The sequence below is a fragment of the Burkholderia sp. BCC0397 genome, from assembly GCF_902832865.1.
GTDB lineage: Bacteria > Pseudomonadota > Gammaproteobacteria > Burkholderiales > Burkholderiaceae > Burkholderia.
Genome location: NZ_CADFDL010000012.1, coordinates 1 through 223,119, shown reverse-complemented (window position 1 = coordinate 223,119; position 223,119 = coordinate 1). Strand labels below are relative to the sequence as shown.

The following is a 223,119-nucleotide window of genomic DNA, read 5'->3' as shown; positions in this document are numbered from 1 at the left end:
AGCAGCCGCCCACGTTGCAAAGGCTTGTTCGACCTCTTTTTCGTACTGCCCGTTTTGCGGACCATTGGCGCTGTCGAAGTTCCAGGTGATCGTGGACGCATCCCACCGAGCCCCTTCGAGTACGTTAGGACCGGAACCGGCAGAGGTGGCAGTATCTCGAGCCATTTCACCCGCCTGGGCGAACCCGTTCTTGGCGGCGTTAGCGGCGGCGGCGTTCCCTTGATGTTGGTCGTACTGAGCGATGGCGGTTACATCGCTGGCTAGCTTGCTTTGCACCGCACTTCGGTCGCCTGAAAAACCATAGCCGCCGTAGTAACCGCCATAGCCGCCGTCACTAAAAGGATCCGAACTTGTTTGATCGACATAGTCGATTCCACTCCATCCAGCACCAGTATCGCCAGAGCCATCTACTATGTCGCCGGTATCTGTGCCTGAGAAATTGATCGTGTCGTTATTCCCATCGATATGGTCATCTTGACCTGCGATGTCGACGGTACTCCCGCCACCAATATATGAAAGCGTATCGTTGTTGCCATTGATTATCGTCGTACTGCTCGCCCCATTCGTGATCGTGTCACCCGAGCCATTTACGCTAAACGTATCGCTGTTCTGGCCGTAAATCGTGACGCTCGCCCCATCGATCGTGTCGTTCTGGCCCAAGACGTTGACCGTACTGCCGCCACCGACGTATGACAGCGTGTCGTTGCTACCATTAATATTGGTAGTGCTCCCGGTTCCGTCCGTTATTGTGTCACCTGATCCGTCAACCTTAAATGTATCGTTGTTCTGGCCGTAAATCGTAACGCTCGACCCATCGATCGAGTCGTTCTGGCCCAAGACGTTGACCGTGCTACCGCCGCCAACGTAGGACAGCGTGTCATTACCGCCTTCGATAGTTGTTGTACTGCTCGTACCGTCCGTGATCGTGTCACCCGAGCCGTTTACGCTAAACGTATCGTTGTTCTGGCCGTAAATCGTGACGCTTGCTCCATCGATCGTGTCGTTCTGACCCAACACGCTCACCGTGCTACCGCCGCCAACGTAGGACAGCGTGTCATTGCTGCCTTCAATAGTTGTCGTACTGCTTGTACCGTCCGTGATCATGTCACCCGAGCCGTTTACGCTAAACGTATCGTTGTTCTGGCCGTAAATCGTGACGCTCGCCCCATCGATCGTGTCGTTCTGGCCCAACACGCTCACCGTGCTACCGCCGCCAACGTAGGACAGCGTGTCATTGCTGCCTTCAATAGTTGTCGTACTGCTTGTACCGTCCGTGATCGTGTCGCCCGAGCCATTTACGCTAAACGTATCGTTGTTCTGGCCGTAAATCGTGACGCTTGCCCCATCGATCGTATCGTTCTGACCCAGCACGCTCACCGTGCTACCGCCGCCAACGTAGGACAGCGTGTCATTGCTGCCTTCAATAGTTGTCGTACTGCTCGTACCGTCCGTGATCGTGTCACCCGAGCCATTTACGGTAAATGTGTCGCTGTTCTCACCGTAGATCGTGTTATTCGATCCGTAGATCGAATCGCCTTGACCGGACAAATTTACGACCGCATTGGCTCCGTTAAGCCAAATTCCGTTGTTAGAACCCGTTGCATCAACGGTGTTTCCGCTACCTGTAACACCCAGGCTTTCGTTGCCACCAGCATAGACCGCAAGACCGCTGCCACTAACATCCGTGCGGGAATTACCCTCGACTGTTAATGTTCCTGATGCACCGCTTGCAAAATTGACGTAGTTATCGTTAGAAGCACTTGCACTTTGCCCGTTTCCACCAATCGTGACAACACTGCCGGATCCCGTGATGTTAACTGTCGCTGCTGAACCATTGACCGTACCGCCGGAGTTTGCCTCGAACGTCACGGTAGACGCCCCGCCAGTGGCTGACAGGTTTACGTTGTAGCCGACACCAGTAAGTTGAAAGGTGTCGCCAGCTTGGGCGTTAATGACATGATTGCCATTGAGGATCGTCGTGTCGTAGTCAGCCCCGTTCACGTCGATGGTATTGGCGTTTGTAGTCAAGGTTAGGCCAGGTGCATTCACATCCGCAATGGACGACGGATCACTGAACGTCTGCGTTTCGGCACCGGAGCTGGAAAAGCTTTGTGTTGAAACAACTTTTCCTGATCCATCGGTTATTGTGGATGAGTAGGTGTCGTCCGAGTTATGCACATATACGATATCTGACAAAATATTTCCCGACGAGTCGGTGTATATGGCGGTGCTAACTTGATTGTTTGCAAAGCTTATAATCTCTCGTTGCCCCGAGTTGAATGCCATCGTTGATGAGCTAATATTTCCATTTGAATAATCTATACTTATGCCGGAAATATCTGATGGTGGATTTGTTGTTATTTTATTTAGGCTTGCGCTGGAGTACTCTTGTTGTAGTGCTGCGGGATATTTCTGATAGATGTCTGGGTAGCTCTCACCATTCACGGCCGGGAATGTTCCAATTACGCCGACGGCTGCTGTTGTCAAGGCTGCGAAAGCATCTGTCGACGAAGCGTTCGCCAGATTTTGATTCTGCCACGCGGTTGAGAGGGTCTGTTGAATAGCACCATTTGCGTTATTTGGGCCATCGCCGTCTATGGTGAAGGTGAATCCGGGAGTGGAGGCCATTTGTTGCTGAACTTGATAGCTAAACGCGGCTGACCACGCTTCGGTAACTGTTCCTACGGTTGCCGCAGCATTTCCGTAGTTTTGATCGTTTGGATTAAGGTTCGCTAGACCATTATATAAAAGCTGGCCTTGATTGAAGTATGCAAACTTTCCCATCTCCCAGGTCAGTGCGGAAACATATCCGGAGGGGTTGGTTTCGCTGGAGCTGGTAATCTGTGCGCCCAGTAGAATCTGCACCTGGTTCGCCGAGTTCACTATTGTTTCTTTTCCGTTGGAGTATAAATTTCCATCGGATGCAATATATGCCCCTATCGGTGCAGCTGTGCCTTCTTGTATGGCGATGTCATATTTATTGATCGACTGAGCCAATAGCGGGCTGGCATTTATCATGTTCAAAACAGCTGAAGATGGTGGGTTTCCGCCCCAAATACCCTCGGTTCCATCGATTGTGCGATTCATGTCAATTTGCCCCATTTTTTGCCTCTCAATATGTCTGGGAGAATAGTACTAGTTCTATACAGGACGAGTGCTTCTTATTCATGGATGACATGAATGACAGCTTTATTCCAGACTTGCTGGTGAATTCATATATCAATTTGGGTGGAACCGGAGGAGGCTCAGGTGCGATTTCGGGGAAGTATCGTTTTAATATTTCAGGTGAGATGCAAACGTTTTTGACGTTGATTTGCAGCTTGGCGATAACTTTGGAGATTTTCCCGCCGCCATTGACACGTTTTATGTAGTCAAATTCACATTGATTTTTTGATTTTCCTGAGGGTGGCTCAATCAGATACCGTGGTGTTTCTGTGTATACGTATCGTCTCGTTAGGGCATCAGATTCTGTGTATGATGTGACGCCGCAAGTTTGAAAGCTAAATGGCGCAACTTTATCGGGGAGTTGATCCATATTAACTCCAATGGATCTCGCAAAGAACGCATCGTCGCTTAAGTCGCCATGCTCAGATATCTTTGCAATCTTCGATACGACATCATTCGAATCTCTCGTTGCGATGCTATCTTCAATTTCCGTGCTTGATTGCGAAAATGCTTTATTTATAATAATTAGATTAAATATAAGAATTAAAATCCTGATGATTTTCATGATTTTTAAGATGGTGGTTTTGTATTATAATTGAGTGAAATAGGAATGTAATAATATGCGTTATTCATCATATGAATGTATCAGTCTATGTTGCGGGAGGCAATGTTTTCCAGAGGGGGCTGTGTAATAATTTCGTTACATAATATTTCGTATCAGGATGTGTCATGTAATTGAATGGCCTTCGAAAGGAGAGTTGGGAGGAGCGATAGGTTGCCAATGATTTGTTGATTTTTTTGAAATATGGAATTGCTATTTACTGTGGATCGGTAATGTATTTGTAATATTTTGTTGCGCTCACCGTGAGGTTTGAGTTTTTATCGTTCCGATCTAGCACAGCCCTGCCGGCGAAGGTGGGGTGGCGGCCCGATAACGGAGGTATCGCTATGAGGAACGTGCAGGTCGACCACGTGGCGCGCTCACAGGGCTGAACGCATCACGCATCAGTGTTATTGACTAAGAGACGGTTTCATAAAACCTGATCGGCCCGCCGAAGGGTATTCCAGCAGATCAGGTAGCAACCGAGTTTGGGGAATATGATATGAATGTCGACACGTTGCTCGAAATGAATGCGGTGATGACGGACGTGATGCAGCCAGCCATGCGTGCGTTCGACGACCCAGCGATATCTGCCAAGTTTGGTCCGACGCTTGGCGATCACAGGCTCGATGCTGACCCTGAGCCAGAATTAATCCCGGTCGGAAGTTGAAATTTCCGGCTTGGTTGAGTTGTCAGGTGAGGCAGATTCCCTTGCCTGACGGGCGAATTCGGTGGGCGTCATCCATTGCAACACGGAGTGGGGACGAACCTCGTTATAGTCCGTGCGCCAGTCGTCGATTTTGCTCTGCGCGTCGGCCAATGATAAAAACCAATGCGCCGTCAGACATTCTTGCCGGAAGCGCCGGTTGAAGCTTTCGACCGTGGCGTTTTCAGTGGGGCGCCCTGTCGATTGAAATTCGGTTCGACGCCATGTTCATATGCCCAGCGATCCATTGCCTTCGAGATGGATTTGCTCCATTGTCGATCTTGATATGCATGGGCAGCGCCGATGAATCGTGCGCAACTGACTGATACCGATACCGCGAACAAGACATGTCAAACAACGCGGAGGTCTTCATCAGACTCGTTCGATAGCGATCACGCGACTCATCGATCAACATGCGCCGACGGGCAGGCTTCAGAGCCTTTTGCGAGTACGTCCTGCAGCATGGCCTTGTCAAGGCTCAGGTTCGTCACGAGTCGCGCAGCTTCACGTTTTGAGCTGGCGCAACCGGCGCAATTCAGAAGGCCTCAGCTCTCCGAATTTCTTCTTCCAGTAGTAGAAGCTAATTCCGAGCTTGCGGCAGATCTCTTCGACCTTCGTACTCAGCTCTGCTTGCTTCAGTGCAAATGCGATCTGCTCTTCCGTAAACTTGCTCGTCTTCATGGCATGGCCTTCGCGTCAGCTTGGACATATCATGCCTAATTTCTCTACTTTTGAAATGGAATATTTCTTGGGTCAGGGTTGCGTATAGCCCGCGACTGATATGGAAGTCATAGCGTTCTCTCGTTTTGGTTGCTATTTCGTGCAAACTGATATGGATATCAGTCTGGAAATACAAATCACCACAACAAATAAAATCAGGTACGGCATTGCCAGCCTTCTTGGCGCTACTTCTTGCCCACTTGATTCCTGTTTAAAGAGATTGAAGTACGATATCGTCGTGTAAATCAGTGATCCAGCAAGTGCGATGGGGTAGGTGAGCAAGAGTAGGGTGCTGATTTGAGCTACTGATTTAAATATGCCACCTATCTCATCACATTGCATAAATAGCAGCACCTCGATAAGTGAAACCGATATCGCCGAAAGTGAGGCGAGTTTTATTATTTTTGATATTGTTTTTTTATTTTTCATTCAAATTTCACCTCGCTCTGTTCTAGGTGTGTGCTTGCTGGTGCTGGATCGCAAGACCAGGTTGGTTGTCAGCCCGATGATTGGATATTGAAAGATGGCTGTTTGCCGTAAGTAAATCGACAACTGGGTTATTGCATCGATGGCGAGCCTTATTTCCGTATGGTATGCAATTGGCAGTGATCACCCCATTCTTCCGATCAATCTATCAGTCGATTCAGATAATTACAATGGACACGATGGCTGGCTCATCATTTGGTATATTACGAAATATTTCAGAATGGTAGTTGCTATAAATTTGTTGGGAAAATTTTTAACTCTGTAAGGATGCGGCTGGACGGTGGTCGGTGGGGCGGCTCTGATCAGGCGAACTTCCCTTGAAGCCGATTGAGAATTCTAAAATTGCGAATTTCTGACGAAATGAAAAATTTCCTCGGTGAAATAACGGATACCTTTCATCGAAATTTCTCCGGAGATGTCGAGGCGCTGTATCGCATTGCCTGAAAGAAGTGCCAGAAAAATAATGAAAATTTCATAATATATCGGCGACGCTTCAGCAACTCGGCGTTCGATTACTGTTGCCGCGACCGGAATCGGGCAGGCGTCAGCCTGCAGCAGTGGCTCTGGTCCGTGCCGTTACGGAACTCGACGAACCAGATGGGCCATCTGTTTCGCAAGATCGAGCGCCTGATCAATTTCGGCGGGCATCGCGACCAGTCGACCCAATGGAACGAGGCGGTGGTGCAGCACTATGCGCGGCGCCAACCAGCCGCCATCCGTGAGCAAGCGCATCCATTTGCCCATGCGCCGGCTCGAGGCAATCTGTTTCATGCGTTACGCGTTTTGCGTTGCCACCGACCAGCTGCTGTGGATGCTCCCCCGTTTACAGCACAAGACGGCCAACGAAGCCGGCAGCGAGGTCGACGCGAAGCGGCCTGACCTGACGGCGCAATTGCGCGAATTCGCGACGGAGGTCACAGCGCTCGCAACGGACACCACTCTGGCGCACGACGAGCTGATCGAGCATTTCGCGCAACTGGCCGACACGACGCTTGCCCAAAACGGTCTGAGCCACGCGAGCGCTCATGCGCACAACTGCTGACCAAACAACGCGTCGCCCGTGCGATGCTCGCGAAGTTGCTGACGTTGCCGTTTGCGTCGCAAACCCCGCATCCGGTCATCGACGCGCTGGAGGTGCTGCGCGCGATCTACGTTTGCGGCGAACGTGAGCTGCCGGTGGATGTGTCCGTGCCGGTCGGGCGTGCGTGGCAACGGGTCGTGGCCGACGAGGACTGCGTGCAGGTGATGCTTACGTTCGACTGTACGGGCTGGTCAGTCAGGTCATGCTGTAACCCTCGGCCCCGCCGCGGCCGACGAATTCAGCGCGCCCGACCCAGCTGCTCGTCGATCGTGCGGGTCAGTGGCGACTCGACGTCGCCGGTATGCCGGGTCTGCACGGGCTCGATCAGCACGATCCAGCATTCGTCGTCCGCGACCGGATTATGCTGCGTGGCGCGCGGCACGACGTGCATCGAGCCGGCAGGCACGTCGACGACGCGGCCGCCTTCGTACTCGATCCTGAGGCGGCCGCGCACGACGAAGAACAGCTCGTCTTCGTGCGCATGGCCGTGCCACACGAGCTGGCCGCGTACTTTCGCGACCTTCACGTACTGATCGTTGACCTTCGCGACGACCTTCGGCGACCAGTATTCGGATACGTCGGCGAAGGCAGCCTCGAGGTCGAACGATTCGGCAAACGGAAGGGCGGGCAAGGTCATCTCGTCTCCAGTGGGCAGTCGTATGCAGTCGGGATCGAAACCGGCTGGCTGCCGATCGTTGGCATCCAGGAACAGCCGATTATATTGACGCCGCCACTTCGCTGCTCGACGTCCGGATGCCGCGAAATCCGCCACGCACGCCGGGCCACCGTCACCGGCGACAGCATGGCGGTCGCGGCGAACCGGCCGCGCATGCCACCGGTTCAACCGCTCGACGACTGGCTGCACTGCCGCGGCACATGAAAGCACGGCACCGCGCTCAACGCGCGAGCGCCGCCACGAAGTCGCGATACGTCCGCAGCGGGCGGCCGAGGATCGTGGTCAGCCGCTCGACGTCACCGGCCTCGGGCACCATCCCGTCGCTGACGTAGCGTTCGGCCATCAGCCGCATTTCGTATGCCATCCATTTCGGCATGAACTTCGCGAAATTGGCTTCGAACGGCGTGGGATCGTCGCCGCCATAGGCAACCGGGCGGCCGAGCGTCTCCGACCAGATGGACGCCAGTTGCGTGCCGGTCAGCGTGTCGGGCCCGACCAGGTTGAGGGTCTCGATCGGCAGCTTGCCGGGCGCATCGTTGCGGCGGATCAATTCGATCGCCGCGACTTCCGCGATGTCGCGCACGTCGATCATCGCGACGCCCTTGCCGCCGATCGGTATCGGGTAGACGCCGTGCCCGACGATCACGTCCTTGACCATCGACTCGTTGTCCATGAAATACGCGGCCCGCAGGATCGACGCGCTGAAGCCCATCTGCTCGATCATCCGCTCCGCGCCGGATTTCACCGCGAAGTGCGGCACGTTCACGAAGCGGTCGGCGTGCAGGACCGACAGATAGACGACGCGCTCGATGCGCGCTTCGCGGGCGAGATTCAGCGCGATCAGCGCCTGCGTGAATTCGTCGCCCGCCACGCCGTTGAGCAGGAACAGCGTGCGGACGCCGGAGAACGCCGCCCGCAGCGCGTCGACGTCGAGCATGTCGCCCTGTGCGACGGTCACGGCCGCCGGAAAATCGGCCTTGGCCGGATCGCGCACCAGCACGCGCACGTCGGCGCCACGATCGACGAGTTGACGGACGAGCTGGCGGCCTACGCGGCCGGTGGCGCCGGTAACGAGAATGGTCATGATGTTCACTCCTGAGGTAACGATGGGATTGACTGCCCACGTAAGTTAAGTGATCCACAAACGATCCGGAAGATGTGATAAATAGACGTGTCGTCTCAATGGTGGAACACATGGACCTGCTCGCGCTTGCCGATTTCAACCTCGTCGCCCGCCATGGCAGCTTTGGGGAAGCCGCGCGGGTCGCGGATCGCCCGAAGGCGACGCTGTCGCGCCGCGTGGCGGAACTGGAGAACAGCCTGTCGCTGCGTCTGTTCGAGCGCGGCTCGCGCGGCGTGAAGCTCACGCAGGAAGGGCGCGCGCTCTACGAGCGGACGGGCGCGCTGCTCGCGGAGCTGGCCGACAGCGCGTCGGCGATTGCAGCGGGGAGCGAGCGGCCGCGCGGCCGGCTGCGCATCAGCGCGCCGATGCTGTTTTCCCAGTTCGCGATGGGGAAGCTGGTGGCGACGTTCGCGCTGAGATACCCGGACGTCCGGCTGGAGGTGACGACCGAAGACCGGCCCGTCGACATGATCGAGGAAGGGTACGACCTCGTGATCCGCGTGAACCCGGACCCTGACGAGAGCCTGATCGGGCGCGTGATCCTGCGCGACCGGCTGGCCGTCGTCGCGACGCCCGAGCTGGCGCGGCCGGGCGGCGACGCACCCGCACCGGCCGTGGTGCGCGGCGCGAACGACACCCGCTCCGCATGGGAGGTCACGGGCCCGGCCGGGACGGCGCGCGTACCGGTCGAACCGGTGGCGCGGCTGTCGTCGCTGGTCATGGTGCGCGATACGGTCCGCCTCGGCCTGGGCGCCGCGTGCCTGCCGATATCGCTCGTGAGCCGCGACCTTGCCGCCGGCACGCTCGTCAGTTGGGGCGACGTGCCGGGGCCCGAGATCGCACTATGGGCGCTGTATCCGTCCAGGCGACTATTGAGCGCGCGCGTTTCCGCGTTTCTCGATCACCTGAAGGACGCGTTTCCGTCAGGACAGCCGGAAGAACTGGCTGCGTATATCGAACCCGGGCAGTGAAACGGCCGCGATCGCGGCAGCGCATGCGCGTCGTGCCCGCGATCACCGCGATGTCCTGAGCGGGATGCCGTCGCGATTGGCAAGGCGCGCGTGCCGCCGCCCATTTCGATTCGAACCGCGGCGTTCACCGCGGCTCCGTCGGCGCGCGACACACGCGGTTCCTGCCTTCGCGCTTGGCGCGGTAAAGCGCCATGTCCGCCTGATGCGTCAGCGCGTGCACGGAAGCGTGCCGCGCGCGCCGGCCGGTCGCACAGCCGATGCTGACGGTGAAAGCCGGCACGGTTTCCGCAAACCCGTCGAGCTGGTTGCGTTCGACCTCGCGGCGAATCGCGTCGGCGACCCGCGCGGCGCCGTTTTCATCCGTATCGGGCAACACCGCGACGAATTCCTCGCCGCCGTAGCGCGCGGCGAGGTCGCCTCGCCGCCGCGTATGCGCACGGATGCATTCGGCGAGAAAGCGCAGCGCGGTGTCGCCCAGCGCGTGCCCGTGCCGGTCGTTGTACTGCTTGAAGTGATCGGCGTCGATGAACAGCACCGACAGGCTGCCGCCGCTGCCGCGCTGCAGCCGCTCCCATTCGTCGGCCAGCGCGGTATCGAGCGCGCGGCGATTGCGCAGTCCGGTCAACGGATCGGTACGCGTGAGATCGGTCAAGAGCGTCTGCTTGCGGAAGTTGTCCCGCAATGCGAAGGCCAGCAACCAGACCACCGCGCAGAACAATGCGCAGATCACGGATGCCGACACGCCGACCGTCCACGACAGGCGCCGGATGCCGGCCAGCACGTCGCTTTCGGCCGGCGCGACGACCGCGATCAGCGGGGTGCCCAGTATCCGCTGGAAGGTATACAACCGCACGATGCCGTCGATGCTCGAGCGCGCGGGATAGAAGCCCGATTCGCTGTTCACCATCCGCTTGAAGGATTTCGAGCGACGCAGGAGGTTCATCTGGCCGTCGTTCAACGACGGGTTTCTCGCGAGGATCGTGCCGTCCGCGCGCACGATCGCGCTGACCCCGTTCGGCCCGACATCGAGGCGGGACAGCAGATGCTCGAAGTAAGCGAGATCGACGGCGACGACCGCGATCCCGTCGAACGCATGATCGGGCCGCTCGATGCGCCGCGACAGCGCGATGGATTCCTTGCCGCTGCGCGAGCGTGCGCGATAGGGCTGCGATACGTAGAGCCCGACGTTGTCCGCATCGCGATGGACCTTGAAGTAGTCGCGATCGGCGAAGTCCCACCGGTGGGTCGAGCCGCAGCACCCGTCGATCAGCTGGCCGCGCCGGTCGGTCACGCCCATGCCGGTCACGTATTGCGCCGCGGTGCGCTCGAACAGCAGGTCGTGCCGCAGCCCGGCGTCCATGCGCTGCACGGCCGGCTTGCCGAGGTCGGCAGCCAGCGCGATCAGCGCATTGTTCGACGTTTCGACCGTCCTCGCGATCTGGCTCGCGAGCACGGCCGCGACGTTGCGCGACGTCTCGTGCGCGTGCTCGACGACTTCGCTGCGCGCGACCCACAACGTCACCGCGCTGATCCCGAGCGCCGCGAGCGACATCAGCGTGCCCAACGCGCCGACGACGAACGGGTGGCGTCCGGCCCAGTCGGCGATTTTCTCGATCGAAGTGAATGCGGGCATGCTCGCGCTCGTTTTGAGATGCCGGCTGCAACTGCGCCGGCGCGGGTCCAATCCCGGTTAACGGCACGGTTAGCCGAAAATCGAGGCCGGCATGGCCGCCCATCGACAGCCCATCGACGACCTCGGCCCGGCGCGGCGACGCAAACGTGTGCGGCCACGCGGCGATACGCCCGCTCGCCGTCCGGCCCCACGCCGCGGATCGCGTCGATTGATAACCATGCTGCATCAATCATTCCAAAAATTGCACTTATCGTTTGATCGATACCGCGCCAACATGCCGGAAAACGACAATCGATCAGCCCCTCCCGTATTTCTGGTTTTCAGGAGACACCCCCGATGCATCCCTCGTCCAGCCTTCCGGCCGAACGCTCGAAGGCCGCCGCGATCTTTCGCGTCACGGCCGGCAATTTTCTCGAGCAGTTCGACTTCTTCCTGTTCGGCTTCTACGCCACGCAGATCGCCAACGTCTTCTTCCCCGCGCAAAGCGAGTTCGCATCGTTGATGATGACCTTCGCCGTGTTCGGCGCCGGCTTCCTGATGCGGCCGCTGGGCGCGATCGTGCTCGGCGCGTACATCGACGAGGTCGGTCGCCGCAAGGGCCTGATCGTCACGCTGTCCATCATGGCGAGCGGCACCATCCTGATCGCGTTCGTGCCGGGCTACGCGACGATCGGGTTGCTGGCGCCCGTGCTCGTGCTGATCGGCCGGCTGCTGCAGGGCTTCTCCGCGGGCGCGGAACTGGGCGGCGTATCGGTCTATCTCGCCGAGTTGGCGACGCCCGGGCGCAAAGGCTTCTTCACGAGCTGGCAATCGGCGAGCCAACAGGTGGCGATCGTCATCGCGGCGGGCCTCGGCTTCGTGCTCAATCAGTGGCTGAGCGCATCGCAGATCGCCGCCTGGGGATGGCGCGTGCCGTTCTTCGTCGGCTGCATGATCGTGCCGTTCATCTTCATGCTGCGCCGCAACCTGGAAGAAACCCAGGAATTCAAGGCGCGCAAGCATCGTCCGGGCATGAAGGAAGTGTTCGGTACGCTGGTCCAGAACTGGGGCGTCGTGATCGCCGGCATGATGCTGGTCGCGATGACCACCACGAGCTTCTATCTGATCACCGTCTACGCGCCGACTTTCGGCAAGACCGTGCTGCATCTGAGCACCGCCGACAGCCTGCTCGTGACGCTCTGCGTCGGCGTGTCGAACTTCGTGTGGCTGCCGATCGGCGGCGCGCTGTCCGACCGGATCGGCCGCCGGCCGCTGCTGGTCGGCATGACGGTGCTCGCCGTCGCGACCGCCTACCCGGCGCTGTCGTTCCTCGCTCACGCGCCGTCGTTCGTCAACATGCTGCTGGTCCTGCTCTGGCTCTCGTTCATGTACGGCATCTATAACGGCGCGATGGTCGTGGCGCTCACGGAAGTGATGCCGGTGCAGGTGCGCGTCGCGGGCTTCTCGCTCGCCTACAGCCTCGCGACGGCCGTGTTCGGCGGCTTCACGCCGGCCATCTCGACCGGGCTCATTCACATGACAGGCGACAAGGCCGCACCGGGCTACTGGATGAGCTTCGCCGCGGTGTGCGCGCTGCTCGCGACGTTCGCGCTCTATCGTCGCCGCGCAGCGACGTTGACGCCGGCGCATTGATGCCGGCCCATCCGGAACGCTCCGGAATGTTCACCCATACCCACGAATCCGCACCACCACGACCATGAGAAATCTGCTCCTGAAATTTTGCGCGACCGCGCTCGTCGCCACCGCGGCGGTGGCGGCCAACGTGCAGGCCGCCGAACTGCACGTGATGAGCTCGGGCGGCTTCACCGCCGCCTACAAGGTGCTCGGCCCCCGGTTCGCATCCACGACGGGCAATACGCTCGCGACCGCGCTCGGCCCGTCGATGGGCAAGTCGCCCGAAGCGATTCCGAACCGGCTCGCGCGCGGCGAGCCCGCCGACGCCGTCATCATGGTCGGCTACGCGCTGGACGATCTGATCAAGCAGGGCAAGGTCATCCCCGAATCCCGCGTCGAGCTGGCCGACTCGCGCATCGGCATGGTCGTGCGCGACGGCGCGGCCAAGCCCGACATCAGCACCGCCGAAGGCCTCAAGCAGGTGCTGCTGCACGCGAAATCGATCGCCTATTCGGACAGCGCGAGCGGCGTGTATATCGAGCGCGAGCTGTTCAAGAAGCTCGGCATCGAGGAGCAGATGAAGTCGAAGGCGAAGATGATCCCGCGGATTCCGGTGGCGTCGGTCGTCGCGAACGGCGACTACGAAATCGGCTTCCAGCAGGTCAGCGAGCTGCTGCCCGTCAAGGGCGCGACCTTCGTCGGCAAGATTCCCGAATCGCTGCAGTCCGTCACGCGCTTCGCCGCCGGCATCCCGGTCGGCGCGCAGCATCCGCAGGAAGCGAAGGCGCTGCTCGACTATCTTGCGTCGCCCGACGTGCAGGCCGACGTGAAATCGACCGGCCTGGATTCCGTTTCCGCGCATTGAGCCCGATCGACGGGAGGGCGCGTATCAGACCGTCTTCCCGTCACCGCCGCCGTCTGCCGCGGCACTGTCTTCATCGGCCCCGTTCGGCAAGGCCGCCCCGGCCACCGCGAGCCGCTGCGCAAGACGCGACCGATCGCACGCGCCTTCCCACGACGACACGAAGATCACCGCGCACGCATTGCTGATCACGCTGGTCAGCGCGCGTGCTTCCGACATGAAGCGATCGATGCCGACCAGCAGCGCGACCCCGGCGACCGGCAGGTCGGGCATCACGGCGAGCGTCGCGACCAGCGCAACGAGGCCGCTGCCGGACACGCCGGCCGCTCCCTTGGACGTGAGCAGCATGATCGCGAGCATCGTCGCGATCTGCGGCGCGGATAGCGGGATGTCGCATGCCTGCGCGATGAACAACGCCGCGAGCGTCAGATAGATCGCGGTACCGTCCAGATTGAACGAATAGCCGGCCGGCAGCACGAGCCCCACGACGCCCTTGTCGCAGCCGAGCGCTTCCAGCTTGACGATCAGGCGCGGCAGGACCGGCTCCGTGGACGAGGTCGCGAGGACGATCAGCAGCTCTTCGCGCAGGTAGCGCAAGAGCCGCCACAGCGCGAAGCCGTGCAGTCGCGCGAGCGGTGCGAGCACCAGCGCGACGAACAGCGCGCAGGCCACATAGAAGGCCACCATCAGCTTCGCGAGCGAGCCGACCGAGCCGATGCCGAAGCGGCCCACCGTGAACGCCATCGCGCCGAATGCGCCGAGCGGCGCGAGCCGCATGATCATCGCGAGCACGCGAAAGACGACCTGGGCGATGCCGTCGATCAGCGCAAGAACGGGCCGGGCGGCGCGCGGATGCGCATTCAGCGAGAAGCCGAACAACAGCGACAGCAGCAGCACCGGCAACACTTCGCCGGTGGCGAACGCGCCGAGCATCGTGTCCGGAATCACGCCGAGCGCGAACGCCACCAGGCTGCGGGGCTCTGCATGCTTCGCATACGGCGCCAGGATGCTCGCATCCAGATGATGGACGTCGATATGCATGCCGGCGCCGGGTTGCAGCACGTACGCGATGATGAGCCCGAGCGCGAGCGCGGCGGCGGTCAGCAGATAGAAGAGCGCGAGCGCCCGCACGATCGTGCGGCCGATGGCCCGCCCGTTCGACAACGACGTGATGCCCGACACGATCGTGCAGAAGACGATCGGCGCGATGGTCATCTTCACGAGCCCGACGAACGCGTCGCTGAGCGGCTTGAGCATTGCGCCCGCCGCCGGCCACACGTGACCGATGCCGATGCCGAGCATCATCGCGAGCAGGACCTGCACGTAAAGCGATTTGAACAGCCGGGTCCCCCACACGATGCGGTCTTCCTTCGTTTCCGTTCAGTGGCCGTCATGCCGATGTGCCGCCGCCGGCGGCATCGCCGCGCTTCGCGTCGACGATCATCCGGTGAAACGCCTCGGCGGCCGGTGTCAGCGAGCGCCCGCGCCGCTTGACGATGCCCACGCGCCGTTTCACGGCCGGCTCGACGAGCGGCACGCTCGTGAGGACAGGGTGGTCATGGCCCGGCATCGCCATCGACGGCACCGCGGCGACGCCGAGCCCCGCCTCGATCAGCCCGAGCAGGGTCGTGACGTGGCGCGCCTCGCAGACGCTCGGCGTACGCGGCGCGACGGCGGCCAGTGCCTGGTCGAGCAGCAGGCGGTTACCGGAGGTCTTGTCCACCGATACGTAATCGTGCTCGTAAAGTTCGTTCCAGGTCACGCGCTTCTTGCGCGCGAGCGGGTGGTCGCGGCGACAGGCGGCGACGAACCGTTCCTGGAGCAGCACCTTGAACTCGATCTCCGCCTCCTGGCTGCCGATGAAGCTCACGCCGAAATCCGCCTCGCCGCTGATCACGGCGCCGAGCACCTCGTTGGCGCTGGCGTCGAGCAGTTTCACCCGGATGCGCGGAAAGCGCTGATGATAGCGGGCGATGATGGGGGGCAGGAAGTAGTAGGCGACCGACGGCACGCAGGCGATCGTCACATGGCCCAGGCGGCTCGACGACACGTCGCGGATGCCGAGCAGCGCGGCGTCGAGATCGTCGAGCAGTTGTTCGGCGCTCTGCGCGAACACGCGGCCGACGGTGGTGAGGGCGACGCGGCGCGTGGTGCGCTCGAAGAGCCGCACGCCGAGCGCGTCCTCGAGCTTGTCGATCCGGCGGCTCAACGCAGGCTGGGAGAGGCTGACCGCTTCGGCGGCCTTGCGGAAACTGCCCGTTTCCACGACCGCGCGAAACGCCTGCAAGTCCGTCAAATCGAAATTGATGCCCACCGGTAAATCTCCGCCACTCAGATGCGGAGCATTTTGCATGATTCCGGCCGCGCCATGCGTGTCGCGTCGTCCATGCGGCGGCGTTGGCGCGGTGCGCCGCGCCGCGCATCGATCGTCCCGACGCCGCTTCCTGATGTACCGTATCGCTTTGCCCGGGCAATGCTCCAGCGCTGGCGCCTGCCGCCGGCCAGTCGGGCGAGCCGCTCTCTTCAACGGATGCCAGCATGCGCATTCCGCCGCTCAAGGCCATCATCGCGTTCGAAAGCGTCGCCCGGACCAAAAGCGTGAACCGCGCGGCGGAAGAGCTCGGCCTGACCGCGTCCGCCGTCAGTCATCAGCTCAGCAACCTCGAATCGCAGATCGGTCAGCCGCTGTTTCAGCGTTCGGGGCGCGGCCTCGTCCTCACGCCGACCGGCGAGCGCTACCTGGCCGACGTCACCGGTTCGCTCGCCGACCTGAGCCGCGCGACCGAGCGCGCGTCGAGCCGTACCGAAGTCGACATCCTGCGCGTGCATTCGAGCCCGAGCTTCGGGCTGATGTGGCTGCTGCCGCGGCTGTCGTCGTTTCAGGAAGCGAACGGCGATATCCAGCTGAACCTTGCGTGCTCGTACGAAAACGTGTCGTTCTCGAACGGTTTCTACGATATCGATGTCCGGCACGGCTACGGCAACTGGGACAATCTCGAAGTGAAGACGGTGCGCGGCGAGTTCATCGCGCCGCTCGCGTCGCCGCGCTATCTCGAACGGCATCCGGTGAACGCGCCGGAGGACCTGCTCGCGCATCGTCTGATCTATTCCGAAACGCCGCTGGTCCAGTGGAAGCAGTGGTTCGGCCGGACCGGCGTGCCGCTCGCGGCCCAGAAGACCTTCGATTTTTCGTTCGACCGTTCGTACATGTCGCTCGAAACCGCCGCGCTCGGCCTCGGCATCGCGCTCGAAAGCCTGATGCTCGCGTCGGTGAAGATCCGCGAAGGGCTGCTGGTGCCGGTGTTCGACGCGACCCTTGCGGTCGAAGTCGGCGCGCATCATCTCGTTTACCCGCGACAGAACGCTGAATTGCCGCGCGTGAAGCGCTTCCTGGCGTGGATCGAGCGGGAGGTCGCGGCGCACGGCGGGGCCAGTTGAGCATCGCGTCCGCCGGCGCATACATGATTTTGCGTTGCAGCATCGGTGGCGGGCCGCGCGCCGTCATCTGAAATTTTCTCAACTATGGCTGAGCGTTTCCGCGTTGATGCGGGTGTCCGGTGAGCCGACACTCCGGACAACACATCAACCCAGGAGACAAGCGATGTTGCTCGACAACAGGACCATCATCGTGACCGGCGCCGCATCGCCGCGCGGTATCGGCAAGGCCACGGCCCGCGCGCTGGCCGCGCACGGCGCACGCGTGGCGATCCTCGACCTTCGCCGCGAAGACGCGGAAGCGGCCGCCGCCGAACTCGGCCCGGATCATCTCGGCCTCGCCTGCGACGTGACCGACCGCGACGCGTGCGGGGCGGCAGCCCGCGCGGCGCTGGAGCGCTTCGGCCGCATCGACGGCCTCGTGAACAACGCCGGCATCACGCAGCCCGTGCGCACGTTGGACATTTCCGGGCGCGACTTCGATGCGATCGTCGACGTGAACCTGCGTGGCACGCTTTACATGTCGCAAGCGGTGCTGCCCGCGATGAAGGCGCAGCGCAGCGGCAGCATCGTCTGCATGTCGTCGGTCTCCGCACAACGCGGCGGCGGCATTTTCGGCGGCCCGCACTACAGCGCTGCCAAGGCCGGCGTGCTCGGCCTCGCGAAGGCGATGGCGCGCGAATTCGGCGCCGACCGTATCCGCGTCAATTCGATCACGCCGGGCCTGATCCAGACCGACATCACCGGCGACAAGCTGACGCCCGACATGCGCGAGGACATCATCAAGGGCATTCCGCTCGGCCGGCTCGGCGATGTGGCCGATGTCGCCAATGCGTGCCTGTTCCTGCTGAGCGACCTGTCGAGCTACCTGACGGGCGTCACGCTCGACGTCAATGGCGGGATGCTGATTCACTGAGAACGGCGCCGCCCGATGCGCGGCGCCGACCATCATGCACCCGGGACAACCCGGGGCCATGGCAGGAGACAAAGATGAGAGCAAAGTACCCCGCACCGCCCGTCCAGGGCGAGACGCTGCAACGGGACGATGCGCAGACGTTCGAAGCGGCTACCTACGCGAAGGTCGCGCGCCGGCTGATCCCGTTCCTGATGTTGTGCTACCTCGGCGCGTATCTCGATCGCGTCAACGTCGGCTTCGCGAAACTGCAGATGCTCAACGATCTGCGCTTCAGCGAAACGGTCTACGGGATGGGCGCAGGCATCTTCTTCCTCGGCTATTTCCTGTTCGAGGTGCCGAGCAACCTGATCCTGCATCGCGTCGGCGCGCGCCGCTGGCTCGCCCGCATCATGCTGACGTGGGCGGTGATCTCGGCGAGCTTCGTGTTCGTCAAGTCGCCCACCGCGTTCTACGTGCTGCGGTTTCTGCTCGGCGTCGCCGAAGCAGGCTTCGCGCCGGGCGTGATCCTGTACCTCACGTACTGGTTCCCGTCGGCGCGGCGCGCGAAGGCGCTGTCGCTGTTCTTCATGGCGATTCCGCTCGCCGGGATCATCGGCGGGCCGCTGTCGGGCGCGATCATGCATTCGCTGCACGGCGCGATGTCGATGGCCGGCTGGAAGTGGCTGTTCCTGCTCGAGGCGCTGCCGTCGTTCGTGCTGGGCTTCGCGATCCTGCTGTATCTCGACGACGGCATCGCCGGCGCGAAATGGCTGACCGACGCCGAGAAAGCCTTGCTCGCGCGCAACGTGTCGGCCGATGCCGCGCACACCACCGCCCACCTGTCGATCCGTACGTTCGTCGCGGATCGCCGCCTGTGGCTGATGGCCGCGATCTACTTCTGCGTGGTGCTCGGTCAGTACGGCCTCACGTTCTGGCTGCCGACGATCATTCGCAAGGCCGGCGTGGCCGATCCGCTGTGGGTCGGCCTGTTCACCGCGATTCCGTATGCCTGTGCGATCGTCGCGCTGCCGCTGATCGGCATCAGCGCGGATCGCCGCCGCGAGCGCCGCTTCCATCTCGCGGTGCCGATGCTGGTCGCGGCGGCGGGCTTCGCCACGTTGCCGATGCTCGGCAGCGTCGGCGCGTCGATCGTGTGCCTGAGCATCGCGTCAGCCGGCATCCTCGCGTCGTCGTCGCAGTTCTGGTCGCTGCCGACCGCGTTGCTGGGCGGGATGTCGGCGGCAGCGGGCATCGCCGCGGTCAACTGCTTCGCGAACCTGGCGGGCTTCTTTTCGCCGGCGATCGTCGGCTGGCTGAACGACCTGACCGGCAAGTCCACCGCGGGACTCGTGTTCATCTCCGTCGCGATCACGGCCGGTGCGCTGCTGGTGTTCCTCGTGCCGCGATCGGTCAACCGCTGATAACCGCTGATTAATTTGCATTCCTTCCGACCCGATACTGGAGTGATCGATGGCTACCGAAACCATCCATGAAGCGGTCACGCTCGCCGAGCGCGCGTACCGCATCCGAAGAAACGCCGTGCTGATGGGCGAAGTGCAGGGGCAGGGCTATGTCGGCCAGGCGCTCGACATCGCCGACGTGCTGGCCGTCGCGTATTTCGGCGCGATGCGCTATCGCGCCGACGATCCCGACTGGGAAGGGCGCGACCGCTTCCTGCTGTCGAACGGGCACTATGCGATCGCGCTGTACGCGGCGCTGTTCGAAGCCGGCATCCTGCCGGCCGGGGAACTCGAAACCTATGGCAGCGACGACAGCCGCTTGCCGATGTCCGGCATGGCGAGCTACACGCCCGGCATGGAAATGTCCGGCGGCTCGCTCGGGCAGGGCCTGACGATCGCGGTCGGCCGGTGTCTCGGCCTGAAGCGCAAGGGCTCGGATGCGTTCGTCTATACGTTGTTTTCGGACGGCGAGCTCGACGAAGGCGCGATCTGGGAAGGGCTGATGTCGGCCGCGCACTGGAAGCTCGACAACCTGATCGCGATCGTCGACGTGAACAACCAGCAGGCCGACGGCCCGTCGACCCAGGTCATGGCGTTCGAGCCGCTGGTCGACAAGCTCGCGGCGTTCGGCTGGTACGTGCAACGGGTGGACGGCAACGACATCGACGCGGTGAAACGCGCGTTCGACCACGCGCGCCGGCATGACGCGCCGCAGCCGCGCATCATCGTCTGCGACACGAAGATGGGGTGCGGCGTGCCGTTCCTCGAAGCACGCGAGAAGAGCCATTTCATCCGGGTCGACGCGCACGAGTGGCAACTCGCGCTCGACGCACTCGAAGCAGGGAGACACGCATGAGCACCGTCGACAACAAGCCGCGCCTGAAGACTTCGGCGATGATCGCGTCCATCGCGGCGGAAGGGCAGGCGACCCGCTCCGCACCGTTCGGCCATGCGCTGACGGAACTCGCACGCACGAACGACAACGTGATCGGGATGACGGCCGATCTCGGCAAGTACACCGACCTGCACATCTTCGCGAAGGCATTCCCTGAGCGTTACTACCAGATGGGCATGGCCGAGCAACTGCTGATGGGGGCCGCCGCCGGGTTCGCGCACGAGGGCGCGCAGCCGTTCGTCACGACCTACGCGGTGTTTGCGACGCGCCGGGCGTACGACTTCATTCATCAGGCGATCGCCGAGGACAATCTCGACGTGAAGCTGGTGTGCGCGTTGCCGGGGCTCACGACCGGCTACGGGCCCAGCCACCAGGCCGCCGAGGATCTGGCGCTGATGCGCGCGATGCCGAACATGGCCGTGATCGATCCGTGCGACGCGCTGGACATCGAACAGATGGTGCCGGCCATCGCCGCGCACAAGGGGCCGGTGTATGCCCGTCTGCTGCGCGGCAACGTGCCGGCCGTGCTCGACGAATACGATTACCGTTTCGAGCTCGGCAAGGCCAAGCTGCTGCGCGACGGCAACGACGTGCTGCTGATCTCGTCCGGGATCATGACGATGCGTGCGCTCGAGGTCGCGAAGGCGCTGGAAGCCGATCGCGTCGATGTCGCCGTGCTGCACGTCCCGACGATCAAGCCGCTCGACACGGCGACCATCGTCCGCGAGGCCGAACGCAACGGGCGCATGGTGATCGTCGCGGAGAACCATACGACGATCGGCGGGCTCGGCGAAGCGGTCGCGACCGCGTTGCTCGGGGCCGGCGTCGCGGTACCGTTCCGTCAGATCGCACTGCCGGATGCGTACCTCGCCGCGGGCGCGTTGCCGACGTTGCACGACCGGTACGGGATCTCGGCTGGCGCGATGCGCGCGAATATCAGGTCGTGGCTGGGGTGACCGGTCGAACGTTCGGCGTTCGTGACGCGTTGACTGATGTGTCGGCCGTCCGGCGCCCGCGTGTCGGCGCGCAACGCTCAGGCCGCCTGCGCCGACGCGGAACGCTCGCACGCCGCGCGTGAACCGGCGCAAGCCTCGGGGCTTGCGCCGATTTCATGCAACGCTCCCGGTGCGTCTGCTTACCCCGCCGTCACCTGGATCCGCCGCGGCTTCGCTTCCTCGCGCCGCGGGATGCTCAGCTTCAACACGCCGTCGCGCAGTTGCGCGTCGATGCGCGATACGTCGAAATCCGGGCTGAGCGTGAAGGCGCGCGAGAAGTGCGGATGCTGCACTTCGCCGTGCTGCAGACGCAATCCCGCTGGCGTCGGAATGACGGCCTCCGCTTCGATGGCAAGGTTGCCGTCGTGCACGCGGACGTCGAGCTTGTCGCGCGGCACGCCCGGCAGGTCTGCGTACAACGTGATGCCGTGCGCATCCTCGACGATGTCGACAGCCGGCGCAATGCGCGTGCGCGGCGTGTCGCGCTGAGCCGCTTCACGGTTCGTCACGGCCGTTCGCGTATCGGCCGGACGGGCGGTCAGTTCAGTCGTGTTCGTGTCACTCATGATGTCCTCCGTCATGCGTTCGTGACGTCGTATTGCTTACTGGACGGTAATCGCCCGCGGCTTCGACGCTTCCGACTTGCCGACGCTGATCGTCAGGCAGCCGTCCGTATAGCGGGCCTCGATCTTGTCGGGGTCCGCATCCTGCGGCAGTTCGACCACGCGGCGGAACACGCCCATGAACCGCTCGTTCGCATAGATGCGCCGCTCGTCGTCGGTCGTGCCATCGTCCGGGGGTATGCGCTCGCCGCTGATCGACAGCAGCCGGCGATCGACGGAGATGTCGATCTTGGCGGGGTCGAGACCCGGCGCGAACGCGACGATCTCGACCGTATCGTCGGTGCTGCCGATATTGACCGGTGGAAACGCACCGGGCCGCGGGGCGCGCAGACTGGCCGGCAAGCCCGTGAACATGCCGGCCATCTGCCGTTGCAGGCGGTCGAATTCCGCCAGCAGATCGGTGGGGAAGAAGATATCGCTCATGATTGGCTCCTGTTGCGTCCCCAGCGGGGAACGAACCGGACCACGCGCTCCAGTTCGTCCATCCGCGAGAAGGTCGCTGACTAACAAATCGAAACACGCAGCGCGTCAACCGCGACTGCCTTGAGCGATACCTAAAATAGGACACGGCGCGTGAATTTCAAGGGGGATGACGAGAGCGGCCTTTTATATATACCAATCCAGCGTCTTCACGATCCCCGTTTCGAAACTTTCCGCCGGCCGCCATTGCAGTTCGCGGTCGAGCTTCCCCGCATCGATCGCATACCGCCGGTCGTGACCGGGGCGATCGGTGACGAACCGGACGAGGCGCGCATGCGGCGCGTGTTCGGGCCGTCGCGCGTCGAGCAGCGTACAGATCAGCGCGACGATGTCGACATTGCGCCATTCGTTGCAGCCGCCGACGTTGTAGGTCTCGCCGACCGTCCCGCGCCGGATCACCGCGTCGATCGCGCGGCAATGGTCGTCGACGTACAGCCAGTCGCGCACGTTGGCGCCGTCGCCGTACACGGGGATGTCGGTGCCGTCGACGCAATGACGGATCACGGTCGGAATGAACTTCTCGCCGTGCTGGCGGGGCCCGTAATTGTTCGAGCAGTTCGTCGTGGTGACGGGCAATCCATACGTATGGAAATACGCGCGTACGAGATGGTCCGAGCTTGCCTTGGTGGCCGAGTACGGAGAATTCGGCGCATACGGCGTCGTTTCGGAAAACGGTGGGTCATCGGGGCCCAGCGAGCCGTACACCTCGTCGGTGCCGATATGGTGAAAGCGGCGGCGCGCGAGGGCGTCTGCCCGGCCGAGTTTTTGATCGTTCAACCACAGCTGGCGGCACGCATCGAGCAGCGTCCAGGTGCCGAGCACGTTGGTGCGGACGAATTCGCCGGGGCCGTCGATCGAGCGGTCGACGTGGCTTTCGGCCGCGAAGTGGACGACGGTGTCGATCGCATGGTCGCGCAGCAGCGACTCGACGAGCGGTCGGTCGCAGATGTCGCCGAGGACGAATCGATGACGATCGGCCCCCGGCAGGTCGTCGCCGAGATTGTCGAGGCTGCCGGCATAGGTCAGCAGATCGAGCGTGGTGACGCTGACCTGCGGGTCGCTTTCGAGCAGATGACGAACAAAATTGGCGCCGATGAAGCCGGCGCCGCCGGTCACCAGAACATGTTTGGGTCGATAGCTCATGATGTTCTCTTCCAGGTGGCGAGCACTTCGGTGAGACCCGCGATCCACGAAGGCGATTCGACCCCGAAGTTTTCTCGCAGGAGGCTGCAGTCGAGCGCGGAATTCGCCGGTCTCGGCGCAGGCAACGGATAGGCGTCGGTCCGGATCGGCCGGACGAGCGGCACGCGGTCGATGAGGCCGGCGCGCCGCGCACCGGTGAAGATCGCTTCGGCGAAGCCGTGCCACGTCGTCACGGGCGTGCCGCACAGGTGATAAGTGCCCCAGCGCAGCGCTTCACCGGCCCGGTATCGCGCCGCGATCGTCAGCAGCGCGTCGGCGATCGCCCCGGCATGCGTCGGGCCGCCATACTGATCGGCGACGACGCCGACGACCTCGCGCTCACGCCCGACGCGCAGCATGGTTCGCACGAAATTGCCGCCGTGCGCGCCGAATACCCATGCGACGCGCAGGATCAGATGACGGTCGGGCAGTCGCTCGCGTACCGCTTCCTCGCCCGCGAGCTTGCTCCGGCCGTACACGCCGAGCGGCGCGACGGTAGCGGTTTCGGCATACGGGCCGGGCATGCGGCCGTCGAACACATAGTCGGTCGACAGATGGATCAACGGAATGCCGAGCGCGGCGCACGCGTCGGCCAGCACGGCGGGGCCGTCGCGGTTGGCCCGCCACGCGGCATCGGGCTCGGCCTCCGCACGGTCGACGGCGGTCCATCCCGCGGCATTGATCACGAGCGCGGCGCGGTGTTCGTCGAGCGCGCGGCGCACCGCGTCGGCATCGACGATGTCGAGCGCGGCCCGCGACAGCCCGACGAGCGGCTGCTCGCCCGCGTGCAGCACCAGTTCGCGGCCCACCTGGCCGAGTGCGCCGGTCACGACGATCGTCATCGCGCGCTCCCGTATGCCGGCAGCAGCGCCGGCGCGCCGGCGGCCAGTTCGGCGAGCGGAGGCTGCCGCCGATCCTTGTCCGACAACTGATACGGCGCGCCGGATGCCGGCCAGTCGATGCCGATCTCCGGATCGTCCCAGCGCACGCCCGCGTCCGACTCGGGATCGTAGTACTGCGTGCACTTGTACGCGAAGTCGGCCTCGTCGGACAACACGCAAAAGCCGTGCGCGAAACCGGGCGGAATCCAGAGCATCCGGTGCGATACGTCGTCGAGCTGCGCACCGAACCAGCAGCCGAACGACGGCGAGCCGCGCCGGATGTCGACGGCGACGTCGTAGACCGCGCCGCGCGCCGCGTGCACCAATTTGCCTTGCGGATTCACCCGCTGGTAGTGCAGCCCGCGCAGCACGCCGCGACGCGAGCGCGACTGGTTGTCCTGGACGAAGGTTGCGTCGACGCCCGCGTCGCGCAGCCAGCTTGCCCGGAAGCTTTCGACGAAAAAGCCGCGTGCGTCGCCGAACACGCCGGGCTCGATCAGCAGCACGCCGGGCAACGGCGTCTCGATGACCCGTGTCATGCCGCGACCTCCTTGCTCAGCAGATCGAGCAGGTAGCGGCCGTAACCGCTTTTCGCGAGCTTGTGGGCGAGCGTTTCGAGCCGCTCCGCATCGATCCAGCCGAGCCGGTACGCGATTTCCTCGGGGCACGCGATTTGCAGGCCCTGCCGCGCCTGCATCACCTGGATGAAATTGGCCGCGTCGAGCAGCGATTCGTGCGTGCCGGTGTCGAGCCATGCGTAGCCGCGCCCGAGGATCTCGACGTTCAGCGCGCCGCGCGCGAGATACGCGAGGTTCAGGTCGGTAATTTCCAGTTCGCCGCGCGCGGACGGGCGCACGGCCTTCGCGAGTTCGACGACGTCGTTGTCGTAGAAATAGAGACCGGTGACCGCATAGTGCGACTTCGGCTCGCGCGGTTTCTCCTCGAGATCGATCGCGCGGCCGTGCGCGTCGAACGACACGACGCCGTAGCGTTCCGGATCGCGCACGTAGTAGCCGAACACGGTCGCGCCGGTCGTCCGTGCGGCGGCCTGCTGCAGCAGCGACGACAGCGCGGGCCCGTGATAGATGTTGTCGCCGAGCACGAGCGTCGCCGCGTCGCGGCCGATGAACGGGGCACCGATCACGAACGCCTGGGCAAGACCGTCGGGGCTCGGCTGCGCCGCATACGAGAAGTTCATGCCCCACTGGCTGCCGTCGCCGAGCAATTGCTGGAACGCGTCGAGATCGCGCGGCGTCGAGATGATCAGCACGTCGCGGATGCCGGACAGCATGATCGTGCTGAGCGGGTAATAGATCATCGGTTTGTCGTACACCGGCATCAATTGCTTCGATACCGAATGCGTGAGCGGATGGAGCCGGGTGCCCGAGCCGCCCGCCAGAATCAGTCCTTTACGGCCAATCGCTGTTTGCATGAGGTCCCTCGCTGCAAGAGGAAAAAATGCGTGCGTGATACGTGGAATACACCGAATGCGTCGCTTGCACTGATTGCACTGATTACCGTCGATACCCGTCGCCCGGCTACGGCTGCTCGGCGCCGCCAGCGTGAATCGCACGAAATACGATCGCGAAGCCGAGCGCGTACAGCGCGGCGATCACCGCGAAGCCGATGGCGGTCGCGCGGTCCGGATCGTCGACCACGTGCAGGATCACCGATGCGATCGCGATGCCGACGAGCGAGCCGATCTGCCGGCTTGCGTTCAGCGACGCGGCGGCGAGGTTCGCGTCCGCCGCATCGGCCGACTGCATCACGACGAGATTCATCGCCGGAATGGCCTGACCGGCGCCGAAGTTCGCGAGGCCGACCGCGACGGCCAGCGCCGGATACGGCATCGCCGCGACGCCGACGAGCGCCACGCTGCCGAGCGCGGCGAGCGCGAGCCCGGTGAGCAGCGTGCGGCGCGCGCCGAGCCGGGCGCTGACCTTCGCGGACGCGAGGTTGCCGATGCCGAACATCGCCATCAACGGAAACAGCTCGAATCCGGCGACGAGTGCGCTCGCGCCGCGAACGTTCTGCAAATAGAGGCTCAATAAAAAGATCTCGGCGAGAATGCCGAAGTTGATCGCGAGGCCCAGCGTGCTGCCCGCGACGAAACGCCGGTTCGCGAGCAGCGCCGGCGACAGGATGCGCGAGTTCGCGTAGCGCTCGCGTAATGCGAATGCGGCGGTTGCAGCCAACGTCGCCGCCACGCCGGCGATGATCGGCGGAGAGCGCCAGCCGGCGCTGGGCCCTTCGATCAGCGTGAAGCTCAGCGCGGCGAGCGCGAGCGCGCCGAACAGATGGCCGAGCGCATTCAACGGGCCGGGATGACGCGGCGCCCGCGCGATATGCCGGTACGTGAGCCACAGGCCGGCGATACCGACCGGCAGGTTCACCCAGAAGATGCCGCGCCAGCCGATCGCGTCGACCAGCACGCCGCCGACGCAGGGGCCGAGCGCCATCGCGGCCGACACCAGCGCGCCCCAGATGCCGATCATCCGCGTGCGCAGCGGTCCCGGCGGGAACGCGAGCGTGAGCAGGCTCAGCGAACTCGGCATGAAGAGCGCCGCGCCAACGCCCTGTGCGAGGCGCGCCGCGACCAGCGCGCCGCTGGACTGCGCGGCCGCGCACAGCACCGATGCGCCGACGAACAGCGCGAGCCCGGCGACGTAGACGGCCTTCGACCCATAGCGGTTCGCGAGCGCGCCGCCGAGCAGCAGCAGCGCGGCGAAGCTGAGCGTGTACGCATCGACGACCCACACCAGCGCGGTCAGCGACATCGACAGGCTGGTTGCCATGGCCTTCAGCGCGACGTTGACGATCGTCACGTCGAGCATGGCCATCACGAAGCCGCACGCGAGCGCGACCATCACGAGCACGGGGCGCGCCGCCGCGGATGCGTACGCGCCGGCGGCCGGCGCGGCGCCGCCGCCGCTCATGCGGCCCTCCCGCCGAGGTACAGGCGCCGCATCTCGTCGCTGTCGAGCAAGTCGGCCGCGGGCCCCTCGAGTGCGACGCGCCCCATCGTCAGCACGATGCCGCGATCCGCGATGCGCAGCGCCTCGATCGCATTCTGCTCGACCATCAGCACGCCGATGTGCTCGGTGTCGCGCATCCGGACGATCGCGTCGAACACCTCGTCGACCATCTTCGGCGACAGGCCGGCCGACGGCTCGTCGAGCAGCAGCAGCACCGGGCGCGGCATCAGCGCGCGCGCGAGCGACACGATTTGCCGCTCGCCGCCGGACAATGCGCCGGCAGGCGACCGGTAGCGCCGCCGCAGGACCGGGTACTGCTCGCACAGCTCGTCGATCCGCGCCTCGCGCGGAAACGCCGACATCGACTGACCGCCGAGCATCAGGTTGTCGCGCACGGTCAGCGACGCGAACACGTTGTCGGTCTGCGGCACGAAGCCGATGCCGTATTCGCGGATCTTTCGATGGACCGGCACGCGCGCCACGTCGGCGCCCTGGATCGTCACGCTGCCCGCACGAGGCAGCACGAAGCCCGCGATCGCCTTCAGCAACGTCGATTTTCCGCAGCCGTTCGGGCCGAGGATCGTCACGATGTCGATGGCGCCGACCGTGAGCGACACGCCATGCAGGATGTCGACTTCGGGCGTGTAGCCGGCGACGAGTTCGCGCACGTCGATCATGACGCCTCCAGCGGACGAGGGGCGGCATGCGCGCGCCCGAGATACGCGTCGAGTACGCGACGGTTGCGCTCCAGTTCGGCCGGACGGCAGTTCGCGATCGTCACGCCGCGGTCCAGTACGACGCAGCGGTCGCATAGCTCGCGGATGAAATGCATGTCGTGCTCGATGACGACCAGCGTGACGCCTTGCTTGCGAATCCGTTGCAGCTCGTCGATCAGTTCGCCGCGCAGGTTCGGGTGCACACCGGCGGTCGGCTCGTCGAGCAGCAGCAGTTTGGGCTCGGTCATCATCGCGCAGGCGATGCCCAGCAGCTTCTTCTGGCCGCCGGAAATCGACGCGGCGGAAAGGTGCGCGACGCCGGACAGCTTCAGCTCGTCCAGCAGCGCGGCGGCGCGCGCACGGGTATCGGCATCGAGCGAGCGCGTCGCGCGGCCGCGCCAGAGTGCGGCGGCGATCCCGTGGCGCGCGGACGAGGCCGCCATCGCGAGTTCGAGCACCGACATGCGCGCGGGCATCGACGGCAACTGGAACGTGCGGCGCACCCCCAGCCGGGCGATCCGGTGCGGCGACAGCGCGTCGATCCGCTGACCGTCGAAGCGGATGGCGCCCGCCGCGAGCGGCGCGAAGCCGGTGATCGCGTTGAGCGCGGTGCTCTTGCCGGAGCCGTTCGGGCCGAGCAGTCCGACGATCTCGCCGCCGTCGACCGACAGCGTGACGCCGGACAAGACGACGTTCTCGCCGTAGCGGATCGTCACGCCGTCGAGATCGAGCAGCGCGCTCATGGCCGCACCTCCAGGCGTTCCGGCACGAGCCCGTGCGGGCGCCAGATCACGCACGCGAGCAGCATCAGGCCGACCAGGCCCAGCCGCACCGCGCCGGTCAGGTCGCTGCCGACATCGAGCCAGTCCTTGAGAAACGGCGCCAATGCGTAGACGGCCTGCACGATCAGCGTGCCGACCAGCACGCCCATGTGGCTGCCGAGTCCGCCGACCATCACGACGGTCCAGAGCGCGAAGGTCTCGGACGCGATCATCGCGTCCGGCCCGACATAGCCGATGTACCACGCGGCGAGCGCCCCGGCGAGCGCGGCGGGCAGCGCCCCCGCGATGCACGCACGTGTCTTCAGCGCGAGCGGATCGTAGCCGAAGCAGACCGCCAGCGCGGGTTCTTCGCGCATCACCTTCAGCGCCCGGCCGAAGCGGCTTGCGGTCAGGCGCCGGTACGTCGCATAGGTGAGCGTGAGGCAGCCGGCCGTGACCGCGAGAAAGGCGAGATCAGCCCACGGCGCCCGCAGCCCGGGGAACAGCGGCGCGATGCCGCCGATGCCTTGCGCGCCGCCGGTGAGCCAGCTTTCGTTGAGCGCGATCGTGCGCAGGATCTCGGCGATCGCGAGCGTCGCGATCCCCCAGTAGTCGGCGGAGAGCTGCCGCCCGAGCCGCGCGACGACGATCGCCAGCGCACCCGCGGCGGCCAGCGCGAGCGCCAGCGCCGAAGGCAACGACCAGCCGAGCTGCGACGCGATGCCGGCCGCGTACGCGCCGAGCCCGCTGAACGCAATGAAGCCGAAATTGACGAGGCCCGCATAGCCGGCCTGCAGGTTCAGCCCGAGCGCCATCGTCGCGTACAGGCAGCCGACGGTCAGCAGATGGATGACGAAGCTAGACACGCCGTACCTCCCGATCGAAGATGCCGTAGGGCCGGAAGATCAGTGCGACGAGCAGGATCGCGAACGACACCGCGCCGACATACTCGACCGGAAAGAACTGCATCGGCCGATCGACGAGCCCGCCGAAATCGACGTTCAACGCGACGGTTTCGGCCACCGCGATCAGCAGCGCGCCGGCCGCGGCGCCGAGCGGATTGCCGAGGCCGCCCAGGATCGCCGCGGAAAACACCGGAATCAGCAGCCCGTAGCCGAGATTCACGTGCACGCTCTCGGTGGCGCCGAGCATCGTGCCGCCGAGCGCCGCCAGCACGCCGCTCGCGAACGTGATCACGTTGGTCACGCGCGTCGCGTCGATGCCGGTGGCAAGTGCCAGTGCGCGGTTCGATGCGAGCGCACGCATCGCGCGCCCGAGGCCGGTGCGGTACAGCAGCGCCGCGAAGATCGCGAGCGCGCCGGCGCCGCATGCGATCGAGCTCAACTGCGGCACGGAAAGCGCGACGCCGGCAATCGATAGCGGCGGATGCACGTCCTGCGCATACTGCTGCGGCCGCGAGCCGGCGACGCCGAGCACCAGCGCGACCGCGAGCATCGAGATCGCGAGCGAGCCGATCATCGCCACCGCGCTGCCCGAACGCAGCAGCCTCGCGAACACGAACAGGTTCAACAGCGTCGCGGCGGTGCCGACCAGCGCGCAGGACACGGCCGTCGCGAGCGCGAACGGCAGCCCCGCGCGTTCCAGCCAGAGCGTCGCGAATGCGCCGAGCATCGCGTACTGGACATGCGCGATGTTGGGAAAGCGGATCAGCGAATAGAGTGTCGACAGACCGACCGACACGAGCAGCAGATCGGCGGTGCGGATCAATACGTCGACAATGAATGACAGCATGGCGATGTCCTCTCGTTCATTCAGGCGGGCGGTCGCTCACTGCTGCGCGACGACCGATTGGCGGTAGACCACCTTCTCGTAGGGCTGGACTTCCCGCTGGCCGTCGGTATCGAACGCGATCGCGCCGGTCACGCCGGTATACGACTTGCCCAATGCCGCGAGCGCCGTGCGAATCTTCGCCGGGTCGACGGATTGCGCGCGGCCGATCGCCGCCGCGGACAACAGCGTCGCGTCGTACGCATAGCTGCCGAACGCCGATCGCGGCGCCTCGTTGTACGCGGCTTGATAGGCGCTCGCATACGCTTTCGCGCCTGCGCCGAGCGCGGCGACCTCGAGGCCGATCTGGCCTTGCGCGATCTGCGCAGGCGTGTCGCTCGTGCACATCGTCAGATAGATGCCGTACCACGGATGCTGGTTGAGCCGCATCTCGAATGCCTGCCGGTTCAGCGTCGCGGCCTCCTGGCCATAGGCGCTGTAGACATACGCATCGGGCTGCGCGCGCGATGCCTGCTCCAGTTCGCGGCGATAGGTCGATTGTCCTTCCGTGTAGAGCACCGTCGACACTACCGTGCCGCCGAGCGCCTCGAAACGCTTCCTGAACTCGCCGGCGATACCCTGGCCATAGCCGTTGTTCGGCGCGATCAGCGCGATGCGGCGCAGCTTGCGGGCGTACACGTCCTGAGCGGCGAAGCGCGCGGACAGATCGTCCAGCCCGATCACGCTGAACGAGCCTGCGCCGATCTTGCGCACTTGCTGACTCGACGAGCCTATGTTGATGTGCACCTCGCCCTGACGTACCAGGAACTGTCCGACCGGAATCGTCACCGACGACGAGAATTCGCCGAGCACGACCGGTACATGCTCGACGGTCGCGAGCTTGCGCGCGGCGTCGAGTGCGGTATTGGCCGAGCCGCCCGAATCCTCGATGCGCACGGCGAGCTTCTGGCCCAGCACGCCGCCTTTCGCATTGATCTGCGCGACGGCGAGCTCGATGCCGCGGCGCTGGTCTTCGCCGATGGACGCACTCGCGCCGGTCAGCGGCAGCACCGCGCCCACGCTGACGTCGGCCTGCGCGGCACCCGACGCCACCGTACCGAGCGCGATCCAGATACCGACACTCCACTGATTTGCCTTCATCTTCGTTCTCCCGTCGCATGGTCGGCCGCACGGATGGCGGCGTGGTTTGATATACAGAAGTGTCGACAGAATCACAGATCAAAAATCGTTTGCAAATAAATTTTCGAGCCGCTGTGCGGAATGGCGAAAGCCCCGTTGATGACAGAGAAATCGCCCTGTTTTCATGCATTTATGCACGACGATAAAGATCGTGGATAGCCATGGTGCACGGGCGCGCCAATGTGGCGCAATGCAGGATATTTCTGAAAAAAGTGTATACAGAGGTGAATTGCAGTGCTTAAATTTGCCCAACTCGACACGACCTCGGAGGGCAGTCAGATGGTGGAGATCAAGCGATACGGCGTGGGTGAACGGATGAGCCAGCTGGTGGTTGCGGGCGGGCTGGCATTCGTCGCGGGCCAGGTAGCGGACGACACGTCGCTCGACGTGGCCGGACAGACCCGTCAGATTCTCGACAAGATCGACCAGTTGCTCGAAGGCGCGGGGCTCGACAAGCGCCGGATCGTGTCCGCGAGCATCTGGCTGGCCGACTATCGCAGCTTCGCCGAGATGAACGGCGTATGGGATGCGTGGGTGCCGCAGGGCGAAGCGCCGGCACGCGCGTGCGTCGAATCGAAGCTCGCGTTTCCGCAGTACACGGTCGAGATCGCGGCGATCGCCGCGAGCTAGTACAGGAGAACCGGACGATGAAGACGATCGTGCTCGGCGGCGGCATCGTTGGCGTGACCACTGCGTATTTTCTCGCGAAGGCGGGCGACGAGGTGACGGTGATCGAACGTCGCGACGGCGTCGCGCTCGAAACGAGCTTCGCGAACGCGGGCTTGATCGCCCCCGGTCATTCGTACACCTGGGCATCGCCGCGCGCGCCGAAGATTCTCTTCAAGTCGCTGTTTGCCGACGGCCAGGCGCTGCGGCTCAAATGGACGCCCGACTGGCGGATGTGGGCATGGTGCGCGCTGTTCCTGCAGAACTGCACGGCCGAGCGCTCGCGACGCAACACGTCGATCAAGGTGCGGCTGTGTCGTTATGCGCAGCAGCGGCTTCAGCAGGCGACGCGCGACGAACGGCTCGAGTACGACCGGACGAGCGGCGGGCTGTTATACCTGTATCGGGATCCGGCTTCGTTCGAACGCGGCGTCGCGAACATGCGGATTCTGACCGACAACGGTCTGCCGCTCGACATCCTGGATGCGCGGGCCACCGTCGAACGCGAGCCGGCGCTGCGCCACGCGGCGGCAGGGATCGCGGGCGCGATCCATTGCCCGAGCGACGAGAGCGGCGACGCGCATCTCTTTACGCGCGCGCTCGCCGAGCGCTGCCGTGCGCTCGGCGTCGAATTTCGCTTCGGCACGTCGATCGACGGCGTGCGCGCGAGCGCGGATACGATCGACTACGTCGAGACGTCGCAGGGCCGCGTGACCGGCGATCGATACGTGCTCGCGCTCGGCGCATATTCGCCGGCCGTCGCGCGCGCGCTCGGCTACCGGTTGCCGATCTATCCGGTCAAGGGGTACTCGGTCACGCTGCCGATCGGCGACACGCACGAGCCGCCCGCGCTCGGCGGCGTCGAAGAGAACCAGCTCGTCGCATGGGCGCGCTTCGGCGACCGGCTGCGGCTGACCGCGACCGCCGAATTCAGCGGCTACGACACCACGCATTCACCGGGCGATTTCGCGCACATGCTGGCGACCGCGCAGGCACTGTTCCCGAACGGTGCCGACTACTCGAAGCCGTCGTACTGGGCAGGACTGCGGCCGATGACGCCGGAGGGCACGCCGATCATCGGCGCTTCCCGGCACCGCAACCTGTTTTTCAACACCGGCCACGGCCATATGGGCTGGACCATGTCGTGCGGCACCGCGAAGATCGTCGCGGATCTGATCCACGGCAAGCGGCCCGATATCGACATCACCGGGATGACCCTCCAATGAGCGAACTTCTCTCTATCCCCCAGGCGTCCGATCCGGGCGTCGGAGCCGGCCCGGTGCGCGACGCCTACGCCCGCTTCGATTTCTCGCTCGACGCCGGCATCGCGCGGCGGGCGGCGATCGGCCTCGTCGTGCTGGCGACCGATCATACGATCGAATACGAGTGGCGGCGTCTGCTCGCCATCGATGGTGTCGCGTTCTACGAAAGCCGGATCGCGAATTCCGCCGAGATCACGGCCGAGACGCTCGCGCAGATGGACGGCGGCATCTGCGCCGCGGTCGAATTGATCCGGCCGGGCGAGCGCCTCGACGTCGTGGCGTTCGGCTGCACGTCGGCGTCGATGGTACTCGGCGAGGAGCGCGTCTTCGAGCGCATCCGCGAGGCGCGGCCCGGCGTCGCGTGCACCACGCCGATTACCGCGGCGCGCGTCGCGCTGACGGCGCTCGGCGCGCGCGGCGTCGCGCTGCTGACGCCGTACGAGCGCACGATCAACGATGCGATGGCCGCGTACCTGCGTGCGCGCGGCGTCGATATCGTGCGGGTGGGCTCGTTCGAGCACCGCGACGACAACGAGGTCGCCCGGATCGAGCGCGCGTCGATCGAGCACGCGGTGCTGACGCTCGCCGCCGACCCGGCCGTCGATGCCGTATTCGTGTCGTGCACGAGCCTTCGCATCGTCGATGCGCTGGCCGACATCGAAGCGCGTGCGGGCAAGCCCGTGCTGTCGAGCAATCACGCGCTCGCATGGCACGCGCTGCGGCTCGCGGGCATCGACGATCCCGTGCCGGGCTTCGGCAGCCTGCTGATGCGGTGATGCATGGCTTGCACATGTAAAAAGACGCGCGCTGGCGAATTGCCGATGGATAATGACGCGCGGTAACAACAGGTGGAACCAGGAGACGAGATGTCGACTTCCGTTATGGCTGGCCGGGAGACCGCGGCGCCGACGCGCACGGGCCTCACGGTCAACGAGATTTACGAGCAGTTGAAACAGATGGCCGTGCTGTACGAGATCCGGCCGGGCGAACGGTTCAACGAGCTGGAGCTCGCCGAGCGCTTCAACGTGAGTCGCACGCCGATTCGCGAGGCGCTGAACCGGCTCGTTGCCGAAAACCTGCTGGTGTTCGTACCGAACCGTGGTTTCTTCATTCGGGAACTGGAGGGGAAGGATGTGTTCGATCTGTTCGAAGTGCGTCGCTCGATCGAGACGACCGCGGTGATGCTCGCGTGCGAGCGCGCGTCGGACAACGACATCAAGGCGCTGCGTCGCTTCTGGAAGCAGGTGATGAAGAATGCCGCGCGGATGTCGTCGGCCGAGCTGGTCGTCAAGGACGAGCAGTTTCACCTGGAGCTCGCCGCGTTGTCGGGCAATGCCGAGATCGGCCGCGTGCTGCAAGGGATCAACGCACGGATTCACTACGTGCGCTGGGTCGATGTCGATCAGCGGCGCAACGAGGCGTTTACCGAGCATCTCGAGATTCTCGACGCGCTCGCCGAACGGGATGCGGCGCGGTGCGCGACGCTGACCGACACGCATATCCGCTGGCGGATGGAGGAGATCACGCGCGTCGTCCAGGCGAGCGTCGTCAAGCTGTACGCAAAATAGAGAAAGACCGGCCGCAGCGGCCTGCGACGATCGCGTGCAGCACGCGAACGGGCAGGACCGGCCGGTCGACGAGACAAGCAGTCGTGCAAAGGAGGACGGGCCGCCCGGATCGACCGGTGCGGCGCATCGCTACTTGATCGTCACGAGGTGCCGTCATGACACACGGTACGTTGGTCACGCTGTACAAGCCGTCCGCAGCGCAGATCGAGCATTTGCTGACCTTGCCTGACAAAAGCCCCGCCGTCGTCGCGGTCGACAATTCGCCCGTCGCCGATCGTGCGCTGTATGCACGGCTCGCCGAAGGCGGCGTCGACGTGATCGCGAATCACAATCGCGGCGGAATCGCCGGCGCGTTCAACGCCGGCGTCGAATTCCTGATCGGCCGCGGCTGCGACGTCTTCTTCATCTTCGATCAGGATTCGCACGTTCCGGACGACTATTTCGATCGAATGCTGGCCGGCTGCGCGCGGGTGGGCGACAGCCGCTTCCTGGTCGGCCCGCGAATCTTCAACCGCAATTTTCAGCGCGACCTGCCGTTGTTCACGGTGCGCCGCTGGTCCGCGCAGATCACGCCGATCCACGGCGGCGCGCAGGGCCTGCTGTCGTGCTCGGTCATCATCTCGTCGGGCACCGCGATTTCGCTCGACGCGTATCGTGCGCTCGGCCGCTTCCGCGAGGATTTCTTCATCGACCACGTCGACGCGGAATACTGCATGCGTGCGCAGGCGCACGGCGTGCCGGTACGCGTCAACGCCGACGTGTCGCTGCCCCACGAGCTCGGCAGCCCGTCCGCGCAGCAGCACTGGCCGCGCGTCGAGATATTCGATCAGAGCGCGCTGCGCCACTACTATGCAGCGCGCAACTGCATCCTGGTCGCGCGTGACTACTGGCGGCGCTATCCGGCGATGCTGCTGATCAATCTCATCACGCTCAAGCATGTCGCGTTCGTGCTGCTGCATGCGAGAAACAAGCGTCTGAAGCTGAAGGCGATTTATTGCGGCGTGACGGACGGGCTGCGAGGCCGGTACGGTCGCGTGTGACCCGTGCTTGATCTGGGTATTGGCGCACGAACGCTGCGCCATATAATTCGGATGACTTATTATAAAAGAGGATGATAGATGAGCCTGCCTACGCCGATTCACCGCCGCTATACGGGCGCGTTCTCCGTCGCGCCGACGATCTTCACCGAGTCGGGCGAGATCGATATGCCGGGCCAGAAACGCTGTGTCGATTTCATCATCGACGCGGGCGCGGACGGCCTTTGCATCCTGGCGAATTACTCGGAGCAGTTTTCGTTGACCGACGACGAGCGCGAGCGGCTCATCGCGGCGATCCTCGAGCACGTGGCGGGCCGCGTACCGGTGATCGTGACGACCACGCATTTCAATCCGACGATCTGCGCGGCGCGCAGCCGCGCCGCGCAGGCGGCCGGTGCGTCGATGGTGATGGTGATGCCGCCGTACCACGGCGCGACGATTCGTTGCGGCGAGGCCGCGATCGAGCAGTTCTATGCGGAGCTCTCCGACGCGATCGCGATTCCGATCATGTACCAGGATGCGCCGATGAGCGGCACGCAGGTATCGGCCGCGTTTCTGGCGCGCCTCGCGCACACGATTCCGAATCTGCGCTATTTCAAGATCGAGGTGCCGCAGTCGGCGTCGAAGCTGCGCGAACTGATCGCGCTCGGCGGCGACGCGATCGAAGGGCCGTTCGACGGCGAGGAAGCGATCACGCTGCTCGCCGATCTCGATGCGGGCGCAACCGGCAGCATCCTCGGCGGCGGTTATCCGGACGGGCTGCGGCCGATTCTCGCCGCCTATCTCGCCGGGCAGCGTGACGACGCGGTCGCACGCTACGAGCAATGGCTGCCGTTGATCAATTACGAGAACCGTCAGGCCGGCCTGCTGGCGGCGAAGGCGCTGATGAAGGAGGGCGGCGTGATCGCATCGGACGCGCCGCGCCGTCCGCTCGCGCCGCTGCATCCGGCGACGCGCGCGGGCCTGATCGAGATTGCGCGACGGCTCGACGCGCTGGTGCTGCGCTGGGCGCGCTGACGCGGCGACCTCGCAGGACGACGTTGCGATTTCCGCCGTAGCCTGTGCGCACGACGCGTACGGGTGGCCTCCGCACTCGAAGACCCAACCAAGGAACCCGAAGAATGAGCATGCCGACGATACGCGCGGTCCGCGCGCTGACGGTGCGTGGTGGCGGTGCCGACTACCACGATCAGGATGCCGGTCACTGGATCGACGACCACATTGCGACGCCGATGTCGCGCTACCCCGAATACCGGCAGAGCCGCCAGTCGTTCGGCATCAACGTGCTCGGCACGCTCGTGATCGAAATCGAGGCCAGTGATGGAACGGTCGGTTTTGCGGTGACGACCGGCGGCGAGATCGGCGCGTTCATCGTCGAGCGGCATCTCGCGCGCTTCATCGAAGGGCAGCGCGTGACCGACATCGAAAAGATGTGGGATCAGATGTTCTACGCGACGCTGTACTACGGGCGCAAGGGTGTCGTGCTCAATGCGATTTCCGGCGTCGATCTCGCGCTGTGGGATCTGCTCGCCAAGGTCCGGCAGGAGCCCGTGCACCAGTTGCTCGGCGGCAAGGTGCGCGACGAGCTCGAGTTCTACGCGACCGGCGCTCGACCCGATCTCGCGAAGGAGATGGGCTTCATCGGCGGCAAGCTGCCGTTGCATCACGGCCCTGCCGAGGGCGACGCCGGCCTGCGTTGCAATCTCGATGCGCTCGCCGAGATGCGTTCGCGTGTCGGTGACGATTTCTGGCTGATGCTCGACTGCTGGATGAGCCTCGACGTGCCGTATGCGACGCGGCTCGCGCACGAAGCGCACGCGCTCGGGCTGAAATGGATCGAGGAATGCCTGCCGCCCGACGACTATTGGGGCTATGCGAAGCTGCGCCGTGATGTGCCGCGCGGCATGCTCGTCACGACCGGCGAGCACGAGGCGACCCGCTGGGGCTTCCGGATGCTGCTGGAGATGGAGTGCTGCGACATCATTCAGCCGGACGTGGGCTGGTGCGGCGGGCTCACCGAGCTGATGCGGATCTCGGCGCTCGCCGACGCGCGCGGCGTGCTGGTGATTCCGCACGGCTCCTCGGTCTACAGCTATCACTTCGTCGCGACGCGGCACAACAGCCCGTTCGCCGAATTCCTGATGATGGCGCCGCAGGCGGATCGTGTCGTGCCGATGTTCGATCCGCTGCTGCTCGACGAGCCGGTGCCGGCCGGCGGCCGGATGAAGGTGCCCGACACCCCCGGTTTCGGCGTGCGCCTGAATCCGGACGTGCGCATGCAGCGCCCGTATGAACATTGAGCGCGCGGCGTGATGCCGGCCCGCTGGGACGGCGGCAGCCGCTGCTGAACGCGTGAGGGTCGAAGTAGAGGAGGGCGCAATGACGAAGTTGCTCGAAGACAGGATCGTCGTCGTGACGGGCGGATCGCGCGGGATCGGCCGCGCGATCGCGCTGGCGTGTGCGCGGCATGGCGCCGACATCGTCGTCAACTACTGGGCGAACCCGCTGCTGCCTGCGCAGGCCGATCACGAGATCGACGCGCTCGTCGACGCCATCCGCGCGACGGGGCGCGACGCGCTTGCCGTGCCGGGCGACATCGCGCAGCCCGACACGGCGCGCGCGCTGGTCGCGGCAGCGGTCGAGCGATTCGGCCGGATCGACGTGCTGGCGAGCAATGCCGGCATTTGCCCGTTCCACGGATTCCTGGACTTGCCGCCCGATCTGCTGCAAAGAACGATGGAAGTGAACCTGCACGGCGCGTTCTACATGACCCAGGCCGCCGCCCGGCAAATGGCCGCGCAAGGGCACGGCGGCGCAATCGTCGCGACCAGCTCGATCAGCGCGCTGGTCGGCGGCGGCATGCAGACGCACTACACGCCGACCAAGGCCGGTGTCCATGCGCTGATGCAGTCGTGCGCGGTCGCGCTCGCGCCGCATCGGATCCGCTGCAATTCGGTGCTGCCGGGCACGATCCGGACCGAAATCAACGACGACGATCTCGCCGCGCCCGGCAAGACCGAGTACTTCGAGCGCCGGATTCCGCTCGGCCGCCTCGGCGAGCCGGACGACGTCGCCGACTGCGTCGTGTTTCTCGCGTCCGACATGGCGCGCTACGTGAATGGCGCCGCGCTGCTCGTCGACGGCGGCATGTACGTGAACCTGCAGTGAAACAACGAGGCCTGGCCATGGAAACGATCGCCTTCAGGATGCGCCTGCACCCCGGCAAGCGGGACGAATACCGGCGCCGGCACGATGCGCTCTGGCCGGAACTGGCCGACGCGCTGCGTGCAGCGGGCATATCGGACTACTGGATCTTTCTCGACGACGACACCCATCACCTGTTCGCGGTGCTCAAGCGGCCGGCCGATCACCGGATCGCGCAACTCGCCGAAACGGACGTGATGCGCCGCTGGTGGGCGTACATGGCCGACCTGATGGCGACCGGGCCGGATGGACGTCCGGTCGAGCAATCGCTGGAGCCGATGTTTCATCTGGAATGAGGCCGGCCCGCTCAACGGATCGGCAGCGGTCGACGTGTGCCGAACCGTTGCAGCGGATCATCGCGTCGTATCAACTCACGGAGCCCCCATGCAGGTTGTCGATCCACATGTCCATTTCTGGGACGCCGACGCGCTGAGTTACGGCTGGCTCGATCGCGCTCGACCGGCGTTCTCGGGCGCGGTGGCGGATTTGCCGCGCCGGTACCGGCCTGCAGACCTGCGCGCTGACGCCGGCGCGGATATCGACGTGCTGAAGGTCGTGCATGTCGAGGCGATCCACGATGCGTGGACGACACCGAGCGAAGTCGACTGGCTGCAGGCGCTTGCCGATGCGCCGGCGAGCGGCGGGATGCCGGACGGGATCGTCGCGGGCGTCGACCTGTTCGCGCCGGACGCACGCATCCGGCTCGCCGGCGCGGCAGCGCATCCCAACGTGCGCGGCATCCGGCAGGTGTTGAACCGGCATCCGGACCCCTGGTACAACTATGTCGACGTGGACTATCTGGCCGAACCGCGCTGGCGAGAGAACTTCGGAATGCTGAGCGAGTTCGGTTTGTCGTTCGACCTCCAGCTGTATCCCGCCCAGGTCGGCGCCGCGCTCGTCGTCATCGATGCGCACCCCGACACGCCCGTGATCGTCAATCACACGGGCATGTTCGTCGACCGGACCAGCGTGCACGGCTGGCGCGAATGGCGTGACGGACTGCGCGGGCTCGCGCGGCGGGCGAACGTGACGATGAAGCTGTCCGGGCTCGCGATGTTCGACCATCGCTGGACGGTCGAAAGTTTCCGCCCGTACGTGCTGGAGGCCATCGACGTGTTCGGCGCGGCACGCTGCATGTTCGCGTCGAATTTCCCGGTCGATCGGCTCCATGCCGGCTATCCGGCGCTCTGGCACGCTTATGCGGCGATTGTCGCGGGCGCCGGCGACGAGGAGCGCGATGCGCTTTTCGTCGGCAATGCGATGCGGACTTACCGATTGTGAGCCGCGTGCGACCGTAGACGCCAATGGACGTGTACTACGCGAGTCGTCGGTCGACATGATTCGCAACGCGTGCTTCCGCCGGTTCCAACGGGCCGCGGGCAGCAGGGCGGCTGGCGGGATCGATGCGTCTGTACACGCGCCGGCCACACTGCCCGCCATCGAGCAAGCGTTGTCGACGAAGCGCCTGCCGGGCATGCGTCCCGGCAGCATCAGCCGTACGCGCACGCTGCACCAGCACCGGCGCTGGCCGGCGCCTCATCGGGACCTGCTCGCCTTAATCGCGCAACGCAGTTGCGACGACGCTCGCCAACGGCGTCGTGGGCCGACCTATCAGTCGCGCGAGAGCGCCGCCATCGTCGAACAGCGCACCGCGCGAGGCGGCCACATCGGCATCGGCCAGGACGCTGGCAAACTCGGGCGGCAATCCGACGCTCGTCAGCACGTCTGCATAAGCGTCCTGCGCAAGATCGTTGTAGACGACGGTCTTGCCGGACTGCCGCGAAACCTCTGCGGCCAGTTGCGCCAGCGTGAACGCATCGTCTGCCGCCAGTTCATAGGTTTTCCCTGTGTGGCCGTCCGTCGTCAGTACCACGGCTGCGGCCGCGGCATAGTCCTTCCGCGCGGCGGACGAGAAGCGCCCCTCCTTCGCGGCCCCAATGAACGCGCCGTGCTCGAGCGCCGCGGGGAGGGCCATCAGATGGTTCTCGGTGTACCAGCCATTGCGAAGGATGACGGCGGGGAGGCCCGAGGCCGCGATGACTTCTTCCGTCTGCCGGTGCTCGATCGCGAGTCGGGCGGGCGATGTGTCGGCATGCAGCATGCTCGTATAGGCGAGCAACGAGACTTCAGCCCGCCGGGCTGCGTCGATCACTGCGCGATGCAATGGCAGGCGGCCGGCGACTTCGGTCGACGAGATCAACAGGAGTTTGTCGACCCCGACGAACGCGGTGGCGAGCGTTTCGGGCCGTTTGTAGTCGGCCTCGCGGACCACCACGCCACGCTCGGCCAGGTCGTGGGCCTTCGCGGGATTCCTGACTGCCGCGACAATCCGGTCGGCCGGAACGGTTTCAAGCAATGCATCGATCACAAGGCGCCCGAGTTGCCCGGATGCTCCTGTTATTGCATACATGTTGATTCTCTCCGTGAGTCGGTAGGTGAGGCTCCAAGTGTAGGGGGCATGGTTTCTGTTGGAAACCATCTATCTATCGGTTAGCATCATTTTCAAGTAACCAAATGGAAACCTCCGTGGGACAACGATGGGCTTGAGAATGCGAAAGAAGGTGGAGCCGCTTCCCGGCTGCCCGATGTCGAAATGCATGGCGTTGATCGGCGGCCTGTGGACGCCCGAGCTCATCTGGTGCCTGAGCAATGGCCCGCGTCGGTTTTCGGAGTTGCGGCGCGATAACCCGACCATCACCGCGAAGGTGCTGACCGGCAGGCTGCGTGACCTCGAGGAGCGGGGCGTGATCCGGCGAAGCGTGTTGCCGACGTCACCGCCGTCCGTGGAATACGAGTTGACGTCGCTGGGCCAGGAGCTGCTCCCGGCGATTACGTCCATCGTGGAGGTCGGGTCGCGCCTGCTGCTTCGTGACCGGCCTCGCTAGCCATGCCCAACGAGGCCGATAGCCAACGCTGGTTTAGAGGATGACGAGCGCTCAGGAAACGATTTCGCACGACACATTGCCCGTTGGTCGAAGCAATCCCTCGAAGACGAACGGGTTAGGCGCGCGCTACCTGTTCTTCGTCGGCGCTGTTGAGAAGTGAGCATCGCGCGGATTGAATTCGTCTCCACGGACTTCGGCCAGGCAACCGTATAGTTCCGGGCGGCGGCCTCTCATCCATCGCTGCCCGGTGCTCATCTCGACGAGTCGCAGGTCGAGGTCGGCTACCACCATCGCGTCTTCGCAGGCGGCCGTTTCAACGACGATGCGCCCGTACGGATCGAGAATCATCGCGTTTCCAGTGCGAACCTCGTCCTCGTCCTGGCCCACTCCATTGCTGAAGACGACGAAGATCCCGTTATCGTGAGCGCGCGCGGGCAGCCATCGCATCAGCCACTCGCGACCGTTCGGCCCCCGGAATTCCGCGGCAATCGCCTCCGGATCGCGATGCCTGTCATGCCATTTGATCAAGGGGATCGGCTTCATCGCATGTGGGCTTCTGGAGTGCGTGCGGCCAGTCTGATGCGGCGCGATGAGTATCGTCGCGCCCAGCAGCGCGGTGGCGCGGACGTTTTCGATGAGGTTGTTATCCCAGCAGATGAGTATGCCGATCTTCATTCCCCACGGCGTATCGAATACGGTGAACCGGTCTCCGCTGCTGATCTGCTCGTGTTCGAACGCATGCAGTTTTCGGTGCCGGTGCAGGCGGCCATCGGGCATGCAGACAACGTAGGTGTTGAATAGTTGTCCGTCGGGTGCTGCCTCGAGCAATCCCACCCCGATCGCGATCCCGAACCCGGCCGCCGCCTCCTGGACGCGTCGGATCGAAGGCCCGTCCAACGGTTCCGCGAGTGCCTCCAGCTCGGCGCGATCCAGCTTCGGTATGTGCCAGTAGCCGGTGATGCACATTTCAGGGCAGACGGCCAGGAGCGCGCCTTTGAGGGCTGCCGCGCCGGCGAAGTCCATGATTCGGCCGAGGTTGTATGTTTTGTCATTGGCACGGTGTTGGAACTGAATTGAAGCAACGCGAAGAATCGATTCCGGCATCATTTTTCCCTGCTGGTGACAGGTCTCGAAATGGCTGAACTCCGTCGATAGAAACTGTTTACCGCGGTTACTTGTTGTGTGATTGCCATGACACACCCTCGGCTCGATGGACGAGGTCGTCCATCGGTATCCGGATTTTCACGAACGTCACGAGGCATTACCGCGCAGTCATGCGGAACAGGGCGAGGCTCACTCGGGCGAGCGCACTTGCGCATCGATGGTGGCGCGTGGAGCGAGCGATGCGTGGATGGCCAGGAACGTGACGACGGCAATCGCGGCGGCGGCGGCGGCCCCCGTGTAGAAGATCGAGCCCAGGCCATAATGCTGGCCGATCAGGCCGAGCAAGGGTGGCGCGGCGAGCAGCCCCGCGAATCCCATGGCCGAGACGGTGGCGATCTGCACCGCAGGGCGCGGAAGAGCGCCCGCCATGCTGAAGAGGACTGGCACGACGTTGGCGAGACCCGCGCCGGCGACCGCACAGCCCACGATCATGACGAGCGGGTCGCGGCTCAACGGTCCGGCCAGCAGCCCGATCGCAGCAATCAAGCCGCCCGCGCAGACCAGCGCTCGCGCGCTGCATCTGCGGCGAATGAGGTCTCCGGCGAAGCGCATGAGCGCCATGAAACCGGCGAAGAATGCGTAGCCCATCAGCGCGCTTTCCGTGCCGGCGCCCAGCGTATGCCGCATATAAACCGCTGCCCAATCGAGCACCACACCCTCGCAGGCGAAGGCAAAGGTGGCAACCACGCCCAGCAGCAGGGCGGGACCGAACAGGGACAGCCGCGTTTTCCCGGAAACCTGTTCGCTGCTCTCCGTCGGTCTGCCGGAGAGCAGGCCGCGCTGGGCCCAGATGAACAGCGCGAACATCGCGACGGTGATCGCCAGCGCCTCGATAGCCGGGCTGAACGCGCGCAGCAGTAAGGCGCCGGCACCCGCGGCCGAGAGGCCGCCCAGGCTCCACATCCCATGAAACGAAGACATGTACGGGCGGCCGAAACGCTTTTCGACGTCGCTGGCGTGCGCGTTCATGGCCACGTTCATGGTGCCCCCCGAGGCGCCGAACAATAGCACGATGGCGCCGAGCGTCACGATGCCCGGCGCGAACGGAATGAGACTGGCAAGGAAGCAATACACGACGGCGCTGATGCGTATCGATCTCGCCACGCCGATGCGCTGAATCAGCCATGCGCTGAAAGCCATCGCCACCACGGTGCCGCCGCCGAGCATCAGCAGGATCAGGCTGAGCAAGAAGGGAGCGAGGTCGAGCCGTTCCTTGAGTATCGGAATCTGCGTGGCCCACATGCCGATCAGCGCGCCGTTGATGAAGAACATGGCGGCTGTCGGATGCCATGCGCGCCAGTGCTGGCGTGTGTCGGTGAGCACAGCGACGTTCGGCATGATTCGATCACCTTTCTTTCGTGTTTCTGGTTGGCGCCGGATGCTCCGGTGATGCGGGGCGACTGACTTCGAAAACCAGTGGAACAGATAGGGCAGCCATCTACGTCATGGTGGTGCGGTTGCATATGCAACCAAGCGGCCGTGTGCTTGCCGAACAAGGCGTCTCATTTGGCGGTATCGGCCGATTTATTCTTATGTCGATTTTTTTAAGTTACGAAACAATGATCGTGTCGCCACGCTCGCTTGTCAGGGCGCAGCCAGAAGCGGCGACTGGGGAATCGGGCGCCATTTGACCACGCAAAAGTCGTTTCGTAAAATGACATTTTCGACCCAAAAAAGTCGAATATCGAATGGATATCAAGTTGCTACATGCCTTCGTTCAGCTGGCCGATGCCGGCCACTACGGCAAGGCGGCGTCGAAGCTGTTCGTCACTCAGTCCACACTCTCCAAGCAGATTCACGCGCTCGAAACCCAGGTTGGCGGGGCGCTGTTCGAGCGCGGCCGGCATGGCGCAAAGTTGACTCCGTTGGGAAAGCTGCTGCGGCAGGAGGCGGGCGTCCTACTGCGCCTGAGCGACGAGATCGATGCCAAAATGCATCGCGCCATTACCGGCACGAGCGGCAATCTCGACATCGGCTTCGGGATCTCGACGCTGATCGCCGCACCGAGACTGATTGCCGGCTTTCGCGAGACGACTCCCGATTGCCTGATCACGCTTAACGACCTGCCGTCGAAGGAGCAGCACGAGCGCTTGCTCGGCGGCAGGCTCGATATCGGGTTTTGCCGAGCGCCCGAAGGAATCGCTGGCCTGTCGTTCGCGCGGATCCTCGATGAGCGGCTGGCGCTCGTGCTGCCTCGCGACGTGAGGATGCCTTCACGTAGCCGGATGTCGGCATTGAACCGCCAGGGCTTTGTCGCACTGGCTCCCGCGCGCGGCCCGGGGCTCGATGCGCAAATCGCTCAGTGGTGTGCGTCCGCCCACTTCGAACCGCGCATCGTCCAGCGCGCTGACGACATTCTGACCGTCCATTCGATTGTGGCCGCCGGTCTGGGTGCCGCCTTTTTGCCCTGGCATGGTGTCGAAGCCCTGGGCGAGCGCACCCATCAACGCGTCCTGACCGGGCCGGCGTCGAAGTGGCCGGTGGGTATCTGCTGGCGCAGCGACGATACCAATCCGCTCGTGCTGCGGTTAATCGATTACGTATTGAAGCATTCGTGAAAGAAACTCAAGTCGAGCCCGCGGACATCCGCACCGGACCGCGGATCCAACCGGTCGATGCAACCGCTTGCGATCGACTTCTTCGGACCGGCGGGGGGGCGCAGCAGTCAGATCGCGGTGCTGGCGGGGCTGCGACATCGTTTCTAGCTTGCGAACGCGCGCAGCGGGCCTGCGCGTTGCCGCTCGCCGAACGGGACAGCGTCATCACGACGATCCGTGGACAGATCATCAGGTATGACACCCCGCCGGCGCAACGCTTTACGCGTCTTTCAACCAGGGCATTTCCACGGGCGACACGACCAGTTGCCGGAATTCGCGTTTCAGATCGAAGATAAACCCGACCAGGATCATGGAGTCGGCGTAAGGAATCGGAAAAACCTGCGGATTTTCCGGGGTACGCAGCGGGCGCTCCGGCGTGTCCGCTGTCGCCGCGGCGTTTTCGCGAACGCTTTCCAGGTCGTCTGCCATGGCCGGGCCGCCGGCTTTCAGCACACGGTTACGCAGCTCGCTGAAGGGTTCGATGCGCGCGGCGTCTTCGTGGTATTCGGGCACTTCATAAACGAACCAGGACATTGTCGTCTCCCATGAGAAGGGGCGCTATTCTAACGCTACGCGAGGATCCACCGAAAATCGGCCATGTTGTGCGAGGGCGCCGGTCGCTGCGGGGCGGGCTAGCAGGGGCGATTTCAGACGAAGCGGGCCGCCGCGCGCCGCTTAAGCTCCGCGAACCAGTGGCGGTAATCAATCAGTCCACGCGAGCGGCCCCAGATCTTTGGTCATGTGTTTCGTTGGCGGGTACTAGCGGTCGGCCGAAACTCCAAAATCTTGGCGAAGAGACAAACTGACAAGAGCGGCTGGTGCGCGGTCAAAATATCGATCAGACCCTTTTAAATTGATAATACGCATTATGTAAAATGAAATACTAAGCGCACGTGGACCTTTCGTCTGCGGGCCATGACTTTCTCTCGTCTGCCGAATCCGTACTCCGTCACCTGCATGCTGCCGAACAAGCCGCAAGCGACATCCGCAACCGCGCGGCTGGCATCGTCCGTGTTGGCGCACCGCTCGTTCTGGCTCAGCCTTTACTGACGGCGCTACCACGAATTTACCCATTAGCAGTATCTGTGGTCACTGTTAGCAGAAACGTCGAACGGCAACAGTTGGTCGACGCGATCACACCTGCTTCGACGCGGCGCAAGTCGCCGCGCCGGCAGACGCGCCACGCTCCGTTTGTGCGCCCGCCGCAGGCGGTCACGGCACCGCCCTCAGATTGACGACCGTCCGGCCGTGCCCCTGGCCTTTCGCGAGTTCGCCCGCCGCATCGACGACCTGTTCCAGCGACACCTCGCGAATCATGCCGTCGAGCCGCGCACCCGGCATGCATTGCGCGAGCCGCCGCCATGCTTCGACGCGGCGCGGCGTCGGACAGCGCACCGAATCGATGCCGGCGACGGTGACGCCGCGCAGCAGAAACGGAAACACGGTGGTCTCGAGATCGATGCCGCCGACCAGCCCACAGACGGCCACGCAACCGCCATATGCGAGCCGCGCGAGCGCCGTCGACAGGACCGTGCCGCCGACTGTGTCGACAACGCCTGCGAACAGTTCGGGCTCCATCCCGTAACGTCCCGGCTTGCGCGCGGTGACGTATTCGTCGCGGCCTATCGTGCGCGCCGCGCCGAGCGACTTCAGATAGCCTTCGTGCTCGGGCCGGCCCGTCATCGCGACGACGCTGTAGCCGATCTGCGACAGGATCACGATCGCGAGGCTGCCGACGCCGCCGCTCGCGCCCGTCACGAGGATCTCGCCGCTCGCGGGGCGCACACCGTGCTGCTCCAGCGCGAGCACGCACAGCATCGACGTGAGACCCGCTGTGCCGATCCCCATCGCTTGCCTCAGCGTGAGGCCAGGCGGCAGCGGCACGAGCCAGTCTGCGTTCACGCGCTCGACCTGCGTGAAGCCGCCCCAGCGCCGCTCGCCGAGCCCCCAGCCGGTCAGCACGACCGCGTCGCCCGGCTGGAACTGCGCCGTCTCCGACGTCGCGACGACGCCGGCGAGATCGATGCCCGGTATCGCCGGGAACGTGCGGATGATGCCGCGATTGGCCAGCGCCATCGCGTCCTTGTAGTTGACGCTCGAATAATGGACGTCGACGACGACGTCGCCGTCCGGCAGATCGTCGACGCCCAGCCATTCGATCGACGGCGCGACGACACCGTCTGTTTCCTTCATCACCAATGCCTTGAATCGGGATGCGCCCATCATCGTCTCCCTGTCCGGTTGAGCATCACGGCGACGCGGCCTGCTTCGCGATCGCGAAAGCGGCGCGCATGCCCGGAAGCGCGTCGACGAAGAAGTCCGCCTGCAGCGGCGAGCCAGCCTGCACGTCGTACTGCGCGAAATCGCGCACGCCCGCCGCGAGCAGCACTTCGTCATCGATGAAAAAATTGCCGGAACATGCGGCCGCCGGCTGCGTGAGGATCGCATGCGCGGCGTCGGCCACGATTTCAGGCGTGCGCGACGCGGCGATCATGTCCTCGCCGCCGAGCTCGTTGCGCACGGCCGCGGTCGCAATCGTGGTGCGCGGCCACAGCGAGTTGACCGCGATGCCGACGTTCGCGAATTCGGCCGCGAACGCGAGCGTAAACAGGCTCATCGTGTACTTCGCGATCATGTACGGCGGATAATCGCGAAACCACTTCGGGTCCGTCGACAGCGGCGGCGACAACGTGAGGACATGCGGATTCGCCGACTTGAGTAGATGCGGCAGGCACGCCTGCACGCACACGAACGTGCCACGCCCGTTCACGCCGTGCATCAGGTCATAGCGCTTGATCGGCGTGTCGAGCGTGCCCGTCAGGCGGATGGCGCTCGCGTTGTTCACGACGATGTCGATCCCGCCGAACGCCGCGACCGTCTCGGCGACGACGGCCTGCACGCGCGCTTCGTCGCGAATGTCGGCGACCAGCGGCAACGCGTGGCCGCCCGCGTCCTCGATCGCCTGCGCCGCGGTGTAGACGGTGCCCTCGAGATGCGGATGCGGCGCGGCCGTCTTCGCGGCGATCGCAATGTTCGCGCCGTCGCGCGCCGCCCGCAGCGCAATCGCAAGGCCGATGCCGCGGCTGCCGCCCGACATGAACAAGGTCTTTCCGGCAAGGCTCATCTGTCTCTCCTTCGCGCCCGCGCCTGCGCGCCGGCGCACCGATGCATCGTCGCGGCCGGTCGGTGTCACGCTTCGCGCCCCACGATGTCTTCTTCCGCCGTCGCGGCACGCTCAGCCGCCCGCACGCCCCGCTTCGGGCCCGACCGCGCACTGGCGCGGGCCTCGCTGGGCGGCGGCGGGTCCTGCACGGAATCGCCGTCGAGATCCGGAAACTGCTTGCGTATCGCCCGTTCCAGTTCCGGCACGCTGCGCCGCACCGCGAGCCAGACGAGCTTCTTCAGCCGCTCGGGATCGTGCGTGTGCTTCAGGTATTCCGCGCGCGTGCCGATCAGCCGCCACGGAAAATCCGGCAGCCGCAGCCGGTATTCCGGACTGAGGCACGTCCATGTGTAGCCGATGAGTTCGATGTTGCGCACGACCGCGTCCTGCAGCAGGTCGGAGCCGATGAGCGCGCGACGGCCGTCGCGCGTGTATTGGCGGATGCGTGCGATCCGGCTCTTCATGTCCCGCAAGTACCGCAGGTCGTCGTCCATGTTCCATTCTCCTCGTGCCGCGCTAAAGCGCGGCGCGTTGCAGATCCGCGGGCGCGCCGAGCAATTGCCGCCCGATCGTGTCGAGCACCGCTCGCTGCTCGTCGCGCAGGTAGAAGTGGCCGCCCGGAAACACGCGTACCGCCGCGACGCGTTCGTGGGCGCGCCAACGTTCGAGCTCGACGGCCCGCACGATCGGGTCGTCCGCGCCGCCGAGCACGGTGATCGGACAGCCGGGCGGCACGACTGCCGGCCGGTACGCATCGAGCAGCGTCATGTCGGCGCGCAGCACGCGCACGAACGCCCGCGCGAAGTCGGGATAGCGCAGCAGCTCGTCGGGCATGCCGCCATAGCGGGACACCGAATCGATCAGCGCCGCATCAGTCGCACGCTCGATGAAGCGCCTCGGGCGCGCGGGGGGCGGCGGCAGCCACGACGACACGAACAGATGCACGGGCTTGCGTTCGAGCCGCGCCGCCAGCTCGAACGCGATCGCGCCGCCCATGCTGTGCCCGAACAGCGCGAACGGCCGGTCGAGATACGGCTGCATCGCCGCGGCGATCTCGTCTGCGGCGATGTCCATGCGGGTGTGCGGCTCCTCGTCAAAGCGGCTTTCGCGCCCCGGCAACTGGACCGCGAACACGTCGATCGCGGGTGCCAGCGGACGGCACCAGTCGCGAAACACCGATGCGCCGGCGCCCGCATGCGCAACGCAGAACAGCGACAGCCGCGCCCCCGCGGTCGGGATCGCGGACGGAAACCACGGGTTTGGGGTCGCTCGGTCGGCTGCCATCGCGCTCACGCGGCAAGCGCGTCGGAAATCGCATCCAGAATGAACACGCGATCGTCGACGACACCGAAATGCGCGCCATCACGCGTGAACAGATTGAATTCGCCGATCGTGAAATCGCGCCACGCGAGCGCGTCCTCGTGTGTCACGTAAATGTCGTCCTTGCCCCGGAAACTGGTGATCGGGATCGCCCACGGCGAACTCGGCACGAAGACATAGCGGCTCGCCATCTCGAACTCCGCCCGCACGACGGGCAGCACGAGCTCGCGCAGTTCCGGAATCGCGAGCATCTGCTCGGTCGCGTCGATCTGGAAATGGCGCAGCGCTTCGGCGAGCACGTCGTCCGATTGCCGGTAGAGCGGCGCGATGATGTCGAACTCGCGCAGCCCGACGAGCGTCGCCGCGAGCTTGCGCTCGAACGTGGCGTCGGCGACGAGCCGGTGCGGCGGCCGCGCGCCCGACGCGAACAGGTGCACGGGCGCGACGCCCTCGCGCTCGATCAGCGCGCGCGTCGTCTCGTACATCGTGAGGCCGCCGATACAGTGCCCGAAGAACGCGACCGGCTTGTCCAGCAGCGGGCGCAGTTCCGCGAGCAACCCGTCGACGAACGCGCCGATCCGGTTCACGGGCGGCTCGCCGATCCGCGACAGCCGGCCGGGCGGCTCGACCGCGAGAATCTCGGCGTCCGGGTCCGCGCCGTTCGCCCAGGCGCGATAGATCGCCGAGCCGCCGCCCGCGAACGGGAAGCAGATCAGCCGGTAGCGCGCGCCGGGATTCGACCGGATCTCGACCAGCCAGTGTTCGTTCTGAGCCGGCAGCGCGGGCTGCGGCATGTGTATCGCGGCTAAGGCGGACGCAGCGGCCGAAGCCGATGCCGCGCGCGCGGCGTCCGCCGGCCCGTTCGCTACGGTGCCGGCCGCGACCTTGAGCTTCGGCAGCAATTCGTCGACGAGCTGTTCGAGACTCGGCCCCTTCAGCATCGCGGCGGCCGGCAGCCGCACGCCGACGGCCGCATCGAGCTGATTGATCAGCGTGATCGCCATCAGCGAATCGAGGCCGAGCTCGCGCAGTGGCTGCGTCGCATCGAACTCACCCTTGATTTCGAGCACGGCGCGAACCATCTGGCTAACGATGTCACGCAGCACGTCGCGCCGTTCGCTGTCCGGCACGGCCGCCAACCGCGCGTCGACCTGCGCGCGCGTGAAGAGCGCATTGGCCGCCTGCGCGGCCGCGCCGCGCACGAGCCGCTCCAGCAGCGCCGGGCGCTTCGAATACTGCGCGGCCCATTGCGGCCACTCGGTGATCGTGACGACGCCTTGCTGAAGGCCGCGCGCGAGAATCGCGTGCAGCAGTGCGATGCCGTCCTCCGCGTCGATGTATTCGGTGCCGCGCGCGCGCCAGATCGCCTCGCCCCGCTCACCCGACTCGGTCGCGAGGCCCGCGCCGCCCCACGGCCCCCAGTTGATCGTCTGCGCGGGCAGGCCGAGCCGGCGGCGATACTCGGCGAGGCCGTCGAGGAACGCGTTGCCGGCGACATAGTTCGCCTGCCCCATCGCGCCCGTTACGCTCAGCACCGACGAGAACAGCACGAAATGGTCGAGCGGCAGGTGGCGCGTCTCCGCGTGCAACGCCCAGCCGCCGAGCAACTTCGGACCGGTGGTGCGCGCGAACTTGTCCCAATCCATCTGCGCGAGCACGCCGTCGTCGAGATTGCCCGCGCAGTGGAACACGCCCTTCAGCGGCGGTAATTCGGCGCCGATCTGCTCGATCAGCGCGTGCGTGTCGGCCGCGCGCGCGACGTCGGCCTGCTTGACGACCACGTTCGCGCCCTGCTGCCGCCAGCGGTCGAGCACCGCCGCGACCTGCTCGCCGGGCGCGCGGCGCGCGGTCAGCACCAGATGGCGGACGCCCTGCTCCGTGACGAGCCAGTCCGCCACCTTCAGCCCGAGCGCGCCGAGCCCGCCCGTCAGCAGATAGGTCGCGGCCGGGTCGAACGGCGGGACGATCCGCTCGGGCGCCGGTTCGTCGTCGCGATCGAGGCGCAACGCATGGCGTCGCCCCGCACGCAACGCGACTTCTTCCTCGGAGTCGCTCGCGAACAGCTCGGCGGCAAGCGCCGCGACATCCTCTTCGCCGCCGATGTCGATGGTCCCTGCCCACAGCTCCGGATACTCGAGCGCCGCAACCCGCCCGATCCCGCACACCGACGCCTGCAGCGGGTCGCCGCCCGCCGCGCGAGGCACGGGCGCGTGCGCGCCGCGCGTGACGAGCCACACGCGCGGCATCGCGTCGGCGTGGGCTTCGGCATCCGCTTCGGCGAGCGTCGCGAGCGCCCGCACGAGCGCGAGCGTGCCGCCGCTCACCCGCCGCTCCGCTGCCGCGAGCGCGTCGACCGTGGTGGTTTCGTCAATGCGTTCGCCGAGCCCATGCGCGAGCACGACGCCCAGGGCGCCGGCCGAACCGGCGGGGCGCGCCGCCAGCGCGGCGCTCAACGCCGCATGGATGTCGGCTTCCGTGCCGCTGTCCGGCATAGGCAGGACCGACGCGCGATATCCGAACGCACGTAGCTGCGCATCGAGCGCGTCGGCGACGCCGCGCTCGGCGCCGGCGACGATCAGCCAGTCCGACGGCTCGGCCGCCGGCGCGTCCGGCAACGGCTGCGCCGGACGCTCGACCCAGTCGAGCCGATGCAGCGCGCGGTTGCGCGCCGACGCGGCGTGCGGCGCGATCTCCGCGCGCGTGATCGGCTTCACGGTCAGCCCGCCGAGCAGCGCGACCGGTGCGCAGTCGTCGCCGTAGATCTCGATGTCGAACGTGACGACGTCGGCCTGCGTCGCGTCGCGCCGTTTCGCCCACACCCATACGCGATCGGCGCCCGCGCGGACGATCTCGAACCGCTCGATCGAAATGGGCAGCCACGTGCCCTCCGGCTTCGCTTCGAGGCCGGCCAGGCTCCGGTAATCGGGCACGAGCGCCGGATAGCTATGCAGGCACGCATCGAGCAGCGCCGGATGCAGCGGATACGCAGCCGCATCGAGATGCTCGGGCAACTGCACGCGGCTCACCGCTTCGTCGTCGCCCTGCCACAGCGCGACGATGCCGCGGAAACCCGGCCCGTAGCCGAACCCCAGCGGCGCGATCGCGTCGTAGTAGCGCGACGGCTCGATCGGCGTCATCCGCTCGACGCCGGCCGCGGCCGGCAACGGCGTCGCAAGCGGCGCGAGGCGCGGCGCCTCGAGCGCGCTCACGCGCGCGCGGAGGTGCCGATGCCACGCGTCGCCGGTCGTTTCGCGACTCGCGAGCTCGGCGTCGACGTCGCTGCCGTCGCCCTGCAGAATAGTCTGCACGGCGCGTGCCCCGTCGTCGGGAACGACGAGCGCGTCGTCGTAAGTCAGCGAATCGATCGCGACCGCCACGCCGCCCGCTCGCTCGCGCGCGGCCGCCGCGAGCGCGACGAGCCCGGCCGCCACCGGCAGCACCGCCATCCCGAAGATCCGGTGATCGGTGAGCCACGGTATCGCGTCGAGGTCGTACGTGGCCGCGAACTGCCAGGCGGCCAGCGGCGACGACAGGCGCTGGCCGGGAATGTCCGCGCCCGGCCCCGCCGCCGCGCCGGCGTGTCCCACCGCCCCGCCCCGGCCGGCGTCGAGCCAGTAGCGTTCACGCTCGAACGCATAGGTCGGCGCGGACACGCGGCGCCGCGCATACGGCCGATCGAACGCGCGCCAGTCGACCGGTGCGCCGCTGCGCCACAGCGCGCCGAGCGTCGCCGTCAGCTCGCCCCATTCGCGGTCGCGGCCGATCGATGCGAGGAAGCGCCGGCCGCCGGCCTCGTCGCGCCCCAGGATCTGCTGCGCAAGCGACACGAGCGTCGTGCCCGGGCCGACTTCGATGAAATCGACGATGCCGGCCTGCGCGAGCGCCTGCACGCCCGCGATGAACTGCACCGGCTGCAATGCGTGGTCGCGCCAGTACGCGGGGGTCGGTGGGGCGTCAGCGAGCGCGCCCGTCAGGTTCGCGACCAGCGGAATCTTCGGCTTCGCCGCGTGATGGCGGCCCGCGAGCGCTTCGAGTTCGGCCGCCGCATCGGCCATCAACGGCGAATGGAACGCATGCGACACGGTGAGCTCGCGCCCGCCGATGCCGGCCTGCTGCGCGCGTGCGAACACGTCGGCGACGGCGTCCGCGCGACCCGACACGACGGTGTTCTCGGGACCGTTGTACGCGGCGATGGCAATGGCTTGCGGATCGCTGGCGTCGAGCAGCCGCTTGACCGTCTCGCCGTTGGCGAACAGCGCCGCCATCGCGCCGCCCTTTGGCAACGCCTGCATCAACCGGCCGCGCGCCGCGATCAGCGCGATGCACGTTTCGAGGTCGTAGCAGCCGGCCACGCACGCCGCCGCATATTCGCCGACGCTGTGACCGAGCACCGCGTCCGGCACGATGCCCCACGAGCGCCACAGCTCGGCGAGCGACCATTCGATCGCAAACAGCGCCGGCTGAGCGTAGGCGGTCTGATCGATCAGCGCCGTCGCGCCCGCCTCGCCGTAGAGGACCGACAGCAGCGGCTTGCCGAGATGCGGGCGCAACAGCGCGTCGCAGCGGTCGAGCGCATCGCGAAACACCGGCTGGGTCCGGTACAGCGCGGCCGCCATCCCGGCGTACTGCGCCCCTTGCCCGGTAAACAGGAACGCAAGCGGCCGCTTGCCGTCGCGCTCCGTCGCGGCCTGCGCGGCGAGCTGCGCCGACAGCTCGGCCGCCGTGGTGCCGACCGCCGTCAGCCGCATGTTGAGCGGCGCGCGGCCGGTATTCGCGGTGTAGCAGAGGTCGGCGATCGGCGCGTCCGTCGTCGCCAGATACTGGCGCCAGCGGTCCGCGAGCGCGGCAAGCGCGGACGACGAGCGGGCCGACAGCGCGAGGACGTGCAGCGGCCGGTCGTTCTGCGCTGCCGCCGGCGCGCGCACGGGCGCCTCCTCGAGCACGGCGAATGCATTCGTGCCGCCAAGGCCGAGCGAATTGACGGCCGCGAAGCGCGGTGCGACATCGCGCGGCCAATCGCGCAGCGCGGTGTTCACGAAGAACGGCGTTTGCGCAAACGGGATCTTCGGGTTCGGCGTGTCGAAATTCAGGCTCGGCGGAATCTGCCCGCGATCGAGCGCGAGCGCGGCCTTGATCACGCTCGCGACCCCCGACGCCTGTTCGAGGTGCCCGATGTTGGTCTTCACCGAGCCGACCGAGCAAAAGCCGGTGTCCTGCGTGTGCCGCCGGAACGCCTTGGTCAGCGCGTCGATTTCAAGCGGATCGCCGACCACCGTGCCGGTGCCGTGGGTTTCGACGTAGCCGACCGCGCGCGGCGCGACGCCCGCGCGACCGAACGCGTCGAGCATCGCCTTGGCCTGTCCGCTCACGCTCGACGCCGTGTAGCTCACCTTCGAGCCGCCGTCGTTGTTGATCGCGGTGCCGCGGATCACCGCATAGATGTGGTCGCCGTCCGCGAGCGCATCGTCGACGTGCTTCAGCACGATCGCGCCCGCGCCACTGCCGAACACCGTGCCTTGCGCATGCGCGTCGAACGCGCGGCAATGGCCGTCCGGCGACAGGATGTCGCCCTGGCGCGCGGTATAGCCGGCGATATGCGGCACGCGCACGGTCGACGCGCCGGCGATCGCCATGTCGCATTCGCCGTTCAGGATGCTGCTGCACGCAAGGTGAATCGCGACGAGCGACGTCGAGCAGGCAGTCTGCACGGTGACGCTCGGCCCCGTCAGGTTCAGCTTGTACGACACCCGCGTCGCGAGAAAATCCTTGTCGTTGCCGATGTGCTCGACGCCGCCCGTCGAGCCGCGCAGCGCTGGGTTCGATGCGAAGTAGCTGCTGACCACGCCGCCCGCGCCGGCAAACACGCCGATCGACGCGTCGCTGGCGCGGGCCCCGTAGCCGGCGTCTTCGAGCGCATCGTGGACGACTTCGAGAAAGACCCGGTGCTGCGGATCGATCACGCGCGCTTCGCGCGGCGAATATTCGAAGAACCCCGCGTCGAAGCGGTCGAAATCGTCGATGACTGGCGACGCCTTCACATAGTCCGGCGCGGCGAGCTGCGCGGGATCAACGCCCGCGCGCAGCAGCGTCGCATCGTCGAACGAACGGATCGACTCGACGCCGTCGACGAGGTTCTGCCAGAACGCGCGCCAGTCGTTCGCGCCCGGCAGGCGGCAGCCGATCCCGACGATCGCGACACCACCATGCGCCGTCGACGCCGGCTCGTTGCGAACTGGTGCGGCATCCGGGGTGGCATTTGCGTCGCCGGCCGGCTCCGGCTGGTTCGCCGCCGTCATCCGCGCGCCCCCCGCCGTTGCCGGCGGCGCTCGCTCGCCGCCTGCGCATCGGCCAGTTCGTCGCCTGCATCGGCCGGCACCGCCGTCTCGTCAAACAGACGCTGGTACGCGTCGACGAGCTGCCCGACCGTCTGTACCGACGTGATCGGCACGAGGGTCTGGAACGGGTCCGCGCCGAACGTCAGTTCGAGATCGAAGACGAGCTGCGCGAGATCGAGCGAGCTCAGACCGAGCGTCGCGTTCAGCTTGTCGTCGTCACGCGGCTCGCGAGGCGGCAGCCCGTGCTGGTTCATAATGCGGGTCACCGCGGCATAGACGAGACGCTCGGTCTCGTGGCGATCGAAGCGCTGGGTCAGCATGTGATGCCTCCGTCGACTGCGATGGTTTGCCCGGTCACGAACGCGGCGCGTTCGGATACGAGGAATTCGACGACGTTCGCGATGTCGGCCATGTCGGCGAGCCGCCCGAGCGGCGTGCGCCGGGCGATCCGCGCCCGCGCGGTCTCGTCGAGGTGCTGGACCATGTCGCTCTCGAAGTAGCCGGGCGCGACCGAGTTGACGCGGATGCTGCGCGCGCCGAGTTCGCGCGCGAGGCTGCGCGTCAGGCCGTCGAGCGCCGCCTTTGTCGCGCTGTACACGGCCACCCCGGCATGGCCGCGAATCGCGTTGACCGATGCGATGTTCACGACGGCGCCGCGGTTCGCGCGGATCATCCACTTCGCGCAGCACTGCGTGAGCAGGATCGTGCCGGTCAGGTTGACCGCGATCATCTGCTCGATCAGCTCCCCGCGCATCAGCGTCAGGAGGCCGTCGTGGCTCACGCCCGCGTTGTTGACGAGCGCGCCGACGCCGCCCCAGCGTTCGGCCACGCCCGCGACGAACGCCGACACAGCCTCGCCGTCCGTGCTGTCGACCTGCTCCCAGTGAAACCGCGCGCCGCGCGTATCGCGCTCAATTAGATCCTCGACCTCGGCCGTGCGCGAGCGGCTGAACGTCGCGACCCGCCGGCCCGCGTCCAGGAACGCGCGCACCAGCGCGAGCCCCAGCCCCCTGCTTCCGCCACTGATGATGACCACGTCGTCTGCATCGCTCATACGGGTTGCTCCGTCGTTCGTGACGCCCTGGCTTTCTTGAACCGGTCGTTGTGATGTGCGCCTTCCTCGATCACGATATGGACCGGCACCTTGAAACGTTCGAGACGGCTCGCGCAGAATTCGCGCAGCCGCGCGGTGAGCGCCTCCGGCACCTCCGGCTCGATCAGCGTCACGCGCGCGACGACCACGTGCCCGGTCACCGGGTTCGGCCGTCCCGACACGGTGACGTCGCGCACGTTGCCGGCCGCCAGCAGCGTGTTCTCGACCTCGCTCGGATAGACCTTCTCGCCGCCGACGTTGATGATTTCCGAACGGCGCCCGAGCACGCGCACGTAGTCGCCGTCGGTCTCGACGACATCCTGCGTGTTGAACCAGCCCGCGTCGTCGAACGGCGACGGCGCGTTCAGGTAGCCGAGCATCGCCGTTTCCGAGCGCACCCACAGCACGCCGTCGACGATCCGGTGCTCGAAGCCGTCCGTGCCGAGCTTCATCCACAGCGAGCCGGAATCTTTCGACTGCGTCGGCAGGATGCCGAGCTCGGACAGTCCATACGTCTGCTTCAGCTTCGCGCCGGGCAGCGCGTCGTGCAGCGCGACGAGCGTCGTGGCGGGCATCGGTTCGGTGCCGTACGTGACGAGCTTCAGCGACGACAGGTCATGGCGCGCGCCCGCATCTGAGATCAGCATCATGTTGAGGAAGGTCGGGCTGGTCGGCAGCAGTTCGACGCGGTGACGCGCGATCGCTTCGCAGACGGCATCGGGCGTCCGGTTGGCCGGCGTCACGATCGTGCCGCCTTGGCTCAGCACGTTGAGCAGCGTGTTGATGCCGCCGATGTGATCGAGCATCAGGAACACGAGCGTCACGTACGCGCGGCCCCTCGCCCGTTCGAGCTTCGCGATCATGCGGTCGAGGTCGAGCAGCGACGCCTTGCTGTCGCCGGTCGACCCGGAGCTGAACAGAATCAGGCCGGCCGCGTCGGCCGCGCGCAGCCGCTCGATCAGCGGATGCGCATCGGCCGGCGACGCGCGACGCTCGACCCGCGCGGCCCCGGCACCATCGAACGTGACCACGAACCCAGCTTCCGCGATCTCGATGAACGCATCGCGCTTCACGCCGGCCGACGTGATCGGCACGACGATCGCACCGGCGAACGCGAGCGCCAGCAACAGCGCGCAGACGTTCGGCGCGTAATCGCCGCACACCGCGACGGTGTCGCCGCGCCGCACGCCCCACCGGTCCAGTTCGCCGCGCCAGACGTCGATCCGCTCGCAAAACGCGTCGTACGCGACGGTCTCGTCCGCCGACACGAGACACGGACGCGCGCCGAACGCACGCATCCGCTGCAGGAGAGAGGTCGTCATCGCGCGCTCACCGGGATGTGCGGAAAGGCCGAATTGTCGTTCGCCGGCCCGTACGCCGCCAACTGGATCGCGACCGCCATCGCCTCCCGCAGCGGCTGGCCGAGCAGTTTGCCGGCCGTGTTGTCGTCGATCGCGGTGCGCAACACGGACTGGAACGCATCGACCGCGAGCAGGCCGACCCGCAGCTGCGTGTCGGTGAGCAGGCGAAACGCCTCGTACGCGTCGTTCAGGCTCTGCACCCATTGCTGATAGGCCAACGCTTGACTCGGGTTGACTTCGATTGACATCGCGACAGCCTCCTCATCGAAGACGAGCATGCACGGCGGCGCCCTCGCCGCGCGCATGCATCGTCGTGAAATATGGGCGGGGTGCGCCCGTCAGGATGGTGGCCGGCCCGTCTGACCGTGGCGATCGAGCATTTCGTGCAGGGCGGACAATTCGCGTTCGATCTCGTCGCCGCGGTAGTAGAGAAACGCGCCGGTCTCGCCGCCGACGACGACCTCGAGATAGGGCACGGCCTCGGTGATACCCAACTCGACGCCGGCATTGAGGACGTCCAGGCTGTCCCGCCGCGGCTCGCCGACCGTCGTCACGATCGACGCCAGCCCGAGCGCGTGCAGCCGATCGCGCCATGCAGCGAGCTGCCCTGCGGGGCTACTCGCGTCGGTCGGCACGTAGAGGCAGAACGAACGCTCGTCGAACCAGCTCGCGTGGTTCGCGCGATCCTCATACCGGGCGCTCGCGTCGGGGCGCGCGGGAGCAGGTGAAAGCGAATCGTCCGGCGTGCGCGCGGCCGCGTCGGCATCGGCCGATGCAGCATCGCGATGCCGGCCCGACGACAGCCTGAACAGATGCGCGACCGCCGCCGGCCATACGCGCGAAATAATGGATCGGCTCGCTTGCCTCATTGGATGCTCCTTCGTGTCCAGCAATCAATCTGGGCGAATAATGACAATCCGATAACAGGCATTTCAAAGCTATTTCCGTGCGCCGGAGGAAAAAAGACATCCTCCGTTTTTGAAAACGGAAATCGACAAAGCGCAGGGAGCTGCAGCGAGTACATGGCCGATCTTTCCTCCGCTGGCAAATGGATATTGCCGGAGCGGAGCACCATGTTCTTATGTAATTGAGCATAGGAGGAAATCCGGAAGATGCAAGACGTGATCGCGCGATTTGCTGCTTAGCGGCATGCGCGGGCGCGCGCAGCCATTGCATCGCCATAGTGCATCCTTTCCTGATAAATGCGTCGGGCATTTTCAAGAAAGCGATATGGTTATCGCGATCATTTAGGGATCTTCTACATAACTCGCCATCTGATGTGCTTATAGAGGATCGGCGGGCAGGCATCGAGCGCCTTGCTGACGAATTCCGGCCCGTTATCCACCTGAATCAGATTGGGACATCGCCCTCGTTGCCGCAACTGCTCGAGCACACGCGCCACGCGTACACCCGTTAGCGAGAAGTCGACCTCGATGTGCGGGCACTCGCGGTTCCACGCGTCGATAATCGTCAATATCCGTATGGGTCGGCCATGCACCAGCGCGTCAGCGACAAAGTCCATCGCCCAGCTTTCGTCTGCGCCAATGGGCATCGGCATGACCACGCGTAGATGACTCGGGCGCTTCTTTCGACGTTTCAGGTGTTGAAGTTCGTAGATTCTGCTAATGGTGTCCGTTCGAGCGCTAATCGTGTCCGTTTATTCTGCTAACGTAACTGCCGATAGTTCCTGAGTAAGCTTGTCTCTCGATAACGGCTAATCGCACGCAGCGCTGCCTGAAAATGACCTGCTCGGCGAAAAGTCGAAGCAGGAACGGTCTCGAGGAGCGTGCGATGCACGCGGCAGAATTCAACTTCTGGGTCGAGCCACTCGCGCTTCCAGCGTGGCGCCGATACGTCCCCATCGTTTATTACTAGGCATCTGAAACAATATGCCAGCCCGCATGGGCCAATCTGCGTCTGCCTCGATCTTTGTGAGCCAGGGCGTTTTGGATTCGGACGCCGCGGCAACGTTCCGGCGCACGGGTGCACCCTGTCCGATGCGGTAAATGATGAGGTTCCGGGGCGACGGCTGCCGCACGCTACGCGCCGGCACCGCTCACGATGGCGCTTGATTCCACAGCATCCGGCTGATCTTCGTCGTCCCGCCCTCTTCGCGAAACTCCCAGATCTCGCGCGAATGCACGACCTGCGTCGGATCGCCGTTGTCGAAGACGATCGTCACGGTGCCGTGCAGGGCGGCGGAGCCCGTCTGCCCCGATACGTGAATCTCCATCGCCTCGAACACGGGCTCGAACCGGCAGCCGCGCGTCAGTTCGGCAAACCCTTCACGAATCTGCCGCGGGCCGATTCGCGTCTCGCGTCCCAACGGCCACCAGACGCCATCGCTCGTAAACATGTCGGAATAGCCGTCGATATCCGCGGTGCTAACGAAATGCGGCTGAAGTTCCATGTAGATCTGTTCGATCTGTTCCCGGGTCACCATGGGGTTGTCCTCGACGCCGTTCAGATCACGGTCTCGATGCCGTGAAAGTTCTCGTAGAAATCGAGCGGGATGGGCTGGCCCGACGACGGCGCAAACGGCCGGTTCAGCCATTCGGCGATCAACGCGGCCTGGCGTGCGGTGCCGGCCCAGCGAAGGCTCACCAGCGCGGTCCGTTCGCCGGGCCGGACCGTGTAGCGACGGGACTGGTTGCCGCGCAGCACGTCAAGCGTGACGTCGGCGCCCTGCCGGACGGCGCCGGACAGCGCTTCCAGCGAGAACGGGTAGGCGTCGACGGCGACGATCGTGTCTTCGGCCGCCAGCCCGCTGCGGCTGGCCGGGCTGCCATCGAGGACACTGTAGACCGCGGGGCCGGTGTCGCCAGCGAGAATCACGCCGCAATACGGCACCTGTCCTTCACTGACGTCGAAGCCGAGCGCGCGCAGGCTTTCGGGCAGCGTGAGCCGTGCCGGCTCGACGGCCTTGGTCCTCAGACGCTCGCCGAGGCCGGGCTGGCAGCGTTCGAATAAATCGCAGATGTCGTCGAGGGTGTAACCCGCGCCCTTGCCCGCGAAGGTCTCGTAGAACGCGGCGAACACGGTGTCGAGCGATTGCGCACCGTCGGTGTCGATGCGCAGCGTCGCATCGAGTTCGAATGCGATCACCATCCCGGCGTCGTAGTAGTCGATCGCGCTGTTGGCACGCCCCGGATACTTGTCGTGATTGAGGTAGGACGCCGCCGACGCGTCGGCCGGGCTCACGTGGCGATACGCCGGCAGCGCGACCAGGTGCGTGTAGTAGCCGGTAACGGCACTCAGGAACTGCGCGGGCGTGTAGATGGCGGTGCGCGTGCAGGACAGGAATTCGTAATAGCGCGTGAAGCCCTCCGCGACCCACAGGCCGTCGCTGAAGCAACCGCGTTCGAAGTCGAGGTGGCCGAGCGGCGCCGGCCGCAGGCGGCGGACATTCCACGCATGAAACAGCTCGTGCGCGCAGACCCGCACGCTGACGTCGTACTGGTCAGCGTCGTAGAAGGTCGACGGATCGAGCCCGACCATGGTGCTCGTCAGGTGCTCGAGCCCCCATGCGTCGTTCGGATTGAACGACAGCACGTACGTATAGTCCTCGAACGGGAAGCCGCTGAAGATGTCGTGATACACGCCGGCGATCTTGCACAGATCGTCGACGAACCTGTCGACGTGCGCGTCGAACCCCTGCGCGCGCGTCAGGAACACGTGATGGAACGGTGTGCCGCGCACCTCGCGCGTGATCGTGTCGAAGCGTCCGAACGAGACGGGCGTGTCGAGCAGGCGCGCGTAGCTGTCGTATTCCCAGGTCCGGTCGGGCAGCGCCGTCGCGCCCGACGGATGATGGATCGCCCAGCCTTCGGGCACGTGATAGCGCACCGTGCAGCGGCCGTCATGCGCGCTCACCCGCAGATACCGCGTGCCGAGCAGCACGCCGTTCAGGTCGCCGAGCACGCCGCATTCCTCGCTCATCTCGACCGAGGCGGCCGCGGCGCGATAGCGGACCGTCACCCGGCCGTCCGAAGCGCGCCGCGCCGGCACCTTGATCGTGTAGGCGGGCCAGCCGCGGCGGTGCACGTCGAGTGTCGCGCCGGTCGCCCCGTCCGTCGCGCGAACGTCGAACACGTCGCGGCCGAACGGCTCGAAATCGTAATCGCCGGGCACCCAGGTGGGCGTCGCCAGCACCAGCTCGCCGGGCGGTACGCCGTCGATCGTGAGTTCGACGCCCAGTTCGTGGCGTGCCGGATCGAGCGTGACGTCGTAGTGCACGTTCATTTCGCCACCTCGTGCGAGCGTGCCGGCGCCGCAGCATGCCGAGCGCCGCAAGGATCGACCGCGTTGAGCGAGTTGCCGGTGCTGTACCAGAACGTGTCGCCCACCGTCAGCGGCACGGCCGCGTCGGCGAGGCCCTGGAACCGCACCGTATGCGCGCCCGGCGTGACGGGCGGCGTGCAGCCGATTGGGGTGCTCGGCTGCGGGAAGCTCACCAGCACGCCCGCTTGCAACTGCGTGACGTCGAGCCAGTCGGGCACGGTCGGCAGCGTCAGCAGGTGCTGGAAGTCCGGGTCGAGCGCGATGTAGTGATCGAGGTGCGCCTCCTTGCCGTCACCGAACAGCACGTAGGTCAGATTCGCGGGACGCGGAATGTTCTGGTCGAACGCACGGTACACGACGACGCGTTCGACGAACACGGTCGCCTCGCCGACGATCGGCGTACTCGGCGTGCCGCCGCCTTCGTCCGAGTAATCGCGGTAGATCGCGGCAACGTATTGCCGGATTTGACCGCACGCGACCTGCGGCAGTGTGAACGCATCGTGCTCGAGGTTGGTCAGGTTGTACGGGGCGCCGGGGTGCCGCGCCTTGTCCGCGAGATACGCCGCCATCGACGCCGGGTCGAGCCGGGCCTGCAGCGTCATCTGATAGAGATGGTCTTCCATGCCGAACATCGGCATATGGCACAGATACAGCGTGGTCGTGCCGAGCATGAACATCCCATGCGTATTGGGCGTGTCCTTGATCGGCCACGACGTGGCGTCATCGTTCATGGCTGTGTCTCCGTTGCGTGATGGACGCCGGCGGGCGGCGTCGTGTCGCGATGGCGTCGCCGGCGCCAGAACGGCGCATTGGCCCAGCGGCGTTCCTGGTCGTAGAAGTCGTCGCGCATCCGCGTGTAGTCAGCGAACCGTTCGCCGATCCGCTGCTCGTGCGTTGCCGCGATGACGCGGCCGTCCCGATCGCCGGCGATCTCGCGCGCGGCGGCCATCCCGTCGAGCATCGCTTTGATCACGCCTTGCGACGACAGCGGATCGAAGCACGCCGCCGCGTCGCCGATCGCCAGCCAGCGCGGCCCCGCGCATCGGCTGAGGCGTGCCGAGCGCGCCTGTCGCACCGTCAGCGTGCGAGGCGCGTCCCGCACGCCGTCACCGAGCGCGGCGGCAACATGCCGCGTGCCGCGCAGGCGCGCATGCCATGACGCGGGCTGTTGCAGCGCGTGCCGGCGCAGCATCTGCGCATCGGTCGCGACGACCACGATCGCCTCGTCGGGTGCGAAGCGCGCCGCGTACCACCAGCCGTATTCGACGGCTTCGAGCAGCGAGCGCTGCCCGAGGCGGCTGCCGGCGTCGATCGGCATGCAGGCCGACACGCACACCAGCCGGTCGCCGTCGAGCCGCTCGGCGCCCATTGCGCGCGCGACGCAGGCGGCATGGCCGCTGGCATCGACGACGAACGCCGCGTCGACGCATTCCGTCGCCCCGCCAGGCAGCGCGACCTGCAGCCGCATGCCGTCGCCGGCCGAGCTGCAATGCGCGACGCGGCCGGTTTGCCAGTGCACGCCGGCGCGGATCGCGCAATCGCGCAACAGCGCGTCGAAGCGTCGGCGCTCGACGTGCCAGCCGAAGCCGTGCGGGTTGAACAGGAAGTCGTTGTAGCCGAGCGCGTCGGCGCCCCACGACGACGCGCTGCCGCAACACGGATCGAACGCCTGCGCATCGAACGCGTGCTGCACGCCGAGCGCCGCGAACACGAGCCGGATGTCGGGCGGCAGGCTTTCGCCGAAGCGCGGCCGGCGCCCCGCCCCCTCGCACGCGCCGCCGACGTCGTCGCGGCCGTCCGCATCGATCAGGAGCACCGGCCCCGCGCCGGCTCGCGTCAAGGCGATCGCCGCCGCGCATCCTGCGGGGCCGGCCCCGACGATCGCGATGCTGTGACCTGGCGTCATCGCTCAGCCGCCGGGCGAATTCGAGTTCATCGGCCACGGCTCGATCGGCGGATCGTCGAGCTGGCTCGCGACCTCGAGATAGAGTTCGGGGCTGTAGCGGGTGTCGCCCGCGATCGCGCTGCCCTGGATCACGAAGCCGAGGCGGTGCCAGTGCTTCACGATGTCGAGCAGGTCCTGATAGCGGCCGGCATCGCCGAGATCGTCGGTGGCGGTGCCGGGGCCGCGAATCGAGTAGCGTTGCGGCCCGGGCTTGCCGTCGCGCACGTCGGCCGCCGTGTGGACGGCGACCGGCCGCTGCGACGGCCACGACCAGTAGAGCGCCGTGCTGTTGGTCGGATTCGGCGCCGAGTTGTGCGTCGCGCAGGCGTTGTAGTCGGTCTGCCACGGCACGGCCATGAACTTCGACACGTCGCCGGGCTCGAGCGGCGCGGAGCGCAGGCCGTCCGGCCCCGGATGCAGCGGCACATAGCCGACCGTCAGGAACGGCAGGCTCGCCTGCACCGTCGAGTAGTCGAGCGTGCGCGCACGCAGACGGAACGGCCCCGCGCCGGAGCTCTGCCAATCCTGCTGGTAGATCGCCGGATCGCGGATGATGAAGGTCATTTCGATGCCGGGCGCGAAGCGGCCGCCGAGGCAGTTCACCATCACGGTGCGGTCGAGCGCCTCGCCCGGCCCGAACTTGAGGTGCGCTTCGCGCTCGAACTTGCCGTCGTTCCATTGCTGGAGGAAGAAATACTGGGTCAGCGAGACGCTCATGAACGCCTTGCCCGCGTCGCCCATCGACAGCGGCATCAGCGGCGCGCCGAGGTTCGACTGCTCCGGCAGGTTCGGATTGCGCACGTAGGCGAGGCCCGTCATGATCGTCTCGCGCGGATCGTCCTGCGCGCGGATCGCGCCGACGGCGTCGTGCGCGGCGATCGCCCGCGCGGGCAGGTTGGTGTTCCAGCGCTGCAGCCCGGGCGCGCGGAAGATCGGCAGCAGATGATCGTCGAAGCGCGGCCGGTAATCGCGGTTGAAACGATGGTCGAAGATCTCCGGCATCAGGTCCATGCGCCGCACCCAGGTGTCGAACATGTCGTCCCACAGGCTGGTCACGTTCAGCGTCTGCGGCGCGTAGCCGGGATCGGTGCTGATCACCCAGGCGGGCACGACCGACGCGGTGCTGTCGTCGTCGAACACGAGCGTCGCCGAGACCGGGCCGTCCGCGGTGTCGTCGAACCAGCCGTCCGCGTTCACATCGCCGTATTCGCCCGGGGCGATCAGGCCGCCGATCAGCGGGAACGGCGTGCCGTCGGGCCGCAGCCAGCCGCACGCGCGCCCCCACGCCGGCAGCACGAGCAGGCGCCCCTTGTCGTCGGTGCGCAACTCGCCGAGCGTGTCGATCAGGCCGGTCGGCGTATAAAGCTGCGAGAAGCTGTCGTCGGGGAACGTCTTCGGATAATTCGGCATCGACTTGATCGTCCCGTGCTCGGCCACGTAGGTCGCGATCGTCGCCTTGTCGAACTGCACGCTGCCGTGGCTCGTGCCGCGGATCGCGCGCGGCCCCGCGTCGATCACGAGCTTCTTCAGGCGCGCCGCATTGTCGGGATCCTCGCCCTCGGCCGCGTTGCGCAGGTGCAGATGGTCGGCGTTCGCCTTCTCGTACACGGCGAGGCCGAGTTCGTCGTTCAGCATGTACGAGTTTGCCTTCTTGTTCGCGAGATGCACCGACCAGACGATGTCGCGCACCGTCCTGCCGTCGATCACGCTGCCGATCGACACCTCGACGCCGCCGCCGTTCGGGTAGCGTTCGTCGCTGCCGTCGCCCGCAGCGTAGTGATAGATGCGAAAGCGTGCCGCCTGCCGCTTCATGCGGCCGCCGCGATCGCGCAGGTCGTCGCTCGAGATTACCTGCGATTCGGTGCCGGCCTTGATCGGCAGGCCGCCCGTCACGTTCGGGTTGCCGACGTCGACGGCGGGGTCGATCGGCAGGCCCGCCATCGTTTCAGGCCCGAGGTAGAACTCGTCGCTCGTGCCGACCCGCGCGATGCCGAAGGCCGGATGGATGCGGAAGACGGATGACAGCGTCATGCTTGCTCCTGCGAGAAACGGGGAATGGCCTGGTGCTTCCAGCAGCTCAGGATGTCGCCGCCGAGCTTTGCCATCAGGCTGCCGAACGAAGGTGGCGGGGCCTCGCCGCGGAACATCCGGTTGAGCACGTCGAGGAAGGCCGCGAAATCGCGGATCAGGATCTGCTGCGCGTCGTGGCCGGGGCTTCCGGCCGGCGGGTTCGCGACGCCCGGGTAGGTGGCGGGCAGCACCGGAAGATTCCGGATGAAGTCGAAGCGCTGGAAATGCGGCGTCTTGTTATGGAAGCCGTCGGCCGTGTTCTGGAATTCGACGGGCACGGTCTCCATGGGTTCGGTCTGCCCCTCCCCCTGCTCGACGATTACGTCGAGCAGCGTCAGCGCCTGGCGGAACCCTGCATCGCCGTCTTCCGTCACGGTGAGCCCCGGGTGGTTCTGGTAGAACGGCCCGAATTCGTCGAACTGGCGGCGCCGGCCGACCACCTCGGAGCGCAGCGCGGACATGCCGTAGCGCAGCGCCACATAGAACTCGGCGATCGAGCCGTACTCGTCGGTCGAATCGGCCACGTCGGGTTCGCGCCCGGTGCACCACTCCGGATATTCGACGAGGCACATCGTGTTGATCCGCGCCGCGTCGAGCGGGCCGAGCTCCGCGCTGTACGGCGTAAACTCGGTCGTCGGGTTCGGTTCGTCCAGGTCGAAATCGAGATGCGGCACCGCCTTCCCGCGGTAAACCGGCACGGTCGCGGCCGGCGAGAAGCCATAGGCGTTCGCGACATTGGCAACCAGTTGCGCGTGCAACATTTCCTGGTAGACGGCGGCCTGGATCAATTGCGCGGCCTTCGAGCCCGTATCCTTGATCGAATAAAGCACCGTCAGGTAGTACGGAATCGTCCACAGCTCGAGATCGAGCGCGTCCTGGAAGTGCGCCTGCAATGCCGGCAGGGTCCACTCGCGCGGCAACTCCAATTTTTCTCTTTTCACGGTTTTCTCCTGGAACAACCAAGGTCCTTCTGATGGCCGGCGCGGCCCGCCGCTGCCGGCTTGCACGGGGTTGCCGCGAGCGAGGTCGCCGCCCGCGCGTCGGCCTCGCTGAACAGGAAGCTGTAGTCGCTCGCGTAGTTCGTCGGCCTGGTGCCCCAGTCGGGCGGCAGGCCGCGTTTCGGCAGCGTCGCGACCGTGTGGCAGGCGAGACAGTTCGGTTGGGTCAGCAGCTGATTCGGCGACGGCGAGGTCAGGGTCTGGAAGAAGGTTTCGAGCACCGCGTTCGCGAGCCCGCCCACGCCGTTCGGCGGCTGCGGCGCGCCGGCGGTCAGCGGCGTCAGCCCCGCGCCGGTGAGCGTCGTCGACGCGGACGGCCACATCACGCTGATCAGCTGGTAGTACTGCATCACCGACTGCGGATTCGCGTCACGAATCACGCCTTGCACGTACGCGTTCAGCGCCGCGACGTCGTCGGGGATCGGCTGCACGCGCGCGACCTGGGTCGGCTTTGCGTAGTCGCACGCGTTGTCGGCGCACATCGGAATGGTGTTGACGCGGCACTGATAGGGATCCGAGGCCGGATCGCAATGCGGGTTGTAGTAGGTGTACGGCCCCGCGCCGACCTGGCCTTGCACCGGCACGTTGTCGACCTGCTCGAACGTCGCCCACGCGAATTGCTGCGCCTTGCGCGTCTTGTGGATGATGTGCAGCCCGACGAGGCCGACCACCGCGTTCGTGCGCCGGCCGGTCGCCGGGTCGATCAGCGTGGCCGGCCGCGTCAGGTAGCGCGCGTACAGGGACGGATCGGTGAGCGGCAGCCATGCGGCCTTGAGCTCGATCGCGCCGACGGTGCCCGACGCCGAGCCGTCCGGCAGCTGGATGCCTGTATTGCTCGCGATCCGTTGCCACTGCGCGTTCGCGTCGTAGAGCCGGTTGTCAACGATGTAGTCGTACTCCTCGACGTTCATGCGCTTTTCGTAGAACGTCGGCATGCCGTTCTGCGCGGTGATCCATCCCTTGGTGAACGCCTGTTGGATGTCGACGAGCGCGTCCTCGGCCGCTGCGCCGCGCACGAACGGGGCCCGGCCGGGCTTGGCGCGCGCGGCAGCCTTGCGGCTCGCGCCGTTGAACGGCAGCGGCGTGGCCGCGTTCGGGCGGAACACGTTGGAACTCAGTGCGTAAGTTTCCCAGACAGTCGGCGCGGCAGCCGACGGCATGCCGAACGACTGGGCCGTGACGCTCGTGTCGGGCTGGCCGTTCTGCGTGGCCGACGCCTGCCAGTTCAGCGCGATGAACTGCTGCCACGCGAAGCAATTCATGTCGGCCTGATCGGACAGGGCCGCATCGGCAGGCAGCACGAAGGACACGGTCGGTGCGGCAAAGCAGGCGCTGTAGGTCGATGTCGCGGCGCGCGACGTCGTCGCGTAGCCGTTCGCGTCGGCGGGGGCCGGCGCGGGCGACTCCTTTGCCTGCGCGATGCCCGCCGCGAACGCCGCGCACGCGCCGAGCGTCACGGCGATGCGCGCAGCCGGACCGAATGGCCGTCTGGCACGCCGCATCATTCGACCCAGAGGAAGCTCGGAGCGGCCTGACCGGCCGCTTCCCCGGGGTTGCCGATGCGCACGCCCCGCAGGCCGGGCGCCGCGCCGGCATCGACCGTCACCTCGAGCGACAGCACCTGGTTGCTCGACGGATACGAATCCCCCGGCACCGTATAGGCGACGTCGTCGGTCAGTCCAGCGACGACCGCGGTCACGCCGTCATCCGGCCCGTCGAAGCCGACCGTCGGCAGCTCGCCGTGCTTGCCGAGGTTCGCGCCGCGACATACGAGGGTCATCGGCACCCGCGCCTGTCCGCGCGCGAGCGTCGGCGGCAGGATCACCGTGTTGCTCGCGAGCACCATCGGCTGCGCGACCGGATTCGCCGGCGCGGCGGTGCCGTAGTAGGCGTTCCACAGCGACGTGTGCCACATCTGCAGCGGCTGCGGCGTCGGATTCTGCGGGTCGCCCGCACAGCCCTCCTGGTTCGGCTGCCCGCTGATCGAGATCGGCGTCGCGTTGATCTGCATGAGGAAGGTCGCCGCGACCTGCGCCGCATACTCGATCGGCGTGCCGCCGATCGTGATGTCGCCGACGGTGAAGCCGAGCCCGGACGGCACCTCGAACACCGCGTGCAGGATAAGGTTGCCCGGTAGCGGGTGGCCGTTCATGTCGTTCAGCGACACCGCCCCGCGCACGACCCGCCAGTAGTCCTGCGCCGTCGCGCCGGCGGGCGCGCTGGACGGCAGCTTGTACTGGCTGAAGTTGGGCATCTGCATGTAGAGGCCGGGCGGATCGGCGATCGTGACCTTGTTGCCCAAGCCAACCACCTGGTTGACGACGAGCCCGATATGCGGATCGCTGTTGCGATGCGGCTGGCCGTACTGCGCGCAGCAGAGGAGCACTTCCGGATCGGTCGCACCGCAGGTCCGCTGGATGGTGGCCGCGCCGGCGAGCCCGGCAATCTCCGTCTGCAGCGTGTTCGGCGTGCTCGTCAGATGCATCGCGCCGCCCGATGTCGCGGTGCGCTCCGGCCCGCGATTCCAGATGTTCAGCGGGTCGTATGCGGGTGCGCCCGTCGACGGATCGATCACGGCATGGCCGGCGGCATCCTTGAGCCACAGGTCCGACGGCTGGATCGCCGGATTGTCGAGCGTCGCACGGTACAGATCGACCACGACGTCAGGCGCGACCCGCCACAGCGTGTACCAGTACTCCGGGTTCTCGCAGGTGAAGTCGATGCGTACGATCTTGTTGGTGGTCGGGTCGCGCAGCACGCTCCATTCGCAGTATTCGTCCTGCCAGCCGCGCGGGCCATAGGGGCCGTACGCCTTGCTGTCCTGTTCGCCGGAGCACGGATCCGTGGTCAGGTTCGGAAAGGTCTGGCGGTTGGCTGCGGCGGACGACGGCGTCCAGCCGTAGTCCGCGAGCTGGTTGATCTGCGTGGGCGACAGCGTGCTGCCCCATTGCGCTTCGTCGTAGTACGAGATGCGGCCGGGCATCGCCGACCACTGGACCCCCGTGGTCACCGCGTCGCCCGGCATCGCCGTGGTCAGCGGATTGAAGTAGTACGGCGTGTTCGACGAATTGCTGGCCTGCCACGGATTGCCGACGATCGCCTGCTGCGTGATCCCGTCGAGATACGTGTTCCATAGTGCGGAGAACGCCGAGAGCGCGGCCGGATAGTCCGCGAGATCCTTGGCGGCCTGATTGGCGGGTGAGCGGAAAGCGGAGAGCGGAGTTGCCATGTCGACCTCGTCGCGGAAGCGAAGCACGGGCGCGGCGTCGGCGAACCCGACGCACGGCGTACCTCTTCAGCGAATCTCGTGCCAGTCGCCCGCTGCCCCGCCCGGCGGCGGTCCTCGACGGGCCGGGCGAGAACGGCCCGCAGGCGTCGGACGCCGGCGTCCGGCGAATCAACGTCGAGTGGACGAATTCGTCCGCTCCGCCGCATGGATGCAGCGGGATGTCGCCGTCGTTCGCGTCGCGGCCAAACGCGCGCCTGCGTCCGGCACGCTTGCTCTGGAATTGGGGCGAACGCCTCGGAACGATCAGGGGCGTGCCGGACGCGCGTCGAAGCCGGATTCGTGGCGCATCGGCGCGAAGGGCAACGGCGCGTGCGCGCGGCGCAGCTCGGCAAGCAGCGATGCCGCGCGCTGCGTGACGGGCGCCGCCTGCAGCGGCGGCGTGCCGCGCAATGCGCGTTCGAGCGTCTGGGTCGCATCGGCGTGCCGGCCGATTTCGGCCAGCAGATCCGCCAGGTGTGTCGCGGCGGCGACGCGCGCCGGCACCGATCCGAGTGCCTGAGCCGTCGAGATCGCGCTGCGCAGCGCCTGTTCGGCCAGCGCGAGATCGCCGCTCGCGCGTACCGCGCGCGCGCGGACGATCAGCAATTCGCTCAGATACACGCGTTCCTGCCGCTCGAGCACGACGTCGAGCGCGGCGCCCAGCACCCGCTCGCAGTCGCGGGGCCGGCCCGCGCGCAGCAGCAGCTCGCCGTGTTGCCAAGCCGTCAACGAATAGAACAGTGCGCCGCCATGCCCGATCATCCGCTCATAGCCATCCAGCAGCAGTTGCTCGGCCTCGTCGAACCTGCCGTGCCTGCCGAGCCAGCAGGCCCGGAACACCTCGCCCACGCCCTGATGGAACGCGAGCCCGGCGAATTCCGACACGCCGACGAGCTCGGCCGCGAGATCGCCGAGCCGCTCGACGTCGTCGAACAGGCAGGCGAGCCACGCGGCGCCCTGCAGGTTCAACACGTGCGCGAGGGCATGCGCGTTCGGACGGGCCGCTCGGGCCATCAACACCGTCATCGCGTGCCGCGCGCGATCGTCGGCGCCCGTCTGGTAACAGGCGAGCCCCTCGAAGGTCAGTGCAAGCCCGGCCAGGTCGAAGCCTTGCGCGCCGGCACGATGATCGTCGAGACCGATGCCGAGCAGGTTGCCGCGCGCCAGGCAGGCGAGCGCCTCGCTGCTGTCGCCGAGCCAGAACAACGTGTTGGTCATCGCGACGTGCGCTTCGTCGAGCGTCGCCGGCGTGCCGATCCGTTGCGCACACTGCAGCAGGTCCTGCGCGGTCGCGCGCGCGTCGCTCAGTTGCAGCGTCGTGAGCTGCGTGGTCCAGATGCCGAACCGCACCGACGCGAGTTCGGCGGCGTCGCACACGCCTTCGCCCGCCGCGAGCGCGGCGGCGTACGCGGCGGTTGCCTCCGGATACAGCCAGCCGTGCACGCTGCGCAGGCTGATGGCCAGCGCGAGATTGGCCTCGAAACACAGGCGCCGCGTGTCCGCCTCGTCGCCGCTCTTCCGCAGGGCGTCGAGGCTGCGGCGCAGCAGCGGCACGGCCTCGTGGAACTGCGCGTCGCGGATGTGCGCCTGCGCGCGGCTCAGATGCCGGCGCGCTTCGCCGTCGCGATCGGCGCGCGCCTTCAGCCGGCGCTCGACGACCTTGCGGCTGACGCCCAGCAGCGCGGCCGCCGCGCTCTTGTTGTTGGCGGTGCGCTGGAGTGCGCGATTGATCAGCAGATACTCGGCGGCCGCGAGCTTGTCGTCGCCGTCGAGCAGTAGCAGGCGGTCGGCGAGCCGCTCGCATCCCTCCGCGCCGTCCGTCTCGGCCGCGAGGAACGTTTCCAGCACGTCGACGTCGACCTGCGTATCGGGGGCAAGCACGCTGAGCCGGCTGACGAGATTGCGCAACTGCCGCACGTGCCCCGGCCATGTGTGCCGGCGCAGCCGCTGCATCGCGGCCGGCGTGAAATCGATCACGCGGCGCTGCTGCGCGGCGAAGTGCGTGACAAGCGCGGGAATGTCATCGGCGCGCTGGTCGAGACCGGGCACCGCGAGCACGAATACCGCGAGCCGGTAGTAGAGATCCTCGCGAAAGCGGCCGGCGCGGGCCGCCTCGTGCAGATCGCGGTGGGTGGCCGCGACCACGCGCCCGTCGAAGCGCAGCGGGGCCGACGCGCCGATCGGACGGAAGCTGCCGGTCTCGAGCACGCGGAGCAGTTTCGGTTGCAGTGCGAGCGGCAGTTCGCCGATCTCGTCGAGAAACAGCGTACCGCGCCCGACCTGCTGGAATACGCCGGCCCGGCTTCCCGACGCGCCGGTGAATGCGCCTCGCACATGACCGAACAGCTCGGCCTCGACCAGGCTTTCGGGAATCGCGCCGCAGTTCACGTCGACGAACGGCTCGTCGGGCATTTCACCGTGCGCATGGATACGCCGCGCGACGATTTCCTTGCCGGAGCCGGTGGGCCCAGTCACCAGCAACGCATGGCGGGTCGGCGCGACGCGGTCGACCATCTGGATCAGTTGCTGGAGCGCCGGCGACTCGCCGACGAGTATGAATTCGGCGAGCGGGCCCGGCGCCGATCCGGCACGTTGCGCGCCACACTGCACTGCCCCGCGCGGCGCGTTCATCGTTGCGCTCCGGCGTGCCGCGACGGGATACCCGACTTCAGCGTCGCCCGCCGGCGACGGAATGCACATTGCCACGCCATGAGCTTTACCCCCGGAGACTGTATTTTTTTCCGCGACTTTATACCGGCGCCCTTCGTTCATCCAGGGGCGCATCGATTGCCGATGCTTTCCGCATTATCGGCGCGCCGCGCATTTGATTTATTTAGTTAATCGTGCAAATTTTCGAGCGGCGCGAAAGATTCGCGGAACGCCATGACAAAGCGTAGCACGCCGTGCCTGCCGCAAACATGCGTCTGCTATCCCGCTGAGGTCATTTTTATGTGATGGGTAACGCGCGTTCCCGGACAGGCGTATCGGGTCGATGGATTATTCTGGATTTTGTGTTTTATCGACGCGATTGCTTCGGAGTTTTGCTTACATATCGATGACGATTTGCCCGCCCGTCGACCTTCACGACGCCGCCGCAGTGATTGACGATGATCTTCGTTTCGGGGTTCGCCTTCGCCAGATCGAACAGTTCGAGCACCTGCGAGTAATTTTGCTGGTCACGATTCGCTCGACACCACATCGATCTACGCGACTGCGGAGCTAGGCCGTCAATACCGGGACGCCTGAGTCGGGCAACCACGAAGTAAACGGAAGCAGGCATTCCGCAAGCAGCATCACTCCGCCGAAGGAAATTCCCGAACATCGATCGCATTCAGCGAACGATCGTCCGGCACCAGCAGGTCGATCCGTCGCATGCGCGGATGCGCGAACATGCACGCGCACAGCAGCACGCTTATCGCGCCCACGGCGACAAACAACAGCGAGACGCCGCCACCCTTGCCGATCCCGAGCCATGCGTTCGCCGCCTGCGCGAACGTCCCGCCCGCCGACAGCGCGGGCTCCAGCACCCGGTCGACGACGAACCCGCCCACCGCGACGACGACCGTCATCGTCGCGATCATCAGCATGCTGACGAACGACAGCACGCTGGCCTTGTTGCGCGCCGGGATCTTGCGCAGCCACAGCGCGCTGGCGCACCCTTCGGCGACGCTGCCCGCCGCCAGCGCGACGAACGCGATCGCGCAGTACGACGACGTGGCCGACACGAGGCCGATCGACAGCATGCAGAGCGACAGCACCGCATCCGCGCACACGACGATCAGCATCAGGCGCCGCGGATTCGTCGTCGCGACGAGGAGCGACATGCCGGCGAGCCCGCCGATTGCAGCCGACGTGTAGACGAGCCCGAGCTGCGCGCTCGAATGATTCGCGAGCACGAGCGGTGCGATCATCATCGTCGCAAGCGAGATCAGCGCGCTCTGGATCATCACGTAGCCGAGCAGTCCGAGCATCAGCGGCTCCGCTTCGAAGAAGCGCAACGTGCTCGCGATACCCGCCAGTACATCGCGCCGCAGCGGCCGGTCCGCGCGCATCGGCTCGACGGGCACCGTGCCGGGCTGCCCCAGCGCCTTGAGCACGCACAGCATCGCCGCGACGCTCGCGACGAAATGGATCGTGAAAACCGCATTCAGGCCGGCGCCGCCCATGATGATCCCGCCGAGCAGCGGCGCGACGAGCGTCGACACGTTCTTGCCGATACCCATCAGGCCGTTCGCACGCGTCAGCGCGTCGTTCGACACGATCGAATTGATCGACGCCTGATTGGCAGGTGTCCGAAATGCGCCGACCGCCGACGCGCATGCGTTGAACGCATACAGGTGCACCGGCTGCAGTCGGTCCGCGAACAACAGCGCGAGTAGCGGCAGTGTGAGCAGCGCGAGCGCCGCGTTGGCCGACACGATGATGAGCTTGCGGTCGATCCGGTCGGCCAGGCCGCCCGCGAACGGCAGGATCAGCACCGACGGCAGCGTCGCGGCGATCACCGTGTTCGAGAAAGCCGTCACCGAACCGGAATGCTGATAGACCCACACGCCGAGTGCGAACGACATCAGCGCGGTGGCGCATTGCATCGACGATTCGCCCAGCCAGAAGAAAAAGAAACGACGACCCGTCGACATGCATTCCTTCCCGGTTTGAGCGCGATCAAGCTCGCGCGACGCGAACGCGTCGGATTCGGCGTTCGCGCATCTGGCGCGCGAACCGGCCTGCCGGATTAGAACACCGGCGGCGCCCGATGTCTGTCATGGGAATGCATGACGGGCGCCGCGCGCATTGTCCGGCGTTGGGGGGACAGACGCTCGGCCGGCGCGGTGTTTTAATGCCCGTCACTTGCGAATGGCCGCATCCGCTGCGCGGGTGTCCGGCGCAATCGAACGTCGCAATGTATCGGCATCCGAATAATTTTCGATAGCGAACCATCTACGGCGGGCAGCGAGATGAAATACCCCCTCCGGGCGGCACAGCGCAATATTCTGTCGGCGCAAAACATCCACGAAGACCACCGGCTCGCGCATATCGGCGCGTTGGCACACATCGTCGGGGTGCTCGACGCCGATCTCTTCTGGCGCGCGGCCGACTTCGTCGCCCAGCACAGCGCGGCGGTACGCTCGTCGCTACACGACGGCGACGATGGCCAGCACCAGATCGTGCACGACGACACCCGCTTCTCGCTCGAGATGCTCGATCTGCGCGCGCATGCCGATCCGCAGGCCGCCGCGCAGCGCTTCGTCGACGACGATTTCGCGAATCGCCCGTTCGCCACCGACGGACGCGAGATCGCCTGCGGGATGGTGCTGATACAAGTTGGCGACAACGACCACGTCGCCTATGCGAAATTCCATCACGCGCTGTTCGACGGATGGGGCACGTCGCTCTTTTACGCGCGCCTCTGCGACGCGTACAACCGGATGCGTGCGGGCGAAGCGCCGCAGCCTTGGGACGAGACGAGCGTCGACGCGACGCTCGCCGACGAGCGCGCATATCTTGCTTCCGACAAGTGCGACGCGTCGCGCCGCTACTGGGCCGAGCGCCTCGCGTCATACGACAGCGAGTATTTTCCGCGCGCGACGTCGCAGTCGAACCGCCGCACGGTGCTCGAGCTGAGCGCGGCCGACACCGCCGCGCTGCACGCGTGGTCGGACGCGCAGCGCGCGAGCCCGTTTCATTTCTTCGCGGCGGTCCTGCAGGCGACGCTGTTTCGCGTCGTCGGCGCGCGCGATCTCTCGATCGGCCTGCCGATCCTGAACCGTCGCACCGTGATGGACAAGCAGACGATCGGGCTCTTTCTCGGCTTTTGCGTATTGCGCACGTCGGCCGCGCCCGCCGACACGTTCGCGGCGCTCGTCGCGCGAATCGGCACGCAACTGAAAGCCGATTTCCGCCATCAGCGCTATCCGCTCGACGCGGTGTCGGGCGACCAGGGCCGGCTGCCGTTCGAAGTGAGCCTGTCGTACGAGCGGCACGACTACGATGCGACGTTCGACGGCACGCAGACGACGGTGACGCCGCTGCGCACGCCCGCGCAAAGCTATCCGTTGCGCGTCTATGTGCGCGACTTCAGCGCGCGACGGCCGATCTACGTCGACTTCGACACGAACGATTCATGCTTCGGCGAGCTTGCACCGCAGACGCTCGTCGATGCGTTCCGGGACGTGCTTCGTGAAGCGCTCGACGACGCGAATGCGCGGCTCGTTCCGGCGAAGCCGGCGAGTCGCGATGCGCCGGCGACGTTTTCGACCGCCCTGCCCGTACCGTCGCATACGAACCTGTGCGATGCGTTCGAGCAAATCGCCGCGCAGTATCCGGATGCGATTGCCGTATCGGGCGACGCCGGTTCGCTGACCTATGCCGAACTCGACGCACGCGCCAATGCGCTCGCTTGGACGCTGCGCGATCTCGGCGCAGGCCCCGAACTGCGCATCGGTCTTGCATCCGCGCGCGACATTCATTTCGCGATCGGCATGCTCGCGATTCTCAAGACCGGCGCCGCTTATGTGCCGCTCGATTCCGCCTATCCCGACGAGCGCCTGCGTTTCCTCATCGACGACAGCGCCATGATCGCCATCGTCGGCACTCCCGGTGAGCTCGAACGCCTGCCGCGTGACACTCGTCTACCGCGCTGTGTGATCAGCCTCGACGATGACGACGGCAATCGCCGTGCTCCGCCCCGCTCTGTCTGCGCCGCGCAAGCCGCCTACGTAATCTATACGTCCGGCTCCACCGGCACGCCCAAGGGCTGCATCGTCACTCACGCGAACGTGCTGCGTCTGTTCGACGTCACGCGCGAATCGTTTTCGCTTGCCGAACACGACGTGTGGAGCGTCTTTCATTCCACCGCCTTCGACTTCTCCGTGTGGGAACTCTGGGGCGCGCTGCTGCACGGCGCGCAGGCCGTCTTCGTCCCGTTCGAGACGAGCCGCGATCCGCTTGCGTTCGCCGATTTCCTGCGCGCGCATCGCGTGTCCGTCCTCAGCCAGACGCCTTCGGCCTTCCGCCTGCTCGACCGGCAGCCCGGCACCCTGCCCGCGCTGCGCCTGGTCGTGTTCGGCGGCGAAGCGCTCGATCCTGCCGCGCTGCGCGACTGGTTTGACCGCTACGGCGACACACGCCCACGTCTCGTCAACATGTACGGCATCACCGAGACGACCGTCCACGTGACCGCGCGCACGCTGCGGCGCGCCGACGCCGACACGCCGCTCAGCCCGATCGGCGCGCCGCTGGCCGATCTGTCGCTGCAGCTGCTCGATCGTCACGGCGAGCCGGTGCTCGATGGAGTCGCCGGCGAGATTCACGTCGGCGGCGCCGGCGTCGCGCGCGGCTATCTGAACCGGCCGGGGCTCACCGCCGCGCGCTTCGTCCCCGATCCGGACGGCGCGCCAGGCGCGCGGCGCTATCGTGCGGGCGACCTCGCGCGACGCCGCGCCGACGATGAGATCGTCTATCTCGGCCGCGCCGACCAGCAGATCAAGATTCGCGGTTTCCGCATCGAGCCCGGCGAAATCGAGGCCGCGCTGCGCGATTACCCGGGCGTACGCGATGCCGCCGTGGTGGCCGACGACGATGCGCACGGCCATGCGCGGCTCGTCGCTTACGCAACTCCGTCGAACGACGCGCTCGACCCCGTCGCGCTGCGCGCTCATCTGGCCGAGCGCCTGCCGGCTCACATGATTCCCGCGCACGTCGTCGTCCTCGACGCGTTGCCGCTGACCGTCAACGGCAAGCTCGACCGCCGCGCGCTGCCCAAGCCCGAAGCCGTCGCCGACGACACCCACCGCGAGCCGCCCGCGACACCCACCGAACGCCTGCTCGCCGACATCTGGGCCCGCGTCCTCGGCCGCGAACCTGCTCGTCACGACAGCTTCTTCGCGCTCGGCGGCGACAGCATCAATTCGCTCGAAGTCGTCACCGAGGCCCGCGCGCGCGGCGTGTACGTGTCGCCCCTTCAGTTGCGCGAATGCCCGACGCTCGCCGCGCTCGCCGAAGCGGTCGATCGCGACCCGCTGCCGCCGGTGGCGGCGTCCGCCGCGCCCGCGCCGTTCGCGCTGCTGTCGGACGCCGACCGCGCGCGGCTGCCCGACGGCCTCGAAGACACGCTGCCGATGTCCCGCCTGCAGCTCGGCATGCTGTTTCATCGCGAGCGCGACGGTGGCGCGGTGTTTCACGACGTGTTCCGCTATCGGCTGCGGATTCCCGCGTGGGACGAGGCCGCCTGGCGCCGCGCGCTCGCAGCCGTGACACGCGCGCACGCGACGCTGCGCACCGGGTTCGCGCTCGACGGCTTTTCGACGCCGCTGCAGTTGATCCGCCGCGAAGCCGCTGCCGCGCTGCAGGTGTTCGACTGCCGCACGCTGGCCGACGCAGCGCAGCGAGTCGCGCTCGACGCGTTCGTCGACGCCGAGCAGCGGCGCAATTTCGACATCGCACATGGCCCGATGCTGCGGCTGTTCATCCATCGCGTCGCCGACGACGCGATCCACGTCACGCTGAGCTTTCATCACGCGATCGTCGATGGCTGGAGCGTCGCGACGCTGATGACGGAGCTGATCGGCCACGCGTGCGGCGGCCCACGCATCGAGGCCGCCAGCGATGCGCCGGTGCTGGCGCTGCACGCGGCCGCCGAGCGCGACGCGCTCGCGGACGATGCGCTGCGCCGCGCGTGGCGCGAACGGCTGGCCCGGCATCCCGCGACGCTGCTCGCCGGCGATGGCGACGTGGGCGGCGACCCGCGCGATCCGCACGATCGGAGCCGGACCGCCGGCCGCCGCACGGTCGAGCGAGTCGTCCGGCGCGTGTCGCAGCCGTTGTCGACGTCGCTCGCCGCGCAGGCCCGCGCGCTCGGCGTCGAACTGCGCTCGTTGCTGCTCGCCGCGCATCTGCGCGCGCTGTCGATGCTGACGGGATCGGACTGCCCGGTGACGGGCTACGTTGTCCACAACCGGCCCGATCACGCGCTCAGCGCACGGGCGACTGGCCTGTTTCTGAACAGCGTGCCGCTCGGTGCACGCCTCGCGCCCGGCTCGTGGGCCGGGTTGATCCGGCAGGTCGCCGCCGCCGAGCGCGAGATCGACGCGCTCAAGCGCCTGCCGCTCGCCGCCATCGCCGACGAAGCCGGCGCGGGCCGCCTGTTCGACGTCGCGTTCAACTACATCCACTTCCACGTCTATCGCGACGCGCTCGATCTGCCCGGCGTCGCGGTCGTCGACTTCGACGCGCACGAGGAAACCGACTTCCCGCTGCTCGTTCAGTTCGCGCGCGACCCGGCCGGCGACGGCTTCGACGTGTCGCTGCATTACGACGTCGCCCGGTTCGGCGCGGCGCAGATCGAACGGCACGTCGCGGTGCTCGACGCAGCGCTGCGCGACATCGCGGCCGACGTCGATGCGCCGTGGCTGTCGATGGCGGTCGTCGGCGTGCGCGACTGGCCGGTGACATCGCGTACGCCGGTCGCGTCGACGCTGCGGCATGCGAACCTGTGCGATGCGTTCGAGCAAATCGCCGTGCAGTATCCGGATGCGATTGCCGTATCCGGCGACGCCGGTTCGCTGACCTATGCCGAACTCGACGCACGCGCCAATGCGCTCGCTTGGACGCTGCGCGATCTCGGCGCAGGCCCCGAACTGCGCATCGGTCTTGCGTCCGGACGCGACATTCATTTCGCGATTGGCATGCTTGCCATTCTCAAGACCGGCGCCGCTTATGTGCCGCTCGATTCCGCCTATCCCGACGAGCGCCTGCGTTTCCTCATCGACGACAGCGCGATGATCGCCATCGTCGGCACTCCCGGTGAGCTCGAACGCCTGCCGCGTGACACTCGTCTGCCGCGCTGTGTGATCAGCCTTAACGATAACGGCGGCAATCGCCCCGCTCCGCCCCGCGCCGTCTGCGCCGCGCAAGCCGCCTACGTAATCTATACGTCTGGCTCCACCGGCACGCCCAAGGGTTGCATCGTCACTCACGCGAACGTGCTGCGCTTGTTCGACGTCACGCGCGAATCGTTCTCGCTTGCTGAACACGACGTGTGGAGCGTCTTTCATTCCACCGCTTTCGACTTCTCGGTGTGGGAACTCTGGGGTGCGCTGCTGCACGGCGCGCAGGCCGTCTTCGTCCCGTTCGAGACGAGCCGCGACCCGCTCGCGTTCGCCGATTTCCTGCGCGCGCATCGCGTGTCCGTCCTCAGCCAGACGCCTTCGGCCTTCCGCCTGCTCGACCGGCAGCCCGGCACCCTGCCCGCGCTGCGCCTGGTCGTGTTCGGCGGCGAAGCGCTCGAGCCCGCGGCACTGCGCGACTGGTTTGACCGCTACGGCGACACGCGCCCACGTCTGGTCAACATGTACGGCATCACCGAGACCACCGTCCACGTGACCGCGCGCACGCTGCGCCGTGCCGACGCCGACGCGCCGCTCAGCCCGATCGGCGAGCCGCTGGCCGATCTGTCGCTGCAGCTGCTCGATCGTCACGGCGAGCCGGTGCTCGACGGAGTCGCCGGCGAGATTCACGTCGGCGGGGCCGGCGTTGCGCGCGGCTATCTGAACCGGCCCGGGCTCACCGCCGCGCGCTTCGTCCCCGATCCGGACGGCGCGCCAGGCGCGCGGCGCTATCGCGCGGGCGACCTCGCGCGACGCCGCGCCGACGGTGAGATCGTCTATCTCGGCCGCGCCGACCAGCAGATCAAGATTCGCGGTTTCCGCATCGAGCCCGGTGAAATCGAAGCCGCGCTGCGCGATTACCCGGGCGTACGCGATGCGGCCGTCGTGGCCGACGACGATGCGCACGGCAACACGCGGCTCGTTGCCTATGCCACGCCGGCGACCGACGCGCTCGACCCGGTCGCGCTGCGTGCTCACCTCGGCGCGCGCCTGCCGGCTCACATGATTCCCGCGCACGTGGTCGTCCTCGATGCGCTGCCGCTGACCGTCAACGGCAAGCTCGACCGCCGCGCGCTGCCGCGGCCCGAAGCCGTCGTCGGCGACGCCCACCGCGAGCCGCCCGCGACACCCACCGAGCGCCTGCTCGCCGATATCTGGGCCCGCGTCCTTGGCCGCGAACCCGCTCGTCACGACAGCTTCTTCGCGCTCGGCGGCGACAGCATCGCGTCGCTGAAGGCGCTGAACGCGGCGCGTGTCGCGACGGGTCTCGATCTGCCGCTGCAAGGGATGTTCATGCAGCCGACGCTGCACGCGCTCGCCGCGTGGATCGATGCGCTCGCGGCCGACGCGCGCGAAGCGGGCGCTTCGACACCCACGCCGGTACGCCGCGCCGCGCGCGTACGGGCACGAATTTCCGCCGGGCCGGACGGCTCGCACCTCACGACCCTCGACAAAGCCCTTTGAGATGACGCAAACGAACCGCGATCCGCTCGACACGCACGACGTCTTCGTCTTTCCGCAATCGCGCGCGCAACGGCGCCTGTGGATGCTCGCGCAGCTCGACCCGGACTCGACCGCCTACGCGATCCCGCTCGCGCTGCGTATCGTCGGTGCGCTCGACGCCGACGCGCTCGCGCGCAGCCTCGACGCGCTCGTGCGCCGCCACGAAATCCTGCGCACCAGCTACGGCGCGGTCGACGGCCAGCCGATGCAGTTCGTGCATCCGCACGCCCCGTTCGAGCTGGCGCGCGAACCGCTCGCGCGCGACGCGCTGCACGCGCGCCTTGCGGCCGACGCGGCGACGCCGTTCGACCTGCACCGCCCGCAGATGCTGCGCGCGACGCTGTTCGCGCTCGCACCGGACGAGCACGTGCTGTCGCTGGTGATCCATCACATCGCGTGCGACGGCTGGTCGCTCGACCGGATCGTCGGCGAGCTGGATGCGCAATACGCGTTCGAAACCGGCGTCGCGGCGGGCGCGCCCGACGAGCCCGAGCTCCAGTACGGCGATTACGCGACCTGGGAAGAAGAAGCCGGCGACGCGTTGACGGCCGACGTCGATTTCTGGGCAAGCCGGCTCGCACCGCTCGCGCCGTTGCCGTTGCCGCGCGCGGCCGCACCGGCCGCACGGCGCGCGGTGCCCGGACGGACGACGCAGCGCCCGCTCGCCACGCTGCACGCCGGGCGGGTCGAGCAATGTGCGCGCGAAGCGGACACGACGCCGTTCGTCGTGCTGCTCGCCGCGTTCGCCGCGTTGCTGCATCGCGCGAGCGGCGCGTCGCGGCTTGCGATCGGCACGCCGGTCGCGAACCGGCTGCGCCCGGAATTCGAGCCGATGATCGGCTTCTTCGCGAATACGCTCGTGCTCGACGTCGACCTGTCGGGCGAACCCGATTTCGCGACGCTGGTTGCGCGCTGCCGCGGCGTCGTGCTGGAAGCGTTCGCGCATTCGCGCGCGCCGTTCGACGAGGTCGCGCGACGGCATGCGCGCGACGCGGTCGACACGCCGCTGTTCCACGCGCTGTTCGCGCTGCAGAGCGCCCCGCTGCGCGCGCCGACGCTCGGCACGCTGTCGCTCGAGGTCGTGCCCGTGTATCCCGCCGCCGCGAAATTCGACCTGACGATGATCCTGGAGCCGCGTGCGAATGGGCTGCATGCGGCGCTCGAGCATCGCTGCGACGTGCTCGATGCGCCGACCGCCGACGCGTGGCTCGCCAGCTTCGCCGACCTGCTCGACGCGGCGTTGCGCGCCCCGCTCGCGCCGATCGCGCGGCTGCCGCTGCCGGGGCTCGCGGCCCCGCAGCCTGCGTCCGCCGCGCCGGCCTCCGACGCAGCGGCGCCCGACGCAACGGCAGACAGCCACGCCGACGCGTCCCCCACGCCACCCGCTACCGCGACCGAGCAGGCGCTCGCCGAGGTCTGGGCCCGCATCCTGGGCCGCGAGCCCGGCCGCGACGACAGCTTCTTCTCGCTCGGCGGAGACAGCCTGAGTGCGCTGCGCGCGATCGTCGAGGCGCGCGGAAAGGGGTTGCACCTGACGCCTGGCCAGATGCTCGGCGGCGCCACCCTGCGCGCGCTCGCCGACGAACTCGATCGCGCGCCGCGCGACCACGCGCCGCTGGCCGCATCGCACGCGGCCGGCGAGCCGCACGCGGATGCCCCGCTGCCGCCGACGCCGATCGTCGCGTGGTTCGCGCAGTTCGGCCTGGCCGAGCCGAATCACTGGGCGCAGACGATCGTCGTCGAGACGACCCACGCGATCGCGCCCGAGCCGCTGCGCGACGCGTTGCGGCAGCTGGCCGCGCGGCACGCGGCGCTGCGCCAGCGCGTGACGCTCGACGCAGGCCGCGCGAGCGTCACCTTCGCGCCGGACGATGGCGACGGCGGCCGGCCGACCGAAACCGAACACTTTCCGCTCGACGTGTGCACGGCCGCGAACGACGACGACGCGCGCGCGACCGTCGCGTCGCTCGCCGCGCGGCTCGACCTGCGCAACGGCCCGCTCGCGTGCGCCGCGCTGATCCACCGCGACGGCGCGCCGGCGCTGCTCGCGCTCGCCGTGCATCACGTCGCCGTCGACGCGTTCTCGTGGTCGGTGCTGCTGCATCAGCTCGCCGCATCGCTCGCGGGCGACGTGCCGCCGCCGGCTCCGGCCGCGTCGCTCGCGGACTGGCATCGCGCGGCGAGCGTCGCCGCGCTGGCGGCCGACCCTGCGCCGTGGCTCGCGCTCGCCGCAGGCGGCTTCGCGGCGCTGCCGACGCGCGCGCCGGCCCCGGGCCTCGAAGCCGATACGCGGGTCGACACGTGGCGGCTGTCGCCGCAGCAGACCGCGCGCCTGCTCGACGCCGGCCCAGGCGGCCAGCGTTCGCGCACCCAGGCGATCCTGATCGCGTCGCTGTGCGCGGCGCTCGCGCCCGCACTCGACAGCGAGCGCGTCGCGCTGACGCTCGAACATCACGGCCGGGACGGCGAATACGGCGTCGACGCATCGTCGCTCGTCGGCTGGTTCACCGCGCTCAGCCCGCTCGTGCTCGACGGCTGCCTGCGGGACGACGCGCCGCTCGACCTGCTCGCGCGCGCCGCCCACGCTCTCGCCGCGCTCGCACCGCGCCGCCACGAATACGGCCTCGCGCGCTGGCTCGGCGCCTCGACCGACGCACGGCAACGCCTCGACGCCGCCGGCCTGCCCGAGATCAGCTTCAACTTCCTCGGCGTGATCGGCCGCCCGGCGAACGGCACGTTCGCGTTGCGTCCGGACCTGATCGCCGGCGAGCGCGGCGCGATGAACCGCCGCAGCTTCACGCTCGACGTGGTCGCGAGCGTGATCGACGGCGAACTGCGGATGGACTGGCGCTATGCGCCGCAAGTGCTCGATCCGCAGCGCGTGCACGACGCGGCGCAGCGCTGGATCGCGCGGCTCGACGCGCTGCTCGATACGATCGCCGCCGCGCCACGGCTCGCGGCCGACCATCCACTCGCACGCGTCGCGCAGCGCGAGATGGACGAACTTGCGCCCGAGGTCGCCCACGCGGCGATGCTGGCCAGCCTCACACCGCTGCAGGAAGGCATGCTGTTCGAGACGAGCATTCATCGCGACTCGCGCGCATTCCACGAGCAGATCACGGCCGTCGTCGACGGCCCGCTCGACCTGCCGCGCTTCGCGGCCGCCTGGCAGGCGATGCTCGCGCGGCACGACGCATTGCGCGCGGGCTTCGTCGCGCGTGCGGGCGGCCGGCCGATCCAGTTCGTCGACGCACACCTGACGCTGCCGGTCGCATGGCTCGACTGGTCCGACGCCGCCACGCCCGCCGCGCAGGACGCACGGCTCGCGCAATGGCTGCGCGACGACGCCGCGCAGCCGTTCGACCTCGCGCGCCCGCCGCTGATGCGGCTGACGATCGCGACGCTCGGCCCGCAACGGCATCGCTGGCTGTGGAGCTTCCATCACATCCTGCTCGACGGCTGGTCGATCCCGGTGTTCTTCCGCGAGCTGATCGCGATCTATACGGGGCGCGACGCGGCGCTGCCCGCGCCCCGCCGGTTCGCCGACCATCTCGCGTGGCTGGCGTTGCGCGCACCGGGTGCGACGCACGAAGCGTGGCGCGCCCGCCTCGCGGGGCTCGCGCCCGCCCGCCTCGCCGCGCCCGCGCGCGGGCCGGCGCGCCAGGCGCGCCACGACGTCGCGCTGACGCACGAAGCGAGCGACGCGATCGAGCGGCTCGCGCGTGACGCGGGCGTGACGCCGAGCACCGTGTTCGACGCCGCGTGGGCGCTGCTGCTCGCGCGCAGCGGCGTCGGCGCCGACGTTGCGTTCGGCGTCACGTTGTCGGGCCGCTCGAGCGGTGCGCCGGGCGCCGACGCGATGATCGGCCTGTTCATCAACACGCTGCCGCTGCGCGTGACGCTCGCGCCGGCGCAGACCGTGCGCGCGCTGCTCGCGCGTGTGCAGCAGGCGCTCGCCGAACTGCATGCGAGCGAGCACGAGCGCCTGTCCGACATCCTGCGCGCGGCCGGCGCGGACACGAACGAGCTGTTCGATACGCTCGTCGTGTTCGAGAACTATCCGGTCGAAGGCGACTTCGCCGCGCCCGACGGCCTCGTGTTCGCGCGACCCGACTATCACGAGCACACGAATTACCCGGTCACGCTCGCGATCATTCCCGGCGAGCGCTTCGCGCTGCGGCTCGAATACGACGCGAACCGCTATCCGGACGCGCAGGCGACGGCGCTCGTCGAACGGCTCGCGCGGCTCGTCGAGCGGTTCGCCGCGACGCCCGACGCGACGCTGGCCGAAGTCGGCGACGAGCCGGCCGCGCGGCCCGACGCCGCGTGGGCCGCGCTCGCCCGGCACGATGACGCGACGCCCGACGCGCCGCTCGCGCACGCGCTGTTCGAGCGCACTGCCGCGCGCCAGCCGGACGCACCCGCGCTGATCACGCCGGCGGCCACGCTGACCTACGCGGCGCTCGCGCAGCGCGCCAGCACCGTCGCCGCGCACCTGCGCCGGCTCGGCGCCGGGCCGGAGACGGTCGTCGGGATGATGCTGCCGCGCGGCGCGAACGCGATCGCCGCGCTGCTCGGCATCCTGAAGGCGGGCGCCGCGTATCTGCCGCTCGATCCGCACTATCCGCCGGCGCGCCTGAGCTACATGCTGCGCGACGCCGGCGCGCGCTTCGTGATCGTCCCGGACGACGCAACGCCGCCCGACGCGGACGGTGTCGTCGCGCTGCGCGTCGCGGGCCTGCTCGAAGCCGCCGGCGACCTGTCGGAACGGGAAGCGGACGCACCGCCGCCGCCGTCGTCGAGCCTCGCGTACGTGATCTACACGTCCGGCTCGACCGGCGAGCCGAAAGGCGTCGGCGTCACGCACGCGGGGATCGCGAACATGTGCCGCGCGATGCACGCGGGGTTCGCGGTCGACGCGGGGAGCCGCATCTTCCTGTTCCCGCCGCTCACGTTCGACGCGTCGGTCGCGGAGATCTTCACCGCACTGTCGAGCGGCGCCGCACTCGTGCTGCCGCCCGAAGGCGCGAAGCAGAGCGGCACGTCGGACGCGCTGCTCGACGCCGCCCGCAAGGGCAGCGTCACGCACGTCACCTTGCCGCCGTCGCTCCTCGCGGCGCTCGACGACGCCGCGCTCGCCGGCGTCGAAACGATCGTCGCCGCCGGCGAGGCCGCGCCCGCCGGGCTGCTCGCGCGCTGGGCGCGCGGCCGGCGCGTCGTCAATGCGTACGGGCCGAGCGAAGCGACCGTCTGCGCGAGCCTGCACGTCTGCGACGCGCACGAGCCGCTGCCGCCGATCGGTGCGGGCATCGACGGCGTGCGGACCGTCGTGCTCGACGAATGGCTCGGGGTGGCGCCGATCGGCGTTGCCGGCGAGATCTGCGTCGGCGGGCCCGCGCTTGCGCGCGGTTATCTCGGCCGCGCCGGGCTCACCGCCGCGAGCTTCGTGCCGGACCCGACGTCGGGCGAGCCCGGCGCTCGCCTGTACCGGACCGGCGACCGCGGCGTCACGCTCGCGGACGGTTCGATCCGCTATCTCGGCCGCGCGGGCGGCCATGTGAAGTTGCGCGGCTACCGGATCGACCCGGACGGCATCGCCGGCGTGTTGCTGCGCGATCCGGCGGTGCGCGAGGCGCTGGTCGACGTGACCGAAACCGGGCGTCGCCCGGAACTGACCGCGTTCGTGATTCCGCGCGACGCCGCCGGGTTCGACGCCGACGCGCTGCGCACGCTGGCCGCGCATTCGCTCGCGCCGCACGAAGTGCCGGCGCGCTTCGTCGCCGTGACGGCATGGCCGCTCACGGCGTCGGGCAAGATCGATCGCGCGGCGCTGCGCGAGGCGCACGCGCCCGCGCCGCGCACGGCCGATGACGCAGCCGTCGACGCGCCGCGCGACGATGTCGAGCGCTGGGTGCGCGACGCGTTCCGCCAGGTGCTCGGCGTACCCGATGCGCGCGTCGACGACGACTATTTCGTGCTCGGCGGCGACTCGATTCTCGCGTTGCAGGTCGGCGCGACGCTGCTGCGGCACGGTATCCGGGTCGGCGCGGGCGAAGTGCTGGAGCTGCGCACGCCGCGCGCGATCGCCGACCTCTGTCGCGCACGCGACGCGGCGCAGGCGCCGGTGCGCGCGGCCGAGCCGGAACCCGACGCGGCCGACGTGCCGCTCGCGCCGATCCAGCGCTGGTTCCTCGAACGCGGCGCGGCCGGCATCGACGCGCCGCGACGCTTCACGATCGACGTGCGGCTCGCGCTCGCGGCGCCGCTCGATCCCCCCACGCTCGCCCGCACGCTGGCCGCGCTCGCGCTGCGTCACGACGCGCTGCGGCTGCGCGTCGAACGGGATGCCCACGGCTGGCGGCAGCGCTATGCGCCGCGCGACGGCGCCGCGCTGCTGCCGCTTTCGATCGCGCCCGCGGCGCTCGCCGACGACGCAGCGCTCGGCGCGTACGCGGCCGCGTTGCAGGCGACGCTCGATCCGGTGCGCGGCCCCGTCGCGCATGCCGCGTACGTGCCGCAGGGCCCGAGCGGCGCGCCGGAGCTGGTCGTCGTCGCCCACCATCTGGTGATGGACGTCGCGTCGTGGCGCATCCTGCTCGCCGATCTCGACGCCTGCCATGGCGCCATCCGGCGCGGCGAACCGCTGCCACCCGCGCCGCGCGCGACGAGCTACCGCCGCTGGAACGACGCGCTCGCCGCGACCGCCACCGCCCGCGAGAGCGAGCGCGGCTTCTGGGAAGCGATGCTGGCCGCGCCGTCACGCGACGCCACCGACACGCTCGGCGCACCGGGCCGCGTCGGCGCGCTCGACATCGTGCGGCTCGGGTTCGACGCCGAATTCACCGCCCGGCTGAACGGCCCGCTCAACCGCGTGCGCGACACCCGCACGCACGAACTGCTGCTGGCCGCGCTCGCACACGCATGGCAGCGCTGGACCGGCGCCGCCGCGTGGCAGGTCGACGTCGAAGGCCACGGCCGGCAGGCGCCCGCGGGCATCGACGCCGACGTGTCGCAGACGGTCGGCTGGTTCACCTGCGTCTACCCGCTGCGCATCGAAGCCGACGACGACTGGGACGCCGCGATCGTTCGCGCGAAGGCGCTGCTGCGCGCGGTGCCGGACGGCGGCGTCGGCTTCGGCGTGCTGACGCAGCACGGCACGCTCGCCGATGCGCATCCGCGCGCGGTCAGCTGGAACTATCTCGGCACCGCCGCCGACGGCGACGCCGGCGCGCTGCCCGAACTCGGCGCGCGCGTCGTGGCGGAGGGCCTGCCGGACGGCCGCGCGCCCGACGACCCGGTGCTGCATCCGCTCGCAATCGACGCGGCGATCACGACCGGCGCGCTGTCGATTCGCTTCGCGTACAGCGGCGTGCCGACCGACGGTACAGACGGTGCGGCGACCGCCACGCCGCCCGACATCGAACGCCTCGCCGCGCTGACCGACGACGCGCTGCGCGCCCTGTGCGCGCATCTCGCGGCGCAAGCCGCGACGGCCCCCGACGCATCGCCTGCTGCGTCGCCGCTTCCGGGCGGCGAGCAGTTGCAGCCTGCCGAACTCGATGCCCTGCTTCTCGACCTCACGGATACCGAATGAGCCAAGCTCAGAACCGCCCCGCCGTTTCCGACCCGCGATCCGTTCCCGCCGTGGAACGCATCACCGGGCTGTCGCCGCTGCAGCGCGGCATGCTGTTTCACGCACTCGCGGCGCCCGACAGCCCCGCGTATCTCGAGCAGATCGTCTGCCGGCTCGACGGCGACGTCGATCCCGAGCGCTTCCGCGCCGCGCTCGCGGCGCTCGTGCGCCGTCACGAGACGCTGCGCAGCGCGTTCGTCACGCGCGGCCAGTCGGAGCCCCGGCAAGTCGTGTTCACCGATGCGACGGTGCCGCTGACCGTCGAGGACTGGCGCGAGCGCTCCGCCGCCGCCCGCGCCGACGCGCTCGCCCGCTTCGCCGACGAACAGCGCCGGCAGGGCTTCCGGCTGAACCGTCCGCCGCTGATGCGGGTCGCGCTGATCCGCGACGAGGACATGCGCTGGACGCTGGTCTGGACCCACCATCACGTGATCATCGACGGCTGGTCGCTGCCGCTCGTGCTGAAGGATTTCTTTGCGCTCTACGCGCATCCGGCGCACACGGCGCCGCCCGTCACCGCCCGCTTCGCCGATTACGTCGACTGGCTCGGCGCGCAGGATCGCGCACGGGACGTCGACGCGTGGCGCACGCTGCTCGACGGCGCGAGCCTGCCGATGCCGCTCGGCGTCGATCGCCCGGCGCGGCCCGGCGAGGACGGCCGGCGCATGCGCGCGCTGCGCGCCGCGCTGCCCGCGGCCGACGTCGCGCGGCTCGCGGCAGCGGCGCGCGTGACCGCCGGCACCGTGCTGATCGGTGCGTGCGCGTTCGTGCTGAGCCGCCTCGCGCGCGCCGGCGAAGCCGTGTTCGGGCTCGTGCTGTCGGGCCGCACCGCGCCCGTCGACGGCATCCAGCAGATGGTGGGGCTGCTCGCGAACACCGTGCCGTTCCGGGTCGCGGTGCCGGACGCACCGAGCGTCGCCGAGTGGCTCGGCGACGTGCAGCGCGGCCAGCACGGCCTGCTGCGGCTCGCGCATTGCGCGCTGCCCGACGTGCGCGACGCGGCCGGCGTCGCGCCGGACCGGCCGCTGTTCGAATGCCTGGTCGCGGTCGACAACTTCCCGCTGCAGGACGCGCTCGAATCGGCCGACGTCGGCTTCCGGATCTCGGAGGTCCAGCAGGAAGAGCACACGCACCTGCCGCTGACGCTGAGCTTCGCGCCGGGGCCGGATAGCATCGGCGTGAAGCTCGGCTTCGACGAGGCGCGCATCGACGCGCACGCGGCGCAAGGCGTGCTCGACGCGGTGCTGCATGTCGTGCATGCGTTCGTCGAGCACGCGGCGGCGCCGCTGCGCGACATCGGCCTGCGGCCGCAACGGCCGGCAGCGCCGCCGGTGCCGGCGGCCGCCGAACGCCCGACGCCCGCCCTTGGCCTCGCGCAACAGTTTCTCGCGGTCGCCGCCGACGCGGGCGAGCGCATCGCCGTCACGCATCCGGGCGGCCACGCATCCTACGCGCAGCTTGCCGCGCACGCCCGCGCGATCGCCGCGCGGCTGCGCGCGGCCGGCCTCGCGCGCGGCGATCGCGTGGCGCTGCTGCTCGAGCGCGACGCATCGGCCGTCGCGGCGATGCTCGGCGTGCTGCTCGCGGGCGGCTGCTACGTGCCGCTCGACAGCACGCATCCGGACGAACGGCTCGCGTACCTCGTCGCCGACAGCGGCGCGCGCCAGTTGCTCGCGGTGCGCTCGACCGCCGCGCGCGCGCCGCAAGGCTGCGACCTGCTGCTGATCGACGACGTCGACAGTTGGCCGGCGCCGGCCGCCGACACCGCGTTCGAGCCGGTCGGGCGCGACCAGCCGGCCTATGTGATCTACACGTCGGGCTCGACCGGCCAGCCGAAAGGCGTGCTCGTCAGCCACGACAACGTGAGCCGCCTGTTCGCCGTGACGCGCGCGCACTTCGGCTTCGGCCCGCACGATACGTGGAGCTGCACGCATTCGTTCGCGTTCGACTTCTCCGTCTGGGAGCTGTGGGGCGCGCTGCTGCACGGCGGACGCGCCGTGATCGCCTCGCGGGAGACCGCGCGCGATCCGCGTGCGCTGCTCGCGCTGCTGGACGCCGAGCGCGTGACGATGCTGAGCCAGACGCCGTCGTCGTTCCGGATGCTCGACGCGGCCGATGCCGAGCGGCGGCCCGCGCTCGCGCTGCGCCACGTCGTGTTCGGCGGCGAGGCGCTGCATCCGCGCGACCTCGCCGGCTGGATCGCGCGGCGCGGCGACGCGACGCCGCACCTGAACAACCTGTACGGGATCACCGAGATCACCGTGCACGCGACGCTGCGCACGATGCGCGCGCAGGACGTGGACGCCGATGCGTCGCCGATCGGCGAGCCGCTCGCGGACCTGACGATCCGCGTCGTCGACGCGTGCGGCCACGACGTGCCCGACGGCGCGACGGGCGAGATCCTGGTCGGCGGCGCGGGCGTCGCGCTCGGCTACCTGAACCGGCCGGCACTCACCGCGCAGCGCTTCACGGGCGTCGGCGCGGCGCGCGTCTACCATTCCGGCGATCTCGCGCGGCGCGACGCGCACGGCGAGCTCGTGTACGTCGGCCGCGGCGACGATGCGCTCAAGATCCGCGGCCACCGGATCGAGCCGAACGAAGTCCGCGCGGCGCTGCTCGCGTATCCGGACGTCGCCGACGCGTTCGTCGCGGCCGAGCGCAGCGATGCGGCGGCCCGGGACGCGCGCCTGTGCGCGTGGTTCGTCGCGCGCCCCGGCGTCACGGTCGACGTCGACGCGCTGCGCCGCCATCTCGACGCGCGGCTGCCCGCGCACGAAGTGCCGTCGTTCCTGATCGCGACGCCCGCGTTCGCGCTGACGTCGAACGGCAAGCTCGACCGGCGCGCGCTGCCCGCGCCGGCCCGCGCGGCGGATGCGCACGTCGCGCCGCGCAACGCCGACGAGGAAGCGCTCGCGGCCGTCTGGCGCGAAGCGCTCGGCGTCGACACGGTCGGCGTGCGCGACGACTATTTCGCGCTCGGCGGCGATTCGATCCGCAGTATCCGCGTCGCCGGCCTCGCGCGCGAGCGCGGCTTCGACATCGACATCGCCGACCTGTTCCGGCACCGGACGATCGAGGCGCTGCTGGTCGCGAAGCCGCGCGACGGGCAACACGCGCCCGCGCCGCGCGAAAGCGCGCCGCAGGCCGCGCCGTTCTCGCTGATCGGTGACGACGAGCGCCGCCGCCTGCCGCCGGACATCGAGGATGCGTACCCGCTCGCGCGCCTGCAGGCCGGCATGCTGCACCACGCCGAATCGGGCGACGAACGGGACCTGTACTACGACGCGATGTGCTTCCACGTGCGGGCCCGCATCGACGTCGAGCGCGTTCCCGCGGCGCTCGCCGCGCTCGCCGCCGCGCATCCGGTGCTGCGCACGCGCTTCCTGCTCGACGGCGTCGAGCGGCCGCTGCAGCTCGTCCATGCGCGCGCGACGCCGCGCTGGGATCTCGAGGACCTGAGCGCGCTCGACCCGCTCGAACGCGAACGCCGCTTCACCGGCCTGCTCGAGCGGCTGCGCGCCGAGCGCTGCGACCCGCGGCAGCCGTCGCCGCTGCGCATCGTGCTGCAGGCGCTCGGCGGCGACGATTGGCAGATCGGCATCGCGTTCCATCACGCGATCCTCGACGGCTGGAGCGTCGCGCGGTTGCTCGCCGATTTCGCGACGCTGGTCGGCGGCGGCGAGCTCGTCGCGCCGGCCACGCCGTACCGCGAATTCGTGCGGCTGGAGCAAGCCGCGCTCGACGACGCCGAGACGCGCCGCTTCTGGACCGAACGGCTGGCCGGCGCGCCGTCCGCCGCGCTGCCGCGCTGGCCGCATCCGGCGCGCGATCCGCATTCGCCGCGCGCCGGCCGGCACGATCGCGCGCTGCCGGACGCGACCGTCGCCGCGCTGCGCGCGCATGCGGCGCGCCACGGGCTGCCGCTCAAGGCGCTGCTGCTTGCGATCCACCTGCAGGTGCTGTCGCTCGCGAGCGGTGCGCGCGACGTCGTGACGGGCCTCGTGTCGAACGGCCGCCCGGAGCAGGCCGACGGCGCGGCGATGGTCGGCCTGTTCCTGAACACGCTGCCGTTCCGGCTCGCCGTCGACGCGCGCGACTGGACGGCGCTCGCGCGCGCGGTCGCCGCCGCCGAAGCCGACGCGTTCGCGCATCGCCGCTATCCGATGGCCGCGATCGCGGGCCTGCGCGCGCCGCTGCGCACGCCGCTGTTCGACACGTCGTTCAATTTCGTCGATTTCCATGCGTACGACGCGTTGCGGCGCGACGGCGCGCTGACCGTGCTCGAGGCGCGCAGCCACGAGGCGGTCGAGATTCCGTGCGCGACGACGTTTGCGGTCACGCGCACGAACGACGGCGCACGCGGGCTGACGGTGTCGCTGTCCTACGACCGCGATGCGTTCTCCGACGCGCAGGCGGCATGGCTTGCGGATTCCTACGTGCAGGCGGCCGCGCATTTCGCGGCGCGGCCGGACGATGCCGGCACGCGCTTCGCCGCGGCCGACGACGCCGTGCTGCGCGCGTCGCGGGGCGAGCCGGCCGACGTGCCGGCGGGCGACCTGCTCGCGCGCGTGCGCGCCGCCGCACACGCGCATCCGCGGCGCTGCGCGGTGCGCGGCGTCGACGCTGCACTCGACTTCGCCACGCTCGACGCCGCGTCGGACGCGCTCGCCGCGCGCCTGATCGCGCGCGGCATCGGCGCGGACGCGGTCGTCGCGATCGCGCTCGCGCCGGGCGACGTGCGGCTCGCCGTCGCGCTCGTCGGCGTACTGAAGGCGGGCGGCGCGTATTGCCTGCTCGACGTCGGCCGCCTGCCGGCCGCGCGGCTGCAGATGACGCTCGACGATGCGCGGCCCGTGCTCGTCGTCGCAACCGAAGCAACGGCCGCGCAGTTGCCGGCGCCGCGCGCCGACCTGCTGTTGCTCGACGACTTCCGCGCCGATTCCGCGCAGGCCGGCGCCGCGCCGATCGCGCGCGACGTGCCGGATACCGCGCTCGCGTATCTCGTCTTCACGTCAGGCTCGACCGGACGGCCGAAGCCAATCGCCGTGTCGCGCGGCGCGCTCGCGAACCACATGCAGTGGATGGCGCGCCGCTTCCCGCTCGACGCCACGGACGTCGTGCTGCAGAAAACGCCAGTGAGCTTCGACGCGTCGGTGTGGGAATTCTGGGCGCCGCTCGCGAGCGGCGCGACGCTCGCGCTCGCGCCCGCCGACGCGTCGCGCGACGTGAACGCGCTGGCCGACGCGGCCGAGCGCAGCGGCGCGACGGTCGTGCAGCTCGTGCCGAGCCTGCTCGACGTGATCCTCGACGATCCGGCCGCGCTCGCCCGGCTGCGGCGCGTGACGCGCGTGTTCGTCGGCGGCGAGGCGCTGCGCGGCGCGACGGCCGAACGCTTCCGGCAGGCATGGCGCGCGCAGTTGGTCAACCTGTACGGCCCGGCCGAGACGACCATCGACGCGACGAGCTGTGTCGTCGTCGAGCGGGACGACGCAACGGACGCAGGCGAACTCGCGTCGCCGTCGCTCGGCACGCCGATCGACAACGTCGACGTATTCCTGCTCGACGCACAGATGGAGCCCGTGCCGGCGGGCGTCGCGGGCGAAATCTGGATCGGCGGCGCGGGGCTCGCGCGCGGCTATCACGGCCGCCCCGGCGAAACCGCACGGCGGTTCCGCCCCGACCCGCTGCCGGGCGCGACCGGCGGCCGCCTGTACCGTACCGGCGACCTCGCACGCCGCCTGCCCGACGGCCAGCTCGACTATCTCGGCCGCGGCGATCACCAGCTGAAGCTGCGCGGCTGGCGTGTCGAGCCAGGCGAGATCGAAAGCCTGCTCGCGACGCACCCGGCCGTGCGGCGCTGCGCGGTGCTGCCGCGCGCGATGCCGGACGGCAGCGTGCGGCTCGTCGCGTGGATCGAGCGGCACGCCGCCGCCGGTACTGCCGGCGATATCGCGCCGGCCGACTACCGGCGCTTCCTCGGCGAGCGGCTGCCCGCGTCGCTCGTGCCGGGCGCGTTCGTCGAGACGACCGACTGGCCGCTGCTGCCGAACGGCAAGACCGACCGCAACGGTTTTCCGTCCGTCGATCCGGCGGACGATCCCGCCGGCCGCGCCGCGCCGTCGCGCGCGCCCGCCACGCCGGTCGAGCGGATGCTCGCGGACATCTGGCGCGAGCTGCTGCCCGGCGGCGGCGCGATCGGCGTCGACGACGACTTCCTCGCGCTCGGCGGCGACTCGATCGTCAGCCTGCAGGTGAGCGCACGCGCCCGCCAGCGCGGCTGGCAAGTCTCGCCGCGCGACGTGTTCGAGCACCCGACGATCGCCGCGCTCGCGCGCATCGCGGTGCGGGCCGGCGCCGAGACCGAGGCCGCCACGCAACCGGGCCCGGTGCCGCTCACGCCCGCGCAGGCGCGCTTCTTCGCGCTGCGCCAGCCTGCGCCCGCGCACTGGAACCAGGCGCTGATGCTCGATGTGCCGGGCGAACTCGCCGACGACACGGTGCGCGACGCGCTCGCCGCGGTCGTCGCCGCACACGACGTGTTTCGCGTGCGCTTCACGATCGGCGACGCGGGCGTCACGCAGGAACTGCTGGCCGACACGGCGGCGCCGGATGCCTGGTTTCGCACCGCGCGCGTGACGGCCGACGGCGCGCCTGCCGAGCTCGCCGCGCTGGCCCGCGACGCCCAGCGCAGCCTCGACCTCGCCGCGCCGCCGCTGTTCCGCGCGCTCCACGTGCGCGGCTTCGCGGACGGCTCCGCGCGCCTCTTGCTCGTGATGCACCACCTGATCGTCGATGGCGTGTCGTGGCGCGTGCTGACGAGCGACCTGCACGACGCGCTGCACGCGCGGCCGGTCGCCGTGCCGCCGTCCGGCTTCGTCGCCTGGGCGCGCGCGCAGGCGACGATCGCGCTCGACGACGCCGAACGGCGCTACTGGCACGAGGCCGCGCCGCGCATCGCGCGCGCGGGCCGGCTCGCACCGGCGGGCGCGGCGCGCTACGCGGACCTGCGCACCGTCGAGCACGCGCTCGACGCCGACGCGACGACGCGCCTGCTGCAACACGCCGCGACGCGGCTGCACGCGAGCGCGCAGGAACTCCTGCTCGCCGCGCTCGCGACGGCGCTCGCCGACGCGGCCCGCGCGAACAGCATCGGCGTGACGGTCGAGCACCACGGCCGCGGCGACGGCTCGGACGCGGCGCTCGTGCGCGCGCTCGGCTGGTTCACGACGCTCTACCCGCTCGCGATCGAGCGGCTCGACGCGCCGTCGCCGCTCGCTCGCCTGCGCGCGGCGAAGGACGCGCTGCGCGCGGTGCCCGCGCATGGCCGCGGCTACGGACGGCTGCACGACGCGGCCGGGCCGGACGATCCGCTCGGGACGTGCGCGTTGCCCGACGTCTGCTTCAACTATCTCGGCCAGACCGACGGCGCGCTGCCGAGCGCGTCGCGCATCCGGCTCGCCGACGAAGACGGCGGCCCGATCGCCGCTGACGACAACGATCGCGGCTTCGCGCTCGACGTGGTGTCGTTCGTCGCGAGCGGCCGGCTCGTCGTGCGCTGGAACTACGACGCGCGGCGCTTCGACGACGACGCGGCGCGCGCCATGGCCGATCGTGCGCAGGCCGAGCTGCACGCGCTGCTCGCCGCCAGCGACGCGCGGCCCGCGGCGGCGCCGAGCGATTTCCCGCTCGCGAGCGTGCCGGCGGATGCGCTGCCGGCGCTGCTCGACGCCGAGCCGCCTGTCGTCGACATCTGGAGCCTGACGTCGACCCAGCAGGGGATGCTGTATCACGCGCGCGCCGCCGACGCGGCCGCGGGTGTCTACCTGGAGCAGATCGTCGCGGCGGTCGACGGCGAGTGCGACCCGGCGCGCCTCGCCCGCGCGTGGTCGCACGTCTATGCGCGGCACGACGCGCTACGCGTGAGCTTCGCGTGGCGCGATCTCGACGAGCCGCTGCAGCGCGTGCACGCGCCGCAGCCGCTCGCGCTCGACATCCGCGAGATCGACGCGCATGACGACGCCGAGCAGGCGCTCGCCGCGTTCCTCGCCGAGGATCGCGCCCGCGGCGTCGATCTCGCGCGGCCGCCGCTGATGCGCGTCACGCTGCTGCGCCGCGACGGTGCGCCGTGGCGTCTCGTGTGGACCCATCATCACGCACTGCTCGACGGCTGGTCGATGGCGATCCTGCTCGGCGAAGTCGCGCACTGCTATGCGGCGGACGCGGCCGGCCGCGCGCCGTCGCTGTCCGCCGCGCCGTCGTACGGGCGTTTCGTCGCCGCGCGGCGGCGCGCGCAGCAGGACCTGCGCGACGCCGAGGCATTCTGGCGCGCGACGCTCGGCCCGCGCCATGCCCCGCTCGATCTCGGCCTCGCGCCCGCCGCCACCGGCGCGGCCGCGCACGCCACGCCGCCGGGCGCGGTGCGCCGCCGGCTGTCGCCCGCGCTGACGGCCGCGCTGAACGCCGTCGCCGCGCGCGAGCGCGTGACGCTCAATACCGTGATCGAGGGCGCGTATGCGCTGCTGCTGTCGCGGCTTGCGCGCACCCGCGACGTGACGTTCGGCGTCACGTTCGCCGGGCGCGGCGCCGACGTGCCCGACGTCGAGCGCATGGTCGGCGCGCTGATCTCGACGCTGCCGGTGCGCGTCGACTGCCGCCCCGCGCTGCCCGTCGGCACGTTCCTGCGTCGGCTGTTCGCCGCTCAGTCGGCGGTGGCGCGGCACGAGCACTGCAGCCTCGTCGACGTCCAGCGATGGAGCGGCGCGAGCGCGCAGCAGCCGTTATTCGACAGCGTGTTCGTCTACGAGAACTATCCGCTCGACCGCGATGCGGGCGCACACGCACACGCGGGCGGGCTGCGCATCGGCGCGATCGAAGCGAACGAGGCGTCGAACTATCCGCTGATGCTGTACGTGAAGCCGAACGCGGACGGCCTCGTCATCGACGCCGTGCACGACACGGTGCGGCTGCCCGCCGCGCGCGCGAACGCACTGGTCGACGCGCTCGTCGAGCTGGCCGCCGGCATCGCGGATGGGCGCGGCGATACGATCGGCGCGCTCGCCGCTCACGTATCCGAAGTCGCGCCGGTCGCGGCTGCACCGCACGCCGACGCCCACGCCAATGCCCACGCCGACACGCTGATCGACCTGTTCGCCGACGCACTCGACGCCGCGCCGGCCAGCGAGGTTCGCGGCCCGGACCGCACGGTTACTCGCGCCGCGCTGTTCGCCGAGGCGGGCGCGCTCGCCGAACGGCTCGCCGAACGGCTCGCGGCGGCTGGCGCCGGTCCCGGCGCGACGGTTGCCGTGTGTCTGCCGCGCGGGGTCGATCTGCTCGCCGCACTGGTCGGCACGCTGCTCGCCGGCGCCGCCTATGTGCCGATCGATCCGCTGCTGCCCGCCGAGCGGCGCGCGATGATGCTCGCCGATGCGAAACCGGTCGCGATCGTCGCGCATCCGGACGCCGGCTTCGATGAAACAGGCGTGCCGGTCATCGCGCCGTCGGGCGCCGGCGCGCCGTTGACGCACGGCGTCGCGACTGCCGCCCACGCCGCACTCACCCGTGCGCCGCGCCTGCATCCGGACGCGCTCGCGTACACGATCTTCACGTCGGGCAGCACGGGCCGCCCGAAAGGCGTCGACGTGCGGCGCGGCGGCCTCGCGAACCTGCTGCGCAGCTTCGCCGCGCGCTTCCCGCTCGGCGCGGACGACGTGCTGACGAGCGTGACGACCGTGTCGTTCGACATCGCGGCGCTGGAACTCTTCCTGCCGCTCGTGACCCGCGCGCACCTCGCGATCGCGTCCGCCGAGACGGCCGCGAACGGCGTGGCGCTCGCGCGCGCGCTCGCCGAGCAGCGCACCACCGTGCTGCAGGCGACGCCGCTCACGTGGCGCCTGCTGCTATCCGCCGACTGGCGTCCGCAGCCGGGCTTTCACGCGTGGTGCGGCGGCGAGGCGCTGCCGGCCGATCTGGCCGGCGCGTTGCTCGCGCGCGGCGTCGCGCTGTTGAACGTGTACGGGCCGACCGAGACGACGATCTGGTCGGCGGCGCAATCGGTCGCCGACGCGGCCACGGCCGCCCGCATCGGCGGCGCGCTCGACGCGACGCGGCTGCGCGTCGTCGATGCGGACGGCCACGAAACGCCGCCGGGCGTGGTCGGCGAGCTGACGATCGCGGGCGCGGGCCTCGCGCAGGGCTATACGCGCGCACCGGGCCGCACCGCGCGCAGCTTCCGCCCCGATCCGCTGTCGCCCGAACCCGGCGCCCGCCTGTACGCGACGGGCGACCTCGCGGTGCGCGGCGAGGACGGCACGCTGCTGCTGCTCGGCCGCGCGGACGATCAGGTGAAGATCAACGGCTACCGGATCGAGCTCGGCGACGTCGAAGCCCATCTGCGCGCGCTCGACAACGTCGCCGATGCGGCCGCGACGGTGCGGCGCGGGCTCGACGGCCGCGCGTGGGGGCTCGAGGCGCATCTGGTGCTGCGCGACCGGGCGCTGCCGTTCGACGACGCGCCGCTGCGCGACGCGCTGGCCCGCCAGTTGCCGGCGTACATGGTTCCGCAGGTGTTCGCGCTGCACGACGCGCTGCCGCGCACCGCGAACGGCAAGCTCGACCGCCGCGCGCTGGCGGCCGCCGCCGCCCCCGCGCGGCCGCCAGCCGCCGCCCCGGCGCGCCAGGCCGTCAACGCGCTCGAGGACATGGTGTGCGCGCTGTGGCGGCGGGTGTTCGACGACGCATCGATCGCGCCCGACAGCGACTTCTTCGAACTCGGCGGCAATTCGCTGCTGCTCACCCGCATCCACGCGCGCGTGATCCAGCTGTTCGGTGTCGAGCCGCCGCTCGGCGACATGCTCGCGAGCCGCACGCCGGCCGACATGGCCGCGCTGATCGAGCGCCACGAAACGTCGCCGGGCGCGGCGGCGAAAGTCGCGGCCGCGTGGCTGCGGCTGCGCGACATGACGCCCGCCGAACGCGACGCGCTGCGCCGCCAGCAGGCGTCCCGCGCGGCGGCACAACCCGCAACCGACGTCATCAACGAGGAAATCAGCGATGCGAATTGAAGGAACCACGGCGCTCGTCACGGGCGCGGCCAGCGGCATCGGCAAGCGCTTCTGCGAGGCGCTGCTCGCGGCGGGCGCGGCGCGCGTGATCGCGCTCGACCACCACGCGCCCGGCCTGCGTGCGCTCGCCGACGCGCTCGCCGCGCCGACGCGGCTGCGCACGATGGCGGTCGACGTCAGCCAGGAACGCGCGGTCGCGGCCGCGATGGCCGAACTCGTCGACGCCGACGCGGTGCCCGACCTGCTCGTCAACAACGCGGGCGTGCTGCGCGACGGCCGGCTCGCGACGCTCGACGCGCAGCGGTACGCGCGCAAGCTGCCGACCGCGCAGTGGGGAAGCGTGCTCGGCATCAACCTGACCGGGCCGTTCCTGCTCGCGCGGGAGTTCGTCGCGGCGCGGCTCGAAGCCGGCGCGACGACCGACGGCCTGATCGTCAACATCTCGTCGGTCAGCAGCGCCGGCAACGCGGGGCAGTCGAACTACGCGGCCGCGAAGGCGGGCCTCGACGCGCTGACCCGCACCTGGGCGCTCGAGCTTGCCGAGCACCGCGTGCGCGTCGCGGGCCTCGCACCCGGCCTCACCGACACGCCGATGGCGGCCACGCTCGACGCCGCGACCCGCGCGCGGCTGATCGACGAGATGCCGCTCAAGCGGATGGTGTCGACCGACGAAATCTGGCTCGGGCTGCGCTTCATCATCGAATGCGACGCGTACGTCGGCCGCACGCTCGCGATCGACGGCGGCGCCGCGTTCGGCTGAGCGCCGGCTCGTCTTTCGCTTCGGATAACGGATTTGTTTGATTCAACCAGGAGAACGCAAATGGCAGACCTCGACAATCACGACACCGTCTACACGGTCGTCATCAACGACGAAGAACAGTATTCGATCTGGCCGACCTACCGGCCCGTGCCCGCCGGCTGGCGCGAAGCCGGCAAGACCGGCACCGAGGACGAATGCGTCGCCTACGTCGACGAAGTGTGGACCGACATGCGCCCGCTGAGCCTGCGGCGCTTTCTCGAACAAGCGCAGTCGCAGTCGTAAGCGCCGCCCTGCCGATACCCAGCCAAACTGACAGAGCGACGGAGCATCCTTGACGTCCTCCTCCGCCTGCCTAAAGGCGGAGGATTCCCACACCTGGCGATGCACGTCCGCATCGGAGAATGTTCAACGCAGCGTTGGTATCTCGATCATGCTCGACACCACAGTCACTGCAGGTCCACTCTCTTACTCGCAGTCCCGCGATACCTTTCGGCCGCGTCGTGCTGTCTTTCGATCCGCACGACGAACAGGACTGGGTAGAACCGCTTTCGTCGACTTCCTCGAACGTGACTCCGTGCGCCATCGCTTTGTAGCGGAGCGTGTTTCGGAAGGACGACCAGGATGTGTCGTAGACGCTCTTCGCCATTCTGGTTCTGGCGAGTTTTGCGGCCGACACGTTGCCAACCGCGATGTAATCGAAACGCCGCACCAGATCGAGCGCGAGCTTATGCTGGAAATCGGCACGGGCGTTCGCCACCTTGGCGTGCAGCTTCGCGATATGCCGTTTGTGCTTTCGCGCCCGTTGCGCTTTCGCCAGCTTTTCCGCCGCGCATCGACCGAACCGGTCGTTAGGCAGTTTTTCTCCGGTCGAAAGTGTGGCGAAGTCTTTCAGGCCGAGATCGATACCGACGCCGGAACGGATCGGGCGGGCCTGCACATCGGGCATCTCGATCACGATGTTGAGAAACCAGTTGCCGCGTGCATCTTGCGCAAAGTTGGTTCCGTCCTTGATCTTGCCTTCGGGAAGCGGTCGGCTGTTGAACACGCGAAACGTGTTGCCGGCGAAACGGAACGCGTCGCCCTCGCGCTTCAGGTCGCGCCCCTTCAGCGGCACCCAGCCGAGCGACTTCCTGCCGCGATAGCGCAGGTAGGGCCGACGGTGCTGACTGCGCGACTTCGCGTATTGCTCGCACGTTGCGTTGACCGTGCCGGAGTGAATACCGAGTTCCTTGCTGCTGCCGGTCGTGAGCACGTTCAGGTCGAAACCCGTCGGCCACTTCTTGCTCCACTTGAGCGCGTGCTTCTGCGTGTCGTTGCAGAAGTTCCAGACGTAGTTCACCGCGCGGCTCTGCTTGTTAAGCAGTCCGTTGAGCGATTTCACCCGGTAGCGATAGACAAGGATCATGCCGGTGATCCTAACCCGTGGAAGAAGCTGCCTGTCAACAGCACTCCTTTCCTTCCCGCCATCAATGGCGGGGTTTCTCGGAGCAAATTCTGATGAACCACGAAACCGATCTTGATCTCGACTTCGATCTCGATCTAGCGCTGCTGAAATCCCTCGCGGGCGACGACGTCGCCGCGCTCGCCCCCGACCGCGCGATCCCGCGCAGGCCGCCCGGCGCGGCCGCGCCGCTGTCGTTCGCGCAGCAGCGCCTGTGGTTCCTGCACGCACTGAACGAAAGCGGCGGCGGCTACACGATCGGCAGCGCGTTCCGGCTGCGCGGCACGCTCGACGAGGCGCTGTTCGTCGACTGCGTGAACGAACTGGTGCGCCGCCACGACGCGTTGCGCACCGCGATCCGCGTGCGCGACGGCGTGCCCGAGCAGCACGTGTGCGCGCCCGGCAGCGCCGACGTCGCGGTCGAGGACTGGACCAGCCGCGCCGACGCCGCGCGGCACGCGACGCTCGTCGAAGCGGCGCGCGCGCTGTTCGCGACGCCGTTCGATCTCGCGGCCGGACGCCCGTTCCGGCTGCGCATCGTGCGGCTGTCATCGCACGAGCATGCGGTGCTGATGCATCTCGATCACCTGTTCGGCGACGCGACGTCGATGAGCATCCTGCTGCGCGAGCTGATCGGGCTGTACGATGCGCGGCGCGCGGGCCGCCCGCACGCGCTGCCGCCGCTCGCCATCACCTATGGCGACTTCGCCGCGTGGCAGCGCGCGGGCGGCGAGGACTGGGCCCGCGAGCGCGCGTACTGGCGCACCCAACTCGCGGGCGCAACACCGCTGGAGCTGCCGCTCGACGGCACGCGCGGCGTCCGCCCCACCAAACGGCGCCACGCGGCGCCGGCCGAGCGGCTGCTGTCGGCCGCGATTCCCGCCGATACCGTGGCGGCGCTCGAGCGCATCGCGCGCGACGAGCGCACGACGCTGTTCGCCGTGCTCGTCGCGGGCCTGATGGCGCTGCTCGCGCGCCATGCGAGACAGGACGACGTCGTGATCGGCACGTCGGTGTCCGGGCGCGATCGCATCGAGACGCAGGCGCTGGTCGGCTTCTTCGCGAACATGGTCGTGCTGCGCGGCGACCTGTCCGGCGATCCGGGCCTGCGCGAGCTGACGCGCCGGCAGACGGCCGTGATCCGCGACGCGCTGAGCCACGCGGCGCTGCCGTACGACAAGCTCGTCGATGAGCTGCGCGTGCCGCGCGAAGCGGGCCGCAATCCGCTGTTCCAGGTCGCCGTCACCATGCTCGACCAGGCGCCCGACGCGACCTTCGCGCTCGGCGGCCTGACGGTCGAGCCGATCGTCGCGCAGGAAGCGTCGCGCTTCGATCTCGAACTGTTCTTCGCACGCGACGGCGACGGGCTCGCGCTCGCGTTGTCGTTCGACGCGGACCTGTTCGAGCGCGCGTCGGTCGAGCGGCTGGCCGCGCAGTTCGGCACGCTGCTCGAACACGCGGCGCGCATGCCCGATCTGCCGGTGTCGAGGCTCGCGCTGTCGAGCGAGCCGGCGGCCGACGACGTGCCGCGCGCCGCCTACGCCGACGCACGCTTCGAGCCCGTCTGCGAACGCGTGCGCGCCCACGCGCTCGCCCGGCCCGACGCGGTTGCGCTGCGCTTCGGCGACGCGACGCTCGATTACGGCATGCTCGACGCCCGCGCCGATGTACTCGCGCACCGGCTCGTCGACGCCGGCTTCGGCCCCGGCGCGCGCGTGGGCCTGTGGTTCCGGCCCGGCTTCGACACGATCGTCGCGATGCTCGCCGTGCTGCGCGCGGGCGCCGCGTACGTGCCGCTCGATCCCGGCTATCCTGAAGCGCGCGTGCTGACGCTGCTGGAAGACGCTCGGCCCGCTGTCGTGCTCACCGAGCGCTCGCTCGCGGCGACCCTGCCCGCCGCCGCGCACGTGAACCCGGCGGTGTGGTCGATCGACGACGACGACGTCGTCGCGAGCGCGCCGCCCGTCGCGCCGGGCCCGCTTCCCGCGCCCGACCCCGACGCGCTTGCGTACGTGATCTTCACGTCGGGCTCGACGGGCCGCCCGAAGGGCGTGTGCGTGACGGCCGGCAACCTCGCGCGGCTCTTCACGTCCACGGCGCCGCTGTTCGGTTTCGACGAGACCGACGTGTGGACGCTGTTCCATTCGAGCGCGTTCGACTTCTCGGTGTGGGAAATCTGGGGCGCGCTCGTGCACGGCGGCGAGCTCGTGATCGTGCCCGAGGCGGTGCGCCGCACGGCCGACGCGTTCTACGACCTGCTGTGCGACACGCGCGTGACCGTGCTGAACCAGACGCCGTCGGCGTTCCGTCAGCTGATCGCCGAGGAGGAGCGCAACGGCCGCGAGGCCGAGCTCGCGCTGCGCCACGTGATCTTCGGCGGCGAGGCGCTGGAGCTGTCGAGCCTGCGCGGCTGGATCGACCGCCACGGCGACGACGCGCCGGTGCTCGTCAACATGTACGGCATCACCGAGACGACCGTGCACGTCACCTACCGGCGCATCACGCTCGCCGACGTGCGCGGCCGCAACGGCAGCCTGATCGGCGAGCCGCTGCCGGACATGACGATCCGGCTCGTCGACCCGCACCTGCAGCCGGTGCCGCCCGGCATGGTCGGCGAGATCCTGGTCGGCGGCGCGGGCGTCGCGCGCGGCTATCTCGGCCGCGACGCGCTGACGGCCGAGCGCTTCATCGTCGACCCCGCGGGCAACCGGCTCTACCGCAGCGGCGACCTCGGCCGCCTCGACGCGCACGGCCGGCTCGAATACCGCGGCCGCGCGGACCAGCAGGTCAAGTTGCGCGGCTTCCGGATCGAGCTCGGCGACATCGACGCGGCGCTGCGCGAGCATCCGGCCGTGGCCGATTGCGCGATCGTCGTGACGGGCGCGGGCGACGCCGCCCAGCTCGCCGCGTACGCGGTGCCGCGCGACAGCGGCGACAGCGGCGGCAGCGGCGGCGCGCGGGACGCAGCGCCCGACACCGCGCCCGGCTGGCGCGACAGCTTCGACATGATCTACAGCGCCGACGCGGCTGACGACGAGCTGCTCGACATCGTCGGCTGGACCGACAGCTACGACGGCGAACCGATCCCGCGCGACGAGATGCGGATGTGGCGCGACGAAATGCTCGCGCGCATCCGCGAGCGGCCGCCGCGCCGCGTGCTCGAGATCGGCAGCGGCAGCGGCATGCTGTTGCTGCCGCTCGCCGCGTCGTGCGAGCGCTTCGTCGGACTCGACTTCTCCGCGCAGGCGATCGCGCGGCTCGGCCGCGTCGTCGAGCGGCGCGGGCTGCGCACGGTGACGCTGATCGAGCGGGAAGCCGCCGCGCTCGACGGTCTCGATGCCGATTTCGACACGATCGTCATCAACTCGGTCGCGCAGTACTTTCCCGACGCCGCGTATGCGCTGCGCGTGATCGAACGCGCGCTCGACCATCTCGCGCCGGGCGGCCGGCTGATCGTCGGCGACCTGCGCAGCCTGCCCCTGCTGCGGCAGTTCCACGCGACGAAGCTGCTGCGCCGGACAGACGGCGCGCGCGACCGTGCCACGCTGCGCGCGCAATTGAACCGGCTCGTCGAGCAGGAGCCCGAGCTGCTGTTCGATCCGGTGCTGTTCGATGCGCTCGCCAGCCGGCGCGACGACGTGGCCGACGTCGACGTGCGGCTGAAGCACTTCGCGAGCAGTAACGAACTCGCGTCGTACCGCTACGACGCGATCATCACGAAGACGGGCGGCGAGACGGGTGTTGAAACGGGCAGCGAAGCGCGCGCCGGCGCCACGCCGCGCGACGTCGGGGCGGCGGCTGCCGCCGATCTCCGCGCGCTGTGCGACGACGCGCGGCGCGCCGAAGCGGGCGTCGTCGCCCGGCGCATTCCGAATGCCCGCGTCGCGCAGGCGAATGCGTTCGTCGCATGGCTCGACGCCGACGAAGATGGCGCGCCGCTGCCCGAGCACGTCGCGGCGAACGCGCGCGACGAAGCGGTCGATCCGGCGGCCGTCGACGCAGCGGCGGCGGCCACGGGTGTGGCGTGCCGGCTGCGCTGGTCGGCGAACGACGCGCACGGCGCATTCGACGCGTTCGTCGGATCGCTCACGGCCGCACCCCGCGCATCGGCGGCGCCCGGCACGCGCGCCGCGTCGCTGTCCGACGACGACGATCTGCTGCGCTTCTTCAACGTGCCGTTCCGCCAGGCCAGCGACCTGCCGCGCACGTTGCGCGCGCATCTGCAAAAGCGCCTGCCTGCGCACATGGTGCCGTCCGCCGTGGTGCTGCTCGAGCGCCTGCCGCTCACGACGAACGGCAAGCTCGACCGCGCCGCGCTGCCGTCCGTGCAGCAGGCGGCGGCCGTCGCGGCCCCGAGCGCCGACGACACGCGCGACCCGGCGACTGCGACCGAGCAGGTGGTCGCATCGGTTTATGCGGACGTGCTCGGCATCGCGCGCGTCGGCCGCGCCGGCCACTTCTTCGAGCTCGGCGGCCATTCGCTGCTCGCCACGCAGGTGGCCGCGCGGCTGCGCGACGAACATGGGATCGACCTGCGGCTGCGGACGATCTTCGACCATCCGACCGTGCAGGGCCTCGCGGCGGCCATCGATGCGGCCGCGGATGCGGCCGCGGATGCGCCCACGGATGCGGTCGAGCCGGATGCCGCGCACCGGCTGGCCGCCCCGGGCGGCGAGCCGCCGGCCGACCAGCCGAGCACGCTGCCGGCAAGCGGATGCGACGACGCGCTCGCCGCCTCGCCCTCGCCCTCGCCCTCGCCTGCGCATGCGCATGCGCCTGCGCAGGCGGCAACGCCAGCCGCCGGTCCCGCCGCACCGCTGTCGTTCGCGCAGCAACGCTTCTGGTTCCTCGACCGCCTCGCGGGCGGCGACAGCGCGCTTTATCACATCGCGTCCGCGCTGCGCCTGCGCGGGCCGCTCGACGTCGCCGCCGCGCGGCGCGCGATCGACGCGATCGTCGCGCGGCACGACAGCCTGCGCACGACGTTCGCGCTCGAAGGCGACGCACCGCGCCAGCGCGTGCATGCCGACTGGCGCCCCGAACTGCGCATCGTCGATCTCGCCGGCGCGGACGACGCGGCGGTGCGCGACGCCGCCCGCCGCTTCGCCCGCGAGCCGTTCGATCTCGCCGCCGCGCCGCCGCTGCGCGTCGGCCTGCTGACGCTCGGCGCGCACGACGCGCTGCTCGTCGTCGCGATGCATCACATCGTCTGCGACGGCTGGTCGCTTGGACTGTTCGCGCGCGAGTTCGCGCACGGCTATGCGCACGACGCGCCGCTCGACCCGCTGCCGTTCGGCTATGCCGACTACGCGTCGCGTCAGCGCGCGGCGGCGTCCGGCGCGCGCCTCGACGAGGCGCTCGCGCGCTGGCGGCAGCGGCTCGCGGGCGCGCCCGAAGCGCTCGCGCTCGCGACCGACCGGCCCCGCCGCGCGCAACGCAGCCACGCGGGCGGCAAGGTGTCGTTCACGCTGGACGCCGCGGAAACGGCCGCGCTGCGCGCGCTCGCGCGGCAGGCCGACACGACGCTGTTCGTCGTGCTGCTCGCCGGCTACGCGTGGCTCCTCGCGCGCGACGGGGGCCAGGACGAAGTCGTGATCGGCAGCCCGATCGCGCAGCGGCCGTCGCGCGACGCCGAGCGCATGATCGGCTGCTTCCTGAACACGCTGCCGCTGCGCTGCGACTTCCACGGCGAGCCGAGCGCGCGCGACGCGTTGGCCCGCCTGCGCGACGTCGTGCTCGACGCGTTCGAATGGCAGGACGTGCCGTTCGAGACGATCGTTGCCGCATCGGGCCAGGCGCGCACGCTCGACCGCACGCCGCTGTTCCAGGCGATGCTGGTGCTGCAGAGCGCGCCGCAGCATGCGATGCGGCTGCCGGGGCTCGCGATCGACGCGTTCGACGACGACGAGACGGCCGCGCAGTTCGAGCTGACGCTGTTCGCGCACGAGGACACGGCGTCCGGGCAACTACGGCTCGACTGGCAATACGATGCGGACCTGTTCGACCGCGACACGATCGACGCGCTGGGCGCGCGCCTGCGCCGGCTGTACGCCGATATCGCACGCGTGCCGGACGCGCCGCTCGCGCGGCTCGACGGCCTCGACGACGCGGCGCGCACGCAACTGCTCGCGCTCGGCGACCGGCGCGCGGCGCGGCTCGACGCGCCGCTCGTGCATGATGCGATCGCGCGCCACGCGCGCGCCACGCCCGACCATCCGGCGCTCGTCGCCGCCGATCGCACGCTCGGCTATGCCGAACTCGACGCCGCCGCGAACCGGCTCGCGCGCGCGTTGCGTACGCGGGGCGTCGGCGCGGAAACCGTCGTCGCCGTCGCGCTCGAACGCTCGATCGACGCCATCGTCGCGCTCGTCGCGATCCTGCGCGCGGGCGGCGTGTACGTGCCGGTCGATCCGGAGCAGCCGCCCGCGCGCGCGGCGACGATCCTCGGCGAGGCGCGGCCCGCGCTCGTGATCACGCGCGCCGCGCTCGCGCCGCGCTTTGCCGATGCGGCCCGCGCGGTGCTGCTCGTCGATCGCGACGCAGCCGACATCGCCGCACACGACGCGTCGCCGCTCGATTCGCCCGTGCATCCGGACGCGCTCGCCTACGCCCTCTTCACCTCCGGCTCGACCGGCGTGCCGAAGGGCGTCGCGATCAGCCATCGCAGCCTCGCCGCGTCGACGGCGGCACGGCTCGCCGCGTACCCGCGCGTGGCGAGCATGCTGCTCGTGCCGTCGCTCGCCTTCGACAGCTCGATCGCCACGCTGTTCTGGATGCTCGCGAGCGGCGGCACGCTGCATCTTCCCGATGCCGACGGCGCGCGCGACCCGCGTGCGCTCGCGGCCACGGTCGAGCGCGGCCGCGTCGCGGGCTGGCTCGGCGTGCCGTCGCTGTACAAGCTCGCGGTGGACCTGTGCCCGGCGGCGCTCGCGCCGCTCGAAGTCGTCGTGCTCGCGGGCGAGACGCTGACCGCGAACGTGGTCGACGCCCACTACCGGCACGGCCCCGCGTGCCTGCTCGCGAACGAATACGGCCCGACCGAGGCGACCGTCTGGGCCAGCGTGCAGTTCGTGAGCCGCGTGCCGGCCGGCGCCGCGCCGATCGGCGCGCCGATCGCGGGCAGCCGGCTCGTCGTGCTCGATGCGCGCGGCGAACTCGCGCCCGTCGGTGTCGAAGGTGAGCTCTACATCGGCGGCGCCGGCGTCGCGCGCGGCTACCTCGGCCGCCCCGGGCTCACCGCCGCGCGCTTCGTGCCGGACCCGTTCGCGCAAGGTGAACGGCTGTACCGCACCGGCGACCGGGTCCGCTGGCGCCGCGACGGCACGCTCGACTTCATCGGCCGGCGCGATGCGCAGATCAAGCTGCGCGGCATCCGCATCGAGCTGACCGAGATCGACGCCTGCCTCGCGTCGCATCCGTGGGTCCGGCAGGCGGCCGCGCGCGTCGTCACGCACGACGACGACCGCCAGGAACTGATCGCCTACGCGGTGCTGACGGGCGACACCGGCACGCACGACGCAACCGAAACACTGCGCGCGCATCTCGCCGCGCACTTGCCTGCCGCCGTCGTGCCGGCGCGGGTGCTCGCGATCGACGCGCTGCCCGTCAACGCGAACGGCAAGCTCGACCGCGACCGCCTGCCCGCGCCCGCCCGCGCCGCCGCCCGTGACGAAGCCGGCAGCCCGACCGAGGCCGCGCTGCGCGCGCTGTGGGAGGACACGCTCGGCCACCCGGTCGACTCGCTGCATGCGGATTTCTTCGCGCTCGGCGGCGATTCGCTGCTCGCCGTCAAGCTGGTCGCGCAGATCGAGCGCCGCTTCGGCGTCGCGCTGCCGCTCGCCACGCTGTTTTCGCACGCGGGCGTCGCGGCGCTCGCCGCGGCCGTCGATCGTGCCGCGAATGCGTCGAACGCGTCGATCGTGACGCCCGTGCGCGCGGACGTCGCGTCCGGCGCCGCGGTGATCCCGCTCGGCGGCGACGCGCATGCGCACCGCGCGACGATCGCGCTGCTGCCCGACATTTCCGGGCTCGTCGTGTCGCTCGTGCCGCTCGCGACCGCGCTCGGCGCGCGCTATCGCGTGCTCGGGCTGCAGGCGGCCGGGCTCGACGAACACGCGACGCCGCTCGCCGACGTCGAAGCCATCGCCGCCGCGCATGCGCGCACGCTCGTCGATGCAGGCGCGGCGGGTGCTGCACATGCGCCGCTCGTGCTCGTCGGGTATTCGTGGGGCGCGAGCGTCGCCGCGTGGGTCGCGCGTGCGCTCGAACGCGACGGCGCGCCCCCGTGCCTCGTCATCGCGCTCGACGCACCGCCCGCGAGCGATGCCGCCTTCGCCGCGCAGTTGCCCGCCGACGAGCCGGGCCTGCTCGAATACATGACGACCGCGCTCGCCGAATCGCTCGGCCGCGACCTGCGGATCGACGCGGCCGCGCTCGCGCCGCTCACGCACGCCGAGCGGATCGACGCATTCGCCGCGCGGCTCAAGGCGAGCGGCGTCGTGCCGCCCGACGTGCCCGCGAGCCGGATCGCGCGGATGGTCGACGTGTACCGCGCGAACCTCGCCGCCGACAAGGCGCTGGCGAGCCGCCCGGCGCCCGCGCCGCTCTGCGTGCCGGTCGCCGTCTGGGTCAGCGACGGCGGCACGCACCCGGCCGGCGCCGGCGCGGATCTCGGCTGGGCGGCGCACACGGCGGCGGGCGTCTCGCTCCATCGCGCGGCGGGCGACCACCTGAGCATGGTGCGCGGCGCGCACCTGGCCCCGCTCGCCGCCGCGCTCGCCACGCGCATCGACGCGGCGCTCGACGCCGCTCGCCTGAGCCCGGCTCCGCACAACGAAGCAAGCTGATCCTTTCACACATTTTTTAACGCCGAGGAGCGACACCCATGTTCTTTCCGCCCGAGCAGTTCCCTGCGCTTCAAGCTGTCGCGCAGGGCTGGGAAACCATCCTGCACGAGCTCGACGGGCTCGCGCAGGCCGCCTTCATGAAGTGGCCCGAGACGAACATCTACGATGGCAACTGGACGGTCTTTCCGCTGTTCAAGCTCGAGCAGCGCGTCGAGCAGAACTGCCTGCTGTGCCCGGAGACGGCGCGCCTGCTCGAAACCGTGCCCGGCCTGGTGAACGCCGGGTTCTCGTCGCTCGCGCCGGGCACCTACATCGGCCCGCACTACGGCTACACGAACGAGGTGCTGCGCTGCCATATCGGCCTGAAGCCGTCCGAGAACTGCGCGATCCGCGTCGGCCCGGAGGTACGCGGCTGGAGCGCCGGATCGTGTCTCGTGTTCGACGACACCACCGAGCACGAGGCATGGAATCGCGGCACGAAGACGCGGGTCGTGCTGCTGTTCGATTTCAAGCGCGATCCGTCGCGCACCGTCACGTTCCCGGCCGAGGTCCACACCTACTGAGCGAATCGGCGGCGGCGTGCCGCCGGCCGCGTTCGCGCGGTCAGCGTAGCGCGCCGCGCACCTTCGCCTGCGCGGCGAACAGCGCGCGCGTCAGCCGTGACAGCAGTCGCACGTGCGGCGGCTGCCAGTTCAGATCCATGTCGTGACGGGTGTACGCGCCCGCGTCGGCCGCCGCCTGCGCGGACGGGGCGTCCGGCTCGAACACGTCGCCGGGGCAGCACAGCGTCGTCGGCCACGCGGCCACGCCGCTGCGTTCGATGCACATCGTGAAGAAGCGCGGCCCCGTCGTCGCCGCAATCTGCACCGCCGCGCTCGCGCGCAGGCGCGCCGGCAGGTTGTCGAGCGGCGCGCTCGCGCCGTCGCGCAGCGCGTCGTGCACGGTGCGCCACAGCGGATGGCCGGGCGCGCTGCCGATCAGCGCGTTGTTGAAGCCGCGCGTGGCCGACAGCACGAGTGCGCGGCCGTCGAGCAGCGCGTCGACCGGCCGCAGGCTTTCGATATCCATGTCGGCATACACGCCGCCGAGCGTGTCGAGCACGCAATAGCGCGCGCTGTCGATGCGCTGGATGTCGTGCGCGAACGCATCGTAGCGCGGCAGGAACCAGCGCTGGTGCGTGGCGACGTGTTCGCGCAGCGTGTGCGCATCCCACACGCGCAGCGTCCAGTCGGGATGATGGCGTTGCCACGATTCGCGGTAGCGCCGGTACTTGTCCGGCAGCAGATGCTCGCCTTGATACCAGATCTGATGAAGCGTTTTCGGGATGGGCCGGTTCACGATGTCCTCAAGGTTCGATCCGCGTCGGTGCGCCGGCCGGCACACGCCGGCCGACGCATCCATCGTAGAGCGCGGGTCGGCGTGCGTCTGCCACCGAATGACGGGACATCGGCGACACCGGCCGCGACCGTGCCTAGATCCCCATATCGGCCACGTAATTTGCGATGCTGAAGAAGCGATAGTCGCTCAGCAGGTCCAGCCCCGGGAACCCTTCCGGATGAATCCGCCCATAGATCGGGCTGTCGGGGCGCAGGCCGGCCAGCGTCAGCGCAAGCATGAATTCGTTGAACGGCGCCATGAACTGGCGCGACACGAAGTGCATGCCCCAGTTGAACACCGACGGCAGCTGCTCGGTGCGCAACCACGCGTCCGGTCCGCCCGGCGCGTTCACGCAGAGGTTTTCCGCCCACGGGCTATGGCCTTCGACGATGAGGAAGCCATGCTTCGCATGGCGCTTCCAGCGGGTCAGGAAATCGATCAGGTCCGCCGCCGCCACGTAGCCGGGCACGAGCCCTTGCGCATCGCTGTACGCGACCTTGAACGCACGCTTGATCGCGTCGAGCGCAATCGGGTAGTCGGCCTGGTCCGACACCGTCAGGCGGCCCGGATAGTACTGGTCGACGACCCTGCGCAGGCGGGCCCGGTCGACGGTGCGCAGATGGCGCTCGAGTATCGCGTCGGCCGCGTCCTCGCGCCGGATGCTCAGCCGGCGGTTGTGGACCAGGAACATGAAGGTGTGCAACAGGTCGCTCAGCCGCACCGGGCGCACGCTGCCGTCCGGCTGCCGCACGGTCAGCCCGCTTTCGGCCACCGCTTCGTCGTAGCGGTCGGGCTGGGAGATGTCGGCGGCGATCACGCGCACCTGCACGCCCGGGATGTCCTTCAGCGCGGACAGGGTGGCGGCGGCCCGGCCTCGCGCGGATTCGTTGTAGTCCGCGCCGATCACGAGCAGCGGATAGTCGGCGAGGTGCCGGCCGCGCCGCGTCGAGCGGATCACGTATTCGGCCAGGCGCCTGACCGCGCTGCCGTCGCCGCAGCCCATGTCGGCGATGCCGGCCGGCTGGCGATCCAGCGGCGTCTCGTCGAACAGCTTGCGCAGGATCTTCGTCGTGATTTCCTGCGACGCCGGCCCCGACCCGGCGCCGCTCGACGCATACACGTTCATCACGCGATCGATGTGGCCGTCGCTGTCGATGTCGAGCGGGTCGGGATTGCCGAACAGGAGCTCGTCGAGCAGCGCGTACGAACGCAGGTAGGACGCGGGCAACCCCGCGTAAGGGGCGGCGATCGGCCGGTGAATCCGGCCCGCCTCGGTGAGGCGCACCTTTTCCCGATCGATTTCCGCCATGCCGAACTTGCACATCAGCGACCACGCCGCGTGCAGGACGACCGGATCCGCATGCGACCACGCGCCGACCGCGACCCCGCCGGGCTGCTCGTCGAGTTTCTCGAAGATGCCGGGCGCCGTCTGCGAATACTGGCCATCCGCCTGCTTGTCGAACACCGGCATGTCGAGCGCGACCCAGGTCGGACCGAGCAGCAGGCCGTCCATCGCCGTGCGCAGTTGCCCGTTCACCTGGCGCTCCAGATCGCTCGCCGGCGCCGGCAGCGCCGGCCAACCCGCCACGCAGATTCGCGCGAGCTGCGCATACAGCACGCTGTCGTCGGCCGCCGTGCGTTTTCGATGACACAGCGCGTGCAGATGCTGCAGCACCGACGTGGCGTTCGCCAGCTGCTCGAACAGCGGCCGGCTGCGCTCGACGCACGCGACGACGTATTCGCCGGCCGGCGTGAGTGCATATTCGGCGTCTTCGTCGCCGCGATCGAGGGTCAGCCAGCCGGCCAGGCTCAACAGGTTGAGGGCGCCCCACAACACCCCCAGGTTGCGGGTCGGGTCGGACCGGCGGTCCATCGCGAACGCGCGCATCGCACGCGGCGTCCCGGCGCGCAGGCCGTGGAATGCGCCGGCGAACACCAGGCGCGCCAGCGTCGGCACCAGCACGATGCCGTTCGCCCAGTTGCAGCTGCGCGTATAGGCCATCACGCGCTGCGCGTCGCGGCGGCCGATGCGCAGCGTGGCCGCGTGCGTGTGCTGCTCGAGCTTGACCGGCAACGCGTCGTCGAGCACCTCGACGCGGATCGCGGTGCCGGCCGGCAGGCCGAGCAACGTGCGCGTTTCGTCGGGATACGCGTCGAGATAATGCTCGAGCTGGCGGGCCAGCGTGGTCGGGGATTCACCCAGGTCGAAACGGGTAGGCATGTTGGACGGTCTCACAAGGTCAAAGGTTGAGCTGCAATGGGGGTATCCGAAGCGGCGTGCGCAACGGCCGCCGCCGGCGCGGCGCCGCGCATCCGCGGCGCGAGATGGGCGGCCAGCGTGCGGATGGACGGGTAATCCCAGACCGCCGCCGGATCGACGGTCACGCAGAAGGTTTCACTGGCGACCATCGTCATTTCGACGGCGAGGATCGAGTCGAGGCCGATCTCGGCGAACGTCGTCTCGCGCGTCAACCGCAGCTTGCGCTGCTTGAGGCGCTCGCCCAGCCACGCGATCAGCCATTGTTCGACGGACTCGCCCCGCTCGCGATCGGTCCGGCTCGCCGGCTCGGTCACGATCGGGTCCGCCGCTGAACGGGCGTGCGCGCCAGCGGGCGCGTCAGGCGCGTCGAGGTCCGACGACGCGCCGGGCTCGGCGCCCAGCAGCGGATCGACGGGTTGGCTGGCACCCGGGACCGTCTGGTCGATCGGGCCGATCTCGAACCCGTTGCGCTCGGCCCAGTCGTTCAATTCCGCCGACGTGGACAGCGCGGAGCGCAACCCGACCTGCCGCTGGGCCGCCTCGATCGCGCGTTCGTACTGGTTCTGCACCCAGCGCAGCGCGCCGTCGTCGATGCGCTGCTGCGCGGCCGCGCGTTCGATCACCGCCAGCAGCAAGCCCCATTGCGCGACCGAGCCGAGCCAGTAATTGACCCAGACGGCGGCGTGTGCGGCGCCGTCGAGTTTCGCCGCGTTGGCGAGCCCGTCTTGCGACAGCTGCTCGCCCAGCGCGCGCAGTTCCCTGGCCAGCACGCCGGCGCCGAGCGCGCTTTCCAGGTAGCGCAGCAAGTCGTCGCTGCCGTTGAGCAGACGGCTGCCGAGGTGAACCAGCAGCGTTTCGGTCGGCCCCTCGAAGATGCGGGTCAGGCGCGCGTCCCGGAAGATCTGCGGCGCCAGGTTGGTTTCGATATAGCCGCGGCCGCCGAGGAACTGCATCATCTCGTCGGCCGATTGCGACAGCAGCTCGGAGCCGAGGATCTTCGAGATCAGTAGACAGTCCTCGGGCAGCGCGACCCCGAGGTCCAGCTCGGCGGCCAGGTGCTCGACCAGCGCATCGAGCCCGTCGATACGGTGCCGCAGCTCGCCCAGGCGCAGGCGGCTCAGCGGATTGTCCAGCAGCAGGCTGCTGCCGATCCGGCGCCGCGCGCCGTAGCGATGCATCAGCTGCGCACAGCGCTTCATGCCACCCAGGCAGACGGCCGCGATGCCCAGGCGCGCAATGTTCATCGCCTGCTGCGCGACGGACATCCCCTGCCCGATGGCGCCGAGCCGGCAAGCATCGCTGATCCGCGCCCGGTCCAGGTGCAGCGAATTCTGGATCATGCCGCGCACGCCCATCGTCAGCTCCTCGGCGCCGATCCGCACGCCCGGCGTGCCGGGACGCACCGCCAGGCCGACCATTCCGGTGCCGTCGGCCTGCCTCGCGAACACGTTGATGATCCCCGCCCACGCGGACGAGCCGCTCCAGCGCTTGTTTCCGGAGACCAGCCAGTCGCCGGTGTCGAGGCGCTGCGCGCGGGAGGTGATCGCGCGCGGATGGGAGCCCGCGGCCGATTCGCTCATCGCGAACGCGGCGAGCATCCGGCCGCTCGCGAGGCTCGGCAGCAATTCGTCGCGCAACGGCGTCTGCGCATGCTGCATGATCGGCAGGATCCCGAGCGTGTTGTTCAGGCCGACGAAGAAAGCCAGCGTCGAATCGATCGCGCCCAGTTGCGCGATCACGCGCAACGTATCGCGATGCGTGAGGCCAAGGCCGCCATACGAGCGGTCGATCGGCATGCCGAGCAGGCCCTGGTTCCCGAAATCGAGCACGACGTGCGGCGGAATGGTGCGACGCTCGTCGATCGTGCGCGAATCGATCCGCGTGCGTGCGTAGTGCCTGAGCCAGTCGTTCAGTGCGTCGACGGTGGCGTCGTCATGCCGCCGGTGCGCGCCGGCCGGCGGCTCGTGGGCGGCGGCGACGGCGGCGGCCGGGCGCGCGGGTGGCGGGCCATCCGGCAGCCCGCGCGCCGGCTCCGGCGCGTGCGCGCCGGCATCGACGTCCCACTGCGCGAGGATCGTCAGCTCGCCGTCGTGCAACTGTGTGCGGCACGTGCTGCGGCGCACCTTGCCGCTCGACGTTTTCGGCACGCTGCCGGGCGACACCAGCACGATCGCGCTCGGGCCGATGTCGAGGCGATTCCAGATCGCCTTGCGAATCGCGTCGATGAAGCCGTCGAGATTGCCCTTGCGCTGCGTGCGCTCGACCTCCGCCACGACGATCAGGCGCTCCGTATCGACCTGGTCGTCCATGAAGGCCGCGCAGCCGTTCGGCACCAGTTCCGGCACGCCGACGATCAGCGCGTATTCGATGTCTTCCGAGTAGTAGTTGCGGCCGGCGAGGATGACCATGTCCTTGAGCCGGCCGGTGACGTAGAGCTCGCCGCCCAGCATGAAGCCGAGATCGCCGGTCCGCATGAACGCCTGGTCCGGATCGCCCGCCAGCGTGTGCCGGAAAGTCGATTGCGTCTGCTCGTCCAGTTGCCAGTATCCGGCGGCGACGCTCGGCCCGGCCACGCAGATTTCGCCGATGGCTCCGTCGACACAGCCGTCGTTCGTCTGCAGGTCGCGCACGATCACGCGCTGGTCGCCGGCAGGACGGCCCACGCTGACCAGCACCCGTTCGCCCGGGCGATCGAGCGAAGCCGGCGAGACACCCGAAAACTCGCCGCGGATCACCACGGACTGCCGCTGGAGCGCGGCCTGGTCGACGCACACCGTCCGGATCGGCTGCTGCGCCGTGCGACCGGCGACGAACAAGGTCCCCTCCGCCAGCCCGTAGCACGGCCGAAAACTGCCGGCGGCGAAGCCCGCGGTGGCGAAGCGTTTGGCAAAGTCCGACAACGTGCTGGCGCGCACGGATTCGGCGCCGTTATAGGCGGTCCGGACACACGACAGGTCGAGCGTCGCCAGTTGTTCGTCGGAGACGCGCCGGCAGGCCATCCGGTAGGCAAAGTCCGGCGCTCCCGTCAGATCCGCGCGATATTGGCTGATCGCGCGCAACCACAGGTACGGATGCTGGATGAAGCGTTCCGGGGCCATCAGCACGCACCGGAAGCCGCCGTAGAGCGACGTCAGGATCACGCCGATCAGGCCCATGTCGTGATACGGCGGCAGCCAGCTGACCATCGTGCTCCGCTCGTCGTAGCCGAACCATTCGCGCAGCATTCCGAGGTTGTGCATCAGGTTGCCGTGCGACACCATCACGCCCTTGGGCGTGCCGGTGGTCCCCGACGTGTATTGCAGAAAGGCGGTGTGCGACGGCGGCACGCTGGCCGGCGCGGGCAGGAACGCGATCGCTTCGGCGGCCCCGACGTCGAGCAGCGTGCTGCCGGATGCTTCGGTATCGGCGATCCAGGTCGTGCAACGTTCGAGGTCGTCGGGCGAGCACAGAATCGTGTTCGCCCCTGCATTCCTGACGATGCCGGCGATCCGCACCATATGCTGCCTGTTGCGCGGCGGGTACGCGGGCACCGCGACGGCGCCCGCGTACAGGCACCCCATGAAGGCGCTGACGTAGTCGAGCCCCGGCCGGCACAGCAGCAGGACGCGGTCGCCGATGTCGACCGCATTCTGCTGCAGCAGCGCGGCGACCCGGCGGGCGCGTTGGTCGAGCTCCGCGAAGGTCATCGACAAGGCCTGTTCCTGTTCGGGCGGGCCGCTCAGGAACACGTAGGCGGTTTGGTCGCCGAGCGTGGCGGCCCGGTTCTGGAGCAATTCGCTCAGCGTGGTCGGCAAGGTCGCAGTGGTCATGATGTCGTCGGAAGAGGAATGAAAACAGCGAGCAGCGGCCCGGCGCCGGCCGGCGCCCATGCGTTGCTGCGGCGGGAATCCCGATGTGGCTATTCGGCGCGATGGAACAGATCGATCATGCGCACCATGCTGTTGAGATGCAGCGCGCGCGGCACCACTCTTTCGCTCCTTGCCGCGTAACGCGCCGTCCATGCGTGGGCCAGCTCGTGCGCGGCGGCGGCATGGCCGCGCACGGCGCGCGCATCGCCCTGGCGCGCGTCGAGGCAGGCGCGCGCATGCCGCACGGCCGATCGGGCGAGCTCGCCCGTGAGGATGCCGTGGTGCCCCAGCGCGAGCCGCGATGCCTCTAGCTGCTCGATGACGTCCAGCGAGTGCCGGTACGCGAACAGGTCCTGAAAGACCAGCGGCAACCAGGTGGTGGCGCCGTGAAACTCGCCGAGGGCATCCGACACGAAACCGATGTCCAGTTGCGGGCAGTAGTAGCCGAACTGGCAGCGGCTGTGGCCCGGGAGCGCGATCGCCTCGATCTCCATGCCGCCGCCGATGTCGAGCCGCTTGCCCGGATTGACGGGATAGAACGGCAGCTCGGGCAACGCGGTGAAATCGATATCGTCGGGGGGCTCCCAGGACTGCGATGCGTGCGCGTCGAGCTGCCGGATGGTTCGGCAGGCCGACGGGCTCTGGAACGCATCGAAGGTGTCGGGCGAACCGGATACGTGGACCCACGGCATGCGCGACTTGAGCGTCGTCAGCAGGCTGCAATGGTCGTAGTGCGAGTGGGTGACGAACCAGTAGCGCAGATGCCGGATGCCGCCGAAGTCCCGCAGCACATCATGAAGCTGCCGCCACACGAGCGCCGTCATGCCGCTCAGGCCGCCCTCGATCAGCGTCGCGGCCTCGTCGTTGACGATCACGTACAGCGGCACGTCCGCCGTGCCGACGAGCGCCAGCCGCGCATCGATCCACCCGGGGGAATCGTTCAGCATGTCGTTCAGCTCCGATAGAGGGCGCAGGCCCACGTCGCGCCCGCGCCGTAGGTCACCAGCAGGTTGAGCTGCCCGGCCGGCATGCGGCCTTGCTCGCGCGCGAGCGACAGCGCGACCGGAAACGCCGCGCTCGCCATGTTGCCCAGCTGGTCGACGGAAATCATGCAGCGCTCGCGGGGCAGCCCGAGTTGCCCGATGACCGCGTCGAGGATGCGCAGGTTCGGCTGGTGCGGCACGACCAGGCCGATATCCGCGATCGTCAGCCGATGCTTGTCGAGCATCTGCCGGCACGCGTCAACGATCCGCCGCGTCGCGTCTTCGAACATCGGCCCGCCCTTCATCCGGAAATGGTGCCGGCCGGCCGCGATGTCGTCGCCGTCGATGAAGCGCGGGCGGCGCGCACCCGGCGCCTCGGTGATCAGCAGGTCGAACTGGGTGCCGTCGGCGCCGAGCGACAGGTCGACCAGCCCGCGCGCCGGGTCGTCCGTCGCCTGCAGCAGCAGCGCGGCGGCGCCGTCGCTCAGCAGGATCGACAGGTTGCGGCCGGCGTTGCTGGTGTCGATCCGCCGCGACAGGGCCTCGGCACAAATCAGCAGCACGTTGCGATACAGGCCGCTCGCGAGGAAATGGCGCGCGATCTCGATCCCGTAGAGCCCGCCGCTGCATTGCGCGCGGATGTCGAAGCACGGCACCTCCCGCAAGCCGAGCCGGGGCTGGATGTAGCACGCTTGCGACGGATCGTGATGATCCGGCGACAGCGTGTTGACGATCAGCAGGTCGACGTCGTGCGGCGTCACGCCGGCATCGGCCATCGCCCGTTGCGCGGCCGGGCACGCGAGATCCGCCAGGTGCTGACCGGGGGCGAGATAGCGTCGCGCCACGACGCCGGTGCGCTCGCGAATGAACGCGTCGCTGGTGTCGATCATGCCGGCGACTTCGTCGTTGCCGACGATCCGGTCCGGCAGCGCGTGGCCCATGCCGGCGATCACGAGTCGGGTGCTCATGCCCGCACCTCCTGTTCGGTCAGGGCGGCGACGGCGTCTTGCGCATCTGTCACGACGGTTTCGCCCCAGCGCCACAATTGCGCGCCGAAGCCCCAGCCGGCGCCCGCGCCAGCCAGCACCACCGTCGATCCCGGCCGAATCACGCCCTGCCGGATCGACTCGTAGAGCGCAAACGGCACGGCGGCCGACACGAGGCACGCGCAATCGGCCACGCGTATCACGTACTGGTCCGGCTTGAGCCCGAGCCGCTGCGCCCATGAGCGCACCAGCAGCGCCGACGGCTGGTGGAACACCATCGCATCGACGTCGGCGACGCCGATCCCGCTCCGGTGCAACAGCCGCTCGACGATATCGGGAATGGCGACGGGCATGAAACGCGAGATCGCCTCCTGCGCCTCGGGCTTGAGCGTGAAATACGCACCGAACGGGTTGTCGGGGTCGCTCGCCGCGGCGTCGTCCGCCGTGGCCCGGGCGTTGCGCCACTGGATCGTCGCGAGGTCGTAGCGCGTTCCATCGCTGTGATACGCGGCATCCAGCCAATCGGCGCCGTCGGGATCGGCCGGCTCGGCGACGAGCACGGCCGCGGCCGCACCGTCGCCGAAGTTCGTCGACGACTTGGTGGCGTAGTCGACCACCGCCGACATGCGCTCCGACGAGCACACCAGCGCGCGCTTCACCCGCCCCTGCTTGATGAGGTTGGCGGCGAGCTGCAGTTGCAGCACGAAGCTCGCGCATTCCATCTCGACGTCGGCGTCGAGCGCCCGCGTGGCGCCGAGCCGGTCGCGCAGCGCACGCGCCAGCCGTGGCGCGAAACGGCGCCGGCCGTCGGCGTGCGTGACGAACGGCGACGTCATGTTGAACAGCACCAGGTCGAGTTCGGCGGGCGCCACGCCGGCGCGGGCGAGCGCGTCGCGCGCCGTGCGCTCGGCCAGCGCAAGCTCGGATTCGCCGGCATCGGCATCGATCATGTAGCGCGATTCGATGCCCCAGAATTGCCACCATTGCGCCGGAATGGGCTCGACGCCCGCGAACACGGGATCGTCGTTGCGGACCTGGCGTGCCGGCAGGCGGCAGGCGAGACTTGCGATTCGGACATTGTGTGCCATCAGACCTCCATCGTGCTGCACGCGATGCGCGGCCTGAACGGATCCAGCGTCATGGCGACCACCGTCCGTTCATCGTCACGCAACGACATTGAATCCGCGACGCGTGACGCGAGCCACGCGGGCAGCTGGAACGAATTCGGGATGTCCGCGGTGTCCGCCTTGTCCGTCGGACCGGCGCCGACCTCGATGCGGAAATCGCCCGCCGCGCCGGCGGCGATCGACGGCCATCCGCTCATCCACGATTCGCAAAACAGCCTGGCGGCGGGCCGGTCGATGCGGCTTCGCACCTCGTCGACCATCGCGCGCACCGCGGCGGCCGCATCGACCGGTTCGACGTCGAATCGACCGGTGACGGGATCGAACCGGCTCTCGAACCGGGCCAGCGACAGCGCGCCGTTCACGCGCCGCGCGGGCAGCGCGTCGAGCGTCGCGAACGGGGGCGAGTCGAGGTCCGCGTAACGGCTGAAATAGCCGCGGTCGTGGCCGGAAGGCGTCAGGACGATCGCCCCCGCGCCGTCGGCGAAGCCGCTCGCGGCGACCTGCTCGACATCCGCGAGCGCTTCCGCGCGAACGACGAGCGCGCGTCGATAGCCGAGCTGCCGGCAATGGCTCTGCGCAAGATCGAGGGCGAGTGTCCAGTCCGCGTCGAGCAGGTCGAACACGGCCGCATGGCGCGCACGCAGGTCGCGTTGCACCGGATGCGCCAGCCGCGGCCCGGCGATCTCCGGCGCGTCCGCCATCCGGCTGGGCGAAATCGACAGGCTGACGATCAGATCCAGTTCCGACGGCAGGCAACCGGCTTGCAGCAGCGCCTGCCGGGCGGCCTTGACCGCGTAATCGTTGGCAAAGGGTTGTGCTGCGGTCGCTGCGCCCGGCAGCGCCACCGCGGCTCCAAGAATTTTCATAAGGCGATGAGCTCGTTTCGGTCGGTGTGATTCGGCGCACGCAGCGCGCCATTGGGCTCGTGCCTGAGTGCGGCGCGCTGCAACTTGCCCGATCCGTTGCGCGGCAGGCCGCCGGCGTGGTACGCGACGCGATGCGGGCATTTGTACGACGCGATCACGCCCTTGACGTGCTGCTGCAACTGCGTCGTCAACGCGTCCGAGCCCTCGATGCCCGGTTGCAGCACGACGTGCGCGCAGATGAGCGTGCCGCCCCATTCGTCGATCTGCCCGACGACCGCGCATTCGGCGACATCGGGATGGCGCAGCAGCGCTTGCTCCACTTCGCCGGGCGACACCGTGTAGCCGGAGGTGATGATCATGTCGTCCGCGCGGGCCTGATAGAACAGATAGCCCTCCTCGTCCAGGTAGGCGGCGTCCCCCGTCAGGTTCCAGCCGTGCTTGACGTAGTCGCGTTGCCGCGCGTCGTTCAGGTAGCGGCACCCGGTCGGCCCCTGCACGGCCAGCAAGCCGATCTGGTTGGGCGGCAGGCATCGGCCCTGCTCGTCCAGGATCGCCAGGCGGTAGCCGGGCACCGCCTGGCCGAGCGTGCCGGCCTTCGACGCGGTGTCGCCGGTCGACGCGAAGATATGCAGCATCTCGGTCGCCCCGATCCCGTCGATCAGGTGCATGCCGGTCCGCGCGTGCCATGCGTCGCGCGTCCAGAGCGGCAGCGCTTCGCCGGCCGCCACGCATTTGCGCAGCGACGACACGTCGTGATCGTCGAGATGGTCGAGCATGACCCGATAGGCCGCCGGCGCCGTAAACAGGATGCTGACCCGGTGCCGGGCGACGGCCGCGAGCAGGCGTTCCGGGTTCGCCTTCGGCAACAGCACGACGCTCGCGCCGACGCTGACCGGAAACAGCAGCAGCGCGCCGAGGCCGAACGTGAACGCGAGCGGCGGCGACCCGCAGAAGACGTCGTCGGCGGTGGGCTTCAGCACGTGCTGCGGAAAGCAGTGGCAGGCCGCCATCACGTCGCGATGGAAATGGACGGTTGCCTTCGGCTCCCCGGTCGTTCCCGACGTGAACGCGATGAGGCACGGGTCGTCCGCGCGTGTCTCGGCGGCCGTGAATGCGGCGGGATAGGCGTCGAGCCAGCGGTCACCCGGATCAGCGTCCTGAGTGTCGTAGCGCCGCACATCCCCACGCCATTGCATGCGCGCCATCGCGGCGTCGAGTTCGGCCGCCAGCGCAGCTTCGCAGATCGCGTGCGTGACCTTGGCCCGGTCGATGACGGTCGACAGTTCGCCCGCGCGCAGCTTCGGCATCGTCGTGACGACCACGCCGCCCGCCTTGACCACGCCGAACCACGCCGCGGCGAGGAACGGGTGGTTGGTGCCGTGCAGCAGCACCCGGTTGCCGGCCACCAGGCCGGCATCGTGGACCAGCATGTTGGCGATCCGGTTGCTCGTATCGCGCAATTCGCGATACGACCACGTCACGCCCGATTCGGTCCTGATCGCGACGCGATCCGCCCAGCCCCGTTCCTCGACTGCGGCATCCAGCAGCGCGGCGGCACAATTGAGAAATGGCGGAAACTGCAGCCCCGGCAAATCAACGAGGAATGTCGGCCAATCCTCGATCGGGGGCAAGTTCGCGCGGCAAAAGTCGTCCATTGTCAGCGCTCGCAAAAGTGTGAATTCAAAGTCCGCGATTACGGCATGGCACCGGCCGGGCACGATGCCCGCACCCGTCCCGTGCAGCCTGAATCGCGATGGCAAAAGGGTGTTGTCGAAGCAGCAGGCGTGTGTCATCGCCGAGCGACGCAGTGCGCGCCCGGTCGATCACATGACGGCCCGTTGATTCAACTGCAGGTATTCCGGCGCACTTTTCTCGAAAGGCAAACAGGCACGAGGAAAGCAATTCAATCAATTCACCCAAACGCAACAAACCAAGTATTCCGAATTATTTATTAAACAATTTAGAAATCGAAGTAATCGTGTCGAAAGCTTGGCGGCATTCTAAATGCGCGCCGCGTACGAAGCTAGATGGAACGTTAAAATCTTTGCGTGAAACCAATACCATTTAAATCAAAACATTTACGAATCGCATTACTGAATTAAATTATTTACCAAAGCTGAAACAAAGATCGATCGATCGGCCGTTTCGCAAGATTCTTCTCATCTACTGCACACGGTCTCGTGACACGGCAAGGCCGGGCGCGCGCTCGCCGTGAGCGTCGCGCTCGTCCGGATGGTCCGCGCCTTCACGCCCCCCTCCATGCGCCGCGTCGCCCGCACGCGACGCGAGCCGCCGCGCGAGCCGCGCCTGCAGCGCATCGAGCAGCACGAACGCGACGGGCACGAGCAGCAGGCTCAGCGCGGTCGACGTGACGAGGCCGCCGATCACGGTGATCGCCATCGTCGAGCGGAACACGTCGCCCTGTGCGTCGAACGCAAGCGGCAACAGCCCGCCCATCATCGCGAACGTCGTCATCACGATCGGCCGCGCGCGCTTGCGGCAGGCGTCGACGATCGCGTCGATGCGCGACAGCCGCTGCCGCTCGCGCGCGACGAGCACGTACTGCACGAGCAGGATCGAGTTCTTCGTGCACAGGCCCATCAGCATCAGCAGGCCGACGAGCGACGCCAGCGACAGGCTGAGCCCGCTCAGCGCGAGCGTCGCCGCTGCGCCGCCGAGCGACAGCGGCAGCGCGACGAGCACCGTCGCCGGCAGCACGAAGCCCCCGAACAGCAGCACGAGGATGCCGTACACGCACGCGAGGCCGAACAGCATCGCGTAATAGAAGCCGCCGAACAGCTCGTCGAGCGATTCCGCGTCGCCGCTGGCGCTGCGGCGCACGCCGACCGGCAGGTCGCGCAGCGCCGGCAGCCGGTCGACCTGCGCGATCACGTCGCCGAGCGGTCGGTCGGCGAGCCCGACGTCGAGCGTCACGTAGCGCTCGCCGTCGCGACGGTCGATCTGCGCGGGCTCGCTGTCATCGACCAGGCGCGCGACGCTCGCGAGCGGCACGCTGCCGTCGCGCGCCGGCACCGGCAGCCGCGACAGCCAGTCGCCCGCGCCGTCCGCCGCATGCACGCGCACCGGCACCTGCCTGCCGCCGACGTCGAGCCGCGGCAGGCGCTCGGGCGTGTCGCCCGCGGTCGCCACCCGCAGCGCGTCGGCCGCCGCGTCGCGCGTGACGCCGAGCGCGGCGGCGCGCGGCCCGTCGAGCACGACGGCGAGCGCCGGCCGGCGCGAAGCCGCCGTCGAGGCGACCGCGCCGAGCCCGGGCGCCGCGCGCAGCGCGCGCTCGACACGGCGCGCGGTGTCGTCGAGCAGGCCGCCGTCGCGGCTCGACAGCACGATCGACACCACCTTGTCCGTCTGCTTGTCGCCGACCGTGAAGCGCACGCCCGGCACCGCGGCGAAGCGGCGCGCGAGCTCGGCCTCGACCTGCGCCTGCGAGCGCGCACGCGACGCGGGCGGCGTCAGCGCGAACGTCAGCACGGCCGCATCGGTTGCGTCGCCCGCCGCGCCGCGCTCGCCGATCGTCGTGTACACCGACGCGATCTCGGCCATGCCCACGGCTGCGCGCCGCGCGGCCTCGGCGGCGGCTCGCGTCGCGTCGAGATCGCTGCCGGGCGGCGCCTGCACGCCGACGACGATCTCCGCGCGATCCTGCGCCGGCAGGAACGCCTTCGGCAGCGCCGCGAGCGCCACCAGCGACGCGCAGACGAATGCCGCGCCGACCAGCAGGCAGCGCCACGGCCGCGCGACGCACCACCGCACGCACGCGAGATAGCCGCGCATCGCGCGGCCGTCGTCGTGCGGCGGCGGCGCGCGGCGCAGCCCGTACGCGGCCATCATCGGCGTGAGCATCCGCGCGACCGCCAGCGACGCGAGCACGGCCGCCGCCGCGGTCCAGCCGAACTGCTTGAAGTAGCGGCCGATCGCGCCGCTCATGAACGCGGTCGGCAGGAACACCGCGACGAGCGTGAGCGACGTCGCGATCACCGCGACGCCGATTTCGCGTGCGCCGTCGAGCGCGGCGACGCGCGGCGGCTTGCCGTCGCCGAGGTGGCGCGCGATGTTCTCGACTTCGACGATCGCGTCGTCGACGAGCACGCCGATCACGAGAATCAGCGCGAGCATCGTGAGCTGGTTGAGCGAGAAACCGAGCCACGCCATCGCGAGAAACGCGGGCAGAATCGACAGCGGCAGCGCCGACGCCGACACGAGCGTCGCGCGCCAGTCGCGCAGGAACAGCCACACGATCACGACGGCCAGCACGCAGCCCTCGTACAACGCGGACATCGCGCCGTCGAACACGCGCTGGATCGGCTCGACGTAGTCCGCCACGGCGCGCACCTCGACGCCCGGGTGCGCGCGCCGCAGCCGCTCGATCGCGTCGCGCACGCCCTGCGCGACGCGCACTTCGTCCGCGCCCGGCGCCTGCATCACCTGCACGCCGATCACCGGCCGGCCGTCGAGCAGCGCTGCCTGCGTCGGGCTCGCGGTCGCGTCGCGGATCGTCGCGAGATCGGCGAGCGTCGCGCGCCGGCCGTCGCCCAGCGCCAGGTCGAACGCACCGAGCGCCGCAACGCCCGAGGCCGCCTGCGCCATCCGCACCGACTGCGCGCGGCCGTCGATATCGACGCGCGCGGCGGGCGCATCCGCGAGGCGCGCGCGCACCTGCTTCGCGACGTCGCCCGCATCGATGCGCAACCCCTGCAGCGCGACGGGATTCAACGCGACGTCGATCTGCCGGTCCACGCCGCCTTGCCGCACGACCCGCGCGACACCCGGCACCGCGCGCAGCGCCTTGCTCAGCGTCGAATCGACGAACCACGACAGATCCACCGGATCGAGCCGCGCCGACGACACCGCATAGACGAGCAGCACGCGCTCCATCCGCTCTTGCGCGACGACCGGTTCCGGCAGGTCCGGCGGCAGCTGGCCGCGCACGCGGCCGACGGCGGCGCGCACGCGCTCGAGCGCGTCGCGCGGATCGGCCTCGAGCGCGAACTGGACCGTCGTGTGCGAGCGGCCGTCCGTCACGCGCGACAGCACGCGCTTGACCGCGCCGAGCCCGGCCACGCCCTGCTCGATCGGCCGCGTCACGTCGCGCTCGAGCTGCGACGGCGTCGCGCCGGGCAGGCTCGCGTCGATCGCGATGACGGGCGCATCGACGCTCGGCAACTCGGCGACCGGCAACGCGCGAAAGCCCAGCGCGCCGCCGATGCACAGCAGCGCGAACAGCAGGATCGTCGGCAGCGGCCGGCGCACCGACCATTCGAGAAAGTTCATCGCGCGCCCTCGTTTCCTGCGACGCGCACGGGTGCAGATGCCGATGCAGATGCGGGTGCGGGCCGCTTTGCGGCGGCCGGCTCACCGTGCTCACCGTGCTGGCCGGCGTCGCCGCCCGCGACGATCGTCACCGCGTCGCCTTCGTCGAGCAATCCCGCGCCCGACGCGACGACGCGCGCGTCCGGCCGCAAGCCCGCGAGCACCTCGACGCGCCCATCCTGCGCACGGCCGCGCACGAGCTTGACCGGGTGGACGCGCTGGCGCGCGTCGACCGTCCACGCGTAATGAAAGCCGTCGCGCGCGACCACCGCCGCGTCGGGCAGCGTGAGCGCGCGCGTGCGCCCCGTCACGATCGCACCGGACGCGAAGCCGCCCGCCTGCAAGCCGGCGTCCGCCGGCAGGTCGACGTAGACGATGCCCGCGAGCGTCGCCTTGTCGAGCACGGGCGCCACCTGGCGCACGACGCCGCGCGCGGTGCCGCCGTCTGCGCGCGCGAGTTCGACGGGCTGCCCCGGGCGAACCGCGGCAAGCGCGCTCGCGCCCAGTTGCGCACGCCACTCGAGCCGGCCGCCGCGGATCAGCGTGAACAGCGTCGCGCCGGCGGCGGGCACCGCGCCCTCGATCGCCTTGCTGGCCGCGATCACGCCGTCGTCGGGCGCGCGCACGACCGCGCGGCGCAGTTGCAGCTCGACGCCCGCGAGACGCGCACGCGCGCCGGCCAGTTGGGCGACGCTCACCTTCTGCTGCGTTTGGGCCTTGATCAGCTCCTGCCGGCTGATCGAGCCGGTTTCGTCGAGGGTCCTGGCGCCGTCGAGCTGCGCGCTCGCCTGCGCGAGCCGCGCATTCGCCTCGGCGACGGCCGCGTCGGCGTCGGCACGCTTCACCGCGAGGCCGGCCGTGTCGAACCGCGCCAGCACCTGTCCCTTGCGGACCCGGTCGCCGACGCGCGCATCGACGACCGCGAGCGGCAGCTCGCCCGGCGCCGTCAGCTCGATCTCGTCATAGGCGGCAATGGCGCCGCTCGCCTCTTCGCGCGCCTCCCAGTCCCGCACGTCGGGCGCGACGAGGCGCACGCCGAGCGCGGCGTGACCGGCGCTGGCGGCATCGGACGAATCGCCGGTTCGGGGCGCGGCCGCGCTTGTGCCCGCATCTGTGCCCGCGTTCTTGCCCGGGTGAGCGGCCGAATCGGCCGACGGCGCGCTCGGCTGCGACGGTCCGCATCCGCCCGCGAGCATCGCGACAACGATCGCCAGCGCCGCCGCGCGCGTGGTATGCCGGCCGTTCATCGCGCCGCCTCGCTCGCGACCCGCGTGCCGCTCGCTGTGTGCCCATCGCTCGCAGCGGGCGCCTCGCCCGTCGCCTGCCCCTCCGTCGCCGCCGGCGCAGCGTGCGCCGCATCCGCCCGGGCGTGCCCGTCGTCCGCTGCGCCGCCCGCCTGCCAACCGCCGCCGACCGCGCGGTACAGCGCGACCCACGCCTGCGCGCGCTCGAGCCGCGCGGACGCGACCGACTGCCGGCTCGTCACGTACTGCCGGCGCGCGGTCTCGACTTCGAGCACGTCGCTCGAGCCCACGCGAAACCGCCGCTCGACGGTCTGCGCGTAGCGCTTGTAGTTCTCCTGCGCGACGAGCGCGGCCCGTTCACGCCCGACCGATGCCTCGACCCGCACCAACGCGTTTTCGACTTCCATCACCGCCTGCCTGACCTTTCGTTTGTAGTTTGCGAGCGCCTCGTCGTAGCGCCCGCGCGCACCTTCGACGCGCGCCGCGCCGGTGCCGCCGTCGAACAGCGGCAGCGTGAGCGTCGGGCCGAACATCCACGGCCGCAGCGTCAACGACTGGCCGCCGCCGGCCTGATAGCGGTCGATCTCGATCGAGCCGGACAGCGACACCGACGGCAGGCGCGCCGCGATCGCCGCGCCGATCTCCGCATTGGCCGCCGCCAGCGTGCGCTCCGACGCACGCACGTCGGGCCGCTGCTCGATCGTGCGCGCCGGCAGCGCGTCGAGCGCCCCGCCGCGCGGCTCGGGCACCTTCGCGTAGCCCGCCGCGAGCCGCGTGTCGAGCGCATCGCGCGACAGGCCGGTCAACGCGACGAGCTCGTTGCGGTCCGCCTCGCACTCGGCGCGCTGGCGCGCCAGCACGTCTTCGCCTTCCGCGAGCGACGCCTGCGGCAGCGTCGCATCCGCCGGCGACAGGAAGCCGGCCGTGACGCGCTGCCGCGTCACCGCGTCCGTCGCGGCGCGCGAGCGCTGCTCGTCCTCGTGCGCGGTGACGAGCGATTCGCACGCGCGCGTGCGGAAATACGCGTCGGCCACGTCGGCCGCGACGCTCACGCGCGCGTCATGCCATTCGCCGACGCGCGAGGCGACGCGCGCATCGTCGGCCTGCAGCCCGCGCCGCGCCTTGCCGAACAGATCGAGTTCCCACGATGCTTGCAGGCCCGCGCGCGACGTGTCGAGCTCGCCGCTCTGCACCGACGTCGACTGGCTGACGTCGTTCGACGTGACCGCCTGCGTATTCGCGTTCGACCGGTTGAACGACGCGATGCCGTCGAGTTTCGGCAGCAGGCCGGCCACGCTGGTCGCGCGGCTCGCCCGCGCCTGCCGTATCCGCGCGAGCGCCGCGTCGATCGTCGGGCTGTCCGCCTGCGCCGCGTCGATCAGCGCCGTCAGCGCCGGATCGTCGAACTGCCGCCACCAGTGCGCGAGCGCGACGACGCTGCCGTCATGCGGCAGCGTCGCGTGCCACGCGGCAGGGATCTTCAGCGACGCCGCGTCGGGCGGCCGGTACGTCGGCCCGAGCATGCAGCCGGGCAGGATGACGAGCAGCGCAACGAGCGACGCACACGACGTGACGCGCATCAGGAAGCCTGAACCGGCGCATCGTCGCGACGCGACCGGATGAAGCCCGCGAGCGCCGCGGCCGTCGCGCCGCGCTGGAGCGCGCCGAGCTCGAACTCGACGCCATAACGCGATTTCAGTTCGACGAACGAGCGAATCAGCGCGAGCGACGTGCCGCCGAACCCGAAGAAATCGTCGTCCGGCCCGATGCCCTTGAGCCCGATCCGCTCGCGCCACACCTGCAGCACGGCGGCCAGCTCGTCGGTGCGCGGCGCGTCCGCGTCCGGTTGCGCGGCCGGCCCCCACGCCGCCGTTTCGGGCGCGGGCAGCGCGCGCTTGTCGATCTTGCCGTGCGCGGTCAGCGGCAGCGCGGCCAGCACGACGTAGGCCGACGGCCGCATGTGATCCGGCAGATGCGCGGCCGCGCGCGCCTTCAGGCCGGCGATCGTCGCGTCGGTCGTGCGCTGCGCATCGTGCGCCGGCACGACGTACGCGACGAGCCGGCAATCGCCGTCGCCGTAGTCGTGGCCGCCCACGTGGCACGCGTCCAGCCCCCCGCCCTGCATCAGCGTCGCCTCGATCTCGCCGGGTTCGATCCGGAAGCCGCGAATCTTCAGTTGCTCGTCGGCGCGGCCGACGTACACGTATTCGCCGTCCTCGCCGCGCCGTGCGAGGTCGCCCGTCCGGTACGCACGCAGCGGCTCGCCCGTCTGCGGGCAGCGCAGTTGCACGAAGCGCGCCGCGGTCAGTTCGGGCCGGTTCAGGTAGCCGCGCGCGACGCCCTCGCCCTCGACGTAGAGCTCGCCTGTCGCGCCGTCGGCGACGGGCCGCCCGTGCGCGTCGAGCAGGTGCAGCCGCAGATGCGGCAGCGGCAGGCCGATCGGGCTTGCCGCCGCCTGCGTGTCGCGTGGCGTGATCCGCTTGAACGACACGTGCACGGTCGTCTCGGTGATGCCGTACATGTTGATGAGCTGCGCATGCGCGTCGCCGTGGCGCGCGAGCCACGGCGCGACCAGCGACGGCGGCAGCGCTTCGCCGCCGAAGATCACGTAGCGCAGCGCGAGCGGGACGGCCGCGCCGCGATCGACCGCATCGAGTTGCCGGAACGCCGACGGCGTCTGGTTGAGGATCGTCACGCGGTGGTGCGCGAGCCAGCGGTGGAATGCGGCCGGCTCCCGCGACACCGGGTACGGCACGACGGCGACCTGCGCGCCGGTCAACCACGCGCCCCACACTTCCCACACCGAGAAGTCGAAGCCGATCGAGTGGAACAGCGACCACACGTCGGACGCGTCGAATTCGAACCATGCGCGGGCCTGCTCGACCAGATGCAGCACGTTGCGATGCTCGACCATCACGCCCTTCGGCTTGCCGGTCGAGCCCGACGTGTAGATCACGTAGGCGAGATCGTCCGGGCTCGATTCAGGATCGACGTAGCCGTCCCCGGGCGCGCTCGCCGCGAGCGCGGGCAGCATCGCGTCGAGGGCGATCGCGCGCACGTTCGCGAGGTTCTCGCCGGATACCCGCTCGAGCGTGTCGGACGTGCAGACGACGACTTCGACGCCGCTGTCCGCGACGACATGCGCGATGCGTTCGCGCGGATAGGCCGGATCGATCGGCAGATAGGCGCCGCCCGCCTTCAGGATGCCGAGCAGCGCGACGAGCATGTCGACGCCGCGCGTCATGTAGAGGCCGACGAGCGCGCCGCGCGCGACGCCCCGTTCGCGCAGCTCGCGCGCGAACGCCGACGCCAGGTGGTCGAGTTCCGCATAGGTCAGCCGCCGCGTCTCGTCGGACGCCGCGATGCGCGCGGGGAATTCGCGCGCACGCTGGCCGAACGCGTGATGCAGCGAGCGGCCGTCCGGACGACGGCGCTCCGTCACGCGAGGGTCGCCTCGGGTCGATTCGGAAACGTGCACAGCAATCCCCCTTTTCAACGAACGGCGGAGCGCCCGGACGGGCGACCGCATCAGGCACCGGATACGCCGATTGAAACATCGGCGCATCGCGCTGTCTGTCGCAGAAAAGTGGGACAGTTGCCCGCGCGGCGGCGCCGCGGCCATGCAGCGCTTGTCCCGGCTATCCGTTACAGACGCCGCTGCGGCCGGGTGTTTAAATCACGTCGGCATCCGCGGGCCCGTTCGCGCTCGTCACGCACGTTCACCCGGCGTTCGCTTCATCCATCGCGGAGCGGGCCACCGCCAGGACAGCGTGCGGTGACATGCTCGTTGCGAACAGGCCCCGGCGCGCAAGCGCCGGTTCAACGTCACCAGGAATGTTTCATGGAGTTCAGCAGACTGTTCACCCACATCGGCGAAGCGATCTCGAGCAGCGGCAGCCGACGCTTTCCCCGGATGATGTACAGCCTGATCTTCGCGGCGGTCCCCGTCGACGGGATCCGCCTGTCGACGCTCGCGGTCGACGGCGATCTCAAGGTGCGCAGCATCGGCGCCGTCGGCGAGACGCTCGCGCACACCGCGCCGTCGAGCGCCGGCTCAGGCAGGCCGTCGACGGCACGGACGGCTTCAGGCGGCAGCCATCTGCATGTCGACGACACGTTTGCCTGCCCCGCCCAGACCCACGCGCTGCTCGAGCGCTTCTTCGATACGCACGACGCGATCGCGCCGCCGCCCGGCCCGCAATTCCATCTCGCGAGCGGCCAGCACGACCACTGCTACCTGATCTCGCTGTATCGCGCGAATGCGTTCGACGATTTCTCGCCGCAGGAGCGGACCTTCCTCAAGGACTTCTCGCGCGTGCTGTTCCCGATCGTCGCGAGCCACGTCGCGGCGCTCGATGCCGACACACCGGCCGCCCGTTCCGCCGCCGACGCGGCCGCGGCGACGCAAACCGGCCGCGAGCGCCTCGCGCGACGGTTCGCCGAGCGGCTGCGGCAAGCGGGCGTCAAGTTGTCGACGCGGGAGATCGAGGCATGCACCGCGCTGCTCTCCGGCGACACGGTGTCCGCCATCGCCCGGCGCTTCGCGCTGCGCGAAAGCACCGTCGAGACCTACCTGAAGCGCGCGGCGGTCAAGCTCGGCTTCGGCGGGCGTCACGGGCTCACCCGCTGGATGCTCGACGAGGCAGGCGACGGCGGCCCGCCCCGGCTCGAACGCGCGTCGCCACTGGTCGGCGTCTGAGAGGACGTTTCAGCAGGCACCACGGCGCTGTTGGCCGCGCGTCGTGCCTGTCGACTTCGACCGATGTGACTTGCGCGACGGGTTGGTCAAGCTCGCCGACGGTCCGGCGTGCCGGCGGCCCCTTTCACGTTCGGATTCCGAAGTTCGCGCCGAACCACCGGCACGTGCGCGCGCCGTGGCGCTTCGCGCATCACGCGTGACCCGCGAAAAACTGCAGCGCGCGCGACGCCGACGGCGCCGCCGCGCGGAACAGCTTCGGATGACTGCCGCCGACCTCGACCTCGAGTCGCGCGCCCGGGATCCTGCCGGCGACGAACACCGATCCGCCGCAATGCGCGACCTCGTCGTCGTCTCCCGCGACGACGAAGGTCGGCACGCCGACACGCGGCAGCAGCGCAAGCGTGTCGACCTTGTTGAGCGCATCGCTCAGCTTCGCGTACCGGTACATCAGTTCCGCATTCGCATACGGATAGAGCGCCGCGTGCGCGATCTCGGCCGGCACGGTCACGAGCGTCGACGGATCGGCGAACATGCGCTGCAGATCCTGCGCGACGTCGCGCCCTTGCGCGGCGGCTTCCATCAGCCATGCGTAGTTGCGCTGATGTTTCGTGCGCAGCGCGTCGTCCGACAGGTTGTAGTCGCCATACCACAGGCTCAGCGACGCCGTCCGCGCCGGCTGCGCGAGCGCCGCCTGCAACGCGACGACGGCGCCGCCGCAGATGCCCATCAGGTGCGCCCGGCCGACGTCGAAACGATCCATCACCGCGAACAGGTCGTCGACCTGCGCGTCGACGTCAGTGCGCGCCGCATCGAACGCGTCGCATGCGCCGAACAGCGTGCGCGTCTCCCAGGTCAGCACGAAGTGGTGCTCGGCGAGCGCATCGAACCAGCGCTGGCACAGGTCGACCGGCATCCCGCACGGCAACGCGAGCACGACCGCGGACTGATCGCGCCGCGCACCCGCATACGCGGACAGCGCGACGCCCGGCTCGCGTGCAATCCGCACGCGCTCGACACCGGCGCCCAGCGCATCGAAATCGAAGTCGTCCACGGCGCGCTGCGCGTCGGCCAGCCGTTCCGGCGTGTCGAAGTGGTCGTACCGGTAGTCGAACGCGGCGCTGATGCGCCGGCTCATCAGCAGTTCGAACGACGAAAGACGCGTGGCGCCGTCGGGATCGAACCGAACGTCGCGCGCGCCGATGCGGGCGAACGCGTGCGCGACGATGCGCTGCGCGTCGTGTGCGCCCGACGCCGGGCGATCCGACGGATCGTCGAACAGACACAGGCGAACGGGCCCCGGCAGGCTCGCGGCGAGATGCCGGAACGCGCGGATCGTGCCGGGTACGCGCAAGTCGAGGGTCGAGTCGTCCAGTACGGCGGCGGTCGAGTGTTGCATGAAGGGATTCCAGGCGATGGATGACGGAAGAGACGTGCCGGCGCTCAGCCCGGCACGTCGATTGAAGCACCGCTGCGCGGCGATGTCTGCAACGGAAAGCCGGGACAACCGCGCGCATTCGGAGCGGCGGCTGCCGCGTCGGCGCGCCCGGCCGGCGCGCGTGCGCCGCCGTCCGTCAGGCTGCCGACGCGTACGGCACGCAATCGTCGATCATCCATTTCGTGAGCCCGTGCCGTCCGCTGATGCCGAGCTTGACCGCCGCGCGCTTGATGTAGGTTTCGATCGTGCTTTCCTTCACGCCGAGCGCGTCGGCCATCTCGCGCAGCATCTTGCCCGCCAGCAGCCCGAGGCACACTTCGCTTTCGCGCGCCGACAGCACGACCGACGCGCGCGCGAGCCGCGCCTCGAACTCGCGGCGCAGCGTCTCGCTCCCCTTTGCACCGGTCGCCGGATCACGCGGCGCCCTGCACGCCGGCGCGCCATGCCGCCGCGTCGACGCATGCCACTCGACGAGCGGCAGCAGCGTATCGGCGAAGTTTTTCAGGAACGACATCTCCTGCAGCGAAAAATCGCGATGCGACAACGTGCGATGCAGCGAGATCACGTAGCGGCGATTGTCCTTGCGCGACACGAGATGGCACTGGAATCCCGCGCCCGTCCCTCGCGGCGGCATCGCGTCGCCGCGCCGCGCGAGCGGGTCGATGTGAATCAACTGCCGATCGCTGGCGGACACGATCCAGCTCACCAGCGGATGCCCGGCCGGGTCGCGCTCGACCTGCTCCGCGGGCGGCACCATCCGCAGGCCGTCGCGGGGCGTACCGGACGCGCCGAGCGATTGCACGTCGACGACCTTGCCCGCCGGTTCGTTGAGCGTCCATTCGGTGATCCCGGTGATCGCGAGCGGAACCGACCCGGCCAGCAGCGCGTGCATGTCGGATGCGAACCGCTCGCTGCCCGCGCTCGAAATCACCTTGCCGAGCTTCGCGAAGACTTCGACCATCTGACTCTCCTTGTAATGCGTGCTTGAAGGCGGCGACGCGACGCCGGCGAGGTTCACGCCGCACCCGTTGCATCGCCGCGCTTGGGGTTCCCGTCAGTTCGACGCCAGGTCGTGCGCGGGCCCGGCGGCGGCCTCGGCCTCGGCTATTTCGCCGCGCACCGTCTGTTGCCACCACTGCGCGAAGTGCTCGACAGACGGCGGCCGGATCATCGTGTAGTGATTGCCGGGACAGCGCCACAGGGCCATCCGCGGCGCGAAGCGCCGCCAGCCGGACAGCACGTCGTCAGGCGCGAGACTGCGCGCCGGGTCGTCGCAGTCGGCGGCGAGCACCAGCGTCGCGCGCCCGGCATAGACGTCGGCCGGACGGTACGCGGTGCGCAGCGCCGTCCCGTAGGTGCGCACGATGCCTTGCACGTCGCGCGGCCCGGAGCCGCCGCGGATGATGCGGGCGTCGACCATCCCGCGATGGAGCATCGCCCACTGCCCGCGCCGGTCCGCGCGAAACAACGCGTCGCGCTCGATGCCGAGCGGGCGGCCGGTCGCCTGCTCGAGCGCATGCACGAGATTCCACACGACGCTCGCGAACGTGTACTGGCGACCCAGCCGGCCGGCCGACGCCGGCGCCTCGGTGTCGACGATCGTCAGCGACGCGGGCGAGCGGCCGAGCGCCTGCAGCCGGCACGCGATTTCCAGCGCGACCCAGCCGCCGAACGAATGGCCGATCAGGTGCACCGGCTCGCGCGCGTCGGCCGCCAGTCGTTCGACGACCGGCAGGTAAGCCGCCGCCGTCGCGGCGACGTTCACGTGCGGCGCAAGCACGCCGTCGAGGCCGCGCGGCTGAAGGCCGTGCATCGGCCAGCCCCGCTCCACCGCGATCGTGAACGGCAGGAACGTCGCGACGTTGTCGCCCGCCCCCGGAATCAGCACGACGGGCGCGTAACCGGGCGTCCCGCGCTGGATCGGCAGGTGCGGGAGATGGCTCGTCTGCGGCGCATGTGAGGTGCGTTCGCCGCCGCCTTCGGCCGCCGCGGCACGCGCGTCCTGCAACGCATGCGCGATCGCACGGCCGAGCGCCGGCGCGACGCCGCCCGCCGCCGGGTACCGCGCCGGCACGTCGACGACGCGGCACACGCCGGGCTCGAGCCGTGCCGCCCAGCCGTCGGCGCGAGCCGGCAACGTCGCGGCATCCGCGCCGGCGCTGCGCAGCTCGAACCAGTGAACGGGCAGCGGCAGCGAAAACGGCTCGTAATGCGCGAATGCGTGATCGAGCGCGGCCCAGCGGTCGAGCCAGCGCTGCAGCTGCACATCGTTCAGGCCGCGCAACGCGGACGGCAGCAGCCCCGCGTCACGACACCGGGACGCGATCGCCGCTAAATCCAGCGTCGCGGCGCCTTCGAACAGGTCACGCGGATCGACTGCGCGCGCACCGCCGCCCGCTTCGCCGTCGAACAGCTGCAGCCATTCGACCCGGCGCAAGTCGCGCGCACCCGTGGCCACCCCGCCGCTTGCGACCAGTTCGACGAGACGCACGCCAGGCGGCACATCGGCGGCCTGCCCGGGTCGGGCTGCGTGCGCCGCCAGCGACGCATCGGCGATGCCGAGAAACTCGACGGTCTCGTCCCGCCCGGCCAGCTGGGTCGCCACTTCGTAGGCGAGCAGGCCGCCGGACGCCCATCCCGCGAGCCGGTACGGCCCGCGCGGCTGCAGCGCGACGATGCGTTCGAGCAGGCGCGTGGCGAGCCATTCGACCGTCGGCGCCGTCTCTTCCGCAGGATCGGCATCGAGCTCGCATAGGCGCCAGCCCGCGCCGAGATGCTCGGAGACATGCCGCGCGCCATCGCTCAAGCGTGCATATCCGGCGATCAGGAAGACGCCGTGCGCGGACGATCGATCCTCGGGCGCGGCGGCGGCGGCCGCGGCCCCGTCATCGGCGATCGACCCGCCCGATGACCAGCATGAAGCAGACACGATGTTTTCTCCGTGTTCGGCGACGCCATGGAGATGGCGTCGTATTGATCGACGATCGTTACTGGCAAATACCGCGAAAATCCAGCGAGATGGCTTCCGTCACCGGGTTTTGCAAATCGGCCGCCTGCCTGGAAGGCCAGGAAAAATCGCTCCCACAAAACGAAACAATTATTCTCATTGAGTTTTGATTACACACTTCGGTTGATCACGGTAACAAAAATTGTGATTTTTTGTATCCAACGAAACGTCCGACTTGTATGACCAAACCACCAGGCAGGCGAATTCCCGGAATTCCGAACCCGTGTGCGCACCCTGGCTTCAGTCGAGCCAGATAATCTTCAGCTTTTTTCAGATTAATTCAGAAAAAACCGCCAGCGCATATGATCGACCGCCTGCGCGGCAATGCATGATCCGACGAGACAATCACCGACCGCCGTCATTACCGGGCACGCTCCGAAAACCTTGTAAATCAGGAATTTCGGCCGATTGCTTCACGTCATTCAACGATGGCTTCAATCCACCGTTCCGCCTGACGTGGCCGCCAGACGGTCGCCAGCCGTGGATTTGCTCATTCGCTCCCGCGCGAATGGACGACACGAACAGCATTTCCGATGAATATGACATCGTCATTGCATGGAGTACGCCGGAAACAGTCTCCTTGAATATTATCCTAACTGCAATAATCATGATGAGGGGGTTGAGTTTACCACCAACCCGAAACTTTATTCCAGCGCCAAATCAATTGCCGCAACCAAGACAAGTTGCTAACCTTTGCTCGCCGCAATCACGGCATCATTTACCGATTTGAAATCATCTCAAAATTTATTCAACCAATCCAAAAACATGAAAACGACACTCTAAAACACGTCATTACCCGGTGCGCGCCTGAAATAACGTCAGCACACCCGCGCCGGCCGAGTTTCTCCGTAGCCATCCCGTTATGAATGCGTCACCACGGTGACACGCCGCGGGATATTCGCGATGCATCGCTTCAAATTCCGGTCAATCAACGCGCGATTCGTCATGCGCATCCCTTCCGCTGAAACGGCGCCATCCGTAATCGCCACGCGTTGACTTCGATCCTCAAAACAATTCCAAGCGTTGGAGCAGAGCATGAATCACGATTTCCGAGACGAACCCACGCCGCGTCGCGCGTTCCTCGCCGACATGGCCAAGCTCGCGGCAGCCGGCGTCGTTGCCGGCTGGACGCCGATCTATCAGGTCGCGGCACACGCGGCGTCGGCCGGCGCGACGCCGCCCGGCTTCCCGGCCGACATCCCGCTCTACAAGCAGGCGTTCCAGAACTGGAGCGGCGAGATCGTCGTGCAGGACGTGTGGACCGCCGCGCCGCGCTCCGCCAACGACGTCGTCGCGACGGTCAACTGGGCGCGCGCCAACAGCTACCGGGTGCGCCCGCGCGGCCACATGCACAACTGGTCGCCGCTGACGCTCGATCCAGGCGCCGCCCCCGCCAACGTCGTGCTGGTCGATACGACGCAGTCGCTGACCGCGGTGTCCGTCGATACGTCGACGCGCCCGGCGCGCGTCACCGCGCAAACGGGCATCTCGCTGGAGACGCTGCTCGCGAAGCTCGAGGATTACGGGCTCGGCTTCGTCGCCGTGCCGGCGCCGGGCGACATCACGCTCGGCGGCGCGCTCGCGATCGACGCGCACGGCACCGCCGCGCCCGCGGTCGGCGAAACCCTGCAGCCCGGCCACACCTATGGTTCGCTCAGCAACCTGGTGCTCACGCTGACCGCGGTCGTGTTCGATCCCGCGAGCCGGCAATACGTGCTGCGCACGTTCCAGCGCAGCGATCCCGACATGGGCGCGTTCCTCACGCACATCGGCCGGGCGTTCGTCGTCGAGGTCACGCTGATGGCCGGCCCGAACCAGCGGCTGCGCTGCCAGAGCCGTATCGACATTCCGGCATCCGAACTGTTTTCGGCGAACGCCGGACAGGGTCGCACTATCGCGTCGTTCCTCGATCAGGCGGGCCGGCTCGAGGCGATCTGGTTTCCGTTTACGACGTGCCCGTGGCTCAAGGTCTGGACCCCGACGCCCAGCAAGCCGCTGCTGTCACGCCCCGTCACGCAGCCGTACAACTACCCGTTCTCCGATTCGATTCCGCAATCGCTGTCGGATCTCGTCAAGCGGATCATCATCGGAGGTGAAGGCGCGCTGACGCCGCTGTTCGGCCAGACGCAATATGCGATCACGACCGCCGGCCTCGCGCTCACGCTCAGTGCGGACATCTGGGGCTGGTCGCGCACCGTGCTGCAGTACATTCGTCCGTCGACGCTGCGCGTCACCGCGAACGGCTATGCGGTGCTCGCGCGGCGCGCCGACGTGCAGCGCGTGGTCAGCGAATTCGTCCAGTTCTATCAGAACCGGATCGACGCGTACAAAACGCGCGGCGAATATCCGATAAACGGTCCCGTCGAGATCCGCATCACGGGGCTCGACAAGGCTGCCGATGCGGGCACCGGCGCGGCGGTCCCCACGCTGTCCGCGCTCAAGCCGCGGCCCGATCACCCCGAATGGGACGTCGCGGTCTGGCTGGATATCCTGACGCTGCCGGGCACGCCGGCTGCCGACCGCTTCTACCGCGAGATCGAGCAGTGGATGCTGTCGAACTACAGCGGCGCGTATGCGACGGTACGTCCCGAATGGTCGAAGGGCTGGGCCTACACCGACACCGCCGCATGGCAGGACGACACGATGCTCGCGACCACGATCCCGAATCTGCAAAGCGCGGGGCAGCCTGCCGCGAGCAACTGGGAGGCGGCGCGCGCGACGCTCGGGCGCTACGACCCGCAGCGGGTCTTCAGCTCGCCGCTGCTGGATCGGTTGATGCCGTAGCGGGAACGGCGGAAGGAAGGTGCTGCGCGGCCTGATTCGGCCGGGGCGCGGCGCCTGTGGCGTAGCGGCGGGCGGCGGCGTAATGGAGTCGATCGCCATTCCCTGATCGGCAGGCCGCCGATGCAGGTCGGAATCCGTTTCAGGTCGTCGCCGAGCAACACGACGTCGGCCGACGCGATCGCGATGTCGACGCCACGTTCGCCCATCGCGATGCGGGTCGAGCCGGCCTTGATCGCCAGCACGTCGTTCAGCCCGTCGCCGACGACGAGCGGCTGCCGGCCGGCGCCGATCCCGCGCATCACGTAAGCGAGCTTGTCGTGCGGCAGCGCCTGCGCGACCACCGTGTCGATGCCGGTCTCGGCCGCGACCTTGCGCGCGACCGCCTCGCGGTCGCCCGTCAGCAGCGTCTGCCGCGCGCGCGCTAGCCTCCGCTACTCGACGAGCATGGCGGCGTCATCGTCCCTTCGTCCATCTGTTCGATCTTCGATTCGAGGTCGTAGTCGGTGAAGTTGTCGGCCTCGACACGAGAAATGGATTTTTCTCCAGCACGCCAATGATGATGGCTTCCGCGCATCGAATGCGCCACGGCCTGACGGAATAGCAACAATCAAAACCAATATTTAATAAAGAAAATTTCAGCGATCTTTTTAATTCAGGTTCGCGTCGCTCCCCTGGCCGTTTTTTTGCCTCGCGCCACGTCCTGCTTGGCGCGAATATCGCAAACCTCCGCCGCCACACGCCGCCGATGCGCCGCCCGTTGCATCCAGCGCAGCCGACACGATCATTTCACATTCCTCACCAAATCCAGACCTGATTAACGACAACGACATGAAAAATTAATATCATATAAAATATCTTGTAATTATAAAAACGACCTCCTAGCATCCCCCTGCTGTTCGCGACATGTCTTGTTTAAAAGTCATCACTTGATGCATTCCTCGAACAAACCCATTCATAACCTGGGGAATTACATGAAGAAACTGTCTCGACTGCTGCCCATCGCCGCGATTACCATCGCGAGTCTCAGTGCTTTTGCCCAGGCCGGCGACCAGCCGGCTGCGGTCGACAAGGCGCTGCAACTGATCCAGCAGAACCCGGCCGCCTTCAGCGTGGCTGTCAGCGGCACGGCACGTACGTTGAAGTTCGCGGGGCCGCAAGCAACCGCACCGACCGATGGCGATCAGTTCCAGGTACGCGACGTGATCGTCGATCCCGACGGCACCGAGCACGTGCGCTTCGACCGGTTCCATGCGGGCCTGCCCGTGATAGGCGGCGACGTGGTCGTCCATTCGAGCAAGGGGCAACTGAAGCAGGCCAGCGTGACCCAGCTCGCGCCGATCAACCTCGCCGGCACGATCGGCAAGGTCGGGAACCGCGCCGTGGTACGCAACGCACCCGACGTGGGCGCGACGCGGGCCAGACAGATCGCGGCCGCGCGCTTCGACTCGGACGTGCGCCGCATCGACGACGCGGAACTCGTCGTGTTCGCACGCGACGTCACGCCGACGCTGGCCTATGCGGTGCGCGTTTACGGCAAGGCGACCGACACGCACGGCGACGCCGTGCTGTACTACGTCGATGCACGCACCGGCACCGTGCTCGACGCCCAGGACCTGATCAAGACCGCCGCCGCGACCGGCACCGGCCGCTCGCTGTACTACGGCAACCTGACGCTCACGACGGACCAGACCGGCACGAACGCGTACCGGATGCTCGATCCGGGTCGCGGCGGCGGCTCGGTCTACGATGGTCGCGGTCTCAGCTCGGACGAAGTCGAGCAAGCGACCGACCTGCCGATCTTCACGAGCAGCACGAACGTGTGGGGCAACAACGCGACCACCGACCGGCAGACCGTCGCGGCAGACATCGACTACGGGCTCGCGTTGACTTGGGACTACTACAAGACCACGCACAACCGCAACGGCATCTTCAACGACGGCCGCGGCGTGAAGAGCTACGCTCACGTGGTGTTCAATACCGGCAGCGGCACGACGGGCGCGAACGCGGCATGGCTGTCGTCGCGCGTGATGGCGTACGGCGACGGCGAGCCGGGCACTCGCCTGCCGAAACCCGTGGTATCGGTCGACGTCGCCGGGCACGAGATGAGTCACGGCGTGACCGAGGCCACCGCCAACCTGAACTATTCGGGCGACGCGGGCGGCCTGAACGAATCGACGTCCGACATTTTCGGCACGCTCGTGAAGTTCTACGCGAACAACCCGAACGATCCCGGCAACTACGTGATCGGTGCGCGCGTGGTGAGCGGCGGCCTGCGCAAGATGTACAAGCAGGATCTCGACGGCCGGTCGTTCAGCTGCTACCCGTCCGGCGGCTTCTCGTGGTCGAATCCGCGTCACGATCCGCATTTCACGTCGGGGGTCGGCAACCGCTTCTTCTACCTGCTGTCGGAAGGCCCGTCGGTGCCGTCGACCGACACCGGCCTGTCGAGAGCGCAACTGGTCTGCAACGGCGACACGACCTTCAGCGGGCTGGGGCGCGACAAGGCCGGCAAGATCTGGTACCGGACGCTGACCGTGTACCTGAACGCCAACTCGAGCTACCCGAACGCGCGGCGTGCGTCGATCCAGGCGGCGAACGACCTGTACGGCGCGAACTCGGCCGAAAGCGCGACGGTCGCGCGCGCGTGGAGTGCGGTGGGGGTGAATTGACGGTGCGTGTGTAGGTGTTGAACGCCGGGCGTCGCGTGGCGGTACGTCGCTTTGGAGGAAAGCGATTCGGTCGTGGTCACGCGACGCTCGGTGAATGACGGGAGAGTGCCGGCCTCGCATGGGCAAAGTATTCGCGAACCGCTCAACCGGACGCTCCGCGTGAACACCGCTCCATCGTATTGACGTCGCCGCTCGGGAAGCCGGCTTCCTGAACGGACCGACAACGCGTTATATTCTGGTCCCAGGCAGGACGACGCGCGCCGCATCCGCGGCATGCTCCCGCCATCGCCGCCCTTCCCGACGCGCTTCTTCACCCCGAGAGAACGATAAAAATGGACCACGCGCAGTATTTCAGCCAAAGCTCGATCCAGGCCGCGAATCTTCGCCTGCACTATCTGTCGCAGTTACTGCGCGAGCAGACGGGCTCGATCGTCCAGTACGGCATCCTGCGCGGGTTTCCGATCGGCTTCAGTCATTGGGCGGAAGTCGCGGTCGGCGGCTACCTGCTCGGCACCTACGAGATCGCCGTGTGCGCGATCCTCGAAGCGCTCGGATCGCCCGACAAGGTGCTGGTCGACCTCGGGGCCGCCGACGGGATTTTCGGCATCGGCCTGGTCAGGAACAACGTCTTCGCGCGCAGCCTGTGTTTCGAGATGGACGAGCAGCGCCGCCACGCGATCCAGCATCGCGCCGCGGAAATGGGGCTGGCGGACCGCGTCGCGGTCTACGGCAAGGCCGATCGCAACCTGCCCGCGATTCTGTCGGAGCACGGTGGGGAGCCGGCCGGGCGGGTCATCCTGTGCGATATCGAAGGCGCAGAGTTCGACCTGTTCGACGACGCGCTGCTGGAACAGCTCTCCGGCAGCCACGTGATCATCGAGATCCACGATTTTCTGCTTTCCGACCCGGAGCAAGCCGCGCGCGCATTCGACGAATTGAGTCAGCGCGCGAGCAAGTACTTCAACGTCTACGAGATCCGCGACGGGCTGCGCGACATTCGCAACATCCCGTTGTTGCGACACTGGTCGGACTGGGACGCATGGCTGATGTGCGTCGAGGCGCGCTACCGGATGATGCGGTGGCTCTGGCTCGAGCCGAAAAGCCAGCCGCGGCGCGCCGATCAGGACATCGACCGCCTGATCCTCGACTACCAGCGCCGGATTTTCGCCGTTTGACGAACGCGCGCGGCGCGAATCGGCACGGCGGCCGCGACGTCACGGCTAGCGTATTCGCGTGGCTCGCGGCCAAGCCGAACGAATCACCGTTCACTCGAACGAAGTGCTCGCTGACGATGTATGTGGACGACAGCGGCTACCCTATTGCATCATCGCCGGACAACATCTCCACCATCTCCGATATCGGCCTGCTCCAGTCACCTAATGTTGCCTGCCGATACAACTGCATTGACCTGTACCACGGTGTATCGCGATGACTGTTGGACCAGCGCTCATCGCATGCTGCCGACAGCAACACCCATACTGGCCGTCCGAGCGCGCCGGCGAGGTGGGCGGGCCCGGTATCCACTGTAATCAATAAATCGAGTGCATCGAGGACGACGGCCGTGTCACCGAGATCGCTCAGTTCGTCGCTGATGACGCCAATGCCGTGTTTATCGAGCACCGCATATTCATCCTCGGTGATCTTGCCGAACTGCAGCGCATGGAAGCGACTCCCGGGCGCGCCGAACAATGGCGCAAGTTGCTCCAGCGAGATGGATCGATAGGGCTCGTGGCGTACCGCGGTACCGCTACGCCAAATCAGGCCTATCTCGCGCACTCCGTGGCGTCGATTTTTGAAAATGTCGGCAACCCGCGTCGTCATTTCTCGTCCAGCCGGCGCCTGCAAGTATGAATCGGTGTAGCTGGGAAAGTATGGCGTCGCCTGATAGCGCACAAAGAGATCAAAGGTACAGAGGACGCAATCACTTTGGTCGATTGCGCTGCGGGCATCGTCTACCACGGTGATCCAATCCAATGCGGAAAATACCGGCGCCAGCGTGTTCCGCGCCTGCAATACGACGGCCTGTGCACCTTCGTCCCGCAAGAGATGCAAATACCGGGAGAACATGATCACGTCACCCAGCCCGCCCTCCTGAATGATGAGGACACGCTTCCCCGCGGCCGATTCGTCGAATCGCAGAAGCTTGCCGACGATTTTCTCGTACTCGAGGGTACTGCTCTGATAGATATTGGAAACTATAGCGGCTCGACTCCATGCGTCGCGTAGTCGTCGACTCAGGGCGTGGGCCTCCCGAAAACGACCTTGAGCGTATTGCGAGATCGCGAGTTCAACCTTCAGGATTCTGAGATCAGGCTCATGATCAAGTTCGGTGATGGCTTGAGTCAATAGCGTTTCAGCCTGCGAAAACAGGCCGAGATAATTCATATCAATGCCGATCTGCGCGCGAAAGAATGGCTCTTTGACGCGATCCGCGAGCTCCTTCACCACTCGAATCGCTTCCTCCGCGTGGCCCGACAACCTGAGCGCGCGGCCCAGCGCGAGTCCGGCGCTCGCGGATTTCTCACGAAGGTAGGCGTCGTATGCACTATCGAGCCCGAATTGATCGCTGGTCAATGTATCCCCGCATGGAATTCTGGTGATTCGGTTTCTATCTCTGATCGCGTTTTATTTTGGGCGCGGTCGCGCACGACAACGTATCGCGATCACCCGTTTCCGGTATCGGCCACCAACCAGGCGATTCACCCGTTCTTTCGCTTCCAGCCCAGGCTGCGGGAAATATGCCGCTGGCTCGTCACCACCCCAATCCACGAACGCAACAGGAATACAACCGCCCTCGAGGCACGCCGATGCAACGTTGTGGTCACTTGCCGAACGTTACACGTTGACCGGGCGACATAAAAGCCCTCCGCCCGGGAACATTTGTCAAATAACTTGAATGACCGTCAACCGGCCGACAATTTGCCTTAACATCCGGCCGTCAGATCAGCTCATGTCGAACACGGTCGACCGACCGTCGAGTATCGGCTATTGATTGTTCTATCGGAAGCCCCACGCGGCCACCGATTTCACCCGCCCCCAGGACCGATCATGTTCCAGACTCCGGGAGATTCCTTCGTCAACGGTTCGTTGCTGGGCCTGTGCGTCGAGGTGCCGCTTGCCGCGCTGGTTTCGCTGGCCATGCACGGCGTCGACTGGAACGGCCCGCGCGTCGCGATGCTCGTCGCCACGCCCGTGCTGATCGCGTGCGTTGCGCTGCTGACGCGTCCGGTCGCATTCAGCACGGTATGGAAGCACAAGCGCTCGCCTTTCGAGCTCGACGACAACGTTCGCGCATCGATCTACGGCCGGCTCTGCGGGATCGCGCTCGGCGTGGTATTCGGCATCATGGTCGCGACGACGTTCTCCTGATCCGGCCGCCCGAATCTTCCGGCGCAACCCGCATCACCGCTGACCCGCACGCGCTTCCCGTTTCCTCGCGTCACCCCGCCGCAACCACCGGATTGAACGACGTATCCCACAACGGCGCGACATGGGCCGGCCCGTCCAGCACGCCGATGCGGGCAAACACGTCCGCGACCTGCTGGTGCTGCGCGATCACGTCGGGCGTCACCGGCAGCAGCGCGTAGTCTTCGCTGCGCTGGTCGAACATCGTGACGAGATCGGCAACCGGCACGCGCGTCTCGCGATTCTGCGCGAGCGCATAGTCGCGGAAATGCCCGTTCGCCCACGCATACGCCCGTCGGAACCGCAGCAGCAGATCGCCCGTCGCCGCACGGCGACGCGCATCGTCGAGCGTGCGCGGATTCGCGTACACCGGAAAATTGCCCGACAGATAGCCCTTCCCCGTCTTCAGCACGCGGGCGCCGTAGCGATTGCGCGCGAGCTGGCCGTTGTAGCCATAGATCGCCCACGCGTCGATGTCGCCGCGATCGTACGCGGACAACCCGTCGGTCGGCGACAGGTTGATCGGCTGGATGTCGTCGAAGGTCAAGCCGGCTTCCGCCAGCTGTCGATACAGGAAATAGTGCGAGGTCGTCGCGCGCACATAGCCGACACGCTTGCCCTTCAGGTCGGCGATGCTGCGGATCGGCGTGTCCTTGCGCGCGAGCGTGACCTGGTTGTTCAGGTCTTCGCGCACGCGCAAGATGAATCTCACATTGGCTTTCTGGCGCGCGGCGAACACGGCCGGAATTTCGCTACCCGAACCGATATCGAGCGCATCCGCGTTGAGCGCCTCGATATGCAGCACGCCGTTGTTCAGCTCGCGCCAGTCGATCCGGTACGGCGTATCGCCGAGCCCGGCCGCCTGCAACAACGCGCGCCAGCCGCCCTTGTAGGTCGCGACGCGCAACGTCGTGCCGGCCAGATCGGCGTCGGCGGCCGGCGCGGCGAACGCGGCCAATGGGTGCGCCGCGACTGCGGCGCCGGCAAGCAGCAGGCGGCGACGTGCCGCCGACATTGACGACATCGGATGCTCCTGTCGATCGGATAAGAAGTGGAACCCGCCGCGTCAATGCAGCGCCGGAAAGCCGTGGCGCTCGGCCAGCAGTTCGAGGATGCGGCGCGCGTCGGTGACGAAGCGCACGTCGCCGAGCGTCTGCGCGTCGTCCGGCGCGGGCCGGTCGCGGCCCAGCACGAGCACCGGCAGGCCCTGGTGTGCGTCGTCGAGCGCGTCGATCACCGCAGGCCGCGGCCGCTCGAAACCAACGCGCTTCACGTCGAGACGCGCGGCGAGATCGGGCGCGCTCGCCAGCAGCCCTTCGATCGGCAGTCCATGCGGACAGACGAAGCGCTGGCCCGGATGCTTCGGATCGGCAAAGCCCGGTTCCAGCAGAAACAGCACATCGCGACTCATGTCAAACGGCTCCTTTCTCGTAGATCGACCCAGTCGGGAAGCGCGCGCACCTGTGCGCGCCACCGTTCCCGACGCCTGCCGGCCAGCGGCCGGATGCCAGACTCTACCGTCGCGCCTCGCCCGGCCCTACCAACGTTTTGCGGAATCGATATGCGAACGCACATAGCGCATCGGCCGGTCGCCGCCTAGCGGGTCGTTGCGTAAATGCATCGTCATGCGAACGACGCGTATTGTGCATATCGAACGATTTCATCGATCGATATGACCGCACAGGTGCATTTCCGGCGAGCGACGTTCGCGGTCCGCGCAATGCGTTCGCCGCAGCAGGCGCGCCGGACGCGATCGCAGCGCACATGCCGGGCCGGCGGCAACGCACATTGCAAATCGGCCGCGCAGCGATTTACAAACCACGGATCGGCCGTTCATCGGCGCGCCCGTCGTCAATAGCATCGTGATCCTCACAAACGTACTGATAAAAACAGAGGATGGTCATGATCAAAAATACGGTGGTACTGGGTTTGGTTTCGATCGGTTCGGTCGGCGCGCATGCGCAGAGTTCGGTGACGTTGTACGGCGTGGTCGACGCCGGCCTCGCGTATACGAACAACCAGGGCGGCGCGAGCAACATCCAGCAGACGAGCGGCAAGCTGAGCGGCAGCCGCTGGGGCCTGAAAGGCGCGGAGGATCTCGGCGGCGGCCTGCAGGCGGTCTTCACGCTGGAAAGCGGGTTCCGGCCGAGCGACGGCGGGCTCGGCCAGGGCGGCCGCCTGTTCGGCCGGTCCGCGTACGTGGGCCTCGGCAAGAAAGGCCTCGGCACGCTGACGTTCGGCCGTCAGTACGAGCCGATCACCGACCTCGTCGCGCAGTACTCGGGGTCGGGTTTCTGGTCGCCGGCCACGCACGTGGGCGACAACGACAACATGAACCAGAGCTTCCGGCTGAACAACGCGGTGAAGTTCCGCAGCGACACGATCGCCGGCTTCACGGCCGACCTGCTCTATGCATTCAGCAACCAGGCCAATGGCGGCGCGGGCACCGGCTTCTCGAACAACAACGCGTGGGGCGCATCGGCGAACTACGTGAACGGCCCGCTGTCGTTCGGCGGCGGCTATGTGCGGTTCAACCATCCGAACGCGACGTCGAATACGAGCGGCGCGGTGGGCGGCGCGACCTCGACCACCGGCAACGACTACAGCGGCGCGTTCTTCTACGGGCTGAACGGCGGCGTACTGAAGCAGCAGATCGGCGCGGTGGGTGCGAACTATGCGCTCGGCCGCGCGACGCTCGGCTTCGCATGGAGCCACACGCAGCTCGACTATCTCGACGGCTCGTCGCGCAAGTTCAACAACTACGACGTGAACGCGCGCTACCAGATTACGCCGGCGGCCACGCTGATCGGTGTCTATACGTTTACCGACGGGCGCGCGAGCGGCCTGCCGGGCACGAGCGGCCAGACGCTGAAGCCGCGCTGGCACCAGTTCACGCTCGGGTTCGACTATGCGCTGTCGAAGCGCACCGATATCTATGTGTCGGGCATCTACCAGCTCGCGGCCGGCGACGCGAGCACCGCCACGTCGGGCGGCTATCGCAAGGTCGCGGCGATCTCGAACATCGGCAGCGCGTCGTCGACGAATCGCCAGCTCGCGTTCGTCAGCGGGCTGCGCGTGAAGTTCTGACGGCACCCGCATCGGGCGCGGCGCAATAGGCACGATAAGCAAAGCGGGAATCGTTGTTTGCCGCGCCGCGCCCGGTTGCCGAGAATGATCGTTTCCCTGCGCGCGGCGCCCGCGTGCAACACGCGTTCGACCATGACCGATTCCCGTTTTCCTCCCCGTGCTTCGCGCCCCGGCCGGCGCGCGGCGCTGCGCCAGCTCGCCGGCGGCTGGGCGGCGGCGCTGCTGCCTGCCGGCGGTGCGCTCGCGAGCCAGCCGCTCGATGTGCCGCCGTGGACACGCGCGCCCGGTGCGCCGCTGCTGTCGCCCCCGTACGGCATGCCGGGGCAGCACGAGCGCGACGTGATTCGCCGCAGCGCCCGCACGCCGGCGCTGCCCGGTTCGGGCTCGTCGATGACGCCGCTCGCCGACCTGTTCGGCGACATCACGCCGAACGGGCTCGTCTACGAGCGTCATCACGCGGGCGTGCCGGACATCGATGCGCAACGCCATCGCGTCGTCGTGCACGGCCTCGTGCGCGAGCCGCGCGTCTTCACGCTCGACGATCTGCTGCGTTTTCCGTCCGAATCGCGGATCCACTTCCTCGAATGCTCGGGCAACACGGGCAGCGAATGGAACGGCCCGAGCGGGCTGCCGGTTCAGTTCACGCACGGGTTGCTGTCGTGCTGCGAATGGACCGGCGTCCGGCTGTCGACGCTGCTCGACGAAGCGGGCATCGATCCCGCCGCACGCTGGCTGCTCGCCGAAGGCGCGGACGGCGCGGCGATGACGCGCAGCCTGCCGCTCGACCGGATCCTCGAGCGCGCGCTGGTCGTCTATGCGCAGAACGGCGAACGGCTGCGCCCGGAGAACGGCTACCCGGTGCGGCTGATCGTGCCGGGTTTCGAAGGCAACACGAACATCAAGTGGCTGCGACGGCTGAAGCTGGTGCGCGCGCCGGAGATGACGCGCGAGGAAACGTCGAAATACACGAATCTGCTGCCCGACGGCTGCGCGCGCCAGTTCGTGTTCGAGATGGACGCGAAGTCGGTCATCACGCGGCCGTCGGCCGGCCATCGGCTCGCCGCGCACGGCTATTACCCGATCAGCGGCTACGCGTGGTCGGGCCGCGGCCGGATTCGCGCCGTCGACGTCTCGACCGACGGCGGTCGCACGTGGCGACCCGCACGGCTCGCCGGCGACGTACGCGACCGCGCGTTGACGCGCTTCGAGGCCGACTGGGCGTGGCGCGGCGAGCCGGCCGATCTGCAAAGCCGCGCGACCGACGAGACCGGCTACGTGCAGCCGACCCGCGACGCGCTCGTCGCCGCGCGCGGCCTGAACTCGCAGTATCACTACAACGGCATCCAGAACTGGCGCGTCGGCACGGACGGCGAGGTGCGCAATGCGTAAGCCGCTCGCTTGCCTGCTTGCGTCCTGCGCGATGACGTCGGGCACATTCGGCGCCGGCTTCGGCCTCGGACAGCCGGTCGACCGCGCGGCGCTCGCGGCGTGGGACATCGACGTCGCGCCGGACGGCAGCGACCTGCCGCCCGGCGCGGGCACGGTCGCCCGCGGCGGCCACGTGTTCGCCGACAAATGCGCGATGTGTCACGGCGCCGGCGGCGAAGGCGGCGTCGGCGATCCGCTCGTCGGCGGCATCGGCTCGCTCGCGAGCGCGAAACCCAAAAAAACGGTCGGCAGCTACTGGCCGTACGCGACGACGCTGTTCGACTACATTCGCCGTGCGATGCCGTACAACGCGCCGCAATCGCTGAGCGCGGACGACGTCTATGCGGTCACCGCGTACGTCCTCCACCTGAACGGCATCGTGCCCGACGACGCCCGGCTCGACGCGCGCACGCTGCCGCGCGTGCAGATGCCGAACCGCGACGGCTTCGTACCGGACCCGAGGCCAGGCAAGCTATGACGCGCCCCACTCCGCTTGCCGCCGCATCGGCCGCATCAGGCAGCCCATCCGCGCGCATCGCGTCGCACCTGTCAGCAAGGACCCCGTGATGAGCGATCCCTCCCTCGCCGCCCCGCTCGCGCCGTCGCCGTTCGTCGGCGTTCGTTCGCCGGCGGAGTTCCCCGACAGCCCCGTCTCGCGCACCCTCGCGCAGCCGCTGATGCTCGGGCTGTTCCTGCCGATCCAGGCCGGCGGATGGAGCGCGTCGACGCTGCCGCGCTCGACCGACTGGACGTTCGACTACAACGCCGATCTGGTGGCGCGCGCCGAAGCGCTCGGCTTCGATCTCGTGTTCGCGCTGTCGCAGTGGTTGCCGAAAGGCGGCTACGGCGGCGTGTTCGACGGCCAGGCGCTCGACTCGTTCATGACGCTGGCCGCGCTGACCGCGCGCACCGAACGGATCATCCTCGTCGCGACGAGCCACGTGCTCTACGGGCCGTGGCATCCGCTGCATTTCGCGAAGTTCACCGCGACGCTCGACCACATCTCGCGCGGGCGCTGGGGCATCAACGTGGTGACCGGCCACCGCGCGATCGAGCACGAGATGTTCGGCTGGAACCGGATCGAACACGACCGGCGCTACGAGATGGCCGCGGAATTCCTCGATGCGGTCCAGCAGTTGTGGGCGCAACCGGACAATTTCAGCTACACGCCCGAACTGTCGAGCTGGCGGCTGGGCGGCGCATTCGTGACGCCGAAGCCGCGCTACGGCCGCCCGCTGCTGATCAACGCGACGGGTTCCGACGCGGGCATCGCGTTCGCCGCGCGCTATTCGGACATCGTGTTCGTCACGAGTCCGGCCGGCCCCGACGCCGAACGCGCGATCGACGCGCTGCCCGCGCATACCGCACGCGTGAAGGCGGCGGCCGCCGCGCGCGGCCGCACGATCCGCACGCTGCTGAATCCGCTCGTGATCTGCCGCGAGACGGCGGCCGAAGCGCGCGCGTACCGCGACGCGATCGTCGCGCATGCCGACGAAGGCAGCTTCCATCGCTTCGACAGCGACGCCCATGCGTGGCGCGGCGGGTTCGAGCAGCGTGCGCAGGCCGCCGCGCGCGCGATCGGCGGCAACATCTCGATCACCGGCTCGCCCGACGAAGTCGCCGATACCATCGTGCGGCTGCACCGCGCGGGCATCGACGGCATCCAGTTGAGTTTCTACGACTTCAAGCCCGATCTCGACTTCTTCGGCGCGCGCGTGCTGCCGCTGCTGCGCGAAGCCGGCTTGCGGCGTTGACGTCGAAGCTGAAACCCGGCGCGACGGCGCAACGGCCGTCGGCGGCCGTCGTCAGAACACGCGCCCTTCGGTCAGGTGCGTCGTCACGCCGTTCAATTCGTAATCGCCGACCACCCGCGCCTTGTGCAGCAGCGGGTTGTGGCTGAAGATCGTGCGCAGGTTACGCCAGTGGCGGTCGAAGTTGTGCTCGCGCGCCGTCGCCGACGCGCCGCCCACTTCGAACAGCCGCTCGGCCGCATGCAGCGCGAGCTTGCTGACGATCAGTTGCGTGCGCGCGGTCGCGAGCGCGCTGTCGAGCACGAGCGCATCGGCATCGGCAGCGCCCGCTTCGATCGCGTCGGCGGAACGGTCGAGCGCGCGCGCGTTTTCTCGCACGAGCGCGTCGATCGCATGGCTATGCGCGGACAGCTCGCCGACGATCTGCTGGATGAAATGATCGTCGCGCGCGGTGGGCGCCGGGCTGTGCAGCGCGGGACGGCCGTGCGCGAGCACGTAGCGGCGCGCGTCGGCCACCACGTTGCGCACGATACCCGCGCCCGTCGCGACGAGATGAAGCTGCCGCAGCGCACCGCAATGACGGCCGACGAGCGTCGATCCGTCGCGTGGGGCCACTTCGTCCGCGAACACCGGCACGTCGTTCAGCAACAGGCTGCCGCTCGCGGTCATGCGCTGGCCCATGCCGTCCCAGTCGTCGAGCACCTGCAGGCCGTCGCGCGCCACGGGGATGATCACGGCGAGCGCGTCGCCCTGCTCGTTCTCCACGTTGATGCGCGCGAAATCGGCAAACGCGGTGCCCGTCGAATAGTATTTGCGGCCCGTCACGCGATGGTGCGCGCCGTCGCGGCGCAGCACGGTCGTGTTCTCGCCCGGGCGCGACGTGCCGCGCTCTGTCGACGCGCCGCCGAAGATCGCGCCGGCCAGCACGCGCTCGAGCTGCACGTCGTTGAACGCCGTGCGCGGCGACAGCCGCAGCGTCTCGGTCTGGTCGTAGTGGATGCGCAGCGCGTGCGCGAGATTCGAATCGGCGGCCGCCAGCGTCGCGATCGTATCGAACAGGTCGACCAGCGTGCCGCCGAGGCCGCCGCGTGCGACCGGAATCCGCAGCGCGCCCAGCGCCGAGCGCCGGAAGATCGCGAAGCCTTCGAACGGCAGTTCGCGACGCGCCTCGCGTGGTGCGGCATCCTGCCCGATCGCGGTCGCGAGATCGGGCAGTGCGGCGAGCGCGTCGCGCAATGCGTCGCGCGGATCGACGGCATCACGGGCAGTCATTCGGCAGGTCCTTGTTCGGGCAGATCGGGGAGCGTCGCGGCAGGGCGCGACGCGGCATCCGTTACACGGCGTCCGCTGAGTATAGGGACGCACCCGCCGCGCGTGAAAAACCGATTTCAGCTTACGTTATGCATGCGCCGGGATTGATCGCAGATTGATCGCGCCCGAACGCGTCAGTGCTGAATACCCCAGCGCCGCACGGTCACGCGTTCGAGCGTATCGAACACGAGGTTCTCGACCAGCAGCCCGATCACGATGACGGCCGCGAGGCCCGCGAACACGCGGTCCGTATACAGCTCGTTGCGGTTCTGGAAGATGTACCAGCCGAGCCCGCCCTGCCCCGCGCTCGCGCCGAACACGAGCTCGGCCGCGATCAGCGTGCGCCATGCAAACGCCCAGCCCACGCGCAGGCCCGACAGGATCGACGGCAGCGCGGCCGGCACGAGGATCAGCGCGATCTGGCGCAGGCCCGTGAGCCCGTAGTTGCGCCCGGCCATTTTCAGCGTGGCGGGCACACCGGCGAAGCCGGTATACATGCTGAGCGCGAGCGGCCACAGCACCGCATGCACGAGCACGAACAGCAGGCTGCCGGTGCCGAGCCCGAACCACAGCAGCGCGATCGGCAGCAACGCGATCGACGGCAGCGGATTGAACATCGACGTGAGCATCGTCAGCAGATCGCGGCCGATGCGCGTCGATACCGCCAGCGACGTCAGCGCGAACGCCAGCAGCACGCCCAGCGCATAGCCGCGCAGCAGCACCGACATCGAGATGCCGGTCTTGACCAGCAGTTCGCCCGACTCGATGCCCTGCACGAACGCGGCCAGCGTCGCGCCGAAGGTCGGGACGAGCAGATCGTTCGCGACGATGCGCGCGACGATCTCCCACACGGCGATCAGCACGAGCGCAATGACGCTGCGGCGAAACCACGCGGCACCAGCGATGCGGCGCAGCAGCGGCGCCGGCGCCGCGCGCTCGGCGTCGGGCAGCGCGTCGAGCGTGCGCGTGTATTCGGCGCGCACGGGCGGCAGCGGCGGCAGGACCGGATCGATCGTACTCATGATGCGGCGTCCTCCGTCGTCGGTACGTGGGGTACGTCGGTGTCGAACAGCAGGCGGTGGATCCGCGCGACGTTGTCGCGGAAGTCGCCGGTGTCGACGTTGTCGAGCGAATGCTCGTGACTGTTGAGCTCCGCGCGCACGCGGCCCGGATGCGGCGACAGCAGCAGAATCCGGTTGCCGACCACCAGCGCCTCCTCGATCGAGTGCGTGACGAACAGCAGCGTGAAGCGGAATTCGTCCCACAGCCTAAGCAGTTCCTCCTGCATCTTGCGGCGCGTGAGCGCGTCGAGCGCGGCGAACGGTTCGTCCATCAGCAGCACGCGCGGCTGCATCGCCAGCGCCCGCGCAATCGCGACACGCTGCTTCATGCCGCCCGACAGCGTATGCGGATAGGCGTCGGCAAACGTGCCGAGGCCGACCTTGTCGAGATAGTGCAGCGCGCGCTCGCGTGCTTCGGCGCGCGACAGCTTCGCGGCGGCGCGCAACGGAAACGCGACGTTCTCGACGACCGTCTTCCACGGCGGCAACTGGTCGAATTCCTGGAACACGACGATGCGGTCGGGCCCCGGCCCGCGTACCGGCCGGCCGTCGAGCGCGATCGAACCCGACACGGGCTCGATGAAGCCGGCGATCGCCTTCAGCAGCGTCGACTTCCCGCACCCCGACGGACCGAGCAGCACGAAGCGGTCGCTGCCGTACACGTCGAAGCTCACCTGATGCGTCGCGCGAACGATCCGCTCGCCGCTGCGGTATTCGAGGCTGACCTGGTCGATCGCCAGCAGGCGTTCGCTGGGCGTGCCGACCGGTGCGGCGTGCGCCGCGGGCTGGGCGGCGGCACGCGTATCGGGCACGGCGGACGCAGCCGGCGCCGCGCCGCCACGCGCCGCATACGGCGGCAACCAGGTTCGGGGAGAAGTGGCGTTCACGATCGAATCTCTTGCGGGAAAAGCATCAACATACGGCCGGCCGTCGTGCGGACCAACCATCGATTGCGCATATCGAAACCGTGCCGACGCATAAGCGTCGATCGCGGCGTCGCAGCATCGGCGCCGCTCAACTGCCGCCGGCCGTCGCCGGATCGTCGAAGAAGTAGTCGCGCCACGACTTCGGTTCGTTGCGGATCGCGCCGGTGCGATGCATGAACTGCGCGAGCGGCAGCGTGTTCTGCGGCGCGGTCTTGAACTGCACCTGCGGATTGCGCAGGATCTTCAGCAGCAGCGCGCGATCGATCTTCGATGCGTTCACGCGAATATAGGTATCGGCCGCGCGCTCCGGATCGGCCGCGATCTGGCGCGCGGCGTCGGCCAGCGCGGCGACGAACGCGCGGTAGGTCTTCGGGTTGTCGTCGCGGAATTTCTCGGTCGCGTACAGCACCGTTGCCGAACTCGGGCCGCCGAGCACGTCATACGAATTCAGCACGATGTGCGCGTTCGGGTTGCCGGCGAGCTCCTGTTCCTGGAACGGCGGATTGCCGAAGTGACCGGTGATCACGTTGCTGTTCGCGAGAATCGCGGCCGTCGCGTCCGGATGCGGAATCGCCTGCGTGAGCGCGTCGAGCTTGTCGAACTGCTTGTCGCCCCACTGCTTCGCCGCGGCGTACTGCAGCACGCGCGACTGCACCGACACGCCGACCGCCGGCACCGCGATGCGGTCCTTCGCGCTCAGGTCGGCGATCGTCTTCACGTTCGGGTTGCTGCTCACGAGGTAGTACGGAAAATTGCCGAGCGACGCGACGCCCTTCACGTTCTGCCGGCCGCGCGTGCGGTCCCACACGGTCAACAGCGGCCCGACGCCCGCGCCCGCGACGTCCACCGCGCCGGACAGCAGCGCGTCGTTCACGGCCGCGCCGCCCGACAGCCGCACCCAGTCGACCTTGATGTCGAGGCCAGCCTTGCGCCCTTCCTTCTCGATCAGTTGCTGGTCGCGCGCGACGTTCAGCATCAGGTAGACGACGCCGAACTGCTCGGCGATGCGGATGCGGCCCTCCGCGTGCGCGGCTTGCGGGATCGCCGCACCCGCGAAGGCGAGCGCGGCGGTGAGCGTGGCCGCCAGCGCGCGACGCGCCGGCAAGAACGAAAACGACATCGGAACTCCGGTCAGGAAGGGGCAGAAATGAATGACGCGGCGCGCGGCTCAGAAAGGCGCGTCGCCTTCGATCGTCGTGCGGTACAGCTTGCGGCGCAGATGGTCGGGCGTGCCGGCGGCGAGATGCATCAGCGAACGGTTGTCCCAGAACACCAGGTCGTGGTCGCACCATGCGTGCCGATACAGGTGCTCGGCGCGCACGCTGTGCGCGAACAATTCGTCGAGCAGCGCGCGGCTTTCGTCGTCGGGCAGCCCGACGATGCGCGTCGTGAAATGCTCGCTGACGAACAGCGCCTTGCGGCCGGTTTCCGGATGCGTGCGCACGACCGGATGAACGACCGCCGCGACCTGCGCGATCTGCTCGGGCGACAGGTTGGGCCGCCACGGGCTGCGCGCCTGCAGTTCCGCATAGCGCGCGAGATACGTATGCTCGGCGCGCCGCCCTTCGATCGCGCGGCGCAGATGGGCCGGCAGCGTGTCCCACGCGAGATGCATGTTCGCGAACAGCGTGTCGCCGCCCTCCGCCGGCAGTTCCTGTGCGTGCAGCAGCGAGCCGAGGCTCGGTTTTTCCTTGTACGACAGGTCGGAATGCCAGAAATGGCCGGCGTCGCCGAGCCCGACCGGTTTGCCGTTCTCGACGATGTTCGACACGATCAGCACTTCCGGGTGGCTGGCCAGCGCGAACTGGTGCAACACGTGAATCTGCAGCGGGCCGAAGCGGCGGCTGAATGCGATGTGCTCGTCCGGCGTGATGCGCTGGTCGCGAAACACCAGCACGTGGTGATCGAGATGCGCGCGATGGATGCGCGCGAAATCGTCGGCGTCGAGCGGTTGCGACAGGTTCAGGCCGATCACTTCGGCGCCGAGCGGCGCGTCGAACGGCACGATGTCGAAGTGCTGCGCCGCGCCGTCGGGCCGCAAGGCGGGATGCCCGGCGGAAAGCGTTGCGGCGTCGCGGATGGCGGTAGTCGTCACGGCACGGCCCCTGATTCGGTCAAAACGCGAATCTACGAGGGCGTGCCGGCGTGCGTCAACGAAGCGATTCGGATACGTTTATCTGCTGCGGTGATAAAGATCGCTGCTCGCGCATACGGCGCAGATCGGGGGGCGGAATCGTTCAACCGGTGCCGATGACGGGAGGTTCCTGCCGCAATCGCCCTGTCGACTGCCCTGTTCACCCGCGCAACGTTGTCCTTGTCGATCAGTGGCTCCATGTCGCTGTCCGGGTCGGACGCAGGCCCAACGCGCACTGCAGCGAGACGCGGCGCAGCATCGGCATCGATACCCGGCTAGCGATACAAATCGGCGCGTACGGGATCCTTCCAGTATTCCTGACAAAATTCGAGGTAGGCTCGCACGACCGATGAGGGATGGCGGTGAGACGGATATAGCAGATTGATCTCCTGCTCCTGCAACGGATACGCGTCGAGCAATGCGACGAGCCGTTGCGCACGGAGATCCTCATCGACGAGAAACGGCGGCAACTCGGTCGCGACGTGCCCGGCGAGCGCGCGGCGGCGAAGGTGCGCGTAATCGTTCGTGGAGAACAACGGACGCGGATGGAATGGCGTGTCACCCAGGTGCCAGACCGGCTGCATATAGGCAGCCAGGCCCCACGTCGCACACGGCAGCAAATGCAGGTCCTCCGGCGTTGACGGATAACCGTACTGCTCGAGCAGCGCGGGACTGGCAACCAGCCGATGTCGGTAGCGCAGGATTTTCCGCGCCACCATCGACTCGTGCTCGATCGTACCGACCCGCAATGCCACGTCGATGCCGTCGACGATCAGGTCGACACGCCGCTCCGTCGTGTAGACAAACAGCCTGATGCCCGGAAAGCGCATCTGGAACGCTGCCAGCAAATCCCACCAGATATCGAACGTCGGCGGCAACGAGATGCGCAGGAAGCCCTTGAGCTGATGCTGCGCGCTGACCACCGCCTCCTTCGCTTCCGCCAGTGCTTCGATACCGCGGCTCGCATGTTCGTAGAGCCGGACACCGGCATCCGTCAATTTGGTGCCCCTCACCGACCGTTCGAGCAACTGGACATTCAGTTGCTTCTCGAGCTCCCGCATCCGTCGGCTCAAGGTCGGCAACGGCACGCCGGTGCGTGACGCGGCGGCGGACAGACTGCCGGCTTGCACCACGGTCACAAACATCTCGACGGCATTCAGGTCCATATCATCCTCTCAAATTTGACAGGAAGTGTATCGGTTTTGGTGGTTCCAGACAGATAGTCGAACCCGCATAGTGGCCTCCTTGCTCCCTCACCCGATCAAAGGAGATCGTGATGCCCAGCATTGAAACACTTTTGAAATCAAGGATTTCCACCAACAAGTACGACTCCGCCCGCTCGTTGACCGACCAGCAGATCGACGAACTGATCCAACTCGCAACGACTGCGCCGTCCGCCTTCAATCTCCAGAACTGGAAGTTTGTCGCCGTACGCAGCGCGGCTGGCAAGGCAAAGCTGCTGCCGCTCGCTTACGGCCAGCAGAAGGTGGTCGATGCGGCAGTGACCTTCATCGTGTGCGGCACGCTCGAGCCGCACATCACGCTGCCCGCCGCGCTGAAGCCGTCCGTCGAACGCGGCATTCTCGACCAGGGCATCTACGAGGGCTGGGTCGGCGCCGCCAACAGCATGTATGGCGACAACCCCGCGTTCCAGCGCGACGAGGCCGTGCGCTCGGCATCGCTTGCCGCGATGACGCTGATGCTCGCCGCGCAGGATCGCGGGCTCGCGTCGGGGCCGATGATCGGTTTTGATCCGGTGGCCGTTGCTGCTGCGTTCGACCTGAAATCGACCGACGTGCCGGTGATGCTCGTGACCGTGGGCTACGCAGCCCCGGGCAACTGGCCGCAGAAACCCCGCAAGTCCACATCCGACGTGCTGACGTTCGCGTAATGCAATGACGCCGGTCGGCGCTGTTTCCCCACGCGTCGACTGGCCGGCTACTCCATCCTGAAACGAGAAGACATCATGAGAGCTTATGTAATTGAACGGGCCGGCGGCCCCGACGTCCTGCAAATTCGCGACATTCCGTCGGTCGCGCCGAATGCCGATGAAGTTCGTATCCATGTGCGCGCCTTTGGTCTCAACCGCGCCGAAACGTACCTGCGCGCCGGCAAGATGGGCCCGATCGATGGGCCGCGGGTGCCTGGCATCGAGGCAGTCGGCGAAATCGTCGAAGATGCGTCCGGCAAGTTCCGGATCGGTCAGCGCGTCGCAACTGCAATGGGTGGCTTGCAGTTTACGCGGCACGGCAGCTATGCCGAAGAAGTGACCGTATTGCGTAGCAACGTGATCGATCTGGACGGCACCACGTTGTCGTGGGAAGAGCTCGCAGCGCTGCCGCAGGCTTACCTGACGATCTGGGGCGCGCTGCACCGAAGCCTCGGCATCGAGGCGGGCCAGACGCTGCTGGTACGCGGCGCGACGTCGACGGTCGGCCTCGCCGCCGTAACGTATGCGAAGGTGTCTGGCCTTCACGTGGTGGCGACGACGCGCTCCGCCAGGAATGAAGAGCGTCTGTTCCGGGCCGGCGCGGACAAGGTCGTCGTCGATTCCGGCACGATCGCCGACGACGTGCAGCGCCTTTTTCCCGAAGGTATCGACGCGGCGCTCGAAATCGTCGGCGCATCGACCGTGCGCGACACGGCGAAGACGTTGCGCCCGTTCGGCGCCGTCACGGTTATCGGGCTGCTCGGCGGGCCGCCCGTGCTCGAGCAGTTCAATCTGATGGCGGACCTGCCGCCCGCGGTGCGGTTGAGTTTTTTCCCGAGCCAACTGTTCGGCACACCGGCGCTGCCGCTCGACAACACGCCACTGCGGATGATTGCAGACGACATCGCTGACAAGCGCCTGCCTTCGTCACTCGAGCGAACCTTCGCGTTCGACGAGGTCCGGAAGGCCCATGAGCTGATCGAAAGCAACCGCGCGCTCGGCAAGCTTGTCGTTCGCGTGTGATGACCTGGACGGGACGCATGTTGCGATCCGTCCCGTCAGGCTCCTTTACGCATCATTTCATCCAGAGGTTGCCATGTACAAGAAACTGAACACATCGGTCGTTTCTGCGGTCCTGGCGCTTGCCTTCCTGCCGGTCGCCGCATCGGCGGCGCAACCCGAAAGCAATCGCGCGACAACCGAAGCGATTACCAGCCAGCTTCATCGATACGAGAAGGCGCTGAATACGTCGAATACCGACGAGGTGATGAAGCTGTATGCCGACGATGCGGTTTTCATGCCGCAGAGCTTTCCGACGGTGATCGGCAAGGACAACGTCCGGAAGGCCTATGACACCATCTTCAAGACGATCAAGCTGAACGTGACGTTCAAGATCGACGAAGTCAAGCGGCTTTCGAACGACTGGGCGTTTGCCAGAACCCATTCCAGCGGCACGCAAACTGTGCTGAGCACCAGCAAGCAAAGCGCTGAAGGCAACCAGGAGATCTTCATCTTCCATCGCTCGAAGGACGGCACATGGCAATTTGCCCGCTATATCTTCTCGACGACCAATCCGCCGAAGTCTGCCGAATAACTGGAAGAGATCATCAGGAAAACATCATGAAAAAATTCGTTATTCCCGTTCTGTCCGCGTTGAGCCTTACCATGGCCGCGAGCGTTCACGCATCCGAAACCTATCAGCTCGATCCCAACCATACCTACCCCAGTTTCGAGGCGGATCACTTTGGCGGCGTATCGATCTGGCGCGGCAAATTCACGAAAAGCAGCGGAACCGTCGTACTGGACCGTGCAGCCAAAACCGGCACGGTAGACGTAACAATCCAGACTTCGTCGGTCGATACGGGGAGTACGCAGCTCGACGGCGATCTGAAATCGGACAAGTTCTTCGATGTCGAAAAATTCCCGACGGCCGTCTACAAGGGAACCCGAATCGTGTTTCGCGGCTCGCAACCGAGCGAAGTTGTCGGAACGCTGACGATGCATGGCGTGACGCGGCCGTTGAACCTCAAGCTCCAGTCGTTCAAGTGCTTCCAGAACCCGATGTTGAAAAAGGAAGTATGTGGCACGGAAGCCACCGCAACATTCGACCGAGGCGATTTCGGGATGAGCGACGGCAAGGACTACGGGTTCAGCCTCAAGACGACACTGCACATCCAGGCGGAAGGAATCAGGCAGTAACCGTCGTCAGGCGGCGCACGCAGTATCGAGCAACCCGTGCGCGCCTGCGTGGCCGCCGTTCATGATTTTTTATCGACGCGCGAATCCTTTTCGCCCGCCGGCACCTCTGTCTCATACCGGGATCGATCAGTTCCGGCATTCCCGCGATGGCAACAGCATACAAGCCGGCGATGATGAAAGGCATGCAGAAATGCTACGGCATCGTGCGCGCGGCACCCGACCGTTTCGTCGCGTCGTTGACTGCAATCGGTGTCGGCATACTGCTTGCGCGTCTGCTACGTTCTCCGATCATCCCCGCCATGCGCGCCGTCACATACAGGCAGCGCGCCGACGTTCAGGTCGCTCATCCGCCTGGCCGCGTCGCGCAGGCTCGGCGTCGGGCCGATGGTCGCGGCGTCGCGTGTCATCCCTTCCGATACACGTGTCATGTTTCGCTCCTTGGCAAGCCGCCCACGGCGGCCAGCAGCCCGAGCATCGCGCGTTCCGGCCGCCGCGCGGGTCAGTTCTCCGTCGAGCAGCGGACCGACGTCAGGCCGGCCGACTCGACGATCCGCATCAGCTGCTTCAGCATCGCGTCGGCGCCGCTCGCTTCGCGCCACTGCACGAACAGTTCTTCCTCGCGCACCGCGCGTGCGGCCGCTTCGCAAAAGCTTTTCGTCCGGCACGTGAAGCCCGCGTCGCGCAGCTTCGCGGCCAGTTGTTCGCGCACCGCCGAGCCCGGCGGATATTCGATCGTGACCAGCGCGGTCCTGACACCCCGCAAGCGCCGCTCGACGAACCGCAGCGGCCAGACGACCAGCAGCGCGAGCACCAGCCCGAGCGCGCCGAGCGACAACTGGCCGCCGCCGATGCACAGCCCGATGACCGTCACGAACCACAGCGTCGCGGCCGTGGTGACGCCGGACACCAGGCCGTCGCGATGCAGGATCGCGCCGCCGCCGATGAAGCCCATCCCGGTCAGGATGCCGAGCGGCAGCCGCATCGGGTCGAGCACCGAAAACGCACCCTCCGGCTTGCCCGCCTGCAGCAGCAGCGCATTGACCTGCAGCATCGACAGGCACGCGGCGAGACAGACGAGGATCGTCGTGCGCAGGCCGGCCGTCTTGCCGGATTCGCTGCGATCGACGCCGATCAGTCCGCCCGCGACGAGCGCCAGCGCGATCCTGACGAGAACGTCGTGCCACTGCAGTACGACCGGCATCGGCTCCATACGCGCCTCCCGTGCAAATCGTCATGTGTCGGGGCGTGAACGCCGCCGCCGACGCTTGCCGGTCGCAAGGATCGGGCCTGCTTTCAGGGGGTGCCGGCGCGTGTAGCGTGGAGGATGGAATTGTAGAAAGTGACGTTCGGCGAGCACCGGGCCACAGTAGGAAGGACCACCGTCGTCTTGGCCCGCGGTTTGCGCTGACCGGACGATGTGCGTTCGAGCGAGCGTGCCGCACGGACTCGAATCGTGCACCGCTTTCACGGCCATGCAGCGGCAAGGGCCCCGACGGCCGCCCCTCCTTCTTCGTATCCGATCAGATACGGACACGCTCTCTGCGGCAAATTCCCGACACTCGGTTCCCGCTCGGGTACGAAACGACGCCCGGCTCGGCAATTCTGCAATGCTGTTCCCGATCAGATAGGAAGCACGGAGAACGTCATGTCGGAGCCTCAGTCCGTCGACACGATCGGTGCGCTCGCCCACCTCGTTCGCGCGGCGCGGATCCAGCAGGGGTTCACGCGGGACGAACTCGCGAACGCGACCGGGCTGTCCCCGAAATTCATCAGCCAGGTGGAAGGCGGCAAGCCGACCGCGCAAATCGGCAAGGTCATGCTGCTGCTGGGCGAGCTCGGCGTGCGCCTGTACGCCGAGTCGGCGGTCGAGATTTCGGAAGCCACCGCGCTGAAGGCCGCGCAACGCCGCAGGAGCAGCCATGGCGGCTAGCACGCTGATTGCGCGAACCCCTCGATCGTCACGTCGAACAGACGCTCGATGACGTGCGGCACATCGCGCATCCGGACGCCGGGGAAATGCGGTTGCTGAATTCGATCGTCGCGATGCCGATCGCGGAAATGGGGCGCGCGCTACGGCAGACGCGCGGATAGGCGGCCGCGCGCGGGTGTCGTGCCGCGGCCGATACCCGCGCGGCGTGCGTCGAATGCTTGGGCGTCAGCCCCGCGCCGCAAAGGCATCGACGCCCGTCGCTGCCGCGGACCACGCCCACAGCCGCGCTGCCTCCTCCGGATCGATCGCATGCGGCCGCACGCCCGATTCCTCGTTGCCGCGCGTCACCACCGCAACGTCGCAATCCTCGCAATAGACGCCGCCGAGCTCGGCGATGCGCGGCGACGTCGCCGCCCATACCTGGGTTGCCGCCCCCTGCGCAGGCGTCTTGAACGTCGGATCGACCGGCACGCCGTGCTCGTCGACCCAGCCCTGCGCCATCATTTCCTCTCGCGTCAGATGACGCTGCAGCGGCGTCGCAATCTTGCCGGGATGCAGCGAATACGCGCGGACGCCGAACGGCGCGCCGAGCACGTCGAGCTGCACCGCGAACAATGCGTTGGCGGTTTTCGACTGCGCGTACGCCAGCCATTTGTCGTAACCGCGCGCGAACTCGATATCGTCCCAGCGGATCGGCGACAGCCGGTGCCCGAGCGACGACACCGCGACCACGCGCGCGCCGTCGCCGTGCGCGAGCGCAGGCCACAGCCGGTTGGCCGTCGCCGTGCGCGAGCGCAGGCCACAGCCGGTTGACGAGCGCGTAGTGACCGAGGTGATTGACGGCCATCTGCGCTTCCCGCCCGTCGCCGACGCGGGTCTCCGGGCACGCCATGATGCCCGCGCTGTTGATGACGATATGCACGTTGCGCCGCGCGTCGACGAACCGCGCGGCGAATGCATCCACGCTAGCGGGATCCGCGAGATCGAGCGTCGCGATCTCCACGCTGGCGATGCCGTGCGTCGCTTCGCGCGCGGCCGCGGCGCTCCGTGCGCCGACGACGACGCGCGCGCCGGCCTGCGCCAATGCACGCGTGGTTTCGAGCCCGAGACCCGAATGGCCGCCCGTGACGATGGCGGTCTTGCCGCGCAGGTCGAAGCCGGCCAGGACGTCGCTCGCCGTCGAGGCCGCGCCGAATCCGGAATGAAGGGGGTGCTGCCTGCTCGTCATTGAAGGCTCCAGGAATGGTGCGCGAAGCACGCGGCCGCCCATCGGCCGCGTCACTGCACGAGATCATTCTCCGGCGGCACACCCGGACTGTGAATGCAATAGAATCCGGTTTTTCGTCGAGATCGTCCGGGGATTGTGCGTGGACCCGCTATCGGAAGTGCTGTCGCTGCTGGAAACGCGCGACTCGTTTTTCACCGGCCTGCGGGCCGGCGGCCCGTGGGCGGTCGACCTTCCCCCGCCCGACGGGATCAAGTTCAACGCGGTGGTCGAAGGCAGTTGCTGGCTGACCGTCGACGGTGCGGGACCGCCCGTCCGGTTACACGCGGGAGACTGCTTCCTGCTCGCCGCGCCGCGGGCATTTTCGCTGGCGAGCGATCCGTCTGTCGCGCCGGTGCCTGTCGCCGACGTGTACCGGCATGTCGAACACGGTATCGCGCACTATGGCGAACCGGCCGACTGCTTTCTGATCGGCGGCCGCTTCGCCTACGAGGAAGGCATGCCGCTGCTGCTCGGCAACCTGCCGCCCGTGGTGATCGTGAGCGGCGATTCCGAACCGGCGGCGGTGTTGCGCTGGTCGCTGCAGCAGCTCGCACGGGAATTCGGCGCGTCGTCGCCGGGCGGGTCGCTGATGGTTCGGCATCTCGGACACATGATGCTCGTGCAGATCCTGCGGCGCTATGTGGACGCCGGCGCGAACGGCGATGTCGGGTGGCTGGCCGGGTTCGCGGATTCGCGAGTCAGCGCGGCGCTGGCCGCGATTCACGCCGCGCCCGAACGACGCTGGACCGTCGACGCACTGGCGGCCTGCTGCCACGTGTCGCGTTCGACGTTCGCGCTGCATTTCAAGCGGCGGCTCGGGTTCGGGCCGCTCGAATACGTGCTGCGGTGGCGGATACAGCTGGCGATGCGCGAACTACGCAGAACGAACGCGTCGATCTCGGCGATCGCGCAGCGGCTCGGCTACGACTCGGATAGCGCGTTCGGCCATGCGTTCAAACGCATCGTCGGTTGCTCGCCGCGCGCCTATCGTCATGACGTGACGAACGAGTCGGCCAGCTAGCGTCGTGACCGCGTCTCTCGGACACGCGATGGTGCGATTCCGTCGATGCCACGCATTCGCATCACCACCATCGGGATAAGTATTCTTATCACAATAGCTCTATTGTGAACACAAACCTGCGTTCGCGAAAACGCCCCGCATGCCGCGAGGCGTCCGGCGGGTTCACCGCCCGATCGGCAACCCGGTCGGTTCGATCCAGCCGAGCTTGTACGCGATCAGCAGCGACAGAAACAGCGTGACCGACAACCCGACGCGCGCGGCGAGCGACCACGCCATCCGCTTGGACTTGCCGCGATCGTGATTCATGAAGTACAGCGCGAAGATCAGGCTCGCGATGATCATCGCGAATGCCACAGAAACCAACAGGGTTTTCATTGCCGTTGCCTTTGAAGATCCGAATCGGCCTGAATCAGTTCGGCCAGTTTTTGCCGCTCGTCGGCGACGCCGCCGACGCCCGACGCCGGCCAGTCCAGCGCGACGCCATTGCCCAGCGAATCGCGCACGAGTGACTGGTAGCGCCGGTCGTTGATCGTGCCGTCCGCCATCGTGTCCGAGATCTCGCGCCGGAACGGCAGCGGGAAACTCGCGTACGCGCGCGACAGCGCCGCATATTGTCTCGCATCGATCTCTTTCGACGATGGTATGACAGTCCAGATCACCACGGCGACGATGGCCGTGAACGGGATCGCCGTGTAGCGAAGGATGAACTTGATCGGGGTCATGAAGCGGTGAGCAGAAGGGAATCGCAAGCGTGCGCCGCGCGGCAGCGAAACAGCCAGCCGGCGGCGCCTCGCATCATTGTACTGAAAGCACCATCCGGTCAACAGAGTATGATAATGACATTATCATGTTCATCACATGATCCGACAGCCCGGCATCCGGTGCAAGCGGCGTGCCCGTCACGCCGCCCGCACCGGTTTTCCATCTGTACCCGCGACTCCGCGACGATCAAGCGAAACCCTTATGCCAGCGCAGTACTTCCGAAACCTGACGGGAAAACACCGCAGCGCGACCGCGAACCGCCAGCTCGGGTTTTCGCTCGCGTTCGTCGCCGGCGCGGCCAATGCCGGCGGCTTTCTCGCGGTCAAGCAGTACACGTCGCACATGAGCGGCATCGTGTCGGCGATCGCCGACCAGACGGCGCTCGGCGACGTGCGGCTCGCGCTCGCCGGCATCAGCTCGCTGGGGTCGTTCCTGATCGGCGCCAGTTGCTCGGCGATCCTCGTCAACTGGGGGCGCCGCCGCGGGCTGCACAGCCAGTTCATGCTGCCGCTGCTGGTCGAAGCCGCGCTGCTGTTGCTGTTCGGGCTGCTCGGCAGCCACCTCGCGCTGTGGGAAACGTTCTTCGTGCCGGTAACCGTGACGCTGCTGTGCTTCATCATGGGGTTGCAGAACGCGACGATCACGAAGCTGTCCGGCGCGGAAATCCGCACGACGCACATAACGGGCATCGTGACCGACCTCGGCATCGAGCTCGGCAAGCTGTTCTACTGGAACCGCTCGGCCATCGACGTCGACGCGCACGCGGTGATCGCCAACCGTTCGAAACTGCGGATTCACGCGACGATGCTCGCGTCGTTCTTCGTCGGCGGCCTGGCCGGCGCCATCGGTTTCAAGCACGTGGGCTACGTGTCGACCGTGCCGCTCGCCGCGGTGCTCGTCACGCTCGCCATCGTGCCGGTGATCGACGACCTGCTCGCGCTGCTGCGCGGCAAACGCTGATCGTGCGCCATGGGCGGCGCTTGTGCGCGGCAATGCCGAAAGCGGATCGATTATAATTTGATTAACATACCGACCACCCTCGCCCCGTCATGGAAACGAAAACCGCCCGCCTGACCGTCCTGATCGATCCCGCGAAGAAGGAAGCCTTCGAGATGCTCTGCGCGGAGCAGGATCTTACGCCGTCGCAAGTCGTGCGGCAGTTGATCCGCGAATATCTCGACCGGCACGGCGTCACGTACAAGACCCGGAGCGCGATCGGCAAGCGCGTGAAGTAAGCGCGGCCGCAAAGGCGCGCGCGGCGCCGGCGCGGTACCCCGGTACCCCGGTACCGTTACGCGCCGATCTCCCAGCGTTCGTGCGACTGCGCGCGCCAGACCAGCCGCCGCGGATCGATGCCCTCGCCGTGCTTCATGCGCCTCGCGGTGGCAGCGAGCTTCAGTTCGCCGGCCTGCGGGCAGGCGAGCGCCCGCTCCAGCAGGATACGCAACGACGGCAGCCGGCTGCCGTCCTTCCATGCGAATGCAACGAAGTTGTTGTCGTCGCCGCACGGCACCAGCGCATACGACGAACCGAATACCGATCGCAGTTGCTCGAGGTGCTGCGGCAATGCCGGATCATCGTCCATGAAGTTGATCGCGAGCACGCCGGATTCGCTCAGGCGCGCGCGGCACGCATCGAGGAACGTGCCGCCCGTACAGCGGCCGCGCATACCGTCGGCGACGAACGCATCGTGCAGGATCACGTCCGTGCGGACGTCCGCCCGTTCCAGATGATCCGCGCCGTCCGCGCATACCACGCGAAAGCGCGCATCATCGGCAGGAATCCTGAACACGTCGCGCAGCGCGATCACGTCCGGATTGATCTCGACCGCATCGATCGTCGTGCCGGGCAGGTGGCGGTAGCAATATTTCGCGAGCGAACCGCCGCCGAGCCCGAGCATGCAGATGTGCGCGGGCTCGGCCTGCAACAGCAGGAAACCCATCATCACGCGCGTATAACCGAGCGTAAGCCGCACCGGATCGCGCAGCGACATGAAGCTCTGGGTGCCGAAATGATCGAAGTGCAGCGAGACCGCGTGCTGCGTCTCCAGCACGAACGGCCGGCCGTCGGTCAGCGGCGTCGCCAGGAACCTGACGAACGCGTCGTAGGAAATTCGATCCTCGGCCATGTGCGGGTACTCGGCTGAAAACGCGGTGGATGAAAACGCGGATGCAACGGTCGCCTGAACCGTGAGCTCAGACCTTCTTCAGGTAGCACGCCTTCAGCATGAAGCCGCCCATGTCGGTCTTGCAGTCGACTTCGTGATCGCCGCCGACGAGCCGGATGCTCTTGACCTTGGTGCCCATCTTCAGCGTGATCGACGAGCCCTTCACGCGCAGGTCCTTGATCAGCACGACCGAATCGCCGTCCGACAGCACGTTGCCGTTCGCGTCCTTGACGACGTCGCCTGCCGGCTCGTCGCCGGCCTCGGCGCCGGCGTCGGCCGACCATTCATGGCCGCAGTCCGCGCACACGGTCAGCGCGCCGTCCGGGTAAGTGTTTTCCATCGCGCATTGCGGGCAGGCGGGGGCGTTCATTGCGGTTTCCATTCGGGGAGGAGTTCGGGTCGATCGACGATGCCGGGCGAGCAGGTTGCGCGCCCGGATGCGCCGCTACGCGCCCGCCGGCAGTGCCGCGGGCCGGCATCGGCGCACACGGCATTATAATGCAATTCACATGTTCAGACCGATGCATTATAATCATCCACTTTCGACAATCCGCGAATTTGAATACGCCTTCGCAGCGGATGTCGGCATGTTCGCGCCGAATGGCGCGTGCAATCCGCCCGGCCGGCGCCCCGCGACCCTGCGGGAAATCGTGACATGCCGGCCGCCCGATGTCCGCAACACGTGCGCAACCGTGCCTGTCGCGCGCCGCCCCGCCCACCTGTCCGGAGGCTTTCCAGCATCGTGGCAACCGTTGTGTACGTTGAAATCGGCCCCGCATGGAACCGCAATCGGGGTCGCGCCGCGCGCGACGCGGCCGTCGACGCGGCACGCCGCTTCGACAGCGACATCCAGCTGATCGCGAACGGGCAAAGCAGCAACGCAAAAGACAGCGGCGCGATCGCATCGCTGCAGGTTCACGGCGGCACGTCGGCCCAGGTGCTCGCCACCGGCTCCGACGAGGAAGCGGCGCTGCACGCGCTGCTGCCGTTGCTCCAGGCAAGCTGACGCTTGGCACCGCCAATCTCGCGGCCGCGCGCCGCCCACCCCGAAACGCCATTTCCCGAGGAAGCGATGAACGACACTCTCACGTCCAACACCCCCAACCTGTCGGCCTCCGCGATCTGGGCGCTCGAACGCCTCGCCGACGTTCGCTACGGCCGCGATGCGCCGGCGCTCGGCTGGTCGATCGCGCGGGAGCTCGTCAACGCCGGGTTCGTCAGTCATCCCGCGCACGGCCGCTCCGGCGCGGCGATCACGGCCGAAGGGCGCTCCTTCCTGAAAAGCCGCAAGTAACGCGCGGGCGGGCCGCCGGGCTCAGAACCGGTGCCGGATGCCGACGATCGCGAGCAACTGCGAATTCGTACCGGCATCGACGTTGTACGACCCGATCACGGCCTGGGCCGGCCCGTTGCCGTTGAAGCCGTTCGCGTGCTGGTAGCCGACGGTCGTATAGAGGTCGGTGCGCTTGCTCAGCAGGTAGTCGACGCCGACGTTGACCTGGTGATAGCGCGCGGACGAATCGCCGCCCGACCACGTGAAGTGGTAGCCGACGATGGCCAGCAGCGACGGCAGCGCCTGCCATTGCGCGAACGCGGCACCGTTCCGGTAGCGCTCCGCATGCGCGAACGTCGACGACGCGTCGGGCCGGTATGCGGTGAAGCTGAACGCCGCACCGACCGTCACGTTGCCGATCGCATACTGCGCAGCGGCGCGCGCGACGTCGATCGACCGCGCCGACGCATACGCGCGGTTCACCGCGCTGTTGAAGAACGAATCGGCGGACGATACGCCGCGCGTCGAACGAATCGCATTGCCGTTGTCGACGTGCACGTAGCCGGCCGCCACGCTCAGCGGACCGTCCGCATAGCCGAGCGCGCCGGCATACGCGAGCCCCGACCCCGATGCGCCCGCCACGCCGCCGGGCGACACCATCGCGGCAGCCGTCACGCCGTGCCACGCCGCGCTCGTCCATTTGACCGCGTTGCTGAACGTCACGCTGCTGTCGTAGTTGTCGACGTCGCCGGGCGGCGCAAAGAGCCCGCTGAACGCGTCGGCCGTGATCGGCTGCACGAGATCCGTCACCGGGTCGTTCTGCCGGCCGAGCGTCAGCGTGCCCCACGTACCGGACGCGATGCCGACGAACGCTTTCGAGCCGAACAGCCGGCCGCCGTCGAGCTGGCCGCTCGCGACGTCGAAATTGTTCTCGAGCGTGAAGATCGCGTTCATGCCGCCGCCGAGCTCCTCGCTGCCGGTCAACCCCCATTCGTTCGCCGACAACTCGCCCGACGACATCGATACGCGCGACTTCCCGCCTTCCGCGTGGCTCAGATACGCGACGCCCGTATCGATCGTGCCGTACAGCGTGACCGAACCCTCCGCGCGCGCGGCGACGGAAAGCGCGGCCGCCACGGCAGCGCCTGCAATCAGCATGCAATTTTTCATCGTGTTTTTGGATAAGTACTGCGAATCGATTTGAACGGACGTCGGCGCGACATCGCGATGCGCGCGGCGCGCACGCCTGGACACGTGGCGTGCGCGCGCGAACATCGGTCACACGGGTTCGCCCGTTACGACGGGCGCGGCTCGATCAGGAGCCGTCGCAGCTGAACCGGTAGCTGTCGTCGAGCTGCTTCGCCAGCACGAGCGTGCGCATGTTGAGCGCGCGCGCCGCATTGCACAGCGTGCGCTGCCCGCTCGGCGTCCGGTACTTGCCCGCATACTCGGCGTTCAGCACCGGCTTGTTCTTCGACGTGAACACCGTGTAGCCGCCGCATTCCTTCTGCTCGTTGCATTCCTCGTTCACCGCGAAGTCGAACGACGGCTCGAGCGCCACGAGCTGATCGACGTCGTTCTTCAGCCCGACCGCCAGATTGCGCTTGTGCGCCTCGTTCGCGATGAATACGTTGAACGCGTACTGATCGGTGTCCTGCAACGGGAAACCGGTGTCGTTCGCATAACCGTCGACGTTGTCGGGCTCGACGCCGTCGCACCCCTTCGCCACCGCGCGATCGAGACGGGCCGTCATGATGTCGCGCACGTTGCTCGATCGGATGTCGAGCCAGCGCTCGCCTTCCCAGTCGTCGAGCTTGTTGCCCTGGTCGGATGCCTTGAACTTCGAGAAATCGGGCCGCCAGTTCTCCGAGCTGCCCGCCGAGAAATAACAGACGACCTTGCGCCCGGCCTGCTTGAGCGCCGCGATCGTCGCCGGATCGGTATCGAACAGGTCGATGTCGTAGATCGCCACGTTGTACGACGTATTGAGCTTGCCCTTGAGCTGCCATTGCCACGTATCGGCAACCACGGGCGTCCAGTGCGACGCGGCGCGCGCGGGCGACGCGGCCGTCGGAGGCGGCGCGGCGAAGGCCTTGGCCGACAGCGGGTCGGACGACCCGTCGCCGCAGGCCTGCAGGATCGACGCGCACAGCGCGAGCGCCGCGACACCGGAAAGGTTGCGTACGGTCTTCTTGTTCATCGAAGCATCTCCTGTGGAGGGATCGGAATGACGAATGGAACTGCGCGTTGCGGAACTGCCGGTTGCCCGGTGAGGCGCGACGAGATGCGGTCCGGGCGGTGATGCGTGGTGCTGCGGGGCGACACTCACGCGTCGAGCGGCTCGGCGCGCAGCAGCGCCGCATGCTCGAAGCGCAATGCGATCGCGTCGTGCCCCGGCGCGATGCGGCCGACCTCGCGATGGCCGTTCGCGTAGTCGACGATCCGGTACGACCGGCCGGGCTGCAGGCCGCGCAGCGCGACCGGCCCGCTCCAGCGGTCGGCGTAGAACGCGTAATGCAGCACGCCGTCCTTTTCCACGACGTGCGCCTCGGGCTTGTCGAATGCGATGTCGTACAGCTCGCCGCGATAGCGGCCCTCGGCGAGCCGGTGCGCGTTGTAGACCTCCACCCAGTGCCGCCACGCCTGCTCGTGCTCGGGCGTCAGCAGGAACGAATCCTTCGGCTTCGGATCGACGGGCCACGTGAACTTCGTCGAGATCACCGCGCCGACGCCCACCGCCGACGCGAAATCGCGGCCGCCGTCGCTCAGTTCGACGTGGTCGCCCGCATACGCGGACGACGCGCCCATCAGCGCCTTCAGCGTCTTGCCCTTGTGGCGCACCTGCCAGCTCGACAGCGGATCGGACGCGGGCGCCTGGTCGATGTAGCGCATGTTGTGGAACGCGTACGCGGTGCCGCACGGGCACACTTCGACCACCGCGTCCGGCTTGACCGCATGCGCGGCGGCGTGGAACACGCGGTAGAAATCGGCGAGATGCTCGACCGAATCCTCCGGCCGCGCATGCCGGTGCGCGGGGTTGTAGCACGGCGCGACGCCGTTCAGGTGCTGGCCGTCGATCTTCACGCCGTCGAAGCCCCACTCGCCGATCACCTGCTTCATGAGCGCGGCGATGTGCGCCTGCGTCTTCTCGTAGGCCGGGCACAGATAGAAGCTGTTCCACCACGTGATCGCCTGCGGCGCGCCGTCCGCATCGAGCAGCAGCATGTCGGTGTGGTCGTGCAATTCATCGCTGCCCGGCGCGACCGCGAGCGGCGCGATCCACAGCCGCGCCTTCTGCCCGCGGGCATGGATGTCGTCGACGAGCGCCTTCATGTCCGCTTCGCCGGCCGGGAATTTCGCGCGGTCGGGCACCCAGTCGCCGGTGCGCCGTTGCCAGCCGTCGTCGAGCACCGCCCACTTGAAGCCGAGTTCCTGCACCTTCGGCAGCGTCGCGCGCACGTAGTCGAGACTGAACTGGCGCTCGTAGCCCCACGCGCACCAGATCGGCTCGTACGCGCTCGCCGGCGGCTGCGGCGAATGGAAGCCCTGCGCGGCCATCATCTGCCGGTACGTGTCGAGCGCGACGAAATAATCGCCGTCGTGCAGCATCACGAACGCGGTCGGCGTATCGAGCGCCGCGCCCGGCGCGAGCGTGACCGTCTTCTCGCCGCGCAGGCCGAGCGCAACTTCGTCGCGCACGGCCTTCACGGGCAGCGATACGAGGCGCGGCACGGTGTCGAGATGGCCGAGCGCGATGCCCTGGTCGCGCCGCCACACGTCGACGACCGGCGTGCCACCGCCATAGTCCGATGCGTTCATGCCCATGAAATTGCGCTGGTCGAAGCCGGCCTTCACCGGCTGCACCCAGTCGCGCCGATCCGCGTGGCTCGCGCCCGAATAGGTCCAGTAGCCGCCCGCGCCGGCCGCGGCCGGCAGCAGCCGGTGCGCGGCGACGTTCCAGGCGCGGACGTCGGTCGCCTGCGCGCCGACGTTGCGGAACTGCGTGTCGATCAGCGCGACGCCCGGCCGCGCGTCGAGCAACGTGACGCGCACCGTCTTCTCGAAGCCGTTCCCCGACCGGCCCACCAGCCGCAGTTGCCGCCCCGCGCCGAATGCGGTCGAGACGTCGGCATGCGCGGCGTCGACGAGCGCGAAGCGGTCGATCGCGCGTACCGGCCGCGTGTCGGGCGCGGGGCCGTCCGAGGTCGGCGCCGGCGCCGGGCCGATCAGTTGTTCGAGCGTCTCGCTCGCGTCGAAGCGGGTCAGCGCACGCGTGCCGCCGCCGCGACGCACGGCCAGCCGGCTGCGCATCGCCGGATCGAACTCGATCACGAGCCGGTCGTCACGCAGTGCGACGCGCTGCGGCTCGCCGCCGTGGGCATCGCGCATGCCGACGCCGACCAGGATCGGGCTCGCCGCGCCGGCGGCCAGCCACTGCACGAACGCCCGCCGGGTGGTCATGGGCGCACCTCGCGACGCAGCGGCACGCGGTGTGCCGGCCTGCCGGCAAGCCGGACAGGCAGTGGAAATCGAAAGGAAAAGCAAGCGTTCATACGGAATTCCTCGTGAAGAAGGGTCGTGCGCCGACGCATCCGCCTCGCGCAGATCGGCAATCTAGTCGATCTTTCGTTTTCTTTCGTTTGTGGTTTACACTAATAACGAAAGAAATCGAAAGTCCGTAGATTGGCGGCTCCCGACGAACGATTCTGCTGTTTTTGAATGACACGTCGCTGGAACGGCCCGACGAACGCCTACGATTTCGCCTTGCATGGCATCAAACGAAAGCATTCGACGGATTGGAACCCACTTCGAAAGACGCGACCGATGCAAAACAACTGGCTCGTTCACGCGCTCGTCACCACCCTGCTCTGGGGCGTGTGGGGCGCATTCACCGGCTTGCCCGCCGAGCATGGCTTCCCCGATACGCTGATCTACGTGGTCTGGGCGTTCACGATGATTCCGCCGGCGCTGGTCGCGCTCGGACGCGCCGGCTGGCGCGTGCGGCACGACGGCCGTTCGCTGGCGCTCGGGCTCGCCATCGGGCTGCTCGGCGCGGGCGGGCAGATGCTGCTGTTCCGCGCGGTCGAATCGGGGCCGCCGTATCTCGTGTTCCCGATCGTGTCGCTGTCGCCGGCGCTGACGATCGCGCTGTCGTTCCTGCTGCTGCGCGAACGCACCGGCAAGCTCGGCGTGGCCGGCATCGTGCTCGCGCTGTGCTCGCTGCCGCTGTTCGATTTCCAGTCGGGCCAGGGGCCCGCGCGGTTCGGGCTGTGGTTCGCGCTCGCGCTGCTGGTGCTCGTCGCATGGGGGCTGCAGGCGTATTTCATCAAGATCGCGAACGCGACGATGGACGCGGAATCGATCTTCGTCTACATGGCGCTCACGAGCCTGCTCTGCGTGCCGTTCGCGCTGTGGATGACCGACTTCGGCCGCACGATCAACTACGGGCTCGGCGGCCCGGGCCTCGCCGCCGTGATCCAGGTGCTGAACGCGATCGGCGCGCTGACGCTCGTGTATGCATTCCGCTTCGGCAAGGCGATCGTCGTGTCGCCGCTCGTCAACGCGGGCGCGCCGCTGCTGACGTCGGTGATCTCGATGATCGTCACCGGTACGACACCGACCGGCAGCAAGCTGACGGGCATCGCGCTGGCGCTGCTGGCCGCGCTGCTGCTCGCGCTGCAGCCGGAAGGCGCCGGGGCGACCGATGCGGCGGGGGAATCGGCATGAATACGCTGCTCGATCTCGTCCGCCGTCACAAGCAGTCGTCGCGTCACGCGCCGCCCGGCACACCCGCGATCGGCATCCCGTCCGTGTGCTCCGCGCATCCGGTCGCGATCGCCGCCGCGCTGCGCGAATGCGCGGCGCGCGAACGCCCCGCGCTGATCGAGGCGACCTGCAACCAGGTCAACCAGGACGGCGGCTATACGGGCATGACGCCGCACGACTTCCGCCGCTACGTCTTCGACATCGCCGCGCGCGAACGCGTGAGCCCCGATGCGATCCTGCTCGGCGGCGACCACCTCGGCCCGAACGCATGGCGCCGGCTGCCGGCCGCGCACGCGATGGACAAGGCCGAGACGATGGTCGCGCAGTACGTGGCGGCCGGCTTCCGCAAGCTGCACCTCGATTGCTCGATGTCGTGCGCGGACGATCCGCAGCCGTTGCCCGAAACCGAGATCGCCGCGCGCGCGGTGCGCCTGTGCCGCGCCGCCGAGGCCGCGTGGGCGGCCGCCTCGCCGCGCGGAGAGGCGCCCGTCTACGTGATCGGCACCGAGGTGCCGGTGCCCGGCGGCGCGCACGAGACGCTCGACGCGCTCGCGGTCACCGCGCCCGAAGCAGCCGGCTCGACGCTCGCGCTGCACCGCAACGCGTTCGCGCGCGCCGGCCTCGACGATGCATGGTCGCGAGTGATCGCGATGGTCGTGCAGCCCGGCGTCGAGTTCGATCATCACAAGGTGATCGACTACGACGCCGGCAACGCGCGCGAACTGAGCGCATTCATCGAAACGGAACCCGCGCTCGTGTTCGAAGCGCATTCGACCGACTACCAGACGCCCGGCAATCTCGCGCAACTCGTCCGTGATCACTTCGCGATCCTGAAGGTCGGCCCCGGCGTGACCTTCGCGATGCGCGAAACGCTGTGGGCGCTCGCCGCGATCGAGCGCGAATGGCTCGGCGGCGACGACGGCTTCATCGCGACCGTGCTCGGCGTGATGCGCAGCGAACCGGCGCACTGGCGCGACTACTACCCGGCCGGCGCGCGGCTCGAACTCGATCTCGCATACAGCCTGAGCGACCGCATCCGCTACTACTGGGCCCATCCGGCCGTGCAGCGCGCATGCGCCGACCTGCTCGCGCGCCTCGATGCGTCGCCGCCGCCGCTCACGCTGGTCAGCCAGCATCTGCCGCGCCAGTACGAGGCCGTCCGCGAAGGACGGCTCGAGCTGCGCGCCGGCGCCCTGTTGCAAGACGGCACGGCCGCGGCCGTCCGTCCGTATCTCCACGCGTGTGCCGCGTGACCGACTCTCCTCAGATCCGCTCATGGAATTTCTCGACCTCGATCCCGCCGACCTCACCCGCCGCCACGCCGCCCACACGGCACGCGAAATCGCCCAGCAACCCAACGTCTGGCCCGACGTGCATGCCGTCGTCGATGCACAGCGCGCGGCGCTCGACGCGTTTCTCGCGCCGCTGCTGGCCGAACCCCGCCTGCGCATCGTCCTGACGGGCGCCGGCAGCTCGGCCTTCATCGGACAGTGCCTCGTGCCCGCGCTGCGGCACCGCTTCGGCGGCCGCGTCGAAGCAGTGGCCACCACCGACATCGTCGCGAACCCCGGCGACACGCTGCAGCCGGGCGTGCCGACGCTGCTGGTGTCGTTCGCGCGCTCCGGCAACAGCCCCGAAAGCGTCGCCGCCGTCGAGCTGGCGGATCGCCTCGTCGACGGCTGCCGCCACCTCGCGTTCACGTGCGCGGCCGACGGCATGCTGAACCGCCGCCTCGGCACGCATCCGCGCGCGCACGTCGTGCTGCTGCCGGAGGCCACGCACGACCGGGCGTTCGCGATGACGTCCAGTTTCAGCGGCATGCTGCTCGGCGCGGCCTGGGCGTTCGGCGTGGCCGGCATGCCGGTCGGGCCGCTGGCCGACGCCGCGCGCACGCTGCTGCGCGACCAGGCGGCGCGGATCGCCGCGCACGTGCGGCAGTTGCCCGAGCGCGTCGTGTATCTCGGCAGCGGCACGCTGCTCGGGCTTGCGCGCGAAGCCGCGCTGAAGCTGCTGGAACTGACCGACGGGCGGATCGTCGCGATGGCCGAATCGCCGCTCGGTTTCCGGCATGGCCCGAAAACGTTCCTCGACGAACGCACGCTCGTCGTCGTGCTGCTGTCCGGCGATCCGCATACGCGCCGCTACGATCTCGACCTGCTGCGCGAACTGCGGCGCGAAAACCGCGCGGCCGGCATACTGTCGGTCGGCGTCGCGCCGGCCGATGGCGCGGGCGCCACCGGCACGCCGGCGCCGTCCGACGACGACCTGACGGTGCCGCTGCCGCCCGGCCTGCCCGATCTCGCGCTCGCGCCCGTCGCGCTGATCCTCGCGCAGTGCTTCGCGCTGCTCGCGTCGCTGCGGCTCGGGCTCACGCCCGACAACCCGAGCGCGTCCGGCACCGTCAACCGCGTCGTGGCCGGCGTCACCATTCATCCGTACGCGGGGCAGCCCACATGACTCCACTTTTTCTCGGCATCGACGGCGGCGGCACGAAAACCGCGTTCATGGTGATCGACCGGCAAGGCCGTGTGCAGGCGCGCCATGAAACGACCACCAGCTACTACCTCGAGATCGGCATGGACGCGTTGCGCACGCTGCTCGCCGACGGCGTGCACGCGGTGCTGGCCACGGCGAACGTCGCGCGCGACGACGTCGCATATACGTTCGCCGGCCTGCCTGCGTACGGCGAGGACAGCCGCCTGCTGCCCGAACTCGACGGCCTGCTCGCGCCGCTGTTCGCGCGCGAGCGCTACCGGATCGGCAACGACATGGTGTGCAGCTGGGCCGGCACGCTGGCCGGCGGCGACGGCATCAGCATCGTCGCCGGCACCGGGTCGATCGCGTACGGGCAGCGCGAAGGCCGCGCCGCACGCTGCGGCGGCTGGGGCGAGATCTTCGGCGACGAGGGCTCGGCCTACTGGCTCGCGCGCGAAGGGCTCGCGGCGTTTTCGCGGATGGCGGACGGCCGCGCCGCGCGCGGGCCGCTATTCGACATCGTGCGCGCGCACTTCGCGCTGGAACACGATCTCGACCTGTGCGCGGCCGTGAACTCGGGCGCGGTGCGCAGCCGCTTCGCGCAGTTGTCGCGGCTCGTGATCGATGCGGCGCGCGCGGGCGACACTGACGCGCACGCGCTGATCGATCGCGCGACGGACGAACTCGCGCAGCTCGCGGCAGGCGTTGCGCGCGCGCTCGGCTGGCCACCCGGCGAGCCGCTGCCGGTGTCGTATTCGGGCGGCGTATTCAACGCGGGCGCGCTCGTGCTCGATCCGCTGCGCGACGCGCTCGCGCGCTGCGTGCCGCACGCGGTGCTCACCGCGCCGCGGCTCGGGCCCCACGTCGGCGCGGCCGTCCACGCGGCCCGGCTCGCGGACATGCCGCTCGACGCGCCGGCCTTGCATGCGCTCCAGCCCGGGCAGGGGTTTTGATATCATTTCGGCTCCCTGTCTTGCCGAAATGGACATGCCCGCTCACCGAGTGCCTCCGTCGCCCGCCGTCGATCACGCGCCGCTGCTTGTCGAGGAACGTCGCCGCCTGATCTGCGAGCTGGTGCGCGAACGGGAGAAGGTCACCGTCGAGGAGCTGGCCGAGCGGTTCGGCATTTCGCTCGTCACGGTGCGCAGCGACCTGAATGCGCTCGCGGCGGCCGGCGCGGTGCTGCGCACGCACGGCGGCGCGCTCGTGCTGCGCGAAAGCGACGAGGTGCCGATCGCGGTCAAGCAGAAGCTCCGTCACGCGGAGAAGGTGCGGATCGCGGCGGCGGCCGCCGCGCTGATCGGCGACGGCGAAACGATCCTGCTCGACTCCGGCAGCACGACCGAGGAAATCGCGAAGCAGATCCTCGCGATGAAGCTGCAGTCGCTGAATGTGATCACGAATGCGCTGAACGTGGCCGTGCTGCTCGCGGCCGCGCCGCACATCAACCTGATCATGCCGGGCGGGCAGCTTCGGCCGAATTCCTATTCGCTGTCGGGGCCGCAGGCCGTCGTCGCGCTGCAAGGGCTGTATGCGGACCGGTTGTTCCTCGGCGTCGACAGCCTCGATCCGGAGATCGGCCTGATGACGCCGCACCTGCTCGAAGCGCAGCTCAACGCGCAGATGCTGAAGATCTCGCGCCAGGTGATCGCGGTCGCCGATTCGTCGAAGCTGATGAAGCGCAACCTGTCCGTGATCGCGAGCGTCGAGCAGCTCGACATGCTGATCACCGACACGGGCGCCGACGCGGCCGTGGTCGACGACCTGCGCCAGCGCGGCATCGACGTGCTGACGGTCTAGCCGCCCGACATTCCCCTCTTTCCGGATACCCTCGATGCCACCCGTCTCGTCCCCGCCCGTTCTCGATACACCGCGCCTGATCCTCGAAGGCCATCCGCTCGGCGACTTCGACGCACTCGCCGCGATGTGGGCGGAACCCGGCGTCGTCGCACACATCTTCAACGGCGAACCCTCCACGCCGCGCGACTCGTGGATGCGCATGCTCGCGTATCGCGGGCTGTGGCCGCTGCTCGGCTATGGCTACTGGGCGATTCGCGAAAAGGCGTCGGGCCGCTATGTCGGCGATCTCGGCTTCGCGGATTTCCACCGGAACATCGAGCCACCGGTTCGCGGCGTGCCGGAAGCCGGCTGGGCGCTGGCGACGTGGGCGCAAGGCAACGGCTATGCGACCGAGGCGCTCGCGGCCGCGCTTGCATGGCTCGACGCGCAGCAGCGGTTCGAGCGCAGCGTGTGCCTGATCGCGCCAACCAATGTCGCATCGATCCGGGTCGCGGAGAAAGCCGGTTACGGCGAGCCGCAGCGCATCCGCTTCAACGACGCCGATTCGCTGATGTTTTCGCGCAAGAGCCGATAGGCGCGGCGAGCCGGCGGCCGAGTCAGTCGGCCACCGGTTCGTAGCAATGCATGAAGAGGCCGTCGTCCATCGGCCAGCAGTTGCCGCATTCATCGCGCAGGATCCAGTCGCCCGGCTTCACCGGCCGCCAGCCTTCCGGCGTCGCGACCGCCCACCTGCCGTGACGGCGCTCTACCCGTTCATGGTCGCCGTCGGCGAACCACCGTGTTGCATCGACGCGACCGGTGCGTTTCTTGAATTGCATCAGTTGCTCCGAGAAACCCCGTCCTTCAGGACGGGGAGGAAAGGCGTGCTGTTGACAGGCTGCTTCTTCCACGGGTTAGGATCACCGGCATGATTCTTGTCTACCGCTACCGGGTGAAGTCGCTCAACGGACTGCTCAACAAGCAGAGCCGTGCGGTGAACTACGTCTGGAACTTCTGCAATGACACGCAGAAGCACGCGCTCAAGTGGAGCAAGAAGTGGCCGACCGGATTCGACCTGAACGTGCTGACGACCGGCAGCAGCAAGGAACTCGGTATTCACTCCGGCACGGTCAACGCGACGTGCGAGCAATACGCGAAGTCGCGCAGTCAGCACCGTCGGCCCTACCTGCGCTATCGCGGCAGGAAATCGCTGGGCTGGGTGCCGCTGAAGGGGCGTGACCTGAAGCGCGAGGGTGACGCGTTCCGTTTCGCCGGCAACACCTTTCGCGTGTTCAACAGTCGACCGCTTCCCGAAGGCAAGATCAAGGACGGAACCAACTTTGCGCAGGATGCGCGCGGCAACTGGTTTCTCAACATCGTGATCGGGATGCCGGATGTTCAGGCTCGCCCAGTCCGTTCCGGTGTCGGCATCGATCTCGGCCTGAAAGACTTCGCCACACTTTCGACCGGCGAGAAGCTGCCCAATGACCAGTTCGGTCGACGAGCGGCGGAAAAGCTGGCGAACGCGCAACGGGCGCGAAAGCACAAGCGACATATCGCGAAGCTGCACGCGAAGGTCGCGAATGCCCGTGCCGATTTCCAGCATAAGCTCGCGCTCGATCTGGTGCGGCGTTTCGATTACATCGCGGTCGGCAACGTGTCGGCCGCGAAACTCGCCAGAACCAGGATGGCGAAGAGCGTCTACGACGCATCCTGGTCGTCCTTCCGAAACAAGCTCCGTTACAAGGCGATCGCGCACGGGGCCACGTTCGAGGAAGTCGACGAAAGCGGTTCGACCCAGTCCTGTTCGTCGTGCGGGGCGCAAGACAGCACGACGCGGCCGAAAGGTATCGCGGGACTGCGAGTAAGAGAATGGGCCTGCAGTGACTGTGGTGTCGAGCATGATCGTGATATCAACGCTGCGCTGAACATTCTCCGATGCGGACGTGCATCGCCAGGTGTGGGAATCCTCTCCCTTTAGGGAGAGGAGGACGTCAAGCCAGCACCGAAGGAAACAAATCTTAGTGTCGCGTGGCCGCGGCGCCGGCGTCGAGCGACCGCTGCTGCGCCCTCAGCGCGTTCGCTGCCGCGCGGGTCGCGTGCAACGCCGTCCAGCCCTCCGCGATGAGCGCCTCCAGCGTGTCGCGCGCGACGGTGGAGATCCGGACATCGATCTCCTGCACTTTCATCAGCGCCGACACGACCTCGTCCGGCTGATCGGGTGCAAGCGCAACGATGAACGCCGAACGCCTCTCGGCGGCCCGGACGGCCTCGCTCCAGTCGGCACGCGCCACCGCGGCTTCGATCGCATGCGTGAGTGACTCGAGACTCAGGACGACTTGCAACGGCGTCATTTCGCTTCCCCGTGAATCCCCGCGTGTCATTCGTACTGTCCGCTTGCCGGCCCGTCGGGAGCCGGCGCGGCGTCGATCCGACCCGCGCGCATCCGGTTCCGCACACGAGCAGCACAACTCGACGTGTCGTCGAAGCAGGCAGTCGATGCGACCGGGAAGCAGACGCCGCCGCAGTATGCGATGCGCGTAAGTCAGGTTCGGGAATTGTAGGGAGCGGGACGCGCCAACGTCGGTAATATTTTGTAATGATATGTCGAGTAACCTTGCCTGGCCTGGGTTCGGCCGGGGGCGAGCGAGGTTCGCGACGCCGGATTGGCGCAAACGTTTTCGTCTGAAGGATGGCCGGTCGCGCATCGTCGCGAGCGCCGCGCCGGATCTCGCATCGACCCGTCTCAACCTCACACGCGGCCCGGCATCGCTCATTCCGCGCTTTCCGCCCGGCAGCATCGATTTACTCATAGATAAGTTCACCGAACGATCCAGATTTCGTCACATTCCATCGGAATGTTGCGCAGTATCATCCACGTCGCTTCGGCTACGACGCGTTCGGACTGGGCCTGACCGCTCGCCACCTTCCCGTTTTGCCCCTTCGTTTACCGATGCCCATCCGAATCCTGCTCGTCGAAGACGACGTCCCGCTGTCCGCGTTGATCGCCGACTATCTGCGCAAGCATCATTACCAGGTGGACACGCTGTTCGACGGCGCCGGCGCGGTGCCGTCGATCGTCGCGAGCCGCCCCGACCTGGTGCTGCTCGACGTCAACCTGCCGGGCAAGGACGGCTTCGAGATCTGCCGCGAGGCGCGCATGCACTACGACGGCATCGTGATCATGATGACGGGCCGTGACGAACCGTTCGACGAATTGCTCGGCCTCGAACTCGGTGCGGACGACTTTCTCCGCAAGCCGGTCGAGCCGCGCCTGCTGCTCGCGCGGATCAAGGCGCAGTTGCGGCGCATGCGCGTGCCGGCGGGCGACCCCGTGCCGGATGCGCCGCAGCGATACGTGTTCGGCAAGTTCTCGATCGACCGGGCCGATCGCCGCGTGCATCTTCCCGACGGCAGCATGCCGCGTTTGACGTCGACCGAATTCGACTTGTTGTGGGCGCTCGTGTGCCGCGCGGGCGAGGTGGTCAGCCGGGAAGACCTGACGCTGCTGCTGCGCGGCATCGCGTTCGACGGCCTCGATCGTTCGATCGACGGCCGCATCTCGAAGCTGCGCCGCAAGCTGCGCGACGATGCGAACGAGCCGAAACGGATCAAGACGATCCGCTCCAGGGGCTATCAGTTCAGCAAGCACGCATGGGATTGAGGCCGCGCGTGGACCGACGGACGGTATTGCTCGAATGCGGCCCACGATGTCCGGCGCGCGCTCGCGGCTATTGCGCGCGAGCCATACCGGTATCCGCATTCGTATTCGTGCCCGCGCCGGCCTGCCATCCGCCGCCGAGCGCCTTGTACAGCGCGACGAGATCGGTGGTCGTCTGCAACTCGCCCTGCTCGGCCTGCTGTCGGCCCTCCGACCATTGCCGCTCGGCGTCCAGCACGTCGAGGAACGGCGACAACCCTTTCCGGTAGCGATCGCGCGCGAGGTCCAGCGCGCCCTGTTCAGCCTTCACCGCATCGTCGAGCGCGGCCGCGCGCGCCTGGTCGGTGCGGTACACGGCCAGCGCATTGTCGACGTCGCGCAGCGCGACGAGCACGGCTTGCCGGTAGGCGAGCGCCGCTTCGGCCTGGCGCGCCTGCGACAGCCGCAGGTTCGACACGAGCGCGCCGCCGGAGAAGATCGGCAGCGACACGGCCGGCCCGAACGCATAGAACAGATGCGACCAGTGCGCGAGTTCGCGCACATGCGACGCACGCAGGCCGACCTGCCCCGTCAGCGAAATGTCCGGATAGAACTGCGCGACCGCGACGCCGACGTCGGCGGTGGCCGCATGCAGCTCGGCCTCCGCGCGGCGGATGTCGGGGCGCCGGCGCGCGAGCGTCGACGGCAGGCCGACGGGTACGGTCGGCGGCACGTCCGGCAGCGCGCGCGGCGCGTCGAGCCAATCGTCGAGCGCGCCCGGCGCGCCGCCGACCAGATACGCGAGACCGTTGCGCAGCAGCACGATCTGCTGGTCGAACTGCGGCAGTTGCGCGCGAATCTGCGCGAGCCGCGCGTCGGCGCTGCGCACGTCGAGATCGCTCGCGAGACCGTGCGCGGCCTGCTCGCGCGTCAGGTCGAGCAGTTCGCGCTGCGCGCGTTGCAGGTCGTCGGCCAGCGCGCGCTGCGCTTGCGCGCCGCGCAGTTGCAGATAGGTCTGCGCGACTTCGGCCTCGAGCGACAGCAGCGCGTCGTCGCGGCTCGCGACCGCCGCGCTCGTCTGGGCGCCGGCCGCTTCGACCGAGCGGCGCACGCGTCCGAACAGGTCCAGCTCCCACGATGCGTCGAACCCGGCCTGCCACAGGTTGACCGGCGCTTCGAGCGCATCGAGCGCGCCGCGCGCGCCTTGCTGCACGCGTGCGCCGGTGCCCGGCCCGAACCGGTCGAGCGGCGAGCCCGGCGCGCCGAGACGATCGACGCGCTGGTCGATGCCCTGCTCCTCGACGATACCTTTCAGGCCGAGCTGTTCGCGCTGGTAGCTCGCGGTCGCACGCACGTCCGGCAAACCCTGCGCGGCGGCGGCGCGAACCTGCGCGCGCGCCTGGGCGATGCGCAGCACGGCGGCCTGCACGTCGAGGTTGTCGTGCGCGGCGCGCTCGACGAGCCGGTCGAGCAGCGGATCGCCGAACGCGCGCCACCAGCGCGGATCGGGATCGGCGTCGATGGTCGGCGACGATCGTGCGGCCACGCCGGATGCGGGGGTCGCCGCCTGCCCGTTCGCCCGCATCGCATGCCAGGTTTCAGGAACGTCCGCGTGCGGCGGCTGGTAGTCGGGTCCGACGGTGCAGCTTGCGACGATGGCGCATCCCGTGAATATCGTCACCGCGCGGCACGCGATCGTGTGAATCAGGGGGCGGTTGCGGTTGTCCCGATGCATGCGCATGTCAATGTCCTCCCGCGCCGCCCGCGGCCTTCGCCGGCGAGAACAGGAACGTCAGCGGAATGCTGAACGCGCAGAACACCGCGAGAATCGCGAACACGTCGATATACGCGAGGATCGTCGCCTGCGCGATGAAAGTCTCGTAGAGCCGCCCGCTCGCCGTCTGCAGCGCGGCCGACGGCTGCGCGCCCGTCAGCGCGCCGATCGTGCGCGCATTCTCCTGCAGCGCGTCCTGGAAGTTCTGCGACAGCGTCGACATGTGGGTGGACAGATGGGCCATGCGCGCCTGCGTGCGCTCGCGGATCAGGGCCGTCGACACCGAGATGCCGATCGAGCCCGCGACGTTGCGGAACATCGTGAACAGCGCGGACGCGTCGTCGTTGAGCCGCTGTGGCACGGTCAGGTACGCGAGCGTCGTGATCGGCACGAACATGAAGCCGATCGCGAGCGACTGCGCACACCGGATCAGCATGAGGTGCTGGTAGTCGATGTCGGGCACCAGCGTGCGCGAATAGATCAGCGAGCCGCACAACAGCACGAAGCCGAACCCGACGAGATAGCGCGTCTGCACGTGCGGCATCAGCCGGCTCACGAGCGGAATCTCGAGCGTGATCAGCAGCGCGCCGGGCGACAGCACGAGCCCGGCGAGCGTCGCCGTGTAGCCGAGACGCTGCTGCGCGAGCTGCGGCACGATCACCGCACTGCCGTACAGCACGGCCGCGAACGTCGCGATCGTCACGCAGCCGAGCGCGAAGTTGCGGTCGCGCAGGCACGACAGGTCGACCACCGGTTTCTTCGTGCGCAGCAGCCACAGCGTCGCGCCGGCCAGCCCGAGCGCGGACAGCACGGCGAAGACGCGGATGAAGTTCGAGCCGAACCAGTCCTCGTCCTCGCCGCGATCGAGCATCACCTGCAGGCAGCCGAGCCCGATCGCGATCAGCCCGATGCCGATGTAGTCGATGGATATCCCGCGTTCGGCGCCGCGCCGCCACGGCGGATCCTCGACGAGCTGCATCACCGCGAGCACGGTCAGCGCGCCGATCGGCACGTTGAGCAGGAACACCCAGCGCCACGAGAAATGGTCGGTGATCCAGCCGCCGAGCGTCGGCCCGAGCACCGGCGCCACGACGATCGCGATCGCCGAGATCGAGAACGCGCGGTTGCGCTGCTCGGGCGGGAACGTATCGAGGATGATCGACTGCTGGTTCGGCTGCAGGCCGCCGCCGAACAGCCCCTGCAGCACGCGGAACACGATCAGTTCGCCGAGGTTGGTCGCGACGCCGCACAGGAACGAGCACACGGTAAACGCGGCGATGCACAGCAGGAAGTAGCGCTTGCGGCCGAGCAGGCGCCCGAGGAATCCCGAGATCGGCAGCACGATGCCGTTCGCGACGAGGTACGACGTGAGCGTCCAGGTCGCCTCGTCGTAGCTCGCCGACATCGTGCCGGCGATATGCGGCAGCGCGACGTTGACGATCGTCGTGTCGAGCACTTCCATGAACGCGGCGAGCGTGACGACGATCGCGACGAGCCACGGGTTCGCGGCGGGACGCCATGCGCCGTTGGACGCGCCGCTGCGGTCGGGCGGCCGGTTCATCGGCGGGCCTCGCGAAGCGGGAACGGCATGCGGGTATCGGGCATCGGATCGCTCCGGTCGAAACCGGCCGCGGCACGGCGGCCGGTCATTTCAGGTGAACGGTCGGCTCGACCGACAGGCCGAGACCGAGCGGCGGACGGGTCGGCAGCGGGCCGTCGAGCACGATCTTCACCGGCACACGCTGCACGATCTTCACGAAGTTGCCGGTCGCGTTCTCGGTCGGGAACGCGGAGAAGCGCGAGCCGCTGCCGAGCTGGATGCTGTCGACGTGGCCGTGCAGGTCGAGATCGGGATACGCGTCGACCGACACGTCGACGCGATCGCCGATGCGCATGCGCTCGAGCTGCGACTCCTTGAAATTCGCGGTGATCCACACGCGCGGCGTGACGATCGAGAAGATCGACGTGCCCGGTTGCAGGAACGTGCCCAGTTGCACGTTGCGCCGCGTGACCCAGCCGTCGGACGGCGCGCGCATCTCGCAGTACGACAGGTTCAGGTTGGCCGTCTCGAGCTGCGCGCGCGCCTGCAGTACCTGCTGGCGGCGTTCCTCGACGGCCGTCTCGGCCTGCCGGATCTGCTGCGGCACGAGGCTCGCGGTGCGCGCCTGCGCCTGGGCCATCGCGACGTTCGCGTCGGCGGTCGCGCGCTGCGCGTCGGCCGCGTCGATCGCCTGCTGCGAGGTTGCGCGCGCATCGACCGCACGCTGCCGCCCCTGCGCGGCGAGCGCCTGCCGGTACGCGGCTTCCGCCGATTCGATCTGCGCGCGCGCCTGCCGGTACTGGGCCGGATACTGCACGCGCGCGATGTCGAGCTGCACGCGCGCCGCGTCGAGCTGCGCCTGCGCGAGACCGAGCTGCGCCTGCGCCGCGTCGACCTGCGCGCGGTAGTCGCGCGGATCGATCTCGACGAGCACGTCGCCGCGCCGCACGAAGGTGTTGTCGTCGACCGCGAGCCGCGTCACGTAGCCGGACACGTGCGGCGCGACCGTGACCGCGTTGCCGTCGGTGTACGCATCGTCGGTGCTTTCCTGGTTGCGCGTCGCAAACCACCAGACGAGCCCGCCGACGAGCAGCACGAACACCACCGCGCCGAGGATGATCAGCGGCTTTTTGCCGGGTCGCTTGCGTTCGCCGTCGCCGTTGCTGCCGTCTCCGTCGCCGCCGGTGCGGCCGCCGCGATCGTCGTGCGGATGGTGGTCGCCGCCACCGCCGCCCTGCGCGTCGGTCGAGCGCTCGCCGTTGCGGCTTGGGGCGGCGCCCGCGCCGCCGGACTGGCTGTCGCCCGCACGGGCGACCGCGGTCGGCCGACGCTCGGGCGCCGGCGCGAACACCGGCCAGGGCGCGTGTAGCGGCGTCGACACGGCGACACCGGCCATCGCCGGCGCGAACGGGTCCGGCGCGCCGGCGCCGCGCCGGCCGGGTGTCAACGCGCGCCGGAGCGCGACGCCAAATCGCTCACGAACGGATAACGGGCACAAGATCGCATCGGGCATGAAACGGGGCTCCAGGCGGCGGCCGCGGGCGTCATTGCCCGCGCCGACCTCAAGCGCGCGATCCAGCAAACAGCGGGCCCGCCGCCAGGGTTCGTCGGGCCGCGGCACGCCCACGCCGCCACCTCGCAGCGCACACGCCCCCGCCGAAGGCAAGCCAGCCGAGGCGGAAGGCGGGACGCCGCCACCTCGCGCGCCATCCGGCGAACACGGCGGGCTCGCAATAGCCGCTCATCGCACGAAATCACCGCCCGAACGGCCCCGACAGGTGGCTGCAGAAATGACAAGCCGTTGAAAAATCGCGGACGCAGTGGCCGGCGAGCGCGCCGCCGCAGCGCATCATCCGCCAGTTCGCGGGCCTGGGCGCCGCGTGCGGCCTGCAACCGGCGCCGGTCACGCGTCTTTCGTCGTCTCGTCGAGCCCGGCGACCGGCGACCGCGGCTCGCGTGCGAGCCCTTGCGCGAACACCTTCAGTCCTTCCAGCAGCGGCGTCAGCGCATCCCACAGCGCCTCGTCGTGCAGCAGCCGGTAGATGCCGCGCACGCCGGGTGCGACATGCTCGTGCTGCGCCGGCTGCCAGGCGCCTACGTGATGCAGCGCGTCGGCCGCCGCGAACGCGGCGCGGCCGAACTGTTCGGGCGGAATGCGCGATAGCGCGGTCACGAGCATCGCGAGATTCTGCATGCCGCTCTGCATGCCGGGCTTGTCGAGCGCGTCGACGAACGTGTCGGCCAGTCGCGCGTTCGCGCTGACCACCTCGTTCGCGAAGCGCAGGAAGCCGTGCCGATGCAGGCTGCCGAGCAGGTGTTCGAGTGCGTCGTGCGCGCCGGGCTCCGGATGCGGAGGCGTCGTGTCGGGGGGCTGGCGTTCGGTCATGGGCTTGCTCCGGTTGGGGCGCCAAACTGCCGTCGTGCCGGCAGCCGTGCGTGCGCCGAATGCGTGTCGTACTCGTTCACCGCCCCCCCGCCGGTGCGGGCAGCCGCGGCCGCGTCAGTGCGAATGACCGCCGGGCGGCGCCTTGTATTCGCTGCGCGCGCCCAGCGCGTCCTCGACGTGATGCACACCATGCAGTGCGGCGACGCCGTCGATCAATGCCTGCCGTTCAGCCTCCTCGACCTGTCCGGTCAGGCACACGTTGCCGTGCTCGACGCTCACGTCGATGTCGCGCGGGCGAGCGACGAGCCGGCCGAGCGCCGCACGCACGCGCTCGGCGACCTGCACGTCGCTCGCATCGCCCGCGAGCCAGTCCGCCCGCAGGCCGGCGATCGCGCCGCGCGCACGGTCGGCCGCCCGCTTCGCCTGCGTATTCGCATAATCGGCCACGCCGTGCCGGCCCGCAACCGCCTTGTCGCGCAGATAGGCGCGGCGGCGCCGGCCGGACGACGGATCGAGGAAGTACATCGCGGCCGCCCCGCAGGCGACGGCCACCGCAAGACTCAACAACGGATTCGAAGGGGTTCTGGCGTTCATGGAAGCACCGTAGGCAATACCCGGAACAGCCGGGCTTCGTTTCGGGGTGCAGCACGTGCCGTTCCCCGGCGCGAGCGTCGCGTGCGATCCGTCGCGCCGCGATGCGGCGCCAGAAACGACAAGCGTTTGAAAAATCCTCGGGCCGCGCATCGCTCGATCGGAAGACCAGAGGATCGGAAGATCAGGATTCGGGCGGCGTGTCGGCCGTTTCCGCGCGCTTCCCGCCCGGCTCGTCCTCGCCACGCTCGGCCGCGCGCTGCGCCATCTCGAGGTAGGTCTGCGCCAACGCGCGCAATTCCTCCTCCGACGCATCCTCGATCCCGATCAGCCGGTCGCTCGCCGCGCGCGTGACCGCAAGCAGTTCGTCGAGCTTCAGGTGCAACGCCACGCTGTCGCGATTCTGGTTGCGCTGCAGCAGGAACACCATCAGGAACGTAATGATCGTGGTGCCGGTATTGATGACGAGCTGCCACGCGTCGGAGTAATGAAACAGCGGCCCGCTCACGAGCCACAGCACGGTGATGGCGACCGCGCTGCCGAACGCCACCGGCGAGCCGGCCCAGGTGGTCACGCTCGACGCGAAACGTTCGAACGCGCGGGTGACGGGGTGCCCAGCCGGCCGGGAACCGGCACCGGGCTCGCACGTCATGTCGCGACGGCCGCTCGGTGGTTCGTGGGGTTCGCGCATGAAAGCCTCCCGGATTCGATGGTCTGTTTGAATGCGCGCATGAACCGCCTCACCGGCCGCCGCAAACCGGACGCAAGCGGGGCCGCTCGGGGTGCGGTCCCGTGTGCGCGCCGTCGAGACAAGCGACAAGCATCGCGCGTGCCCGGCCCGCACGCCCATGCGGCCGCGGCTTTACCGCGGTGCGTGCGGGTCCTCGTCGTCCGGGAAATAGCGCGTGTCGGTCAGCTGTGCGATGCCGTCGTGATCCGGAAAGATCGTCGCGATGCTCACGCCGACGCCGGCAAGCTCCTGCCGGATCGTCGCGAACCGGGTGCCCGGCACGGCGATGCGCATGAGGCGGGCCACGAAGTCCGCGTGCTCGTCGAGCGGCACGAAGCGCTCGGCGCCAGCGTCATGACAGTGAATCTTGAACCAGCCGTCCTGCGCGGCGATCCTCGGCATCACGTGGCGCGGCCGGAACACCTTGGTGCGCGCGCCCGCCAGCGGCGCGCGCCGCCTCGCATCGCGGTTCACGGCGTCTTGCCGTGCTCCTTCTGCCTGCGCTCCATCAACGCGATCTCGTCGCGCTGCGCGGCGACGATCCGGCTCGCGAGCTGCCGCAGCGTCGGGTCTTTTCCGTATTTGAGCTCGACCTGCGCCATGTCGATCGCGCCCTGGTGATGCGGCGCCATGTGCGCGACGAAATCGCGGTCGGCGTCGCCCGTGTACGGCGCGCTGTCCATCGCTTCCATCATTTTTCGGTCGGCGCGCTTGAACGCCTGCGTGGACGAGTCGGGCACGCTGACCGGATTGGAAGGGCGTAACTGTCCGGCCGCGGACAGCGCCGACGCGCACGCCGCCAGCAATGCGCAGGTGGCGCAATGGCGCAGGGATGAACGGTTGAACGCAGGCATGAGACGGTTCCTCGATAACAAAGTGGCTTGCTTCTCCTTGCGGATGCCGCGTGCAACCGCCGTGCCCGACGCACGCGGCGCGGCACGTGCCTTGCGTGGCAGCCTCGCATCGGCTCATCCCGAACCAAGGAGAAACGGCATGGCGACAGTGGCGGATTTCATCGTCGAGCGGCTGTACGAGTGGGGCGTGCGCCGCATCTACGGCTACCCGGGCGACGGCATCAACGGCTTTTTCGGCGCGCTGAACCGCGCGGGCGGCAAGATCGAATTCGTCCAGGCGCGCCACGAGGAGATGGCGGCCTTCATGGCGTCCGCGCATGCAAAATTTACAGGCGAGCTGGGCGTGTGCGTCGCGACCTCGGGCCCCGGCGCCGCGCACCTCGTGACGGGCCTCTACGACGCGCGGCTCGACCACATGCCGGTGCTCGCGATCGTCGGCCAGCAGGCGCGCGCGGCGCTCGGCGGCCACTATCAGCAGGAAGTGGATCTTCCGGCGCTCTACAAGGACGTTGCGGGCGCATTCGTTCAACTGGCGACGGTGCCCGGCCAGGTGCGCCACCTGGTCGACCGCACGGTGCGCACCGCGCTCGGCGCGCGCACGGTCACCGCGCTCGTGCTGCCGAACGACCTGCAGGAACTCGACTATGCACCGCCGAAACGCGCGCACGGCACCGTGCATTCGGGGGTCGGCTATACGGCGCCGAAAGTCGTGCCGTATGAGGACGACCTGCGGCGCGCGGCCGACGTGCTCAACGCGGGGTCGAAAGTCGCGCTGCTGGTCGGCGCCGGCGCGCTGCGCGCGACCGACGAGGTCATCGCGGTGGCCGACCGGCTCGGCGCGGGCGCCGCGAAGGCCCTGCTCGGCAAGGCCGCGCTGCCCGACGACCTGCCGTGGGTCACCGGCTCGATCGGGCTGCTCGGCACCAAGCCGAGCTACGAGCTGATGACCGAATGCGACACGCTGCTGGTCGTCGGCTCCGGTTTTCCGTATTCGGAATTCCTGCCGAAGGAAGGCCAGGCGCGCGGCGTGCAGATCGACCTGAAGGCGGACATGCTGAGCCTGCGCTACCCGATGGAAGTCAACCTCGTCGGCGACAGCGCCGAGACGCTGCGCGCGCTGCTGCCGCTGCTGAACGAGCGTCGCGACACCGCGTGGCGCGACCGGATAGCGAAATGGAACCGCGACTGGCGCGACACGCTTGCGGCCCGCGCGGCCGCGAAGGCCAGCCCGGGGCGCGGCGTGAATCCGCAGCGCGCGTTTACCGAGCTGTCGCCGCGCCTGCCCGACGACGTGATCCTGACGAGCGATTCGGGCTCCTGCGCAAACTGGTATGCGCGCGACCTGATGATGCGGCGCGGGATGATGGGCTCGCTGTCCGGCGGGCTCGCGTCGATGGGCGCCGCGGTGCCCTATGCGATCGCCGCGAAATTCGCGTATCCGGTGCGCCCGGTGATCGCGATGGTCGGCGACGGCGCGATGCAGATGAACAACATGGCCGAGCTGATCACCGTCGCGAAATATTGGCGCCAGTGGCCCGACCCGCGCTGGATCTGCATGGTGCTGAACAACGAGGACCTGAACCAGGTCACGTGGGAGCAGCGCGTGATGGAAGGCGACCCGAAGTTCGACGCGTCGCAGCAGATTCCGAACGTGCCGTACTACCGCTTCGCGACGCTGCTCGGCCTCAACGGCATCTACGTCGACGATCCGGAACAGCTCGGCGCCGCGTGGGACGAAGCGCTCGCGTCCGACCGGCCGATCGTGCTCGAAGTGAAGAGCGACCCCGAGGTGCCGCCGCTGCCGCCGCACGTGACGCTGCAGCAGGCGAAGCATTTCGCCGAAACGCTGGTGAAAGGCAACGCGCGCGAAGCCAACGTGATCGTGGAGACCGCGCGGCAGGTGCTGTCGTCCGTGCTGCCCGGCAACGCCGAACACGGCGACAAGAGCGGCAAGGGCAGCAAGGGAGGGAAAGGCGAATCGTAAGCAAGGCAAGCGCGCGGGACGGCGCGGCGGCACTGGCGCACTAGTCGATGTCCGTCGTCCCGCCCGTCGCCCGGCAGCGCGAGCGCCGCATTCACGAGCCCGACCTGCTCGAGCGTGAACGAAAAATTCCCCGGCGCGTGCCGTGAACGGTCGCTCAATTTACAAGCCGGCTGTAACGCACCGGCCGTAGCGCGCGCCATCCCGCCCCCCCACGGCCGCATGCGTGCGCACCGCGTGAGCACGAAACTTGCTCCGCCGCGAACGGCTTTCGTCATGCCGCCGAGTTCGGCAAGGAGTCGCGTTGCTCGTTCCGCTGCCCAGGAAAACGCGTCATATCGCACGCATCGCGCCATTCGCGTGGGCGGCCGCGCCGATGGTCGCGCGCGCAGCCGCCGAACTTGCGGAGCCCGGCAATCCCGCCGCGCCGCTGCCGCTCGCGTACGTCGTGCACGCGGCCGGCCCCGCCGCGCAGCCGGTTTTCGTGCTCGGCTGGGCGCTGCTCGCGCTGTGCATGTTCGTCTGCGTCGCGATCGCCGTGCTGCTGCTGATCGCGCTGTTTCGTCGGCGCACGCAGGCGGGCGGCGGCCACGGCAGCGGGCTGACGATCGTGACCGTGGGCTCCGCGATCTCGATCCTGCTGCTGTTCGGCGCACTGGTATACATGCTGCGCGTGCTGGGCACGGTCGCGGTGCCGCCGCGCCCGCCGGCGCTCATGATCGTCGTGACCGCGCAAGACTGGTGGTGGGCCGTCCGTTATCCGGACGATGCGGGCGGCCCGGGCTTCGTCACGGCGAACGAGATCCACATTCCGGTGGGCGAGCCGATCGCGATCGAACTGAAGAGCGCCGACGTGATCCACGCGTTCTGGGTGCCGCAACTCGCCGGCAAGACTCAGACGATTCCCGGCCAGACCAACCGTCAATGGTTGCAGGCCGACCGGCCGGGCATCTACCGCGGGCAATGCTCGCAATACTGCGGCGCGCAGCATGCGCACATGGCGTTCGAAGTCGTGGCCGAGCCGCCGGCCGCGTTTCGTGCGTGGCTCGCCGCGCAGCGCCAACCGGCCCAGCCGCCTGCGGCCGGCGCCGGCGCCGAACGGCGCGGCCAGCGCGTGTTCGCCGCGCGCTGCGCGGGCTGCCACGCGGTGCGCGGCACCGATGCGGCGGGCGGCGCCGGCCCCGATCTCACGCACGTCGGCACGCGCCGGCTGCTCGCGGCCGGCACGCTCGACAACACGCCGGACAACCTGCGCCGCTGGATCGCGCATGCGCAGCAGATCAAGCCGCAGTCGCTGATGCCGTCGATCGCGCTCGCGCCGCGCGACGCCGACGATCTCGCCGCGTATCTCGCGACGCTGCACTGAACCGAGGATGCCGATGGCCATTGCCCGCGACACGCCCGCCCCGCTCAGCCGCGTACCCGATCTCGGCGAAGCGCCGCCCGGCTCCGCGCACGAGCGCGCGCTGGCCGAGCTGTGGGAATCGGAGCCCGGCTGGCGCGGCTGGCTCGGCACCGTCGATCACAAGCGCATCGGGCTGCGCTACATCGTCACGGCATTCGCGTTCCTGCTGCTCGGCGGCATCGAGGCGCTCGTGATGCGCATCCAGCTCGCGCGACCGAACGCGACCGTGCTCACGCCCGCGCAATACGATTCGCTGTTCACGATGCACGGCGTCACGATGATCTTCCTGTACGCGCTTCCGGTTCTATCGGGCTTCGCGAACTACCTGTGGCCGCTGATGCTCGGCTCGCGCGACATGGCGTTCCCGCGGCTGAACGCGTTCTCGTACTGGGCGTTCCTGTTCGCCGGGCTGTTCCTGTACGCGAGCTTCCCGCTCGGCGCGGTGCCGGACGGCGGCTGGTTCAACTACGTGCCGCTCACGTCGCTCGACTACAGCGCCGGCGCGAACATCGACATCTATGCGCTCGGGATGATCCTGCTCGGCATCTCGACGACGGGCGGCGCCGCGAACTTCGTCGTCACGCTGCTGCGGATGCGCGCGCACGGCATGTCGATCGACCGGCTGCCGATCATCGTATGGGGCACGCTGACCGCGTCGGTCGCGAACCTGGTCGCGGTGCCGTCGGTGAGCCTCGCGTTCCTGCTGCTGTGGCTCGACCGCAATGCCGGCACGCACTTCTTCGACGTCGCGCATGGCGGCCGGCCGCTGTTGTGGCAGCACCTGTTCTGGATGTTCGCGCATCCGTGGGTCTACGTGGTCGTGCTGCCGGCGATGGGGATCGTGTCCGACGCGCTGCCGACTTTCTGCCGGCGGCCGCTCGTCGCGTACGAGGCCGTCGCGGTATCGACGGTGGCGACGATGCTGATCGGCTTCGAGGTGTGGGTCCACCACATGTTCGCGACGGGCATCGCGCCGCTCGCGCTCGCGTTCTTCGGCGCCGCGAGCATGCTGATTTCGATTCCGAGCGCGGTCGCGGTGTTCGCATGGATCGCGACGATCTGGACCGGCCGCCCTGTATTCCGCACGCCGTTCCTGTATTTCGCGGGCTTCGTGCTGATGTTCGTGATCGGCGGCGTGTCGGGCGTGATGACCGCGGCCGTGCCGCTCGACTGGCAGCTCACCGACACGTACTTCGTCGTCGCGCACCTGCATTACGTGCTGCTCGGCATCAACGTGTTCCCGGTGCTCGGTGGCGTCGCGTACTGGTTCCCGAAGTTCACCGGGCGGATGATGAACGAGCGGTTCGGACGCCTGACCTTCTGGGTCGTTCTGATCGGCTTCAATCTCGGCTTCTTCCCGATGCACGTCGCCGGGCTGCTCGGGATGCCGCGCCGCATCTATACCTATCCGGCCGGGATGGGCTGGGACACGTCGAACCTGCTGACGACGATCGGCTCGTTCGTGTTCGGGATCGGCATCGTGATGTTCGTCGTCAATGCGCTGGTGAGCGCGCGGCGCGGCGTGCGCGCCGGCGACAACCCGTGGGGCGCGGCCGGCCTCGAATGGTCGGTCGCGTCGCCGACGCCCGTGTACAACTTCGCGGTGCTGCCGCTCGTCGCGTCGCGGCATCCGCTGTGGGAAACGCGCGACGATCCGACCCGCACCAGCCTGCGGGTCGGCTACCGGCTCGCGGCGGGGCGCGAGGCGCTCGCGGTCACGCCGCTCGGCGCGACGCCAAGCGCGATCCTGAAGATGCCCGAAGACAGTTGCGTGCCGTTCGTGCTCGCGCTGCTGGCGACCGCCGTGTTCGCGGCGATGCTCGCGCGCTCGCCGACCCTCGTCTGCGTGGCCGTCGCCGGTTGCGCGATCGCCACCGCCGTCTGGCTGTGGCCGCGCCGCGAACTCGGACAACGCGCGCGCCTGCCGGCCCGCGCCGACACGCAAGCGCCCGCCGCGGCCGCCCGGCCGCATCCGGACGAGCCGCCGTCGGCGACGGCGCCGGCCGGCGCGCCGGCCGCATGCATCGAGCCGCTGCCGGTCGGCAGTTGCGGCGAGCGCGCGGGCGGCTGGTGGGGCGTGCTCACGCTGATCGTGACCGAGGCCGGGCTGTTCGGCTACCTGCTGTTCTGCTACTTCTACCTGCAGTCGCAGGGGGCCGCGCCGTGGCCGCCCGAAGGAATGCCGAAGATCGGGCTCGCGGCCGTCAACACGGTCGTGCTGCTGTCGAGCAGCGTGTTCGTGTGGCTCGCCGAGCGCGCGGTGCGCGCCGACCGGCAGGCGCGCGCGGTCGCGATGCTCGTCGTCGCGCTGGTGCTCGGCACCGCGTTCGCGCTGGTCCAGCTGCACGAATGGCGCGACCATCCGTACGGCCCGACCGCGCACCTGTACGGCAGCCTCTACTTCACGATCACCGGGTTCCACCTCGCGCACGTCGTGGCCGGCCTCGCGATCCTCGCGCTGCTCGCCGGGTGGACGGCCGCCGGTTTCTTCGGCCGCGAGCGACGCGTCGCGCTGACGGTCGGCGGGCTCTACTGGCACTTCGTCGACATCGTGTGGCTGTTCATCTTCACCGCGCTGTACGTATCGCCATTCTGGCTGAGGAGCACCGGATGAACGACGCCCGCCGCGCGTGGACACCGCTGCTCGCGATCGCGGCCGGCCTCGTCGGCGCGCCCGCGCTGTGGTTCGCGCAGATGCTCGTGTCGGAGACGCTCGCGTCCACCGCGTGCTATCCGCTCGGTGTCGCGCAGGCCGCGCCGCGCTGGGCGCACATCGGCGTGTGGCTCGCGCTGATCGCCGTGGGCGCGTTCGCGCTGGCCGCGGCCTGCGCGACGTGGCTCGCGCGTGCGTGGCGGCACCGGCACGAAGCCGACGCGCCTGCCGTCGCGCGCGACGACAGTACGCGCTTTCTCGCGCGTTGCGGGATGCTCGCCGCGCTCGGCTTCGTGATCGGTCTCGTGTTCACGGGGATCGTCACGGCTTTCGTGGGGCCTTGCAGCCCATGGCGCTGATCTCGTTCGCTGCGTGCATCGTGCCGGGCCGCCGCGCGGGTGTCACGCTCGCGGTGTGCGTCGCGCTCGGCGCATGCGACATGCAGCCCGACGACCACGCGGCCACGGCCGGCGACACGGCCGGCGCCGCGTCGGCGACGGAAGCGCCAGAGCCTGCGTCGGGCTGGCGGTTCGTGCGGATTCTCGCGTCGGCGGCGTCGGCAGTCGATGCCGGCGCGTCGATGTCCGCTCGCGCGCGAGACGATCCGCGGCTTTCTCGGTCGCGGGAGGCGGCAGCGCCGGGTTCGGCAGCGTCCGGGGCTTCCGCCCCGCCGCCGGACACCGCTTCCGCTTCGACCGCCCGCCGCCCGGTGATCGCCGCGGCGGCCGCGAGCGCCGACGCCGCGACGATCGCGCGCGGCCGCTATCTCGCGCTCGCCGGCGATTGCGCCGCGTGCCACGACGCGGCCGACCATACGCCGTACGCGGGCGGCCAGCCGGTGAATTCGCCGTTCGGGCCGATCTATGCGCCGAACATCACGCCGGACCCGACGCACGGGATCGGCCACTACACGCTGCGCCAGTTCGACGATGCGTTGCGGCGCGGCGTGCGCGCGGACGGCAGCCGGCTGTATCCGGCGATGCCGTACCCGTCGCTTGCGCACCTGAGCGACGACGACGTGCGTGCGCTGTATGCGTATTTCATGCGCGGCGTCGCGCCGTCCCCGAACGCGGCGAAGCTCACGCAGCTGCCGTTTCCGTTCAACCAGCGCTGGGCGCTCGGGCTGTGGAGCCTCGCGTTCGCGAACCGCGACCCGTTCGCGCCGCAGCCGTCGCAATCGGCGGAATGGAATCGCGGCGCATATCTCGTGCAGGGGCTCGGCCATTGCGGCGCGTGCCATACGCCGCGCGGGCCGGCCTACAACGAACGCGGCTACGACGAGCGCAGCCCCGCGTTCCTGACCGGCGGCATCAACGATCACTGGTTCGCGCCGAACCTGACCGGCGCGGACCCGGACGGCCTCGGCCGCTGGTCGGCCGACGACATCGCCGCGTTCCTGCGCAGCGGCCATGCGGCGCGCGGCGCGGTGTTCGGCGCGATGGCGCCGGTCGTCGGCGAAAGCACCGCGTTGCTGACGGATACCGACCGCCACGCGATCGCCGTGTACCTGAAGTCGTTGCCGGCGCAACCGACTGCCGCGACGAATCCGCTGGGGGTCGGCGTCCCGCGGCTGACGGCCGCCGGCCCGCGTCCGGAAAGCGGCCAGCAAGCGCCCGGGGCCGGTGTGTATGCGGGGTTCTGTGCGCGTTGCCACGGTGCGGACGGCACGGGCGTGCGCGATCACGGGCCGGCGCTCGCGGGTAGTTCGATCGTCGTGGCGGCCGATCCGACGAGCGCGATCCGGATCGTCGTGGAAGGCGCACGGCCCGCGCCCGGCAAGCCTGGGCCGGTGCAACGGATGCCCGCGATGCGCGGTGCGCTGACGAGCGGCGAGATCGCGGCAGTGGTCAGCTACGTGCGCGGTGCGTGGGGGAATCGGGCCGCGCCGGTGTCGGAGCAGGAGGTGAGGCGGTTGCGGGGGGCGATACATCGGTAGCGGCGTGCTGCGCGCCGGGCTTCCCGCGCAATGCCGACCGGATCAGTACGGGCGGGCCGGCGCGAAGTTTGCAGCCCCGCCCCTGACGACGTCATCCGTGGGCCGCCGCACGTGCGTGCGAGCGCGTGCGCGAGGTCGATTCAGGCGCGGGTGCCGCTTCGGCGGTCTGCGTGGTCGGCGCAACGGTCAGATGCAATCCCAACGCGGCGACAACCTTCATGATCGTTGCAAACTCCGCGTTACCGCCTTCCGACAGCGCACGGTAGAGCGCTTCACGCTTCACACCGGACTCGCGCGCCAGCGCCGTCATGCCACGCGCCTTCGCGACGTTCCCGAGCGCGGCCTGGATCAGTCGAGGATCCCCCTCTTCGAACGCCTGCGCCAGGTAGTGACGAATCGCTTCCTCGTCCTTCAGGTACTTCGAGCCATCGAATTCGGCCAGTTCGCTGATTTTCATATTCAATCCTCCAGTTCGGCGGCGATTTGCTTCGCCGTCTTGATGTCCTTCTTCTGCGTCGACTTGTCCCCGCCACACAACACCACGACGATTATCTTTCCGCGCCGCACGAAGTAGGCCCGATACCCTGGCCCTACATCGATCTTCATTTCGTTGACGCCGTCGCCGATCGCACGCCACTGGCCCAGATTGCCAAGCTTCGCCCGCTCGAGGCGCAGGCTGATCGCGGCACTGCCCACAGGGTCGCGAAGGCCGTCGAGCCATTTGTCGAAGTGGGGGTGGTGAGGACTTTGAACATGAAACGATTGTAACCCATGGGGGACACCGCGACTACTGCTTCGCGTTGCTCGTCAGATCCGTAGGCACCGTGAACGCGCCCAGCTCACGGCCCCACGAACCACGATCATTCGGCGCTTGCCCGCCCGACCCGATCAGGTTTCGAAGATACCGCTACCGGCTCGCAACCGCCTGCGCCTCCGACGCTTGCCATCCCCCGCCGAGCGCCTTGAATGCCGCAACCGCCGCGCGCGCCGATTCGGTTTGCGCCTGCACGCGTTCGTCCGATGCGCGCAGCAGGCTTTCGTCGGCCTGCAACACCTCGATCAGGCTGACCACCCCTTTCTGGTAGGCCGCAAACGACGCGGTCCGCGCGCGGCCGAGCGAATTCACGCCGTCGCCAAGAATGGCCGCCTGCTCGTCGCGCTTGACGAGCGCCGAGAACGCATTCTCGACGTCCTCGGTGGCGTGCAGCGCCGCGAGCCGATACGCGGCCAGCATTTCGGCATCCTGCCCTTTGGCCTGCGCGATCTGCGCATTGATCCGGCCGAAGTCGAACAGGCGCCAGCGCAGGCCGAGCACGCCCGCAGCCTGGTTCGCGCCGCCGGCAAACAGGTTGCCCGCGCCCATCGTCGTCGCGCTGCCGATCAGCCCGCTCAGCGAGAACTTCGGGTAATACTCGGCGATGGCCACGCCGATGCGCGCGTTCGACGCCGCCACGCGCCGCTCGGCGACGATCAGGTCGGGCCGGCGCCGGAGCAGTTCGCCGGGCGTACCCGTCGCCGCGATCCGCGGCGCGACCGGAACGTCGCCGCCGGCGAGCAATTCCGCGCGATGCGTGCCGGGCTGCGCGCCGAGCATCACGTCGAGCGCATTCATCGCCGCGTCCAGCGCCGCCTCGAGCACCGGCACCGTGGCGCGCACCTGCGCGAGTGCGCCTTCGGCCTGCCTCACCTGAAGCTCCGCCGCGAGACCCTTTCCATAGAGCAGATTGAGGGTCGACAGCAGATCCTGCTCGGTCCGCACCTGGCGCCGCGCAACGTCGAGCCGGCCCTGCAACCCGCGAATCGTGATGTAGGTATCCGCGGTTTGCGCGGCGACGGCGAGCCGCGTCGCGACCGCCGCCGCTTCGGATGCCTGATAATCGGCGAGCGCCGCTTCGCGGCCGCGGCGCAATCCGCCGAATACGTCCAGTTCCCAGCTCGCGTTGAAATCGACCTCGTAGTCGTTGCCATGACGATCGAAACCGGGCGTCGCATTCAACACGCGCCCCAGCGGCGTTTCGACCGACTGGTAGACGCGCGCCGCCTGGCCGGTCACGTTGCCGGACGGCAACAGCGCCGCATTCGCCGCACCAAGGCCCGCGCGCGCTTGCGCGACGCGCGCCGCGGCCTGCGCAAGATCGAGGTTCTGTGCGAGCGCCAGCGTGATGTATCGCGTCAGTTGCGGATCGCCGAAGCCCGTCCACCACGTCGCGAGGTCGGCGTCGGCCGCCGCGTGGCGCTGGTCCACGGCGCGCTGGCCCTGGAACTGCTGCGGCATCGCCACGTCCGGCCGCACATAGTCGGGACCGACGGCACACCCCGCCGACAAGGTGGCGGCCAGCGCCGCGGCAACGATGGGTTTGGGTAGCATGAGGGCTTTAGCAAGAATCCGGTAGTGACTATAATACCAAATAGTCACTCGTTGTTCATTCCCGTCAGCTGCAGCCCATGAAAAAACCTCTCCCTTCCGCGGCGCCCGCGCGCGGCCCGGCCGACCACGACGTCCGCGATCAGATCGTGGCCGCCGCCACCGAGCACTTCAGCCGGTACGGCTATGAAAAGACGACCGTGTCGGACCTCGCGAAGGCGATCGGCTTCTCGAAGGCCTATATCTACAAGTTCTTCGAGTCGAAACAGGCGATCGGCGAAATGATCTGCGCGAACTGCCTGCACGAGATCGAGACGGACGTGCGCACGGCCGTCGCCGAAGCCGACCTGCCCACCGAAAAGCTGCGGCGGATGTTCAAGGTCTTTACCGAAGCGAGCCTGCGGCTCTTCTTCCGCGACCGCAAGCTGTACGACATCGCGGCGTCGGCCGCCACCGAAAACTGGCAGTCGGTGCAGGCCTACGAGGCGCGCGTGCAGAAGCTGCTGCAGGACGTGCTGCAGGAAGGCCGGCAAAACGGCGAGTTCGAGCGCAAGACGCCGCTGGACGAAACCGCGACGGCCATCTACCTCGTGATGCGGCCCTACCTGAACCCGCTGCTGCTGCAGTACAACCTCGACACGACCGACGCCGCCCCCGCCCAACTGTCCAGCCTCGTCCTCCGAAGCCTCGCACCGTGATGCGTCACCGTTTGTGACCATTGACTATATTGGTCACTAGATACACAATGAAAGCCCCGATCACTTCGTCACTGGGTCTTTCATGGTTCGGCGTCGCCTCGCTTTCTTCGCAGTCGCTTCCGCGCTGCCCCTCGCGCTAGCCGCCTGCAACGGAAAAGCGCCTTCGGATCCGCGCACGGAGGCGCCGCTCGTGCGTACCGCCGTCGTGCAGGCGGCCGTTCCCGCGTCCCGCTCGTTCACCGGAACCGTCGCCGCACGCGTGCAGAGCGATCTCGGGTTCCGGGTATCCGGCAAGGTGCTGGAGCGGCTCGTCGATACCGGGCAAACCGTGCGGCGCGGCCAGCCGCTGATGCGGCTCGACCCGGTCGACCTGAAGCTCGCGGCGCGCGCCCGCGACGAGGCGGTGGCCGCCGCACGGGCCCGCGCGCGGCAGACCGCCGAGGACGAAGCCCGCTACCGCGACCTGCGCGGCACCGGCGCGATATCGGCGTCGGCCTATGACCAGATCAAGGCGGCGGCCGATGCCGCGAAAGCACAACTGAGCGCCGCCGAGGCCGACGCCGACGTCGCGCGCAATGCGACCGGCTATGCGCAACTCGTCGCGGACGGCGACGGCGTGGTGATGGAAACGCTCGCGGAGCCCGGCCAGGTCGTCAGCGCGGGCCAGCCGGTGGTGCGGCTCGCGCACGCCGGCAGCCGCGAGGCCGTGATCCAGCTGCCGGAAACGCTGCGCCCGGCCGTCGGATCGGTCGCGCAGGCCGGGCTGTTCGGCAAGCCGGACGTCGGCGTCCCCGCGACGCTGCGCCAGCTTTCCGATACCGCGGATGCGAGAACGCGTACTTTCGAAGCGCGCTACGTGCTGCAAGGCGCGCTGGCCGATGCGCCGCTGGGCGCGACCGTCACGATCCGCATCCCGGACGACGCGCACGCGGCGTCGCAACGCGGCATGCAGGTGCCGATCGGCGCGCTGCTGGACGCGGGCAACGGGCCCGGCGTATGGGTCGTCGCCGGCGAACCGGCCAAGGTGGCGTGGCGGCCGGTCAAGGTCGAGCATCTCGACGACGACAACGCGCGCGTGTCCGGCGACGGCGCACTCAAGCAAGGCGACCGCGTCGTCGCGCTCGGCGCCCAGCTGTTACGCGAAGGCGAAGCGGTCCGCGTGTCCGCGCAGGCCGTCGCGGTCGCGAGCGAAGGAGCACGACCGTGAGCGAAGGCCGATTCAACCTGTCGGCGCTCGCCGTGCGCGAGCGCGCGATCACGCTGTTCCTGATCTGCCTGATCTCGCTCGCGGGGCTCGTGTCGTTCTTCAAGCTGGGCCGCGCGGAAGACCCCGCATTCACGGTCAAGGTGATGACCATCGTCACTGCCTGGCCGGGCGCCACCGCGCAGGAAATGCACGATCAGGTCACCGAAAAGATCGAAAAGCGCCTGCAGGAGCTGCGCTGGTACGACCGGAGCGAAACCTATACGCGGCCCGGGCTCGCGTTCACGACGCTGACGCTGCTCGACGGCACGCCGCCGTCGGAAGTGCAGGAGCAGTTCTACCAGGCACGGAAAAAGATCGGCGACGAGGCGAACAATCTTCCGTCGGGCGTGATCGGGCCGATGGTCAACGACGAATACGCGGACGTCACATTCGCGCTGTTCGCGCTGAAGGCCAAGGGCGAACCGCAGCGCCTGCTGGTTCGCGATGCCGAAACGCTGCGCCAGCGGCTGCTGCATGTGCCGGGCGTGAAGAAGATCAACATCATCGGCGAGCAGGCCGAGCGCATCTACGTGCAGCTGTCGCACGACCGGCTCGCGACGCTCGGCGTCAGCCCGCAGGAGGTGTTCGCCGCGCTCAACGGCCAGAACGCGCTGACGCCGGCCGGCTCCGTCGAGACCCGCGGGCCGGAGATCTTCATTCGCCTGGACGGCGCGTTCGACAAGCTGCAGAAGATTCGCGACACGCCGATCGTCGTGCAGGGCCGCACGCTGAAGCTGTCCGACATCGCCACCGTCGAGCGCGGCTATGAAGATCCGGCGACCTTCATGATCCGCAACAACGGCGAACCGGCGCTGCTGCTCGGCGTCGTGATGCGCGACGGCTGGAACGGGCTCGACCTCGGCCGGGCCCTGGACGGCGAAGTCGGCGCGATCAACCGCGAGTTGCCGCTCGGCATGAGTCTGACCAAGGTCACCGACCAGGCGGTCAACATCAGCTCCGCGGTCGACGAGTTCATGATCAAGTTCTTCGCCGCGCTGCTGGTGGTGATGCTGGTGAGCTTCGTCAGCATGGGCTGGCGCGTGGGCCTCGTCGTCGCCGCGGCCGTACCGTTGACGCTGGCCATCGTGTTCGTGGTCATGGCCGCAACGGGCAAGAACTTCGACCGCATCACGCTCGGCTCGCTGATCCTCGCGCTCGGGCTGCTCGTCGACGACGCGATCATCGCGATCGAAATGATGGTCGTGAAGATGGAGGAAGGCTACGGCCGCATCGCCGCGTCGGCCTATGCGTGGAGCCATACGGCCGCGCCGATGCTGGCCGGCACGCTGGTGACCGCGGTCGGCTTCATGCCGAACGGTTTCGCGCGATCCAGTGCGGGCGAATACACCAGCAACATGTTCTGGATCGTCGGGATCGCGCTGATCGCATCGTGGGTCGTCGCGGTGGTATTCACGCCCTATCTCGGCGTAAAGATGCTGCCCGACTTCAGGAAGATCGAAGGCGGCCACGACGCGATCTACGACACGCCGCGCTACAACCGCTTCCGTCAGTTGCTCACGCGCGTGATCGCGCGCAAATGGCTGGTCGCCGGGTCGGTCGTCGGCCTGTTCGTGCTCGCCATTCTCGGCATGGCGGTCGTCAAGAAACAGTTCTTCCCGATCTCCGATCGCCCCGAAGTGCTCGTCGAGGTGCAGATGCCGTATGGCACATCCATCTCGCAAACGAGCGCCGCGACGGCAAAGGTGGAAGCGTGGCTCGCCAAACAGAAGGAGGCCGAGATCGTCACCGCGTACGTCGGGCAAGGCGCGCCGCGTTTCTATCTGGCGATGGGGCCCGAGCTGCCCGATCCGTCGTTCGCGAAGATCGTGATTCGGACGGACAGCCAGGACGCCCGCGATGCGCTGAAGGCGCGACTGCGGCGCGCGATCGCGGACGGCCTTGCGCCCGAAGCGCGCGTGCGCGTGACGCAGCTCGTGTTCGGCCCGTATTCGCCGTTCCCGGTGGCCTATCGGATCACGGGACCCGATCCGGACAAGCTGCGCGGCATCGCGGCCGACGTCGAACGCGTGATGCACCGCAGCCCGATGATGCGCACGGTCAACGCCGACTGGGGCACGCGCGCGCCGACGCTGCACTTCACGTTGCAGCAGGACCGCTTGCAGGCGGTGGGGCTGACATCGAGCGCGGTCGCGCAACAACTGCAGTTCCTGCTCACCGGCGTACCCGTCACCGAGGTGCGCGAAGATATCCGCACCGTGCAGGTGATCGCGCGTTCGGGCGGTGAGGCGCGGCTCGATCCGGCGCGGCTCGGCGACTTCACGCTGGCCGGCGCGAACGGCCAACGCGTTCCGCTATCGCAGGTCGGCAAGGTCGACGTGCGGATGGAGGAGCCGATCATGCGCTGGCGCGACCGCGTGCCGACGATCACGGTACAGGGCGACATCGCCGACGGCTTGCAGCCGCCGGACGTCTCGACGGCAATCACCCGGCAGCTTCAGCCCATCATGGACAAACTGCCGGGCGGCTACCGCATCGAACAGGCGGGCTCGACCGAGGAATCGGCCAAGGCGACGACGGCCATGGCGCCGCTGTTCCCGATCATGCTGGCGGTGACGCTGATCATCATCATCTTCCAGGTGCGCTCGACTTCCGCGATGGTGATGGTGTTCCTGACGAGCCCATTGGGATTGATCGGCGTGGTGCCGACGCTGATCCTGTTCCGGCAACCGTTCGGCATCAACGCGTTGGTCGGGCTCGTTGCACTGTCGGGCATCCTGATGCGCAACACGCTGATCCTGATCGGGCAGATTCACCAGAACGAACAGGCGGGACTGGATCCGTTCCATGCGGTCGTCGAAGCGACCGTGCAGCGTGCGCGTCCGGTGATCCTGACCGCGATGGCGGCCGTGCTCGCGTTCATTCCGCTCACGCATTCGGTGTTCTGGGGCACGCTCGCGTACACGCTGATCGGCGGCACGTTCGCCGGCACGGTGCTGACGCTGGTGTTCCTGCCGGCGATGTATGCGATCTGGTTCAGGATCCGGCCCGGCCATGCCGCCGGCTCGCATCACGGCCGGCATGAACCGGCGTCGCCGGGCGAGCCTGCGCTTCAGCCCGCGCTCGACGCGCGCGATTGACACGCACCCTCCATTCACCGTATCGAAGGAAGCCGCCATGTCGAATTCCACCGTTGTCGTCGTGACCGGCGTGTCGTCGGGTATCGGGCGCGCGGCCGCAGAGCAGTTCGCCAAACGCGGGTGCCGCGTGTTCGGCACCGTGCGCAGCATCGCCGGCACTGCGCCCGTCGCCGGCGTCGAGTTGATCGAGATGGACGTGCGCGACGATGCGTCCGTTCGATCCGGAATCCAGACGATCATCGAGCGCGCCGCGCGGATCGACGTGCTCGTCAACAACGCGGGAACGAGCCTGATCGGCGCGGTGGAGGAAACGTCGGTGGCCGAAGCGACGGCCTTGTTCGACACCAACGTGTTCAGCATCCTGCGCACGGTGCAGGCGGTGCTACCGCACATGCGCGCACGACGCGGCGGACGCATCATCAACGTCAGCTCGGTGCTCGGGTTCCTGCCGGCGCCGTACATGGGCCTCTATGCGGCGTCCAAGCATGCGGTCGAGGGATTGACCGAAACGCTGGATCACGAGGTGCGCCAGTTCGGCATTCGCGCGACGCTGGTCGAACCGTCGTTTACGCGGACCAACCTCGACGTCAATGCGCCGCAGACCGGCGCACGAATCGACGATTACGGCCGTGAACGCGCGCTCGCCGCACGCGCCGTCGTCGACAGCGTCAAAGCTGCGCCGGCGCCCGACGGCGTGGCCGCCACCATCGTCGACGCCGCGCTCGGCGCGTGGCGCATGCGGCGCACGCCGAGCGGCGAGGCATCGCTTTTGCGCACGCTACGGCGCTTCATGCCGGCCGGCCCCGTCGATTCGAGCCTGCGGAAGAAATTCCGGCTCGGATGACGGAATGATCGACGCAATCGCCCTATCGGTGGGAAGCGCGGATCCGGCGCAACGATACCCGTCGGTCACCGCTGCAGCACCGCCACCGCCTTGATCTCGACGATATAGCCGGGCGAACCGCCGAGCATGTGCGCGCCGGTCGCGGTCCACGCCGGCCGCGGATGCGCATGGAAATAGCGGTCGCGCACCTGCATGAACAACGGCAGGTCGCGCATGTCGGTATGGAAGGTCGTGAGGTCGACCACGTCGTCGAGCGATGCGCCGGCCGCGTCCAGCACGCGCTTCAGGTTCTCGAACGCCTGCACGATCTGCGCTTCGCGGCCGTCGACCAGCTGCATCGCCGCGTCGCGGCCGATCTGACCGGACACGTAAACGGTATCGCCGACCTTGATCGCCGGCGCATAGCCGATTTTTTCGTACACGGCCTCCATGCCGGCCGGGATGATCGCTTCGCGTTTGCTCATGAGTGTCTCCGCGGCCGGGCTTGTTGCACCGGCCGGTTATGTGATGGTCGTCATCGCGTGCACGCGCGGCTGCCACACGTGCACGTGTGATGCGAGCGAATCGCCACGCGTGCCGCTCAACCCGTATCCCCGCCCGCGACCGGCAGCACCGTACCGGTGATATAGCTCGCTTCGTCCGACGCGAGGAACAGGATCGGCGCGATCTGTTCGTCGAGGCTGCCGTAGCGCTTGAAGTACGTCGATTCGGTCACCTGCCGCACGGCCTCGCCCATCCACGCCTGTTCCTGCTCGGTGTCGCCGGCCGCATTGCGCGGCACGCGGCGCGGCGGCGCGCTGGTCCCCCCGGGCGCGGTCGCGACGACGCGGATGTTGTGTTCCGCGTACTCCATCGCAAGCGCCGACGTCAACGCATTCACGCCGCCTTTCGCCGCCGAGTACGGCACGCGGCGAATGCCGCGCGTTGCGTTCGACGAGACGTTGACGATCGTACCGCCGCCGCGCGCGATCAGGTGCGGCAGCACGGCGTGACACGCATAGAGCGTCGGCATCAGCGAGCGGCGGATTTCCGCGTCGATCTGTGCCGGCTCGAACGCCGCGAACGGTCGCATGCGAATCGCGCCGCCGACGCCGTTGATCAGGATGTCGATGCCGCCGAACGTCTGCACCGCGTGCGCAATCGCCGCATGTGCGCCTTCGTACGTTTCGAGATCGGCGACGAAGCCGGCCGTGCCGCCGCCCTGCGCTTCGGCCGCGACGTCGGCGACGAAATCCGCGCGATCGACGAACAGCACCTTGCCACCCTCGGCCGCCGCGCGCAGTGCGACACCGCGGCCGATGCCCTGCGCCGCGCCGGTGACGACGACGACCTTGCCGGAGAATCGTTGCATGGTCATGCCGCCTTTGCCGTGACGTTGGGGGTGAACTTCTCGTAGTGGAAGCTGTGCGGCTTCACGCCTGCGTCGTCGAAGTACTGGCGCACTGCATCGACCATCGGCGGCGGCCCGCACAGATAGACGTCCACGTCACCATTGTTCAGCGCGTCGGCCGGGATGTGCTGCGTAACCCAGCCCTTGCGTTCGTGGCTCGATGCCGCATCGGCAACGACCGTCGCGAAGCTGAAGTTCGGCAGTTTCGCCGCATAGGCTTCGATCGCGTCGACCAGCACGAGATCGAGATCGCGCGTGACGCCGTAGATCAGGTGCACCTTCTGCTGCGAGCCACTGCGCGCGAGCACCTCGAGCATCGACAGGAACGGCGCGAGGCCCGTGCCGCCGGCGAGGAATAGCAGCGGCCGCGCGACGTCGCGCAGGTAGAAGCTGCCGAGCGGCCCGTGCAGTTCGAGCGTGTCGCCGGGTGTCGCGGATGCGAGCCACGTGCTCATCACGCCGCCGGGAATCTTCTTGATCAGGAAACCGACCTTCGTGTCGCCCGGTGCCGACGAGAACGAATACGAGCGGTGCTGGCCGCTGCCCGGCACGCCGATGTTCACGTACTGACCCGGCAGGAACACCGGCGCACTCGCGCCGACGTCGAGTTCGAGCACGACGGCCGCATCGTTGTGCTGCTCGACCTTCGTGACCGTCGCGGCAAAGCTGCTCTGCCCGGTCTTGCAGGCGACCGACGACGTCGGCACCACGATCACGCAATCGCTTTGCGGCACCATCTGGCACGTCAGCACGAGGCCGCCGTCCTTTTCGTCCTCGGTGAGCGCGTCGTCGATGTAATCGTCGCCGAGGTCGTAGCGGCCGCTTTCGGCGCGGCACTTGCAGGTGCCGCACACGCCGTCGGAGCAATCCATCGGCAGGTTGATCTTCGCGCGAAAGGCCGCGTCGAGCACTTTCTCGCCGGCCTTGCAGTCGATGAAGCGGGTGACCCCGTCCTCGAAGTTCAGTGCAATCTTGTAGGTGGACATGACGTCGCCTCCCTTTCCTTCCTGTCGAAACAATCGGCGTCAGACGTGGTACACGTCGAGCACCTGCCGGATGTAGTCGTTCTTCAGCACGATCTTCTTGTTCGAGATCAGCAGCGCGTCGCCCGAGCGCCGCAACGTGACGAACATCGTGCCGAAGAAGTGATCGGTCACGCGGTAGCGGTGGTTCAGCGTGTGGAAGTTGTAGCGCACGTCCACCTCGCCATCGCGTTCGGCCAGCACCTCGACGTTCGTCACGTTGTGGCTGGTGCGCGGCTCGGGCGTCGACGCGCCGCTGCGCTCGGTCTTGATCCGGAACACACGATCCTCGAGGCCGCCGCGATCCGCGTAGTACATCAGCGAGATCTGGCTCTGCGGATCGTCGGTCGGATGGTCATCGTCGTCCCACGCGGGCATCCAGTACGTGACGTCGTCGGTGTAGCAGGTCAGCCACTCGTCCCACTCGCGATCGTCGAGCAGGCGCGCTTCGCGATACAGCGCCGCGCAAATCGTCCGGTAATCGAAGCTCATGCCGCCACCTCCCCGCGTTCCTTCTTCAGTGCATCGCGCATCACGTTCACCCAGTGTTCGTGCTGACACACGAACAGCCCTTCGTCCTCGCTGCGCTCGCCGGAAATGCGTGGGTTCAGCCCCATCTTTCGCGCGTTTTCGTCCGGCCCTTGGACCCACAGCGGCGCGCCGCGCGACAGGTCGTTCCACACCGCCGCGATGCCCGCATAGCCGGCCTGGCACGCGCGGAACTCCTCGAGATCGTCGGCCGTGCCCATCCCGGTCACGTTGAAGAAATCCTCGTACTGACGAATCCGCGTCGTGCGATCCGCTTCGCTTTCGCCCTTCGGCGCAAAGCAGAAGATCGTGACTTCGGTCCTGTCGACACCGAGCGGCCGCACCACGCGAATCTGCGTGCTGAACTGGTCCATCAGGAACACGTTCGGGTACACGCACAGGTTGCGCGTCTGGTTCACGATGAAATCGGCCTGCACGTCGCCCACGCGTGCCTTGATCTCGTCACGATGCTGGTACACGGGCCGCACTTCCGGGTTCATCGTCTTGGTCCACAGCAGGATGTGGCCGTGTTCGAACCCGTACACGCCCGCGACCGACTTGCTCCAGCCGTTCGCGTCGACCGCCTTGGTGCCGTCCTCCTTGCGGCGGCCCATCGTCGCCGCATAGTTCCAGTGCACGGTGCTGACGTGATAGCCGTCGCAGCCGTTCTCCATCTGCATCTTCCAGTTGCCTTCGTAGATGTAGGACGAGTTGCCGCGCAGCACTTCGAGCCCGTTCGGCGCCTGGTCGACGATCTGGTCGATGATCACGCGCGCTTCGCCGAGGTAGTCCTCGAGCGGCAGCACGTCGGCGTTGAGGCTGCCGAACAGGAAGCCGCGATAGTTCGCGAAGCGCGCGACCTTTTTCAGGTCGTGCGAGCCGTGCGTGTTGAACTGCACCGGGTACTCGGTCGTCTTCTCGTCCTTCACCTTCAGCAGCTTGCCGGTGTTCGAGAAGGTCCAGCCGTGGAACGGGCACGTGAAGCTGCCCTTGTTGCCGTGCTTGCGGCGGCACAGCATCGCGCCCTTGTGCGCACAGGCATTGATGACCGCATGCAGCTCGCCGGTCTTGTCGCGCGTGATGACGACCGGCTGACGGCCGATCCACGTCGTGTAGTAATCGTTGTTGTCGGGAATCTGGCTTTCGTGCGCCAGGTACACCCAGTTGCCCTCGAAGATGTGCTTCATCTCGAGCTCGTACAGCTCCGCGTTCGTGAAGATGTCGCGGCGGCAGCGGAAGATGCCGGCCTCCTTGTCATCCTGCACAGCGGTTTCGAGCAGATGATCCAGTGTGTTGGTGGGGTCGATCGTGGCGGACATGATGGCTCCTCCGATGCGCGTGCCGCGTCCTGCAAGCACGCTCGCATCGGTATCGGTTGAATCTCGGGGGACCGGCCGGCAGCGGCGGCGCACGTGCGCGGCCGCCGTGCCGCCGGCCGGGTTATGCCGTGGCCGAAGCGCGCGGGCGTTCGACGATCTGGTTGTCCTGGCCCTGTACCAGCGGCGTCAGCACGAAGTTGAACTCGATGTCCTGGTACGCGTCGGCCTTCATGCCGAGCGCGAGACCGCCGGTCTTGGCGACCACGGGCGGAATCAGCTCCTCGCGCGTCGCATACGCGAAGTCATCCCAGATCAGCGGATCGCCGTCGATGTTGAATTGCGTCGTCAGCTTGCGGTGGCCGCCGCTCGTCACGAAGAAGTGCACGTGCGCGGGACGATTGCCGTGGCGGCCGAGGCGGTTCAGCAGTTGCTGAGTCGCGCCCTGCGGCGGGCAGCCGTAGCCGACCGGCATCAGCGTGCGGAATTCGTATTTGCCGTCCGCGCCCGTCTTCACCGCGCCGCGCAGGTTGAAATCGCTCTGCGCGCCGGTCGGGTCGAAGTGCGAGTAGAAGCCGTGCGAGTTCGCGTGCCAGCACTCGACCAGCGCGCCGGCCACCGGCTTGCCGTCGAGCCCCGTGACCGTGCCGTGGATCACGAGCGGGCCCGCGCCTTCGTCCGCGTCGAGGTCGATCTTCGCGACGCCGTCGCGCACCGGTGCGCCGGCCACGTACAGCGGCCCTTCGATCGTGCGCGGCGTGCCGCCATTCAGGCCGATCGCTTCATCCTCGGCGTCCATCCGGATGTCGAGATACTTCTCGAGACCGAGGCCGGCCGCGAGCAGCGCTGCTTCGCCATCCTGACCAAGCTTGTTCAGGTAGTTCACGCCGGCCCATACTTCGTCGGGCGTGATGTCGAGATCGTCGATCGCCTTGAACAGGTCGCCGAGCAGGCGCAGCACGATCTGCTGCGTACGTGCGTCGCCCCTCGTGCCATTCGTGCCGTTCGCACCTGCGTTCGATGCGGCCTTCAGCAGGTCCTGCACTTCCCGGGTATCGAAAACTTTGATGCTCATGATGGTGTCTCCATGTGTATTTGGGGGATGACGGTCTTTGCCTGACCCGATTACCGCACGACTTTCGTCAGCCCGTCGCGGGTGAAGCGCCTGACCTTGTCCTCGTCGAGCGCGATGCCGAGACCGGGGCCGTCCGGCACGGTCAGTTCGAAGTCGCTGTAATCCAGCGGCTGCGTCAGGATTTCTTCGGTGATCAGTAGTGGTCCGAACAGTTCGGTTCCCCACTGCAGGTTCGCAACACTCGCGAACAGGTGCGCGGACGCGACCGTGCTGAACGCGCCTTCGAGCATCGTGCCGCCGTACAGCTCGATGCCGGCCGCATCCGCGATCGCGGCCACGCGCTGCGCGGCGAAGAGGCCACCGCTCTGTTCGATCTTGATCGCGAACACGTCCGCGCCGTGCTGCTTCGCGATCTCGAACGCGCTGTCGGGGCCTTGCAGGATTTCATCGGCCATCAGCGCGACGGGGAAGCGGCGCATCAGGCGTGCCAGCGCCGCGGCGGAAGCCACCGGCTGCTCGACCAGTTCGCAGCCGGCATCGGCCAGCGCCGGAATCGCACGCGCGGCCTGCGTTTCGCTCCACGCCATGTTCACGTCGACGCGCACCGATGCGCGCTCGCCGAGCGCCTTCTTGATCTCGGCCACGTGGCGGATATCCGTTTCCGGCGCTTTCGCGCCGATCTTCAGCTTGAATACGTTGTGGCGGCGCAGGTCGAGCATGCGTTCGGCTTCGGCGATGTCGGTGGCCGTGTCGCCCGACGCGAGCGTCCATGCAACCGGCAGGCGATCGCGGCGGCGGCCGCCAAGCAGTTCGCTGACCGGCACGCCGAGCCGCTTGCCGTGCGCGTCGAGCAGCGCGGTTTCGAGCGCGCTCTTCGCGAAGTGGTTGACCTTCGCGAGCTTGCCGACGAACGCCATCAGCGTCTGGACGCGCGTCGCATCCTTGCCGACGATCGCCGGCGCAAGGTACGCGTCGATCGCGAGCTTCATCGCTTCCGGGCTTTCCGGGCCGTAGGCCATCCCGGCGATCGTCGTGCCTTCGCCGATACCCGTCATGCCGTCGCTGCAGAACACCTTCACGAGCATCAGCGTCTGGCCGTGCATCGTGGCCACCGACAGCTTGTGCGGGCGGATCGTCGGCAAGTCGACGAGGCGGGTTTCGATGCGTTCGATGGTGGCGGAGGACATGGGGCGCGCTGCGTGGGGGGAGTTCATGGGACGGATTTATACGCGGCGGGGAAATGGGGCGTCCAATACTTTTAGGCGGGATTTTTGATACCTGACAGGTATGGAAATCAGGCTTAAGACGCGAAATATTGCGATGCACCATACCTGTTTTGGCTAGATATGCGGGCCGAAAGGCTTGCTGGAGCGCGGTCGCGCGGGTTCGGCATATCGCTTGGGCGGGGGTGCGGCGCGGCTGGTTTCGGCAGGGGGAAAACCGGTTGAAACCGGCGGCGTGCCGAGTCGATCAGGGTTTTCCTGAGGGGAAAAACGGCGGGCTGGCCGTCCGGCCTTCGGCTTCGGCGTCGGTTTCTACGAACGACCGCAAGGAATTGGATAGGCGGATATCGACGTTCGTCGCCGATGCTCGTCGTCCATCAGAAGCTGGCGGCTACTCTCGGCAGGAAACCGACGATGCCCCATGACGCTCGACGCGTCGCGCTTCAAGCTATTCCGAGCAGGAATGACAGCTATCACCCGGTGCTGTCTTCTGCAGATTCGCGCTTGCCCTGAAGATCCAGAGGCCCTCTCCCCTCCTTTACTTTTTTCAGGTAACGCGCAATGAACACGCTCTTCACCCCGACTCAGGTCGGCCCCTATCCGCTCGCCCACCGCGTCGTCATGGCGCCGCTCACACGGATGCGCACCGACGCGCACAACGTTCCCGGCGATCTGATGGTCGATTACTACGCGCAGCGCGCCTCGTCGGGTGGTTTGCTGATTTCCGACGCGACCTCCGTGTCTCCGCTCGGCTTCGCTTATGTGGGTGCGCCTGGGATCTACACCGAAGCACATGCGCACGGATGGCGACGTGTTGTCGACGCTGTCCACGCGAAAGGGGGACGCATCTTCGTGCAACTCTGGCATGCGGGACGACAGGCGCATCCCGCCAACATCGGCGCAGCATTGCCGGTCGCCCCTTCTGCCGTGCGCGCCCGTGAACACTCGGCAATCCACGACGAAAATGGCCAGGTTATCGAAGTCGAACAGGTGCTCCCGCGTGCACTCGCACTCGACGAAATTCCCGGCGTGATCGAAGAATTCCGTCACGCGGCGGCGCTGGCGAAACAGGCGGGCTTCGATGGTGTCGAACTGCATGCCGCCAATGGTTATCTGCCCGACCAGTTTCTGCGGGACGGCTCGAATCACCGTACGGACGCATACGGCGGCTCGCTCGAGAACCGCGCACGCTTTCTGTTCGAGGTGCTCGATGCAATCGGTTCGGTGTGGGAGGCCGGCCGCATCGCGGTCCGTCTTTCGCCCGGAAGCTCGTACGGCACGATGTGCGACAGCGATCCGCATGCCACGTTCGGCTATGTCGCGCGTCGTCTGGATGGCTATGGGCTCGCGTATCTGCATGTGGTCGAGCCGCGTGTGCGCGGTAACGATGACGTCGCCGCCGCAGCGTCGGCGGTCTCGGCGAAAGACTTGCGGCGCGTGTTCAAAGGCACGCTCATCGCGGCGGGCGGCTTCACCGCGGATAGCGCGCATCGCATGATCGAAGCAGGCGACGCCGATCTCGTCGCATTCGGGCGCCTGTTCATCTCCAATCCGGATCTGCCCGAGCGACTGCGCGTCGGGGCGCCGCTCAACCGCTACGACCGCTCGACGTTCTATGGCGGCGATGCACGCGGCTACACCGATTATTCCTTCCATGGCGAGGCGCCGGTCATCTGAACCAGCCTGCACGCGAGCCCGGTTTGCTTTTACGATTCGTTTCCGTGATCGTGCGTGCGGTTTCAGCCGGCAAAGACCGATCGCCCGCAGTTTCATCCGCCACATGTTCCGACGCGCTAGACTTCTGCCTTGGCCCCTTGGCACATCTCGGCCACGACACGGACTTCATGGTCCTTCAAGGAGAAGGAGAAGCAGCGGCATGGACCGGATGGCAGCAATGGAAACGTACGTCAGCGTCGTGGAGGCGGGCTCGTTCTCGGCCGCCGCCAAGCGACTCAAACTCGGGCAGCCGGCCGTCTCGAAGTCGATCGCGCAACTCGAAGCGCGACTCGGCGTGCGACTCCTGTTGCGCTCGACTCGCGGACTGACGCCCACCGATGCCGGTCAACGCTTCTACGAGCACGCGCGGCGCGCCATTGAAGAAGTCGATCTTGCCGAGCATGTCGCGCGCGACGCGTCTACCGGATTGGCCGGCGTGCTGCGCATCAGCGCCGCCGTGACCTTCGCGCGGCTGCATATCCTCCCTTCGCTCAAGACGTTTCTCGATCGGCACCCTGATTTGCAGATCGATATCGTGCTGGACGACCGCAGCATCGATCTGCTCGAAAAAGGGGTGGACGTTGCCCTGCGCATGGGATCGCTCGACGATTCGACGATGACCGCGCGCCGCATCGCGCAAAGCCGCCGGCTGGTTGTCGGCACGCCTGCCTACCTCGCCGAGGCGGGCGTGCCGACAATGCCGGCGGACCTCAGTCAGCATCAGGTGATCGTGTATTCGTTGCGAGGCGGCGGCGAGTCCTGGTCGTTCAGCCAGCACGGCAAGGAAGTGGCGGTGGTCGTATCCGGACGCGTCAGCGTCAGCGCCGCCGAAGGCATGCGTACGACGGTGCTCGGCGGACTGGGCCTTGCGATCGCGTCGGAATGGATGTTCTCGCCGGAACTCGCCGACGGCACGGTTCAGGCGGTACTGACCGACTGGGAATTGCCCCCGATCGACCTGTGGGCAGTCTTTCCGGCCGGACGCCTGGTCAGTGCGAAGGCGAGAGCGTTCATCGCCTTCGTCGAAGAAGTGCTCGGTGCCGCCGGCAGCCGTCCCGCCGGCCCGTCCTCAGAAAGCAAGCTTGCCGATTGATGCTCCGCCGTCGACGTAAAGCGTCTGACCGGTCATGAAAGCCGCCGCATCGGACAGCAGAAACGCGATCGTCGCGGCGATTTCATGAGGCTGGCCGAAACGGCCCATCGGCACGGCGGCGAGATAGCGCTTCTCGCCCTCGCTGCCCGGCGGATTGTTCGCGCGAAACAGCGCGGTCTCGGTCGGACCCGGCGCGACGGCATTCACCGTGATGCCGGTGCCGGCCAGTTCCAGCGCCCACGAACGCGCAAAACTCACCAGCGCTGCCTTGGCCGCTGCATACGCTGTGCGCTGCGTCATCCCGAGAATCGTCAGGCTCGAGATGTTCACGACGCGCCCCCAGCCGCGGGCCCGCATGCCGGGAAGCAGCGCCTGCACCGTCTGCACGGCAGGATGAAGATTCAGCGCGAGAACGTCGTCGAGATCGTTCAGCGCGACCTCACCCAGACGCTGCGGCCTGACCAGCGCGACATTGTTCACGACGCCGTCGAACGTATGACGACGCACGAGATCATCGAGCACTGCGGCCGTCGCGGCACGGTCGGCCAGATCGACGCGGACCAGTTCGCCCGGAAAATCGCTCGCGTCGCGCGCGAGACCCACCACATGGTGACCGTCGGCAATCAGCCGTTCCGTCAACGCGAGGCCAATGCCCTTGGTCGCGCCAGTGACGAGAAATGTACGCTGTGTCATCGAATGTCCTTTACGAAACCGGAAGGAATGGAAATGCCGCGACCGGTTCCCCGGTGCGGCGTGGCGATCCGTGAGCGTTGAACGGCAGCGCTCAGGCGTTGGCCGTCGCTTTTTCCAGAACCGGGAACATGTCCGACGGATCCGGACGACGCGTGTAATCGGGGTTGACCTCCGAATACAGCACGATGCCATTCTGACCGATCACATAGCGAGCAGGCATCGGCAACGTCCAGCTCGGGTCGTTATTGAACGCCGGCAGATCGTTTTTCAGGTTTTTGTACAGTTCGACCAGATAGTCGGGCAACGCGAAACGCAGTCCGAAGTCGGCACCCGTCTGACCGTTCACGTCGCTCAGCACCGGAAAACCCAGTTCGTTGGTACGCACGGACTTGCGGCTATTGACCGGCGTCTGCGGCGAGATCGCCACGACGTTCGCGCCATAGGCCCGGATCTCCGGCAGCACGTCGTTGATCGCCTGCAATTCGATATTGCAGTATGGGCACCAGACGCCGCGATAGAACGTCACCACCAGCGGGCCCTTCACCAGCAACGCACCGGAAGACACATCGTTGCCGTCCTGATCTTTCAGTTTGAAATGCGGCGCGCGGTCGCCGGCCTTGATCGCGCGACCCGCCTGCCCGCTCGCAATCAGTTCTGCCGTGGCGCGTTCCATCACCGGATGAATCTCCGGCGGTGCGTTGAACGGCGGCTTGCCTGCCTTGAAGTCGGCCCGGAATGCGTCGAGTTTGTCTTGCAGTGACATGCGTATTCTCCGTCGAGAGGAAGAGAGGAATGAGGAACGAACGAATCAGTGGGTTCAGGCTGCGTTTTGCGCTGATGCAATGCGTGCCGCTTCGGCCGCAGCGATACCTCGTCGATCACGCGACGCAGGCGCCGCTCAGGCAGCGACAGCGACCGGTTTGGTCCACTCGTTACCGGCCATGAAGCCGTCGAGTTCGGTGTGGACGATGTGGTTCGTGTAGTTGCTCATCACCTTGGTTGCCACGCCCAGAATCACTTCAAGGACGTTCTGACGGGTGTAGCCCGCGGCGAGGAACGCGTCGACATCGGCGTCCGGGACGAAGCCACGCTCACGCACCACGAGCGTCGTGAAGCGATGCAGCGCTTCGAGCTTTGCATCGGGCAACGGCGTGCCCGCGCGCAGCGCGGCGATCACGCCGGCGTCCATCTTGATCATCTTTGCCAGCGTGCTGTGACCGGCCATGCAGTAGTGGCAGTCGTTCTCGAAGTTCGAGGTCAGGTAGACGACCTGCTGCTCGTGCGGCGTCAGCGTGCTTGTCGAGAACAGATCCCACAGCGCCGAGTATCCGGCCAGCAGCGCGGGCGATTCCGCCATATGCGCCTGAAGGTTGGGGACGAAGCCGAAGGCGCGCTTCGTGTCTTCGAGGCTGGCCTTCGACGCGGCCGGCGCGTTATCGATCGTGTAGGTCGGGAAGTGGCTCACCGTTTTGCTCCTGTTGGTTGGCGGTGAGCAAATGATGAAGGTCGGCGCCCGCTCGAAGAAGGCACGCGCCGTCGATAACAGTCATTCCTCGCAGGCATAAAGCGATGGCGGTGCGGTTGGCATGCACACGCCTGAGGAGAAAAATGGTCGCGGCGGGAGGGAGTGTTTCGAAGCTACCCGACGCGTTTCGATCAATTGGCTTTGGGGCGGGACCGACCGCTCGCTGCAATTCGTTCAGGCCGCGGTTAGCGGACCTATCCGTCATTTTGTGGGCGGGGCATATCATGAGAGGCAAAAGTCATGGATATGTCGATGAAGAAGAAGAGGCAAACCGTAGCGCGTCAGGCAGCGGCCCGCGGGCCGC

167 protein-coding genes and 8 pseudogenes are annotated in these 223,119 nt (G+C 68.0%); 69 read left to right on the top strand and 106 right to left on the bottom strand.

Annotation, left to right across the window (positions count from 1 at the left end):
- The coding region (locus HWX03_RS28845) for a hypothetical protein (RefSeq protein ID WP_175873600.1) at window positions 1-3,087 on the bottom strand (3,087 nt) is incomplete at its 3' end.
- Window positions 3,088-3,167: 80 nt separating this feature from the next.
- Here HWX03_RS28845 and HWX03_RS28840 point away from each other — a divergent pair.
- Window positions 3,168-3,371, top strand: a complete 204-nt coding sequence (locus HWX03_RS28840) for a hypothetical protein (protein WP_175873599.1) — start codon at window positions 3,168-3,170, stop codon at window positions 3,369-3,371.
- 825 nt (window positions 3,372-4,196) lie between these two features.
- Here the strand turns inward: HWX03_RS28840 and HWX03_RS28835 are convergent.
- The 4 genes and pseudogenes from HWX03_RS28835 to HWX03_RS37080 form a co-directional block, all read right to left on the bottom strand.
- Window positions 4,197-4,397: pseudogene (locus HWX03_RS28835) on the bottom strand (IS5/IS1182 family transposase); the annotation flags it as partial.
- Window positions 4,398-4,415: 18 nt separating this feature from the next.
- Window positions 4,416-5,153, bottom strand: a pseudogene (locus HWX03_RS28830) (integrase core domain-containing protein).
- 132 nt (window positions 5,154-5,285) lie between these two features.
- Entirely contained in the window at window positions 5,286-5,621 is a 336-nt protein-coding gene (locus HWX03_RS28825; protein WP_175873598.1) for a hypothetical protein, read from the bottom strand.
- Window positions 5,622-6,254: 633 nt separating this feature from the next.
- The gene (locus HWX03_RS37080) at window positions 6,255-6,449 is read right to left on the bottom strand and encodes a hypothetical protein (protein WP_244132807.1); all 195 of its coding nucleotides are present in this window, start codon (window positions 6,447-6,449) and stop codon (window positions 6,255-6,257) included.
- On the opposite strand from HWX03_RS37080, the gene HWX03_RS37075 reads away from it, so the two are divergent.
- Window positions 6,448-6,720 (top strand): hypothetical protein, encoded by a 273-nt coding sequence (locus tag HWX03_RS37075; RefSeq protein ID WP_244132806.1) that lies wholly within the window; start codon window positions 6,448-6,450, stop codon window positions 6,718-6,720. The genes HWX03_RS37080 and HWX03_RS37075 overlap by 2 nt on opposite strands.
- 277 nt (window positions 6,721-6,997) lie before the next feature.
- On the opposite strand, the gene HWX03_RS28815 is transcribed toward HWX03_RS37075, so the two are convergent.
- Both HWX03_RS28815 and HWX03_RS28810 read right to left on the bottom strand, forming a co-directional pair.
- A complete protein-coding gene (locus HWX03_RS28815; RefSeq protein ID WP_175873597.1) occupies window positions 6,998-7,396 on the bottom strand; it encodes a cupin domain-containing protein in 399 nt (132 codons plus the stop codon).
- 259 nt (window positions 7,397-7,655) lie between these two features.
- Window positions 7,656-8,519, bottom strand: a complete 864-nt coding sequence (locus HWX03_RS28810) for an NmrA family NAD(P)-binding protein (protein ID WP_175873596.1) — start codon at window positions 8,517-8,519, stop codon at window positions 7,656-7,658.
- A gap of 110 nt (window positions 8,520-8,629) precedes the next feature.
- On the opposite strand from HWX03_RS28810, the gene HWX03_RS28805 reads away from it, so the two are divergent.
- Window positions 8,630-9,529 (top strand): LysR family transcriptional regulator, encoded by a 900-nt coding sequence (locus HWX03_RS28805; RefSeq protein ID WP_175873606.1) that lies wholly within the window; start codon window positions 8,630-8,632, stop codon window positions 9,527-9,529.
- Window positions 9,530-9,653: 124 nt separating this feature from the next.
- Here the strand turns inward: HWX03_RS28805 and HWX03_RS28800 are convergent, their stop codons facing one another.
- Complete coding sequence (locus tag HWX03_RS28800) at window positions 9,654-11,162, bottom strand: GGDEF domain-containing protein (RefSeq protein ID WP_175873595.1); 1,509 nt, start codon at window positions 11,160-11,162, stop codon at window positions 9,654-9,656.
- A gap of 336 nt (window positions 11,163-11,498) precedes the next feature.
- Between HWX03_RS28800 and HWX03_RS28795 the strand changes: the two genes are divergently transcribed.
- Both HWX03_RS28795 and HWX03_RS28790 read left to right on the top strand, forming a co-directional pair.
- Window positions 11,499-12,794, top strand: a complete 1,296-nt coding sequence (locus HWX03_RS28795; protein WP_175821165.1) for an MFS transporter — start codon at window positions 11,499-11,501, stop codon at window positions 12,792-12,794.
- Between the two features lie 64 nt (window positions 12,795-12,858).
- Complete coding sequence (locus HWX03_RS28790; RefSeq protein ID WP_175873594.1) at window positions 12,859-13,641, top strand: substrate-binding domain-containing protein; 783 nt, start codon at window positions 12,859-12,861, stop codon at window positions 13,639-13,641.
- Between the two features lie 24 nt (window positions 13,642-13,665).
- On the opposite strand, the gene dctA is transcribed toward HWX03_RS28790, so the two are convergent.
- Window positions 13,666-14,994: a C4-dicarboxylate transporter DctA gene (gene dctA, locus HWX03_RS28785; RefSeq protein ID WP_175873593.1), complete on the bottom strand. Its 1,329-nt coding sequence runs from the start codon at window positions 14,992-14,994 to the stop codon at window positions 13,666-13,668.
- Between the two features lie 34 nt (window positions 14,995-15,028).
- Window positions 15,029-15,952: a LysR family transcriptional regulator gene (locus HWX03_RS28780; protein WP_175873592.1), complete on the bottom strand. Its 924-nt coding sequence runs from the start codon at window positions 15,950-15,952 to the stop codon at window positions 15,029-15,031.
- A gap of 224 nt (window positions 15,953-16,176) precedes the next feature.
- Here HWX03_RS28780 and HWX03_RS28775 point away from each other — a divergent pair, with 224 nt between their 5' ends.
- The 5 genes from HWX03_RS28775 (at window position 16,177) to HWX03_RS28755 (ending at window position 21,279) form a co-directional block, all read left to right on the top strand.
- On the top strand, window positions 16,177-17,076 hold the full coding sequence (locus HWX03_RS28775) for a LysR substrate-binding domain-containing protein (protein WP_175873591.1): 900 nt from the start codon (window positions 16,177-16,179) through the stop codon (window positions 17,074-17,076).
- A 163-nt stretch (window positions 17,077-17,239) separates the two neighbouring features.
- A complete protein-coding gene (locus HWX03_RS28770) occupies window positions 17,240-17,989 on the top strand; it encodes a glucose 1-dehydrogenase (RefSeq protein ID WP_175873590.1) in 750 nt (249 codons plus the stop codon).
- Between the two features lie 74 nt (window positions 17,990-18,063).
- A complete protein-coding gene (locus HWX03_RS28765; RefSeq protein ID WP_175873589.1) occupies window positions 18,064-19,389 on the top strand; it encodes an MFS transporter in 1,326 nt (441 codons plus the stop codon).
- 49 nt (window positions 19,390-19,438) lie between these two features.
- On the top strand, window positions 19,439-20,284 hold the full coding sequence (locus HWX03_RS28760; RefSeq protein WP_175873588.1) for a transketolase: 846 nt from the start codon (window positions 19,439-19,441) through the stop codon (window positions 20,282-20,284).
- Window positions 20,281-21,279 (top strand): transketolase family protein, encoded by a 999-nt coding sequence (locus HWX03_RS28755; protein ID WP_175873587.1) that lies wholly within the window; start codon window positions 20,281-20,283, stop codon window positions 21,277-21,279. Before HWX03_RS28760 ends, HWX03_RS28755 begins: the two co-directional genes overlap by 4 nt.
- A gap of 179 nt (window positions 21,280-21,458) precedes the next feature.
- Here HWX03_RS28755 and HWX03_RS28750 read toward each other — a convergent pair whose 3' ends face one another.
- The 12 genes from HWX03_RS28750 to HWX03_RS28695 form a co-directional block, all read right to left on the bottom strand.
- Complete coding sequence (locus HWX03_RS28750; RefSeq protein ID WP_244107256.1) at window positions 21,459-21,884, bottom strand: Hsp20/alpha crystallin family protein; 426 nt, start codon at window positions 21,882-21,884, stop codon at window positions 21,459-21,461.
- Between the two features lie 36 nt (window positions 21,885-21,920).
- Window positions 21,921-22,364 (bottom strand): Hsp20/alpha crystallin family protein, encoded by a 444-nt coding sequence (locus tag HWX03_RS28745; protein WP_175873586.1) that lies wholly within the window; start codon window positions 22,362-22,364, stop codon window positions 21,921-21,923.
- A gap of 183 nt (window positions 22,365-22,547) precedes the next feature.
- Window positions 22,548-23,564: a dTDP-glucose 4,6-dehydratase gene (gene rfbB, locus HWX03_RS28740; RefSeq protein WP_175873585.1), complete on the bottom strand. Its 1,017-nt coding sequence runs from the start codon at window positions 23,562-23,564 to the stop codon at window positions 22,548-22,550.
- Window positions 23,561-24,445 (bottom strand): dTDP-4-dehydrorhamnose reductase, encoded by an 885-nt coding sequence (gene rfbD / locus HWX03_RS28735; protein WP_175873584.1) that lies wholly within the window; start codon window positions 24,443-24,445, stop codon window positions 23,561-23,563. The genes rfbB and rfbD overlap by 4 nt, the downstream gene beginning before the upstream one ends.
- The gene (gene rfbC / locus HWX03_RS28730) at window positions 24,442-25,023 is read right to left on the bottom strand and encodes a dTDP-4-dehydrorhamnose 3,5-epimerase (RefSeq protein WP_175821182.1); all 582 of its coding nucleotides are present in this window, start codon (window positions 25,021-25,023) and stop codon (window positions 24,442-24,444) included. The genes rfbD and rfbC overlap by 4 nt, the downstream gene beginning before the upstream one ends.
- Window positions 25,020-25,916 carry a glucose-1-phosphate thymidylyltransferase RfbA gene (rfbA, locus tag HWX03_RS28725; protein WP_174385779.1) on the bottom strand — a complete coding sequence of 299 codons (897 nt, stop codon included), beginning with the start codon at window positions 25,914-25,916 and terminating at the stop codon, window positions 25,020-25,022. Before rfbA ends, rfbC begins: the two co-directional genes overlap by 4 nt.
- A 106-nt stretch (window positions 25,917-26,022) precedes the next feature.
- Entirely contained in the window at window positions 26,023-27,420 is a 1,398-nt protein-coding gene (locus tag HWX03_RS28720; RefSeq protein ID WP_175873583.1) for an MFS transporter, read from the bottom strand.
- On the bottom strand, window positions 27,417-28,136 hold the full coding sequence (locus tag HWX03_RS28715; RefSeq protein WP_175873582.1) for an ABC transporter ATP-binding protein: 720 nt from the start codon (window positions 28,134-28,136) through the stop codon (window positions 27,417-27,419). The genes HWX03_RS28720 and HWX03_RS28715 overlap by 4 nt, the downstream gene beginning before the upstream one ends.
- Window positions 28,133-28,918, bottom strand: coding sequence for an ABC transporter ATP-binding protein (locus HWX03_RS28710; protein ID WP_175873581.1), 786 nt, complete (start codon window positions 28,916-28,918; stop codon window positions 28,133-28,135). Before HWX03_RS28710 ends, HWX03_RS28715 begins: the two co-directional genes overlap by 4 nt.
- Window positions 28,915-29,802, bottom strand: a complete 888-nt coding sequence (locus tag HWX03_RS28705; protein WP_175873580.1) for a branched-chain amino acid ABC transporter permease — start codon at window positions 29,800-29,802, stop codon at window positions 28,915-28,917. The genes HWX03_RS28710 and HWX03_RS28705 overlap by 4 nt, the downstream gene beginning before the upstream one ends.
- The gene (locus tag HWX03_RS28700) at window positions 29,795-30,688 is read right to left on the bottom strand and encodes a branched-chain amino acid ABC transporter permease (RefSeq protein WP_175873579.1); all 894 of its coding nucleotides are present in this window, start codon (window positions 30,686-30,688) and stop codon (window positions 29,795-29,797) included. The genes HWX03_RS28705 and HWX03_RS28700 overlap by 8 nt, the downstream gene beginning before the upstream one ends.
- 36 nt (window positions 30,689-30,724) lie before the next feature.
- The gene (locus HWX03_RS28695) at window positions 30,725-31,825 is read right to left on the bottom strand and encodes an ABC transporter substrate-binding protein (RefSeq protein WP_175873578.1); all 1,101 of its coding nucleotides are present in this window, start codon (window positions 31,823-31,825) and stop codon (window positions 30,725-30,727) included.
- 318 nt (window positions 31,826-32,143) lie between these two features.
- Here HWX03_RS28695 and HWX03_RS28690 point away from each other — a divergent pair, with 318 nt between their 5' ends.
- From HWX03_RS28690 to HWX03_RS28645, 10 genes are all read left to right on the top strand, one after another.
- Window positions 32,144-32,494, top strand: coding sequence for a RidA family protein (locus tag HWX03_RS28690; RefSeq protein ID WP_175873605.1), 351 nt, complete (start codon window positions 32,144-32,146; stop codon window positions 32,492-32,494).
- 17 nt (window positions 32,495-32,511) lie between these two features.
- Window positions 32,512-33,756: a D-amino acid dehydrogenase gene (locus HWX03_RS28685; RefSeq protein WP_244132805.1), complete on the top strand. Its 1,245-nt coding sequence runs from the start codon at window positions 32,512-32,514 to the stop codon at window positions 33,754-33,756.
- A complete protein-coding gene (locus HWX03_RS28680) occupies window positions 33,753-34,568 on the top strand; it encodes an aspartate/glutamate racemase family protein (RefSeq protein ID WP_175873576.1) in 816 nt (271 codons plus the stop codon). Before HWX03_RS28685 ends, HWX03_RS28680 begins: the two co-directional genes overlap by 4 nt.
- Window positions 34,569-34,658: 90 nt before the next feature.
- Window positions 34,659-35,360: a GntR family transcriptional regulator gene (locus HWX03_RS28675; protein WP_174430495.1), complete on the top strand. Its 702-nt coding sequence runs from the start codon at window positions 34,659-34,661 to the stop codon at window positions 35,358-35,360.
- Window positions 35,361-35,515: 155 nt separating this feature from the next.
- Window positions 35,516-36,400 carry a glycosyltransferase family 2 protein gene (locus HWX03_RS28670; RefSeq protein WP_175873575.1) on the top strand — a complete coding sequence of 295 codons (885 nt, stop codon included), beginning with the start codon at window positions 35,516-35,518 and terminating at the stop codon, window positions 36,398-36,400.
- A 78-nt stretch (window positions 36,401-36,478) separates the two neighbouring features.
- Entirely contained in the window at window positions 36,479-37,414 is a 936-nt protein-coding gene (locus HWX03_RS28665) for a dihydrodipicolinate synthase family protein (protein WP_175821193.1), read from the top strand.
- Window positions 37,415-37,518: 104 nt separating this feature from the next.
- Window positions 37,519-38,697 (top strand): L-rhamnonate dehydratase, encoded by a 1,179-nt coding sequence (gene rhmD / locus HWX03_RS28660; RefSeq protein WP_175873574.1) that lies wholly within the window; start codon window positions 37,519-37,521, stop codon window positions 38,695-38,697.
- Window positions 38,698-38,776: 79 nt separating this feature from the next.
- Window positions 38,777-39,565: an SDR family NAD(P)-dependent oxidoreductase gene (locus HWX03_RS28655; RefSeq protein ID WP_175873573.1), complete on the top strand. Its 789-nt coding sequence runs from the start codon at window positions 38,777-38,779 to the stop codon at window positions 39,563-39,565.
- Window positions 39,566-39,582: 17 nt separating this feature from the next.
- Window positions 39,583-39,897 carry an L-rhamnose mutarotase gene (rhaM, locus tag HWX03_RS28650; protein WP_175873572.1) on the top strand — a complete coding sequence of 105 codons (315 nt, stop codon included), beginning with the start codon at window positions 39,583-39,585 and terminating at the stop codon, window positions 39,895-39,897.
- An 88-nt stretch (window positions 39,898-39,985) separates the two neighbouring features.
- The gene (locus HWX03_RS28645; RefSeq protein WP_175873571.1) at window positions 39,986-40,882 is read left to right on the top strand and encodes an amidohydrolase family protein; all 897 of its coding nucleotides are present in this window, start codon (window positions 39,986-39,988) and stop codon (window positions 40,880-40,882) included.
- 274 nt (window positions 40,883-41,156) lie between these two features.
- Here HWX03_RS28645 and HWX03_RS28640 read toward each other — a convergent pair whose 3' ends face one another.
- On the bottom strand, window positions 41,157-42,011 hold the full coding sequence (locus HWX03_RS28640; RefSeq protein ID WP_175873604.1) for an SDR family oxidoreductase: 855 nt from the start codon (window positions 42,009-42,011) through the stop codon (window positions 41,157-41,159).
- Window positions 42,012-42,150: 139 nt separating this feature from the next.
- On the opposite strand from HWX03_RS28640, the gene HWX03_RS28635 reads away from it, so the two are divergent.
- The gene (locus HWX03_RS28635) at window positions 42,151-42,486 is read left to right on the top strand and encodes a helix-turn-helix domain-containing protein (protein ID WP_023474530.1); all 336 of its coding nucleotides are present in this window, start codon (window positions 42,151-42,153) and stop codon (window positions 42,484-42,486) included.
- A gap of 126 nt (window positions 42,487-42,612) precedes the next feature.
- On the opposite strand, the gene HWX03_RS28630 is transcribed toward HWX03_RS28635, so the two are convergent.
- Together HWX03_RS28630 and HWX03_RS28625 are read right to left on the bottom strand one after the other, a co-directional pair.
- Window positions 42,613-43,593: a nitrilase family protein gene (locus HWX03_RS28630; RefSeq protein WP_208456828.1), complete on the bottom strand. Its 981-nt coding sequence runs from the start codon at window positions 43,591-43,593 to the stop codon at window positions 42,613-42,615.
- 186 nt (window positions 43,594-43,779) lie between these two features.
- Window positions 43,780-45,030, bottom strand: a complete 1,251-nt coding sequence (locus tag HWX03_RS28625; protein ID WP_347879540.1) for an MFS transporter — start codon at window positions 45,028-45,030, stop codon at window positions 43,780-43,782.
- Between the two features lie 308 nt (window positions 45,031-45,338).
- Here HWX03_RS28625 and HWX03_RS28620 point away from each other — a divergent pair, with 308 nt between their 5' ends.
- Window positions 45,339-46,208: a LysR family transcriptional regulator gene (locus tag HWX03_RS28620; protein ID WP_174430477.1), complete on the top strand. Its 870-nt coding sequence runs from the start codon at window positions 45,339-45,341 to the stop codon at window positions 46,206-46,208.
- A 258-nt stretch (window positions 46,209-46,466) separates the two neighbouring features.
- Here the strand turns inward: HWX03_RS28620 and HWX03_RS28615 are convergent, their stop codons facing one another.
- Entirely contained in the window at window positions 46,467-46,781 is a 315-nt protein-coding gene (locus HWX03_RS28615) for a helicase (RefSeq protein ID WP_124698344.1), read from the bottom strand.
- A 359-nt stretch (window positions 46,782-47,140) separates the two neighbouring features.
- Between HWX03_RS28615 and HWX03_RS37070 the strand changes: the two are divergent.
- Window positions 47,141-47,284: pseudogene (locus HWX03_RS37070) on the top strand (LysR family transcriptional regulator); the annotation flags it as partial.
- Window positions 47,285-47,459: 175 nt separating this feature from the next.
- On the opposite strand, the gene HWX03_RS28610 reads toward HWX03_RS37070, so the two are convergent.
- From HWX03_RS28610 to HWX03_RS28510, 21 genes are all read right to left on the bottom strand, one after another.
- A complete protein-coding gene (locus HWX03_RS28610; RefSeq protein WP_244132804.1) occupies window positions 47,460-48,440 on the bottom strand; it encodes an MDR family oxidoreductase in 981 nt (326 codons plus the stop codon).
- A 55-nt stretch (window positions 48,441-48,495) separates the two neighbouring features.
- The gene (locus tag HWX03_RS28605; RefSeq protein WP_174430470.1) at window positions 48,496-49,371 is read right to left on the bottom strand and encodes an NAD(P)-dependent oxidoreductase; all 876 of its coding nucleotides are present in this window, start codon (window positions 49,369-49,371) and stop codon (window positions 48,496-48,498) included.
- Window positions 49,372-49,436: 65 nt separating this feature from the next.
- Window positions 49,437-49,904, bottom strand: a complete 468-nt coding sequence (locus HWX03_RS28600; protein WP_175873569.1) for a hypothetical protein — start codon at window positions 49,902-49,904, stop codon at window positions 49,437-49,439.
- A 22-nt stretch (window positions 49,905-49,926) separates the two neighbouring features.
- Entirely contained in the window at window positions 49,927-50,694 is a 768-nt protein-coding gene (locus tag HWX03_RS28595; protein WP_175873568.1) for an alpha/beta fold hydrolase, read from the bottom strand.
- A 5-nt stretch (window positions 50,695-50,699) separates the two neighbouring features.
- Complete coding sequence (locus tag HWX03_RS28590) at window positions 50,700-57,026, bottom strand: type I polyketide synthase (RefSeq protein WP_175873567.1); 6,327 nt, start codon at window positions 57,024-57,026, stop codon at window positions 50,700-50,702.
- Complete coding sequence (locus HWX03_RS28585) at window positions 57,023-57,385, bottom strand: hypothetical protein (protein WP_174430466.1); 363 nt, start codon at window positions 57,383-57,385, stop codon at window positions 57,023-57,025. The genes HWX03_RS28590 and HWX03_RS28585 overlap by 4 nt, the downstream gene beginning before the upstream one ends.
- Complete coding sequence (locus HWX03_RS28580) at window positions 57,379-58,119, bottom strand: SDR family oxidoreductase (protein ID WP_174430465.1); 741 nt, start codon at window positions 58,117-58,119, stop codon at window positions 57,379-57,381. Before HWX03_RS28580 ends, HWX03_RS28585 begins: the two co-directional genes overlap by 7 nt.
- Window positions 58,116-59,480 carry a fatty acid--CoA ligase family protein gene (locus HWX03_RS28575; RefSeq protein WP_244132803.1) on the bottom strand — a complete coding sequence of 455 codons (1,365 nt, stop codon included), beginning with the start codon at window positions 59,478-59,480 and terminating at the stop codon, window positions 58,116-58,118. Before HWX03_RS28575 ends, HWX03_RS28580 begins: the two co-directional genes overlap by 4 nt.
- Complete coding sequence (locus HWX03_RS28570) at window positions 59,477-59,767, bottom strand: hypothetical protein (protein ID WP_174430464.1); 291 nt, start codon at window positions 59,765-59,767, stop codon at window positions 59,477-59,479. Before HWX03_RS28570 ends, HWX03_RS28575 begins: the two co-directional genes overlap by 4 nt.
- 90 nt (window positions 59,768-59,857) lie before the next feature.
- Entirely contained in the window at window positions 59,858-60,388 is a 531-nt protein-coding gene (locus tag HWX03_RS28565) for a hypothetical protein (protein WP_175873566.1), read from the bottom strand.
- A gap of 389 nt (window positions 60,389-60,777) precedes the next feature.
- The gene (locus tag HWX03_RS28560; protein WP_175873565.1) at window positions 60,778-61,077 is read right to left on the bottom strand and encodes a DDE-type integrase/transposase/recombinase; all 300 of its coding nucleotides are present in this window, start codon (window positions 61,075-61,077) and stop codon (window positions 60,778-60,780) included.
- Between the two features lie 498 nt (window positions 61,078-61,575).
- Window positions 61,576-61,962, bottom strand: a complete 387-nt coding sequence (locus HWX03_RS28555; RefSeq protein ID WP_174430461.1) for a nuclear transport factor 2 family protein — start codon at window positions 61,960-61,962, stop codon at window positions 61,576-61,578.
- Between the two features lie 20 nt (window positions 61,963-61,982).
- Complete coding sequence (locus tag HWX03_RS28550; RefSeq protein ID WP_175873564.1) at window positions 61,983-63,761, bottom strand: PDZ domain-containing protein; 1,779 nt, start codon at window positions 63,759-63,761, stop codon at window positions 61,983-61,985.
- Window positions 63,758-64,531 carry a hypothetical protein gene (locus HWX03_RS28545; RefSeq protein WP_174430459.1) on the bottom strand — a complete coding sequence of 258 codons (774 nt, stop codon included), beginning with the start codon at window positions 64,529-64,531 and terminating at the stop codon, window positions 63,758-63,760. The genes HWX03_RS28550 and HWX03_RS28545 overlap by 4 nt, the downstream gene beginning before the upstream one ends.
- Window positions 64,528-65,706 carry a tryptophan 7-halogenase gene (locus HWX03_RS28540; protein ID WP_175873563.1) on the bottom strand — a complete coding sequence of 393 codons (1,179 nt, stop codon included), beginning with the start codon at window positions 65,704-65,706 and terminating at the stop codon, window positions 64,528-64,530. Before HWX03_RS28540 ends, HWX03_RS28545 begins: the two co-directional genes overlap by 4 nt.
- A 3-nt stretch (window positions 65,707-65,709) precedes the next feature.
- Complete coding sequence (locus tag HWX03_RS28535; protein WP_174430457.1) at window positions 65,710-67,776, bottom strand: LodA/GoxA family CTQ-dependent oxidase; 2,067 nt, start codon at window positions 67,774-67,776, stop codon at window positions 65,710-65,712.
- The gene (locus tag HWX03_RS28530) at window positions 67,773-68,756 is read right to left on the bottom strand and encodes a ferritin-like protein (protein WP_208456826.1); all 984 of its coding nucleotides are present in this window, start codon (window positions 68,754-68,756) and stop codon (window positions 67,773-67,775) included. Before HWX03_RS28530 ends, HWX03_RS28535 begins: the two co-directional genes overlap by 4 nt.
- Window positions 68,753-70,315, bottom strand: coding sequence for a hypothetical protein (locus tag HWX03_RS28525; RefSeq protein WP_175873561.1), 1,563 nt, complete (start codon window positions 70,313-70,315; stop codon window positions 68,753-68,755). Before HWX03_RS28525 ends, HWX03_RS28530 begins: the two co-directional genes overlap by 4 nt.
- Window positions 70,315-72,042, bottom strand: a complete 1,728-nt coding sequence (locus tag HWX03_RS28520) for a hypothetical protein (RefSeq protein WP_175873560.1) — start codon at window positions 72,040-72,042, stop codon at window positions 70,315-70,317. The genes HWX03_RS28525 and HWX03_RS28520 overlap by 1 nt, the downstream gene beginning before the upstream one ends.
- A gap of 303 nt (window positions 72,043-72,345) precedes the next feature.
- Window positions 72,346-74,712 (bottom strand): sigma-54 dependent transcriptional regulator, encoded by a 2,367-nt coding sequence (locus tag HWX03_RS28515; RefSeq protein ID WP_175873559.1) that lies wholly within the window; start codon window positions 74,710-74,712, stop codon window positions 72,346-72,348.
- Window positions 74,713-75,374: 662 nt separating this feature from the next.
- On the bottom strand, window positions 75,375-76,718 hold the full coding sequence (locus HWX03_RS28510; RefSeq protein ID WP_175873558.1) for an MFS transporter: 1,344 nt from the start codon (window positions 76,716-76,718) through the stop codon (window positions 75,375-75,377).
- Between the two features lie 318 nt (window positions 76,719-77,036).
- Between HWX03_RS28510 and HWX03_RS28505 the strand changes: the two genes are divergently transcribed.
- Genes HWX03_RS28505 through HWX03_RS28485 form a run of 5 tightly spaced genes read left to right on the top strand, consistent with a single transcriptional unit; the run spans window position 77,037 to window position 103,203 of the window.
- Entirely contained in the window at window positions 77,037-83,429 is a 6,393-nt protein-coding gene (locus tag HWX03_RS28505) for a non-ribosomal peptide synthetase (RefSeq protein WP_175873557.1), read from the top strand.
- A gap of 1 nt (window position 83,430) precedes the next feature.
- Window positions 83,431-91,062, top strand: coding sequence for a non-ribosomal peptide synthetase (locus HWX03_RS28500; RefSeq protein ID WP_175873556.1), 7,632 nt, complete (start codon window positions 83,431-83,433; stop codon window positions 91,060-91,062).
- Window positions 91,063-91,112: 50 nt separating this feature from the next.
- Window positions 91,113-102,161 carry a non-ribosomal peptide synthetase gene (locus HWX03_RS28495; protein WP_175873555.1) on the top strand — a complete coding sequence of 3,683 codons (11,049 nt, stop codon included), beginning with the start codon at window positions 91,113-91,115 and terminating at the stop codon, window positions 102,159-102,161.
- Window positions 102,151-102,921 (top strand): SDR family NAD(P)-dependent oxidoreductase, encoded by a 771-nt coding sequence (locus HWX03_RS28490; RefSeq protein WP_174433774.1) that lies wholly within the window; start codon window positions 102,151-102,153, stop codon window positions 102,919-102,921. Before HWX03_RS28495 ends, HWX03_RS28490 begins: the two co-directional genes overlap by 11 nt.
- Before the next feature lie 60 nt (window positions 102,922-102,981).
- Window positions 102,982-103,203 (top strand): MbtH family protein, encoded by a 222-nt coding sequence (locus HWX03_RS28485; protein WP_174433773.1) that lies wholly within the window; start codon window positions 102,982-102,984, stop codon window positions 103,201-103,203.
- A gap of 70 nt (window positions 103,204-103,273) precedes the next feature.
- Here the strand turns inward: HWX03_RS28485 and HWX03_RS28480 are convergent, their stop codons facing one another.
- Complete coding sequence (locus tag HWX03_RS28480; protein WP_175873554.1) at window positions 103,274-104,326, bottom strand: RNA-guided endonuclease TnpB family protein; 1,053 nt, start codon at window positions 104,324-104,326, stop codon at window positions 103,274-103,276.
- A gap of 92 nt (window positions 104,327-104,418) precedes the next feature.
- Between HWX03_RS28480 and HWX03_RS28475 the strand changes: the two genes are divergently transcribed.
- Together HWX03_RS28475 and HWX03_RS28470 are read left to right on the top strand one after the other, a co-directional pair.
- The gene (locus HWX03_RS28475; RefSeq protein WP_175873553.1) at window positions 104,419-113,208 is read left to right on the top strand and encodes a non-ribosomal peptide synthetase; all 8,790 of its coding nucleotides are present in this window, start codon (window positions 104,419-104,421) and stop codon (window positions 113,206-113,208) included.
- A 38-nt stretch (window positions 113,209-113,246) separates the two neighbouring features.
- A complete protein-coding gene (locus tag HWX03_RS28470) occupies window positions 113,247-113,771 on the top strand; it encodes an aspartyl/asparaginyl beta-hydroxylase domain-containing protein (RefSeq protein WP_152860411.1) in 525 nt (174 codons plus the stop codon).
- 40 nt (window positions 113,772-113,811) lie between these two features.
- On the opposite strand, the gene HWX03_RS28465 is transcribed toward HWX03_RS28470, so the two are convergent.
- From HWX03_RS28465 to HWX03_RS28410, 12 genes are all read right to left on the bottom strand, one after another.
- Complete coding sequence (locus HWX03_RS28465; protein ID WP_244132802.1) at window positions 113,812-114,546, bottom strand: glycosyltransferase; 735 nt, start codon at window positions 114,544-114,546, stop codon at window positions 113,812-113,814.
- Window positions 114,547-114,679: 133 nt separating this feature from the next.
- Complete coding sequence (locus tag HWX03_RS28460; protein WP_175873552.1) at window positions 114,680-116,806, bottom strand: class I SAM-dependent methyltransferase; 2,127 nt, start codon at window positions 116,804-116,806, stop codon at window positions 114,680-114,682.
- 11 nt (window positions 116,807-116,817) lie between these two features.
- Complete coding sequence (locus tag HWX03_RS28455; RefSeq protein ID WP_175873551.1) at window positions 116,818-120,654, bottom strand: AMP-binding protein; 3,837 nt, start codon at window positions 120,652-120,654, stop codon at window positions 116,818-116,820.
- An 89-nt stretch (window positions 120,655-120,743) separates the two neighbouring features.
- Window positions 120,744-121,640: an MBL fold metallo-hydrolase gene (locus tag HWX03_RS28450; protein WP_175873550.1), complete on the bottom strand. Its 897-nt coding sequence runs from the start codon at window positions 121,638-121,640 to the stop codon at window positions 120,744-120,746.
- Window positions 121,641-121,645: 5 nt separating this feature from the next.
- On the bottom strand, window positions 121,646-122,644 hold the full coding sequence (locus tag HWX03_RS28445; protein WP_174434865.1) for a ketoacyl-ACP synthase III: 999 nt from the start codon (window positions 122,642-122,644) through the stop codon (window positions 121,646-121,648).
- The gene (locus tag HWX03_RS28440) at window positions 122,641-123,750 is read right to left on the bottom strand and encodes a 3-oxoacyl-ACP synthase III family protein (RefSeq protein WP_175873549.1); all 1,110 of its coding nucleotides are present in this window, start codon (window positions 123,748-123,750) and stop codon (window positions 122,641-122,643) included. The genes HWX03_RS28445 and HWX03_RS28440 overlap by 4 nt, the downstream gene beginning before the upstream one ends.
- Window positions 123,750-124,655, bottom strand: coding sequence for a hypothetical protein (locus HWX03_RS28435; RefSeq protein ID WP_174434863.1), 906 nt, complete (start codon window positions 124,653-124,655; stop codon window positions 123,750-123,752). The genes HWX03_RS28440 and HWX03_RS28435 overlap by 1 nt, the downstream gene beginning before the upstream one ends.
- Window positions 124,652-126,310: an AMP-binding protein gene (locus tag HWX03_RS28430; RefSeq protein ID WP_174434862.1), complete on the bottom strand. Its 1,659-nt coding sequence runs from the start codon at window positions 126,308-126,310 to the stop codon at window positions 124,652-124,654. The genes HWX03_RS28435 and HWX03_RS28430 overlap by 4 nt, the downstream gene beginning before the upstream one ends.
- Window positions 126,311-126,818: 508 nt before the next feature.
- Window positions 126,819-129,944, bottom strand: a complete 3,126-nt coding sequence (locus HWX03_RS28425) for an efflux RND transporter permease subunit (RefSeq protein ID WP_175873548.1) — start codon at window positions 129,942-129,944, stop codon at window positions 126,819-126,821.
- Window positions 129,941-131,230: an efflux RND transporter periplasmic adaptor subunit gene (locus tag HWX03_RS28420; RefSeq protein WP_175873547.1), complete on the bottom strand. Its 1,290-nt coding sequence runs from the start codon at window positions 131,228-131,230 to the stop codon at window positions 129,941-129,943. Before HWX03_RS28420 ends, HWX03_RS28425 begins: the two co-directional genes overlap by 4 nt.
- Window positions 131,227-132,807: an efflux transporter outer membrane subunit gene (locus tag HWX03_RS28415; RefSeq protein WP_175873546.1), complete on the bottom strand. Its 1,581-nt coding sequence runs from the start codon at window positions 132,805-132,807 to the stop codon at window positions 131,227-131,229. The genes HWX03_RS28420 and HWX03_RS28415 overlap by 4 nt, the downstream gene beginning before the upstream one ends.
- The gene (locus HWX03_RS28410; protein WP_244132801.1) at window positions 132,807-134,669 is read right to left on the bottom strand and encodes an amino acid adenylation domain-containing protein; all 1,863 of its coding nucleotides are present in this window, start codon (window positions 134,667-134,669) and stop codon (window positions 132,807-132,809) included. Before HWX03_RS28410 ends, HWX03_RS28415 begins: the two co-directional genes overlap by 1 nt.
- A 399-nt stretch (window positions 134,670-135,068) precedes the next feature.
- On the opposite strand from HWX03_RS28410, the gene HWX03_RS28405 reads away from it, so the two are divergent.
- The gene (locus tag HWX03_RS28405) at window positions 135,069-135,926 is read left to right on the top strand and encodes a LuxR C-terminal-related transcriptional regulator (RefSeq protein ID WP_175873544.1); all 858 of its coding nucleotides are present in this window, start codon (window positions 135,069-135,071) and stop codon (window positions 135,924-135,926) included.
- 190 nt (window positions 135,927-136,116) lie between these two features.
- On the opposite strand, the gene HWX03_RS28400 is transcribed toward HWX03_RS28405, so the two are convergent.
- From HWX03_RS28400 to HWX03_RS28390, 3 genes are all read right to left on the bottom strand, one after another.
- Window positions 136,117-137,322: an alpha/beta hydrolase gene (locus HWX03_RS28400; protein ID WP_174429638.1), complete on the bottom strand. Its 1,206-nt coding sequence runs from the start codon at window positions 137,320-137,322 to the stop codon at window positions 136,117-136,119.
- A gap of 175 nt (window positions 137,323-137,497) precedes the next feature.
- The gene (locus HWX03_RS28395) at window positions 137,498-138,322 is read right to left on the bottom strand and encodes a helix-turn-helix transcriptional regulator (protein WP_175873543.1); all 825 of its coding nucleotides are present in this window, start codon (window positions 138,320-138,322) and stop codon (window positions 137,498-137,500) included.
- A 93-nt stretch (window positions 138,323-138,415) separates the two neighbouring features.
- A complete protein-coding gene (locus HWX03_RS28390) occupies window positions 138,416-140,290 on the bottom strand; it encodes an alpha/beta fold hydrolase (protein WP_175873542.1) in 1,875 nt (624 codons plus the stop codon).
- Between the two features lie 1,113 nt (window positions 140,291-141,403).
- Between HWX03_RS28390 and HWX03_RS28385 the strand changes: the two genes are divergently transcribed.
- Window positions 141,404-143,152, top strand: a complete 1,749-nt coding sequence (locus HWX03_RS28385) for a cholesterol oxidase substrate-binding domain-containing protein (RefSeq protein WP_175873541.1) — start codon at window positions 141,404-141,406, stop codon at window positions 143,150-143,152.
- Here the strand turns inward: HWX03_RS28385 and HWX03_RS28380 are convergent.
- Window positions 143,098-143,454 carry a hypothetical protein gene (locus HWX03_RS28380; RefSeq protein ID WP_347879539.1) on the bottom strand — a complete coding sequence of 119 codons (357 nt, stop codon included), beginning with the start codon at window positions 143,452-143,454 and terminating at the stop codon, window positions 143,098-143,100. The genes HWX03_RS28385 and HWX03_RS28380 overlap by 55 nt on opposite strands.
- A gap of 669 nt (window positions 143,455-144,123) precedes the next feature.
- Between HWX03_RS28380 and HWX03_RS28375 the strand changes: the two genes are divergently transcribed.
- The gene (locus tag HWX03_RS28375; protein WP_175873540.1) at window positions 144,124-145,821 is read left to right on the top strand and encodes a M4 family metallopeptidase; all 1,698 of its coding nucleotides are present in this window, start codon (window positions 144,124-144,126) and stop codon (window positions 145,819-145,821) included.
- Between the two features lie 332 nt (window positions 145,822-146,153).
- Window positions 146,154-146,996, top strand: coding sequence for a hypothetical protein (locus tag HWX03_RS28370; protein ID WP_175873539.1), 843 nt, complete (start codon window positions 146,154-146,156; stop codon window positions 146,994-146,996).
- Window positions 146,997-147,132: 136 nt separating this feature from the next.
- Here the strand turns inward: HWX03_RS28370 and HWX03_RS28365 are convergent, their stop codons facing one another.
- Complete coding sequence (locus HWX03_RS28365; RefSeq protein ID WP_175873538.1) at window positions 147,133-148,395, bottom strand: glycosyltransferase family 9 protein; 1,263 nt, start codon at window positions 148,393-148,395, stop codon at window positions 147,133-147,135.
- A gap of 474 nt (window positions 148,396-148,869) precedes the next feature.
- Here HWX03_RS28365 and HWX03_RS28360 point away from each other — a divergent pair, with 474 nt between their 5' ends.
- Window positions 148,870-149,190 carry a hypothetical protein gene (locus tag HWX03_RS28360; protein WP_175873537.1) on the top strand — a complete coding sequence of 107 codons (321 nt, stop codon included), beginning with the start codon at window positions 148,870-148,872 and terminating at the stop codon, window positions 149,188-149,190.
- Between the two features lie 70 nt (window positions 149,191-149,260).
- Here the strand turns inward: HWX03_RS28360 and HWX03_RS28355 are convergent, their stop codons facing one another.
- Together HWX03_RS28355 and HWX03_RS28350 are read right to left on the bottom strand one after the other, a co-directional pair.
- On the bottom strand, window positions 149,261-150,250 hold the full coding sequence (locus tag HWX03_RS28355; protein WP_175873536.1) for an ABC transporter substrate-binding protein: 990 nt from the start codon (window positions 150,248-150,250) through the stop codon (window positions 149,261-149,263).
- A gap of 42 nt (window positions 150,251-150,292) precedes the next feature.
- On the bottom strand, window positions 150,293-150,637 hold the full coding sequence (locus HWX03_RS28350; RefSeq protein WP_006481897.1) for a DUF3088 domain-containing protein: 345 nt from the start codon (window positions 150,635-150,637) through the stop codon (window positions 150,293-150,295).
- 491 nt (window positions 150,638-151,128) lie between these two features.
- Here HWX03_RS28350 and HWX03_RS28345 point away from each other — a divergent pair, with 491 nt between their 5' ends.
- The 4 genes from HWX03_RS28345 to HWX03_RS28330 all read left to right on the top strand — a co-directional run bounded on the left by HWX03_RS28345 (window position 151,129) and on the right by HWX03_RS28330 (window position 155,495).
- A complete protein-coding gene (locus HWX03_RS28345) occupies window positions 151,129-152,313 on the top strand; it encodes a porin (RefSeq protein WP_175873535.1) in 1,185 nt (394 codons plus the stop codon).
- Window positions 152,314-152,445: 132 nt separating this feature from the next.
- Window positions 152,446-153,702: a sulfite dehydrogenase gene (gene soxC, locus HWX03_RS28340; RefSeq protein WP_175873534.1), complete on the top strand. Its 1,257-nt coding sequence runs from the start codon at window positions 152,446-152,448 to the stop codon at window positions 153,700-153,702.
- A complete protein-coding gene (locus HWX03_RS28335; RefSeq protein WP_175873533.1) occupies window positions 153,695-154,219 on the top strand; it encodes a cytochrome c in 525 nt (174 codons plus the stop codon). The genes soxC and HWX03_RS28335 overlap by 8 nt, the downstream gene beginning before the upstream one ends.
- 88 nt (window positions 154,220-154,307) lie before the next feature.
- Complete coding sequence (locus HWX03_RS28330) at window positions 154,308-155,495, top strand: LLM class flavin-dependent oxidoreductase (RefSeq protein ID WP_175873532.1); 1,188 nt, start codon at window positions 154,308-154,310, stop codon at window positions 155,493-155,495.
- Window positions 155,496-155,546: 51 nt separating this feature from the next.
- Here the strand turns inward: HWX03_RS28330 and HWX03_RS28325 are convergent, their stop codons facing one another.
- From HWX03_RS28325 to HWX03_RS28300, 6 genes are all read right to left on the bottom strand, one after another.
- Window positions 155,547-156,764 (bottom strand): acyl-CoA dehydrogenase family protein, encoded by a 1,218-nt coding sequence (locus HWX03_RS28325; RefSeq protein WP_175873531.1) that lies wholly within the window; start codon window positions 156,762-156,764, stop codon window positions 155,547-155,549.
- Window positions 156,765-156,937: 173 nt separating this feature from the next.
- Window positions 156,938-157,825: an ABC transporter permease gene (locus tag HWX03_RS28320; protein WP_175873530.1), complete on the bottom strand. Its 888-nt coding sequence runs from the start codon at window positions 157,823-157,825 to the stop codon at window positions 156,938-156,940.
- Window positions 157,822-158,811: an ABC transporter ATP-binding protein gene (locus tag HWX03_RS28315; RefSeq protein ID WP_175873529.1), complete on the bottom strand. Its 990-nt coding sequence runs from the start codon at window positions 158,809-158,811 to the stop codon at window positions 157,822-157,824. Before HWX03_RS28315 ends, HWX03_RS28320 begins: the two co-directional genes overlap by 4 nt.
- A gap of 67 nt (window positions 158,812-158,878) precedes the next feature.
- A complete protein-coding gene (locus HWX03_RS28310; protein WP_059794265.1) occupies window positions 158,879-159,910 on the bottom strand; it encodes an ABC transporter substrate-binding protein in 1,032 nt (343 codons plus the stop codon).
- A 48-nt stretch (window positions 159,911-159,958) separates the two neighbouring features.
- Window positions 159,959-160,885, bottom strand: coding sequence for a TauD/TfdA family dioxygenase (locus HWX03_RS28305; protein WP_175873528.1), 927 nt, complete (start codon window positions 160,883-160,885; stop codon window positions 159,959-159,961).
- Between the two features lie 314 nt (window positions 160,886-161,199).
- Complete coding sequence (locus HWX03_RS28300; protein ID WP_175821281.1) at window positions 161,200-162,090, bottom strand: LysR family transcriptional regulator; 891 nt, start codon at window positions 162,088-162,090, stop codon at window positions 161,200-161,202.
- Between the two features lie 110 nt (window positions 162,091-162,200).
- Between HWX03_RS28300 and HWX03_RS28295 the strand changes: the two genes are divergently transcribed.
- The 4 genes from HWX03_RS28295 to HWX03_RS28280 all read left to right on the top strand — a co-directional run bounded on the left by HWX03_RS28295 (window position 162,201) and on the right by HWX03_RS28280 (window position 165,053).
- The gene (locus tag HWX03_RS28295) at window positions 162,201-162,815 is read left to right on the top strand and encodes a nitroreductase family protein (RefSeq protein ID WP_175873527.1); all 615 of its coding nucleotides are present in this window, start codon (window positions 162,201-162,203) and stop codon (window positions 162,813-162,815) included.
- Window positions 162,816-162,890: 75 nt separating this feature from the next.
- On the top strand, window positions 162,891-163,877 hold the full coding sequence (locus tag HWX03_RS28290; RefSeq protein ID WP_175873526.1) for a zinc-binding dehydrogenase: 987 nt from the start codon (window positions 162,891-162,893) through the stop codon (window positions 163,875-163,877).
- Between the two features lie 73 nt (window positions 163,878-163,950).
- Window positions 163,951-164,448: an SgcJ/EcaC family oxidoreductase gene (locus tag HWX03_RS28285; RefSeq protein ID WP_175821284.1), complete on the top strand. Its 498-nt coding sequence runs from the start codon at window positions 163,951-163,953 to the stop codon at window positions 164,446-164,448.
- A gap of 26 nt (window positions 164,449-164,474) precedes the next feature.
- Window positions 164,475-165,053, top strand: coding sequence for a YceI family protein (locus HWX03_RS28280; RefSeq protein ID WP_175873525.1), 579 nt, complete (start codon window positions 164,475-164,477; stop codon window positions 165,051-165,053).
- Window positions 165,054-165,330: 277 nt separating this feature from the next.
- On the opposite strand, the pseudogene HWX03_RS28275 reads toward HWX03_RS28280, so the two are convergent.
- A pseudogene (locus HWX03_RS28275) lies at window positions 165,331-165,481 on the bottom strand (CBS domain-containing protein); the annotation flags it as partial.
- Window positions 165,482-165,552: 71 nt separating this feature from the next.
- A complete protein-coding gene (locus HWX03_RS28270) occupies window positions 165,553-166,263 on the bottom strand; it encodes an MgtC/SapB family protein (RefSeq protein ID WP_175873524.1) in 711 nt (236 codons plus the stop codon).
- Window positions 166,264-166,698: 435 nt separating this feature from the next.
- Here HWX03_RS28270 and HWX03_RS28265 point away from each other — a divergent pair, with 435 nt between their 5' ends.
- The gene (locus HWX03_RS28265; RefSeq protein WP_175873523.1) at window positions 166,699-166,983 is read left to right on the top strand and encodes a helix-turn-helix domain-containing protein; all 285 of its coding nucleotides are present in this window, start codon (window positions 166,699-166,701) and stop codon (window positions 166,981-166,983) included.
- A 14-nt stretch (window positions 166,984-166,997) separates the two neighbouring features.
- Window positions 166,998-167,144: pseudogene (locus HWX03_RS28260) on the top strand (type II toxin-antitoxin system HipA family toxin); the annotation flags it as partial.
- Window positions 167,145-167,208: 64 nt separating this feature from the next.
- On the opposite strand, the pseudogene HWX03_RS28255 reads toward HWX03_RS28260, so the two are convergent.
- Window positions 167,209-168,211 (bottom strand): annotated as a pseudogene (locus HWX03_RS28255) (SDR family NAD(P)-dependent oxidoreductase).
- Window positions 168,212-168,350: 139 nt separating this feature from the next.
- On the opposite strand from HWX03_RS28255, the gene HWX03_RS28250 reads away from it, so the two are divergent.
- Window positions 168,351-169,271: an AraC family transcriptional regulator gene (locus HWX03_RS28250; protein WP_175873522.1), complete on the top strand. Its 921-nt coding sequence runs from the start codon at window positions 168,351-168,353 to the stop codon at window positions 169,269-169,271.
- Window positions 169,272-169,433: 162 nt separating this feature from the next.
- On the opposite strand, the gene HWX03_RS28245 is transcribed toward HWX03_RS28250, so the two are convergent.
- On the bottom strand, window positions 169,434-169,646 hold the full coding sequence (locus HWX03_RS28245; protein WP_006489184.1) for a twin transmembrane helix small protein: 213 nt from the start codon (window positions 169,644-169,646) through the stop codon (window positions 169,434-169,436).
- On the bottom strand, window positions 169,643-169,993 hold the full coding sequence (locus HWX03_RS28240) for a hypothetical protein (RefSeq protein ID WP_175821510.1): 351 nt from the start codon (window positions 169,991-169,993) through the stop codon (window positions 169,643-169,645). Before HWX03_RS28240 ends, HWX03_RS28245 begins: the two co-directional genes overlap by 4 nt.
- A gap of 241 nt (window positions 169,994-170,234) precedes the next feature.
- On the opposite strand from HWX03_RS28240, the gene HWX03_RS28235 reads away from it, so the two are divergent.
- Together HWX03_RS28235 and HWX03_RS28230 are read left to right on the top strand one after the other, a co-directional pair.
- Complete coding sequence (locus HWX03_RS28235) at window positions 170,235-170,993, top strand: YoaK family protein (RefSeq protein WP_174429722.1); 759 nt, start codon at window positions 170,235-170,237, stop codon at window positions 170,991-170,993.
- 89 nt (window positions 170,994-171,082) lie between these two features.
- Window positions 171,083-171,268, top strand: coding sequence for a ribbon-helix-helix protein, CopG family (locus HWX03_RS28230; protein ID WP_006489181.1), 186 nt, complete (start codon window positions 171,083-171,085; stop codon window positions 171,266-171,268).
- Window positions 171,269-171,324: 56 nt separating this feature from the next.
- Here the strand turns inward: HWX03_RS28230 and HWX03_RS28225 are convergent, their stop codons facing one another.
- Entirely contained in the window at window positions 171,325-172,161 is an 837-nt protein-coding gene (locus HWX03_RS28225; RefSeq protein ID WP_175873521.1) for a spermidine synthase, read from the bottom strand.
- Window positions 172,162-172,228: 67 nt separating this feature from the next.
- Window positions 172,229-172,570: a zinc ribbon domain-containing protein YjdM gene (locus HWX03_RS28220; RefSeq protein ID WP_006489167.1), complete on the bottom strand. Its 342-nt coding sequence runs from the start codon at window positions 172,568-172,570 to the stop codon at window positions 172,229-172,231.
- Window positions 172,571-172,942: 372 nt separating this feature from the next.
- Here HWX03_RS28220 and HWX03_RS28215 point away from each other — a divergent pair, with 372 nt between their 5' ends.
- A complete protein-coding gene (locus tag HWX03_RS28215) occupies window positions 172,943-173,206 on the top strand; it encodes an HPr family phosphocarrier protein (protein ID WP_244107285.1) in 264 nt (87 codons plus the stop codon).
- 66 nt (window positions 173,207-173,272) lie between these two features.
- Window positions 173,273-173,494 (top strand): hypothetical protein, encoded by a 222-nt coding sequence (locus HWX03_RS28210; RefSeq protein WP_174387075.1) that lies wholly within the window; start codon window positions 173,273-173,275, stop codon window positions 173,492-173,494.
- A 21-nt stretch (window positions 173,495-173,515) separates the two neighbouring features.
- Here HWX03_RS28210 and HWX03_RS28205 read toward each other — a convergent pair whose 3' ends face one another.
- The 3 genes from HWX03_RS28205 to HWX03_RS28195 form a co-directional block, all read right to left on the bottom strand.
- Entirely contained in the window at window positions 173,516-174,643 is a 1,128-nt protein-coding gene (locus tag HWX03_RS28205) for a porin (RefSeq protein ID WP_175873520.1), read from the bottom strand.
- Window positions 174,644-174,788: 145 nt separating this feature from the next.
- On the bottom strand, window positions 174,789-175,673 hold the full coding sequence (locus HWX03_RS28200) for an endo alpha-1,4 polygalactosaminidase (protein WP_175873519.1): 885 nt from the start codon (window positions 175,671-175,673) through the stop codon (window positions 174,789-174,791).
- Between the two features lie 125 nt (window positions 175,674-175,798).
- A complete protein-coding gene (locus HWX03_RS28195) occupies window positions 175,799-177,934 on the bottom strand; it encodes a glycoside hydrolase family 36 protein (protein WP_175873518.1) in 2,136 nt (711 codons plus the stop codon).
- 363 nt (window positions 177,935-178,297) lie between these two features.
- Between HWX03_RS28195 and HWX03_RS28190 the strand changes: the two genes are divergently transcribed.
- Genes HWX03_RS28190 through HWX03_RS28165 form a run of 6 tightly spaced genes read left to right on the top strand, consistent with a single transcriptional unit; the run spans window position 178,298 to window position 184,088 of the window.
- Window positions 178,298-179,200: a DMT family transporter gene (locus HWX03_RS28190; RefSeq protein WP_175873517.1), complete on the top strand. Its 903-nt coding sequence runs from the start codon at window positions 178,298-178,300 to the stop codon at window positions 179,198-179,200.
- Entirely contained in the window at window positions 179,197-180,492 is a 1,296-nt protein-coding gene (locus HWX03_RS28185; protein ID WP_175873516.1) for a D-tagatose-bisphosphate aldolase, class II, non-catalytic subunit, read from the top strand. The genes HWX03_RS28190 and HWX03_RS28185 overlap by 4 nt, the downstream gene beginning before the upstream one ends.
- A gap of 22 nt (window positions 180,493-180,514) precedes the next feature.
- On the top strand, window positions 180,515-181,696 hold the full coding sequence (locus HWX03_RS28180; protein ID WP_175873515.1) for an SIS domain-containing protein: 1,182 nt from the start codon (window positions 180,515-180,517) through the stop codon (window positions 181,694-181,696).
- Window positions 181,693-182,667: a BadF/BadG/BcrA/BcrD ATPase family protein gene (locus tag HWX03_RS28175; protein WP_175873514.1), complete on the top strand. Its 975-nt coding sequence runs from the start codon at window positions 181,693-181,695 to the stop codon at window positions 182,665-182,667. The genes HWX03_RS28180 and HWX03_RS28175 overlap by 4 nt, the downstream gene beginning before the upstream one ends.
- 34 nt (window positions 182,668-182,701) lie before the next feature.
- Entirely contained in the window at window positions 182,702-183,514 is an 813-nt protein-coding gene (locus HWX03_RS28170; protein WP_012493748.1) for a DeoR/GlpR family DNA-binding transcription regulator, read from the top strand.
- Between the two features lie 34 nt (window positions 183,515-183,548).
- Window positions 183,549-184,088 (top strand): GNAT family N-acetyltransferase, encoded by a 540-nt coding sequence (locus HWX03_RS28165; protein WP_175821313.1) that lies wholly within the window; start codon window positions 183,549-183,551, stop codon window positions 184,086-184,088.
- Between the two features lie 22 nt (window positions 184,089-184,110).
- Here the strand turns inward: HWX03_RS28165 and HWX03_RS28160 are convergent, their stop codons facing one another.
- Window positions 184,111-184,332 (bottom strand): hypothetical protein, encoded by a 222-nt coding sequence (locus tag HWX03_RS28160; protein ID WP_175873601.1) that lies wholly within the window; start codon window positions 184,330-184,332, stop codon window positions 184,111-184,113.
- Between the two features lie 89 nt (window positions 184,333-184,421).
- Between HWX03_RS28160 and HWX03_RS28155 the strand changes: the two genes are divergently transcribed.
- The gene (locus HWX03_RS28155; protein ID WP_175873513.1) at window positions 184,422-185,474 is read left to right on the top strand and encodes an RNA-guided endonuclease TnpB family protein; all 1,053 of its coding nucleotides are present in this window, start codon (window positions 184,422-184,424) and stop codon (window positions 185,472-185,474) included.
- Between the two features lie 40 nt (window positions 185,475-185,514).
- Here HWX03_RS28155 and HWX03_RS28150 read toward each other — a convergent pair whose 3' ends face one another.
- Window positions 185,515-185,847 carry a hypothetical protein gene (locus HWX03_RS28150; RefSeq protein WP_175821315.1) on the bottom strand — a complete coding sequence of 111 codons (333 nt, stop codon included), beginning with the start codon at window positions 185,845-185,847 and terminating at the stop codon, window positions 185,515-185,517.
- Window positions 185,848-186,446: 599 nt separating this feature from the next.
- On the opposite strand from HWX03_RS28150, the gene HWX03_RS28145 reads away from it, so the two are divergent.
- A complete protein-coding gene (locus HWX03_RS28145; RefSeq protein WP_175821316.1) occupies window positions 186,447-187,157 on the top strand; it encodes a response regulator in 711 nt (236 codons plus the stop codon).
- A 67-nt stretch (window positions 187,158-187,224) separates the two neighbouring features.
- Here the strand turns inward: HWX03_RS28145 and HWX03_RS28140 are convergent, their stop codons facing one another.
- The 8 genes and pseudogenes from HWX03_RS28140 to HWX03_RS28105 form a co-directional block, all read right to left on the bottom strand.
- Entirely contained in the window at window positions 187,225-188,874 is a 1,650-nt protein-coding gene (locus HWX03_RS28140; protein WP_175873512.1) for an efflux transporter outer membrane subunit, read from the bottom strand.
- A 1-nt stretch (window position 188,875) separates the two neighbouring features.
- Window positions 188,876-190,468 (bottom strand): DHA2 family efflux MFS transporter permease subunit, encoded by a 1,593-nt coding sequence (locus HWX03_RS28135; protein WP_175873511.1) that lies wholly within the window; start codon window positions 190,466-190,468, stop codon window positions 188,876-188,878.
- Window positions 190,469-190,553: 85 nt separating this feature from the next.
- Window positions 190,554-191,960: an HlyD family secretion protein gene (locus HWX03_RS28130; RefSeq protein WP_175873510.1), complete on the bottom strand. Its 1,407-nt coding sequence runs from the start codon at window positions 191,958-191,960 to the stop codon at window positions 190,554-190,556.
- A gap of 390 nt (window positions 191,961-192,350) precedes the next feature.
- Window positions 192,351-192,833 (bottom strand): DUF1641 domain-containing protein, encoded by a 483-nt coding sequence (locus tag HWX03_RS28125; protein WP_175873509.1) that lies wholly within the window; start codon window positions 192,831-192,833, stop codon window positions 192,351-192,353.
- A 114-nt stretch (window positions 192,834-192,947) separates the two neighbouring features.
- The gene (locus HWX03_RS28120; RefSeq protein ID WP_175873508.1) at window positions 192,948-193,427 is read right to left on the bottom strand and encodes a BON domain-containing protein; all 480 of its coding nucleotides are present in this window, start codon (window positions 193,425-193,427) and stop codon (window positions 192,948-192,950) included.
- A gap of 181 nt (window positions 193,428-193,608) precedes the next feature.
- Window positions 193,609-194,115 (bottom strand): low affinity iron permease family protein, encoded by a 507-nt coding sequence (locus HWX03_RS28115; RefSeq protein ID WP_175873507.1) that lies wholly within the window; start codon window positions 194,113-194,115, stop codon window positions 193,609-193,611.
- 171 nt (window positions 194,116-194,286) lie between these two features.
- Window positions 194,287-194,616 (bottom strand): annotated as a pseudogene (locus HWX03_RS28110) (FRG domain-containing protein); the annotation flags it as partial.
- Between the two features lie 8 nt (window positions 194,617-194,624).
- Complete coding sequence (locus HWX03_RS28105) at window positions 194,625-195,008, bottom strand: DUF305 domain-containing protein (RefSeq protein WP_175873506.1); 384 nt, start codon at window positions 195,006-195,008, stop codon at window positions 194,625-194,627.
- 139 nt (window positions 195,009-195,147) lie between these two features.
- Between HWX03_RS28105 and HWX03_RS28100 the strand changes: the two genes are divergently transcribed.
- The 5 genes from HWX03_RS28100 (at window position 195,148) to HWX03_RS28080 (ending at window position 202,983) form a co-directional block, all read left to right on the top strand.
- Complete coding sequence (locus HWX03_RS28100) at window positions 195,148-196,992, top strand: thiamine pyrophosphate-requiring protein (RefSeq protein WP_175873505.1); 1,845 nt, start codon at window positions 195,148-195,150, stop codon at window positions 196,990-196,992.
- Window positions 196,993-197,293: 301 nt separating this feature from the next.
- Window positions 197,294-198,355: a cytochrome c oxidase subunit II gene (gene coxB, locus HWX03_RS28095; protein WP_175873504.1), complete on the top strand. Its 1,062-nt coding sequence runs from the start codon at window positions 197,294-197,296 to the stop codon at window positions 198,353-198,355.
- Between the two features lie 13 nt (window positions 198,356-198,368).
- On the top strand, window positions 198,369-201,008 hold the full coding sequence (gene ctaD / locus HWX03_RS28090; protein ID WP_175873503.1) for a cytochrome c oxidase subunit I: 2,640 nt from the start codon (window positions 198,369-198,371) through the stop codon (window positions 201,006-201,008).
- Window positions 201,005-201,406 (top strand): cytochrome C oxidase subunit I, encoded by a 402-nt coding sequence (locus HWX03_RS28085; RefSeq protein WP_175873502.1) that lies wholly within the window; start codon window positions 201,005-201,007, stop codon window positions 201,404-201,406. Before ctaD ends, HWX03_RS28085 begins: the two co-directional genes overlap by 4 nt.
- A complete protein-coding gene (locus HWX03_RS28080; protein ID WP_175873501.1) occupies window positions 201,397-202,983 on the top strand; it encodes a cytochrome c in 1,587 nt (528 codons plus the stop codon). The genes HWX03_RS28085 and HWX03_RS28080 overlap by 10 nt, the downstream gene beginning before the upstream one ends.
- A gap of 91 nt (window positions 202,984-203,074) precedes the next feature.
- On the opposite strand, the gene HWX03_RS28075 is transcribed toward HWX03_RS28080, so the two are convergent.
- From HWX03_RS28075 to HWX03_RS28065, 3 genes and pseudogenes are all read right to left on the bottom strand, one after another.
- Complete coding sequence (locus HWX03_RS28075; protein ID WP_175821328.1) at window positions 203,075-203,440, bottom strand: addiction module antidote protein; 366 nt, start codon at window positions 203,438-203,440, stop codon at window positions 203,075-203,077.
- A gap of 2 nt (window positions 203,441-203,442) precedes the next feature.
- Window positions 203,443-203,738: pseudogene (locus tag HWX03_RS28070) on the bottom strand (type II toxin-antitoxin system RelE/ParE family toxin).
- A 152-nt stretch (window positions 203,739-203,890) separates the two neighbouring features.
- Window positions 203,891-205,351, bottom strand: a complete 1,461-nt coding sequence (locus tag HWX03_RS28065) for a TolC family protein (protein ID WP_175873500.1) — start codon at window positions 205,349-205,351, stop codon at window positions 203,891-203,893.
- A gap of 77 nt (window positions 205,352-205,428) precedes the next feature.
- Between HWX03_RS28065 and HWX03_RS28060 the strand changes: the two genes are divergently transcribed.
- The 4 genes from HWX03_RS28060 (at window position 205,429) to HWX03_RS28045 (ending at window position 211,234) form a co-directional block, all read left to right on the top strand.
- Complete coding sequence (locus tag HWX03_RS28060) at window positions 205,429-206,046, top strand: TetR/AcrR family transcriptional regulator (protein WP_175873499.1); 618 nt, start codon at window positions 205,429-205,431, stop codon at window positions 206,044-206,046.
- A gap of 82 nt (window positions 206,047-206,128) precedes the next feature.
- Complete coding sequence (locus HWX03_RS28055) at window positions 206,129-207,253, top strand: efflux RND transporter periplasmic adaptor subunit (RefSeq protein ID WP_175873498.1); 1,125 nt, start codon at window positions 206,129-206,131, stop codon at window positions 207,251-207,253.
- On the top strand, window positions 207,250-210,390 hold the full coding sequence (locus HWX03_RS28050; protein ID WP_175873497.1) for an efflux RND transporter permease subunit: 3,141 nt from the start codon (window positions 207,250-207,252) through the stop codon (window positions 210,388-210,390). Before HWX03_RS28055 ends, HWX03_RS28050 begins: the two co-directional genes overlap by 4 nt.
- Window positions 210,391-210,427: 37 nt before the next feature.
- On the top strand, window positions 210,428-211,234 hold the full coding sequence (locus tag HWX03_RS28045; RefSeq protein ID WP_175873496.1) for an oxidoreductase: 807 nt from the start codon (window positions 210,428-210,430) through the stop codon (window positions 211,232-211,234).
- A gap of 65 nt (window positions 211,235-211,299) precedes the next feature.
- On the opposite strand, the gene HWX03_RS28040 is transcribed toward HWX03_RS28045, so the two are convergent.
- The 7 genes from HWX03_RS28040 to HWX03_RS28010 form a co-directional block, all read right to left on the bottom strand.
- Window positions 211,300-211,698, bottom strand: a complete 399-nt coding sequence (locus HWX03_RS28040; RefSeq protein WP_175873495.1) for a RidA family protein — start codon at window positions 211,696-211,698, stop codon at window positions 211,300-211,302.
- A gap of 116 nt (window positions 211,699-211,814) precedes the next feature.
- Window positions 211,815-212,591: a benzoate diol dehydrogenase BenD gene (gene benD, locus HWX03_RS28035; RefSeq protein ID WP_175873494.1), complete on the bottom strand. Its 777-nt coding sequence runs from the start codon at window positions 212,589-212,591 to the stop codon at window positions 211,815-211,817.
- Entirely contained in the window at window positions 212,588-213,610 is a 1,023-nt protein-coding gene (gene benC / locus HWX03_RS28030) for a benzoate 1,2-dioxygenase electron transfer component BenC (protein WP_175873493.1), read from the bottom strand. The genes benD and benC overlap by 4 nt, the downstream gene beginning before the upstream one ends.
- Window positions 213,611-213,649: 39 nt before the next feature.
- Complete coding sequence (gene benB / locus HWX03_RS28025; protein WP_175821338.1) at window positions 213,650-214,138, bottom strand: benzoate 1,2-dioxygenase small subunit; 489 nt, start codon at window positions 214,136-214,138, stop codon at window positions 213,650-213,652.
- Complete coding sequence (locus tag HWX03_RS28020) at window positions 214,135-215,493, bottom strand: Rieske 2Fe-2S domain-containing protein (RefSeq protein ID WP_175873492.1); 1,359 nt, start codon at window positions 215,491-215,493, stop codon at window positions 214,135-214,137. Before HWX03_RS28020 ends, benB begins: the two co-directional genes overlap by 4 nt.
- Before the next feature lie 121 nt (window positions 215,494-215,614).
- The gene (gene catA, locus HWX03_RS28015) at window positions 215,615-216,565 is read right to left on the bottom strand and encodes a catechol 1,2-dioxygenase (protein ID WP_175873491.1); all 951 of its coding nucleotides are present in this window, start codon (window positions 216,563-216,565) and stop codon (window positions 215,615-215,617) included.
- Window positions 216,566-216,615: 50 nt separating this feature from the next.
- Window positions 216,616-217,752, bottom strand: coding sequence for a muconate/chloromuconate family cycloisomerase (locus tag HWX03_RS28010; protein ID WP_175873490.1), 1,137 nt, complete (start codon window positions 217,750-217,752; stop codon window positions 216,616-216,618).
- A 597-nt stretch (window positions 217,753-218,349) separates the two neighbouring features.
- Here HWX03_RS28010 and HWX03_RS28005 point away from each other — a divergent pair.
- Both HWX03_RS28005 and HWX03_RS28000 read left to right on the top strand, forming a co-directional pair.
- A complete protein-coding gene (locus tag HWX03_RS28005) occupies window positions 218,350-219,465 on the top strand; it encodes an alkene reductase (protein WP_175873489.1) in 1,116 nt (371 codons plus the stop codon).
- 199 nt (window positions 219,466-219,664) lie between these two features.
- Window positions 219,665-220,597 (top strand): LysR family transcriptional regulator, encoded by a 933-nt coding sequence (locus HWX03_RS28000; RefSeq protein ID WP_175873488.1) that lies wholly within the window; start codon window positions 219,665-219,667, stop codon window positions 220,595-220,597.
- Here HWX03_RS28000 and HWX03_RS27995 read toward each other — a convergent pair.
- The 3 genes from HWX03_RS27995 to HWX03_RS27985 form a co-directional block, all read right to left on the bottom strand.
- On the bottom strand, window positions 220,574-221,290 hold the full coding sequence (locus HWX03_RS27995; RefSeq protein ID WP_175873487.1) for an SDR family oxidoreductase: 717 nt from the start codon (window positions 221,288-221,290) through the stop codon (window positions 220,574-220,576). The genes HWX03_RS28000 and HWX03_RS27995 overlap by 24 nt on opposite strands.
- 91 nt (window positions 221,291-221,381) lie before the next feature.
- The gene (locus tag HWX03_RS27990; RefSeq protein WP_175873486.1) at window positions 221,382-222,053 is read right to left on the bottom strand and encodes a peroxiredoxin-like family protein; all 672 of its coding nucleotides are present in this window, start codon (window positions 222,051-222,053) and stop codon (window positions 221,382-221,384) included.
- A gap of 135 nt (window positions 222,054-222,188) precedes the next feature.
- On the bottom strand, window positions 222,189-222,755 hold the full coding sequence (locus HWX03_RS27985) for a carboxymuconolactone decarboxylase family protein (protein WP_175873485.1): 567 nt from the start codon (window positions 222,753-222,755) through the stop codon (window positions 222,189-222,191).
- Between the last annotated feature and the right edge of the window lie 364 nt (window positions 222,756-223,119).

Coding starts and splice junctions, on each gene's coding strand:
- HWX03_RS28840 (WP_175873599.1), top strand. CDS start 3,168: ATGGATGACATGAATGACAGCTTTATTCCAGACTTGCTGGTGAATTCA.
- HWX03_RS28825 (WP_175873598.1), bottom strand. CDS start 5,621: ATGAAAAATAAAAAAACAATATCAAAAATAATAAAACTCGCCTCACTT.
- HWX03_RS37075 (WP_244132806.1), top strand. CDS start 6,448: ATGCGTTACGCGTTTTGCGTTGCCACCGACCAGCTGCTGTGGATGCTC.
- HWX03_RS37080 (WP_244132807.1), bottom strand. CDS start 6,449: ATGAAACAGATTGCCTCGAGCCGGCGCATGGGCAAATGGATGCGCTTG.
- HWX03_RS28815 (WP_175873597.1), bottom strand. CDS start 7,396: ATGACCTTGCCCGCCCTTCCGTTTGCCGAATCGTTCGACCTCGAGGCT.
- HWX03_RS28810 (WP_175873596.1), bottom strand. CDS start 8,519: ATGACCATTCTCGTTACCGGCGCCACCGGCCGCGTAGGCCGCCAGCTC.
- HWX03_RS28805 (WP_175873606.1), top strand. CDS start 8,630: ATGGACCTGCTCGCGCTTGCCGATTTCAACCTCGTCGCCCGCCATGGC.
- HWX03_RS28800 (WP_175873595.1), bottom strand. CDS start 11,162: ATGCCCGCATTCACTTCGATCGAGAAAATCGCCGACTGGGCCGGACGC.
- HWX03_RS28795 (WP_175821165.1), top strand. CDS start 11,499: ATGCATCCCTCGTCCAGCCTTCCGGCCGAACGCTCGAAGGCCGCCGCG.
- HWX03_RS28790 (WP_175873594.1), top strand. CDS start 12,859: ATGAGAAATCTGCTCCTGAAATTTTGCGCGACCGCGCTCGTCGCCACC.
- HWX03_RS28775 (WP_175873591.1), top strand. CDS start 16,177: ATGCGCATTCCGCCGCTCAAGGCCATCATCGCGTTCGAAAGCGTCGCC.
- HWX03_RS28770 (WP_175873590.1), top strand. CDS start 17,240: ATGTTGCTCGACAACAGGACCATCATCGTGACCGGCGCCGCATCGCCG.
- HWX03_RS28765 (WP_175873589.1), top strand. CDS start 18,064: ATGAGAGCAAAGTACCCCGCACCGCCCGTCCAGGGCGAGACGCTGCAA.
- HWX03_RS28760 (WP_175873588.1), top strand. CDS start 19,439: ATGGCTACCGAAACCATCCATGAAGCGGTCACGCTCGCCGAGCGCGCG.
- HWX03_RS28755 (WP_175873587.1), top strand. CDS start 20,281: ATGAGCACCGTCGACAACAAGCCGCGCCTGAAGACTTCGGCGATGATC.
- HWX03_RS28750 (WP_244107256.1), bottom strand. CDS start 21,884: ATGAGTGACACGAACACGACTGAACTGACCGCCCGTCCGGCCGATACG.
- HWX03_RS28745 (WP_175873586.1), bottom strand. CDS start 22,364: ATGAGCGATATCTTCTTCCCCACCGATCTGCTGGCGGAATTCGACCGC.
- rfbB (WP_175873585.1), bottom strand. CDS start 23,564: ATGAGCTATCGACCCAAACATGTTCTGGTGACCGGCGGCGCCGGCTTC.
- rfbD (WP_175873584.1), bottom strand. CDS start 24,445: ATGACGATCGTCGTGACCGGCGCACTCGGCCAGGTGGGCCGCGAACTG.
- rfbC (WP_175821182.1), bottom strand. CDS start 25,023: ATGACACGGGTCATCGAGACGCCGTTGCCCGGCGTGCTGCTGATCGAG.
- rfbA (WP_174385779.1), bottom strand. CDS start 25,916: ATGCAAACAGCGATTGGCCGTAAAGGACTGATTCTGGCGGGCGGCTCG.
- HWX03_RS28720 (WP_175873583.1), bottom strand. CDS start 27,420: ATGAGCGGCGGCGGCGCCGCGCCGGCCGCCGGCGCGTACGCATCCGCG.
- HWX03_RS28715 (WP_175873582.1), bottom strand. CDS start 28,136: ATGATCGACGTGCGCGAACTCGTCGCCGGCTACACGCCCGAAGTCGAC.
- HWX03_RS28710 (WP_175873581.1), bottom strand. CDS start 28,918: ATGAGCGCGCTGCTCGATCTCGACGGCGTGACGATCCGCTACGGCGAG.
- HWX03_RS28700 (WP_175873579.1), bottom strand. CDS start 30,688: ATGCTGTCATTCATTGTCGACGTATTGATCCGCACCGCCGATCTGCTG.
- HWX03_RS28695 (WP_175873578.1), bottom strand. CDS start 31,825: ATGAAGGCAAATCAGTGGAGTGTCGGTATCTGGATCGCGCTCGGTACG.
- HWX03_RS28690 (WP_175873605.1), top strand. CDS start 32,144: ATGGTGGAGATCAAGCGATACGGCGTGGGTGAACGGATGAGCCAGCTG.
- HWX03_RS28685 (WP_244132805.1), top strand. CDS start 32,512: ATGAAGACGATCGTGCTCGGCGGCGGCATCGTTGGCGTGACCACTGCG.
- HWX03_RS28680 (WP_175873576.1), top strand. CDS start 33,753: ATGAGCGAACTTCTCTCTATCCCCCAGGCGTCCGATCCGGGCGTCGGA.
- HWX03_RS28675 (WP_174430495.1), top strand. CDS start 34,659: ATGTCGACTTCCGTTATGGCTGGCCGGGAGACCGCGGCGCCGACGCGC.
- HWX03_RS28670 (WP_175873575.1), top strand. CDS start 35,516: ATGACACACGGTACGTTGGTCACGCTGTACAAGCCGTCCGCAGCGCAG.
- HWX03_RS28665 (WP_175821193.1), top strand. CDS start 36,479: ATGAGCCTGCCTACGCCGATTCACCGCCGCTATACGGGCGCGTTCTCC.
- rhmD (WP_175873574.1), top strand. CDS start 37,519: ATGAGCATGCCGACGATACGCGCGGTCCGCGCGCTGACGGTGCGTGGT.
- HWX03_RS28655 (WP_175873573.1), top strand. CDS start 38,777: ATGACGAAGTTGCTCGAAGACAGGATCGTCGTCGTGACGGGCGGATCG.
- rhaM (WP_175873572.1), top strand. CDS start 39,583: ATGGAAACGATCGCCTTCAGGATGCGCCTGCACCCCGGCAAGCGGGAC.
- HWX03_RS28645 (WP_175873571.1), top strand. CDS start 39,986: ATGCAGGTTGTCGATCCACATGTCCATTTCTGGGACGCCGACGCGCTG.
- HWX03_RS28640 (WP_175873604.1), bottom strand. CDS start 42,011: ATGTATGCAATAACAGGAGCATCCGGGCAACTCGGGCGCCTTGTGATC.
- HWX03_RS28635 (WP_023474530.1), top strand. CDS start 42,151: ATGCGAAAGAAGGTGGAGCCGCTTCCCGGCTGCCCGATGTCGAAATGC.
- HWX03_RS28630 (WP_208456828.1), bottom strand. CDS start 43,593: ATGATGCCGGAATCGATTCTTCGCGTTGCTTCAATTCAGTTCCAACAC.
- HWX03_RS28620 (WP_174430477.1), top strand. CDS start 45,339: ATGGATATCAAGTTGCTACATGCCTTCGTTCAGCTGGCCGATGCCGGC.
- HWX03_RS28615 (WP_124698344.1), bottom strand. CDS start 46,781: ATGTCCTGGTTCGTTTATGAAGTGCCCGAATACCACGAAGACGCCGCG.
- HWX03_RS28610 (WP_244132804.1), bottom strand. CDS start 48,440: ATGAAGGAAACAGACGGTGTCGTCGCGCCGTCGATCGAATGGCTGGGC.
- HWX03_RS28605 (WP_174430470.1), bottom strand. CDS start 49,371: ATGAGCCTTGCCGGAAAGACCTTGTTCATGTCGGGCGGCAGCCGCGGC.
- HWX03_RS28600 (WP_175873569.1), bottom strand. CDS start 49,904: ATGGACGACGACCTGCGGTACTTGCGGGACATGAAGAGCCGGATCGCA.
- HWX03_RS28595 (WP_175873568.1), bottom strand. CDS start 50,694: ATGGCAGCCGACCGAGCGACCCCAAACCCGTGGTTTCCGTCCGCGATC.
- HWX03_RS28590 (WP_175873567.1), bottom strand. CDS start 57,026: ATGACGGCGGCGAACCAGCCGGAGCCGGCCGGCGACGCAAATGCCACC.
- HWX03_RS28585 (WP_174430466.1), bottom strand. CDS start 57,385: ATGCTGACCCAGCGCTTCGATCGCCACGAGACCGAGCGTCTCGTCTAT.
- HWX03_RS28580 (WP_174430465.1), bottom strand. CDS start 58,119: ATGAGCGATGCAGACGACGTGGTCATCATCAGTGGCGGAAGCAGGGGG.
- HWX03_RS28575 (WP_244132803.1), bottom strand. CDS start 59,480: ATGACGACCTCTCTCCTGCAGCGGATGCGTGCGTTCGGCGCGCGTCCG.
- HWX03_RS28570 (WP_174430464.1), bottom strand. CDS start 59,767: ATGTCAATCGAAGTCAACCCGAGTCAAGCGTTGGCCTATCAGCAATGG.
- HWX03_RS28565 (WP_175873566.1), bottom strand. CDS start 60,388: ATGAGGCAAGCGAGCCGATCCATTATTTCGCGCGTATGGCCGGCGGCG.
- HWX03_RS28560 (WP_175873565.1), bottom strand. CDS start 61,077: ATGCCGATGCCCATTGGCGCAGACGAAAGCTGGGCGATGGACTTTGTC.
- HWX03_RS28555 (WP_174430461.1), bottom strand. CDS start 61,962: ATGGTGACCCGGGAACAGATCGAACAGATCTACATGGAACTTCAGCCG.
- HWX03_RS28550 (WP_175873564.1), bottom strand. CDS start 63,761: ATGAACGTGCACTACGACGTCACGCTCGATCCGGCACGCCACGAACTG.
- HWX03_RS28545 (WP_174430459.1), bottom strand. CDS start 64,531: ATGAACGATGACGCCACGTCGTGGCCGATCAAGGACACGCCCAATACG.
- HWX03_RS28540 (WP_175873563.1), bottom strand. CDS start 65,706: ATGACGCCAGGTCACAGCATCGCGATCGTCGGGGCCGGCCCCGCAGGA.
- HWX03_RS28535 (WP_174430457.1), bottom strand. CDS start 67,776: ATGACGCTGTCATCCGTCTTCCGCATCCATCCGGCCTTCGGCATCGCG.
- HWX03_RS28525 (WP_175873561.1), bottom strand. CDS start 70,315: ATGCGGCGTGCCAGACGGCCATTCGGTCCGGCTGCGCGCATCGCCGTG.
- HWX03_RS28520 (WP_175873560.1), bottom strand. CDS start 72,042: ATGGCAACTCCGCTCTCCGCTTTCCGCTCACCCGCCAATCAGGCCGCC.
- HWX03_RS28515 (WP_175873559.1), bottom strand. CDS start 74,712: ATGAACGCGCCGCGCGGGGCAGTGCAGTGTGGCGCGCAACGTGCCGGA.
- HWX03_RS28510 (WP_175873558.1), bottom strand. CDS start 76,718: ATGTCGACGGGTCGTCGTTTCTTTTTCTTCTGGCTGGGCGAATCGTCG.
- HWX03_RS28505 (WP_175873557.1), top strand. CDS start 77,037: ATGAAATACCCCCTCCGGGCGGCACAGCGCAATATTCTGTCGGCGCAA.
- HWX03_RS28500 (WP_175873556.1), top strand. CDS start 83,431: ATGACGCAAACGAACCGCGATCCGCTCGACACGCACGACGTCTTCGTC.
- HWX03_RS28490 (WP_174433774.1), top strand. CDS start 102,151: ATGCGAATTGAAGGAACCACGGCGCTCGTCACGGGCGCGGCCAGCGGC.
- HWX03_RS28485 (WP_174433773.1), top strand. CDS start 102,982: ATGGCAGACCTCGACAATCACGACACCGTCTACACGGTCGTCATCAAC.
- HWX03_RS28480 (WP_175873554.1), bottom strand. CDS start 104,326: ATGATCCTTGTCTATCGCTACCGGGTGAAATCGCTCAACGGACTGCTT.
- HWX03_RS28475 (WP_175873553.1), top strand. CDS start 104,419: ATGAACCACGAAACCGATCTTGATCTCGACTTCGATCTCGATCTAGCG.
- HWX03_RS28470 (WP_152860411.1), top strand. CDS start 113,247: ATGTTCTTTCCGCCCGAGCAGTTCCCTGCGCTTCAAGCTGTCGCGCAG.
- HWX03_RS28460 (WP_175873552.1), bottom strand. CDS start 116,806: ATGCCTACCCGTTTCGACCTGGGTGAATCCCCGACCACGCTGGCCCGC.
- HWX03_RS28455 (WP_175873551.1), bottom strand. CDS start 120,654: ATGACCACTGCGACCTTGCCGACCACGCTGAGCGAATTGCTCCAGAAC.
- HWX03_RS28450 (WP_175873550.1), bottom strand. CDS start 121,640: ATGCTGAACGATTCCCCCGGGTGGATCGATGCGCGGCTGGCGCTCGTC.
- HWX03_RS28445 (WP_174434865.1), bottom strand. CDS start 122,644: ATGAGCACCCGACTCGTGATCGCCGGCATGGGCCACGCGCTGCCGGAC.
- HWX03_RS28440 (WP_175873549.1), bottom strand. CDS start 123,750: ATGGCACACAATGTCCGAATCGCAAGTCTCGCCTGCCGCCTGCCGGCA.
- HWX03_RS28435 (WP_174434863.1), bottom strand. CDS start 124,655: ATGAAAATTCTTGGAGCCGCGGTGGCGCTGCCGGGCGCAGCGACCGCA.
- HWX03_RS28430 (WP_174434862.1), bottom strand. CDS start 126,310: ATGGACGACTTTTGCCGCGCGAACTTGCCCCCGATCGAGGATTGGCCG.
- HWX03_RS28425 (WP_175873548.1), bottom strand. CDS start 129,944: ATGAACTTTCTCGAATGGTCGGTGCGCCGGCCGCTGCCGACGATCCTG.
- HWX03_RS28420 (WP_175873547.1), bottom strand. CDS start 131,230: ATGAACGGCCGGCATACCACGCGCGCGGCGGCGCTGGCGATCGTTGTC.
- HWX03_RS28415 (WP_175873546.1), bottom strand. CDS start 132,807: ATGCGCGTCACGTCGTGTGCGTCGCTCGTTGCGCTGCTCGTCATCCTG.
- HWX03_RS28405 (WP_175873544.1), top strand. CDS start 135,069: ATGGAGTTCAGCAGACTGTTCACCCACATCGGCGAAGCGATCTCGAGC.
- HWX03_RS28400 (WP_174429638.1), bottom strand. CDS start 137,322: ATGCAACACTCGACCGCCGCCGTACTGGACGACTCGACCCTCGACTTG.
- HWX03_RS28395 (WP_175873543.1), bottom strand. CDS start 138,322: ATGGTCGAAGTCTTCGCGAAGCTCGGCAAGGTGATTTCGAGCGCGGGC.
- HWX03_RS28385 (WP_175873541.1), top strand. CDS start 141,404: ATGAATCACGATTTCCGAGACGAACCCACGCCGCGTCGCGCGTTCCTC.
- HWX03_RS28375 (WP_175873540.1), top strand. CDS start 144,124: ATGAAGAAACTGTCTCGACTGCTGCCCATCGCCGCGATTACCATCGCG.
- HWX03_RS28370 (WP_175873539.1), top strand. CDS start 146,154: ATGGACCACGCGCAGTATTTCAGCCAAAGCTCGATCCAGGCCGCGAAT.
- HWX03_RS28360 (WP_175873537.1), top strand. CDS start 148,870: ATGTTCCAGACTCCGGGAGATTCCTTCGTCAACGGTTCGTTGCTGGGC.
- HWX03_RS28355 (WP_175873536.1), bottom strand. CDS start 150,250: ATGTCGTCAATGTCGGCGGCACGTCGCCGCCTGCTGCTTGCCGGCGCC.
- HWX03_RS28350 (WP_006481897.1), bottom strand. CDS start 150,637: ATGAGTCGCGATGTGCTGTTTCTGCTGGAACCGGGCTTTGCCGATCCG.
- HWX03_RS28345 (WP_175873535.1), top strand. CDS start 151,129: ATGATCAAAAATACGGTGGTACTGGGTTTGGTTTCGATCGGTTCGGTC.
- soxC (WP_175873534.1), top strand. CDS start 152,446: ATGACCGATTCCCGTTTTCCTCCCCGTGCTTCGCGCCCCGGCCGGCGC.
- HWX03_RS28335 (WP_175873533.1), top strand. CDS start 153,695: ATGCGTAAGCCGCTCGCTTGCCTGCTTGCGTCCTGCGCGATGACGTCG.
- HWX03_RS28330 (WP_175873532.1), top strand. CDS start 154,308: ATGAGCGATCCCTCCCTCGCCGCCCCGCTCGCGCCGTCGCCGTTCGTC.
- HWX03_RS28325 (WP_175873531.1), bottom strand. CDS start 156,764: ATGACTGCCCGTGATGCCGTCGATCCGCGCGACGCATTGCGCGACGCG.
- HWX03_RS28320 (WP_175873530.1), bottom strand. CDS start 157,825: ATGAGTACGATCGATCCGGTCCTGCCGCCGCTGCCGCCCGTGCGCGCC.
- HWX03_RS28315 (WP_175873529.1), bottom strand. CDS start 158,811: ATGGTTGGTCCGCACGACGGCCGGCCGTATGTTGATGCTTTTCCCGCA.
- HWX03_RS28310 (WP_059794265.1), bottom strand. CDS start 159,910: ATGTCGTTTTCGTTCTTGCCGGCGCGTCGCGCGCTGGCGGCCACGCTC.
- HWX03_RS28300 (WP_175821281.1), bottom strand. CDS start 162,090: ATGGACCTGAATGCCGTCGAGATGTTTGTGACCGTGGTGCAAGCCGGC.
- HWX03_RS28295 (WP_175873527.1), top strand. CDS start 162,201: ATGCCCAGCATTGAAACACTTTTGAAATCAAGGATTTCCACCAACAAG.
- HWX03_RS28290 (WP_175873526.1), top strand. CDS start 162,891: ATGAGAGCTTATGTAATTGAACGGGCCGGCGGCCCCGACGTCCTGCAA.
- HWX03_RS28285 (WP_175821284.1), top strand. CDS start 163,951: ATGTACAAGAAACTGAACACATCGGTCGTTTCTGCGGTCCTGGCGCTT.
- HWX03_RS28280 (WP_175873525.1), top strand. CDS start 164,475: ATGAAAAAATTCGTTATTCCCGTTCTGTCCGCGTTGAGCCTTACCATG.
- HWX03_RS28270 (WP_175873524.1), bottom strand. CDS start 166,263: ATGGAGCCGATGCCGGTCGTACTGCAGTGGCACGACGTTCTCGTCAGG.
- HWX03_RS28265 (WP_175873523.1), top strand. CDS start 166,699: ATGTCGGAGCCTCAGTCCGTCGACACGATCGGTGCGCTCGCCCACCTC.
- HWX03_RS28245 (WP_006489184.1), bottom strand. CDS start 169,646: ATGAAAACCCTGTTGGTTTCTGTGGCATTCGCGATGATCATCGCGAGC.
- HWX03_RS28240 (WP_175821510.1), bottom strand. CDS start 169,993: ATGACCCCGATCAAGTTCATCCTTCGCTACACGGCGATCCCGTTCACG.
- HWX03_RS28235 (WP_174429722.1), top strand. CDS start 170,235: ATGCCAGCGCAGTACTTCCGAAACCTGACGGGAAAACACCGCAGCGCG.
- HWX03_RS28230 (WP_006489181.1), top strand. CDS start 171,083: ATGGAAACGAAAACCGCCCGCCTGACCGTCCTGATCGATCCCGCGAAG.
- HWX03_RS28225 (WP_175873521.1), bottom strand. CDS start 172,161: ATGGCCGAGGATCGAATTTCCTACGACGCGTTCGTCAGGTTCCTGGCG.
- HWX03_RS28220 (WP_006489167.1), bottom strand. CDS start 172,570: ATGAACGCCCCCGCCTGCCCGCAATGCGCGATGGAAAACACTTACCCG.
- HWX03_RS28210 (WP_174387075.1), top strand. CDS start 173,273: ATGAACGACACTCTCACGTCCAACACCCCCAACCTGTCGGCCTCCGCG.
- HWX03_RS28205 (WP_175873520.1), bottom strand. CDS start 174,643: ATGAAAAATTGCATGCTGATTGCAGGCGCTGCCGTGGCGGCCGCGCTT.
- HWX03_RS28200 (WP_175873519.1), bottom strand. CDS start 175,673: ATGAACAAGAAGACCGTACGCAACCTTTCCGGTGTCGCGGCGCTCGCG.
- HWX03_RS28195 (WP_175873518.1), bottom strand. CDS start 177,934: ATGACCACCCGGCGGGCGTTCGTGCAGTGGCTGGCCGCCGGCGCGGCG.
- HWX03_RS28190 (WP_175873517.1), top strand. CDS start 178,298: ATGCAAAACAACTGGCTCGTTCACGCGCTCGTCACCACCCTGCTCTGG.
- HWX03_RS28185 (WP_175873516.1), top strand. CDS start 179,197: ATGAATACGCTGCTCGATCTCGTCCGCCGTCACAAGCAGTCGTCGCGT.
- HWX03_RS28180 (WP_175873515.1), top strand. CDS start 180,515: ATGGAATTTCTCGACCTCGATCCCGCCGACCTCACCCGCCGCCACGCC.
- HWX03_RS28175 (WP_175873514.1), top strand. CDS start 181,693: ATGACTCCACTTTTTCTCGGCATCGACGGCGGCGGCACGAAAACCGCG.
- HWX03_RS28170 (WP_012493748.1), top strand. CDS start 182,702: ATGCCCGCTCACCGAGTGCCTCCGTCGCCCGCCGTCGATCACGCGCCG.
- HWX03_RS28165 (WP_175821313.1), top strand. CDS start 183,549: ATGCCACCCGTCTCGTCCCCGCCCGTTCTCGATACACCGCGCCTGATC.
- HWX03_RS28160 (WP_175873601.1), bottom strand. CDS start 184,332: ATGCAATTCAAGAAACGCACCGGTCGCGTCGATGCAACACGGTGGTTC.
- HWX03_RS28155 (WP_175873513.1), top strand. CDS start 184,422: ATGATTCTTGTCTACCGCTACCGGGTGAAGTCGCTCAACGGACTGCTC.
- HWX03_RS28150 (WP_175821315.1), bottom strand. CDS start 185,847: ATGACGCCGTTGCAAGTCGTCCTGAGTCTCGAGTCACTCACGCATGCG.
- HWX03_RS28145 (WP_175821316.1), top strand. CDS start 186,447: ATGCCCATCCGAATCCTGCTCGTCGAAGACGACGTCCCGCTGTCCGCG.
- HWX03_RS28140 (WP_175873512.1), bottom strand. CDS start 188,874: ATGCGCATGCATCGGGACAACCGCAACCGCCCCCTGATTCACACGATC.
- HWX03_RS28135 (WP_175873511.1), bottom strand. CDS start 190,468: ATGAACCGGCCGCCCGACCGCAGCGGCGCGTCCAACGGCGCATGGCGT.
- HWX03_RS28130 (WP_175873510.1), bottom strand. CDS start 191,960: ATGCCCGATGCGATCTTGTGCCCGTTATCCGTTCGTGAGCGATTTGGC.
- HWX03_RS28125 (WP_175873509.1), bottom strand. CDS start 192,833: ATGACCGAACGCCAGCCCCCCGACACGACGCCTCCGCATCCGGAGCCC.
- HWX03_RS28120 (WP_175873508.1), bottom strand. CDS start 193,427: ATGAACGCCAGAACCCCTTCGAATCCGTTGTTGAGTCTTGCGGTGGCC.
- HWX03_RS28115 (WP_175873507.1), bottom strand. CDS start 194,115: ATGCGCGAACCCCACGAACCACCGAGCGGCCGTCGCGACATGACGTGC.
- HWX03_RS28105 (WP_175873506.1), bottom strand. CDS start 195,008: ATGCCTGCGTTCAACCGTTCATCCCTGCGCCATTGCGCCACCTGCGCA.
- HWX03_RS28100 (WP_175873505.1), top strand. CDS start 195,148: ATGGCGACAGTGGCGGATTTCATCGTCGAGCGGCTGTACGAGTGGGGC.
- ctaD (WP_175873503.1), top strand. CDS start 198,369: ATGGCCATTGCCCGCGACACGCCCGCCCCGCTCAGCCGCGTACCCGAT.
- HWX03_RS28085 (WP_175873502.1), top strand. CDS start 201,005: ATGAACGACGCCCGCCGCGCGTGGACACCGCTGCTCGCGATCGCGGCC.
- HWX03_RS28080 (WP_175873501.1), top strand. CDS start 201,397: ATGGCGCTGATCTCGTTCGCTGCGTGCATCGTGCCGGGCCGCCGCGCG.
- HWX03_RS28075 (WP_175821328.1), bottom strand. CDS start 203,440: ATGAAAATCAGCGAACTGGCCGAATTCGATGGCTCGAAGTACCTGAAG.
- HWX03_RS28065 (WP_175873500.1), bottom strand. CDS start 205,351: ATGCTACCCAAACCCATCGTTGCCGCGGCGCTGGCCGCCACCTTGTCG.
- HWX03_RS28060 (WP_175873499.1), top strand. CDS start 205,429: ATGAAAAAACCTCTCCCTTCCGCGGCGCCCGCGCGCGGCCCGGCCGAC.
- HWX03_RS28055 (WP_175873498.1), top strand. CDS start 206,129: ATGGTTCGGCGTCGCCTCGCTTTCTTCGCAGTCGCTTCCGCGCTGCCC.
- HWX03_RS28045 (WP_175873496.1), top strand. CDS start 210,428: ATGTCGAATTCCACCGTTGTCGTCGTGACCGGCGTGTCGTCGGGTATC.
- HWX03_RS28040 (WP_175873495.1), bottom strand. CDS start 211,698: ATGAGCAAACGCGAAGCGATCATCCCGGCCGGCATGGAGGCCGTGTAC.
- benD (WP_175873494.1), bottom strand. CDS start 212,591: ATGACCATGCAACGATTCTCCGGCAAGGTCGTCGTCGTCACCGGCGCG.
- benC (WP_175873493.1), bottom strand. CDS start 213,610: ATGTCCACCTACAAGATTGCACTGAACTTCGAGGACGGGGTCACCCGC.
- benB (WP_175821338.1), bottom strand. CDS start 214,138: ATGAGCTTCGATTACCGGACGATTTGCGCGGCGCTGTATCGCGAAGCG.
- HWX03_RS28020 (WP_175873492.1), bottom strand. CDS start 215,493: ATGTCCGCCACGATCGACCCCACCAACACACTGGATCATCTGCTCGAA.
- catA (WP_175873491.1), bottom strand. CDS start 216,565: ATGAGCATCAAAGTTTTCGATACCCGGGAAGTGCAGGACCTGCTGAAG.
- HWX03_RS28010 (WP_175873490.1), bottom strand. CDS start 217,752: ATGTCCTCCGCCACCATCGAACGCATCGAAACCCGCCTCGTCGACTTG.
- HWX03_RS28005 (WP_175873489.1), top strand. CDS start 218,350: ATGAACACGCTCTTCACCCCGACTCAGGTCGGCCCCTATCCGCTCGCC.
- HWX03_RS28000 (WP_175873488.1), top strand. CDS start 219,665: ATGGACCGGATGGCAGCAATGGAAACGTACGTCAGCGTCGTGGAGGCG.
- HWX03_RS27995 (WP_175873487.1), bottom strand. CDS start 221,290: ATGACACAGCGTACATTTCTCGTCACTGGCGCGACCAAGGGCATTGGC.
- HWX03_RS27990 (WP_175873486.1), bottom strand. CDS start 222,053: ATGTCACTGCAAGACAAACTCGACGCATTCCGGGCCGACTTCAAGGCA.